Annotated in this window: 215 protein-coding genes and 1 tRNA gene (2 of these 216 cut by a window edge); 126 read left to right on the plus strand and 90 right to left on the minus strand. The window is 59.4% G+C overall.

Annotation, left to right across the window (positions count from 1 at the left end; translation table 11 throughout):
- The 4 genes in view from dnaQ to A8B82_RS21925 are tightly spaced (each overlapping or abutting the next) and all read right to left on the minus strand, a layout consistent with a single transcriptional unit that may run on beyond the window.
- Positions 1–470 carry the 5' portion of a DNA polymerase III subunit epsilon gene (gene dnaQ, locus A8B82_RS21910; protein WP_067297433.1) on the minus strand. Its footprint begins 217 nt before the window's first position, so the window shows 470 of its 687 coding nt (coding positions 1–470); the start codon lies at positions 468–470; its stop codon lies beyond the left edge, outside the window.
- On the minus strand, positions 463–1,056 hold the full coding sequence (coaE, locus tag A8B82_RS21915; RefSeq protein WP_067298130.1) for a dephospho-CoA kinase: 594 nt from the start codon (positions 1,054–1,056) through the stop codon (positions 463–465). The genes dnaQ and coaE overlap by 8 nt, the downstream gene beginning before the upstream one ends.
- On the minus strand, positions 1,053–1,886 hold the full coding sequence (locus A8B82_RS21920; protein ID WP_067297436.1) for a shikimate dehydrogenase: 834 nt from the start codon (positions 1,884–1,886) through the stop codon (positions 1,053–1,055). The genes coaE and A8B82_RS21920 overlap by 4 nt, the downstream gene beginning before the upstream one ends.
- Positions 1,883–2,482 carry a Maf family protein gene (locus A8B82_RS21925; protein WP_067297439.1) on the minus strand — a complete coding sequence of 200 codons (600 nt, stop codon included), beginning with the start codon at positions 2,480–2,482 and terminating at the stop codon, positions 1,883–1,885. Before A8B82_RS21925 ends, A8B82_RS21920 begins: the two co-directional genes overlap by 4 nt.
- 404 nt (positions 2,483–2,886) lie before the next feature.
- On the opposite strand from A8B82_RS21925, the gene A8B82_RS21930 reads away from it, so the two are divergent.
- From A8B82_RS21930 to A8B82_RS21960, 7 genes are all read left to right on the plus strand, one after another.
- Positions 2,887–3,336 (plus strand): CopD family protein, encoded by a 450-nt coding sequence (locus A8B82_RS21930; RefSeq protein WP_067297442.1) that lies wholly within the window; start codon positions 2,887–2,889, stop codon positions 3,334–3,336.
- Positions 3,337–3,465: 129 nt separating this feature from the next.
- On the plus strand, positions 3,466–4,737 hold the full coding sequence (gene rho, locus A8B82_RS21935; RefSeq protein WP_067297445.1) for a transcription termination factor Rho: 1,272 nt from the start codon (positions 3,466–3,468) through the stop codon (positions 4,735–4,737).
- A gap of 31 nt (positions 4,738–4,768) precedes the next feature.
- Positions 4,769–6,055 carry a tRNA uridine-5-carboxymethylaminomethyl(34) synthesis GTPase MnmE gene (gene mnmE / locus A8B82_RS21940; RefSeq protein WP_067297447.1) on the plus strand — a complete coding sequence of 429 codons (1,287 nt, stop codon included), beginning with the start codon at positions 4,769–4,771 and terminating at the stop codon, positions 6,053–6,055.
- Between the two features lie 13 nt (positions 6,056–6,068).
- Positions 6,069–7,931 (plus strand): tRNA uridine-5-carboxymethylaminomethyl(34) synthesis enzyme MnmG, encoded by a 1,863-nt coding sequence (mnmG, locus tag A8B82_RS21945; RefSeq protein ID WP_067297450.1) that lies wholly within the window; start codon positions 6,069–6,071, stop codon positions 7,929–7,931.
- Positions 7,928–8,536, plus strand: coding sequence for a 16S rRNA (guanine(527)-N(7))-methyltransferase RsmG (gene rsmG, locus A8B82_RS21950; RefSeq protein ID WP_067297453.1), 609 nt, complete (start codon positions 7,928–7,930; stop codon positions 8,534–8,536). The genes mnmG and rsmG overlap by 4 nt, the downstream gene beginning before the upstream one ends.
- Positions 8,529–9,329, plus strand: coding sequence for a ParA family protein (locus tag A8B82_RS21955; RefSeq protein ID WP_067297456.1), 801 nt, complete (start codon positions 8,529–8,531; stop codon positions 9,327–9,329). The genes rsmG and A8B82_RS21955 overlap by 8 nt, the downstream gene beginning before the upstream one ends.
- A 10-nt stretch (positions 9,330–9,339) precedes the next feature.
- Positions 9,340–10,239 carry a ParB/RepB/Spo0J family partition protein gene (locus A8B82_RS21960; RefSeq protein WP_067297459.1) on the plus strand — a complete coding sequence of 300 codons (900 nt, stop codon included), beginning with the start codon at positions 9,340–9,342 and terminating at the stop codon, positions 10,237–10,239.
- On the opposite strand, the gene hemW is transcribed toward A8B82_RS21960, so the two are convergent.
- The 3 genes from hemW to rph are packed head-to-tail and all read right to left on the minus strand — an operon-like array spanning position 10,236 to position 12,707.
- A complete protein-coding gene (hemW, locus tag A8B82_RS21965; protein WP_067297461.1) occupies positions 10,236–11,393 on the minus strand; it encodes a radical SAM family heme chaperone HemW in 1,158 nt (385 codons plus the stop codon). The two genes, A8B82_RS21960 and hemW, sit on opposite strands and share 4 nt — an antisense overlap.
- Positions 11,386–11,997, minus strand: a complete 612-nt coding sequence (gene rdgB, locus A8B82_RS21970; RefSeq protein ID WP_067297463.1) for an RdgB/HAM1 family non-canonical purine NTP pyrophosphatase — start codon at positions 11,995–11,997, stop codon at positions 11,386–11,388. The genes hemW and rdgB overlap by 8 nt, the downstream gene beginning before the upstream one ends.
- The gene (gene rph, locus A8B82_RS21975) at positions 11,994–12,707 is read right to left on the minus strand and encodes a ribonuclease PH (protein WP_067297466.1); all 714 of its coding nucleotides are present in this window, start codon (positions 12,705–12,707) and stop codon (positions 11,994–11,996) included. Before rph ends, rdgB begins: the two co-directional genes overlap by 4 nt.
- A 96-nt stretch (positions 12,708–12,803) precedes the next feature.
- On the opposite strand from rph, the gene hrcA reads away from it, so the two are divergent.
- Together hrcA and A8B82_RS21985 are read left to right on the plus strand one after the other, a co-directional pair.
- Complete coding sequence (gene hrcA, locus A8B82_RS21980; RefSeq protein WP_067297468.1) at positions 12,804–13,868, plus strand: heat-inducible transcriptional repressor HrcA; 1,065 nt, start codon at positions 12,804–12,806, stop codon at positions 13,866–13,868.
- A 9-nt stretch (positions 13,869–13,877) separates the two neighbouring features.
- Entirely contained in the window at positions 13,878–14,441 is a 564-nt protein-coding gene (locus A8B82_RS21985) for a nucleotide exchange factor GrpE (RefSeq protein ID WP_067297471.1), read from the plus strand.
- Positions 14,442–14,489: 48 nt separating this feature from the next.
- Here the strand turns inward: A8B82_RS21985 and mutS are convergent, their stop codons facing one another.
- Positions 14,490–17,111 carry a DNA mismatch repair protein MutS gene (mutS, locus tag A8B82_RS21990; protein WP_067297474.1) on the minus strand — a complete coding sequence of 874 codons (2,622 nt, stop codon included), beginning with the start codon at positions 17,109–17,111 and terminating at the stop codon, positions 14,490–14,492.
- Positions 17,112–17,276: 165 nt separating this feature from the next.
- Between mutS and A8B82_RS21995 the strand changes: the two genes are divergently transcribed.
- The 3 genes from A8B82_RS21995 (at position 17,277) to A8B82_RS22005 (ending at position 22,212) form a co-directional block, all read left to right on the plus strand.
- Positions 17,277–19,007 (plus strand): glycosyltransferase 61 family protein, encoded by a 1,731-nt coding sequence (locus tag A8B82_RS21995; protein ID WP_067297476.1) that lies wholly within the window; start codon positions 17,277–17,279, stop codon positions 19,005–19,007.
- Between the two features lie 74 nt (positions 19,008–19,081).
- Positions 19,082–21,340 carry an NADP-dependent malic enzyme gene (locus A8B82_RS22000; RefSeq protein WP_067297479.1) on the plus strand — a complete coding sequence of 753 codons (2,259 nt, stop codon included), beginning with the start codon at positions 19,082–19,084 and terminating at the stop codon, positions 21,338–21,340.
- Positions 21,337–22,212, plus strand: a complete 876-nt coding sequence (locus tag A8B82_RS22005) for a ribokinase (protein ID WP_067297482.1) — start codon at positions 21,337–21,339, stop codon at positions 22,210–22,212. The genes A8B82_RS22000 and A8B82_RS22005 overlap by 4 nt, the downstream gene beginning before the upstream one ends.
- 104 nt (positions 22,213–22,316) lie before the next feature.
- On the opposite strand, the gene msrA (A8B82_RS22010) is transcribed toward A8B82_RS22005, so the two are convergent.
- Both msrA (A8B82_RS22010) and pcaQ read right to left on the minus strand, forming a co-directional pair.
- The gene (msrA, locus tag A8B82_RS22010) at positions 22,317–22,982 is read right to left on the minus strand and encodes a peptide-methionine (S)-S-oxide reductase MsrA (RefSeq protein WP_067298132.1); all 666 of its coding nucleotides are present in this window, start codon (positions 22,980–22,982) and stop codon (positions 22,317–22,319) included.
- Between the two features lie 113 nt (positions 22,983–23,095).
- Positions 23,096–23,995, minus strand: a complete 900-nt coding sequence (gene pcaQ / locus A8B82_RS22015; RefSeq protein ID WP_235604776.1) for a pca operon transcription factor PcaQ — start codon at positions 23,993–23,995, stop codon at positions 23,096–23,098.
- A gap of 113 nt (positions 23,996–24,108) precedes the next feature.
- On the opposite strand from pcaQ, the gene pcaC reads away from it, so the two are divergent.
- The 5 genes from pcaC (at position 24,109) to A8B82_RS22040 (ending at position 27,557) form a co-directional block, all read left to right on the plus strand.
- Entirely contained in the window at positions 24,109–24,489 is a 381-nt protein-coding gene (gene pcaC, locus A8B82_RS22020; protein ID WP_067297487.1) for a 4-carboxymuconolactone decarboxylase, read from the plus strand.
- Complete coding sequence (pcaH, locus tag A8B82_RS22025; protein WP_067297490.1) at positions 24,486–25,223, plus strand: protocatechuate 3,4-dioxygenase subunit beta; 738 nt, start codon at positions 24,486–24,488, stop codon at positions 25,221–25,223. The genes pcaC and pcaH overlap by 4 nt, the downstream gene beginning before the upstream one ends.
- A 2-nt stretch (positions 25,224–25,225) precedes the next feature.
- A complete protein-coding gene (gene pcaG, locus A8B82_RS22030) occupies positions 25,226–25,840 on the plus strand; it encodes a protocatechuate 3,4-dioxygenase subunit alpha (protein WP_067297494.1) in 615 nt (204 codons plus the stop codon).
- A 9-nt stretch (positions 25,841–25,849) separates the two neighbouring features.
- Positions 25,850–26,686, plus strand: a complete 837-nt coding sequence (locus A8B82_RS22035) for a 3-keto-5-aminohexanoate cleavage protein (protein WP_067297497.1) — start codon at positions 25,850–25,852, stop codon at positions 26,684–26,686.
- A 148-nt stretch (positions 26,687–26,834) separates the two neighbouring features.
- Complete coding sequence (locus tag A8B82_RS22040; protein WP_067297500.1) at positions 26,835–27,557, plus strand: SDR family NAD(P)-dependent oxidoreductase; 723 nt, start codon at positions 26,835–26,837, stop codon at positions 27,555–27,557.
- Between the two features lie 3 nt (positions 27,558–27,560).
- On the opposite strand, the gene A8B82_RS22045 is transcribed toward A8B82_RS22040, so the two are convergent.
- Positions 27,561–28,319, minus strand: a complete 759-nt coding sequence (locus A8B82_RS22045) for an MBL fold metallo-hydrolase (RefSeq protein WP_067297503.1) — start codon at positions 28,317–28,319, stop codon at positions 27,561–27,563.
- Positions 28,320–28,344: 25 nt separating this feature from the next.
- Between A8B82_RS22045 and A8B82_RS22050 the strand changes: the two genes are divergently transcribed.
- The 3 genes from A8B82_RS22050 (at position 28,345) to A8B82_RS22060 (ending at position 36,181) form a co-directional block, all read left to right on the plus strand.
- The gene (locus A8B82_RS22050; protein WP_067297506.1) at positions 28,345–29,481 is read left to right on the plus strand and encodes an aminotransferase class I/II-fold pyridoxal phosphate-dependent enzyme; all 1,137 of its coding nucleotides are present in this window, start codon (positions 28,345–28,347) and stop codon (positions 29,479–29,481) included.
- Between the two features lie 254 nt (positions 29,482–29,735).
- Complete coding sequence (locus A8B82_RS22055) at positions 29,736–33,620, plus strand: glycosyltransferase (protein ID WP_067297508.1); 3,885 nt, start codon at positions 29,736–29,738, stop codon at positions 33,618–33,620.
- A 728-nt stretch (positions 33,621–34,348) separates the two neighbouring features.
- Entirely contained in the window at positions 34,349–36,181 is a 1,833-nt protein-coding gene (locus A8B82_RS22060; RefSeq protein ID WP_138069850.1) for a hypothetical protein, read from the plus strand.
- Between the two features lie 145 nt (positions 36,182–36,326).
- Here the strand turns inward: A8B82_RS22060 and A8B82_RS22065 are convergent, their stop codons facing one another.
- The 7 genes from A8B82_RS22065 to A8B82_RS22095 form a co-directional block, all read right to left on the minus strand.
- On the minus strand, positions 36,327–39,812 hold the full coding sequence (locus tag A8B82_RS22065; RefSeq protein WP_067297513.1) for a glycosyltransferase: 3,486 nt from the start codon (positions 39,810–39,812) through the stop codon (positions 36,327–36,329).
- Entirely contained in the window at positions 39,802–40,110 is a 309-nt protein-coding gene (locus tag A8B82_RS22070; RefSeq protein ID WP_067297516.1) for a hypothetical protein, read from the minus strand. The genes A8B82_RS22065 and A8B82_RS22070 overlap by 11 nt, the downstream gene beginning before the upstream one ends.
- A gap of 157 nt (positions 40,111–40,267) precedes the next feature.
- Positions 40,268–41,803 carry an indolepyruvate oxidoreductase subunit beta family protein gene (locus A8B82_RS22075; protein WP_067297519.1) on the minus strand — a complete coding sequence of 512 codons (1,536 nt, stop codon included), beginning with the start codon at positions 41,801–41,803 and terminating at the stop codon, positions 40,268–40,270.
- Positions 41,800–43,950, minus strand: coding sequence for a thiamine pyrophosphate-dependent enzyme (locus tag A8B82_RS22080; RefSeq protein ID WP_067297521.1), 2,151 nt, complete (start codon positions 43,948–43,950; stop codon positions 41,800–41,802). Before A8B82_RS22080 ends, A8B82_RS22075 begins: the two co-directional genes overlap by 4 nt.
- Before the next feature lie 12 nt (positions 43,951–43,962).
- Positions 43,963–44,439, minus strand: coding sequence for a MarR family winged helix-turn-helix transcriptional regulator (locus tag A8B82_RS22085; RefSeq protein ID WP_067297524.1), 477 nt, complete (start codon positions 44,437–44,439; stop codon positions 43,963–43,965).
- On the minus strand, positions 44,436–45,998 hold the full coding sequence (locus A8B82_RS22090) for a phytoene desaturase family protein (RefSeq protein WP_082899432.1): 1,563 nt from the start codon (positions 45,996–45,998) through the stop codon (positions 44,436–44,438). Before A8B82_RS22090 ends, A8B82_RS22085 begins: the two co-directional genes overlap by 4 nt.
- A gap of 3 nt (positions 45,999–46,001) precedes the next feature.
- Positions 46,002–46,793, minus strand: a complete 792-nt coding sequence (locus tag A8B82_RS22095; protein WP_067297526.1) for a cyclase family protein — start codon at positions 46,791–46,793, stop codon at positions 46,002–46,004.
- 110 nt (positions 46,794–46,903) lie between these two features.
- On the opposite strand from A8B82_RS22095, the gene A8B82_RS22100 reads away from it, so the two are divergent.
- The 10 genes from A8B82_RS22100 (at position 46,904) to A8B82_RS22145 (ending at position 56,978) form a co-directional block, all read left to right on the plus strand.
- A complete protein-coding gene (locus A8B82_RS22100; RefSeq protein ID WP_067297529.1) occupies positions 46,904–48,472 on the plus strand; it encodes a phytoene desaturase family protein in 1,569 nt (522 codons plus the stop codon).
- A 25-nt stretch (positions 48,473–48,497) separates the two neighbouring features.
- Positions 48,498–50,024: an ABC transporter substrate-binding protein gene (locus A8B82_RS22105; RefSeq protein ID WP_067297532.1), complete on the plus strand. Its 1,527-nt coding sequence runs from the start codon at positions 48,498–48,500 to the stop codon at positions 50,022–50,024.
- Positions 50,025–50,082: 58 nt separating this feature from the next.
- Positions 50,083–51,093: an ABC transporter permease gene (locus A8B82_RS22110; protein WP_067297534.1), complete on the plus strand. Its 1,011-nt coding sequence runs from the start codon at positions 50,083–50,085 to the stop codon at positions 51,091–51,093.
- Positions 51,086–51,937 carry an ABC transporter permease gene (locus tag A8B82_RS22115; protein ID WP_067297537.1) on the plus strand — a complete coding sequence of 284 codons (852 nt, stop codon included), beginning with the start codon at positions 51,086–51,088 and terminating at the stop codon, positions 51,935–51,937. The genes A8B82_RS22110 and A8B82_RS22115 overlap by 8 nt, the downstream gene beginning before the upstream one ends.
- Positions 51,934–52,803, plus strand: coding sequence for an ABC transporter ATP-binding protein (locus A8B82_RS22120; protein WP_067297540.1), 870 nt, complete (start codon positions 51,934–51,936; stop codon positions 52,801–52,803). The genes A8B82_RS22115 and A8B82_RS22120 overlap by 4 nt, the downstream gene beginning before the upstream one ends.
- Positions 52,800–53,594 (plus strand): ATP-binding cassette domain-containing protein, encoded by a 795-nt coding sequence (locus A8B82_RS22125; protein ID WP_235604778.1) that lies wholly within the window; start codon positions 52,800–52,802, stop codon positions 53,592–53,594. Before A8B82_RS22120 ends, A8B82_RS22125 begins: the two co-directional genes overlap by 4 nt.
- A 42-nt stretch (positions 53,595–53,636) precedes the next feature.
- Complete coding sequence (locus tag A8B82_RS22130) at positions 53,637–54,755, plus strand: aminotransferase class V-fold PLP-dependent enzyme (protein WP_067297545.1); 1,119 nt, start codon at positions 53,637–53,639, stop codon at positions 54,753–54,755.
- A gap of 15 nt (positions 54,756–54,770) precedes the next feature.
- Positions 54,771–55,466 carry a branched-chain amino acid aminotransferase gene (locus A8B82_RS22135; RefSeq protein WP_067297549.1) on the plus strand — a complete coding sequence of 232 codons (696 nt, stop codon included), beginning with the start codon at positions 54,771–54,773 and terminating at the stop codon, positions 55,464–55,466.
- 70 nt (positions 55,467–55,536) lie between these two features.
- Positions 55,537–55,950, plus strand: coding sequence for a DUF7282 domain-containing protein (locus A8B82_RS22140; protein ID WP_067297552.1), 414 nt, complete (start codon positions 55,537–55,539; stop codon positions 55,948–55,950).
- Positions 55,951–56,252: 302 nt separating this feature from the next.
- A complete protein-coding gene (locus tag A8B82_RS22145; protein WP_067297555.1) occupies positions 56,253–56,978 on the plus strand; it encodes a hypothetical protein in 726 nt (241 codons plus the stop codon).
- Here the strand turns inward: A8B82_RS22145 and A8B82_RS22150 are convergent.
- Complete coding sequence (locus tag A8B82_RS22150) at positions 56,975–57,181, minus strand: DUF6471 domain-containing protein (RefSeq protein WP_067297558.1); 207 nt, start codon at positions 57,179–57,181, stop codon at positions 56,975–56,977. The genes A8B82_RS22145 and A8B82_RS22150 overlap by 4 nt on opposite strands.
- Positions 57,182–57,286: 105 nt before the next feature.
- Between A8B82_RS22150 and A8B82_RS22155 the strand changes: the two genes are divergently transcribed.
- Both A8B82_RS22155 and A8B82_RS22160 read left to right on the plus strand, forming a co-directional pair.
- Complete coding sequence (locus tag A8B82_RS22155) at positions 57,287–58,249, plus strand: IS1595 family transposase (protein ID WP_067297561.1); 963 nt, start codon at positions 57,287–57,289, stop codon at positions 58,247–58,249.
- Positions 58,250–58,426: 177 nt separating this feature from the next.
- Positions 58,427–58,612, plus strand: a complete 186-nt coding sequence (locus tag A8B82_RS22160) for a hypothetical protein (RefSeq protein WP_138069851.1) — start codon at positions 58,427–58,429, stop codon at positions 58,610–58,612.
- 889 nt (positions 58,613–59,501) lie between these two features.
- Here A8B82_RS22160 and A8B82_RS22175 read toward each other — a convergent pair.
- Positions 59,502–60,722 (minus strand): argininosuccinate synthase, encoded by a 1,221-nt coding sequence (locus A8B82_RS22175; protein WP_067297572.1) that lies wholly within the window; start codon positions 60,720–60,722, stop codon positions 59,502–59,504.
- Positions 60,723–60,850: 128 nt separating this feature from the next.
- On the opposite strand from A8B82_RS22175, the gene ilvA reads away from it, so the two are divergent.
- Positions 60,851–62,083 (plus strand): threonine ammonia-lyase IlvA, encoded by a 1,233-nt coding sequence (gene ilvA / locus A8B82_RS22180; RefSeq protein WP_067298136.1) that lies wholly within the window; start codon positions 60,851–60,853, stop codon positions 62,081–62,083.
- Between the two features lie 11 nt (positions 62,084–62,094).
- Positions 62,095–62,907 carry an SDR family oxidoreductase gene (locus A8B82_RS22185; RefSeq protein ID WP_067297575.1) on the plus strand — a complete coding sequence of 271 codons (813 nt, stop codon included), beginning with the start codon at positions 62,095–62,097 and terminating at the stop codon, positions 62,905–62,907.
- Here the strand turns inward: A8B82_RS22185 and A8B82_RS22190 are convergent.
- The gene (locus tag A8B82_RS22190; protein WP_067297578.1) at positions 62,892–63,236 is read right to left on the minus strand and encodes an Hpt domain-containing protein; all 345 of its coding nucleotides are present in this window, start codon (positions 63,234–63,236) and stop codon (positions 62,892–62,894) included. The two genes, A8B82_RS22185 and A8B82_RS22190, sit on opposite strands and share 16 nt — an antisense overlap.
- A gap of 186 nt (positions 63,237–63,422) precedes the next feature.
- Between A8B82_RS22190 and A8B82_RS22195 the strand changes: the two genes are divergently transcribed.
- Entirely contained in the window at positions 63,423–64,703 is a 1,281-nt protein-coding gene (locus A8B82_RS22195) for a PP2C family protein-serine/threonine phosphatase (RefSeq protein WP_067297581.1), read from the plus strand.
- Here A8B82_RS22195 and A8B82_RS22200 read toward each other — a convergent pair.
- Positions 64,696–65,139, minus strand: coding sequence for an NUDIX domain-containing protein (locus tag A8B82_RS22200; RefSeq protein WP_067297584.1), 444 nt, complete (start codon positions 65,137–65,139; stop codon positions 64,696–64,698). The two genes, A8B82_RS22195 and A8B82_RS22200, sit on opposite strands and share 8 nt — an antisense overlap.
- A 77-nt stretch (positions 65,140–65,216) precedes the next feature.
- Between A8B82_RS22200 and hslO the strand changes: the two genes are divergently transcribed.
- From hslO to A8B82_RS22235, 7 genes are all read left to right on the plus strand, one after another.
- A complete protein-coding gene (gene hslO / locus A8B82_RS22205; protein ID WP_067297586.1) occupies positions 65,217–66,215 on the plus strand; it encodes an Hsp33 family molecular chaperone HslO in 999 nt (332 codons plus the stop codon).
- A complete protein-coding gene (locus A8B82_RS22210; RefSeq protein ID WP_067298138.1) occupies positions 66,205–66,804 on the plus strand; it encodes a CoA pyrophosphatase in 600 nt (199 codons plus the stop codon). The genes hslO and A8B82_RS22210 overlap by 11 nt, the downstream gene beginning before the upstream one ends.
- Entirely contained in the window at positions 66,780–67,958 is a 1,179-nt protein-coding gene (locus A8B82_RS22215; protein ID WP_067297589.1) for a CCA tRNA nucleotidyltransferase, read from the plus strand. Before A8B82_RS22210 ends, A8B82_RS22215 begins: the two co-directional genes overlap by 25 nt.
- A 165-nt stretch (positions 67,959–68,123) precedes the next feature.
- On the plus strand, positions 68,124–69,971 hold the full coding sequence (locus tag A8B82_RS22220) for an ABC transporter ATP-binding protein (protein WP_067297592.1): 1,848 nt from the start codon (positions 68,124–68,126) through the stop codon (positions 69,969–69,971).
- Complete coding sequence (locus tag A8B82_RS22225) at positions 69,968–71,797, plus strand: ABC transporter ATP-binding protein (RefSeq protein WP_067297596.1); 1,830 nt, start codon at positions 69,968–69,970, stop codon at positions 71,795–71,797. Before A8B82_RS22220 ends, A8B82_RS22225 begins: the two co-directional genes overlap by 4 nt.
- 39 nt (positions 71,798–71,836) lie before the next feature.
- Positions 71,837–73,051, plus strand: a complete 1,215-nt coding sequence (locus A8B82_RS22230) for a class I SAM-dependent RNA methyltransferase (RefSeq protein WP_067297599.1) — start codon at positions 71,837–71,839, stop codon at positions 73,049–73,051.
- Positions 73,052–73,182: 131 nt separating this feature from the next.
- Positions 73,183–73,680 carry a L,D-transpeptidase family protein gene (locus tag A8B82_RS22235; RefSeq protein WP_067297602.1) on the plus strand — a complete coding sequence of 166 codons (498 nt, stop codon included), beginning with the start codon at positions 73,183–73,185 and terminating at the stop codon, positions 73,678–73,680.
- A gap of 37 nt (positions 73,681–73,717) precedes the next feature.
- Here A8B82_RS22235 and A8B82_RS22240 read toward each other — a convergent pair whose 3' ends face one another.
- Positions 73,718–74,227 carry a CAP domain-containing protein gene (locus A8B82_RS22240; RefSeq protein ID WP_067297604.1) on the minus strand — a complete coding sequence of 170 codons (510 nt, stop codon included), beginning with the start codon at positions 74,225–74,227 and terminating at the stop codon, positions 73,718–73,720.
- Between the two features lie 167 nt (positions 74,228–74,394).
- Here A8B82_RS22240 and A8B82_RS22245 point away from each other — a divergent pair, with 167 nt between their 5' ends.
- Positions 74,395–75,006 carry a L,D-transpeptidase gene (locus A8B82_RS22245; protein ID WP_067297606.1) on the plus strand — a complete coding sequence of 204 codons (612 nt, stop codon included), beginning with the start codon at positions 74,395–74,397 and terminating at the stop codon, positions 75,004–75,006.
- Positions 75,007–75,147: 141 nt separating this feature from the next.
- Complete coding sequence (locus A8B82_RS22250) at positions 75,148–75,330, plus strand: hypothetical protein (protein ID WP_067297608.1); 183 nt, start codon at positions 75,148–75,150, stop codon at positions 75,328–75,330.
- 113 nt (positions 75,331–75,443) lie between these two features.
- Here the strand turns inward: A8B82_RS22250 and hemH are convergent, their stop codons facing one another.
- The gene (hemH, locus tag A8B82_RS22255; RefSeq protein ID WP_067297610.1) at positions 75,444–76,490 is read right to left on the minus strand and encodes a ferrochelatase; all 1,047 of its coding nucleotides are present in this window, start codon (positions 76,488–76,490) and stop codon (positions 75,444–75,446) included.
- A gap of 54 nt (positions 76,491–76,544) precedes the next feature.
- Positions 76,545–77,363 (minus strand): SAM-dependent methyltransferase, encoded by an 819-nt coding sequence (locus A8B82_RS22260; protein WP_067297611.1) that lies wholly within the window; start codon positions 77,361–77,363, stop codon positions 76,545–76,547.
- A gap of 11 nt (positions 77,364–77,374) precedes the next feature.
- On the opposite strand from A8B82_RS22260, the gene A8B82_RS22265 reads away from it, so the two are divergent.
- The 4 genes from A8B82_RS22265 to A8B82_RS22280 are packed head-to-tail and all read left to right on the plus strand — an operon-like array spanning position 77,375 to position 79,693.
- Positions 77,375–78,109 (plus strand): ComF family protein, encoded by a 735-nt coding sequence (locus tag A8B82_RS22265; RefSeq protein ID WP_067297613.1) that lies wholly within the window; start codon positions 77,375–77,377, stop codon positions 78,107–78,109.
- Between the two features lie 37 nt (positions 78,110–78,146).
- Positions 78,147–78,404, plus strand: a complete 258-nt coding sequence (gene grxC / locus A8B82_RS22270; RefSeq protein ID WP_067297615.1) for a glutaredoxin 3 — start codon at positions 78,147–78,149, stop codon at positions 78,402–78,404.
- Entirely contained in the window at positions 78,404–79,246 is an 843-nt protein-coding gene (locus tag A8B82_RS22275; protein WP_067297617.1) for a carbon-nitrogen hydrolase family protein, read from the plus strand. The genes grxC and A8B82_RS22275 overlap by 1 nt, the downstream gene beginning before the upstream one ends.
- A 12-nt stretch (positions 79,247–79,258) precedes the next feature.
- Positions 79,259–79,693, plus strand: coding sequence for a MarR family winged helix-turn-helix transcriptional regulator (locus tag A8B82_RS22280; RefSeq protein ID WP_067297619.1), 435 nt, complete (start codon positions 79,259–79,261; stop codon positions 79,691–79,693).
- Here the strand turns inward: A8B82_RS22280 and ubiG are convergent.
- Positions 79,680–80,426 (minus strand): bifunctional 2-polyprenyl-6-hydroxyphenol methylase/3-demethylubiquinol 3-O-methyltransferase UbiG, encoded by a 747-nt coding sequence (gene ubiG / locus A8B82_RS22285; protein WP_067297620.1) that lies wholly within the window; start codon positions 80,424–80,426, stop codon positions 79,680–79,682. The genes A8B82_RS22280 and ubiG overlap by 14 nt on opposite strands.
- A gap of 48 nt (positions 80,427–80,474) precedes the next feature.
- On the opposite strand from ubiG, the gene pip reads away from it, so the two are divergent.
- The 6 genes from pip to infB all read left to right on the plus strand — a co-directional run bounded on the left by pip (position 80,475) and on the right by infB (position 87,766).
- On the plus strand, positions 80,475–81,446 hold the full coding sequence (gene pip, locus A8B82_RS22290; RefSeq protein ID WP_067297623.1) for a prolyl aminopeptidase: 972 nt from the start codon (positions 80,475–80,477) through the stop codon (positions 81,444–81,446).
- Positions 81,443–82,303, plus strand: coding sequence for an ABC transporter substrate-binding protein (locus A8B82_RS22295; protein ID WP_067297625.1), 861 nt, complete (start codon positions 81,443–81,445; stop codon positions 82,301–82,303). The genes pip and A8B82_RS22295 overlap by 4 nt, the downstream gene beginning before the upstream one ends.
- A 138-nt stretch (positions 82,304–82,441) precedes the next feature.
- Positions 82,442–83,023 carry a ribosome maturation factor RimP gene (gene rimP / locus A8B82_RS22300; protein ID WP_067297626.1) on the plus strand — a complete coding sequence of 194 codons (582 nt, stop codon included), beginning with the start codon at positions 82,442–82,444 and terminating at the stop codon, positions 83,021–83,023.
- Positions 83,023–84,642, plus strand: coding sequence for a transcription termination factor NusA (gene nusA / locus A8B82_RS22305; protein WP_067297628.1), 1,620 nt, complete (start codon positions 83,023–83,025; stop codon positions 84,640–84,642). Before rimP ends, nusA begins: the two co-directional genes overlap by 1 nt.
- 22 nt (positions 84,643–84,664) lie before the next feature.
- Positions 84,665–85,285 (plus strand): RNA-binding protein, encoded by a 621-nt coding sequence (locus A8B82_RS22310; protein WP_067297630.1) that lies wholly within the window; start codon positions 84,665–84,667, stop codon positions 85,283–85,285.
- 9 nt (positions 85,286–85,294) lie between these two features.
- Positions 85,295–87,766, plus strand: coding sequence for a translation initiation factor IF-2 (gene infB, locus A8B82_RS22315; RefSeq protein ID WP_067297632.1), 2,472 nt, complete (start codon positions 85,295–85,297; stop codon positions 87,764–87,766).
- Between the two features lie 6 nt (positions 87,767–87,772).
- On the opposite strand, the gene A8B82_RS22320 is transcribed toward infB, so the two are convergent.
- The 5 genes from A8B82_RS22320 to A8B82_RS22340 form a co-directional block, all read right to left on the minus strand.
- Complete coding sequence (locus A8B82_RS22320; protein ID WP_067297633.1) at positions 87,773–88,579, minus strand: metallophosphoesterase family protein; 807 nt, start codon at positions 88,577–88,579, stop codon at positions 87,773–87,775.
- The gene (locus tag A8B82_RS22325; protein ID WP_067297636.1) at positions 88,576–89,493 is read right to left on the minus strand and encodes a diacylglycerol/lipid kinase family protein; all 918 of its coding nucleotides are present in this window, start codon (positions 89,491–89,493) and stop codon (positions 88,576–88,578) included. The genes A8B82_RS22320 and A8B82_RS22325 overlap by 4 nt, the downstream gene beginning before the upstream one ends.
- Before the next feature lie 339 nt (positions 89,494–89,832).
- Positions 89,833–90,231, minus strand: coding sequence for an 8-oxo-dGTP diphosphatase MutT (mutT, locus tag A8B82_RS22330; RefSeq protein WP_067297638.1), 399 nt, complete (start codon positions 90,229–90,231; stop codon positions 89,833–89,835).
- A 19-nt stretch (positions 90,232–90,250) separates the two neighbouring features.
- Complete coding sequence (argJ, locus tag A8B82_RS22335) at positions 90,251–91,477, minus strand: bifunctional glutamate N-acetyltransferase/amino-acid acetyltransferase ArgJ (RefSeq protein ID WP_067297639.1); 1,227 nt, start codon at positions 91,475–91,477, stop codon at positions 90,251–90,253.
- Positions 91,478–91,480: 3 nt separating this feature from the next.
- On the minus strand, positions 91,481–92,329 hold the full coding sequence (locus A8B82_RS22340) for a peptidylprolyl isomerase (protein ID WP_067297641.1): 849 nt from the start codon (positions 92,327–92,329) through the stop codon (positions 91,481–91,483).
- Between the two features lie 170 nt (positions 92,330–92,499).
- Here A8B82_RS22340 and secA point away from each other — a divergent pair, with 170 nt between their 5' ends.
- The 3 genes from secA to A8B82_RS22355 all read left to right on the plus strand — a co-directional run bounded on the left by secA (position 92,500) and on the right by A8B82_RS22355 (position 97,920).
- A complete protein-coding gene (gene secA / locus A8B82_RS22345) occupies positions 92,500–95,211 on the plus strand; it encodes a preprotein translocase subunit SecA (RefSeq protein WP_067298139.1) in 2,712 nt (903 codons plus the stop codon).
- Between the two features lie 116 nt (positions 95,212–95,327).
- Positions 95,328–96,338 carry a hypothetical protein gene (locus A8B82_RS22350; RefSeq protein ID WP_067297643.1) on the plus strand — a complete coding sequence of 337 codons (1,011 nt, stop codon included), beginning with the start codon at positions 95,328–95,330 and terminating at the stop codon, positions 96,336–96,338.
- A 19-nt stretch (positions 96,339–96,357) separates the two neighbouring features.
- Complete coding sequence (locus tag A8B82_RS22355; protein WP_067297644.1) at positions 96,358–97,920, plus strand: phosphate ABC transporter substrate-binding/OmpA family protein; 1,563 nt, start codon at positions 96,358–96,360, stop codon at positions 97,918–97,920.
- Positions 97,921–97,950: 30 nt separating this feature from the next.
- Here the strand turns inward: A8B82_RS22355 and radC are convergent, their stop codons facing one another.
- The 5 genes from radC to A8B82_RS22380 all read right to left on the minus strand — a co-directional run bounded on the left by radC (position 97,951) and on the right by A8B82_RS22380 (position 104,369).
- Complete coding sequence (radC, locus tag A8B82_RS22360) at positions 97,951–98,700, minus strand: RadC family protein (protein ID WP_067297646.1); 750 nt, start codon at positions 98,698–98,700, stop codon at positions 97,951–97,953.
- A gap of 173 nt (positions 98,701–98,873) precedes the next feature.
- The gene (dnaJ, locus tag A8B82_RS22365; protein ID WP_067297648.1) at positions 98,874–100,028 is read right to left on the minus strand and encodes a molecular chaperone DnaJ; all 1,155 of its coding nucleotides are present in this window, start codon (positions 100,026–100,028) and stop codon (positions 98,874–98,876) included.
- Between the two features lie 81 nt (positions 100,029–100,109).
- A complete protein-coding gene (gene dnaK / locus A8B82_RS22370; RefSeq protein WP_067297650.1) occupies positions 100,110–102,029 on the minus strand; it encodes a molecular chaperone DnaK in 1,920 nt (639 codons plus the stop codon).
- Positions 102,030–102,289: 260 nt separating this feature from the next.
- A complete protein-coding gene (locus tag A8B82_RS22375) occupies positions 102,290–103,402 on the minus strand; it encodes a polysaccharide pyruvyl transferase family protein (RefSeq protein ID WP_138069852.1) in 1,113 nt (370 codons plus the stop codon).
- Between the two features lie 142 nt (positions 103,403–103,544).
- The gene (locus A8B82_RS22380; protein WP_067297655.1) at positions 103,545–104,369 is read right to left on the minus strand and encodes an ABC transporter permease; all 825 of its coding nucleotides are present in this window, start codon (positions 104,367–104,369) and stop codon (positions 103,545–103,547) included.
- A gap of 115 nt (positions 104,370–104,484) precedes the next feature.
- On the opposite strand from A8B82_RS22380, the gene cysQ reads away from it, so the two are divergent.
- The 9 genes from cysQ to A8B82_RS22425 all read left to right on the plus strand — a co-directional run bounded on the left by cysQ (position 104,485) and on the right by A8B82_RS22425 (position 114,712).
- Complete coding sequence (cysQ, locus tag A8B82_RS22385) at positions 104,485–105,282, plus strand: 3'(2'),5'-bisphosphate nucleotidase CysQ (RefSeq protein ID WP_067297658.1); 798 nt, start codon at positions 104,485–104,487, stop codon at positions 105,280–105,282.
- Positions 105,282–106,082 carry a 3-deoxy-manno-octulosonate cytidylyltransferase family protein gene (locus A8B82_RS22390; RefSeq protein WP_067297660.1) on the plus strand — a complete coding sequence of 267 codons (801 nt, stop codon included), beginning with the start codon at positions 105,282–105,284 and terminating at the stop codon, positions 106,080–106,082. Before cysQ ends, A8B82_RS22390 begins: the two co-directional genes overlap by 1 nt.
- Positions 106,079–107,314 (plus strand): glycosyltransferase family 2 protein, encoded by a 1,236-nt coding sequence (locus A8B82_RS22395; RefSeq protein WP_067297662.1) that lies wholly within the window; start codon positions 106,079–106,081, stop codon positions 107,312–107,314. The genes A8B82_RS22390 and A8B82_RS22395 overlap by 4 nt, the downstream gene beginning before the upstream one ends.
- Before the next feature lie 122 nt (positions 107,315–107,436).
- Positions 107,437–108,330 (plus strand): UTP--glucose-1-phosphate uridylyltransferase GalU, encoded by an 894-nt coding sequence (galU, locus tag A8B82_RS22400; protein WP_067297665.1) that lies wholly within the window; start codon positions 107,437–107,439, stop codon positions 108,328–108,330.
- 20 nt (positions 108,331–108,350) lie between these two features.
- Positions 108,351–109,334, plus strand: coding sequence for a UDP-glucose 4-epimerase GalE (gene galE / locus A8B82_RS22405; protein WP_067297667.1), 984 nt, complete (start codon positions 108,351–108,353; stop codon positions 109,332–109,334).
- 67 nt (positions 109,335–109,401) lie between these two features.
- Positions 109,402–110,526, plus strand: a complete 1,125-nt coding sequence (locus A8B82_RS22410) for a glycosyltransferase family 4 protein (protein WP_161489499.1) — start codon at positions 109,402–109,404, stop codon at positions 110,524–110,526.
- 75 nt (positions 110,527–110,601) lie between these two features.
- The gene (locus A8B82_RS22415; protein ID WP_201120895.1) at positions 110,602–111,588 is read left to right on the plus strand and encodes a glycosyltransferase family 2 protein; all 987 of its coding nucleotides are present in this window, start codon (positions 110,602–110,604) and stop codon (positions 111,586–111,588) included.
- Positions 111,585–113,282 carry a DUF5927 domain-containing protein gene (locus A8B82_RS22420; protein WP_067297674.1) on the plus strand — a complete coding sequence of 566 codons (1,698 nt, stop codon included), beginning with the start codon at positions 111,585–111,587 and terminating at the stop codon, positions 113,280–113,282. The genes A8B82_RS22415 and A8B82_RS22420 overlap by 4 nt, the downstream gene beginning before the upstream one ends.
- A gap of 2 nt (positions 113,283–113,284) precedes the next feature.
- Positions 113,285–114,712: a nodulation protein NodH gene (locus A8B82_RS22425; protein ID WP_067297676.1), complete on the plus strand. Its 1,428-nt coding sequence runs from the start codon at positions 113,285–113,287 to the stop codon at positions 114,710–114,712.
- A 7-nt stretch (positions 114,713–114,719) separates the two neighbouring features.
- Here the strand turns inward: A8B82_RS22425 and A8B82_RS22430 are convergent, their stop codons facing one another.
- From A8B82_RS22430 to mutM, 25 genes are all read right to left on the minus strand, one after another.
- The gene (locus tag A8B82_RS22430; RefSeq protein ID WP_067297683.1) at positions 114,720–115,184 is read right to left on the minus strand and encodes a PTS sugar transporter subunit IIA; all 465 of its coding nucleotides are present in this window, start codon (positions 115,182–115,184) and stop codon (positions 114,720–114,722) included.
- Positions 115,185–115,229: 45 nt separating this feature from the next.
- Positions 115,230–115,793, minus strand: coding sequence for a ribosome hibernation-promoting factor, HPF/YfiA family (hpf, locus tag A8B82_RS22435; protein WP_067297691.1), 564 nt, complete (start codon positions 115,791–115,793; stop codon positions 115,230–115,232).
- Between the two features lie 250 nt (positions 115,794–116,043).
- On the minus strand, positions 116,044–116,802 hold the full coding sequence (gene lptB, locus A8B82_RS22440) for an LPS export ABC transporter ATP-binding protein (protein WP_067297697.1): 759 nt from the start codon (positions 116,800–116,802) through the stop codon (positions 116,044–116,046).
- Positions 116,802–117,296 carry a lipopolysaccharide transport periplasmic protein LptA gene (gene lptA, locus A8B82_RS22445; protein WP_067297699.1) on the minus strand — a complete coding sequence of 165 codons (495 nt, stop codon included), beginning with the start codon at positions 117,294–117,296 and terminating at the stop codon, positions 116,802–116,804. Before lptA ends, lptB begins: the two co-directional genes overlap by 1 nt.
- Positions 117,297–117,301: 5 nt before the next feature.
- Entirely contained in the window at positions 117,302–117,910 is a 609-nt protein-coding gene (gene lptC / locus A8B82_RS22450) for an LPS export ABC transporter periplasmic protein LptC (RefSeq protein ID WP_067297700.1), read from the minus strand.
- Between the two features lie 5 nt (positions 117,911–117,915).
- The gene (locus A8B82_RS22455) at positions 117,916–118,878 is read right to left on the minus strand and encodes a KpsF/GutQ family sugar-phosphate isomerase (RefSeq protein ID WP_067297701.1); all 963 of its coding nucleotides are present in this window, start codon (positions 118,876–118,878) and stop codon (positions 117,916–117,918) included.
- Positions 118,875–119,489 carry a ribonuclease D gene (locus tag A8B82_RS22460; RefSeq protein WP_067297704.1) on the minus strand — a complete coding sequence of 205 codons (615 nt, stop codon included), beginning with the start codon at positions 119,487–119,489 and terminating at the stop codon, positions 118,875–118,877. Before A8B82_RS22460 ends, A8B82_RS22455 begins: the two co-directional genes overlap by 4 nt.
- 69 nt (positions 119,490–119,558) lie before the next feature.
- A complete protein-coding gene (locus tag A8B82_RS22465) occupies positions 119,559–120,335 on the minus strand; it encodes a PaaX family transcriptional regulator C-terminal domain-containing protein (RefSeq protein ID WP_067297706.1) in 777 nt (258 codons plus the stop codon).
- Positions 120,325–122,349 (minus strand): phenylacetic acid degradation bifunctional protein PaaZ, encoded by a 2,025-nt coding sequence (gene paaZ / locus A8B82_RS22470; protein WP_067297708.1) that lies wholly within the window; start codon positions 122,347–122,349, stop codon positions 120,325–120,327. Before paaZ ends, A8B82_RS22465 begins: the two co-directional genes overlap by 11 nt.
- 9 nt (positions 122,350–122,358) lie before the next feature.
- Positions 122,359–123,423 carry a 2Fe-2S iron-sulfur cluster-binding protein gene (locus A8B82_RS22475; protein WP_067297710.1) on the minus strand — a complete coding sequence of 355 codons (1,065 nt, stop codon included), beginning with the start codon at positions 123,421–123,423 and terminating at the stop codon, positions 122,359–122,361.
- 9 nt (positions 123,424–123,432) lie between these two features.
- Entirely contained in the window at positions 123,433–123,900 is a 468-nt protein-coding gene (paaD, locus tag A8B82_RS22480) for a 1,2-phenylacetyl-CoA epoxidase subunit PaaD (RefSeq protein WP_067297711.1), read from the minus strand.
- The gene (gene paaC / locus A8B82_RS22485; RefSeq protein WP_067298142.1) at positions 123,894–124,616 is read right to left on the minus strand and encodes a 1,2-phenylacetyl-CoA epoxidase subunit PaaC; all 723 of its coding nucleotides are present in this window, start codon (positions 124,614–124,616) and stop codon (positions 123,894–123,896) included. The genes paaD and paaC overlap by 7 nt, the downstream gene beginning before the upstream one ends.
- Before the next feature lie 29 nt (positions 124,617–124,645).
- On the minus strand, positions 124,646–124,990 hold the full coding sequence (gene paaB, locus A8B82_RS22490) for a 1,2-phenylacetyl-CoA epoxidase subunit PaaB (protein ID WP_082899434.1): 345 nt from the start codon (positions 124,988–124,990) through the stop codon (positions 124,646–124,648).
- Between the two features lie 72 nt (positions 124,991–125,062).
- Positions 125,063–126,055 carry a 1,2-phenylacetyl-CoA epoxidase subunit PaaA gene (paaA, locus tag A8B82_RS22495; RefSeq protein ID WP_067297713.1) on the minus strand — a complete coding sequence of 331 codons (993 nt, stop codon included), beginning with the start codon at positions 126,053–126,055 and terminating at the stop codon, positions 125,063–125,065.
- 25 nt (positions 126,056–126,080) lie between these two features.
- Complete coding sequence (gene pcaF / locus A8B82_RS22500) at positions 126,081–127,286, minus strand: 3-oxoadipyl-CoA thiolase (RefSeq protein WP_067297719.1); 1,206 nt, start codon at positions 127,284–127,286, stop codon at positions 126,081–126,083.
- Positions 127,287–127,396: 110 nt separating this feature from the next.
- On the minus strand, positions 127,397–128,017 hold the full coding sequence (locus tag A8B82_RS22505; protein ID WP_067297721.1) for a glutathione S-transferase family protein: 621 nt from the start codon (positions 128,015–128,017) through the stop codon (positions 127,397–127,399).
- 26 nt (positions 128,018–128,043) lie between these two features.
- Positions 128,044–128,793, minus strand: coding sequence for a sulfite exporter TauE/SafE family protein (locus tag A8B82_RS22510; RefSeq protein ID WP_067297722.1), 750 nt, complete (start codon positions 128,791–128,793; stop codon positions 128,044–128,046).
- A 27-nt stretch (positions 128,794–128,820) separates the two neighbouring features.
- A complete protein-coding gene (gene gyrB / locus A8B82_RS22515) occupies positions 128,821–131,235 on the minus strand; it encodes a DNA topoisomerase (ATP-hydrolyzing) subunit B (protein ID WP_067297724.1) in 2,415 nt (804 codons plus the stop codon).
- A 78-nt stretch (positions 131,236–131,313) separates the two neighbouring features.
- Positions 131,314–131,934, minus strand: a complete 621-nt coding sequence (locus A8B82_RS22520) for a LysE family translocator (RefSeq protein WP_067297727.1) — start codon at positions 131,932–131,934, stop codon at positions 131,314–131,316.
- Positions 131,931–133,028: a DNA replication/repair protein RecF gene (gene recF / locus A8B82_RS22525; protein ID WP_067297729.1), complete on the minus strand. Its 1,098-nt coding sequence runs from the start codon at positions 133,026–133,028 to the stop codon at positions 131,931–131,933. Before recF ends, A8B82_RS22520 begins: the two co-directional genes overlap by 4 nt.
- 58 nt (positions 133,029–133,086) lie before the next feature.
- The gene (gene dnaN / locus A8B82_RS22530) at positions 133,087–134,205 is read right to left on the minus strand and encodes a DNA polymerase III subunit beta (RefSeq protein WP_067297732.1); all 1,119 of its coding nucleotides are present in this window, start codon (positions 134,203–134,205) and stop codon (positions 133,087–133,089) included.
- 146 nt (positions 134,206–134,351) lie between these two features.
- Positions 134,352–135,713 carry a chromosomal replication initiator protein DnaA gene (gene dnaA / locus A8B82_RS22535; protein ID WP_067297734.1) on the minus strand — a complete coding sequence of 454 codons (1,362 nt, stop codon included), beginning with the start codon at positions 135,711–135,713 and terminating at the stop codon, positions 134,352–134,354.
- Positions 135,714–136,228: 515 nt separating this feature from the next.
- Positions 136,229–136,492, minus strand: coding sequence for a 30S ribosomal protein S20 (rpsT, locus tag A8B82_RS22540; protein ID WP_067297736.1), 264 nt, complete (start codon positions 136,490–136,492; stop codon positions 136,229–136,231).
- A 240-nt stretch (positions 136,493–136,732) separates the two neighbouring features.
- Complete coding sequence (locus A8B82_RS22545; RefSeq protein WP_067297738.1) at positions 136,733–137,509, minus strand: enoyl-CoA hydratase; 777 nt, start codon at positions 137,507–137,509, stop codon at positions 136,733–136,735.
- A gap of 64 nt (positions 137,510–137,573) precedes the next feature.
- Positions 137,574–138,425, minus strand: a complete 852-nt coding sequence (gene mutM, locus A8B82_RS22550) for a bifunctional DNA-formamidopyrimidine glycosylase/DNA-(apurinic or apyrimidinic site) lyase (protein WP_067297743.1) — start codon at positions 138,423–138,425, stop codon at positions 137,574–137,576.
- 102 nt (positions 138,426–138,527) lie between these two features.
- Here mutM and ubiE point away from each other — a divergent pair, with 102 nt between their 5' ends.
- Genes ubiE through A8B82_RS22565 form a run of 3 tightly spaced genes read left to right on the plus strand, consistent with a single transcriptional unit; the run spans position 138,528 to position 141,736 of the window.
- A complete protein-coding gene (gene ubiE, locus A8B82_RS22555; RefSeq protein WP_067298147.1) occupies positions 138,528–139,271 on the plus strand; it encodes a bifunctional demethylmenaquinone methyltransferase/2-methoxy-6-polyprenyl-1,4-benzoquinol methylase UbiE in 744 nt (247 codons plus the stop codon).
- Positions 139,272–140,804, plus strand: a complete 1,533-nt coding sequence (gene ubiB / locus A8B82_RS22560; RefSeq protein ID WP_067297746.1) for a 2-polyprenylphenol 6-hydroxylase — start codon at positions 139,272–139,274, stop codon at positions 140,802–140,804.
- A 41-nt stretch (positions 140,805–140,845) separates the two neighbouring features.
- Positions 140,846–141,736: a cation diffusion facilitator family transporter gene (locus A8B82_RS22565; RefSeq protein WP_067297748.1), complete on the plus strand. Its 891-nt coding sequence runs from the start codon at positions 140,846–140,848 to the stop codon at positions 141,734–141,736.
- Positions 141,737–141,814: 78 nt separating this feature from the next.
- On the opposite strand, the gene A8B82_RS22570 is transcribed toward A8B82_RS22565, so the two are convergent.
- Complete coding sequence (locus A8B82_RS22570; RefSeq protein WP_067297751.1) at positions 141,815–143,293, minus strand: ABC transporter substrate-binding protein; 1,479 nt, start codon at positions 143,291–143,293, stop codon at positions 141,815–141,817.
- A 134-nt stretch (positions 143,294–143,427) separates the two neighbouring features.
- On the opposite strand from A8B82_RS22570, the gene A8B82_RS22575 reads away from it, so the two are divergent.
- Positions 143,428–144,684: an Hsp70 family protein gene (locus A8B82_RS22575; RefSeq protein ID WP_067297753.1), complete on the plus strand. Its 1,257-nt coding sequence runs from the start codon at positions 143,428–143,430 to the stop codon at positions 144,682–144,684.
- Here the strand turns inward: A8B82_RS22575 and A8B82_RS22580 are convergent.
- Complete coding sequence (locus tag A8B82_RS22580; RefSeq protein WP_067298149.1) at positions 144,681–145,958, minus strand: acetylornithine deacetylase/succinyl-diaminopimelate desuccinylase family protein; 1,278 nt, start codon at positions 145,956–145,958, stop codon at positions 144,681–144,683. The genes A8B82_RS22575 and A8B82_RS22580 overlap by 4 nt on opposite strands.
- Before the next feature lie 11 nt (positions 145,959–145,969).
- Positions 145,970–147,241, minus strand: a complete 1,272-nt coding sequence (locus tag A8B82_RS22585; protein WP_067297755.1) for an aminotransferase class V-fold PLP-dependent enzyme — start codon at positions 147,239–147,241, stop codon at positions 145,970–145,972.
- A gap of 134 nt (positions 147,242–147,375) precedes the next feature.
- On the opposite strand from A8B82_RS22585, the gene A8B82_RS22590 reads away from it, so the two are divergent.
- The gene (locus A8B82_RS22590) at positions 147,376–148,221 is read left to right on the plus strand and encodes a formate/nitrite transporter family protein (RefSeq protein WP_067297760.1); all 846 of its coding nucleotides are present in this window, start codon (positions 147,376–147,378) and stop codon (positions 148,219–148,221) included.
- A gap of 3 nt (positions 148,222–148,224) precedes the next feature.
- A complete protein-coding gene (locus tag A8B82_RS22595; protein WP_067297762.1) occupies positions 148,225–149,151 on the plus strand; it encodes a YihY/virulence factor BrkB family protein in 927 nt (308 codons plus the stop codon).
- Positions 149,152–149,173: 22 nt separating this feature from the next.
- Here the strand turns inward: A8B82_RS22595 and A8B82_RS22600 are convergent, their stop codons facing one another.
- Positions 149,174–149,902: a Crp/Fnr family transcriptional regulator gene (locus tag A8B82_RS22600; RefSeq protein ID WP_067297765.1), complete on the minus strand. Its 729-nt coding sequence runs from the start codon at positions 149,900–149,902 to the stop codon at positions 149,174–149,176.
- A gap of 87 nt (positions 149,903–149,989) precedes the next feature.
- Between A8B82_RS22600 and A8B82_RS22605 the strand changes: the two genes are divergently transcribed.
- Positions 149,990–150,364 (plus strand): hypothetical protein, encoded by a 375-nt coding sequence (locus A8B82_RS22605; RefSeq protein ID WP_067297768.1) that lies wholly within the window; start codon positions 149,990–149,992, stop codon positions 150,362–150,364.
- Here the strand turns inward: A8B82_RS22605 and A8B82_RS22610 are convergent.
- The 3 genes from A8B82_RS22610 to A8B82_RS22620 all read right to left on the minus strand — a co-directional run bounded on the left by A8B82_RS22610 (position 150,321) and on the right by A8B82_RS22620 (position 151,945).
- On the minus strand, positions 150,321–150,689 hold the full coding sequence (locus tag A8B82_RS22610) for a phage holin family protein (protein WP_067297770.1): 369 nt from the start codon (positions 150,687–150,689) through the stop codon (positions 150,321–150,323). The two genes, A8B82_RS22605 and A8B82_RS22610, sit on opposite strands and share 44 nt — an antisense overlap.
- The gene (locus tag A8B82_RS22615) at positions 150,690–151,004 is read right to left on the minus strand and encodes a DUF883 family protein (RefSeq protein WP_067297773.1); all 315 of its coding nucleotides are present in this window, start codon (positions 151,002–151,004) and stop codon (positions 150,690–150,692) included.
- Positions 151,005–151,135: 131 nt separating this feature from the next.
- Positions 151,136–151,945 (minus strand): response regulator, encoded by an 810-nt coding sequence (locus A8B82_RS22620; RefSeq protein WP_067297776.1) that lies wholly within the window; start codon positions 151,943–151,945, stop codon positions 151,136–151,138.
- 107 nt (positions 151,946–152,052) lie between these two features.
- Here A8B82_RS22620 and A8B82_RS22625 point away from each other — a divergent pair, with 107 nt between their 5' ends.
- The 4 genes from A8B82_RS22625 to A8B82_RS24290 all read left to right on the plus strand — a co-directional run bounded on the left by A8B82_RS22625 (position 152,053) and on the right by A8B82_RS24290 (position 154,734).
- Positions 152,053–152,217: a NepR family anti-sigma factor gene (locus A8B82_RS22625; protein ID WP_201120889.1), complete on the plus strand. Its 165-nt coding sequence runs from the start codon at positions 152,053–152,055 to the stop codon at positions 152,215–152,217.
- On the plus strand, positions 152,210–152,767 hold the full coding sequence (locus tag A8B82_RS22630; protein ID WP_067297778.1) for an RNA polymerase sigma factor: 558 nt from the start codon (positions 152,210–152,212) through the stop codon (positions 152,765–152,767). Before A8B82_RS22625 ends, A8B82_RS22630 begins: the two co-directional genes overlap by 8 nt.
- A 2-nt stretch (positions 152,768–152,769) precedes the next feature.
- Positions 152,770–154,488, plus strand: a complete 1,719-nt coding sequence (locus A8B82_RS22635) for a sensor histidine kinase (RefSeq protein WP_067297781.1) — start codon at positions 152,770–152,772, stop codon at positions 154,486–154,488.
- 108 nt (positions 154,489–154,596) lie between these two features.
- Positions 154,597–154,734 carry a hypothetical protein gene (locus tag A8B82_RS24290; protein ID WP_161489500.1) on the plus strand — a complete coding sequence of 46 codons (138 nt, stop codon included), beginning with the start codon at positions 154,597–154,599 and terminating at the stop codon, positions 154,732–154,734.
- A 75-nt stretch (positions 154,735–154,809) separates the two neighbouring features.
- On the opposite strand, the gene A8B82_RS22640 is transcribed toward A8B82_RS24290, so the two are convergent.
- A complete protein-coding gene (locus A8B82_RS22640) occupies positions 154,810–155,361 on the minus strand; it encodes a cupin domain-containing protein (protein WP_067297783.1) in 552 nt (183 codons plus the stop codon).
- A 193-nt stretch (positions 155,362–155,554) separates the two neighbouring features.
- Here A8B82_RS22640 and gabT point away from each other — a divergent pair, with 193 nt between their 5' ends.
- Positions 155,555–156,967 (plus strand): 4-aminobutyrate--2-oxoglutarate transaminase, encoded by a 1,413-nt coding sequence (gene gabT, locus A8B82_RS22645; RefSeq protein WP_082899435.1) that lies wholly within the window; start codon positions 155,555–155,557, stop codon positions 156,965–156,967.
- A 108-nt stretch (positions 156,968–157,075) separates the two neighbouring features.
- Here the strand turns inward: gabT and A8B82_RS22650 are convergent, their stop codons facing one another.
- A complete protein-coding gene (locus A8B82_RS22650; protein ID WP_067297785.1) occupies positions 157,076–158,692 on the minus strand; it encodes an FMN-binding glutamate synthase family protein in 1,617 nt (538 codons plus the stop codon).
- 408 nt (positions 158,693–159,100) lie between these two features.
- Between A8B82_RS22650 and A8B82_RS22655 the strand changes: the two genes are divergently transcribed.
- From A8B82_RS22655 to A8B82_RS22680, 6 genes are all read left to right on the plus strand, one after another.
- Positions 159,101–160,060, plus strand: a complete 960-nt coding sequence (locus A8B82_RS22655) for a TAXI family TRAP transporter solute-binding subunit (RefSeq protein WP_067297791.1) — start codon at positions 159,101–159,103, stop codon at positions 160,058–160,060.
- A gap of 113 nt (positions 160,061–160,173) precedes the next feature.
- Positions 160,174–162,924 carry a TRAP transporter permease gene (locus A8B82_RS22660; RefSeq protein WP_067297794.1) on the plus strand — a complete coding sequence of 917 codons (2,751 nt, stop codon included), beginning with the start codon at positions 160,174–160,176 and terminating at the stop codon, positions 162,922–162,924.
- 163 nt (positions 162,925–163,087) lie between these two features.
- The gene (locus A8B82_RS22665) at positions 163,088–164,200 is read left to right on the plus strand and encodes a carbon-nitrogen hydrolase family protein (RefSeq protein ID WP_067297798.1); all 1,113 of its coding nucleotides are present in this window, start codon (positions 163,088–163,090) and stop codon (positions 164,198–164,200) included.
- Positions 164,201–164,276: 76 nt separating this feature from the next.
- Entirely contained in the window at positions 164,277–167,015 is a 2,739-nt protein-coding gene (locus tag A8B82_RS22670; RefSeq protein ID WP_067297799.1) for an aminotransferase class I/II-fold pyridoxal phosphate-dependent enzyme, read from the plus strand.
- Positions 167,016–167,032: 17 nt separating this feature from the next.
- Positions 167,033–168,490 (plus strand): biotin carboxylase, encoded by a 1,458-nt coding sequence (locus A8B82_RS22675; RefSeq protein WP_067297801.1) that lies wholly within the window; start codon positions 167,033–167,035, stop codon positions 168,488–168,490.
- 27 nt (positions 168,491–168,517) lie between these two features.
- Positions 168,518–169,489, plus strand: coding sequence for a C45 family autoproteolytic acyltransferase/hydolase (locus A8B82_RS22680; RefSeq protein ID WP_067297807.1), 972 nt, complete (start codon positions 168,518–168,520; stop codon positions 169,487–169,489).
- Positions 169,490–169,616: 127 nt separating this feature from the next.
- Here A8B82_RS22680 and A8B82_RS22685 read toward each other — a convergent pair whose 3' ends face one another.
- The gene (locus A8B82_RS22685; protein ID WP_067297810.1) at positions 169,617–170,177 is read right to left on the minus strand and encodes a type 1 glutamine amidotransferase domain-containing protein; all 561 of its coding nucleotides are present in this window, start codon (positions 170,175–170,177) and stop codon (positions 169,617–169,619) included.
- A gap of 153 nt (positions 170,178–170,330) precedes the next feature.
- On the opposite strand from A8B82_RS22685, the gene A8B82_RS22690 reads away from it, so the two are divergent.
- From A8B82_RS22690 to A8B82_RS22705, 4 genes are read left to right on the plus strand one after another with little or no spacing between them, the layout of a single operon-like run.
- Complete coding sequence (locus A8B82_RS22690; protein ID WP_067297813.1) at positions 170,331–170,993, plus strand: paraquat-inducible protein A; 663 nt, start codon at positions 170,331–170,333, stop codon at positions 170,991–170,993.
- Complete coding sequence (locus A8B82_RS22695; RefSeq protein ID WP_201120891.1) at positions 170,936–171,595, plus strand: paraquat-inducible protein A; 660 nt, start codon at positions 170,936–170,938, stop codon at positions 171,593–171,595. Before A8B82_RS22690 ends, A8B82_RS22695 begins: the two co-directional genes overlap by 58 nt.
- The gene (locus A8B82_RS22700; protein WP_067297816.1) at positions 171,588–174,035 is read left to right on the plus strand and encodes an MlaD family protein; all 2,448 of its coding nucleotides are present in this window, start codon (positions 171,588–171,590) and stop codon (positions 174,033–174,035) included. The genes A8B82_RS22695 and A8B82_RS22700 overlap by 8 nt, the downstream gene beginning before the upstream one ends.
- Positions 174,036–174,038: 3 nt before the next feature.
- Positions 174,039–174,605 carry a PqiC family protein gene (locus tag A8B82_RS22705; RefSeq protein ID WP_067297819.1) on the plus strand — a complete coding sequence of 189 codons (567 nt, stop codon included), beginning with the start codon at positions 174,039–174,041 and terminating at the stop codon, positions 174,603–174,605.
- A 48-nt stretch (positions 174,606–174,653) separates the two neighbouring features.
- Here A8B82_RS22705 and A8B82_RS22710 read toward each other — a convergent pair whose 3' ends face one another.
- From A8B82_RS22710 to A8B82_RS22745, 8 genes are all read right to left on the minus strand, one after another.
- Positions 174,654–175,637 carry a type II secretion system F family protein gene (locus A8B82_RS22710; protein WP_067297821.1) on the minus strand — a complete coding sequence of 328 codons (984 nt, stop codon included), beginning with the start codon at positions 175,635–175,637 and terminating at the stop codon, positions 174,654–174,656.
- Positions 175,638–175,645: 8 nt separating this feature from the next.
- Positions 175,646–176,608 carry a type II secretion system F family protein gene (locus A8B82_RS22715; RefSeq protein WP_067297823.1) on the minus strand — a complete coding sequence of 321 codons (963 nt, stop codon included), beginning with the start codon at positions 176,606–176,608 and terminating at the stop codon, positions 175,646–175,648.
- Positions 176,608–178,008: a CpaF family protein gene (locus A8B82_RS22720; RefSeq protein WP_067297825.1), complete on the minus strand. Its 1,401-nt coding sequence runs from the start codon at positions 178,006–178,008 to the stop codon at positions 176,608–176,610. The genes A8B82_RS22715 and A8B82_RS22720 overlap by 1 nt, the downstream gene beginning before the upstream one ends.
- Positions 178,009–178,012: 4 nt before the next feature.
- The gene (locus A8B82_RS22725; RefSeq protein ID WP_067297826.1) at positions 178,013–179,293 is read right to left on the minus strand and encodes an AAA family ATPase; all 1,281 of its coding nucleotides are present in this window, start codon (positions 179,291–179,293) and stop codon (positions 178,013–178,015) included.
- 10 nt (positions 179,294–179,303) lie between these two features.
- Positions 179,304–179,930, minus strand: a complete 627-nt coding sequence (locus A8B82_RS22730; protein ID WP_067297828.1) for a TadE/TadG family type IV pilus assembly protein — start codon at positions 179,928–179,930, stop codon at positions 179,304–179,306.
- On the minus strand, positions 179,927–180,412 hold the full coding sequence (locus A8B82_RS22735) for a TadE/TadG family type IV pilus assembly protein (RefSeq protein WP_067297830.1): 486 nt from the start codon (positions 180,410–180,412) through the stop codon (positions 179,927–179,929). Before A8B82_RS22735 ends, A8B82_RS22730 begins: the two co-directional genes overlap by 4 nt.
- Positions 180,409–181,869, minus strand: coding sequence for a pilus assembly protein TadG-related protein (locus tag A8B82_RS22740; protein WP_067297832.1), 1,461 nt, complete (start codon positions 181,867–181,869; stop codon positions 180,409–180,411). Before A8B82_RS22740 ends, A8B82_RS22735 begins: the two co-directional genes overlap by 4 nt.
- Positions 181,870–181,988: 119 nt before the next feature.
- Complete coding sequence (locus tag A8B82_RS22745; protein WP_067297834.1) at positions 181,989–182,186, minus strand: Flp family type IVb pilin; 198 nt, start codon at positions 182,184–182,186, stop codon at positions 181,989–181,991.
- A 323-nt stretch (positions 182,187–182,509) separates the two neighbouring features.
- Here A8B82_RS22745 and A8B82_RS22750 point away from each other — a divergent pair, with 323 nt between their 5' ends.
- Positions 182,510–183,376, plus strand: coding sequence for a helix-turn-helix transcriptional regulator (locus tag A8B82_RS22750; protein ID WP_067297837.1), 867 nt, complete (start codon positions 182,510–182,512; stop codon positions 183,374–183,376).
- Positions 183,373–183,876, plus strand: a complete 504-nt coding sequence (locus A8B82_RS22755) for an A24 family peptidase (RefSeq protein WP_067297840.1) — start codon at positions 183,373–183,375, stop codon at positions 183,874–183,876. The genes A8B82_RS22750 and A8B82_RS22755 overlap by 4 nt, the downstream gene beginning before the upstream one ends.
- Before the next feature lie 147 nt (positions 183,877–184,023).
- Here A8B82_RS22755 and A8B82_RS22760 read toward each other — a convergent pair whose 3' ends face one another.
- On the minus strand, positions 184,024–184,506 hold the full coding sequence (locus A8B82_RS22760) for a MarR family winged helix-turn-helix transcriptional regulator (RefSeq protein WP_067297842.1): 483 nt from the start codon (positions 184,504–184,506) through the stop codon (positions 184,024–184,026).
- Positions 184,507–184,747: 241 nt separating this feature from the next.
- On the opposite strand from A8B82_RS22760, the gene ectA reads away from it, so the two are divergent.
- The 10 genes from ectA (at position 184,748) to A8B82_RS22805 (ending at position 192,754) form a co-directional block, all read left to right on the plus strand.
- A complete protein-coding gene (ectA, locus tag A8B82_RS22765; RefSeq protein ID WP_067297845.1) occupies positions 184,748–185,278 on the plus strand; it encodes a diaminobutyrate acetyltransferase in 531 nt (176 codons plus the stop codon).
- Between the two features lie 43 nt (positions 185,279–185,321).
- On the plus strand, positions 185,322–186,608 hold the full coding sequence (ectB, locus tag A8B82_RS22770; protein ID WP_067297848.1) for a diaminobutyrate--2-oxoglutarate transaminase: 1,287 nt from the start codon (positions 185,322–185,324) through the stop codon (positions 186,606–186,608).
- A gap of 4 nt (positions 186,609–186,612) precedes the next feature.
- Positions 186,613–187,014 (plus strand): ectoine synthase, encoded by a 402-nt coding sequence (locus A8B82_RS22775; RefSeq protein WP_067297851.1) that lies wholly within the window; start codon positions 186,613–186,615, stop codon positions 187,012–187,014.
- Position 187,015: 1 nt separating this feature from the next.
- Positions 187,016–188,437, plus strand: coding sequence for an aspartate kinase (locus tag A8B82_RS22780; RefSeq protein ID WP_067297854.1), 1,422 nt, complete (start codon positions 187,016–187,018; stop codon positions 188,435–188,437).
- Between the two features lie 62 nt (positions 188,438–188,499).
- Entirely contained in the window at positions 188,500–189,057 is a 558-nt protein-coding gene (locus A8B82_RS22785) for a hypothetical protein (RefSeq protein ID WP_067297856.1), read from the plus strand.
- Positions 189,058–189,578: 521 nt separating this feature from the next.
- Positions 189,579–190,766: a tyrosine-type recombinase/integrase gene (locus A8B82_RS22790; RefSeq protein WP_067297857.1), complete on the plus strand. Its 1,188-nt coding sequence runs from the start codon at positions 189,579–189,581 to the stop codon at positions 190,764–190,766.
- 61 nt (positions 190,767–190,827) lie between these two features.
- Positions 190,828–191,442, plus strand: coding sequence for a hypothetical protein (locus A8B82_RS22795; RefSeq protein ID WP_138069854.1), 615 nt, complete (start codon positions 190,828–190,830; stop codon positions 191,440–191,442).
- A gap of 79 nt (positions 191,443–191,521) precedes the next feature.
- Positions 191,522–191,713 (plus strand): helix-turn-helix transcriptional regulator, encoded by a 192-nt coding sequence (locus tag A8B82_RS22800; protein ID WP_067297862.1) that lies wholly within the window; start codon positions 191,522–191,524, stop codon positions 191,711–191,713.
- A 113-nt stretch (positions 191,714–191,826) separates the two neighbouring features.
- The gene (locus A8B82_RS24860; RefSeq protein WP_082899439.1) at positions 191,827–192,132 is read left to right on the plus strand and encodes a winged helix domain-containing protein; all 306 of its coding nucleotides are present in this window, start codon (positions 191,827–191,829) and stop codon (positions 192,130–192,132) included.
- 124 nt (positions 192,133–192,256) lie between these two features.
- Positions 192,257–192,754 carry a hypothetical protein gene (locus tag A8B82_RS22805; RefSeq protein WP_201120892.1) on the plus strand — a complete coding sequence of 166 codons (498 nt, stop codon included), beginning with the start codon at positions 192,257–192,259 and terminating at the stop codon, positions 192,752–192,754.
- 101 nt (positions 192,755–192,855) lie between these two features.
- On the opposite strand, the gene A8B82_RS23785 is transcribed toward A8B82_RS22805, so the two are convergent.
- Together A8B82_RS23785 and A8B82_RS22815 are read right to left on the minus strand one after the other, a co-directional pair.
- Positions 192,856–193,206 carry a hypothetical protein gene (locus tag A8B82_RS23785; RefSeq protein ID WP_235604779.1) on the minus strand — a complete coding sequence of 117 codons (351 nt, stop codon included), beginning with the start codon at positions 193,204–193,206 and terminating at the stop codon, positions 192,856–192,858.
- A gap of 875 nt (positions 193,207–194,081) precedes the next feature.
- A tRNA-Leu gene (locus A8B82_RS22815) sits at positions 194,082–194,167 on the minus strand.
- Positions 194,168–194,339: 172 nt separating this feature from the next.
- Here A8B82_RS22815 and A8B82_RS22820 point away from each other — a divergent pair.
- From A8B82_RS22820 to A8B82_RS22885, 14 genes are all read left to right on the plus strand, one after another.
- Positions 194,340–195,326, plus strand: coding sequence for a complex I NDUFA9 subunit family protein (locus A8B82_RS22820; RefSeq protein ID WP_067297868.1), 987 nt, complete (start codon positions 194,340–194,342; stop codon positions 195,324–195,326).
- Positions 195,326–196,126: an undecaprenyl-diphosphate phosphatase gene (locus A8B82_RS22825; protein WP_067297870.1), complete on the plus strand. Its 801-nt coding sequence runs from the start codon at positions 195,326–195,328 to the stop codon at positions 196,124–196,126. Before A8B82_RS22820 ends, A8B82_RS22825 begins: the two co-directional genes overlap by 1 nt.
- Positions 196,127–196,283: 157 nt before the next feature.
- Positions 196,284–197,720 (plus strand): NAD(P)-dependent oxidoreductase, encoded by a 1,437-nt coding sequence (locus tag A8B82_RS22830; RefSeq protein WP_067298428.1) that lies wholly within the window; start codon positions 196,284–196,286, stop codon positions 197,718–197,720.
- A gap of 116 nt (positions 197,721–197,836) precedes the next feature.
- Positions 197,837–198,283: a GFA family protein gene (locus A8B82_RS22835; protein ID WP_067297873.1), complete on the plus strand. Its 447-nt coding sequence runs from the start codon at positions 197,837–197,839 to the stop codon at positions 198,281–198,283.
- Positions 198,270–198,686, plus strand: a complete 417-nt coding sequence (locus A8B82_RS22840; protein WP_067297876.1) for a GFA family protein — start codon at positions 198,270–198,272, stop codon at positions 198,684–198,686. Before A8B82_RS22835 ends, A8B82_RS22840 begins: the two co-directional genes overlap by 14 nt.
- Entirely contained in the window at positions 198,686–199,354 is a 669-nt protein-coding gene (locus A8B82_RS22845) for a hypothetical protein (RefSeq protein ID WP_138069855.1), read from the plus strand. Before A8B82_RS22840 ends, A8B82_RS22845 begins: the two co-directional genes overlap by 1 nt.
- Positions 199,355–199,368: 14 nt before the next feature.
- Entirely contained in the window at positions 199,369–203,898 is a 4,530-nt protein-coding gene (gltB, locus tag A8B82_RS22850; RefSeq protein ID WP_067297881.1) for a glutamate synthase large subunit, read from the plus strand.
- Positions 203,899–204,036: 138 nt separating this feature from the next.
- Positions 204,037–204,951: a Hint domain-containing protein gene (locus tag A8B82_RS22855; protein WP_067297884.1), complete on the plus strand. Its 915-nt coding sequence runs from the start codon at positions 204,037–204,039 to the stop codon at positions 204,949–204,951.
- 520 nt (positions 204,952–205,471) lie between these two features.
- Complete coding sequence (locus A8B82_RS22860) at positions 205,472–206,173, plus strand: SGNH/GDSL hydrolase family protein (protein ID WP_235604780.1); 702 nt, start codon at positions 205,472–205,474, stop codon at positions 206,171–206,173.
- A gap of 19 nt (positions 206,174–206,192) precedes the next feature.
- Positions 206,193–206,924 (plus strand): monofunctional biosynthetic peptidoglycan transglycosylase, encoded by a 732-nt coding sequence (gene mtgA, locus A8B82_RS22865; protein ID WP_067297887.1) that lies wholly within the window; start codon positions 206,193–206,195, stop codon positions 206,922–206,924.
- A gap of 58 nt (positions 206,925–206,982) precedes the next feature.
- Positions 206,983–207,648, plus strand: a complete 666-nt coding sequence (fzlA, locus tag A8B82_RS22870; protein WP_067297890.1) for an FtsZ-binding protein FzlA — start codon at positions 206,983–206,985, stop codon at positions 207,646–207,648.
- Between the two features lie 63 nt (positions 207,649–207,711).
- Positions 207,712–208,740, plus strand: a complete 1,029-nt coding sequence (queG, locus tag A8B82_RS22875; protein WP_067297893.1) for a tRNA epoxyqueuosine(34) reductase QueG — start codon at positions 207,712–207,714, stop codon at positions 208,738–208,740.
- A gap of 63 nt (positions 208,741–208,803) precedes the next feature.
- Positions 208,804–210,810, plus strand: coding sequence for a hydantoinase/oxoprolinase family protein (locus tag A8B82_RS22880; RefSeq protein WP_067297896.1), 2,007 nt, complete (start codon positions 208,804–208,806; stop codon positions 210,808–210,810).
- Between the two features lie 133 nt (positions 210,811–210,943).
- The gene (locus A8B82_RS22885) at positions 210,944–212,182 is read left to right on the plus strand and encodes a SulP family inorganic anion transporter (protein ID WP_328586508.1); all 1,239 of its coding nucleotides are present in this window, start codon (positions 210,944–210,946) and stop codon (positions 212,180–212,182) included.
- Between the two features lie 57 nt (positions 212,183–212,239).
- Here A8B82_RS22885 and msrA (A8B82_RS22890) read toward each other — a convergent pair whose 3' ends face one another.
- Positions 212,240–212,749 carry a peptide-methionine (S)-S-oxide reductase MsrA gene (gene msrA / locus A8B82_RS22890; RefSeq protein WP_067297902.1) on the minus strand — a complete coding sequence of 170 codons (510 nt, stop codon included), beginning with the start codon at positions 212,747–212,749 and terminating at the stop codon, positions 212,240–212,242.
- Complete coding sequence (gene msrB / locus A8B82_RS22895) at positions 212,746–213,189, minus strand: peptide-methionine (R)-S-oxide reductase MsrB (RefSeq protein WP_067297905.1); 444 nt, start codon at positions 213,187–213,189, stop codon at positions 212,746–212,748. Before msrB ends, msrA (A8B82_RS22890) begins: the two co-directional genes overlap by 4 nt.
- Before the next feature lie 132 nt (positions 213,190–213,321).
- Here msrB and A8B82_RS22900 point away from each other — a divergent pair, with 132 nt between their 5' ends.
- Positions 213,322–213,840: a glutathione peroxidase gene (locus A8B82_RS22900; protein WP_082899451.1), complete on the plus strand. Its 519-nt coding sequence runs from the start codon at positions 213,322–213,324 to the stop codon at positions 213,838–213,840.
- Positions 213,841–213,863: 23 nt separating this feature from the next.
- On the plus strand, positions 213,864–214,511 hold the full coding sequence (locus A8B82_RS22905) for a class I SAM-dependent DNA methyltransferase (protein ID WP_067297910.1): 648 nt from the start codon (positions 213,864–213,866) through the stop codon (positions 214,509–214,511).
- Between the two features lie 83 nt (positions 214,512–214,594).
- Here A8B82_RS22905 and A8B82_RS22910 read toward each other — a convergent pair whose 3' ends face one another.
- The 4 genes from A8B82_RS22910 to arsC form a co-directional block, all read right to left on the minus strand.
- The gene (locus A8B82_RS22910) at positions 214,595–215,851 is read right to left on the minus strand and encodes a glycosyltransferase family 4 protein (protein ID WP_067297913.1); all 1,257 of its coding nucleotides are present in this window, start codon (positions 215,849–215,851) and stop codon (positions 214,595–214,597) included.
- 96 nt (positions 215,852–215,947) lie between these two features.
- On the minus strand, positions 215,948–216,703 hold the full coding sequence (locus A8B82_RS22915) for a class II aldolase and adducin N-terminal domain-containing protein (RefSeq protein ID WP_067297916.1): 756 nt from the start codon (positions 216,701–216,703) through the stop codon (positions 215,948–215,950).
- A gap of 445 nt (positions 216,704–217,148) precedes the next feature.
- Entirely contained in the window at positions 217,149–217,568 is a 420-nt protein-coding gene (locus tag A8B82_RS22920; RefSeq protein ID WP_067297919.1) for a VOC family protein, read from the minus strand.
- A 30-nt stretch (positions 217,569–217,598) separates the two neighbouring features.
- On the minus strand, positions 217,599–218,018 hold the full coding sequence (gene arsC / locus A8B82_RS22925) for an arsenate reductase (glutaredoxin) (RefSeq protein WP_067297923.1): 420 nt from the start codon (positions 218,016–218,018) through the stop codon (positions 217,599–217,601).
- Between the two features lie 87 nt (positions 218,019–218,105).
- Between arsC and ade the strand changes: the two genes are divergently transcribed.
- The 3 genes from ade (at position 218,106) to A8B82_RS22940 (ending at position 221,848) form a co-directional block, all read left to right on the plus strand.
- Positions 218,106–219,902 (plus strand): adenine deaminase, encoded by a 1,797-nt coding sequence (gene ade / locus A8B82_RS22930; RefSeq protein ID WP_067298430.1) that lies wholly within the window; start codon positions 218,106–218,108, stop codon positions 219,900–219,902.
- Between the two features lie 65 nt (positions 219,903–219,967).
- A complete protein-coding gene (locus tag A8B82_RS22935) occupies positions 219,968–221,428 on the plus strand; it encodes an AMP nucleosidase (RefSeq protein WP_067297926.1) in 1,461 nt (486 codons plus the stop codon).
- 129 nt (positions 221,429–221,557) lie between these two features.
- Complete coding sequence (locus A8B82_RS22940) at positions 221,558–221,848, plus strand: HU family DNA-binding protein (protein WP_067297928.1); 291 nt, start codon at positions 221,558–221,560, stop codon at positions 221,846–221,848.
- A 55-nt stretch (positions 221,849–221,903) separates the two neighbouring features.
- Here A8B82_RS22940 and A8B82_RS22945 read toward each other — a convergent pair whose 3' ends face one another.
- Positions 221,904–222,212 carry an antibiotic biosynthesis monooxygenase family protein gene (locus tag A8B82_RS22945; protein ID WP_067297931.1) on the minus strand — a complete coding sequence of 103 codons (309 nt, stop codon included), beginning with the start codon at positions 222,210–222,212 and terminating at the stop codon, positions 221,904–221,906.
- Between the two features lie 159 nt (positions 222,213–222,371).
- Here A8B82_RS22945 and A8B82_RS22950 point away from each other — a divergent pair, with 159 nt between their 5' ends.
- The 3 genes from A8B82_RS22950 (at position 222,372) to A8B82_RS22960 (ending at position 224,844) form a co-directional block, all read left to right on the plus strand.
- A complete protein-coding gene (locus A8B82_RS22950; protein WP_067297934.1) occupies positions 222,372–222,809 on the plus strand; it encodes a MarR family winged helix-turn-helix transcriptional regulator in 438 nt (145 codons plus the stop codon).
- A gap of 99 nt (positions 222,810–222,908) precedes the next feature.
- Positions 222,909–223,778 carry a DMT family transporter gene (locus A8B82_RS22955; protein WP_067297937.1) on the plus strand — a complete coding sequence of 290 codons (870 nt, stop codon included), beginning with the start codon at positions 222,909–222,911 and terminating at the stop codon, positions 223,776–223,778.
- Positions 223,779–223,848: 70 nt separating this feature from the next.
- Positions 223,849–224,844: a GlxA family transcriptional regulator gene (locus A8B82_RS22960; RefSeq protein ID WP_067298431.1), complete on the plus strand. Its 996-nt coding sequence runs from the start codon at positions 223,849–223,851 to the stop codon at positions 224,842–224,844.
- Positions 224,845–224,854: 10 nt separating this feature from the next.
- Here the strand turns inward: A8B82_RS22960 and A8B82_RS22965 are convergent, their stop codons facing one another.
- A complete protein-coding gene (locus tag A8B82_RS22965) occupies positions 224,855–225,967 on the minus strand; it encodes a polysaccharide biosynthesis/export family protein (RefSeq protein ID WP_067298432.1) in 1,113 nt (370 codons plus the stop codon).
- A 175-nt stretch (positions 225,968–226,142) separates the two neighbouring features.
- Here A8B82_RS22965 and A8B82_RS22970 point away from each other — a divergent pair, with 175 nt between their 5' ends.
- The 4 genes from A8B82_RS22970 to A8B82_RS22985 all read left to right on the plus strand — a co-directional run.
- Complete coding sequence (locus tag A8B82_RS22970; protein ID WP_082899441.1) at positions 226,143–226,997, plus strand: NAD-dependent epimerase/dehydratase family protein; 855 nt, start codon at positions 226,143–226,145, stop codon at positions 226,995–226,997.
- A gap of 10 nt (positions 226,998–227,007) precedes the next feature.
- Entirely contained in the window at positions 227,008–227,643 is a 636-nt protein-coding gene (locus A8B82_RS22975) for a sugar transferase (protein WP_067297944.1), read from the plus strand.
- 198 nt (positions 227,644–227,841) lie between these two features.
- Positions 227,842–229,728 carry a polysaccharide biosynthesis protein gene (locus A8B82_RS22980; RefSeq protein ID WP_067297946.1) on the plus strand — a complete coding sequence of 629 codons (1,887 nt, stop codon included), beginning with the start codon at positions 227,842–227,844 and terminating at the stop codon, positions 229,726–229,728.
- Positions 229,729–229,846: 118 nt separating this feature from the next.
- On the plus strand, positions 229,847–230,686 hold the 5' portion of the coding sequence (locus tag A8B82_RS22985; protein ID WP_067297948.1) for a YjbH domain-containing protein. It continues 1,359 nt past the right edge of the window; 840 of the gene's 2,199 nt are visible here — the first part of the coding sequence; its start codon is at positions 229,847–229,849; its stop codon lies beyond the right edge, outside the window.

A 230,686-nucleotide genomic window follows, 5' to 3' on the forward strand; every position in this document is an offset into this window, starting at 1 on the left:
TCACTGTCCAGCAGCGCCCCGTGAAGGGTCCGAGATGAATTGTCGATGTTAAATCGTCGGCACAGGGCATCAAGAGACGCGGGCGATCCGGGGAACCGTTTCCGGGCGATGGCCAGTGTGTCGATGGCCTGTTCCCACGGGATCTGGGGCAGATTCATCCATTTCAATTCAGCATTCAGGAACTTGATGTCAAAGGCGGCATTGTGGATCACCAGCTTTGCATCACCGATGAAATCCAGGAACGCCTGACCGACCTCTGCAAACTTGGGTTTGTCGCGCAGAAAATCATCGCCCAGCCCATGCACCTGAAAGGCATCGTCGGGCATGGCGCGTTCAGGATTGATATACTGGTGATAGGTCCGGCCCGTCGCCATATGGCCCATCAGCTCAACCGCGCCGATCTCGACGATCCTGTCGCCAGTCTCGGGGTCAAAACCCGTGGTTTCGGTATCAAGAACGACTTCACGCATCTTTTACTCTCTTCCGAATGTCCTTTACCACATCCCGCACCTGTTCCCTTGCGTGTTCGATCGTGTCTGTTTCGATAACATAATCCGCGAGGGCGCGTTTTTCTGCGGCGGGCATCTGTTTTGCCTTGATGGCCTCGAACTGGGCAGGGGTCATCGTGCCACGTTCCAGCACCCGCTGCCGCTGTGTCGCGTCATCGACATATACGCAAACAGTGGCATCGACCCGCGCCTGTCCTCCGGTTTCGAATAGCAGGGGAATGTCCAGAACAACAATATCCGCCGTTGCCTGTTCCAGAAACGCGGCGCGATCCTGCGCGACCAGCGGATGAACGATGCTTTCAATCTTTTTCAGGGCGTCCGGCGTCTGGCTGATGATCTGTTTCAGTATTGTCCGCGAAACAGCGCCATCCTGAACCGCATCTGGAAAGGCTTTGCGAAACGGGGCCACAGCCGCGCCATTCACATCATAAAGCCGGTGGACGGCTGCATCTGCATCCCAGAGGGCGCAGCCCTCATCAACGAACATGGCTGCCGTCGTGGATTTGCCCATGCCGATGGACCCGGTCAGACCCAGCACGAACATCAGCGCAGCGCTGCCGCACGGGTTGCGCGGTCGACCTCGGGACGTTTTCCGAACCAACGTTCAAACCCCGGCACGGCCTGATGCAGCAACATCCCCAACCCGTCGACAGTGACACATCCCATCTGCTCGGCTGTTTCAAGCAGCCGGGTCTTCAGCGGGGCATAGACAAGATCAGTCACCACGGCACCGGGTTGTAGCCCATCCAGCGGCACCCGCATCTCACTTTTGCCGATCATGCCCAGCGATGTCGTGTTCACCACGAGATGCGCATGATCCAGCATATTGCCTGCCTGAACCCAGTCATAGACACGAATTCTGCTGCCAAAGTCGGATTTCAGCTTGTCCGCCCTGACACGGGTACGGTTTGAAAGAAGGATCTCTGGCACGCCGGCATCCAGAAGCGATGCAATCACGGCCCGCGCCGCACCCCCGGCACCCAGGATCGCTGCCGGACCAGACCTGGGGTTCCAATTGGGTGCGCCCGCTTTCAGGTTCTCGATAAACCCGTAACCGTCTGTATTATCGGCATGAATCTTGCCATCCTTGCGAAATATCAGGGTATTGGCCGCACCGATCAGGATCGCGCGGTCCGTCACCAGATCGGCAATGGTCATTACCGCTTCCTTGTGGGGGATTGTGACGTTCACGCCAACAAATCCCATCTTTGGCAGTGACCGGACGACGGTCTCAAGGTCCTGAACAGAGACATCCATGGGGATGTAATAGCCTGAAATTCCATAGGTCTTGAGCCAATGCCCCTGCAACTGCGGCGATTTGGAATGGGCAATCGGCGATCCAATCACGCCTGCAAGCGGTATTTTCGGCAATGTCATGTCGCAAGGTCTCCGCGCAGGGCCAGATAGTTCAGGAGTTCCAAAAGTGGCATACCCAGAACGTGAAAGTAATCCCCTTCGATGGAGGTGAACAACCGCGATCCTTCCTCTTCCAGTTTATAGCATCCGACGGCATGCCGGATGCTGTCCCAGTTGCGGGTGACATAATCGTTCAGATAGCTGTCCGAGAGGTCACGCATCCGAAGCCTGACCTGCCCGACATGCCGCCATATCGGTTTTCCACCCTCGCAGATGACAGCGGCGGACAGCAGCATGTGCCGATCCCCGCGCAGCCCGGAAAGCTGGCGCATGGCATCCTCTGGACTGTCGGGTTTGGACAGCAGCTTTCCCCGGTGATCCAGAACCTGATCACATCCGATGACAAGCGCATCTGGATGTTTGTCGCTGATCTTGCGCGCTTTCATTTCGGCAAGGGCGTCAGCAATATCACGCGGAGACGCGTCTTCGGCTATGAGCGCGGTCCTGATCATCTCTTCGTCGATCCGGGCAACTTCAACAGAATGGTGAACGGCCGCCTGTTGCAGCAGTTTCGCGCGGATGGACGACCCGGAAGCCAGGATGATCGGCTGAGACATGGGGATAACCCTGTGTAAGACGTTAAGGAGTAATTAAGGACTTTTAACCGAGAGCAACAGCCCACCGTTGAAAAGCGGATTATCCGGCGATCTGGCGACGTTGTGCCAGAAAAATCCACGCGTGGAGAAGGACAAGTCCGGATCCGGGAGGAATCGATTTTCGCTCAAGTTGTCCTGATGTATATCCACAGGTTAAGATACGACGATACGCGTCACATGGCGGATTCAGGAGTGATTTTTGCCTCTTGACGCAATGTTATGCACATGATGCTCCAACCGTTATCAGACTGGGGACATCTGCAGGTAAAAGACCGTAATCCACAGTTTCCTGTCTCCCTACATACTACATCATCTTTCTTCTTATCTTTATTATTATTAGAAGGGCATGGAAACCGGAGTGGGATATGTCTGACCTTCTTGCCCTCGCTTACCCTTGGATCAAAGCGCTTCATATCATCTCCGTGATTTCATGGATGGCTGCGCTGTTCTATCTGCCACGACTGTTTGTCCATCATATTGAGAAAGCCGGGTTGAGCGGCAGCACCCACGATATTTTCACGCTGATGGAGTTCAAGCTGGCAACTGTCATCATGAGACCCGCGATGATCGCAACCTGGGTCTTTGGGCTTGCCCTTGTGTTTACGCCGGGGATCGTCGACTGGACGGCGGTCTGGCCCTATACGAAAGCGGCCTGCGTCATTGCGATGTCTGGTTTCAATGATTGGTTGATGGCGCGGATGAGGGAGTTTGGCGAGGGAAAGAACAAGCTGACCGGGCGACAATACCGGTTGTTGAACGAAGTTCCGACCGTCTTGATGATCTTGATTGTCGTTTCGGTGGTCGTGAAGTTCTGAGCTGATTGACTCGGCACGCGCCGCGACATATATCCCTTTGCAACGCCCCGTCCGGGGTGATTGCCTAGCTTCAACATTGCAATGATGACCAGCCGACGCCGCGCGCGTTGCCGCTGAACGGGATTTTCCATGACAACAGATACACTGAACCTTGCGGATCTGAAGGCGCAGACGCCCAAGAACCTTCTCGCCATGGCCGAAGAGCTTGAGATCGAAAACGCCTCCACCATGCGCAAGGGCGAAATGATGTTCCAGATCCTGCGCGAACGCGCGGACGAGGGCTGGGAAATTTCGGGCGATGGCGTGCTTGAGGTGCTTCAGGACGGTTTCGGTTTCCTGCGGTCGCCAGAGGCGAACTATCTGCCGGGCCCCGATGATATTTACGTTTCACCCGAGATGATCCGTCAATGGTCGCTGCGCACCGGTGACACGATTGAGGGGCTGATTAAGGCACCCGACGATAACGAGCGTTACTTTGCGCTGACCGAAGTGACCAAGATCAACTTTGAAGAGCCGGAAAAGGCGCGCCACAAGGTGGCTTTCGAGAACCTGACGCCGCTCTATCCGGATGAACGCCTGACCATGGAAGTGGACGACCCAACGGTCAAGGACCGGTCGGCCCGGATCATTGACCTGGTGTCGCCCATCGGCAAGGGCCAGCGTTCCCTGATCGTGGCGCCGCCGCGGACGGGTAAGACGGTTCTGCTGCAAAACATCGCGAACTCGATCGAGAAAAACCACCCCGAGTGCTATCTGATCGTGTTGCTGATCGACGAAAGGCCCGAGGAAGTCACCGACATGCAGCGGTCGGTCAAGGGCGAGGTTGTCTCCTCCACCTTCGACGAACCTGCGACCCGGCACGTGGCCGTGTCCGATATGGTGATCGAAAAGGCGAAACGCCTGGTGGAACACAAGCGCGATGTGGTGATCCTGCTCGATTCCATCACACGCCTTGGCCGTGCCTTCAACACCGTGGTCCCGTCGTCCGGCAAGGTTCTGACCGGTGGCGTGGACGCAAATGCGCTGCAACGCCCCAAGCGGTTCTTTGGTGCTGCCCGGAACATCGAAGAGGGCGGGTCGCTGACCATCATCGCGACTGCGTTGATCGATACGGGCAGCCGGATGGACGAGGTGATCTTTGAGGAATTCAAAGGCACAGGTAACTCTGAAATTGTTCTGGATCGCAAGATTGCGGACAAACGTGTGTTCCCGGCCATCGACATTCTCAAATCGGGCACACGTAAGGAGGACTTGTTGGTCGAGAAAATTGACCTGCAGAAAACCTTTGTCCTGCGTCGGATTCTGAACCCGATGGGCACCACCGATGCCATCGAGTTCCTGATCGGCAAGCTGAAACAGACCAAGACGAACTCGGACTTCTTCGATTCAATGAACACCTGAGTTATTTAATAATAACAATGGTTTAAGTCAAATGGATACGATATTTGCCCAGGCAACGGTCATGGGTCGGGCAGGGGTTGCTGTTGTCCGGATTTCTGGGCCGGACGCCTTTTCCATAGGTGAATCTCTGGCCGGTTCCCTGCCGGAGCCGCGACAGTCTGCCGTGCGAAACCTGCGTGACCCTGATGGCTCTCTTCTGGATCAGGCGCTTGTCTTGCGCTTTGCCGGGCCGCACAGTTTCACTGGCGAGGATGTTGTCGAATTTCACCTGCATGGGAGCATCGCGGTGATCCGCGCTGTGCTGCGTTGTTTGGGCGCATTCCCTGACACACGGCTTGCTGAACCCGGCGAATTCTCGCGCCGCGCGCTTGAGAACGGCCGCATGGATTTGGTCCAGATCGAGGGTCTGGGCGATTTGATCGACGCGGAGACAGAGGCGCAGCGCAAACAGGCGATGTTGGGCTTTTCGGGCAAGCTTGGTGACCGGGTAGAGCAATGGCGCGTTGATTTGATCAGGGCTGCGTCCCTTTTGACTGTCACCATTGATTTTGCCGATGAAGATGTGCCCGTTGATGTGACGCCGGAACTGACCGAATTGCTGCAAGGTGTCATGCAAGGCATTGATGCCGAAATGGCGGGGATCGGTGCAGCAGAACGTATCAGGATGGGTTTCGAAGTTGCAATCATCGGTCCTGCGAATGCCGGGAAGTCGACCTTGCTGAATGCGCTGGCGGGCCGGGATGCTGCGATCACGTCCGAGGTTGCGGGGACAACCCGAGATGTGATTGAAGTGCGGATGGATATTGGCGGTCTGCCGGTGACGTTCCTTGATACCGCCGGTTTGAGAGAGACGCAGGATAGCGTTGAAAAGATCGGTGTTCAAAGGGCGGTTGAGCGGAGCGAAGCTGCGGACCTGAGGGTATTTTTGTGCGAAGTGGTTGAAGATCTGATCGTTCAGCCTGAGCCTGATGACATTCATGTCCGTCCCAAGGCGGATACCCGGTCGGACAAGGTTGGCGCGGTTTCAGGTCGGACTGGGGAGGGCGTATCGGCGTTAATGCAGAGCATTCAATCCGTTCTGGAAGGCCGCGTTCAGAACGCCGGGCTTGCCACGCAGGAGCGGCACCGCGTTGCTCTGCTGCATGCGCGGGAATCCCTCCATTCCGCGATTGTGATGGCTTCCGGTGGAACGGACCAGTATGATTTCGCAGCAGAGGAATTGCGATTGGCGATTCAGGCGTTGGAAAGCTTGATTGGTCGGGTAGATGTTGAAAACTTCCTCGATGAGATTTTTGCGAACTTCTGCATTGGGAAATGATGGAGTGTTTCACGTGAAACATTTTGATGTGATTGTCATCGGCGGGGGCCACGCCGGCGCGGAAGCTGCGCATGCTGCGGCGCGTATGGGCGCGGAGACCGCTCTTGTTACCATGCGGCGTGAGGATATTGGTGTGATGTCCTGCAATCCAGCCATCGGCGGTCTGGGAAAAGGCCACCTTGTCCGAGAGATTGACGCGATGGATGGCGTGATGGGCCGTGTTGCGGATGAAGCCGGAATCCAGTTCCGGTTGCTGAATCGGCGGAAAGGCCCGGCGGTTCAAGGCCCCAGAACCCAGGCGGACCGCAAGCTATATCGGCAGGCCATGCTGCGGGAGACTGAAAATCAACTGAATTTGTCCATTGTTGAGGGCGAAGTTGTCGATCTGATAATTGATGGGCAGAAAGTTGCGGGTGTCGAGCTGGCAACGGGTGCCAAACTGCACTCGCGAGCCGTGATCCTCACTTCCGGAACCTTCCTGCGCGGCCTTATTCATATTGGTGACGTATCACATTCTGGCGGCAGAATGGGGGATCGTCCGTCGATCCGTTTGGCAAAGCGGCTTGACCAATTCGATCTGCGCATGGGGCGTCTGAAAACCGGGACCCCGCCAAGGCTGGATGGGCGAACAATCGATTGGACGGATTTGCAAATGCAACCGGGGGATGATGACCCGGTGCTTTTCTCTTTTTTGTCCAACCAGGTCTCAGCACAACAGATATCATGTGGGATTACCCATACGAACGAACGGACCCACGAAATTATCCAAAAGAACCTTGATCGCTCCGCGATGTACGGAGGGATGATCGAAGGAACAGGGCCACGATATTGCCCGTCCATCGAAGACAAGGTTGTCCGTTTCGCTGAAAAGACATCGCATCAGATATTTCTTGAGCCTGAAGGGGTGGATAATCATACGATTTATCCAAACGGAATTTCCACCTCATTGCCTGAGGACGTTCAGGAAGCCTATGTGCGCTCGATCAAGGGGTTGGAAAATGCTGTCCTCCTTCAACCCGGCTATGCGATTGAGTATGACTTCGTTGATCCACGATCGCTTAAATCAAACCTTGAGCTGAAAGATGTGCAGGGGCTGTTCCTTGCGGGTCAGATCAACGGAACAACCGGGTACGAAGAAGCGGCAGCGCAGGGATTGGTTGCGGGATTGAATGCGGTGCGTTCAGTGCGGGAGCAGCCGGAAATAGTGTTCAGCCGCGCAGAAAGTTATATCGGTGTGATGATTGACGATCTTACAACCCGTGGCGTGACGGAGCCTTACAGAATGTTCACGTCCAGGGCCGAGTTCCGGCTGTCACTGCGGGCCGACAACGCGGATCAACGGCTGACACCTCTGGCCATCGTGATCGGCTGCGTATCTGAGCGGAGAAAAGAGGTTTTTGAACAGAAACTCTCCAAATTGACCATGGCAAAAGCAACTCTTGAAGAACGGAGCTTCACGCCAAAAGAGCTTACCGACATTGATGTTGTGATCAGCCGCGATGGGGGCCGACGGACCGGCATGCAATTGCTGTCCTTTCCAAACGTCGGTTTCTCGGATCTTGAGCCGCTGTTTCCGGAGCTTGAAGCACTGGACGGGCCAATCAAGCAGCAGGTGGAATACGATGCGCTGTATGCCAATTACCTTGCCAGGCAGCAGAAAGACATTGATGTTCTTCGCAAAGATGAAGGGTTCAAGATTCCTGATGGCTTCGATTACAATGCCCTCGAAGGGCTGTCGAACGAGTTGAAGGGAAAGTTGATCCAGGCCAAACCTGCCAATCTGGCTCAGGCGGCGCGGATTGAGGGGATGACACCGGCGGCTTTGACCTTGCTGCTGTCGCGCCTGCGGCGTCTGGATAATCGGTTGCGGGCATGACATCTCTGGACGGCTTGAATGTTTCACGTGAAACATCTGATCTTCTTTTGCAGTTTTCCGCGTTGGTGGAAAGGTGGACGGTCAAGATCAATCTGATTTCAAAGGCGAGTGTCGGTGATATTTGGAAGCGGCATGTCGCTGACTCGGCTCAATTATTTGAACTGGCACCGGAATTTGATCATTGGGTGGATCTGGGCAGCGGTGGAGGGTTTCCCGGTATCGTCATCGCCATTATTGGAAAAGAGGCACAACCTGATGCCAAGATCACCTTGGTGGAAAGCGATCTGCGCAAGGCCACCTTTCTAAGAACGGCGATCCGGGAGCTTGGCTTGAACGCTACTGTCATTGCCGATCGGAACGAAGAAATGCCGTCCTTGTGCGCCGATGTGCTTTCGGCGCGGGCGTTGGCTGATCTGCCAACCCTTCTGGAATACGCAGATTTGCACTTGGTTCGGACCGGAACAGCCATCTTTCCCAAAGGCCAGAATTGGCGAAAAGAGGATGAAGCCGCACGAGAATTGTGGTCATATACCCTCGAGCCCGTTAAGAGTAAGACCAGCGCTGAAGCCGCCATTTTGCTGATCAAGGATGTATCGCGTGTCTGACCTGTCCCGTCCGCAAGGGCCGAAAATCATTGCGGTTGCAAACCAGAAAGGGGGAGTCGGCAAGACAACAACCTCCATCAATCTGGCGGCTGCATTGGTTGAGGCCGGCAAACGCGTTCTTGTGGTCGATCTTGATCCGCAAGGGAACGCTTCCACCGGTTTGGGTGTGGAAAGTGACGCGCGTGAGTTTACGACCTACGAATTGCTGCTTGAGGATATCTCCCTGGATGAAGTCATTCAGGAGACGGATTTCGACGGTTTGTACATTGTCCCGGCGACAATTGATCTGAGCTCTGCCGATATCGAGCTGATTTCAAATGAAAAGCGCAGCTTTCTCTTGCATGATGCGCTCAGGCAGACCGCCATGGACGCCTTTGCCCTGGATTATATTCTGATTGACTGTCCGCCGTCACTTAACCTGCTGACAGTCAACGCGATGATCGCGGCGCATTCCATCCTTGTTCCCTTGCAGAGCGAATTTTTCGCCTTGGAGGGGCTTTCGCAGTTGATGCTGACAATCCGCGAAGTCCGGCAAAGCGGTAACAAGGACTTGCGCATCGAAGGTGTGGTTCTGACAATGTATGACAGGCGGAATAACCTGTCCCAACAAGTGGAGAACGACGCCCGGAGCAATCTGGGGGATCTTGTTTTCAAGACCGTCATCCCCCGGAATGTCCGCGTCAGCGAGGCACCCAGTTTTGCCATGCCCGTCCTGACCTATGACACCTCGTCAAAAGGTGCATCGGCCTATCGCGCGCTCGCAAAAGAACTGATCAGTAACAACTCAATCTGAGGAAAACGACATGGCAGACAAACAGGAACGGAAACGCGGCTTGGGTCGAGGCCTGTCTGCCCTGATGTCGGATGTCACTGAATCGGAGCGGGTCGCGGCCCAGGGGGTTGCAGCAGCGGATCAGTTTGTCCCGATAGAGAGGATTTCACCGAACCCGGATCAGCCAAGAAAGCGGTTTGAGCAATCGGACCTGAACGATCTTGCATCCTCCATCCGCGAAAAGGGTGTGATCCAGCCCCTTATTGTTCGTGCGCGCTCAGATGGCAGTTTCGAAATTGTCGCTGGCGAACGCCGCTGGCGGGCTGCGCAGCTGGCACAACTGCATGAACTGCCTGTCATCGTCCGCGACTTTTCGGACGCCGAGGTGCTGGAAGTTGCGATCATCGAGAACATTCAGCGTGCCGACCTGAACGCGATCGAAGAGGCGGCGGGTTACCGGCAATTGATGGACAAGTTTGGCCATACGCAGGAAAAGATGGCAGAGGCGCTGGGAAAAAGCCGCAGCCATATCGCAAACCTCTTGAGGCTCTTGACGCTGCCCGACGCGGTGATCGACATGGTGCGTGGCGGTGACCTCAGTGCGGGGCACGCAAGGGCCCTTATTCCGGCATCTGACCCTCTGAAACTGGCGCAGGCGATTTTCAAAGGCGGCCTTTCAGTCCGCGCCGCCGAAGCTTTGGTCAAGAACGAGTTGAAGGGAGACTCAGGCCCTGCAAAATCACCATCGAATACGGCGTCAAAAGACGAAAAGGATGCCGATACCAGGGCGCTTGAGGGCGATCTGTCGGCCTCACTTGGCATGAAGGTGACGCTGAATCACAAGTCGGGGCATAAATCCGGCCAACTGGTGATCAAATATGACTCGCTTGAGCAACTGGATGAGCTTTGCCGGATTCTGGGCGGGTCTTAACCAGGGAGCAGGGCTTCGATCACCGAGTTCATAACCATAAACCCTTGATCTGTAACGGTTATTCGTCTCTTCTCTGGCTCAACCATGCCAATTTCAACCAAGTGCTCCAGGGCCGCCGGGTCCAGGGTCTCTCCGGCCAGGGCCGCATAGCGTGCGGGGTCGATCCCTTCCTTGAGCCTCAAGCCCATCAGCAGATATTCCGCCGCCTGATCCATTCCGGACAACAGGCTGCGGGGCTTTTCACTTGTGAGTTCAGTAACCCCAGTTAGCCAGCGGTCCGGCTGCCCGTAACATTCTGTCGCCCACTTTTGCCCGCCAATGGTCAGGCGGCCATGCGCGCCGGGGCCGATGCCGACATAATCCCCATAGCGCCAATAAATCAGGTTGTGCTGGGATTGCGCGCCGTCGCGGGCATGGTTCGATACTTCGTAAGCGGGCATGCCCATGGTGCCGCAGATGTCCTGCGTCAAGCTGTAAAGATCGGCGCCAAGGTCGTCGTCAGGCAGGCCGCGCAGTTTGCCTTTGGCGTATCTGTCGCCAAACGCCGTCCCGTTTTCGATTGTCAGCTGGTAGAGGGATAAATGATCTATCGCGAGGGATAGTGCCTGTTTCAGCTCGGCCTCCCATTCCGCGAGGGATTGATCCTGCCGGGCATAGATCAGGTCAAAACTGACGCGATCAAATTCGTTGCGGGCGATGTCAAAAGCGGCCAGCGCCTCCGCTGCATTGTGCAGCCGTCCCAGCCGGCGCAGGTCTGCGTCGTTCAGGGCCTGAATGCCCATGGACACGCGGGTGATGCCTGCTTGTTTGAAACCAGCGAACCTGCCTGCCTCAACCGAACTCGGGTTCGCCTCCAACGTGATTTCCAGATCGTTGGCGGTGGGCCAATGCGCCCGGATAGCGTTGATGATCTCTGCGACCGTTTCCGGCTCCATCAGGCTGGGCGTGCCACCTCCGAAGAATACCGCATTCAGCACGCGGCCTTTTGTTTCGACGGCTGCCCGTTTCAATTCCACCAGATAGGCGTCCCGCCATGCGGAGTGGTCGATCCGGCGGCTGACGTGGCTGTTGAAGTCACAATAGGGGCATTTCGCCTCGCAAAAGGGCCAATGGATATAAAGGCCAAAGCCCCCGTTTTGCCAATCTTCAGTCAAAGCAGCCGTTGATCAGCTTGGCGAAGACATCCGCGCGGTGGCTGATGGCGTTCTTCTGATCGGCGGTCATTTCCGCAAAGGTTTGTTTATGCCCGTCAGGTTGGAACATCGGGTCGTAGCCGTGCCCAAGCTCTCCCCGGATTGGCCAGACCAGAGTGCCGCTCACGGTTCCCTCGAACACCTCGTCATGGCCATCAGGCCAGGCCAGGACCATTGTCGCGCAAAACCTTGCCCGGCGGGGGTGGGGGGCGTTCGCCTTTTCCAGCAGGTCGTGGGTCTTGGTCATCGCCATCAGGAAATCCCGGCCGTTCGGCGTTTCGGCCCAGTCGGCGGTATAGACACCGGGTGCGTTATCCAGCGCCTCGACCTCGATCCCGGAATCATCGGACAGGGCGGGGATGCCCGTGGCCTTTGTGGCCGCATGCGCCTTGATCCGTGCGTTGCCGACAAAGGTGTTCTCCGTCTCTTCCGGCTCGGGCAGGTTCATCTCGGCGGCACCGACAACCGAGACGCCGTAAGGCGCGAACAATTGCTGCACCTCCTCCAGCTTGCCCGCGTTATGGGTGGCAAAGAGGATACGGGTCTCGGTGAATTTGCGGGTCATGCGGTAACGGATTTCTGGAGTTCGACCAGTTCGGAAACGCCTTTTTCGGCCAGATCCATCAACTGGTTCATCTGATCGCGGGAATAGGTCGATCCCTCTGCGCTCATCTGGATTTCGATCAACTTGCCGGTGCCGGTCATGATGAAATTGCCGTCGACGCCGGCATCGGAATCTTCCGGGTAATCCAGGTCAAGCACCGGCTGGCCCGCATAGATGCCGCAGCTGACGGCAGCAACGGGATCGACCAGCGGGTCGGAAATGACATCGCCTGCCTTCATCAGCTTGTTCACCGCAAGGCGCAGCGCGATCCAGCCGCCGGTGATGGAGGCGCAACGGGTGCCGCCATCGGCTTGCAGCACGTCACAGTCGATTGTGATCTGACGTTCACCCAGGGCGACGCGGTCGACCCCGGCGCGCAACGCCCGGCCGATCAGGCGCTGAATCTCGACGGTCCGGCCGCCTTGTTTGCCCATGGCGGATTCGCGGCGCATCCGCGTGTTGGTCGCGCGGGGCAACATGCCGTATTCCGCCGTCACCCAGCCCAGCCCGGAGCCCTTGATGAAAGGCGGCACCCGATCCTCGATTGTGGCGGTGCACAGAACATGAGTATCGCCCACCTTGATCAGGGCGGAGCCTTCCGCGTGTTTGGTAAAGCCGACCTCAACTGAGACAGCGCGCATTTCATCGAGTTTCCGGCCTGAAGGTCGCATGGATCATCCTTTTTGAACTGCCATCGGCATAGCGCCCAGCACCGCAACGATGCAACCCCGATTGACGTTTCCCCCAATGGCACCTTTATTGGTGGCATGAGTGAAACTTCGGATCTTTTGAATGAGATGAACGAAAGGTCCCGCGAGGTGTTTCGCCGGGTTGTCGAAGGCTATCTTGCCAGCGGTGATCCAGTCGGATCCCGCACATTGACCCGCGACTTCAGTGAAAAGGTCAGCGCGGCAACGATTCGCAATGTCATGCAGGACCTGGAATACATGGGCGTGTTGGGCTCGCCCCATGTCAGCGCGGGCCGTATTCCGACGCAACTGGGGCTGCGCATGTTCGTGGATGGCATGATCGAGCTTGGCGATCCTACCGAAACGGACCGTGAAAAGATCGACGCAACCCTGGGCGACAACGTGTCTGATGTCAGCGGCTTGCTGGACCGGGTCGGTTCGGCATTGTCCGGTGTCACGCAGGGCGCATCGCTGGTCCTGACGCCAAAGCACGAGGCGCCGATCAAACATATCGAGTTTGTTTCGCTTTCTCATGACCGCGCGCTGGTTGTTCTGGTGTTTTCGGACGGTCATGTGGAAAACCGCCTGTTCTCGCCACCACCGGGCCAGACACCCAGTTCGATGCGCGAAGCGGCAAATTTCCTGAACTCCCTTGTCGAAGGCAAGACGCTGAGCGAATTGCAGCGGAGCATCGCACAGACGATCACGGAACGTCGGCAGGAAATTGACCTTCTGGCGCAGCAACTGGTTGAAAGCGGTCTGGCGCTTTGGACCGGGGATGATGAAAATTCCGAACGGTTGATCGTGCGGGGACGGTCCCATCTGTTGGGAATCGACGCGGCAGAGGAGGACCTGGCCCGCATCAGATCCTTGTTCGACGACCTTGAGAGGAAGCGTGATATTGCCGAATTCCTCGAACTTGCCGAAGGTGGCGACGGTGTTCGCATTTTTATCGGCTCAGAGAACAAACTTTTCTCACTTTCGGGTTCCTCTCTGGTGGTTTCCCCTTATATGAACGCTGATCGAAAGGTGATCGGGGCCGTCGGTGTGATTGGCCCCACGCGGCTGAACTACGGTCGCATTGTGCCGATTGTAAATTATACTGCGCAACTGGTCGGAAAACTGGTTTCCGACCGGAGCTAGAGGGGAAAAATGGCTGAGCCGAAGAACGATGATTTTCTCGACGATATTGATGCGGCGGAAGACGAAGAATTTGCTGACAGCATGGCGGAAATCGACGATGAAGCGCTGGAACTGGACCAGCTGCGGGCAGAGCGCGATCAGCTGAAGGACCGTTTCATGCGGGCCCTGGCGGATGCCGAGAACGCGCGCAAGCGGTCGGACAAGGACCGGCGCGAGGCTGAGAACTATGGCGGGTCAAAGCTCGCCCGTGACATGTTGCCGGTCTATGACAACATGAAGCGTGCACTGGAAGCCGCCACCGAAGAACAGCGTGCCGTGTCGGGGCCGTTGCTGGAGGGTGTCGAGCTGACAATGCGCGAGCTTCTGAACGTGTTCAAGAAACATGGCATCGAAGTCATTGCGCCGGAAGTGGGTGATCGTTTCGATCCCAAGCATCATCAGGCGATGTTCGAGGCGCCGGTTCCCGATACCAAGGCGGGTGACATCATCCAGGTCGCCGCAGAGGGGTTCATGCTGCACGACCGTCTGCTCCGCCCGGCACAGGTTGGCGTGTCATCGACGCCCGCAGGTTAATGCGGCAACTGTCGATTTAGTGTATTTGGAAGAACAATGAAGAGGCGGTCAGGTTTTGGCCGCCTCTTTCAGTTTGTAGAGCAGATCAAGCGCTTCCCTTGGTGTCAGTTCGTCGGGAATGATCGCGGCAAGTTGTTCGTCAACTTCGGATTTCTGTCGTTTCACCGGTGCCGGGGCGGGATTGACCGAGAACAGCGGCAGATCGTCGATCAGGGTCTTTTGCGTGGCCCCGCCCTCGCGCTCGCCTTTTTCCAGCGCCTCCAGTACCACACGCGCGCGGGCGATCACGGTTTCCGGCAACCCGGCAAGCTGCGCCACCTGAACGCCATAAGACCGGTCTGCGGCGCCCTTGCGGACCTCGTGCAGGAACACGACCGACCCTTCCCATTCCTTGACCGCGACCGTGGCATTGTCGACGCCATCCAGCTTGTTCGAAAGGGCTGTCATCTCGTGATAATGGGTGGCGAAGAGGGCGCGGCATTTGTTTGCATCATGCAGGTATTCCAATGTGGCCCAGGCGATGGACAGCCCGTCATAGGTGGCGGTGCCGCGCCCGATCTCGTCAAGGATGACAAGGGCGCGATCGTCGGCCTGATTCAGGATCGCGGCGGTTTCGACCATTTCGACCATGAAGGTGGACCGCCCCCGTGCCAGATCGTCAGACGCGCCAACGCGGCTGAACAATTGGCTGATCAACCCGATATGCGCACTGACTGCGGGCACGAAGCTGCCCATTTGCGCCATCAGCGCGATCAGCGCGTTCTGCCGCAGGAAAGTGGACTTACCGGCCATGTTCGGCCCGGTCAGCAGCCAGATATGCGCGCCATCGCCATCAATACCAAGATCGCAGTCATTCGCGACAAAGGGATCGCCGGCCTGTTGCCGCAAGGCGCGTTCGACCACCGGGTGCCTGCCGCCTGAAATGTCAAAGGCGCGTGAATTGTCCACCGTGGGCCTGACCCAGTTTTCCGCTTGCGCCAGATCGGCCAGCCCGAAGGCCAGGTCAATTTCCGCCAGTCCGGATGCCGCATGACCGATTTCGGCGGCATGGTTCAGAACCGCCTGTTTCAACTCTTCGAACAGTTGCTTTTCGATCTCCAGCGCGTGGTTGCCGGCGTTGAGGATTTTGGTTTCCATCTCCGACAGTTCGACGGTTGTGAACCGCACCTGATTGGCCGTGGTCTGGCGATGGATGAACTTTTCAGACAATGGTGCGGACAACATCTTTTGCGCATGAGTTGCCGTGGTCTCGATAAAGTAGCCCAGGACGTTGTTATGTTTGATCTTGAGCGAGGAAATCCCCGTGTCAGAGATAAATTTCTGCTGCATGGACGCAATGACACCGCGGCCCTCGTCCCGCAGTTGCCGTGCCTCATCCAGTTCGGCGTGGTAACCCGGCGCGATGAATCCGCCATCCCTCGCCAGCAAGGGCGGTTCTGCGATCAGGGCCTGATCCATCAGGTCTGTCAGCGTGGCATGGCCATCGAGCCCACCAATGGCCTCTGCCAGCAGGGGCGGCAGATCCTGTTCCCGCAGCGTTTGGGCCAGCAGGGTGGCTTCGGCCAACCCGTTTCGGATCGTTGCAAGATCCCTTGGTCCGCCGCGGTCGAGCGACAGCCGCGACAGCGCCCTGTCCAGATCTGGCACCTTACGCAGGGTGTCCCTGATTTGCCGGGTAACGCGGGTGTTTTGATAACCGTATGCTACGGCCTCCAGCCGCTGCGAAATCGTCTCCAACACACGCGACGGGCTGGAAATGCGCCGTTCCAGAAGGCGCGCGCCACCGGCTGTGCATGTCCGGTCCATGATCGCCAGCAGCGACCCCGCGCGCCCACCATTCAGCCCATGGGTCAGTTCCAGGTTCCGCCGCGTGGCCGCGTCGATCTGGACATTGCGCGCTTCGTTTTCCTTTTGCGGAGGGCGCAGCAGCGGCAGCTTGCCCTTTTGCGTGATCTCCAGATAGTCGATCAGCGCGCCCATCGCTGAGACTTCAGCGCGGGTGAAGCTGCCAAAGGCGTCCAGCGTGCCAACCTCATAGAGCGCACAAATCCGTTTTTCGGCATTAGTGCTGTCAAAGGCGGATCGCGCAATGCCGGTCAGGGCGGTGCCGAACTCTGATTCCAGATGGCGATAGTCCGCTTCCCGTGTCTCGGAGACAATCAGCTCGGCGGGGGCAAGGCGGGCCAGTTCCGGGCCAAGCCGGACCGCGGGCAGGGCCATCACCTGAAAGAAACCGGTGGAGATATCGACCCAGGCCAGCGCCGCCTCGTCCCTGACCTCGGCAAAGGCAGCAAGATAGTTGTGCCGACGCGCCTCCAGCAGCGTTTCCTCGGTCAGCGTGCCGGGGGTGACCAGCCGCACAACATCACGTTTCACAACGGATTTGTGGCCGCGTTTCTTGGCCTCTGCCGGGCTTTCCATCTGTTCACAGACGGCAACGCGGAACCCCTTGCGGATCAGCGTCAGCAGGTATCCTTCGGCTGCATGGACCGGGACGCCGCACATCGGGATGTCATCGCCCGCGTGTTTGCCGCGTTTGGTCAGGGCAATATCCAGCGCCTCCGCCGCCGCGACGGCATCGTCAAAGAACATCTCGTAGAAATCGCCCATGCGATAGAACAGCAGCGCATCGGCATAGCCCGCCTTCAGCTCCAGGTACTGCGCCATCATCGGCGTTACTTTTTCGCTGCTCACCCGGTTTTCTCCCTTTATTGTGTGTCTGTACAAAAACAGGTCGCGCAGTGAAAGGGGCGGCGTGATTGTTCGCGGTGGACGGGTTGGACAGGCGTGCTAGAAACGTTGCCAACATCCAAGCCCCAGAAAGACGCCGATCCTTTGCGCAACAAGATCGAATTGAAATTCCCGCCCGAGACCCTGTTCCTGAATCCATGGGTGGACGAGGGGATCAGCCTGCTGCGCGCGCCGGATTTTATCTGGCGGCCGATGCCACGCACGGTGATCGAGGGTTTCGCAGCCAGCGCGCATGAAGAGATCAACAAAAAAATCAGTTCTTTTCTTGCCGTGACGAAAAAGCAGAAGGTGTTTCGCAAGGCGCTTGAATTCAACGCGGTTCCGGTGGTTCTGGAGCAGGCAAGTTTTCGCAAATCCTATATCATGGCGCATGATCGGCTGTTGCTGAGCGGTGCATCCGGGACGCGCCTGATCAACCGGTATCGTTGGGAAAACGAAGACGCGGATTTTGATGTGGACATGATGCTGGATGCCTATCTGGCCGGATGTCGCAGTACCAACACATCGCGGCAGTTACCGCTGTATTCTGCTGTGTTAGAGCCTGATACTCCCTTTGCGGTCGAGTGCCGGAACACGTTCAATTTTTATCACTTCCTGACCGAAGCGCTGCCCCAGCTGACCCTGTTGGATGATCTGGAGTTTCAGGGAAACATCTATTTCCATTTCCCCAACGCCGAGGAGAAACACCGCCCCTTTACCGAAGCCTTCGTCGAGGCGCTTTTCCCCGAGTATGCCGGGCGGGTCTTTTTCGAACGCGCGCCAAAGGAATACGACAAGGTGTTGACCGCCTATGATTTTATTGGCGGACATGCGCAGATGCCAGCGGAGATGCTGCAAGGGATTGCGGCCCTTGCCCCCGCTGCCGTTGATCAGGACGAAGATCTGCTGAACACCAAAAATAACGCCAACCTTGCGATGAATTCGGTCAGCAATATGTTGCTTGCCCTGCGCCAACGGGCGCTGGCTGCAATCGAGGGTGAGGAATTCCCGCATTTGCCGACCCGGTTCTTTGTCGGGCGTGACTCGCGGCAGAGCCGTGACAGACATATGGCAGGCGAGGACCTGCTGTTGGAGCATCTTGGCCTGTTCGACTTTGAATATGTCGTGTTCGAGAACCTGCACCCTCTTGAACAGGTTGCCCTGATGGCGCGGGCCGAGGTGATGATCTCATATCACGGGGCGGGCTTTGCGAATATGCTTTTTGCCAGTCCCGATGCCCATGTCATCGAGATCGGAACCTTGCAGACAGCGCAATTCAGGTGGGGTGATTTCTGGCCACTGGCCAATGCGTCGCAGTGCAAATACATCAGCTTTTTCGCGGATTTCAATGCCGATGATCCCTTGGTAGAGCCACATTTCGGCAAAGACAGCATTGTTCCAGTTGCGGTATCGGAGGCGGCTGTCGCGCAGATCATGGCGTTTGTTGTCAGCATCCTTGGCCATATCCCCGACCTGAAGTCTGTCGATGCCGTGGCGCGGCTGGCGCGGGAGCTTTTTCAGGCGGGGTCTGCGGCCCGCGCTGTTGCGGTGCTGGAGCAACACGCAAAAATGGTCACAGAGGATGTCGAGCTTTGCATCTTGAAGGCCGATTGCCACAAGGAGCTGGACGAGCCGAAGTCAGAGCTTGTCGCGCTGGACAAATCCTTCAAGGCGGACCCGACCCGCTGGCAAACCCTGATCCGGATCATTTGGTGCGCGAACCGCTGTGAACGCCCGCAGGTGATCCGCTGGGCGCTGTCCCGGCTTCAGTCCGATTTCCCCGAACGGCACAGCGCCTTTGTGAAAAACCATGAATGGGTGCGCTACATCACCTGAACCGGTTCCTGGGCCGAGATTGTGCATAGGCCGATTCACGGCTATTAGTCCCAAAAATTCAAAGGGTCCCGTCTGTGTCAAACAACCGTATCACCTCCGAAGAAGCACTTGCGTTCCACCTTGAGCCGAGTCCGGGCAAGTTCGAGATCACCGCAACTGTCCCGATGACGACACAGCGTGATCTGAGCCTTGCCTATTCGCCCGGCGTTGCGGTGCCTTGCGAGGCGATCGCGCAGAACCCGGAAACGGCCTATGATTACACCAACAAGGGCAACCTTGTGGCGGTGATTTCAAATGGCACCGCTGTGCTGGGGCTGGGCAATCTGGGTGCGCTGGCGTCCAAACCGGTGATGGAGGGCAAGTCAGTCCTGTTCAAAAGGTTCGCGGATGTGAACTCCATCGACATCGAGCTTGATACGGAAGACACCGAAGCGTTCATCAACGCGGTGCGTCTGATGGGTCCGACCTTCGGCGGGATCAACCTTGAGGATATCAAGGCACCCGAATGTTTCATCATCGAACAGCGTCTCAAGGAAGAGATGGATATTCCCGTCTTTCACGATGACCAGCATGGAACTGCGGTGATCTGCGCCGCAGGTCTGATCAACGCGCTGCATCTGTCGGGGAAGAAGATCGAGGATGTGCGCATCGTGCTGAATGGTGCCGGGGCCGCTGGCATCGCCTGTCTAGAGCTGCTCAAGTCGATGGGGGCCAAACATGACAACTGCATCATGTGCGACACCAAGGGCGTCATTTATCAAGGCCGCACCGAGGGCATGAACCAGTGGAAATCGGCCCATGCCGCGAACACCAAGCTGCGTACGCTTGACGAGGCGATGAAGGGGGCGGATGTGTTCCTGGGCGTCAGCGTCAAGGGTGCGGTGACGCCCGCGATGGTTGAAAGCATGGCGGACAATCCGGTGATTTTTGCCATGGCGAATCCCGACCCGGAAATTACGCCGGAAGAAGCCCATGCCGTGCGCATGGATGCCATCGTGGCCACGGGGCGCAGCGATTATCCGAACCAGGTGAACAACGTGCTTGGATTTCCCTATCTCTTTCGCGGGGCGCTCGACATTCACGCCCGCGCCATCAACGACGAGATGAAGATCGCCTGTGCCCATGCGCTGGCCAATCTCGCCCGCGAGGATGTGCCGGACGAGGTGGCGGTTGCCTATGGCAAGACGCTGACTTTTGGGCGCGATTATATCATCCCGACCCCGTTCGACCCCCGATTGATCCACCGCATTCCGCCTGCTGTTGCGCGGGCTGGCATGGACACCGGGGCGGCCCGCCGTCCGATCATCGACATGGACGCCTATGAGCTGAACCTGAAGTCCCGGATGGACCCGACGGCAAACATCCTGCGCGGCATCAACGCGCGGGCGCGCAACAACCAGGCCCGGATGATCTTTGCCGAAGGCGACGATCCGCGCGTGTTGCGGGCGGCGGTGATGTACCAGCGTGCCGGTCTGGGCAAAGCCCTGGTTGTGGGGCGCGAACCGGACGTAAAGGCGAAACTGGAAGCGGCCGGCATGGAAGATGCGGTGCGAGAGCTTGAGGTTGTCAATGCGGCGAACACCCATCATCTGGGCACCTACAAGGATTTTCTTTACCAGCGGCTCCAGCGCCGTGGCTTTGACAGCAAGGACATTCACCGTCTCGCGGCCCGCGACCGGCATGTGTTCGGCGCATTGATGCTGGCGCATGGTCATGGCGACGGTCTGGTCACCGGTGTCACCCGCAAGTCGGCGCATGTGCTGGAACGGCTGAACCACGTGTTTGAGGCAAATGCCGAACACGGTGCTGCCGGTTTTACCGCGCTGCTGCACAAGGGGCGGATCGTTTTCATCGCGGATACGCTTGTGCATGAATGGCCAAATGAGAACGACCTGGCCAACATCGCCGAAAGCGGCGCTGCCGTGGCGCGGCACATGGGGCTTGAGCCACGGGTGGCCTTCGTCAGCTTCTCCACCTTCGGTTATCCGGTGTCCGAGCGGGCGGAAAAGATGCATCTCGCGCCCGAGATCCTGGATACGCGCGGTGTCGATTTCGAGTATGAAGGCGAAATGACGGTGGACGTGGCGCTGAACACCAACGCGCAAAAGCAATATCCGTTCTCGCGTCTGACTGGCCCCGCGAACATCCTGATCGTGCCTGCGCGCCATTCCGCCAGCATTTCGGTCAAGCTGATGCAAGAGATGGCGGGTGCCACGGTGATCGGCCCCATCCTGACAGGTTTGGATAAGAGCATTCAGATCTGCTCCACCACCTCCACGGCCAATGACATCCTGAACATGGCTATTCTTGCGGCCTGCAAGGTCGGCGAATGATCTGGAATCTCGGCTCGATCAATGCGGACAATTTCTATGGCCTGCCGCATCTGCCCGGACCGGGAGAAACGATTGCCGCGACCAGCTTTCGGCAGGGGCTGGGGGGCAAGGGCGCAAACATGTCCGTTGCCGCCGCGCGGGCGGCGGCGCGGGTCATGCACATCGGTGCTGTGGGTCAGGACGGCACCTGGGCCTTGGCGAGGTTGCTGGAGTACGGGGTCGAGACGGCGCATATCACCGTGATCGACACCGCGACGGGCCATGCGAACATCAACATTGACGCGGCGGGTGAGAACAACATCGTGCTGTTCCCCGGTGCCAACCATATGATCACCGATCAGATGATCGGCGCGGCGCTGGCAGAGGCGTCGCCCGGTGATTTCCTGCTGATGCAGAACGAGACCCTGGGCCAGACCTTTGCCGCAGAGACGGCCAGACTGTTGGGGATGCGGGTTGCCTACGCCGCGGCACCCTTCAAGGCCGACAGCGTGACCCGGATCATCGAACATGTCGATCTGATGATCCTGAACGCGGTCGAGGCGGCGCAGCTGGAGAAGGCAACCGGCACGGCGCTGGGCGATCTGCCTGTCGCTGACATTGTCGTCACGCTGGGCGCAGATGGTTGCCGCTGGATTTCCGGCGCTGGCGGGACACATCGCGATTTTCCGGCTTTCAAGGCCGAGGTTGTGGATACGACCGGCGCGGGGGACACCTTTACCGGTTATCTGGTTGCCGCGTTGGACCGGGGCATGGAGATGCCCGAAGCGATCGAGCTTGCGCAGAAGGCGGGTGCGTTGATGGTGGCCCGGCAAGGCACCGCTGATGTGATCCCGGATCTCAAGGATATCCAGGACCACGATTTCGGGACCTGATTCTACAGCGTCCCGCCTTTAACCTGATACACTCCGTATCGCCGATGTCCCGAGAGCGCGAAGCGCGGCAGGGTATCGGCGATTCAAGTTTAAGGCGGGGCGCTTTAGCTGACGAAGGGTGCCGCGCTGCCCCAGAGCTGTTTCACACGCGCGTCCCGACCGCAGCCATTGCGATAGCGTTTGTAGGCCACGGATTTTTTGACCCCGATGCCGACGCTGCTGAATGTAAGCCTGTCACTGCTCTTGTAATAGTCCTGGTGGTAAGCGTCAGCAGGGTAGAACGGCACAGCCCCCAGAATTGGCGTGACCACTGTCTGGCCCAATTGCATCTGTGCATCCGCCTTGGCCTTTTCCGCCGCTGCCTTTTGCGCCGGTCCGGCCGCAAAGATCGCAGTGCGGTAGCTTTCGCCGCGGTCGCAGAACTGACCACCTGCATCAGTCGGGTCGACAGACCGAAAGAACATGGCCAGCAGGCTGTCGCGGCTGACAACATCCGGATCGAATGTGATCTGGACCGCCTCGTAATGGCCGGTGCCGCCCGCGGTGACCTGTTTGTAGGTCGGGTTCGGCGTGGTGCCGCCCGCAAAGCCGGAAACGGCTTCTTTCACGCCGCGCACGGATTCAAAATCGGCTTCTACACACCAGAAACAGCCGCCCGCGACTGTCAGCGTTTCGGTGCCGGCGGCCCGCGCGCTGCCCGATTGCACCACCAGCCCGACGGCAATCAACGCGCCCAGCACCAGTGCCTTGACCTGTGTCAGCTTCTTCATTTTCACCTCCATGCATCAGCCCTGTCTTTGCAAAGCTGAACCTGCATGAGATTTAGCGCAACCTGTGATCGGTCAATGTCACGCTGTGGTGAAAGCGCGTGATGGCTGTGTTGTCAAAAGCTGTCACGACGGTTCGATGTTTCCTGCAGGGCCTGGCGAAACAGCCGGATGGCCGGTGTGGGCTCTTCCTCCGCTGGGGCCATGATACCGACGGGCCCTGACATGCTGTTGGTGTCGATGGGCAGGGCCAGCATCCGGCCTGCCGCGATGTCACGCGCGACGACACCCTGGCTGATGATCCACACCGCCTGTGCCGCGCCAAGCGTCATGGCGCGCCCGAAAGCGCCCGAAACAGTCTCTATCTGCTGTGAATATCCTGCAATGCCCCGTTCGATCATGAACCGATCAACCAAGGGCCGGATCGCCGCACCGGGGGGCGGATAGAGGATGCGTTGGTCGGCCAGTGCGGCGGCGTCTGTGGTTTCCGACCTTGGGTGCCCCCTGGCCACGGCAAAGACCACCTTTTCTGAATAGAGCTGGGTAAAGGTCAGGCCGGTCATGCGGTCCGGTGGCCCCATGCGTCCGATCAGCAGATCAAAATCACCCGCGCGCAAACCGTTTATCAGATCCGTGATCGGCCCTTCGACAACGGTGACCGGCGTTGCGGGTGACAGGGCGGCGAACCGCAGGATCACGTCCGGCAGCAGGTCGGCGGAAACCGATGGCAGTGTCCCGATGCGCAGCGGCGCAGCACGGCCCGCGCTGAGCGCATCCAGGCCGGCCAGCCCGTGATTGACGGCGGCAAGCCCCTGTTCCGCGAATTGCCGAAACACCGCGCCCTCGCGCGTGAGGCTTACCCCGCCCCGCCCTCGGATCAGCAAGGTAACGCCAAGGATGGTTTCCAGATCGCTCAGGGTCTTGGATACCGTGGGCTGGGTCAGGAACATCTGCGCCGCCGCCGCCTTGAGGCTGCCGCCGCGCACCGTTTCGACAAAGGCCGAAAGGTGCCGCATTTTTATCTGTCTGGTCCGGTTGATTTCCATATTGGAATGTATAATGCATGTTTTGTCATTTTGAATGCAAGTATTGATAGGTTAAGGTCCGGTAACGGATCAGGGAGACCGCCATGTCAGAAAACTACGAAATCGGGATGCGGGTCCGCCGCGAGGTGCTGGGTGATGCCCATGTGGACCGGGCAGAGGCGGCCAAGGTCGATTTCGACGCGCCGTTCCAGACCCTGATCACCGAAGGGGCCTGGGGGACGCTCTGGGCTGATGATACGATCTCGCGACGGGAAAGGTCCATGTTGACCCTCGCCTTGCTGGCCGCGACCGGGAATTTCGAGGAAATCCCGATGCACATCCGCGCCAGTCGCAACACCGGGGCCGAGCCGCGCGATGTTTTACAGGCCTTTATGCATGTGGCTGTTTATGCGGGCGTGCCAAAGGCGAACCATGCGATTAAGCTGGCCAAACAGACCTACGCCGAACTGGGAGTTGAAATATGAGCACAGGACCCAAGACCGGAGGCTTTGTTCCGCGCGACCGCGGGTGGCAACCCGACGCGCTGACGCCGCCCTACAAAACCAGCGTCAAGCGCAGCCCGCAGGCGGCGTTGCTGTCTTTTCCCACCACGCTCAGCGAAGAGACGTCGCCGGTGTTCGGGCATGGTATGCTTGGGGAACTCGACAACGACCTGATCCTGAATTACGCCCAGCCGGGGCAAAGTGCGATTGGCCCCCGGATCATTGTCCATGGTCGGGTGCTGGATGAAATGGGCCGCCCCGTGCCGGGTGCTTTGCTGGAATTCTGGCAGGCCAACGCCGGGGGGCGTTATCGGCACAAAAAGGAAAAATACCTGGCACCGCTTGACCCGAATTTTGGCGGGTGCGGGCGCGCGATCACGGGCGAGGATGGGTCCTATGAATTCCGCACCGTGATGCCGGGGCCTTATCCCTGGCCTAACGGGATGAACGACTGGCGCCCGGCGCATATTCACTTTTCGGTCTTTGGCCACGGCTTTGCCCAGCGCCTGATCACCCAGATGTATTTCGAGGGCGATCCGTTGATCCCCCTGTGCCCGATTGTCGGCGTGTTGAAATCGCAGGAAGCGATTGACCAGCTGACCGCCCCGATGGACATGAACCGGACCGTCCCTATGGATGCGCGGGCCTACAAGTTCGACATCGTGCTGCGCGGTCGGCGGCAAACCTATTTCGAAAACCGGGTGGAGGGACTTTGACCATGGTACAGATACTCGACTACCTCAGGGAAAGCCCCAGTCAGACGGCAGGCCCCTATGTGCATATCGGCTGCACGCCGAATTTCACCGGGATCGAGGTTTACGGCGGCGATCTGGGGACAGCGATGAAGACCGGCCCGGTCCAGGGGCAGGAGATCGTGATCAAGGGAACGGTTTTCGACGGCACCGGCACGCCGCTGCGCGATGCGATGATCGAAATCTGGCAGCCCGATGCCGCGGGGCTGTTTGCCTCTGCCAATGAAACGCGCGGCACGCCTGATCCGAACTTTACCGGCTGGGGTCGGTCACCCGGCGATATGGAAACCGGAGAGTTCACCTTTGAAACGGTCAAACCGGGCGCGGTGCCGATGCCGGACGGGCGCATGCAGGCCCCGCATATCACGGCCTGGATTGTCGCACGGGGCATCAACATCGGCCTGCACACGCGGATCTACTTTGAGGATGAGGCAGAGGCGAACGCCAAGGACCCTCTGCTGAGCGGGATTGAGCACCAGAACCGCGTGCCGACACTGCTTGCCAGGAAAGAAGGTGAGGGTCAGTATCGTTTCGACATCCATCTGCAAGGGCCGAACGAGACCATATTTCTAGATATTTGAGGCAATGACATGACCAAACCCTGCATCATCTGCGTGGCGATCACCGGATCGGTCCCGACCAAGGCTGACAATCCGGCGGTGCCCGTGACCATCACCGAACAGGTGGAAAGCACCCAGGCGGCTTTTGAGGCGGGGGCCACCATCGCGCATTGCCATGTGCGCAATGACGATGAAACACCAACCAGTGACCCCGACAAATTTGCAGCATTGAAGGAAGGGCTGGAAAAGCATTGCCCCGGCATGATCGTGCAGCTTTCGACCGGAGGGCGCTCCGGTGCCGGGCAGGCGCGGGGCGGCATGCTGCCCCTGCGCCCGGACATGGCGTCGCTCTCGGTCGGATCGAACAACTTTCCCACCCGCGTTTACGAGAACCCGCCAGACCTGGTGGATTGGCTTGCAGCGGAAATGATCACCCATGACGTCAAGCCCGAGATCGAGGCATTTGACCTCAGCCACATCCTGAAGGCCGCCGAAATGCACAAGAAGGGCCAGATCAAGGATACGCCCTATGTTCAGTTCGTGATGGGGGTGAAGAACGCGATGCCCGCCGCCCGCGAGGTGTTCGATTTCTATCTCAAGACCGTCAAGCGGCTGTTTGGCGAAGATGCGGCGTGGTGCGCTGCCGGGATCGGTGCGAACCAGGTCATTCTGAACGACTGGGCCATCTCAAACGGGGGTCATGCGCGCACCGGACTGGAAGACAACGTGCGTTTTGATCGTGACACCCTCGCGCCATCGAATGCCGCATTGGTCAAACGCACTGTGGAAGTCTGCGACAAGTATGAACGCCCCGTCGCCACCTGGCAGGAAGCGCGAGAGTTGCTGGGGTTGCGCCCCGTCCTCTGACCGCAACAGGGTAGATGGTTCTTTCAAGTTCTGCCCAGGCCGCATTAACATCCAAGAGATACCTTGCGAACCTGAATCATGTGCGGCTAGATCAGAGTTCCAAAAACAGGGCTCGGGCTGAAACGCCGGTGCAAAACGGGGGGATGTGATGGACAAGGTTGCCGTGGTGACAGGTGCAGCAGGTGGCATGGGGCGGGCCATTGTCAGCCAATTGCTGACTGACGGTTATCATGTTGTCGGGTTGGATGTGGACGCGGCAAGCCTGAAGGGCATGGCAACCGATGGCTTTGATGGGATCGTGACGGACCTGATGGATGCGGCATCCATCAACGATGCCTTTTCAGAAATCCAAGCGCGGTATCAGGGTGTCGATGCCCTTGTTAATAATGCCGGGACTTGTTTCATGTCCGAATTCCCCGATATTCCCGCGGCCGAGTTCGAAAAGCAGATGGCGTTGAATTTTTCCGGTGCGTTCCACTGTTGTCAGGCTGCAATCAAGCTGATGAAGGGGCGCGATGGGGTGCGCAAGATCGTCAATATCTCGTCCAACGGCGCGTATAACTTCGATGCTTTTGACCCGCCTCACTATCGGGCGTCCAAGGCCGCACTGGATACTTTGACAAAAGATCTCGCCCGGCGTTACGCGACCGAAAAGATTGCGGTAAACTCCATTGCGCCAGCGATGACAGAAACGCCCTTGTTCGATGTGGTCAGCAAGGAAGTTCTGGCCAAAGCGATTTCGCAAATGCCTCATGGCCGCGCCATGCAGCCTGCCGAAATTGCGGCATGGGTAGGGTTCCTGATTTCACCTGCCGGGGATGTCTCCAGCGGCAATGTGATTATACTGAATCAGGGTCGAGACGTCCGATAGGGTCTACTCGAACCATTCAGGAGCCTTGCGCAGGTCCGGCCATTGTTCGGGGCTGTGGCCATAGATCACCAGCGCGTCCCGTTCATGCGCCAGTTGCATCAGCCGGTCGCCCTGCAAGATGGCCTGATCCACGTCCCATGATCCCGCAAACTTCTCGTCTATTTCCGACGCCCGGCTGATCGCGTCGGATGTCAGCAGGACCCAGCCGGTCTTGGGAAGGTCGACAAGAAAGGCCAGCTGCCCCGGCGCATGGCCCGGACAGTGCAGCACGTCGAATCCCGGCCCCAGAAGGAAGTCATTGCTCACCAGCCGGTAATCGCGATCCGGCCATTCCATCGCCTGTTTACCCGACCAATACAGCGGCCTTGGCAGGCTGCGTTCGGCGGCAGAAATCAGGATCGGCGCCTGCGGATATCCCGCCATGTCGCCGACATGGTCGATATGCGTGTGGCTCTGGATCATCAGGGTGACGTCCGACTTCTGAAGCCCCAGCAAGCCCAGTTGCGGGCCGGGCATGTTTTGCGGTGTCACGGACAGGACACGGCCGAAACTGCCCAGTTCATCCTCGCGCGTCGCCGCCTCGGCGTCCTGCGCGTATTTCTGTGGGAATCCGGTGTCGATCAAAACCACTTCATCGGCGTCGGTCTCAATGACATAGCCGCATATTCCGATGGTCCGGGGGCCTGCGTGTACTTCGAACAGGCCGTAATCCAATACGGCCAGACGTTTCGGTTTGCCCTTGAGCGTGATCTGGTTTTCCATGTCCCCGATTAACCGGGGGGATCGCATGAAAGTCAAGATTCACACTTTATTCCAATATCTTCTTGAAACGACCGATGCCGAGCCTGAAGCCATCGTCGGTTTTTCGCTGTCAGGTTCTCCGGTGTTGGGAGATTACCTTGACGCGATTGACCCAAGCCTATCGCTGGACTGGAACAATCGCGATTTCAAAGGTCTGCCCGAACTGCGGGCGCATGTGCTGCAACAGGCCGGTTTGAAGAACCAGTGCAAGATTGAGGACGTGCTGATCACCGGTGGCGCGGCAGAGGCGAATTTCCTCGCGATCATGCAGCTTTTGCAGCCCGGCGACGAGATCGTCATCGAAACACCGGGCTGGCCGCAGGCGGAAGTGTTGGCGAAGGCGATCGGCGCAAAGATCAAGAAGATCGAGCGGCTTGAAAGCGAAGGGTGGCATCTGCCCCTGGACCGGCTGCGCGATGCGGTGACGTCACAGACCCGCATGATCTTTGTCACCAATCCGAACAATCCGACGGGGGATTTGCTGTCTGCTGATGAGGTACAGGAACTGGTTTCCATGGCAAGCAGCGCCGGGGCATGGCTGCTGATCGACGAGGTTTATGCAGGTCTTGAATGGGACGGCCCGCGCGCGCCATCTGTCGCGGGCATCTATGATCGGGGCATTACCACCGGGTCGGTCAGCAAGGCGCTGGGCCTGCAGGGGTTGCGGACGGGCTGGATGATTTGCCAGGACCCTGACGCGATCATGAATGCGGTGATCCTGCGGGAAAACAGCTCGGAAATCATGAATGTCATGGGCGAGATCATCGCAGAAATCGCGCTGAGACCAGAGCGATACCTGCCTGCGATGGAAAAGGCCCGGTCCGAAGGCATGGCCAATCTGGCGGAAATGAACGCCTGGATCGATTCGCAGCCGGGACTTACCTGGGTCGCGCCGCGCGCAGGTCTTATTGGGCTGGCGCGCCTGCCCAATGGCATGGACAGCGATGTCTTTGCACGCAAGCTTCTGGCCGACCCATATCGTACGTTTCTGCTGCCTGGCAGTGCATATGACCAACCAAACCACATTCGGCTGGGTGTCGGTGGTGGTGCCGCCGTGAATTTGCGCAAAGGGCTCGACCGGGTCAGTGTAGCCTTGCGGGAATCGGTTTCCGAATCCGGATGAATTCTGTTTTCGGGTCCGGTCATTCCTGTGCATTGGTTCAAGTATTTTTCTAGCAAACCTGGGGATAAACGCTCATCTGATTGGACAATGAGCAATGAACTGCTAAAAACTTGGTCTTTACCCGGCGGCTGACGATTTTTTGACAGCACGCCATAGACCTCACTTTTCTAGTGAATTAAAGAGTGAGCGTAACCAGTCCCTTTTGTGAACATAACTTTTTATCTACGATATTAAATACTTGCGAGGAAACCGAAATGGCTTCTGCAGACACGGACAAGGCGATCCTTGAGAAATCCGGACTATTTGATCCGGACTGGTATCGTCGTCAGTACCCTGACGTAGAAATACTGGGCATGGACCCGCTTGAGCACTTTCTCTGGCTTGGGGGCCGACTGTTGCGGAACCCAGGGCCGAGGTTCAATTCTGAATATTATGTGAATACGCACAGCGATGTTGCGCGCAAGAACTACAATCCGGTGCTTCACTATATCCGGTACGGGCGCGCTGAAGGGCGCCGCACCGCCGAGGTTGCAGCGCCGCGCCTGAATCAGGCCGAAGAAATCGTGCGTGACGGCGTGAAACGCCTTGCCGGTGGGGTTGCCGCACGTCCCGGTCGGCCCACAGTGATGTTGTGCAGCCATGTTGCGGGAAAAAACCTTTTTGGTGGTGAACGCAGCTTTATCGACATGATAGATGGGCTGAATGCGCTGGACTACAATGTCATCGTGACCGTGCCGGGGCATGGCAACCCCGATTACTTCCGGACATTGCGCAAGAAGTCCTTTGCCACTTATGTTTTCCGATATGGCTGGTGGCGCAAGGGGCAGTCTGTCGGCGACCACGCAGTCACCGACTTTGCCTGTATCATTCAGGATGAAGGCGTGGATGTTGTCCACACCAACACCATCGTCCTGCGGGAACCGCTGCTGGCCGCGCGGCGCATGGGTGTGCGCAGCATGATCCACGTGCGGGAGTTGATTCATCACGACGAGGCATTGCTGAACATGATCGGCGAAAGCGCCGAACATATCGTTGATTGGATTTGGGATCACTGCGACCATGTGATCGCCAATTCCAAGGCGACTTTGAAAGGCTTTGCCAAGGATGGAAACACGCCGTCACTGGTTTACAATACCGCGGATTTTTCCGATCTGACCAAACTGGATCTGCCCAAGGCGGACGGGCCGATGCGTGTTGGGCTGATCAGTTCGAACCTGCCGAAGAAGGGCATCAGTGACTTTGCGGAAATCGCTCGAGTGCTTGCAAGAACCCACCCGGATGTGCAGTTCAAGCTGATCGGCCCGGAAACCGAACACACCAATACCCTGATGGAGCAAGTCGCAGCCGGAAAGCTGCCAAAGTCGCTGAGCGTGGCTGGTTACCGCGACACGCCAGCCAAGGCCGTGGCCGAGGCGGATGTGATCCTGAACCTGTCGAACTTTCAGGAGAGTTTTGGCCGGACCGTGCTGGAAGGCATGGCTGCCGGGCGACCGACAGTCGTGTATCGCTATGGTGCCCCGCCCGAATTCGTGGATGAGGGGAAGACAGGTTTCATTGTACCGCTGGGTGATACAAATGCGGTGGCCGAACACCTGCGCCGGTTTGCCGATGACCGCGCCCTGATGCGGCGCATCGGAGAACAGGCAAAGGCTGACGTAACACGCCGGTTTGCGCGCAAGGTTTACGCCGAACAGATGCACGATGCCTACAAGGCGCTGAATACCAAGGAAAACACACCGCCGAAGGTCACCTTGACGCCCCGTGCCGACATTGTTCCAACGCCGCGCGCAAAGCTCAAGGTCGCCTATTTCTGCTGGCACTTCCCGGTGCCGTCGGAAACCTTCGTTCTGAACGAACTGCGCATTCTGCGTGAACAGGGTGTCGATGTGCGCGTGTTCTGCAAGCAGTCACCCTATCCGGATTTCAAGCCGGACTTCGACATCGAATGGGAACGGGTGACCGACCATCATCATCTCGCAAAGCGCCTGAAGGAAACGGATCGCACGATTGTGCATGCGCATTTCGTCTTTCCCACTGTCACCAACATGGTCTGGCCTGCCTGCGAAGAGGCAAAAATCCCGTTCACCTGTATCGCCCATGCGCAGGATATTTTCAGATACGGCAATGCGGCCGTTAACCGGATCGACGAATTTTCCCGGTCCCCGATGTGCCGCAAGGTCATAACCCTGTCGCAATTTCACATGCGCTATCTCGTGGATCAGGGCGTGCCGGAAGACAAGATCCTGATCAACTCGAACTGCGTCGATCCCGATCTGTTTGCGGCAGGCAAAGTCGAGGACCGAGCCAAACGGACCAAACGCAGTATCTGCGCCGTCACCCGCTTTGCCGAAAAGAAGGGGCTGGAACATCTGATCCGGGCTGGCAAGCTGTTGGAAGATGAAGGCATCACCATCAACATCTACGGCTATGGCGAACTGGAAGACAGCTATCGCAAGCTGCTGGCTGAGCAGGAGATCGAGAACGTCCATTTGCACGGTCCCGTAAAGGGACGCGATGCGCTGATGCAGGTGTTCCGAGAGCATGATTTGTTTGCCTGTCCCAGTGTGCGTGCCGCCGATGGCGACATGGACGGTATCCCGACCACGCTGATGGAATCGATTGCTGCCGGATTGCCGGTCCTGACCACGGAAATTGCCGGGATTCCCGACCTTGTAACCGACAAGATCACCGGGTTGGTATGTGAGGCACGTCCCGCAGAAATCGCGGCGCGGATCAGGTCCTTTTACAAGTGGCCTGACGGCATGGTCCAAAGCATGATTGAAACCGCCGAGGAACGACTGCGCCGCAACCACAATGGACCGTCTTTGGTGGAAAACCTGGTGCGGCTCTGGGCGAACGAGCGCGTTGATCTGCTGATCGTGAGCTGGAACAACCTTGCCGAGATCACCGAAGTCACGCGTCGGCTGTTCAAGAACACCTCGATGCCGTTCCACCTGATCATCTGTGACAATGGCAGCAAGCCGGATGTGCTGACCTATCTGATGCGCCTGCATGCCGAGCATGACAATGTCACCTTGGTCCTGAATCGCGACAACGCGATGGTCGGACCCGGAACCAATATTTGCCTTGAAAACGGGCAATCCGACTATGCGATCTATGTCTGCGGCAAGGAGGGTATGACAACCCGGCATGGTTGGGAAAAACCGTTCATCACCTACATGAATGCAAACCCCGACGTCGGCCTGGCTGGAACCTTGTGCCATTCGCCCACCTATCTTTATGGTCGTGACTATCCTATTGCGCAGTCGCTGTTCGACAAATTCCGCAACAAGCAGTTTGCCCATGACAACCCGGACCGGATGTTCTTCCATGTTCAGGGCGGGTTCTTTGTGATGCGGCGGACGATGATCGACAAGATTGGCGGTTTTTCGGATGACGTGCCGCACAACTCCACCGATGTCGAGTTTTCCTATTATGTCGAAAGCTGTGGGTGGAAGCTGGGTGAGGTGCCGGGGTTGATGGCGCTTTACAACAAGACGCGTCCGGGGCTTTTCCACCGCATTGACGAAAGCATGGGCGCCCTGCACCCCCCGATGCTTGAAGATTTGCGTGCGTTGGATTCGATTGCCAGCGGCGATGTGCATCATTGCAACGCATGCGGCAAGCAGAGCACGAAATTCGATGACCTGGATGGCGCTGCCCGCTGCCCGCAATGTGGTGCATCACGGCGGGGCCGGAGCCTGCACAGGGTCTTGGCCGAATCCACCTTGCTGTATCAGCGCCTGCCCGCGCTTGGCGTGAATGTGCCACAGGCGATATCTGAGTTTTGGGGCCACCAGTTCCAGGGGCGACGGATCGAGGTGGATGCATTTCTGGAGTTGCTGAAGTCAAAGGGCCGCACGGATTCCCCGGATGGCAGGCTGAGCTTTGTCATGATGAATGACGCATTGGGCAGGGACCCGAAATCGGACGACCTGCTGCTAAAGGAAGCATCGCGCCTGCTGAAGACCGGCGGCTCATTCTTCCTTGCAGGCTGTTCTGAAAGTGACGCGCTGACGAAAAAATTCGCTGCGCAGAAACTTCAAAAGACCGGCGTGCGTAGGTATGCCAGCAAGGTCAGCCATCTGGACTGGCTGCCGATCCAGCTGTTCACCAAAATCGAAGGAACCCGAGCATAGCACCGCGCAGAGGATCAGGTGCAACGCGTCGGTCTTTTCATACAGAACATATAGGCCCTGCCGTTTGTCGGTGATAACAGGCCGATCATTGACATTGGAACTTAGGCACTGATCATCCGGCTTTAGGGCACTTCTTTGGTAATTCGGGAACTGGTAGACAGAACATGGCGGCAAGAGTAACGACCAAGAACAGCAAGACGACTGCGCGCAAGAAGACAGCGCGAAAGACGGCATCCCCTGCTGCCCCACGCAAGAAACCCGCAGCCAAACGCAATGCTGTTGTGGTTCTTGGCATGCACCGATCCGGCACATCTGCTTTGGCGGGCGTGTTGAACCTGCTGGGGTGCGATGCACCTGCCAACCAGATGAAGCCGACCGTTGACAATGAAAAGGGATATTTCGAGTCTACCAGTGTACATGGGCTGCATAACGATCTGCTGAAATCTGCCGGTTCAAGCTGGGATGACTGGCTGCCGATCAACACCGGATGGTTCAAGAGCAACCGGGTGGAAGAGTTTCACGACCGCGCGCTTGAGCTTGTGAAGAGCGAGTTCGGGGATTCCCGGCTTTTCGTTCTGAAGGATCCCCGTATCTGTCGGTTGGTCCCATTCTGGGAAGATGTGCTGAAGGAAAGCGACGCTGCACCACGATATGTCCTGACGCACCGTAACCCGCTGGAGGTTGCCGCCTCTCTCGCGCGGCGCGATGGGATGAACACCGGGACGGGCATGTTGATCTGGCTGCGCCACGTTCTGGACGCCGAAGCGGCAACACGGGGCAAGGCACGCTGTTTTCTCAACTACGCCAGCCTGCTTGGAAACTGGGCGGGTGCGATGACCAAAGTGCAGGACGCCCTTGATCTGGCCTTCCCGCGGTTTTCGGTCGGAGTTGCATCAGAGGTCGAGGCTTTCCTGGATAGCAACCTGCGCCACCACGACGAAGCGCCTGCGGCAGCTCTGGAAAATCCGATGTTGTCGGAATGGGTGCGCGATACCTACGCGATCCTCGAAAAATGGGCTGCATCGGGAGAGGTCAAGGCCGATTACAAGACGTTGGATGCCACCCGTGCTGCCCTGACTAGCGCGGGTACAACATTTGCGCCAGTAATCCAGGACAGCCGCAAGACCGCTGCTGCCTTGGTTGACCGCGAATCCAGGCTGATAAGCCTGCAGGAAGAGCGGGAACGTCTGGATCAGAGCCTGAACGATGCCGTGACAGCGCGCCAAAACCTTACCCAAAACCGCGATGCGATCAGGTTGGAACGCGATGCGCTGAGAACCAATTTGTCTGAGGTGCAGGAGGAACGCGACACCATCCGGCAGACCCTGACACAGACCATGTCGGAGAAGGCTAACCTGGATGGGTCACTGATTGTGGCGCAGGCGGAACGCGACGCGCTCAAGGACAACCTTTCGAAACAGGCGCAGTCGCTGGAGGAAGACCGCACCACATTCAAGAAAAAGCAGGCGGAACTCGCGGCGGAGCGCGATGCGCTGATCCTGAAACGCGACTCCCTGCTGTCCGAGAATGCATCTCTGCGGGAGTCCCGTAACGGTGTAGCCGAAGCCCGCGATGCCCTGGGGGCGCAGCTTGCTGACATCAAATCCAAATACCAAAATGCTGAAACAGCCAAAGGCCACCTGGAACGGGAAAAGAATAGTCTGGTCAACGAACGGCTTGCTCTTCAGGCCGAGCTCGACACTCTCCGCTCGGAACATGATCTGGTCCGGCAGGAAAAGGCGAACCTCCAGAAAAAGGTCGATGGATTGCAGTCCTCGTTTGACCTATCCGTGCAGGAACAGGACCGCCTGGCAACGCAACTGGCAACCCTTTCCGACACACATGAACAGATGACACAGAAGCGAGACGATCTTTCAGCGGAACGTGACGCATTGAAAAAGTCAGTTGCGAATCTGAAAGAAAAGCTGTCAGCACTTCAGTCCCTTCAGGAAAGAACCGAAAAAGGCCTGATTGCAAGGACGACTGAACGCGATTCGCTCAAAGGCCTCAGGAAACAGGCCGAAGTGGCACGCGAGGAGCTTGCTCAAACTCTTGTTGAAACGCGAACCCGGCTGGATACCCTTGCCTCTGAACGCGACGCCGATCAATCGGCATTGGACTCCCTTCGGGGCGAGCTTTCCCAGGCCCAAAGCGCTCTTGCCCAGCGCAGTCACGAAGCGGAGCAAACTCATCGCGAGTTGCAGGCGCTGAAGGCAGAGCAGTCTGACCGGGATCGGCGCTTTGTAGATATGAAGACCAGCCTTTCCCGCAAGGAAACTGCGTTGGACCAGGAAATCAACCGGATTGGTCAGTTGAAGCGCAGCATGAGCGAAAAGAGCAACCGGATTGCCATCCTGGAAACTTCTGTCGAAACGCAACAGCGCGAAATTACGGATCTGACCAGAATCCTGATTGATAGCGAAAAGGCGGCAAAATCTGAAATCAGCGAGCTGAAAAGCCGCGGCGCATATGCGGAAGCCGCTTTTGAGTCGATGAAGGCCAGCACGTCCTGGCGGGTTACAGCCCCGTTGCGGTGGATTGTGCGGAAAATTCGGAATTAGAGCGTCCGGCCTTGAACATGATCACTTGTTCGCTGCCTTCGCCTGCGGCGGGGCGCGAAAAGTGATCTGCGATGCCTCAGGTTAAAGGCCGGTCGCTTTTAGGCAAAGCGTTATGCCGACAGGTTCTAATGCGAAGCCCGATAAATCAGCTGCTCCTGGCGATCCAGAACAACCTTCTGCTGTCGCTGCGCAAAACCCTTGAGACCCGCTGCTCAATCCCTGCGCGGAGATTGGGCGCTGTGTTGACCAGCGCGGCAGGTTCGGCGCCTGATCCCTCGGGCCAGACCATCAGGCCGCCGGGTGCAAGGCGCGCTATCAATCGTTTTGCCATGTCGTGGTTGGGACCGCTGCCCAGACATATAAGCGTATAACTGTCCGATTGGGGCAGGTCCTGCCAACTGGTTGCAGTCACATCGAACATACCTGTGCCAAGCGCGGTGACCAGGGAGGCAACGCAATCGACAAGCAGCGCCTTATTGGCCCGATGCGCGCGCCAGTCATGCGCGAGGAATTGATAGAGTTTCCGATCCATGCCGGAGCTCTGACATTGGCTGCACCGTCCGCTGTCCTGGATGCAATCCCATCCTTGGCAAAGGTTGCACCTGGTTGTTGTCGGGACTTGCATCCGATCCAACTGAAATGTGTCACTCGGCAATACAGGATGGGCGATGGCGGTGGTTTCATCCAGAACGGCATTCAGTCTTGGCAGCGTCTTGACCGTCAGGGATGACACCTGCGGAATATTGCCAAGACTATAACCACGGCTTTCCAGAAAATAGCTGAACTCAACATCGGTGCTGGCCTGGGGCAGGCTGGTCGAAAAACCGGTTTCGCGATCAACAACATCCCGCCGCAGGATAAACGCGCCGCCCTGGACGTGCTGAAAGGGGCGGCGGGGATGATCTTTGGCGAATTCAGGGTTTCTGAAGCTTGGGAAAGCAGGATGTTTGGCCATCTCCTCGCCCAGCGTGTGCGACGGCAGATGGCACAGGTTGCCGCCCATGGCGACATCGTGATGCTGGCGCATATAGTCGATCAGCGGCCGTTCCCACCCGTGCCGGGCGACAAAGCCCTCTTTCGAGCAAAGGTAGATCGTGAAGACCGCATCGGACCCGGCAAGGGCGATATTTGTCGCAGGTCCGACAAACCGGTTCCGGTCCAGAAAATGCAACCGCATGTTGGGCATCTGCCGGGCCAGTTGGGTCAAAGCCTCGCGGAAGGGTTGGTCTGAGCCGTTGTCGATCACGACCAGCCGGTAGGGCGTGGTTGTATGGGACCGGATGCGCCGGATGATGTCGAAGGTCTGTTCAAAATCGTCGTGTTCGGGCGTGTTGTAGGTGACCAGAACGATATCGAGCATCCCGCGATACCAGGTATCGCAATAGGTCTGCATGGTCTTGTCCGTCCCGACATGGTCGCGCAGCAACTCAGTGCCATTCTGCAACATGGCGCGGCGGTTCACATCGGGCTGATGCAACATGCGTCGCACCGCGTCGGAAAGCGCCTGTGGATCGCGGGGCCTGGCAATATGGGCGTGAACCCCGTCGATCAGATAGTCTTGAATGGCAGAAACAGCCGTGGTGACGACCGGCCTGCGCGCGGCCATTGCCTCCATGACGACAGTGGGAAATCCTTCGGTATCGCCGGTGTCTGCCACGATGGAAGGAACGATACAGAAATCGCTATCCCGCAGGATGTCACGTACCGCATAGCGACCGTCCAATGGGCCGTGAAACGTGATGTTGTCGACACCCAGCGCTTTTGCCTGATCATGGATGATGCCCCAGAGCGGCCCATAGCCATAAACGTCGAAGGCCACGGGTTCATCGCGCAGCAGTGCCGCAGCCTCTATCAGGGTTTCGATGCCCTTCTTCTCGGTAAAGCGACCGATAAAGACGCCGCGCGCCACCGTACCCTTGGCCGGTGCCGGTTTGTCCGGAATGCCGCGGAACAGATCCAGATTGGCGCTTTGAAATGCATAGGCGAGCTTCTCGACCGGGATGCCCTGCGCCTCAAGGTGCTTGCGGTGATAATCGCCATGGACAAACAGCTTCAGGCACAGCGGATCGTTCATGATCTCTGCAATGCGGTTCACGGCGATGTTGTTGTGCAGAAAGATATCAACTGCATGACCGAAAAACGTGAAGGGCACAGCCGCCAACTGGCAGGCCGGCCAGGCCAGCAAGGTCATTGCAGGATAGGCGAAATGGCAATGCACCAGCGTCCGGTCGCGTTGGATCAACAGCTTGGCAAGCGCTTCGGGTGTTTCTACCTGGTGCTGCTGGATGTCAAAGGGGACCTCTGCCGCACGGTCCGGTGCGATCTTGAAGAACACCTCAACGTCAAAGCCGCGCGAGACAAGCCATTCCAGCTCTGCCATGACAAAGCTTTGGCTTAGGGCGGGCCAGTCCCACAGCACATAGGCAATTCGGGGCGCTTCCTGTCCGTAACGCCAGCGATCCTGCCGATGCCGCGCCTGCGTAGTGATCCGCGCATCCTCTGCACCGGTTTCGGCAAGGTCCCGGACCACATCAGCGCCGACAAAGCCAAGGTAGCCAGGGGCATAAACTGCAGTGTGCCGCAGGATCATATCCCAGGCGGAGCAGGTTCCCAGATCTTCGTCAAATCCGCCCAACTGGTCTGACACAGACCGGCGATGCATATAGGTGCTCAGGTCTATGGTCTGTTCCTGCAACAGGGCAGCCCTGTCATAGGATGTGCCCCAAACCTGTGCCTTGCCCGGAGGGATCATCCCCCTGCGCCACCCGGCATAGCCTGTCGACAGGTCGTCATTCTGGGCGAACCAGGCGGTCATCAGCTTGAGATAATCCTGCCGCCAATGGCAGTCACCGTCGAGATAGGCGACCAGATCACCGCGTGCAGCCTCAAGCCCCGTGTTACAGGCCTGTGCATAGCCTGACCCGGTGTTCGGCAGTATCCGCAGCACCCCTGAACTGATGGCCTCGGTGTAGGTGCGTCTGACCTGCGTCAGGGTTTCATCCTGTCCGGCGCTGTAGATCAGAATAATCTCCGAGGGTTCAACGCTTTGGCCCAGTGCAGAGTCGAGCGCGCGGAAAAACCCGCGTCCGTGGATTGGCAGAACCACGGACACCGTTGGGCTTTGGTCACTGCCAGACAGAATGGCATTGGCAAGGGCAAGCGCTTCGGGTGACGGGAACTCAGCCGGGTCAACTTCTTGCAACGCGGTCTGCAAGGGAGAATTGCGAAGCGCATCACCCCAGGGCGCGGGGCCCAGGACATCATGAGCAGGCCGGTTTTGCGGGGCAGGCGGTGCCACATCTTCGGGATGTGCGTGCCTGCCTTCCGCGTGACCATGGCGCAGAAAATGCACCAGCGGATTCATCCTTGCTGCGGCGACTTCGGGGTTCTGGTCAAGATAGAACTGGCCGCAGAAGTACGGCGACGGGTCCCGCCCCATGATGGCACCGACCCAAAGGTAATGTTCCGCAGGGGACAGGCCGCAATCGACGGCATCGGGAAACTGATCAAGATACCAGAGGACATCGAAATAGGGCGAGCTTTGCAGCAATGCCGCGTCGCCCATCAAGGGACGGGTTGCGGGCAGCCGGATCATGCCGCCCGACGTCGCCTGTGGCTGGTCATCTGCCAAACAACCGCCCCAGTTTCCGGATCGGCGCCATCAGCCGCCACGATGTACTGGACCGGATCGACTGCAATTCCGCGAGGTTGTAATCCACAATCCCCTGGGCCCGGCCCAACGCCTGCCGTGCCTCGGCAAGATCGACTTCAAGTGTCTGAATACGCGCCGTTTGCGCCTCCACTTCGGCTTCCTTGTCGATCAGGGCGGCAGTGATATGCGCCAGTTCCCGGTGCCGGGCCATCAGGGACGTTTCCGCATCGGCGAGGCGAACGGCATGCGCCTTGGTTCCGGGGCGGGGGGATGTCATGGCGTGGCGTCACTCGCTGGTCACATAATGTTACCGTACCGTTACCAATCCTTTTTCGGATGGTCCAGTGATCTGGCAGCGGTCCCGCAGTATTCCATTGTGATCCAATGATTACAGCCTGGCATCACCGGCATGAACCCACTGTTCCGGCAAAGTATCAGACAAAGCTGCGCACGGTCTGAATGGCCCCTTCAAGAACCTTTCCGTCCGGGTCCTGAAGTGCCGCTTCGCGGAGCCGGCCCATCCACTCAGCCGCGTCTTTTCGCCCGTGCAGCAGGTCTGCGGCGTTCATCACGGTGGCGAACTTCGTCAGACCGCGTGCATGGGTATCGGAATACCCCTTGATCAGGCGTCTGTTCCTGAGCAGTTCAACACTCAACGCATAGTCGTCATCAAGCGGCTTGAGACTGTCCTCTAGCCATTGCTGCAAATGCGCGTTTTCCACCTGGTGTCTGCGTGTCTTCAGGCGATACCCTTTCAGGCCGCCCAGGAAATGCAGCATCAGAAAGGACCGCAAGGAATGGGTGCGCAGGCGACGGCCCTTGTTGAACAGCCGGTCCATCAGGGCCATGCGTTTGGGATTGGCCTCCCAACGCGCGCCCATGCCTGCCGGTAGCAGGCTGACGATTTCCTCGGCGCGGGGATGGAAGAACTCCGTCAGCTCGACAAGCTGACCGTTTTTCGCGCCCATCTCAGCATGGATACGGGCCATGCGCGGCGCGCGGGTTTTCAGGTCAGCCACCCGGATGATGTCGTCATATGCCATTGCATTTGCGATGTATTTTGCCGCTGTCACGCTGAGCAGCCAATCGTGTTCAGCACTGTCCCTGGCGACAATGCGGTCAAGCTGATCCAGATAGGCCTCGCCATAGCCGCAGTCCTGGAAGTCAACGACTTTCATCAACCCGTTTCCTGCCAATTCCCGCACCGGTTCCGGCAGGGAGTCTGCGCGTCCCTGCAGGGTCTTCCAGCGGGCTAATTCTCTGTCTGGCCCGGTCAGTTCGGGCGCGGGGAGAGTTTCAGGCGCAACCGGTTCCTCGGCACTGCTCTGCGCGGCGTCATACCCGGCGGCAAAGGCCCTGAGCGATGCATCGACACCCTTGCCGCTGGCGCGAATGGCATCCTCAAAGGCGTCGCGCGGGAAAGGCAGCGCGCCGGACCCAGCAAGTGCGCCGAACAAGCTGGAGGAAATCACAGAGCCCTGGGCAACGGCCAGACCGTCCATATCGGCAAGGATCAGCTTTTGCGACGCCATTTCGGCCGCGGCGCGCACCTCATCCGCGTCAGCGATCCCGTCGCCGGGTGCCATCTTTTCCGACACGGCAAGGGCGCGGTGGGTGGAGCCGATCAGCGTCGTCCGGTCCGGAGTGACAAAGCCGCGCATCACCGCGCGACCGACCTCCATCATTTCGGCGGCGATCAGGACATCAACATCGCCACCCGCCGGGGCAAGCGCGAAAACAGGCTCTAACTCGCCCTTTTTTGCCATTTCAACGTAATAGATCGTGGCCCCGGTGCGCTGTGCAACCCCCGCGACAGAAGTGGCCTGACAGACGTATCCCTGGGACCTGGCCAGCGCCTCGATCCAGCCTGTCAGAACACCGCCACCCTGACCGCCCACCGCCATCACCGCAAGCTTGATGATCTCGCCCACGCGGGCATCTGGTGTTTTCTGCGGAAGCACCAGGTTCATGTGGGCGCTCCGGTCAGGCGCAGCCGCTTGGCATCGCGCCGGGTCTGAAGCCAGGAGATGACCCTGTTGCGCAGCCCGGCGCGCCAGGTTTCAAACCTGCCGGGGTTGTGTACAACATCAGCGCGATAGAAAGACGGGCAAAGCACGGCGGCATCCGCCACCTCCCCGCAATTGCCGCAGCCGACACAGGTCTGGTCGATATGGGCAATCGGATCGTCGCGCAGCGGATCGTCGAGCCGTTTCAGCGAGAGTGAAGGACACCCCGACAGGCGGATGCAGGCGTGGTCGCCGGTGCAGACATCGCTATCGACCCCAAAGCGGGGCACATCGACGCGCCGCCCATCCTTGATCGCCTTGTTTCGAATGGGCTTTTCCCGGCGCTGTTTGTTCAGCATGCATTCGGAAGAGGCGACGATCACCTTCGGACCCTTGAAGTCCGTTGTCAGCGCCTCGCGCAGGGTATCGCGCACCTTGCCCACATCATAGGTGTGATCAATCTGCCTGATCCATTCGACCCCGACACCCTTGAGCGCGGCGGAGATCGGGTTGTTGGTGGCTTTCGTGTCGTTGTGCGCGCGGGACGACAGCACATCCTGGCCGCCGGTTGCGGCGGAATAGTAGTTGTCCACAATCACGGCGACATTGTCGGATTTGTTGAACACCATGTTCCCGATCGAGGACGACAGCCCGTTGTGCCAGAACCCCCCGTCCCCCAGCATGGAGATCGCCCTGCGTTCCCCGCCGCCGTCAAATGCGGCGTTGGAGGCCGGGCCCAGACCATAGCCCATCGTCGCGCCGCCGATCTCGAACGGGGGCAGCGACCCGAAAAGGTGGCATCCGATGTCGCCGGTGATCTGGTGCTTGCCCAACTCCTGTTCGACCAGCTTCATCCCCGCAAAGATGGGTCGTTCGGGACAGCCGGTGCAGAATCCGGGGGGCCGGATCGGCACTGTCTTGCTCAGGTCAGGGATCTTGGGCTCTTCGGCATTCGGGGCGCGGACCTTGCCCGGCAACATGTCTGGTGCTGCGGCTTTCAGGAACCCGGTGACGCCGTCCAGCAGCACCTGCCCGGTGTATTCGCCCGCCATCGGCAGGACGTCCTTGCCATAAAGCTTAAGCCGCCGACCGGCCTTGTAAAGAAACGATCCAAGGTGTTGTTCGATGTGTTCGGGCTGCCCTTCCTCGACAACCAGAATATGATCCTTGCCTTCGCAAAAGGCGTCAAATTCGTCTCTGATAAGGGGATAAGTGACGTTCAGGCAATAGATCGGCACCTCTGTTCTGCCAAACAGATCAGCCAGCCCCAGACGTTGCAATGCACGGATCAACCCGTTGTACATCCCGCCCTGAACAACGATCCCGATCTTTGCATTCTTTGGGCCGAAGTGTTCGTTCAACTGGTTTTCAACGATGAACCTCTCAGCCGCCGGCCAGCGATTCTTGATCTTGTCCTGCTCGTGCATGTAGCTCATCGGCGGCAGGACCACGCGGTTGAAGTCCGATTGCGGGTTTGCGATGGCCTGCTTTACCGTCAGCGGGGGGGCAACATTGTCCTTTGTCGCGAAGCTGCCGGTCACATGGCAGGACCGGATCCGCACCATTAGCATCACGGGTGTGTTTGACGCCTCGCTCAGCTCGAAACTGTCTTTGACCGCCTTGGTGATGCTGGGAAGGTTGGGGCGCGGGTCCAGCATCCAGAACTGCGATTTCATGGCAAAGGCATGCGACCGTTCCTGCATGATCGACGATCCCTCGCCGTAATCCTCGCCGACGATCACCAGCGCGCCGCCATTCACGCCAGATGAGCTCAAATTGGCCAGTGCATCCGACGCAACGTTGACGCCGACCGGGCCCTTGAAGGTCACCGCACCGCGGATCGGATAATGAACGGAAGCTGCCAGCATCGCGGCGGCGGCCGCTTCGGAGGCATTCGCCTCGAACCGCACACCCAGTTCGGCCATCAGTTCCTCCGCGTCGGCCAGGACGTCCATCAGGTGAGAGATCGGCGCACCCTGATAGCCGCCGACGTATCCAACACCGTTTTCCAGAAGCGCCTTGGTGATCGCAAGAATGCCCTCGCCGGTGAACACATCACCGTCACCTTTGCGCAGGTGTTCTACTTCGGCCTTGAAGGATCGTTCAGCCATCGAAGTACCCTCTTAAAAGTCGTGTTTCCGTATGTTGCGCAGCATGGTCTGAAGTGTCGCGACAAAGTCACGCTGCTCTGTCAAGCTGACACCCTTGAACATCGCTTCGTATGAGGCGGACATATGGGGCCACAGCCTGTCATAGGCTTCGCGCCCCGCGTCCGTCAGGAACACCCGTGTTGCGCGGCTGTCTTTCTCGTCCGTCTCGCGGCGGACCAGACCGGACACTGTCAGCGCGTCCAGCGCGCGGCTGAGTGTCGATTGTTGGACCACGGCATAGACCGCAAGTTCGCGGATTAGAATTCCGTCAATGACGGACAGCACCGCCAGTGACCGCATCTGAGGCGTCGTCAGCCCCAGGTCTGCCATTTCAGACGACAGCGAGGCATTGTAGCGGCCCATAATGCGGTTCATCAGGTAGGGGGCGAAATTTTCCAGACCCATCTCACCCAATCGGAGAAATTCCTTTTCCGTGTCCTGTTGCTTCATGCACCCAGACCTTTCGCAATATTGAAGCCTGAACCGCCACCCAGGCCCGGCCCAGGATGGGTCGATGCACCGATGTGGTAAAGGCCCTTGATCGGCGTGGCGTTGTTAGACTGCATGGCGTAGGGGCGCCAGACAAAGAATTGGTCCATCGTGCAGGCCCCGCCATAGGGGTCGCCGCCGACAAGATTGATGTTCATGGATTCAAGGTCCGCCGGGGAATAGGCCCTGCGTTCGAGGCGGATGTCGTCCCAATTTCGGATGTGCCGTTTCAGGATACTCTCGATACGGTCTGCATAGGCTTCGCGCATCTGTTCGGTCCAATCCGGCGTGGTCTGGATCTGACCTGCTGCGTCGCCTTTGATCACGCGGGGCGCATCGGGAATCTGAAGCCAGAGGATCGCCTTGCCCTCGGGGCAACGGGTCGGGTCCAGCCGGTGAGGCTGGCCAACGCAGATCGTTGGTGTTTCGGGCAACATGCCCCGCTCCGCCTCGTTACTGGACTTGGATACGGAATCTATCCCGTCGGCGAGGTGGATCAGCGCCACATCGTCCAGCCCTTCGGCATCCCATTCTATGGGTCCGTCAAGCGCATAGTGGAGCTGGAAGTTGCCGCGCCCATGGCGGAATTTCCTTGTCGGTTCAGGCAGTGCCTCTGCCTTGAGCAGATCGTCATAAAGCTGACCAGGTGCGGTGCTGGCGATGACGTTGCGGGCCAGCAGTTTTTCGCCCTGGGCTGTGCGCAGGCCAATGGCTTTCCCGCCCTCTGTCAGGATGCTGGTGGCTTCCACCCCGGTGCGGATTTCCCCACCATTTGCCTGTATCAGAGACGCAAATGCCGCAGCAGCCTGTCCCGCGCCGCCCTTGACCACGGGCGCGCCCGCAGCCTCCAGCGCAAATGCGATCACGCGCGTCATCTGACCGCTGTAGCTGGCTTCGGGCGTCAGACCGACGTGCAGGACCCAAGGCGCCCAAAGCGCCTGGACATCGGCGCTTTGATAGCGTGTTTCAAGCCAGCCGCGTGTCGGTTCCAATGCTTCCCCGAACCAGGTCTTTAGCGGGCCAAGCCCGCGCTTCCATGCCTGTTTTGCCAGTAACAGAGCCGTTTTTCGGGACCAAAGCGGCTGACCCAAAAGGGCAAACAGGAACGCTGCGTCTTGTTCCACGCCCCCCACATCCGCGCCATGTTGATCCCCGTCACCGGGGCTGCTGCTGTTGAAGGTGCTGACGTTGCTGTCGCGGTCCATTGAAAGGGTCAATGCGGTGCCATTCGGCCTGAGCACGGCAGTGGGGTGCGGACTGTGGCAAAACTCAAGCCCGTGCTTTGCCAGGTCGCTCCCCAAGGCTTCATGGGCAGGGCCGGTCAGGAACAACACGAATGTCGCCGCCATCACATCATGATGAAACCCCGGTAGCGTGACCTGATCGGAGGTGTACATGCAGCCCCCGATCCTGTCTTCACGCTCGATCATCAAGACACTATCGCCCTTGCGCGACAGCATGGCCGCCGCGACCAGCGCATTGATGCCTGACCCGATGATCAGATGATCGACAGTCGCCACTTCTCAACCCTTGGGTACAAGCGCCAGCGCGCGAATGGGGCTGCCGGTGCCGTTCTCGATCTTCAAAGGGGCGGCGATCAGCACTGCACCCTTGGCCGGAAGTTTCGAAAGGTTCGCAAGAGACGCGAGGCCAAAGCAATTGTCACGGTGCAGCAGGTTGTGGGCAGGGAAAGGCGGTTCCATCCCGCCGGCCTGTCCGGCGTCGGTTCCGATGCATTGCGTGCCCCATCCAACGATCTTCTTGCCAAGCAGGTATTCGATGGCTTCGGGTGTCGGTCCGGGGCTGTGTGGCCCATTGTCGTCCGCGTTCAGGAACCGGGCCTCATCATCTGCACGTGCATCCCAATCGGTGCGCATCACCACCCATTCGCCTGCCTTGATCTCTCCGTGCTCTTTCTCCCAGGCCTTGATGTGGTCAACAGTCAGCAGGAAGTCCTCGTTTTCTGCCGATTCCGCTGAACAGTCGATGACATTGACCGGCGCGATCAGGCGCTGCACGTCCAGCTTGTCCGTATAGCCGTCCTTGTGATCCTTGCCGGTGATCCAGTGGTGCGGCGCGTCGAAATGGGTGCCTGTATGCTCGCCCAGAACCATCCAGTTCCAGGCAAAGAACGGGCCGTCGCTGTCGTATTCGGAAATCTTGTGAATTTCGACTTTGGGCGTGTTCTTGGCAAAATCCGGCGGCAATTGCAGGATCGGGGTATTCGGCCCCAGAACACCTGTGCAATCAACCACCTCAACACCGCCGGAGGCCAGCATCGCCCCCAGATTGCTTACAACATCCGTCGCATTCATTTGATCGTCTCCCTGGATCTGCGTGATTGGCTTCACGCTAAAGTAGATGAATCAATGCTAGACAAAATTACATGCGTTTGCAATTATCTTATGCAAGGAGCTTGAAGCGCATGACGCAGAATCCCGACGCTATTATCATCGGCGCAGGACACAACAGTCTTGCCTGTGCGTGCCATCTTGCGTCGCGTGGCTGGAAAGTCGCCGTCTACGAACAAAACGCCGAACCCGGTGGCGCGGTGAAGACCGGTGAATACACTTTGCCGGGCTTTCGTCACGATTGGGCGGCGATGAACCTGTCGCTTTTTGCCGGGTCTTCCTTTCACCGGCAGCACGGCACGGAACTGGCGAAACACGGGCTCGCCTTTGCGCCCACGGCCAACCCGTTTGCCAGCCTGTTCCCTGATGGCAGGTGGTTGGGCGTGTCCAATGACGCGGCACTGACGACCGCTCGGATACGCGGGTTTTCCGAAGCCGATGCCCGTGAATGGACCCGACTGACAGAGAGCTTTCCCGCCGACGCAGAAGCGATTTTCGCTGTGTTGGGCAGCCCGATGAACATGCGGGCGCTGGGCACCCTTGCAGGCAAGACATTGTGGCGGCGTGGCACGGCAGGGTCACTTGATCTGGCGCGGTTCCTGACGATGTCGCCGCGCGCCTGGCTGGATCAGACGTTTGAAAGCGATCACGTCAAGGCGACTTTGGCTGCCTGGGGCATGCATCTGGATTTTGCCCCCGATATCGCGGGCGGGGCTGTCTTTCCCTATCTGGAGGCGATGGCAGGTCAGGCCTTTGGCATGGTGCTGGGGCAGGGTGGTGCCAGTACGATCACCAGCGCCATGGTCGCCATGATCGAAGCGCGCGGCGGCTCGGTACATTGCGGCACGGCTGTCAGCAGCATTGAACACATTGCCGGGCGGGCGATCGGGATCACACTGTCGGATGGCAAAGTGGTTCGGGCGGAAAAGGCGGTGATTGCCAATGTGTCGCCGCGCGGTTTGATGAAATTGACCGGTGGAACAGGGGACCCGCGCCACGCGCGCGCGATGGAGAAATTCCAGCATGCGCCGGGGACCATGATGATCCATCTGGCCATGGACAGGTTGCCGAACTGGCCCGCCGCTGAATTGAAACGCTTTGCCTATGTTCATCTGGCACCCTCAATGGACCAGATGGCGCGAACCTATGCGCAGGCCCTGGCCGGATTGCTGCCGGACGAACCGGTGATCGTCTGTGGTCAGCCCACGGTAGTTGACCCGTCGCGTGCGCCGGACGGAAAGCATATCCTCTGGCTCCAGGTGCGTATGGCACCGGGCCAGATAAAAGGGGACGCGACGGGCACCATTGATGCCAGAAACTGGCAGGATGCCGCAGAACCCTTTGCGGAACGCGCATTGGATATTCTGGAGCGATACGCACCCGGCACCCGCAAGAACATCATCGGACAACATGTGGTAACCCCGCAGATGTTCGAGGCCGACAATCCCAACCTCGTGGGGGGCGATCAGGTCTGCGGCAGCCATCATCTTCACCAGCATTTCATGAACCGTCCCGCGCGTGGCTATGCCGACGGGACGACGCCGATCAGAAATCTTTATCACACCGGTGCTGCAGTCTGGCCCGGTGGCGGCACAGGGGCGGGGCCCGGCACCCTTCTGGCCAGAAAACTTGCCGGAAACTAAAAAATTGAAAAACAGGGGAATAACAATGGCACTTTCAAGAAGAAGCTTGCTCAAGACTTCGGCGGCAGCCGCCGCTTTTGCAACGGTCGGCCTGCCCAGCTTTGCGCAGGAAATCGACGAACTGGTGATCGCTTATAACGTAAACCTGCCCAGCTGGGACCCGACCGTCGGGCCATCTGCGGTCAACCCGACCATCCAGGGTTTCTATCAATCGGTTTTCGATCTTTTCATCCATCAGAACCCCGACCTGTCCTTCGGGTCCGGTCTGATCACCGACTGGGGCTGGAACGAGGACAATACAAAACTGTGGATGGATGTGCGCGAGGGCGTGACCTGGCACAATGGCGATCCTTTCACCGCCGAGGATGTGGCATGGTCGCTGCAACGGGCCGCAAATCCGGAAACCGGCAACCCGATCCAGTTCATCTGGGGCAAGGTTGAAAACATCACCGCCGAAGGCAATCGCGTGACGGCCGACGTCAAGGAATTTGAACCGACCTTCTTCAAGTGGATGAGCTTTCTCACGGGCTATGTCCTGCCCAAGAAATATTACGAGGAAGTGGGCGCAGAAGGGTTCGAGGCAGCGCCGATAGGCACCGGCCCCTACATAGTGGAAAAATTCGAACGCAACGCTTTTGTCCGTCTGAAAGCCAATGAAAACTATTGGGGTGGTGCGCCGGAGTTCAAGACGGTGACGATCAAGTTCGTGACCGATGCAGCCAGCCGCGTCGCCGAGATTGAATCCGGGAATTCCCATGTGACGCTCGAAGTGCCTTATGAAGAGTTTGACCGGCTGAAGGCCAAGGACGGCATCAATGGTGTGGCAGAGCCGATTTCGGACATCGGCATGATCTTCCTCAATGACATTGAAGTCATGACGGACCCGAACGTCCGCAAGGCCGCAGCGCATGCCATCGACAAAACCCTGATCATCGACCGGCTGCTGTCGGGCTACGGCATTCCGATCGACACGCTGCAGACGCCGGATTACACGGCCTATGATGAAACCATCAAGGTTCCTTATGATCCGGAACTGTCAAAGAAACTGTTGGCTGACAGCGGCTATGGCCCCGACAACCCGGTCAAGTTCAAAATCCAGACCACCAAGGGGTTCAAACCCAAGGATTACGAGATGATCCAGGCCATTGTCGGGCTGTGGCGTCGTGTCGGGATCGAGGCGGAGATTGAGGTCTACGAGATCGCCAAGCATTACGAGTTGCGAGCCGCTGACACGCTGGCGCCTGCGGCCTTTTACAACTGGGGCAACTCCATTGGTGATCCGGCGACATCGACAGGCCACGCCATGTTCGGCCCCTCACCGCACTCGGTCTGGGACGGGCAGGAAACTTTCGACGCGATCCTGCCGCTCTGGGGAGAGGCTGATGAAGCCAAGCGCATCGAAGGCTGGAAAGCAGTTGATCGCATGATCGCCGAAAACGCCGAGGTGATCCCCCTGCTGCAGTATCTACAGCCGATCCTCTCTGTGTCGGGAGTCAATGTAACCCCGCACCGGTCGGGCGCACTGTTGCCGCACCTGATGACCCGGGCCTGAAGTTTCTTCCTGACGGGCGGGACCACGTTGGTGGCCCCGCCCCTTTTTCCGGGGTCGTATGACACTCTTACGGACAATTGCCTTGCGGTTGCTTACCACGGTCATCACGCTGTTCGGCGTGGCCGTGATCGTTTTTGTCGTCATTCGGGTTGTGCCCGGAAACCCGATTGCGATGATGTTGCCGCCAGGGGCGACGGATGCCGACATCGCACGTTTGCAGGCGCAATACGGTTTCGACAAATCCATCTTTGACCAGTTTCTGATCTGGCTCAGCGGCGTCTTGCAGGGCGATTTCGGCACCTCCATTTCCTTGCGCCAGCCGGTTTCGCGCCTTGTGCTCAACCGTCTTCCGGCGACGCTCGAACTTTCCATCATGGCGCTGCTGATGGCAGTACTGATGGGCGGGGCGTTGGCCCTGTTCGGCACGCGGTTCCGCGACGGCAAGACCGAAGGTGTGGTCGATGTGACGGCGGGCATGGCGCTTTCGATTCCTGATTTCCTCTGGGGGCTGGTGCTGATCCTGCTTTTCGGGGTGCTTTGGCCGGTGTTTCACATATCGGGGCGCATTTCGCCCGCTCTCAATGTCGATTTCACCACCAACTTTTACCTGTTCGAGGCCATCGCGCGGCTGCGTTTCGATGTGATGGCCGACCTTGCCGCGCATATGTTCATGCCTGCGCTGGCTTTGGCGATCCCGCTGGCGGCGATCATTTCACAACTGCTCAAGCAATCGCTGAAGGAAACCATGCATCTGGATTACGTGACCCTGGCCAGAACCAAAGGGTATGGCGAAAACCACGTCATCACCCGCGAAGCCTTGCCAAATGCAATTCTGCCAACGCTGACACTGGTTGGCGTGCAGTTCACTTTTCTAATCGGCGGCACCGTGATCATCGAGCGCCTGTTCAGCTATGAGGGGTTGGGCAATATGGCGATTGATGCGGTGATCAACCGCGATCTGCCCTTGATACAGGGCATCGTGATCCTGTTCGCATTGCTGTTCACCATCGTGAACCTTGCGGTCGACATGTTGTATGTCGTGTTGAACCCAAGGTTGCGTCATGCGTGACGCGCGGGGAGATATGCGCCGCCCTGTGGGTTTGCGGCTGTGGCTGTCCGGGGGGTGGCTGACCCTGTTGGTCGCGGGTGCGATATTCGCGCCCTGGATCGCGCCCAAGGATCCGTTGATGCAGGATCTGTTCCTGGGGCGGTTGCCGCCATTTTGGGAAAGCGGGACGGAGCCGGGCTTCTGGCTTGGCACGGATTCCCTCGGCCGGGATGTGCTGTCACGGATGCTTTACGGTGCGCGGCTGGCGCTGGTGGTCGCGCTGGTTGCCGGCACGCTGACTTGCATCATCGGCGCGGCGCTGGGCCTGATTGCGGGATATTACCGGGGCTGGCCGGACCGGATCATCAGCCGGTTCGTGGACATCTGGATGGCCTTTCCACCGGTGCTTTTTGCCATTCTGCTGATTGCGGTGCTGGGACCGGGGCTGTGGTCGATCATCATCGCCATTGTCGTGATTGACTGGACCCGTTTTGCCCGCGTGATCCGGGCCGAAGCAATGACCCAGGGTGCGATGGATTACGTCGCCTCCGCCCAGGTGGCGGGGCGCAAGAGGTTTGGCACCATGCTGACGGAAATCCTGCCGAATGTCCTGCCGACCATCGTCGTGTTGCTGACCCTGGAAATGGGGATTGCCGTGATCGTCGAGGCGATCCTGTCTTTTGTGAACCTGTCGATCTCAACCGACAGTCCGACATGGGGCGGCATGATCGCAGAAGGGCGCACATCGGTACATCAGGCCTGGTGGGTTCTGGTGTTTCCCCTGATCGCCCTGTTCCTGACGGTGCTCAGTTTCTCGCAATTGGGCGAAGGGTTGAAAGACCGCTTTGATCCGGTGCTGCGATGAACGGTTTCCTGTCGATCCGCAACCTTACGGTCCGGCTGAAGAACGGCAGCCCGATCCTGCGGTCGGTGTCGCTGGATGTCGCCGCCGGACAGGTGCATGGGTTGGTCGGTGAATCAGGAGCGGGTAAATCCATGATTGGCAAGGCCGTGTTAGGGACGCTGCCGCGCGCGTTGAGCGTGACAGGCGGTGAAATCTGGCTGGACGGCACGAACCTGATGTCCTTGTCCCCGACGGAACGGCGCAGGCGCATCGGGGCCACGGCAGCGCTGATCCCGCAGGACCCGCTGACCGCGCTGAATCCGTCGAAACGGATCGGACCGCAGATTACACGCCGATTGGTCGATATCCTGGGCTGGTCGCGGCAGGACGCGCAGGACCGCGCGCTGGAATTGCTGGGAGAGGTCCATATCCCCGACCCCGCGCGCGTGATGCGGAATTACCCGCATGAACTGTCGGGGGGCATGCGGCAGCGCATCCTGATTGCGTCGGCCTTTGCCGCAGAGCCGCGCCTGATTATTGCCGACGAGCCGACAACCGCGCTTGATGTCACTGTACAGAAACAGATCTTGCGCCTGATCGCGGATATGCAGACCCGCCACGGAACCGCGCTGCTGTTTGTGACCCATGACCTCGGCGTGGTGTCGAAAGTCTGCGATACGCTGAGTGTTCTTTATGCCGGAAAAGTGGTGGAAGACGCCCGGATGCATCGTTTCTTCATGCGCCCGATCCATCCCTATTCGGCGGCCTTGCTGGCCGCGACGCCAACCTATACCGATCCGACAGGCAGCCTGACCCCCGTGTCACAGGCTGTCATCGACGGGGTGGAGGCCGAAGTGGCCCAGCATGACGCGAGGCGTGCGCAATGATGTACCAGATCAAGGATCTGCATCTGTCCCTGCCGGACATGACCCGAAAGCCCTTGTTAGGGCCTGCACCGCGTATCGAGATCCTGAAAGGGCTGACATTCGACGTGCCCGAGGGGGCCGTGGTGGGCATTGTCGGCGGGTCCGGTTCTGGCAAGTCGACCCTGGGCCGCGCCATGCTGCGGTTGTTGGAACCGACCGGCGGCGAAATCGTCTTTGACGGACAGACCATCACACATCTGAGCGAGAATGCCCTGCGGCCCCTGCGTCGCCGCTTCCAGATGATTTTCCAGGACCCGATGTCATCGCTGAACCCGCGCCGCCGGGTGGGCGGGATCATCGCGGGGCCCTTGCGCCTGCACGGGTTCGAAGGGGTTTCAGCCCGCGTGGATGAAGCATTGGATATGGTGGGCCTGCCGCGCCACTTTTCCCGCCGTTTTCCGCATGAATTGTCAGGTGGACAGCGCCAGCGCGTGGGGATCGCGCGGGCCATTGCGCTGCGGCCCGATTTCATCCTGGCCGATGAAATCGTCTCGGGCCTTGATGTGTCGTCGCAGGCGCAGGTTCTGAACCTGCTTGGGGAACTCGTGCGTGAGCTGGGCCTGACGCTGGCCTTCATCAGTCACGACCTGTCCGTCATCCGGCGCCTGTGCAGCCGGGTGGTCGTCCTGCACCAGGGTGTTATCGTCGAACAGGCAGATACAGCGACGTTGTTCGATGCACCCAAAGCGCGTTATACGCAGGAACTATTGCAGGCCATCCCCTTGCCAGACCCTTTCCAGAAATGGTTGTGATCATGCCAGCTTTCCCCCTTTTTCCCTTTATAGAGACTGAATATGACCACTGATCCCGCTTATTTCCTGTATCATTCGATCGGACAATATCCGGGCAAGGCAGAGGAGATGGCCGCTGCGCTGAAGGGCTTTGCCCAGGACTGGGGCCGTCATGACGATGCGCAATGGCCCAAGGTGCTGACCGCACGCGCCGAATTTCTGGACCTTTGGCGCAATCTGATAGCCGCGCCGGAGGATACGCTGACCTCGGCCGAGAATGTGACAACCGCGCTGTTTTCGGTTCTGGGTGGTTTGCCCGGTGAATGCCTGCGGGGCAGGCGGGTTCTGGTTGGGGCGGATTGCTTTCCATCGCTGCATTTCCTGCTGAACGGGATGGCGGAGCGTTTGGGATATACGCTTGAAACCGTGCCGATCCGGCAAGGCGAATTTTGGGTCAGGGACGAGGATATGATCGCATCCTGGGGGCCTGACGTTGGGCTGGCGCTGCTGACATTCGTCACCTCAACGGCGTCGCACCGCTGCGATCTTGCGGCGCTCAGCGCCCATGGCGCGCGCATGGGCACCGTCGTCGGGGTCGATCTGACGCAGGGCATTGGCATACTGCCCTTTTCGCTGGCTGAAACGCCGGTTGATTTTGTGGTTTCGACCTCTCTCAAATGGCTGTGTGGCACGCCGGGTGCCGGTATCATCCAGATGCACAAGGATCTGATCGCCCGGTGCCAACCGGAGTTGCGCGGCTGGTTTTCTCAGGACAATCCGTTTTCCTGGGATCTTGACGGGTTTGAATATGCGCCCGACGCGCGGCGGTTTGAACATGGGACACCTTCGGTGATGGCCTGCGTCGGGTCGGTGCCGGCGCTGAAATGGCACGCCGGTCAAGCCGGATTGCTGGATCACAACCGCATCTTGACGCGGCAGGTGATCGCATGCGCGAAAGAGGCGGGACTGCCCCTTGCCAGCCCGGAAAACGAGAACCGCAGGGGTGGCTCGGTGATGTTGCAATTGCCCGGTGAAAGTGATCCTGTTGGGATTGTAGACGGGCTGCGTGCCAAGTCTGTCCATGTTGACGCCAGAGGACGGATATTGCGCATTTCACCCGGAACAGTGACTGACGACACCCATGTCATGCGCCTGTTCGAAGGCTTGGCAGCGTTGATCTGAGACAGGGATGTGCCGATGCGTATCGCGATGTGGTCCGGGCCGCGCAATCTGAGCACGGCAATGATGTACAGCTTTGGCGCAAGGGCCGATTTCACCGTCATGGACGAGCCGTTTTATGCGGCTTACCTGATCCGGTCCGAATTGGACCACCCGATGCGGGACGAGATCATCGCCAACCACGAAAGAGATCCTGAAAAGGTATCGGTGGCCTGTTCCCAGGACGGATCGCCGCATCGTTACATGAAACACATGCCGCATCACATGTTGCCGGGGATGCCGATGGGTTGGGCCGAGGGATGCGTGCACGTCCACCTACTGCGCCATCCGGCGCGGGTGATCGCAAGCTATGCCGCCAAACGCGAGGCCCCGACGCTGGAAGACATCGGATTTGCCCAACAGGCGCGTCTTTACGACAGGATCGGCGGATTTGTGATCGACAGCACCGATATTCGTGCCAATCCGGAGAAGGCGCTGCGCGGTCTCTGTGCTGCCATTGATCTGCCGTTTGATCCTGCAATGTTGGAATGGCCAGCAGGACCACGGGCAGAGGACGGTGTTTGGGCCAGTCATTGGTACGGCGCAGTGCATCAGAGTACAGGATTTGCCGGGGCAGAGGGGCCGCTGCCGGATCTGGACCCGGCCAGTGCCGCATTGGCCGAACAAGCCATGCCGCATTATGAAAAATTGTGGGAGCAGAGGCTCGGAAGATAAAATCCAAATTCTTTGAAACTTAATTCTCTCCCCTTGCGTGAGTGCTGCATCACCAAAAAGGGAGATACCGATGAAGTACGTAACTAGTTCAATTATCGCGCTGACGTTGAGCGCCGGCGTTGCCTTCGCTGCGGCACATGCAACTCCAATGGTCGAAGCTGCTGACCAGGATGTGTCCAACGGCGTCGTCAGCGCCGAAAAGGTTGTCGCGGGTGAAAATGGCTGGCTGGTTGTGCACCGCACCGATGCCGACATGAAACCCGGCCCCGTCGTGGGCTATGCGCCGCTGCGCAGTGGCGAAAACATGGATGTTGCGGCAATCCTGCAGGAAGAAGTGAAATCCGGCGAGATGCTGATGCTCATGGTTCACGCCGAACAGGGCGGCATGAAAACCGGCGTATTCGAATATACGCTGGGTGCCACCGAAGACGGCCCGATCAAGCCGGATGGCAATCTGGTGATGAAGGTCGTGACGGCCAAGTAATACCGCTCACCTACAGCGTCCCGCCTTTAACCTGATACACTCCGTATCGCCGATGTCCCGAGAGCGCGAAGCGCGGCAGGGTATCGGCGATACAAGTTTAAGGCGGGACGTTTTAACGAATTTTTTTGACGAGTGACCGGCCCGGATCGCAAGATCCGGGCCTTTTTCGTTTCTGGCGATGGCGTTGGGGGCGCTGCCCCCAAACCCCCGGGAATATTTACGGCCTTATGTATCAAACGCACCATATCAGTGCGAAGTAATTGGAGTTGAGAAATGACTCCACAAAAACACAAGTGTCCTGCATGCTCATTCACATGTGGAAACCTAAACTTAAGACATGGGCTGACAAGTTCTTTTGGGCCGTTGTGGGCCTTGCTAGTATATCTTGTATATCCCTCATCGCTAGAATTGCATGGGTTATTACAGGGATCAACATCGAGCGTTGGGCAGAGTCCCAGGGCATTGATGATACTCTTGCAGAAGCGTGGCCACAGCTAATGGCTTGGTTTGTAGAAAACAGCGTCTGGCTGTCTGTTAGCACATCTTTCCTCATCGGTGCCGCGCTAGCGCTTTTTATATATCGACGGCTTGTACCAATGGACCGCCTTAATCTCCGACAGCCAGAAGAGATAAGGAAAATAGGAAGTGCTAGCGCGTTGCTGGCGCAAGACATGTTGCGTTTCCTTGAGAGGAGGGCGATTGAAAACACACATAGAAGGGAAGAAGAGAGAAAATCAGCCAAAAAATCAGGGATGAGAGATACGTGGGAAGCTGACAGAGATTTTGAATCTGTGACCAGCTCGCAATTCTTCTCACAATTCGGCCCCCAAACACTGCGTATCTTAGCGGTTTTGGATCAATCAGGCATTAAACTTCCGCATCACATTCTTTCGATGGGACGCTACGCACGCCCAGAAGGGATTGTTCAAGTTTTGGCAGTATTCGGCGAGTACTTGAAAAACGGTGAACTGGAGGAGGCCATAGCCCTGTCACATGACAGAAACTTTATGTGGCAAATACAGCATTAGATATGCAGCTGACTTACCCCTATTTTTGACAGGCAATGAAAAAGAAAAGCTGCGCTGAACTTTCCTCGTGACAGCTTGTTGCGCACATTTGGCTCTTTATCTCCAATCATTTCGGCAAGTTGGGCGTAAGTCACACCTTGCCGCTTTAGTTCAGCCTTCAAGATATTGGCCGCTTTGGCTTCCCAGTCGCTTTGGCTTGGCATGTCGTCACTCCATAGATGATAAAAGCATCATATATGTGATATTTGCCATTGTAAACGGGATCTATACGTACTATATTTGTGATATAGGTAATCACAGAGAGTACAATGGCCCAGCATTTCCTTCTTTCGGCAGGATCACGCACACTTAGCCTTCGCAGCATCTACAAAGCGGGCGAAGATGCGGCGTATCAGACGTTTTGCGAAATGCGCTGGCCTGAGACAGATGGCGAAGCGGTTTGCCCGTGCTGCGGCTTTGATGAGGCGTACAAGATCACCACGCGGCGCAAGTTCAAGTGCAAGGCCTGTCACCACCAGTTCAGCGTCACCAGCGGCACTATCTTCGCCAGCCGCAAGATGGACTTCGTGGACCTGCTGGCCGCGATCTGCATCATCGTGAACGCCTCCAAGGGTGTGAGCATGGTGCAGCTTTCCCGAGATCTGGACTGTCAGTACAAGACAGCCTTCGTGCTGGCTCACAAGCTGCGCGAAGCAATGGCGATGGAAGTCCACACTGGCGAAGTGCTGGAAGGACACGTTGAGATTGATGGCGCATACTTCGGCGGTCATATCCGCCCTGAGAACGCCAAGGCAGACCGCAAGGACCGCCGCTTGAAAGAACACCAGACAGGAAAGCGCCGCGTTGTTATCGTGATGCGTGAGCGCGCTGGCCGGACCCTGCCAACAGTTGCCATGAACGAAGGCGAAGGCGTTGCGCTGGCGCAAGAGAATGTCAGCCGCACGGCCACCATGTCAGCAGACGAGGCAAGCCATTGGGATATGCTCCACGCTGGCTGGAATGTTGACCGCGTAAACCACTCCGAGATTTACAGCGACCACGGCAAGCACACCAACATGGCGGAAAGCTTCTTTAGCCGCCTGCGCCGCATGGTCGAGGGCCAGCACCACCACGTTAGCCCCCAGTACCTGCATCAGTACGCAAACCACGCTGCATGGCTGGAAGACAACCGCCGCACCGACAACGGTACGTTGGCGCAGATCGTGGTCAGCAACGCGATGGGCGCACCCGTGAGTCGGAACTGGAAGGGCTACTGGCAGCGGGCGGCTTAAAAGCTGTTTGCACAAAATAGTGCGCATCTATAAGACGAGAATCGGAACACAAACGTAGTACGCGGCGTTAGTACAACATCAAGGGACTAATGCGACGTTGGGACACAAAATAGTCAGAATCATTGCTATTTTGTGCAACGTGCGCATATCCTGATTGAACCTAATGTGGAGAATATAATGGCATATAGAGCGAAACAGCCCGCGCCGAACGGTAGCAAAGTGCAGTTTCCGCCTGAAGCCTGCGGCGATTTTGACGTGGTTGCGGTCGAAAAGATCGAAGCATGGCGGAATAAGCTGAACGAGCGCTTTGGCATCGGCCAAGGCAAATTGAGAGTTGTGCAAGAGGTGGTATGTAACGATTGATCGTGTCTGCGAATTGGGAAAAGCACCCACCAGCAATCTACTCTTTAGTAACAGGATTTTTTCCGGAGACGTCGCCCAAAGACACTTGGGCAACAAACCCTAGGCCGTTGCTGGTATGCGGTACCGCATCAAACGACGAGGGTATGCACTTTTGTCGGATTGCGTACGGCACGACAAAGCATCTTGATAAAGCCCACGACGATGACTTTGTCGTGGGCAACTTATCTATGCTCAACCGCCTCGGCCTGAAGAATCCAACCCGGTTCGTTATCAATTCAGGCGCACAGATGGTCATTATGCCTTGGATATCGGAGTTTTTTCAGCCTTGGGAAGGTTACGATAGTCCTGTTCTGTGTGTGTTGCCTGACGACATACAGAGGTTTGCTGGCTTCGTCATGAGCAGACTAGATGATCTGCCTCAGTTCTAAGAAGAGCCCCCAATAATCCGCCAAAATTTTACTTCCCTAACTACCTGCCCGCGATGCTTCATATTCGCCAACGCCTGCCCTGTGCGCTTGTACGCCACGTCATAGGGCAACTCAGGACGCCTAGCCGCCACAACAGCCACAATATCCGGCAACGGCTTAGGGCCATCCCTGAGCGCGCCCATTATCATTAGCGACATGTGACCACGCTTTGCCACGTCACCACGTTTGGCGGGCAGCACAGCGGGCATGTGGACGCCACGCAGGGCCAGCAGGGCTTCAACCTGTGCTAAGCCCTCGCGCCGTTCTCGAATTGTCAGCTTACGTAGCGCTAGTAGCGCGTTATCTATGGATCGTTCCTGCATGGCCCTATTGTGATTCACATGGGCGCAGGATTCAGCTAGATTGTTGGTGCGTTTGATACATAAGGCCGAATATTTACGGCCAAAAAGAACGGGGGCCGCTCAGCCCTTCATGCGCTTGTCGCGGGCGGCCAGCAGCTTCAGGCGCAGCGCATTGAGCTGGATGAATCCTGCGGCATCTTTCTGGTCATAGGCGCCTGCGTCATCCTCGAAAGTCACATGTGCCTCTGAATAGAGCGAGTGATCGGACCAGCGGCCCACGGTGCGTGCGTGACCCTTGTAGAGTTTCAGGCGCACGGTGCCGGTGACATGGGTCTGGCTGGCGTCGATGGCGGCCTGCAACATGCTGCGTTCGGGGCTGAACCAGAAACCATTGTAGATCAGTTCGGCATAGCGGGGCATCAACTCGTCCTTGAGGTGCATGGCCCCCCGGTCGAGCGTGATGGATTCAATGCCGCGATGCGCCTCAAGCAGCAGGGTGCCACCGGGGGTTTCATAGATACCACGGGATTTCATGCCGACAAAACGGCCCTCAACCAGGTCAAGGCGACCGCAGCCGTGTTTCCCGCCCAACTCGTTGAGCTTGGTCAGGATCGTGGCGGGCGACATCGCCTCGCCGTTGATGCTGACTGCATCGCCGCGTTCAAAGCCGATTTCGACGTATTCCGGCGTATCGGGGGCCTTTTCAGGATCAACCGTGCGCTGGTAGACATACTCGGGCGCGTCGATGGCCGGGTCTTCCAGCACCTTGCCCTCGGAGGAGGTGTGCAGCAGGTTGGCATCCACGCTGAAGGGGGCCTCCCCGCGCTTGTCCTTGGCGACGGGGATCTGGTTCTTTTCGGCAAACTCCAGCAGCTTGGTGCGGCTCGACAGATCCCATTCGCGCCAGGGGGCGATGACCTTGATATCCGGGTTCAGGGCATAGGCTGCCAGTTCAAACCGTACCTGGTCGTTGCCCTTGCCGGTCGCACCGTGGGCCACGGCATCGGCCCCGGTTTCGGCGGCAATTTCCACCAGACGTTTGGAGATCAGCGGGCGGGCGATGGAGGTGCCCAGCAGGTACAGCCCTTCGTAGACCGCATTGGCGCGGAACATCGGAAAGACGAAGTCGCGCACGAATTCCTCGCGCACGTCCTCGACGTAAATCTCGGAAGCGCCCATCATCTCGGCCTTCTTGCGGGCGGGTTCCAGTTCTTCCCCCTGACCGAGGTCGGCGGTGAAGGTCACGACCTCGCAGCCGTATTCGGTTTGCAGCCACTTGAGGATGATCGAGGTATCAAGGCCGCCGGAGTAGGCGAGCACGACTTTCTTGGGCGCGGACATGGATGGTTCCTTTCTGACTTGGATCGCGGGGTATCCGGTTTTGCGATCACGGGCAAGATCAGCTTGCCGCGTTGACCTGTGCGGCCCGCGCGCCTATCGAGTTTGAACGCAAGCTGGGGACAGGTGGTATGACAGAGAATTTTCAGGCAATGGCCACACTGGCGACAGCCAAGATGCGGCAGGTGTTTCCTGCCACGCCGCTTTTGCGCAATGAACTGCTGTCGGAGCGGTTCGGGGCGGACATCTGGCTCAAACGCGAAGACCTGAGCCCGGTCCGGTCCTACAAGCTGCGTGGGGCTTTCAACGCGATGCGGAAGGTGATTCCCGACCAGCAGCTTTTTGTCTGCGCCTCTGCGGGCAATCATGCGCAGGGCGTCGCTTTCATGTGCCGTTATTTCAATGTGCGCGGCGTCATCTTCATGCCGGTGACGACACCTGAGCAAAAGATACTGAAGACGCGGATGTTTGGTGGTGATGCGGTCGAGGTGAAACTCGTTGGGGATTATTTCGACAAGACGCTGACCGCGGCACAGCAGTTCTGCGCGCAGGAGGGGGCGCATTTTCTGTCTCCCTTTGACGATGAGGACGTGATCGAGGGACAAGCCTCTGTCGCCGTCGAGATCGAACAGGAATTGGGTCGCGCGCCGGATCACATCATCCTGCCGGTCGGCGGGGGCGGTCTGTCTGCGGGAACGCGCAGCTATTTCGGCAATGATTGCACCTATACCTTCGTCGAACCATCTGGCGCGAAAAGCCTTGCCGCCGCCCTGGCCGAGGGCAAGCCGGTGGATGTGTCGCCGATCAATTCCTTTGTCGACGGCGCTGCGGTTGCCAAGATCGGCGCACGCACCTTTGCCCGTCTGGCAGGTGTGTCGCCGGATGACGTGATCGACCTGCCAGAGGACCGCATTTGTCAGACCATTGTTGAAATGCTGAACGTCGAGGGGATCGTGCTGGAACCCGCAGGTGCCATGGCGATCGAGGCGCTGGACGATGTGGCAGAACAGATCAGGGGAAAGACCGTCGTTTGTATCACATCCGGCGGCAATTTCGATTTCGAGCGGTTGCCGGAGGTCAAGGAACGCGCGCAGCGCTACGCGGGGCTGAAGAAGTATTTCATCCTGCGTCTGCCGCAGCGTCCCGGTGCCCTGCGGGATTTTCTGGACCGGCTTGGTCCGGCAGACAACATCACCCGGTTTGAGTACATGAAGAAATCGGCGCGCAACTTCGGCTCTGTTCTGATCGGGATAGAGACTGACGCGCCCCAGAATTTTCCCGCCATGTTTCGGCGGATCGAAGAGGCCGGGTTCACATATACCGACATCACCAATGACGATACACTGGCGCAATTCGTGATCTGAGGGGAGAGAAGATGAAGTTCGAGGGGAGTTCGGTTGTCATCACCGGTGCAGGCAGTGGCATTGGTGCTGCGATTGCGCGTGCGGCAGCGGCCAAGGGCGCGCGGGTCTGTGTTTCTGACATTGATGGCGACAAGGCCCGGCAGGTCGCAAAGGAGATCGGCGGCATTGCCGTTGCCTGCGATGTCACGGATGAGGCGGCGATACAAAACCTGATCGAAACAGCCAAGGCGGCGCATGGCGCGGTGGACATCTATGTCTCTAACGCGGGGCTTGGGCGGGGCGACCCTTTGCATGCGGCATCCCAGACGAATGCAGATTGGACGCTGAACTGGAACGTGCATGTGATGGCCCATGTCTATGCCGCCCGCGCGTTACTGCCCGAGATGATTGCGCGCGGCAGTGGTCATCTTGTCAACGTGGCCTCGGCGGCGGGGCTGTTGAACCAGATTGGCGATGCCGCCTATTCAGCGACAAAACACGCTGCTGTCAGCTTTGCGGAGTCGCTTGCGATCACCCATGGGGCCGATGGCATCGGGGCTTCCGTGGTCTGCCCGCAGTATGTCGCGACGCCCCTGTTGGGAATGAGCGATGCAGACGCGGATCAGGGTGCGTCGCTTTTGACCGCCGATGACGTTGCACAGGCCGTGATCACCGGGGTCGAGGAGGGCCGCTTTCTGATCCTGTCGCACCCTGCCGTTCAGGGATTTGCGGTGCATCGGGCAAAGGATCACGACCGCTGGATTGCCGGTATGCAGGCGCTGCGGGCAAAGGCGCTGGAAACATTTGGCGAAATCAGGGTTCAGGAGTTTTACAAGCTGGTCTGATCGTCGAAAGCAGTGGGCAAGGCGGCAAGGAAAGCCGCCTTGGACATCGCATAGGCTGACAGGATTGGCTGGAGGTCGACCTGGCTGGCCTCGCCCTGCGCGGCGCGGGTTTCACCACTTTGACAGAGATCGGAGAACCTGGTGAATCCCAGGTTCAGCGCGCTGCCCTTAAGCAGATGAAGGTCTTCTTCCACGGATACGGGCGACTGACCGCTGGCCAGCCGCGCTGTCACCTCTTCGACTTCCTCGATGAAAAGCGCGACGATGTCGTCAAAATCTTCTGCCCCGACTTCATCGCGCAGTCTTGTTACCTGATCCCAGTCAATCATTATCCCAGTCAATCATTCACCTGTTCCTCCGGCCCTGGCAGGATGAAGCTCAAAGATGAATAATTTCTTTGCAATCCTGGACCGTTTGACACGGTTTTTACCATTTAGAGCCTCTTAATCTGTCTGGTTCAATGGTGGTGCATTCCGAACCAGATAATGCAGCCGAACCAGAGATCGTAGCAGAAAATGAGGAAATTCACGGCGGCCAGGCCTCCCGAAACGCCGGCCGACAGCCCTGTTTCAAAGACCCGGATCCTGGTCGTCGATGACAGCCGGCTTCAGCGGCGTATTCTGGCGGGTTCATTGGTAAGATGGGGTTACGAGGTCGTCGAGGCGGCCTCGGGCGAGAAAGCGTTGCAGCTTTGCGTCGAAAATCTTCCCGACCTGATCCTGAGCGACTGGATGATGCCCGGCATGACCGGGCTGGAGTTCTGCCGCGCCCTGCGCGATCTACCTGGCGAACAATTCGCCTATTTCATCCTCCTGACCTCCAAGAAAGAAAAGGAAGAGGTGGCGGTGGGCCTGCATTCCGGTGCAGATGACTTCTTGTCGAAGCCCGTGGACAATGCCGAGTTGCGGGCCCGCATCACGGCGGGTGAACGCATTATCAACACGCAGCGGCAGTTGAGCCGCAGCAACCAGATGATCCGCGACACCCTTGCAGAGCTTCAGGGACTTTATGATTCGCTCGACAAGGATCTGCTGGAAGCCAAGAAGCTGCAGCAATCCCTTTTGCCCGAACGGCACAGGGTCTTTCGGGGCGGTACGTTGTCTTTGTTGCTGCGGTCCAGCGGGCATGTCGGTGGCGATCTGGTTGGCTTTTTCGAAGCCGGGCCGCGAAAGCTGGGACTGTTCGGGATAGACGTTTCCGGCCATGGCATCAGCTCTGCGTTAATGACCGCGCGCCTGGCGGGCTACCTTTCTGCGTCGTCTCCCGGTCAGAACGTGGCGCTGACCCCGGACGGTGAGGGCGGCTTTGTTGCCAGGCCCCCGGCACAGGCCATTCAGTCCATCAACGAGCTGGTGCTGAACGAGATGGAGACGGAGCATTACTTTACCCTGATGCTGGCCATAGTCGATCTGGACAGCGGTCTGGTTCAGATTGCGCAGGCGGGGCACCCGCACCCCGTGGTCCGCCGCAAGAACGGTGATATCGAACAGTTTGGCACGGGTGGTTTTCCGGTCGGGCTGATCAGCGGCGTGTCTTATCAGCAATTCGACATTCAGATGCGCGCGGGCGACAGGTTGTTGATCCTGTCGGATGGGTTCACCGAATGCCCCGACCAGACCGGCCAGATGCTGGGCGAAGACGGGCTGGAGGATATCATCGCCAGCCTAGGCGACATGCATGATGAGGCGTTTCTGTCGGGCCTAATGTGGAAATTGTCCGAATACGCAGGCGCGACCGATTTTTCCGACGACCTGTCTGGCATCATGTTCCAGTTGAATGATCCTGCGCTTAGCTGAGCCCAAGGTAACGCTGAAACATCATCCGGTCGCCGTCATTTCCCAGATTTTCGATACATTCGGAGGCAGAGAGCACCAGGGTGACGTGATCCGGCTCTGTCGGCGGGGCCAATTCGCGCACTGGATGGGCGATATAGACCGTACACAGCTTTTCGGCCCAGATGTCATATTCCGGCATGAAGACGAAGCGCCGGAACGCGCCCAGCCGACGGGGTGCCGCGATACGCCATCCGGTTTCCTCCATCACTTCGCGGTGCAGGGCGTGCAGTGGCGATTCGCCCGGATCAATCCCGCCGCCGGGCAGTTGCACGTCGATTTCCGGGGTCACCTGCGCGGTCATCAGGAAACGGGTCTTGAGTGGCAGAATCGCATAGGCCCCCGGCCGCAGACGGTAGAACCGGTTCTTTTGCGGTGGCATGCCCATACGCCTGATCATGACCGTCCCCTTTATCCTCGGGTTGTCGCTCCTATATAGACGCGGTATGCCAAGCGACCCGCGATAAGGAAACCCCCATGACCTCTCCCTCCCTGCCAGGAAACAAGATCGCCTGGGATGACAGCGTATTGCCGTTTCAACTGGACCATTCGAACATCCGTGGCCGCGTGGCCCGTCTGGATGGCGTGCTGGAAGGGGTGCTGCGCCAGCACAATTACCCGCCGCAGGTCGAGGCGCTGGTGGCAGAGATGGCATTGCTGACCGCCCTGATCGGCCAAACGATCAAGCTGCGCTGGAAACTGTCCCTGCAGGTGCAGTCGAAAGGTGCGGTGCGGATGATCGCCACCGATTATTACGCGCCAGAGGCTGACGGCAAATCGGCCCGTATCAGAGCCTATGCCAGTTATGATGCGGATCGGCTGACAGATGCTGCCCCCTTCGAACAGGTGGGTGAAGGGTACTTTGCGATCATGATCGACCAGGGCAAGGGGATGACCCCTTACCAGGGCATTACACCCTTGAGCGGGGGTTCCATTGCGGCCTGCGCCGAGGCATATTTTGCCCAGTCAGAGCAGTTGCCGACCCGGTTCTCGCTCAGCTTTGGCCGCTCTTCCGGCCCGGATGTGGCCGAACACTGGCGCGCGGGTGGTGTGATGCTGCAACATATGCCCAAGGCATCGCCATTTGCGGCCAAGGGCGAAGGCACCGGCGAGGTGTTGCAGGCCCACGACCTTGTCCACGGAGAGGATGAGGAAAACTGGAACCGGGTGAATGTCCTGCTCGATACGGTTGAGGACCTGGAACTGATCGGGCCAAGTGTCCCGCCCACGGATCTTTTGCTGCGGCTGTTTCACGAGGAACAGCCAAGGGTGTTTGATGCGCAGGCCGTTCGTTTTGGCTGTAGCTGTTCCGAGGACAAGGTGCGCCAAAGCCTTTCGATCTATTCGGCCAGGGACATCGAAAAAATGACCACGGATGAGGGGCGAGTCACGGCGGATTGTCAATTTTGCGGTGCCCATTACGATCTCGACCCGGCCACAGTCGGTTTCGAGGCGGAAGGGCAGAATGACAATTGATCAGATTGACCGCATCCGGGCGGCCTTGCTGCATCCGGGCGCGGCGACATCAGATTTCGACCTGAATCCCGATGTGGTCTTGCCCGAGGGGCGTGTGTCGCGCCCCGCCGGGGTTCTGGCACCGATCCAGGTGGTCGATGGTCGGCTGGAACTGTTGTTGACAAAGCGATCCTCGGCTTTGAAGCATCATCCGGGCCAAATATCCTTTCCAGGTGGCAAACAGGACCCAGGTGATGTCGACAGCATTGCGGCCGCACTGCGCGAGGCGCACGAGGAAATCGGCTTGCCACCCGAGAATGTCGAGGTGTTGGGCACGTTGCCGCTTCATGATACGGTCACCAGCTTTGCTGTAACGCCGGTGATCGGCCTGATCAGGGACAGATTTGATATCAGACCAGAGCCCGGCGAAGTGGCAGAGGTGTTTTCCGTTCCGCTGTCGCATGTGCTGGACCCGGCGAATTACCTGGTTCAGTCCCGGCGATGGCGCGGCAGCCTGCGCCATTATTTCACCGTGCCTTACGGGCCCTATTACATTTGGGGCGCAACCGCGCGTATGTTGCGGGAATGGACAGAGCGGATGAAAACCTGATTCCAGCCGATACCGAATGGCTGAAGGACCCCGCCGCGCAAGCGGTCTGCGCCGCTGTTACGGAAGTAGGCTTCAAAATCTATTTCGTGGGGGGGTGCGTGCGAAACGCCTTGCTGGGCGCAGCGGCAAGCGATGTGGATCTGGCGACAGATGCGCGACCCGAAGAAGTTATCGCATTGGTCGAAAAGGCCGGGATGCGGGCCGTTCCGACAGGGATCGACCACGGGACCGTGACTGTTGTGCGGGATGGCGCGGCATTCGAGGTTACGACCTTCCGGCGAGATGTGGAAACGGACGGGCGTCGCGCGGTTGTCGCCTTTTCGAAGGATATCGCAGACGACGCGCGGCGGCGTGATTTCACCATGAACGCGCTTTATGCCTCGCCGCGAGGGTTGGTGGTGGACCCGTTGGGCGGTCTGCCCGACCTTTGGGCGCGGCGTGTACGGTTCATCGAAGATGCCGCCGCCCGCATTCGCGAAGATTACCTTCGCATCCTGCGGTATTTTCGGTTTTCGGCCTATTTTGCGGACCTGTCCGGTGGTTTCGATCATGACACACTGGCGAGCATTTCAGAGAATTTGCCCGGTTTAGAGACACTTTCAGCCGAGAGGGTCGGGCAGGAGATCATCAAGCTGATGGCTGCCCCCGACCCGTCACAGGCTGTCGCCGTCATGAGGGCAATTGGCGTTTTGCACATCGTGCTGCCGGGCTGTGACGACAGGTTTCTGGGGCCTTATGTCCATCTGGAATCGACCTGCGAAATCAGCCCAGATTGGCGTGGCCGGTTTGCCGTTCTGGGTGGCGATGATATGGCGGACCGACTGCGCCTCAGCAAGTCGGATGCGCGACATCTCGCCTTGCTGCATCAGATCGGATGGATGGGTCCGCCCTTGGCCGAAGTCGCCTATCGCCAGGGTCAGGGCATTGCGGAACAGGTGATGTTGATGCGCTGTGCCATGATGGGCGAACCGCCGGAAAGCGGTTGGTTAGAGACGATTGAGATGGCTGCCCAGGCAGAATTTCCAGTCTCTGCCCGTGATCTTATGCCGACATATCAGGGGCCTGCGCTGGGCGCGCGTCTGGAAGAGTTGGAAAGCAAATGGATCGCCTCGGGATTTGCCCTGAGCCGAGAGGCATTGATTGGTACATTTTGAGGTCTCGACAGGCGAGAGATCATCCAATAGATGTAAATGCATAAACTTGGAGGGTTGCAAAATGTACCGCGGGATCTGGTTCAGATAAATCTGACATACCCCACGTCCTGACCGGTTCGCACGGCGCGCCGGTGCATTTTGCTGTTTCTACCTAAGGCCCCTGCCATGTTTCGTTTTTTCGAGAACCTCGTCGACCCTTATGTTTCCTATTCAGAGTCTGACACGCCGCCACGCAGGCTTTGGCCGTTTCTGCGTGAGTATTCCGTCCCTTTCAAAAAGGTTTTCCTGCTCACCGGGATAATGTCCATTATCGTTGCCGCGATCGAGATCGGGCTGATCTATTACATGGGCCGCCTTGTCGATCTGCTGGGCGGCGATCCCGCGCAGATGTGGGCCGATCATGGTGCCGAATTCATCGGCGTTGCGCTGTTCGTGCTGATCCTGCGGCCCCTTTTGCAGGGGTTCGACGTGGCGTTGCTGAACAATGCGATCCTGCCGAATTTTGGCACGCTGATCCGTTGGCGCGCACATCGGCATGTGCTGCGGCAATCCGTCGGCTGGTTTGAAAACGACTTTGCAGGCCGGATCGCCAATCGCATCATGCAGACCCCGCCCGCAGCGGGTGAAGTGGTGTTCCAGGTGTTCGACGCGATGTCCTATGCGCTGGCCTATATGATCGGCGCGGCAATTCTGCTGTCTGCCTCCGATTGGCGCTTGTTAGTGCCGCTTTTGATCTGGTTTGCCCTTTATGGGGCGCTTGTGAAATGGACTGTCACGCGCGTCGGCCCCGCGTCAAAGGCCGCGTCCGATGCGCGGTCCATGGTGACCGGGCGGGTGGTGGATGCCTATACCAACATCCATTCGGTCAAGATGTTCGCGCATCACGACATGGAAGTCAGTTTCGCCAAGGAAGCCATCGAAAAGTCCCGTGTTACTTTCCAGAAGGAGATGCGGATTTTCACGATCATGGATGTCGTTTTGGTGGCCCTGAATGGTGTGTTGATCGTGGGCGTTGTCGGTTGGGCACTCGCGCTCTGGATCGCGGGTGAGGCCAGTGTCGGCGTTGTTGCGGCGGCCTCTGCGCTGACGTTGCGGCTCAATTCCATGACCGGCTGGATCATGTGGGCGCTGTCGTCCTTCTTCCGCGAGCTTGGTGTGGTTGCAGAGGGGATGGAGACGATCGCGCAACCCGTCACCCTGACAGACCAGAAAGATGCCGCGCCCCTGACGCTTGAGCATGGTCGCATCGAAATCAAAGGGTTGTCGCACCATTATGGCCGCCTTTCGGGTGGGTTGAACGACATCTCGCTGACGATCAAACCGGGGGAGCGGATTGGCCTTGTCGGTCGGTCCGGTGCGGGAAAGTCGACATTGGTAAAGCTGTTGCTGCGGTTCTATGACCCGGAGTCGGGCCAGATCCTGATTGACGGGCAGGACATCACAACCGTCCGCCAGGACAGCCTGCGGCGGCAGATCGGGATGGTGCAGCAGGACAGTTCTCTGCTGCATCGGTCGGTGCGCGACAATATCGTCTACGGCAACCCCGACGCATCCGAAGCGCAGATGATTGCGGCGTCGCAACAGGCGCAGGCGCATGAGTTCATCCAGGATCTCAGCGACCCCGAAGGGCGGCGCGGTTATGATTCGCGTGTGGGAGAGCGTGGCGTGAAGCTGTCCGGCGGGCAGCGTCAGCGGATCACGCTGGCCCGCGTGATCCTGAAAGATGCGCCGATTCTGTTGCTGGACGAGGCGACAAGCGCGCTTGACAGCGAGGTGGAGGCGGCGATCCAGGAAACGCTCTATGGCATGATGGCGGGCAAGACGGTAATCGCGATTGCACACCGGCTGTCCACGATTGCGGAAATGGATCGGATTATCGTTCTGGACCAGGGGGTTATCGTCGAAGATGGAACTCATGACGCGCTTTTGGCGCAAGGAGGACTATATGCAGATTTCTGGAACCGCCAGTCCGGCGGCTTTCTGGCGATGGATATGGAAGAGACCCCCGCGTGAGACTTGCCAACTGGATCGACCCGTTTTCAAAAAGCGATAGCCCGCCGCCGCGGCACCTGATGGGATTCTTCCGCTGGACGCTCAAGGGGTCCGGCCCGGCGCTGACCACTGCCGGCATCCTGTCGATCCTCGCCGGGGTGGTCGAGGTGATGGCGGCGTTGATCCTTGGCATGGTGGTGGATGCGGCGTTGTCATCTGACGCGGGATCGGTGTTTCAGGATCAGTCGGGCATCCTGCTGATGTCGCTGGGGTTCTTCGTGGTCCTGCGCCCGGCGATCTTTGGCGTCAGTTCCTTCATGCAGTCCATCGTCATCGGGCCGAATGTGTTCAACCTCGTCCTGTCGCGGCTGCATCGCTACACGCTGGGGCAGGCCGTTACCTTCTTTGACAACGATTTTGCCGGGCGCATTTCGCAAAAGGAAATGCAGACCGGACGCGCCCTGACCGATGTGGTGATCGAGATGATCCATACAGTGCTCTTTGCGCTGGCGTCCTTTGTCGGGGCGGTGATGCTGCTGGGCACTGTGGATTGGCGCATCGCACTGGGGTTGGTGGCGTGGATGGGCGGTTATGTTCTGTTGATCCGCCGCTACATGCCGCTTGTCCGGACCCGGTCAAAGGCGCGCGCCGCTGCCCGTGCGATGGTGACAGGGCAGGTGGTCGACACGATCACCAATATCAAGACGGTCAAGCTGTTTGCCCATGCCGAGCATGAGGACCGCGCCGCGCTGGGCGCGATGAGCAGGTTTCGCGATACCTCGCTGGCCTTTGGCAAGGTCAGCGTGTCGTTCCGGTTCTGGCTGATGACGATTGCAGGCTTGCTGCCCGTGCTGCTGGTGGGTGGGGCGCTGTGGTACTGGTCGCTGGGGCTGGTCACCGCAGGCGATATCGCCGCCACCGGTGCCGTGTCGCTGCGGCTGGCGCAGATGACGGGCTGGGTCAGTTTCACACTGATGGCGCTTTACGCCAACCTGGGCGAGGTTGAGGACGGCATGCGCACCCTGACGCCGGCACAGACCCTTCTGGATGCCAGGGACGCGACCGAGCTTGAGGTGTCGCAGGGCGATATCGTCTTTGACGATGTGCGCTATACCTACGGGCGTGGTGGCGGTGGTGTCGAGCATATGTCACTGAGCCTTGCGCCGGGCGAAAAACTGGGCGTGGTTGGCGCATCGGGTGCGGGAAAATCCAGTTTGGTTTCGCTTCTTTTGCGGCTCTATCCCTTGGAAAAGGGCCGTATTCTGATCGACGGTCAGGACATTGCACATGTGACGCAGGAAAGCCTGCGGCGGCAGATCGGGATGGTTACGCAGGAAACCGCGATGTTCAACCGCTCTGCCTTTGACAACATCAGGTATGGCAAGCCTGACGCCACCCGCGAAGAGGTGATCGCCGCCGCGCGCAAGGCCGAGGCGCATGAGTTCATCGAGATCATGCAGGACCACAAGGGCCGCAAGGGATACGACGCGCATCTGGGCGAACGGGGTGTCAAGCTTTCGGGTGGTCAGCGCCAGCGGATCGCCCTGGCCCGTGCCATTCTCAAGGATGCACCGATCCTGGTGCTGGATGAAGCGACCAGCGCGCTCGACAGTGAGGTCGAAGCGTCGATCCAGTCTGCGCTGACCCGTGTGATGGAGGGCAAGACGGTATTGGCCGTGGCGCACCGCCTGTCCACGCTGACAGATATGGATCGCATCGTCGTGATGGACGCGGGCAGGATCGTCGAAGAGGGGACGCATGAGAGCCTTTTGGCCGAAGATGGGCTTTATGCCCGCTATTGGCATCGGCAGTCTGGCGGGTTCCTTGGTCTGAAGGCGGCGGAATAGGCCCTTTTTCTATGCCCGTGCACAGGATATGGCGCAGGTATGACAGAGCATCAGATCATTCGTTTGGGTCACCACGGTGACGGTATCGCCACCGGCCCGATTTATGCGCCCATGACCCTGCCGGGTGAGGTCGTATCCGGCGAGGTCGTGGGAGAGACGCTTGCCAATGTCAGGATCGTGACGCCGTCAGATCGGCGCGTGTCGCCGCCCTGCCGCCATTACAAGTCCTGTGGCGGGTGTCAGTTGCAGCATGCCTCGGATGATTTTGTCGCGGAGTGGAAGCAGGAGTTCGTCCGGATTTCATTGAATGCTCACGGGTTGGAGACTGAATTTCGCCCTATCGTGACCTCTCCGCCGCAGTCGCGCCGCAGGGCTGTATTTGCCGCGCGCCGCACCAAGAAGGGCGCCATGGCCGGTTTCCATGGCCGGGCGTCCGACGTGATCATCGAGATTCCCGACTGCAAGCTGCTACATCCCGATCTTATGGCCGGATTGGCCATCGCGGAACGGCTGGCCATGATCGGCACCAGCCGCAAGGCGGCCCTGGCCGTTACAGTCACCCAAAGCGATGTGGGGCTGGATGTTGCCGTGGCGCAGGGCAAACCGCTTGATGGGCCGTTGCGTCAGACGCTGGCGCAAGTGACCGAGGAGCTTGGGCTGGCGCGGTTGAGCTGGGAAAATGAGACGGTCGCGATGCGCGTGCCCCCGATCCAGCATTTCGGCAGGGCCGACGTGACGCCGCCGCCGGGCGCGTTCCTGCAGGCCACCAAAGAGGGTGAAGCGGCGCTTTGCGATGCGGTCAGGGACGCGGTTGGCCCGGCGGCCCGGATTGCCGACCTTTTCGCCGGATGCGGGACCTTTACACTTCCCCTGGCGGAAAAAGCCAGTGTCATGGCGGTGGAAAGCGAAGCAGAGATGCTGGAAGCGCTTGATCACGGCTGGCGCATGGCCGGGGGGCTGAAACCGGTCACAACGCAGGCGCGCGATCTTTACCGGCGTCCGATGCTGCCGGATGAACTGGCCAGGATGGATGCCATCGTGCTGGACCCACCGCGCGCGGGGGCGGAGCGGCAGGTGGCCGAAATCATCCTGACAAAAGTGCCTCGAATTGCTTATGTTTCGTGCAATCCGGTGACTTTTGCGCGCGATGCCGCAATGTTGGTGGGCGGTGGATATTCGCTGGACTGGGTACAGGTCGTGGACCAGTTTCGCTGGTCGTCGCATGTCGAACTTGCCGCGTGTTTTTCAAGATAGCGCCTGCCGCTGGCGCTGGTGCCGCAGTGCGAAATTTCTTGTGACTCACCACTTTTTGAACAAAGCATTTTTTGGTATGTGATAGCGGGGACCAAAGATACATTTGACCCGTCAGGCAGGATCGAAAACAGATGAAACGCAGAACACTTATTCTGGGCGGCACCGCGCTAGTGGCGCTGGGTGCCTGTAGCAACAGCAAGTTCAAACGGTATAATGGCCCCGAAGTCACCTACGTCGTGGTGAACAAGAGTGATCGCAAGATGTGGCTGCTGCATCATGACCGGGTGCTGGAAGAGTATCCGATTTTGCTCGGGTTTGCTCCGGTTGGCCACAAGACGGTCGAAGGCGACGGCAAGACACCTGAAGGCACCTACATCATCGACCGCCGCAATCCGAACAGCCGTTTCCACCTGTCGATTGGTATTTCCTATCCGAATGACGAGGACCGCAGGCGCGCGGCAGAGCTGGGTCAGAAGCCCGGCGGCGATATCTTTATCCATGGCCAGAAAGTGCCCACGCGCAAGGACAAAAGCGATTGGACATGGGGCTGCATCTCTGTGCGGAACAAGGAGATGGAAGATATCTATGCGATGGTTCGGGACGGCACGCCGATCCTTCTGAACCCGTGAGGCCGCGTGGGTGGTGGGGGATGAGTGACCAAAGGCCCTAGTTGCCCATCACCATCGTCCACCAAATCTTGCCACCCGGTTCCTGAAACCAGGAAAATCCCATGTTGCGCGCGTCCGGCGACATGATGACGCGGCGGGTGTCCGGTTGCTCCATCCAGGCTGCAAGAGTCTCCAGTTCCGATTCGTAAGTCTCTGAAATTGTTTCGCCAATCAGGTGCCCGGTATAGCCGACGCGGGCGATCCGGTCGATTGGGGAGGAGCCGTCAGAACCGAAATGCCAGGGACGGTTTTGCACCGACATGTCACGGGAATGCGTAGCGGCAGCGGCGTTCAGTTGCGGGTTCAGTTCTACGGGCGCTTGCCCGGCAGCGCTGCGCAGGGCATTGACGGAATCAAGCATTCTGAACTGGATCTTGCCAGTTTCGCCAGCGCGAATACGATAGGCCTTGGGCAGCGGTTTGCCGTCGGTGCCAATTTGGGGGGCGACAGGCGCACAGGCAGACAGGGCGAGGCAGAACGCCATCAGAATGGACAGAATACGGATCACGGCATAGCTCCACGTGTTTGTTTCGCCCCTCCTACAGCGGACAGCGTTGCAGTTCAAACGCACATCGGCGTTACCTTGCCTGATGACGGGTCTTTGATTTGATACTGAGGCTTTAGGGTCATATATCGGGAAGAATCTCAAAATACCTTTTTGATGGAGACATGATAATGTCCGACAAGCACCATAAGTTCAGCAGCCGTCGGGCTTTCCTTGCAGGATCCGCCGCTCTGATCGCATCGCCCGCTTTGGCACAGACTTCGTCAAGCGTGAATTCCGAGGCGACGACCCAGACCGAACGTGACCTTACAGAGACAGTCCGCCGCAACATCTCCAGCTTCCGCACGCTGGATTGGCGCCCCTATTTCGACAACACCCGCAATGGTGCGGTCCTGGTCGATATCGACAGTCGTGCGGTGCACTACTGGTCAGAAGACCAGAGCATCTACAAGCTTTACCCCTCGTCCGTTCCCCTGACGGAGGACCTGACGCGCCGTGGCCGGACAAGTGTTGTGCAAAAGGTCGAAGGGCCAAGCTGGCGGCCAACGCCCTCCATGCTTCAGCGTAATCCGGAGTGGCCTGAATACATCGGACCGGGCCCGGATAACCCCCTTGGTACGCACGCGCTGTACCTGAGCTGGACCTACTACCGGATCCACGGCACCCACGACACGCGCAAGATCGGGCGCCGTTCGTCGAATGGCTGTATTGGTCTTTATAATGAACATATTGCGGAATTGTTCGGCATGACCAAGGTCGGCACGCAGGTGTTGCTTATTTGACGACATTTCAGGACTTGTAAGACGCAAAAACGGAATCCGGGTTTGCAATCCCCCGGTTATGCTGTTTAGAAAGTTTTACGAGGTAAGTCTTGGGTGCGTGCGTGCACAATTGTGCAACACGCCTTTTCTGGAGGTTATACTATGAAAAAACTCGTTCTCGCCGCTGCTCTGACAGCCGCTGCATCGACTGCTTATGCTGGTTCGCTGGCTGAGCCGATCGTGGAAGCACCCGTCATCGTTGAAGAAGCATCTTCTTCTTCTTCCGGTGTTCTGGTTCCTCTGCTGCTGCTGGCTGTTGTTGCCGCTGCTGTTGCTGCTGACTAATCCAGCGCGACGTCTAAATCGAAAAAGGCGGTGTTCTGCACCGCCTTTTTTGCGTTTTGAGGGATGTTTGTGACAAGGGCAATTCGCCCCGCCTGCGACGCCACTTCAGGCGTTTAGTCCAGCCAGCCCTGGAGATTTTCCTGAACCGCGTTTGACAGCGCCGCGATATGCGCCTCGTCATCGTTCAGGCATGGGATATAGGTAAAGCCTTCACCCCCCGCCTCTACAAAGCTTTCCTTGATCTCTTCGTTGATCTCTTCCAGCGTTTCGATGCAATCCGCTGAAAAGGCGGGTGCGCAGACGGCAATGTTCATGTTGCCTGCCTTGGCCTGCCGGGCGACCTCTTCCACTGTGTAGGGTTGCAACCATTCCTCGGGGCCGAATTTTGACTGGAATGTCGTCATGATCCGGGTGTCACCCCAACCCAGCCGCTCTTTCAACAGACGTGTCGTTTTCTGGCATTGGCAATGGTAGGGGTCGCCTTCCATCAGATAGCGGATGGGGACACCGTGGTAGGAGCAGATCAGAATATCGGGGCGTTTTTCCGCGGCGGCATAGGCCCGTTCAATGGACTGCGCGAGCGCCTCAATATAGTCCGGGCGGTCGAAGTAGGGTTCGACGACCCGCGCGACCGGCTGCCATTTTTCCTTGCCCAACGCGGCAAAGAACGCATCGCAGGCCGTGGCCGAAGTTGCACCCGCGTATTGCGGATATAGCGGGAAGAACAGGATCTTGGTACACCCTGCCGCAGTCATTGCCGCAACCTTCGATTGCGTTGACGGGTTTCCGTAACGCATGCAGAAATCCACCATCACATCGTCGCCGTAGCGTTCTTTCAGGGCCGTCGCCAACTTTGCGGTCTGCGCCTTGGTGATGGTCATCAACGGGCTTTCACCGGCCTCCTCGTTCCAGATGCTTTTGTAGGCGGCACCGCTGGTGAAGGGGCGTTTGCTGAGGATGATGAGTTGCAGCAGCGGCTGCCAGAGCCATGGGGAATAGTCGATGACCCGGCGATCGGACAGGAATTCGCCCAGGTAGCGGCGCATCGACCAGTAGTCATAATTGTCAGGCGTGCCTAGGTTCGCCAACAGGATTCCGACACGTTCCTTGCGGACAGCGGGATGGTCATCGTTGGCATGTTGCGGGCGCGCGGCTTGCATAGATCTGTCCTTGGTCAACCGTATCGTGCTGAAATAACCGGTTTCACCACAGGGTCAATTGCGCAACTTTGTCTCAGCCGTGTTCAGGGCATCCGCCAGACGCTGTTGCGCGGAACCGGGCCGCAGTGGTTTCTGCTGGCTTTCGTCGGGTGCCCATCCGGTCAGGAATATCAATTCAAAGGTGGCAGTCACGCGGCCCTCGCCATCGTTGAAATGGTTTTGATAGAGGTCTGCGGCGGTCTCGAACACGGCACGGGCGGTCGGCTGTCGCAGGCGCGCAAACAGGGCGTTGGTCTCTCCCATGGCGCGCAGGTCGCGCATCAGCGCCCAGGCGTCCCGGTAGGACACCGTCAGCGGCAGTGCATCTGCCACCGGCAGAGCAAATCCGGCCCGTTGCAGCAGCCCGCCCATGTCACGCAGTTCGGCCATGGGTGCCACGCGCGGCGACATCCCACCTGTAACCGAGGCTTCGGCCTGGCCCAGACAGGCGCGCAATTCCTGCAAGGTCTGCCCACCAAACGCGGCAGAGACAAACAGACCGTCCGCGCTCAGCGCCCGGCGGCACTGGATCAGCTGTCCGACGGGGTCGTTGGACCAATGCAGTGACATCCCGTGGATCACGAGGTCATGCGCGCCAACCTCCAGCGACAGGACCTCCGAGGCGGGAACAACTGTCGCTTCCGGCAGCAGGTCACCCCAGATGGCGGGGAAATCCGTGACCACGGCCGGTGCGGTAAAGGACTTGTTAACCATCCCGAGCCGATCCTGAATCTCGTCGATCGCCTGTTGATGCAGGAACAGCGCCTCGGGCGTTGCGCGCGCGCGGCGAAAAGCCAGTGCAGTCAGATCAGTCAGGGGCGTTGGCGTGGTCATGGGAGGTCAATATGCCGTTGTTGGAAAGACTGCAAACCGGGTTGAACGCCATCTATCCGGCGCGCTGTCTGGCTTGCGGTGGCATCGTGGACAGTGATTTTGGTCTTTGTGGCCCATGTTGGCGGGACACGTCGTTCATAGGCGGCACGATTTGCGACCAATGTGGCGTGCCATTGCCCGGTGTGTCAGGGGGCGACGTCTTGTCCTGCGATTCCTGCCTGCAAAGCCCGCGCCCCTGGGTCCAGGGGCGCGCGGCGCTGTTGTACGTCAACACGGGGCGCAAACTGGTCCTGGCGCTGAAACACGGGGACCGCCAGGAAATCGCGCGGCCCGCCGGGCGTTGGATGACCACGGCGGCAAAACCTGTGCTGCATCCCGATACGCTGTTTGCCCCGATCCCGCTGCACTGGCAACGCAGGCTCAGGCGCAGGTACAATCAGTCGGCTTTGCTGGCCCGCGCGATGGCACGGGAATCGGGGCATTCCTGCTGCGTCGATCTGCTTTTACGGTATCGCGCGACACCTTCGCTGGACGGTCTGGGAAGGGAGGAAAGGCGCAGAGCCCTGGAAAACGCCATCCGCCTCAATCCGGCGCATCTGGACATGGTCCGCGACCGACCGGTGCTGCTGGTGGACGATGTGATGACCTCTGGCGCGACATTGGCCGCCGCAACGGAGGCCTGTCTTTCAGCAGGATCGGGACCTGTTTGTGTGGTAACACTGGCGCGCGTGGCCAAAGACACCTAAATCCCTTTCAAGCAATACTTGTTGAAAGGGATACGATATGAAACCCGTCGAAATCTACACATCGCCGCTCTGCGGTTTCTGTCATGCCGCCAAACGGTTGCTGAACCAGAAAGGTATCAGCTTTTCCGAGGTGGATGTTTTGGCCAACCCCGACCGCAAACCCGAAATGATCCAGCGGGCAAACGGAGGGCGCACCGTTCCGCAGATATTCATCGGGGAAACCCATGTGGGCGGATGTGACGACCTTTTTGCGCTGGAGCGTGAGGGCAAGCTGGATGGCTTGCTGGCCGCGTGATGCAAGGCGCGATCCTGCAATTAAACGTGTCCGACGACCCAAAGGACAACCTTGGCAAGACGCTTGCGCTGCTTGATGACGCGGTGAGTGCCGGGGCGGAGTTTGTCCTGACACCAGAAGTGACCAATTGCGTGTCGACCAGCCGCAGCCACCAGCAAGACGTACTGATGCACGAGGATGAGGACATCACATTGGCCGCTTTGCGCAAGGCGGCGGCGGATGCGGGCATCTGGTTGCTGATCGGCTCGCTTGGGCTCAAGACCGGGGATCCGGACGGGCGTTTTGCCAATCGGTCCTTTCTGATCGACCCGCAGGGTGGGATCGCGGCGCGATACGACAAGATCCACATGTTCGACGTGCAGATCAACGAGGCTGAGACCTATCGCGAATCGGCGGGCTACCGTCCGGGCACACAGGCGGTGGTGGCCGACACAGCCTTTGGAAAGATCGGGATGAGCGTCTGTTACGATGTCCGGTTTCCGCTGCTCTACAATGAGCTGGCCAGCGCCGGGGCGCAGATCATCACCGTGCCAGCGGCGTTTTCACCGGTGACCGGTGCGGCCCATTGGCACGCGCTGCTCAGGGCGCGGGCGATTGAAACGGGCTGTTTCGTGATTGCCCCAGCGCAGACCGGCAGCCACGCCAGCGCTGCACACAAGACGCGCGATTGCTATGGCCATTCGCTGGTGGTGTCGCCCTGGGGCGAGGTGCTGCTGGATGCAGGCGACACACCCGGCGTTTACACCTTTGCCCTGGATATGGATGATGTTGCAAAGGCGCGGGGCAAGGTCCCCAGCCTGGCAAACGCGCGCATCTTTGATGCGCCAAAGGTGGGTTCTTGACCGGGGCAGTGGATGAGTGATGACAGTCAGACAGTTGCGATCATGCTGTTCAGCGAGTTGCTGGCGGCCGATCATGCCGTGCGCAGCCGTCTGACAAGGGTGTTGCCGAAAGGGATGGAGATTTCGCATTTTTCGGTGCTCAATCACCTGTCCTGGCAGGGCGATGAAAGCAGCCCGGCGCGCTTGGCCGAACGGTTCGGCGTCACACGCGGCGCAATGACCAACACCCTGACCAAGCTGGAATGGTCGGGTTATGTTCATATCCGCCCGGACTGGGACGATGCGCGGCGCAAGATGGTCGCGATCAGCCCGGCAGGGCGGCAGGCACGCGACGATGCGGTTGCCGCCATCGCGCCGATGATCAACGAGGTGGTGGAAAGCCTGGGCGAAGAACAGACCCGCGCCGCGCTGCCGATCCTGCGCGAAATCCGGATCAAGCTTTCCTGAGGCTTGCCGTCACGTAGTTCACGCTCAAATCCTTGTCCGACAGCCGCCAGCTCCAGGCGATGGGGTTGAACACGAATCCCTTGCGGTCTACCGGCTCCAGCCCCGCCTGCCGCAGCAGATCGAACAATTCGTCGGGGGTGATGAACTTGGACCATTCATGCGTGCCTTTCGGCAGCCATCGCATGATGTGCTCCGCGCCGACAATCGCCACCGCAAAGGATTTCGGATTGCGGTTGATCGTCGAACAGATATGCAGCCCGCCCGGTTTAAGCAGGTCATGGCAGGCAGTCAGATAATCGATGGGGGAAGCGACATGTTCGACCACCTCCATGTTCAGGACCACGTCGAATTTCTCGCCCGCTTCTGCCATCGCCTCGGCGGTGGTGTGGCGATAGTCGATGGTCAGGCCGGATTGTTCCGCGTGGACCTGTGCCACGGGAATATTCCCTTCCGCCGCATCGGCACCGACCACATCCGCCCCCAAGCGCGCCATCGGTTCGGCCAGCAGACCGCCGCCACAGCCGATGTCGAGCATGCGCAGGCGCTTGAAAGGGTCGGGCGCTTTCAGGTCGCGGTCGAATTCCCCGGCAATCTGGCTTGTGATGTAATCCAACCGACAGGGATTGAGCATGTGCAGCGGCTTGAACTTGCCGTTCAGATCCCACCATTCCGCCGCCATGGCTTCGAATTTGGAAATTTCTGACGGATCAACCGTTGTTCGAGACGTTTGCATTTTCCGCTTCCTATGTTCTTGTACGCTTGGCCACTATATAGGTCCCACATGGACAAGTATCCCGACCAAATGCGCGCGGCGCAGTATCTTTATCCCCCGATAGACCCCTTCGATCAGGGGATGATGTCGGTTGGGCAGGGGCATAGGGTCTATTATGAGCAATGCGGAAACCCCGATGGCATACCGGTTGTGGTCTTGCATGGTGGCCCCGGCGGGGGGTGCAGCCCGTCGATGCGCCGATATTTCGATCCAGCCGCCTATCGGGTGATTCTGTTCGATCAGCGCGGCTGTGGCCGGTCGCGGCCCCACGCAAGTGTGACCGACAACACCACCTGGCACCTGGTCGCGGACATCGAGATGATTCGCAAAGAGCTGAAAATCGACCGCTGGATCGTCTTTGGCGGGTCCTGGGGGGCGACGCTGGCGCTGGTCTATGCCCAGACGCATCCGGACGCCGTGCGCCACATGGTGTTGCGCGGCGTTTTCCTGATGACGCAGTCGGAACTGGACTGGTTCTATGGCGGTGGTGCCGGGAAATTCTGGCCCGAGGTCTGGGACCGCTTCGTGTCGCTGATCCCCAAGGAAGAACAGGATGACCTGATCAAGGCCTACCACAGGCGCCTGTTCTCGGGCGATCTGCCGATCGAGCAACAATTCGGCAGGGCATGGGCCGCATGGGAAAACGCGCTGGCGTCGATCCATTCATCCGGAGCATCGCATGAGGGGCCATCAGATTATGCCCGTGCCTTTTCCCGGTTGGAGAACCACTATTTCACCAACGCTGGCTTTCTGGAGTTTGATGGCCAGATCGTCGAGCACATGCCACGTATTGCGCATATCCCCGGCACTATCGTGCAGGGGCGGTATGATATGATCTGCCCGCCGGTCAGCGCCCACAGGATCGCCGAACGCTGGCCCGGTGTTGAACTGCTGATGGTGCGGAACGCGGGCCATGCCCTGTCGGAACCGGGAATCAGCGCAGAACTGGTGCGCACCATGGACAGGATCGCAAAGTCATGAGTCGTGGGTCTGCCTTCCTTGACCGCCGCGCGGTGTTTTCCAGCGCAGCGGCTGCGGCCTTGCTGGCAGCCACGGGCGTTGGCGCGGCGGGTGTGCCGACGCGGGGCGGGCGCTTGCGGATGGCGCTGTCGGGCGGGTCCCGCAGCGATTCGTGGTCGCAGGGTGATGGGTTGTTCATGCAGGTGGCGCGGCAGGGGCTGATCTATGACACCCTGACCGAAGTTGCCGCCGATGGCACCCTGCGCGCCGAGCTGGCACTTGGCTGGCAAGCCTCTGCCGATGCGCGGATCTGGGATTTCGACCTGCGCCGCGGTGTGCATTTCCATGACAATGCCGCCTTTACTGCCATGGATGCGGTGGCCAGCCTGCGCGATCTGGTTGCAGGTGAGGTGAGCGCCCCGCGCCCGGACAAGCTGAGAATCACCCTGGAGATGCCGAACGTCGGCCTGCCGTTAATGCTGTCGGGGCCTGAATATGTGATCCGGCCCGCCCATGCGCCCGGTGCGGGCATCGGGACCGGGCTTTATCAGTTGCGCCGGTTCCGGCCGGGCCAGCAGCTTTTGGCGACACGCGCTGCCTGCCACTACCGCGACGGCACGGCAGGCTGGTTTGACGAGGTCGAGCTGACCTCGATCCCTTCCGAACCCGTGCGCGGTCAGGCGCTGGGCGAATACCTGGTGGACGCGGTGGACATCCGTGATGCGGGGGCGCTGGCCGGTCTGCCGGATATTGACCTGATGCCCGACGCGCGCCAGCCGGTTCAGGCGGTCAGCAATGCGGTGGCGCAACCTGCACAGGTCAGCCCCCTGCGCCCGCTGGACAACCTGCGGGCGGCGGAACGTTGGTGGTTTGCCTGAGCCTTGCGCGGGGGGCCTTGCGATTGGCGGCAACCCGGCGTATATGGTCCTCAACAGCGGCGCGTTCGGGTCCACACCAAACGCTCCACCGATCTTGAACACGGGCCGCGCGCCCGTTTTTTTGTGCCTGAAAGAACCATGTCCAACGACCTGATAGCAAAAGCCGCCATTGACCGCCGCCTGGCCGAGATCATCACCCCGGTGATCGAGGACATGGGGTTTGAACTCGTGCGTGTGCGCCTGATGTCGGGCAAGAACACGACCCTGCAGATCATGGCCGACAGGCCCGAGGGCGGGATCGAGGTTGATGACCTCGCGCTGATCAATCAGGCCATCGGCACCGTGCTGGATGTCGAGGACCCGATCCTTGACGAATATACGCTGGAGGTTTCAAGCCCCGGCATCGACCGTCCGCTGACCCGGCTCAAGGATTTCGACATGTTCGAAGGCTATGAGGCGAAAATCGAGACGGACGAACTGATTGACGGCCGCCGCCGCTTCAAGGGAGAGCTGGCCGGGATCGACGGGAATGAAGTGCTGATCAACGTCGAAGAGGGGACCATCGGGCTCAACTTTGACTGGCTGTCGGACGCCAAGCTGGTGCTGACGGACGAGCTGATCAAGGAAATGCTGCGCCAACGCAAGGCGGCTGGCGCGCTGAACGAAGAAGATTTCGATGAAGTTCAGACCGATGATGAGTCTGCTGAGGGAGAAGACTAATGGCCATTACATCTGCCAACCAGCTTGAGCTGCTGCAAACCGCCGAAGCGGTGGCACGAGAAAAGATGATCGACCCCGGTCTGGTTGTCGAAGCGATGGAAGAATCGCTCGCCCGTGCGGCCAAGTCCCGCTACGGGGCCGAAATGGATATCCGTGTCAGCATTGACCGCAAGACGGGTCGCGCGACATTCACCCGCGTGCGCACCGTGGTCGAAGAGGAAGAGCTGGAGAATTACCAGTCCGAATTTACCGTGGCGCAGGCCAGGGAATACATGGACGATCCCAAGGTTGGTGACACCTTTGTCGAGGAAGTGCCGCCGGTCGAAATGGGCCGTATCGCCGCGCAATCGGCCAAGCAGGTGATCCTGCAAAAGGTCCGCGAAGCCGAGCGGGATCGCCAGTACGAAGAATTCAAGGACCGCGCAGGCACCATCATCAACGGTCTGGTCAAGCGCGAGGAATATGGCAACGTCATCGTCGATGTGGGCGCTGGCGAGGCGATCCTGCGCCGGAATGAGAAGATCGGCCGCGAAAGCTATCGCCCGAATGACCGTATCCGCGTCTATATCAAGGACGTGCGCCGCGAACAGCGCGGACCGCAGATTTTCCTCAGCCGTACCGCGCCCGAATTCATGGCCGAACTGTTCAAGATGGAAGTGCCCGAAATCTATGACGGCATCATCGAGATCAAGGCGGTGGCCCGTGACCCCGGTTCGCGTGCCAAGATTGCCGTGATCAGCTATGACAACTCGATCGACCCGGTCGGTGCCTGCGTCGGTATGCGCGGCAGCCGGGTTCAGGCCGTGGTGAACGAGCTTCAGGGCGAGAAGATCGACATCATTCCCTGGAACGAAGATCAGCCGACGTTCCTGGTGAACGCGCTGCAACCTGCGGAAGTATCCAAGGTTGTTCTGGATGAAGAAGCCGGCAAGATCGAAGTCGTCGTCCCCGAAGAGCAGCTGTCGCTTGCCATTGGCCGTCGCGGTCAGAACGTGCGTCTGGCCAGCCAGCTGACCGGTCTCGATATCGACATCATGACCGAAGAGCAGGAAAGCCAGCGCCGCCAGGCCGAATTCGAACTGCGCACCAAGCTGTTCATGGACAATTTGGACCTGGACGAGTTCTTTGCCCAGCTTCTGGTCTCCGAAGGGTTCACCAACCTTGAAGAAGTCGCCTATGTCGAAGTTGACGAGCTTCTTGTGATCGACGGGGTGGACGAAGATACCGCCGCCGAGCTTCAGGCCCGCGCCCGTGACGTGCTGGAAGCGCAGAACAAGGCGGCCCTGGAAGCGGCCCGCGCATTGGGTGTCGAAGACAGCCTGGTTGAATTCGAGGGTCTGACACCCCAGATGATTGAAGCGCTGGCAAAGGATGACGTGAAGACACTGGAAGACTTTGCAACCTGCGCCGACTGGGAACTGGCTGGCGGCTGGACAACGGTGAATGGCGAGCGTGTTAAGGACGATGGCACGCTGGAACCTTTCGACATCTCGCTTGAGGAAGCGCAGGACATGATCATGACCGCCCGCGTCATGCTGGGCTGGGTCGATCCTGCGGACCTTGAAGCGGCTGAAGAAACCGACGAAGACGGCGAAGCAGCCGAGGAGGCCGGGGCCTGATCTCAGGCCTCGGAAGCACCTGATGGGTCGCGGTGGCGCAACCAAGGATCGGTCTGACGGTCCCGAACGTAAATGTATCTCGACGGGCGAGGTGCAACCCAAGTTCGGGCTTGTGCGTTTTGTTGTTGGTCCCGACCAGCAGGTTGTGCCCGATATTCTGGGCAAACTGCCGGGGCGCGGCATTTATGTCTCGGCGGATCGTGATGCGATTGATCTGGCCGTGAAGAAAAAGCTGTTTACCCGTGCGGCCAAGCAGCAGGTGAACGTGCCCGATGGGCTGGCCGACGAAGTGGAAAAGCAGCTTGCCCGGCGTGTGGTCGATCTTATTTCGTTGCAGCGCAAGGGCGGGCGTGCCGTTGCGGGCTATGAAAAGGTAAAGAGTTGGCTGCAGTCCGAGGAAGCAGAAGTGCTGATCCAGGCATCAGACGGATCGGGTCGCGGTAAAAGCAAATTAAGCACGCCGCACTACGGCCATTACATTGGATGGCTGACGGCAGATGAATTGGGTTTGGCATTCGGTCGTCAAACTGTGATACATGGGGCGCTCGCCTCTGGTGGACTCACGCTACGTGTTGTAGAGGAAGCCCAACGACTTAAAGGCGTGCGCAAAAACGAGACTGGCAAGGGCCAGTCGAAAGGATAGACGAGCTAGATGAGCGATAGTGACGGCAAGAAAACATTGGGTCTGCGCGGCGGCGCGCGTCCGGGGAATGTAAAGCAAAGCTTTAGCCACGGGCGGACCAAGAACGTTGTAGTCGAAACCAAGCGCAAGCGCGTTGTGGTGCCCAAGCCGGGTGCCGGTAAAGCAGGTGCTGGCGGATCACCGGTTGGGGATCCTTCGAAGCGTCCTGCCGGGATCACCGATGCGGAAATGGACCGCCGCCTGAAGGCTGTTCAGGCCGCCAAGGCCCGCGAGTCCGAAGAGGCCGCAGCCCGCGAAGCCGAAGAAAAGGCCCGCGCAGAAGACCGCGAACGCCGCAGGGCTGAGCAGGAAGAGAAAGAGCGCGAGGAAAAAGAGCGCGAAGAAGCGCTCAAGGCGAAGGCCGAGGAAGAAGCGGCAAAGGTCCGCGAGGCCGCTGCGGCTGCCGAAGCTGCGGCAGCAGCGCCCGCCGAGCCAGCAGTTGCCCGCACGCCGAACAACAAGGCGGCACCGGCGCAGGCCCCCCGCAAGACCGAGCGTGACCGCGAGGAAACCAACAAGAAGAACCGTGGCAATGACAACCGCCGTTCCGGCAAGCTGACCGTCAACCAGGCGTTGACCGGCGGCGAGGGTGGACGGCAGCGGTCGATGGCTGCGATGAAGCGCAAGCAGGAACGCGCGCGGCAGAAGGCCATGGGTGGCCAGGTCGAGCGTGAAAAGGTCGTGCGCGACGTGCAGTTGCCCGAGGCGATCGTCGTCTCCGAACTGGCAAACCGTATGGCTGAACGTGTTGGTGAAGTCGTCAAGGCGCTGATGAACAACGGCATGATGGTGACACAAAACGAAACCATTGATGCCGATACCGCCGAACTGATCATCGAGGAATTCGGCCACAAGGTTGTCCGCGTTTCCGATTCCGATGTTGAGGATGTCATCAAGGAAGTCGTTGACGACGCCAAGGATCTGGTTGGCCGTCCGCCGGTCATCACGATCATGGGTCACGTTGACCACGGCAAGACATCGCTGCTGGATGCGATCCGCAACGCCAAGGTCGTCGCGGGCGAGGCCGGCGGGATCACGCAGCACATCGGCGCTTATCAGGTCACCACAGAAAACGGTGCCGTGCTGTCGTTCCTCGATACACCGGGCCACGCGGCCTTTACGTCGATGCGGTCGCGCGGTGCTCAGGTGACGGACATTGTTGTGCTGGTTGTGGCGGCTGATGATGCGGTGATGCCGCAGACCATCGAAGCGATCAATCACGCCAAGGCCGCGAAAGTTCCGATGATCGTGGCGATCAACAAAGTCGACAAACCCGCCGCGAACCCGGACAAGGTCCGCACCGATCTGCTGCAACACGAGGTCATCGTGGAGAAGCTGTCGGGCGACGTGCAGGATGTGGAGGTTTCCGCGACCACTGGTCAGGGCCTGGATCAACTGCTGGAAGCGATTGCGCTTCAGGCTGAAATCCTTGAGCTCAAGGCGAACCCGAACCGTGCCGCCATCGGTGCCGTGATCGAAGCGCAGCTTGACGTGGGCCGTGGTCCCGTGGCGACGGTTCTGATCCAGAACGGGACGCTGCGCCAGGGCGACATCTTTGTTGTGGGCGAACAATACGGCAAGGTGCGCGCGCTGATCAACGATCAGGGCGAGCGTGTGAAAGAAGCCGGGCCATCTGTCCCTGTCGAGGTTCTGGGCCTGAACGGCACACCCGAAGCAGGCGACGTGCTGAACGTGACCAGCACCGAAGCACAGGCGCGCGAAATCGCCAACTACCGCGAGAAAGCGGCGAAGGACAAGCGCGCGGCGGCCGGTGCGGCAACCACTCTCGAACAGCTGATGGCCAACGCCAAGGCGGACGAGGATGTTTCCGAACTGCCGATCCTGGTCAAGGCCGACGTGCAGGGTTCTGCCGAAGCCATCGTTCAGGCGATGGAAAAGATCGGCAACGACGAGGTGCGTGTGCGGGTTCTGCACTCCGGTGTCGGTGCGATCACCGAAACGGACGTGGGCCTTGCCGAAGCATCCGGTGCGCCGATCATGGGCTTCAACGTCCGTGCCAACGCATCCGCGCGCAACACAGCCAACCAGAAGGGCGTGGAGATCCGGTATTATTCCGTCATCTATGACCTTGTGGATGATGTGAAAGCCGCAGCCTCCGGCCTGCTCAGCAATGAGATCAAGGAAAACTTCATTGGTTATGCGACTATCAAGGAAGTCTTCAAGGTTACGGGCGTGGGCAAGGTTGCCGGTTGTCTGGTCACGGAAGGTGTCGCACGGCGCTCTGCCGGTGTGCGCCTGCTGCGCGACAACGTGGTGATCCATGAAGGCACCCTGAAAACGCTCAAGCGGTTCAAGGATGAAGTGCCCGAAGTGCAGTCCGGTCAGGAATGCGGCATGGCGTTCGAGAATTACGATGACATCCGTCCCGATGATGTGATCGAAATCTTCGAGCGTGAAGAGGTCACACGGACGCTGAGCTGATCAAAGTCAGTTTTGAGATTTGTCAGGGACCCGGTTGAATTGCCGGGTCTCTTTCGTTTGGAAGCTGCCCGTTCCTTCGTCAAAGCTTTGTCGCGCGAGGTGGATCGCATCCGGCGAAATGTCGATTACATTGAAATCGTTGGGCTCGCCACGCAGGCGTGACGACAGGCTCGTGCCTGCGTGCAGTTGGATCGCGTTGCGGCGGGGCCTTTCCCCGGCCCGGTGGGCGAATTCTTCGGCGTGCCACAGGTGCAGGTGCCCAGACAGGATCAGGTCGGCACCGCAACCGATCAGCCGTTCCAGCGCAGCGGCCGCACCAGGGATCGGTTTCTTGCTGACGCCATTTGGGTGCTCCAACGGGTGATGCGCCACCAGCACCCGCAGCTTGTGGGCAGGTGCATCCCGCATCGCATTGCAGGCCCTGCGCAATCGAGACGCGGACAGTCGGCCCGCCTGCCATTGAAAACGATCAACCGTGTTCAGGCCGACCATCACCATCTGCGCGGTTTCGACACACGGGGTCAGATCGCCGGAGATATAGGCGCGGTAATGCCCGAAAGGTCGGAAGAAGCGGGTCAGGGGCCGATGAATGGGGATGTCATGATTGCCGGGGATACACAGCACGGGCGCGTCGATCCGGTCGATAAACGCGCGGGCGCTGACATATTCGCGCCGCCGCGCGCGCTGGGTCAAATCCCCCGAGATCGCAACCTGATCCGGCCCGAGTTCCGCCAGGGCCTTCAGCAGTGGCTCGATCAGATCGGCGCGGTCCTTGCCGAAATGCAGATCGGACAGGTGAATCAACCGGGTCATCGCACCGAGACGGGTGCGTCTCGTGGCACCATGACCCGCAAGGGATTTGCCGCGTGGCGCAGGGTAAAGGGGCCGCCCATGCGGGTGATCTCGCCGTCGCGCGCGACGGGGCGGCGCTTGCGCTTCATTACGATTTCGATGTTTTTGCCGCTGATCATCTCATAGTCAGTCTCGGGTTTTGCAACGCCAAGGGCAAGGGCCGCAGCATGGCGCAGCAGACCGATCCGCCCGGTATTGGGCGCAATCAGCACCACAAGTTTGCCAGCCGCCACGGCCTCCGCGCCGTCCAGCCCCATCTGCTCCAGTTGGTAGGCGTTGTTGATGACAAAGATGATCGGGGTGCGGCGGGTCAGGTCTTGACCATCGACAGTGACGTTCAGACGCAGCGGCGCACGGAAGGTCGCAAGTGTTTTCACCACGGACCAATAGGCCGCCAGCCTGCTGCGGCCCCAGCGGCGATATGTGCCCTCGCGGGTCTGGAGGATTGCCGCATAAGCCCCGATGCTGGCGTTGTTGAGGAACATCCGGTCATTGACGGTCGCGACATTGACCTCGCGGGGGTGCCCCGTGATCAGGGCTTCTACCGCCGCGTCCATTTCCTGTGGCAAGCCCAGAGAACGGGCGAAGTAGTTGAATGTTCCAGAAGGAATAATCCCGATGTCACGGCCACTGCCCGCAAGAACGGAAGCCGCCCCGCAGATCGTGCCATCACCGCCTGCAATCGCCAGTGCAGCGTCTCGATCCGCCAGTGCCGCATTGGCTGCGGCTTCCACACTGTCATGATCCTGAACATTAATGAAATCGACGTCGCGTCCACGCTTGGTGAACGCGGCGCGAATTGCCGATCTCTTGTCATCGCCATCACGGCTGCCGGAGGCAGCATTAAGGATCACGATTGTTCGTTGGTCTGACATCTTTTGCCCCTATCAAGAAAGGGCGGACGCCCCAGAGGCAAACGCCCAAGGTCGGGCGAAGTTCGTCAGACGCTTAAATATTCTGTCAGTTGTTCCGATTCACCGGCTTTCCGCAATAAATCTTGTCGTCCACCTGCACTGTCATCTGCCCGTTTGGCGTGTTACCCACAAAAATGCCCTGCACAGAGATACAGGAACCGATTGTTATCGTACGCAACATACTGCTTCCTCCCCAGAAAGTTGAAATCAGTTTACCAAACGATATGAGCATTACCACACAATTGTTTCACAAAAGCTTAATATTCGTGCGCAAATTTAGGGCACTAGTGCAATTTTGTTTCACAACCAGTCTCGGAGCACCGGGATAAGCGGGATATCTGCCGCTGGCATCGGATAGTTCCGCAACTCGTTCGGGCGCACCCATTTCAGCGCCTGACCTTCGTTCGACATGGGGGTGCCTTCCCATTTGCGGCAGGCAAACAGCGGCATCAGCAGGTGAAACGTATCATAGCTGTGACTGGCAAATGTCAGTGGCGCCAGGCAGGATGACCAGGTGTTGATCCCCAATTCCTCCTGCAATTCCCGGATCAGCGCCTTTTCGGGTGTCTCGCCCGGTTCGACCTTGCCGCCGGGAAATTCCCACAGGCCGGCCATTGCCTTGCCCTCGGGCCGTTGCGCCAACAGGACGCGCCCGTCAACGTCGATCAGCGCAACGGCAGAGACAAGGACAACCTTCACTTCAGGTCCCTCGGATACATCATGACCGGTAGTCGGCGTTGATGGCGATATATCCGTGGGTCAGATCACAGGTCCAGACCGTGGCGGTGCCGGTCCCCAGGCCCAGATCCACGGCGATCAGGATGTTCTGGCCCTTCATATGCGCGGCGGCTGCCTCTTCTGAATAATCGGGGCTGCGCCAACCGTCTCTGGCAACTTCCACGTCCCCAAAACGGATCGACAGGCGGTCGCGATCTGCATCGGCACCGGATTTGCCGATGGCCATGACAACCCGGCCCCAGTTCGGGTCCTCGCCCGCAATGGCGGTCTTGATCAAAGGCGAATTGGCGATCGCCATGGCATGTGTCTTGGCGTCTGCATCCGATGCGGCACCGGTTACCGCAACCTCGACGAACTTTGTCGCCCCCTCGCCATCGCGCACAACCTGATGCGCGAGGTCCAGCATCACACCATGCATGGCTGTGGCGAATGCCGTAATCCCCGTGACGTCCTGGCCCGATGTGCCGGTGGCGGCCACAATCAGGCTGTCCGATGTCGATGTATCGCTGTCCACGGTGATGCAGTTGAACGTCTTGTCCGCGCTGGTGCTGATCATCGCCTGCAGGGCGGCCTGATCAATCGCGGCATCGGTAAAGATATAGACCAGCATCGTGGCCATATCTGGGGCGATCATGCCGGACCCCTTGGCGATCCCGGCAATCTTTACCGTTGCGCCGCCAACCTCGATCTCCGCAAACGCGCCCTTGGGAAAGGTGTCGGTTGTCATGATCGCCTTGGCCGCTGCGGCAATGCCCCCTGCATCCAGCCCGGCCTTCAGACCGGCAAGGCTGGCGGTGACCCGGCCATGCGGCAATGGTTCGCCGATGACTCCGGTGGAGGACGTGAAAACGCGCGATTGAGGTACATCGCAGGCAGCCGCCACAGCCGATGTGATGGCCTGCACCGAGGCGACACCGTTCCTGCCTGTAAAGGCATTGGCGTTGCCCGAGTTCACCAGTATGGCGGCCCCCGCATCGGAGGCTCCGCCGATCTTGTCCTGGCAATCCAGCACCGGCGCGGCGCGGGTCCTGGACCGGGTAAAGACCCCGGCCACCGCCGTACCCGGTGCCAGTTCGGCCAGCATCACATCGGTGCGGTCCTGATACTTGACCCCGGCAGAGGCGGTGGCGAAACGCACACCGCCAATGACCGGCAATTCAGGGAAGGCCGCAGGGGCCAGCGGTGAGACTTGTGTGATCTTGCCCAATTCTTATTCCAGCCACTCGACGTTCTTGAGAACCGCGGGATCAATCTCTTCGGCGGCGGACTGGTCCACATCGGCCTTTGCGGTGATGTCCTCGATGGCGGTCTGAACGCGGGTCTGACGCAATTGCAACTCGATCTCTTCGCGTACTGCATCCAGCGCCGGTGCCTCAGTATCGCGCACTTCATTCAGCTTGATCACATGCCAGCCGAACTGTGTCTCCACCGGCTCGGACACCGCGCCCGGCTCCATCTCCATCACGGTGTTCTCAAAGGCGGGGACCATCATGCCCTTGCCAAACCAACCCAGCGCCCCGCCGCCCGGACCGGAGGGGCCGGTCGATTTCTCGCGCGCGAGTTCGGCAAAATCGGCACCTTCATCCAGCTGTGCCTTGATCGCCTTTGCCTCTTCCTCAGTCTCGACCAGGATATGGGCGGCGTCGAATTCCTTTTCCGGTTCGGCGCTGGCGTATTGTTCGTCATAGGCGGCCTGAACCTCCGCTTCTTCCAACGGTGCAGCCATGATCTTTTCGATCACTTCACCGGCCTTGAGCGAGCGGCTCTCGTTTTCAAGCGAAAGTTCGACGCGCGCGGGCAGGTCGCCCTCAAAGCTGTCGCTGAGGGCGGTCTGCTGAACAAGTTGTTCGAGGATGCCCTTGAACAGCACGTCGTCGGGAAGTTGCTGATATTGTTCGGGCAGGCGTGCGCGGGCGATGATCATGTGGCCCAGGGTGATGTCGGTGCCGTTGACGGTCGCCACCACGGTATCAAGCTGCGGTGTGTCCTGCGCGGTCGCAGGCAGGCCGAGGCAGGCGGAAACGGCCAGAGCGGCCACAAAAGTGAGTCGTTTATGCATGGATTGTCCTATCGTTACGCCCCGCGAGGGGCTGCTACATTGACAGTGTTATGTGCGGCCCTTACATCGCCTATCAGGCGCGGCTCAGGCGTTTCCCCATACATCTATGGTCTGACTGGGCGCTGGGCAAGCAGATCGCTGCCACACATAAAAAATCGGCTGGAGAGCACATGCTGGGTATCGGAACTATCGCCAAAAAGGTCTTTGGCACGCCAAACGATCGCAAAATCAAGGCGACCCGCCCGCTGGTGGATGAGATCAATGCGCTGGAGCCTGATTTTGAAAAGCTGACCGATGCCGGCATCAAGGACAAGACAGAGGAACTGGCCAAACGCGCCCTGTCAGGTGAAAACCTTGATGTCCTTTTGCCGGAAGCCTTTGCCAATTGCCGCGAGGCCGCACGGCGGACTCTGGGCCTGCGCGCCTTTGACACGCAGTTGATGGCGGCGATTTTCCTGCACCAGGGCAATATCTCCGAGCAGAAGACGGGCGAGGGCAAGACACTGACCGCAGCCCTTGCCGCCTATCTGAACGCCTTATCCGGCAAAGGTGTTCATGTGGTTACCGTCAACGAATATCTGGTGAAGCGTGATGCCGACTGGATGGGCAAGGTGTTCAATGCGCTGGGCCTGACCTGTGGTGCTGCCGTGTCGCAGATGCCCGAAGACGCCAAGCGCGCGGCATATGAATGCGACATCACCTATGCCACCAACAACGAGCTTGGATTCGACTATCTGCGCGACAACATGAAGTCGAACCTGAGCGAAATTCTGCAAAAGAAACACAATTACGCCATCGTGGACGAAGTCGACAGCATCCTGATCGACGAGGCGCGGACGCCGCTGATCATCTCCGGCCCTGCGCAGGACCGTTCAGAGATGTATGTCACCATCGACAAGGTGATCCCGTTGCTGCAACCGGACCACTACGAGCTGGACGAAAAAAGCCGCAACGTCACCTTTACCGATGAGGGCAACGAGTTTCTCGAAGAACAGTTGCGGGCCCGGTCGCTGCTTGAGGAAGGTCAGACCCTCTATGACCCCGAAAGCACCACCATTGTGCACCACGTCAACCAGGGCCTGCGCGCGCACAAGCTGTTCCTGAAGGACAAGGACTATATCGTGCGCGACGGCGAGGTCATGCTGATCGACGAATTCACCGGCCGCATGATGCATGGCCGCCGCCTGTCCGACGGGCTGCACCAGGCAATCGAGGCCAAGGAAGGCACCTCCATCCAGCCCGAAAACGTGACGCTCGCCTCCGTCACCTTCCAGAACTATTTCCGCCTCTATGACAAGCTGGCCGGGATGACCGGCACCGCGCTGACAGAGGCCGAAGAATTTCAGGAAATCTATGGTCTGGGCGTGGTCGAAGTTCCGACCAACCTGCCCATCGCCCGTGTTGACGAGGATGATGCGGTCTATCGCAGCGTTCAGGAAAAATACGAGGCGATGATCGAAAAGGTGAAAGAGGCAAACGCCAAGGGGCAGCCTTGCCTTGTCGGCACCACCTCCATCGAAAAATCCGAACAGTTGAGCCAGTTGTTGACGGCTGCGGGCATTGAACACAACGTCCTGAACGCGCGCCAGCACGAACAGGAAGCGCAGATCATTGCCGATGCGGGCAAATTCGGTGCCGTGACCATCGCCACCAACATGGCGGGGCGCGGGACAGACATTCAGCTTGGCGGCAACGTCGAACTGAAGGTGCTCGAAGCACTGGACGCGGACCCCGAGGCGGACCCGGAAAAGATACGGGCGGATATCGAAGCCCAGCACGCCGACGAAAAGCAAAAGGTGCTTGAGGCGGGGGGCCTTTATGTTCTGGCCTCGGAACGGCACGAAAGCCGTCGGATCGACAACCAGTTGCGCGGTCGCTCGGGCCGTCAGGGGGATCCGGGGCGCACCTCGTTCTTCCTGTCACTGGAAGACGATCTGATGCGCATCTTTGGCTCTGAACGGCTCGAAAAGGTTCTGACCACACTTGGCCTGAAAGAGGGCGAAGCGATCATTCACCCCTGGGTCAACAAGTCGCTGGAACGTGCGCAGGCCAAGGTCGAGGGCCGCAATTTTGACATCCGCAAGCAGTTGCTCAAATTCGATGATGTGATGAACGAACAGCGCAAGGTCATCTTTGGACAGCGCCGCGACATCATGGAGGCGGACGACCTGAACGAGATCGTCACCGACATGCGCCATCAGGTGATCGACGACCTGATCGACACCTATATGCCGCCCCGCACCTATGCGGATCAATGGGACACCCAGGGGTTCTATGCGGCAGTGATCGAACACCTGAACATGGATCTGCCGATCATCGCTTGGTGCGAGGAAGACGGCGCAGACGACGAGGTGATCCGCGAACGCCTGATCGAGGCAACCGACAAGATGATGGCGCAAAAGACCGAAGCCTTTGGCCCGGAAAACATGCGCACCATCGAAAAACAGCTTTTGTTGCAATCCATTGACGGCAAGTGGCGTGACCACCTGATGACCCTTGAACACCTGCGGTCCGTTGTCGGGTTCCGGGGCTATGCCCAGCGTGATCCGTTGAACGAATACAAGAACGAAAGCTTCCAGCTGTTCGAAAGCATGCTCGACAGCCTGCGTCAGGACGTGACCCAGAAGCTGGGCCAGGCGCAACCAATGTCCCAGGAAGAGCGTAACGCTTTCATGCAGGAGATCGCCCAGCGACAAGCCGCGATGGAAAAGGCCGCCGATGCGGGCGCGCAGGAACCGAATGTGCCAGCGCCCTCTCCGGTTGCCACCGCAGAAGGCTTTGTCGAGGATGACCCGACCACTTGGGGCAACCCGTCCCGCAACGATGCCTGCCCTTGTGGATCAGGCAAGAAGTTCAAGCATTGCCACGGGCGCCTTTCCTGAGGTGACACCGGGCCACGCCCCGGTTTCGCCCAATTCCCAGCACTTCACCGTCATACCCTAGCCCTGATTTCAAGGCACTCATTCCCTGAACGATTCCTTTTCTGGAGGACAGGGTAATGGCGCGTATGAAGGAAATTCTGACGGTTGCAGGGACGCTTGCCTGCGCCATCGGCATCGGCTTTGTCATGCAGAACTCCGATGCGGCCAAGGCAAGATACGGCAAGCACGAAACACCCGCGCCCAAAGAGCTGGAAGAGACCGCAACCAGTGCCCTGCTCGATGTCCAGCAGATCAAGCTGACCTCGGGCGAGTTCAAGGTTGCCGATGACCTGCCTGCAACACCAGCCATTTCGGCGTCGGAACCCGATGCGACTGTCATCAAGGTACGCGCCCCGCAAAGCGTTCTTGAAGGTCCGCCGGCACCAGGGTCCGCGGCCCCTGCTTCCGCCTGTGCCATCACCGCCGAAGCCCGCGCCATGGCTGCGGCCATGGTCGATTTGCGGCTGGACGCGGTCTGCTTGCCAAATGAACGCGTCACCGTGCATCACAACGGCATGATCTTTACCGAAACCACGGATGCAAACGGTAAACTGAACACCACCGTTCCCGCCCTGGCGCGCGACGCCATGTTCATTCTGGCTTTCGGTAACGGGGATGGTGCGGTGGCGCAGACCCAGGTTGATGAACTGGTCGACTATGACCGTGCCCTGGTGCAGTGGAAAGGCAATGCCGGTTTCGAAATCCATGCCCGTGAATTCGGGGCAAACTACGGCGATGCCGGTCACCACTGGAAAGATGCACCCGGCGCAGTGGCCGATGCCGTGATTGGGCGCAGCGGCGTTCTGACCCGGCATGGGGATGCCGCAGCGGCAGATCCGTTGCTGGCCGAGGTCTATACCTTTCCCAGGGCCGAGTCTGAGCAGGTCGGCACTATTGCGCTCAGTGTTGAAGCAGAGGTCACCAAAGCCAATTGCGGCGTCGAGGCAGAGGCGCAATCGCTTCAACTGATGAACGACGGGCAGATCAAATCACAGGACCTGATACTGTCTGTTCCGGAATGCGATGCGGTTGGCAGCTTTCTGGTGTTGAATAATCTGCTTCAAGACCTGAAAGTCGCGGGAAAGTAAAACCGCACTCAGAGGTCCCATGATCTTGCTTAGATGTGCGGCGTTTATCGCCGCACTTTTTCTTTTCTGGCACCATCCGGCCGCCGCGCAGGATGTGGCCCTGACCTCGCGCGATGGCAAGGTTGAACTGAGCGGCACGCTGCTGGGGTTCGACGGGGAATTTTACCGCGTCCAGACTGAATACGGCGAGTTGACGATAGACGGCTCGGGCGTGCTCTGCGCCGGGCCCGGCTGCCCCAACCTGGAAGACTTCGTGGCCGAGGTACAATTGTCAGGCTCCGCCACGATGGGCGCGGTTCTGATGCCGGCGCTGATTGACGCCTATGGCCAGCGAGCGGACTACCTCGTTACCCGCGAAGATGGCGAGGACCCGACCCGGTTCACCTACCTGTTGTCGCGCCGGGATACGGGCAAGCTTGCCGCTCAGTTCCATTTCCGCGCAACCAACACCGACGAGGGGTTTGCCGATCTTTTGGCGGATGAGGCCGATATCGTCATGGCCCTGCGCGAGATCGGGCGCGAGGAACGCATCAATGCGCGCGAGGCCGGGATGGGCGATCTGACCGGCGCGAACCGCAGCCGGGTTCTGGCCCTGGACGCGGTGGTGCCGGTTGTAGCTCCGACCAATCCCTTGCGGGCGATTTCCCCGCTGATGCTTGCCCGCGCCTTCTCGGGGGAAGTGACCAATTGGCAAGAGCTTGGCGGGCCCGATGCGCCAATCGAATTGCATCTGCCCAGCCCCTCCAGCGGGTTGAGTCAGGCGATTGTCGATCAGGTCATGAAACCGGCAGGTATGACCCTGACCGATACGATTGTGTGGCATGCCCTGCCTGAAAACCTGGCAAAGGCTGTGGCCGACGACAGCCTGTCGCTGGGCATCACCAGCTATGCCGAACAGCGCGACACGATGGTGCTGACCCTGGGCGGCACCTGCGGCTTTGCGCTGAACGCGGCACGGCGGACGATCAAGACGGAGGATTATCCGCTGACGGCCCCCATGTTCCTGTATTTTCCGGCGCGTCGCCTGCCCCTGATCGCGCGAGAGTTTCTGGCCTTTACGCGGGGCCCGGCGGCGCAGAACGTGATCCGGCGCGCGGGGTTCGTGGACCAGGCACCGGAGGAAATCCCGGTCGAACAGCAGGGTAACCGGTTCACCAATGCCATCTCCGTGGCGGGCGAGGAAATTTCGCTTCAGGAATTGCAGCGGATGACTGCGACACTGCAACCGATGGCCCGGTTGACCACCTCTTTCCGGTTCGAGGCAGGGTCGATCCGTCTGGATGCGCAAAGCCGGTCAAACGTGCAGCAATTGGCGCGGGCGCTGGAGCAGGGGCAATACGACGCGCGGCGGATGCTGTTTGTCGGCTTTAGCGACGGGCAGGGGGCCGCAACGCCGAACCGCGATATTGCGCTGCGTCGGGCAGAGGCGGTGCTGCGCGCAGTGTCTGCCGCCGCTGTCACGGCCAACCTGGAACGTGTTGACCTGGGGGTGGATGCCTTTGGCGAGGCGATGCCGATGGCCTGTGACGATACCGCATGGGGTCGGCAGGCAAACCGGCGGGTAGAGGTCTGGGTGCGGTGATGTTCCCGGCATCCAAGATGCTGTTTTTCTTTATATATACCCTTCCGCGCGAAAACTGAGTTCGCTGGATTTTCCGATGATCAGGTGATCGTGCAGGGTGAGCCCAAGCGCATCGCACGCTGTCGAGATCTGGTTGGTCATGTCGATGTCCGAGCGCGACGGCGTCGGGTCGCCCGATGGATGGTTGTGCACGAGGATCAAGGCGGAAGCATTGAGTTCCAGCGCCCGCTTGGCAACCTCGCGGGGATAGACGGGCACGTGATCCACGGTCCCTTTCGCCTGTTCCTCATCCGCGATCAGAACATTCTTGCGATCCATATAGAGCACGCGAAACTGCTCGGTCTCGCGGTGGGCCATGGTGGTGTGGCAATAGTCCAGCAGCGCATCCCAACTGGAAACAACCTGTTGTTTCAAAACCTTGGCGCGGGCAAGGCGCTGGGCTGCCGCCTCGACGATCTTCAGTTCGGTGATCACGGCGTCACCAATACCCGACAGGTCGCGCAGCCGCGCCTCAGAGGCGGAGACAACGCGGTTGAAGTCGCCGAAACGGTCCATCAGGGCATGTGCCAGCGGTTTGACATCGCGGCGCGGGATGGCGCGGAACAGGACCAGTTCCAGAAGCTCATAGTCCGGCATGGCAGCGGGGCCACCGGCCATGAACCGCGCGCGCAGGCGCTGGCGGTGATCCTTGATATAAGAAGGCTGCCTGCCCGTCACCGGGGCGGTTTCTGGTGCCTCGTCCAGCAAGTAGGGCAGGGGCTGTTCGTTGAATTGGTCCATGCCCGAGGGTCACCTGAGTCTGGTTACCAAGGGGTTAATCAGCCCGGAAATGCCCGGCACACAACCTGTGCACAACCTGTACACAGGCCGTGCACCGATTGGCATACGATGCAGGCCTCTGCCGTGGATCAGCCCCACTCAGCGCGCGCGCCGGACCAGGCCCGGCGTGCAAGTCACCCCTTCATCGAATCCCAGAAGCTTTTCACGCTGGAAAAGAAGCTGCTGCTTTCAGGGTTGTTCTCTGACGACAGGTCTTCGAATTCCCGCAGCAATTCCTTTTGCCGCGATGTCAGGTTCACCGGCGTCTCGACCGCCAGTTCGATGATCATGTCGCCGGTGCCACCACCGCGCAGGGGGGGCATGCCCTTGCCGCGCAGGCGCATCTGGCGGCCAGACTGGCTGCCGCCGGGGATCTGCACCCGGCCACGGCCGCCGTCGATGGTGGGCACCTCGATATTGCCGCCCAGGGCAGCGGTGCTCATCGAGACCGGCACACGGCAGAACAGGTTGGGGCCATCGCGGTCAAACAGCTCGTGTTCCTTCACCTCGATGAAGATATAGAGGTCACCGGACGGGCCGCCGCGCATGCCTGCCTCGCCCTCGCCTGCCAGACGGATGCGGGTGCCGGTTTCGACACCTGCGGGGATGTTGACGCTGAGCGACCGGTCTTTTTCCACGCGCCCCGCGCCGCGGCAGGTCTTGCAGGGATTCTTGATGATCTGGCCCATGCCGGAACAGGTGGGGCAGGTGCGTTCGACGGTAAAGAAACCCTGTTGCGCGCGGACCTTGCCCATGCCCGAACAGGTCGGACAGGTTGTCGGTTCACCGCCGCCTTCCGCGCCGGATCCATCGCAGGATCCGCATTGCACGGAGGTTGGCACATTGATGGACTTTTGCAGGCCTGAATAGGCGTCCTCCAGCGAGATGCCGAGGTTGTAGCGCAGGTCGGCCCCGCGCGCGGCGCGGCGGCCACCGCCACCCGCGCCACCGCGACCCCCCATGAAGTCGCCAAAGAGGTCGTCGAACACATCCGAGAATGCGGAGGAGAAATCACCCTGACCGCCGCCGGGGCGTCTGCCGCCACCGCCGCCGCCCATGCCACCTTCGAATGCGGCATGACCGAAACGGTCATAGGCTGCTTTCTTGTCGGCATCCTTCAGCACTTCGTAGGCTTCGTTGGCTTCCTTGAACTTCGCTTCGGAATCGGCGCTGTCCTTGTTCCGGTCCGGGTGAAACTCCTTGGCCTTCTGGCGGTAGCCCTTCTTGATCTCGTCGGCGGATGCGCCTTTGGCGACACCAAGCACATCGTAGTAATCACGTTTTGCCATGGATCATGTCCTTTTGCTGGAACGTGAAGGGCCGGCCCGTCTGGATCGGACCGGCCCTGTCAGTGGTTCCCCTGAGCGGGATTACGCGCGCTTGTCGTCGTCGAGGTCTTCGAACTCGGCATCGACGATGTCATCGTCACCGCCGCTGCGGGACGCTTGTTCATCTGCGGCTTCCGCCATGTCGTCGCCATCATCCTGCGCGGCTTTGTAGATCGCCTCGCCCAGTTTCATGGCGGCCTCGGTCACGTTCTGGATGCCGGACTTGATCTTGTCGGCGCTGTCTGTTTCCAGATCGTCCTTGAGCGCGGCAATGGCCAGTTCGATCGCTTCCACGGTGGTCGGGTCGACCTTGTCGGAGTGCTCTTCCACGGACTTTTCGGTCGAGTGGATGAGGCTTTCCGCCTGGTTTCTCGCCTCGATCAATGCGCGGCGTTCCTTGTCGGATTCCGCGTTCTCCTCGGCGTCCTTGACCATCTTTTCGATGTCCGCATCGGACAGACCGCCGGAGGCCTGGATCGTGATCTTCTGCTCCTTACCGGTGCCCTTGTCGAGCGCGCCAACCGAAACGATACCGTTGGCGTCGATGTCGAAGGTCACTTCGATCTGGGGCATGCCGCGCGGGGCGGGCGGGATGTTTTCCAGATTGAAGGCACCGAGGATCTTGTTGTCGGAGGCCATCTCACGTTCACCCTGGAAGACCCGGATGGTGACCGCGTTCTGATTGTCCTCGGCGGTCGAGAAGACCTGAGACTTTTTCGTCGGGATCGTGGTGTTGCGGTCGATCAGACGGGTGAACACGCCACCCAGCGTTTCAATGCCCAGCGACAGCGGGGTCACGTCCAGCAGAACGACGTCTTTTACGTCACCTTGCAGAACACCGGCCTGAATGGCGGCACCCAGGGCGACGACCTCATCGGGGTTCACACCCTTGTGCGGCTCTTTGCCGAAGAATTTCGTCACTTCCTCGACGACTTTCGGCATACGGGTCATACCACCCACAAGCACGACTTCGTCGATGTCGGAGGCCGACAGACCCGCGTCCTTGAGCGCGTCCTTGCAAGGCTTCAGCGACGCCTTGATCAGGTCGCCCACCAGGCTTTCCAGCTTGGCACGGGTCAGCTTCATGACCATGTGCAGCGGCTGTCCGTTGGCACCCATGGAGATGAACGGCTGGTTGATCTCTGTCTGGCTGGAGCTGGACAGCTCGATCTTGGCCTTCTCGGCTGCTTCTTTCAGACGTTGCAGCGCCATCTTGTCCTGGGTCAGGTCGACGTTGTGCTCTTTCTTGAACTCACCGGCGAGGTAGTTGACGATCCGCATGTCAAAGTCTTCACCACCCAGGAACGTGTCGCCGTTGGTGGATTTGACTTCGAACAACCCGTCGTCGATTTCCAGGATGGTCACGTCGAATGTACCGCCGCCAAGGTCATAGACCGCGATGGTTTGGGTGTTTTCCTTGTCCAGACCATAGGCCAGCGCGGCGGCTGTCGGTTCGTTGATGATCCGCAGCACTTCCAGACCGGCAATCTTGCCCGCGTCCTTGGTGGCTTGACGCTGGGCGTCGTTGAAATAGGCAGGAACGGTGATGACCGCCTGGGTCACTTCTTCGCCAAGGTAGGACTCGGCGGTTTCTTTCATCTTGCCCAGGATGAAAGCGGAAATCTGGGAGGGGGAGTATTTCTCGCCCTTGGCCTGAACCCATGCGTCGCCATTGCCACCGTCGATGACGGTAAAGGGCAGGTTCTTTTTGTCCTTGGCGAGATCCGTGTCGTCGTTGCGACGGCCGATCAGGCGCTTGACGCCAAAAATGGTGTTGTCGGGGTTGGTGACAGCCTGGCGTTTTGCAGGCTGACCGACGAGACGTTCGTCGTCGGTGAAGGCCACGATGGAAGGTGTTGTGCGCGCGCCTTCCGCGTTTTCGATCACGCGGGGCTGGCTGCCGTCCATGATGGCGATACAGGAGTTGGTAGTTCCAAGGTCAATGCCGATTACTTTGGCCATGTTTTTCGATCCCTCATGCTATTCAAGGCGATGACACGAGGCGCAGGCCCGTTACGGCACCCTTGCCCCGATCTGGTAACACTGAATGCGGCTGCATCCAGCGGTTCGGTGGGTATATAGGGGCTGGAAATGCCGCTCGCAACCGTCAGAGAATGGGTCAATCGCGGATTCTTGGGTGAATTTTCCCGAAAGCGTCGTCAAGCGATGGCGCGACCTGAACGGCGGGCTGCAGATGCCGCATATCATGTCCGGCAATCCTGTCAGATATCCGCCAGACGATTTGGCACATCGTTGTTCTTCAGGAAATCCTTGAACTCTTTAAAATAGGTGCGCTGGCGGCTATTGAAGGCCGTGAAATCGCTCTGTTTCACGATTTGATCCGGATCAATTTTTTCACCTCTGATGATTTCTTCGGCGGGTATCGTGGGAATGCCAGCTTGGCGGCCCATTTCCACGGTTCGAGTGTCATGAGTGACCAAAACCGATGGCGTGCCTGACAGCAGCCCAGCAACAACGCCGTGCAGACGGGTGCCGAGCACGAGATCGTGGTTGGCGGAAAAGGTCATCCACTCCGGTACGTTCGCAAACAGATGAAAATTCTTGCGCAGGTATTTTGCGGCTTCATCGGCAGGGCGTTCGAATAGGAATTCGAGAATAGCAGCGATTTCGGGGTTATCCGCTCCGACTTCGGAACGGGCCACCTGCATCAAGGGCAGTTCAGTTTGCCCTATCGAAGATGCGCCGTGGTCAAAAGCGAACTGCAGCAACTTCCGGGTCAGGTGAGTGCGCAGATTCGGTTGTTTCTGGATGTAATCGCCTGCCGGGGTAATCAGTACAGCGACTCGTAGCGGCGCACGGCGTGAGATAATGCGCGCCACCTCGGCTGGGCGATCAACATGCCAAAGAAAAGATGGGCAGCCCGTTACTGTAACGTTTTTGACCCCGTGTGATGCCACGACCTCTGCAGTGAAGTCACCCCGGACCGATAGCGATGAACAACGTTCCGATATGACTTTGAGGAAGCGTTGTGAGCCTTCTGGCAGTTTAATTTTACGCTCTTCGATCGCCTGTGCGCCAAGCCCCATGATGCAGATCGGCAAATCTATCTTTTCCAACCGTTTGGCCAAGCCGCCTAGATCGCGGCTATCCTGAAGCCAGTTGGCGGCGGGAATTACAATGCCATCTGCCCCTTCAAGCGCTTCGTCGGATAATTTGCCGCCCAGCTTTGCCTGATCATGTTTCACAAGGCGCCGGACAGACGAAAGGAACAGCATATTTCCGGTGTTCCCGGCTGCGTCGAATATCTCTTGACTGGTCATGTATTGACCATCGAGCGTGCCGAAAGAACGAGAATAGATAAAGGGGTTGCGCAAATCAGTATCTCCAAAAATCGAGTCAGAATTTTGCTAACATACTGATGGCTGGCGCACCATATGATGCACGGATTTAATGCGTTACCAAACCATCTCAGCGATGCTTGGTTCTAAAACTTGTGTTTAGCGTCGCGCACGTGCCTTACCGCCGCGCGTTCCAGCTGAGGGATGCGTGTCTGCGGGTGTAGAATTCGCCCATCAGCCCGATCACCAGAAAGGCCAGGCCGACCCACATGGCGTATTCCCAGTTGGTATAGCGCGGGTTGTAGTTGATGAAGGCAAAGCCGCGCGCCTGGTCGATGACGTGGAACAGCGGGTTCCAGTCGAACATCGCCAGCATGAAGCTGGGCAGCGTGTTGGCCACGAACATCTTGCCCGACGCGATCATGTTGGCGCGCTGATAGACCATGCTGAACATGCTGACGACCGTGGGGAACCATGGCTTCATCGCCAACAGGACCAGGCCCAGCGCGCAGCCGGTGAACCAGGCGACCAGCAGCATGCCAAAAGCCGCAATCGGCTGGTCGATTTCCAGAGGGGTCCAGGCCACATGATAGGCAAACAGGATCACAAAAAGTGACAGAACCTGGATGTACAATGCACCCACAGCGGCGGAGGCGATCGCGATGATGGTGTTCATCGGCGCGTGCTGCATCATCGGGCTGGCAGGCCCTTCGGAACCTGCGACGGCACCCAGCGCCTTGGTATGGGTCAGGTAAAGAAAGATGCCGGACATGATGTAGACCAGGAAATCGCCCCGCAGCGCGGCGCTGCGCATCCCGAGGATGGAAAACATCACATAAAAGGCGGCAACGAACATGATCGCCTGAAGCATGTTGGTAAAGATGGCGACAAAGGCGTTGTTGTGCTGCTTGCGCACGGACCGGACAACAGAGTGGTAGACCAGTTCGGCCATCGCCAAGGCGGAACTGAAGCCGCCCTTCGGTTTGCGTGTGGACTGGAACATCTAGTCTGCCTTCTGATCTGCGCGATGCTGACACGGAATTCTTGCCGTTCCGTTAGTGCCGCAGCATAAGGGGGCCCAACCGACTAATCAACGAAAGCGATAGAGGCAGCCTATTATGGACTACAATAAATTGGTGACTGTGATGCGGAAACTCTCCCTGGAGGCGGGCGACAAGATCATGGAAATTTACGGCCAGGACGATTTCGACGTGAAGGCCAAATCCGATGACAGCCCGGTCACAGCCGCAGATGAGGCCGCTGATGCGATTATCTCGGACGGGTTGCGCGCGGCATTTCCGGATGTTGCGCTGGTCACCGAGGAGCAGGCGGCAACCCATGCCGCGCAGGGCGATACCTTTCTGATTGTCGATCCGCTGGACGGGACCAAGGAATTCATCCACCGGCGGGGCGATTTCACTGTGAACATCGCGTTGGTCGAGGGCGGCGTGCCGACGCGCGGCGTGGTTTATGCCCCGGCAAAATCGCGCATGTTCTTTACCCAGGCAGATGGGCAATCGGTCGAGGAGACAGGTGATTTCAGCAAGGACACGGTGGGTCAGGTTACGCCCATATCCGTCTCTAACTCGGACAATTCGGCCCTGATGGTGGTGGCGTCCAAGTCGCACCGAGATCAGGCGACCGATGACTATATCGCGAAATATGCGGTCAAGGACATGAAGAGCGCGGGGTCGTCGCTGAAGTTCTGTCTGGTGGCAACCGGCGAGGCGGACCTGTACCCCCGTGTCGGGCGCACGATGGAATGGGACACGGCGGCGGGTCACGCAGTATTGCTGGGCGCGGGCGGTGCGGTGGTGCGTTTCGATGATCTGACGCCTTTGACCTATGGCAAGGACGGTTTTGCCAATCCGTTTTTCATCGCCCATGCGCCGGGCGTCGATCTGAAGTCGGCCTGATGTCTGTTCTGGTTGTCATTCCGGCGCGCTATGCCTCGACGCGCTATCCGGGCAAGCCGCTTGCGGCGCTCAGGGGCGCAAGTGGCGTGTCGCGAAGCCTGATCGAGCGGTCGTGGCATGCTGCCAGCGCGGTTCAGGGAGTGGACCGCGTGGTGGTGGCCACGGATGACGACCGGATCAGGCAAGCCGCCGAAGGATTCGGGGCGGAGGTTGTCATGACCTCGACCAATTGCGCCAATGGCACAGAGCGTTGTGCCGAGGCACATCAGGCGCTGGGCGGCGGTTTTGATATTGTCGTGAACCTTCAGGGCGATGCGCCGTTGACACCGCATTGGTTTGTCGAGGGTCTGGTTGCGGGTCTGCGCAACGCGCCAGAGGCAGGCATCGCCACGCCGGTGCTGCGCTGTGACGGGGCCGCGCTGAACAGTCTGCTGGCCGACCGCAAAGCGGGCCGTGTCGGCGGTACAACAGCAGTTTTTGCCGTGGATCACCGGGCGCTCTACTTTTCCAAGGAAGTCGTGCCCTTCACGTCAAAGCCCTATGCAGAGACTGATCAGACCCCGGTTTTCCACCATGTCGGTGTCTATGCCTACCGGCCCGACGCGCTGGCGGCCTATCCGACCTGGCCTGCGGGACCGTTGGAGCAGTTGGAAGGGCTGGAGCAATTGCGATTCATGGAGCACGGCGAATCCGTGCTATGTGTAGAAGTGGAGGCGCGGGGGCGCGCGTTCTGGGAGTTGAACAACCCCGAGGACGTGCCGAAGATCGAGGGTATGATGGCGCAGATGGGCCTTGAATGAACGATCTGACGGTCAGCGTGGTGATCGTCAGCCGGGGCCGTCCCGATGCCCTGCGGCGCTGCCTGACCGGCGTTTCGCAGCTTCAGTATCCCGCGTTTGAGGTCGTGGTTGTCGCCGACCCCGCCGGGGTCGATGCGGTGCAGGCCGCCGGATTTGCCGATGATTTGAAGGTCGTGCCGTTTGATCAGCCGAATATTTCGGCCGCGCGCAACCTTGGGATCGGCCAAGCGGCAGGCGAGATCATCGCGTTCATTGATGACGATGCCGTGCCGGAGCCGCAATGGCTGCGCCATCTGGTCCAACCCGCCAGCAGATCCGAGGTTGCCGCCATGGGCGGCTATGTAAGGGGGCGCAACGGCATATCCTTTCAATGGCGCGCCCGCAGCCTTGATCCGCTGGGCGAGGCGCAGGAGCTGGACCTGCATCCGCACCAACCAACCGTGCTGCACCCGCCCAAGGGCCTTGCGATCAAGACCGAAGGCACCAACATGGCGTTCCGGCGCGATGTGCTGGTGGCCTTGGGCGGTTTCGACCCTGCATTTCACTATTTTCTGGATGAGACCGACCTGAACATGCGTCTGGCTCGGGCCGGTCATGCCACGGCCATTGTACCGCTGGCCGAGGTGCATCATGGGTTCGCGGCCAATGCGCTGCGCGGACCGGACCGGGTGCCAAGGGACCTTTTCGATATCGGGGCAAGCTGGGCGGTGTTCCAGCGCAAGCATATCGACCCGTCCAGACATGCCGAACAATGGGCGCGGCTGCGCCGGTCAGAGCGGCATCGCCTGTTGCGCTATCTGGTGTCCGGCCCGCTGGAACCGGCGCAACTGCGGCGGCTGATGAAGCGGCTTGATCAGGGATATGCCGAAGGGAAGGTGCGTGATTTGACAGCCGCCCGGATCGCCATGCATCCGCAGGTGCCCTTTGCCCGCTTTCCCGCCGTGCCCCGCCGGTCCGCGGTTATCGCGACTCGCCCCTACCGGCTGCGCCGGGACCGGCAGATCGCCGCAGATCGGGTGCGCAACGGCGAGATCATTTCCCTGATTTGCCTGTCCCTGACAGCGCGTTTTCACTGGGTCAGTTTCGAGCCGGAAGGATTATGGCTGCAAAGAGGCGGGATTTTTGGTAAATCCGACCGTGATATGCTGGTTTTCAGCGCTTTTTCGCGCATGTCCAGGTTGAAAAGGGAACAAAACCGCGTTGCCAGTCAGCGCGGATTGCGCGAAGAGTAACACGGGATCCGGAATGTAAGGTTTGAAAAATTTTTGCTCAGGCTGATCTGGATCAGATATTAATGAGACGAAGAATGTAAACGAGAATGGCGAGAGCCGTTTCGAAGGGACTTAGGATCAAAATGCGTAAAAAGGTCACAAAAGCAATTTTCCCCGTCGCGGGCCTCGGAACCCGATTTTTGCCGGCAACCAAATCGGTACCAAAGGAAATCATGACTCTCGTGGACAGGCCGTTGGTGCAATACGCCATCGACGAGGCACGGGCCGCCGGGATCAAGGAATTCATCTTTGTCACATCTCGCGGCAAGGGCGCGCTGGAGGATTATTTCGACCACGCGCCGCAGCTGGAACAAGAGCTGCGCAAGAAGGGCAAGGACGACCTGTTGCAGGCTCTTCAGGACACCAACATGGAAAGCGGCGCGATTGCATACATCCGTCAGCACAAGGCGCTGGGCCTGGGTCATGCGGTGTGGTGCGCGCGGCGGTTGATCGGGAACGAACCCTTTGCGGTGATGCTGCCCGACGATGTGATCGCGGCGGAAAAGCCCTGCCTGCAGCAGATGGTCGAAGCCTATGCAGAGACCGGCGGCAACATGGTCGCCGCTATGGAAGTGGAGCCGGAGCGCGCGTCGTCATACGGGATGCTCGATATATCCGAGGACATGGGCCACATGGTCAAGGCAAAGGGCATGGTGGAAAAACCCAAGGCGGAGGATTCGCCCTCCAACCTGGCGGTGATCGGGCGCTATATCCTTGAGCCATCGGTGTTGCGCCATCTGAACCAGTTGAAATCCGGGTCCGGTGGTGAAATTCAACTGACAGACGCCATCGCCCGCGACATCGAACAGGGCAACCCGGTTTACGGCTATCGGTTCCGTGGCCAGCGGTTCGATTGCGGCTCTAAATCAGGGTTTTTGCAGGCGACCGTCGCCTTTGGCCTTGCCCGTGAAGAGCTGCGCGACGATCTGTATTCCTATCTCAGCAGCATCATGCAGATGGACAAGGCCGCGCAGTAGCTGCACCGGAAAGGAAAGACATGAGCAATGTTCTGGTGACAGGCGGTGCGGGCTATATCGGGTCGCATGCCTGCAAGGCGTTGAGGGATGCGGGATACACGCCCGTCACCTATGACAACCTCGAAACCGGCTGGCAGGATGCGGTCAAGTTCGGCCCGTTCGAGCGGGGCGATCTGTTGGACCGGGCGCGTCTGGACGAGGTGTTTGCGGCTTATGCGCCGGTTGCGGTCATGCATTTTGCCGCGCTGAGCCAGGTGGGCGAGGCAATGGCCCAGCCCGGCAAATACTGGCGCAACAACGTCGCGGGGTCCCTGACGCTGATCGAGGCGGCCGTGGCTGCGGGCTGCAAGGATTTTGTTTTCTCCTCGACCTGCGCCACCTACGGCGATCAGGACAACGTGGTGCTGGACGAGAATTCAGCCCAGTATCCGCTGAATGCCTATGGCGCGTCGAAACGCGCGATCGAGGACATTCTGCGCGATTTTGAAGCCTCCGATGGGTTGCGCCATGTGATCTTTCGCTATTTCAACGTGGCCGGGGCAGACCCGGAGGGTGAAGTGGGCGAATTCCACCAGCCGGAAACACATCTGGTGCCGCTGATGCTGGATGCGATAGCGGGAAAGCGTGATGCCTTGACGATTTACGGCACCGATTACGATACGCCCGATGGCACCTGCATCCGCGATTACGTCCATGTCTGCGATCTGGTCGATGCGCATGTTCTGGGTCTGAAATGGCTGGAAGACGGCAAAGGCAGCCGGGTGTTCAACCTTGGCACCGGGTCGGGCTTTTCCGTGCGCGAGGTGCTGACCCACAGCCGAGAGGTGACCAATCGCGAGGTGCCCCATGTCGAAGGATCGCGCCGTGCGGGAGATTGTACCAAGCTGGTGTCAGGTTCCCAGCGGGCGGAAACGGAACTGGGCTGGAAACCGCATCGGTCCACGCTCAGACAAATGATCACCGACGCGTGGAGATGGCACCAAACTGGACATTACGACACATAAGGCACCGCCCGCGCGGCTGCTGGACCTGACCCGCTCCTTGCGGCGGGCGGGTCGGGTGGCGACGGGTGTGGACCGTGTCGAACTGGCGTATCTGCGCCGGTTCCTGCAGGACGACGTCCCGTGTTTTGGTCTGTTGCGTACCGCGCTGGGCTATGTGCTGCTGGAACGGCAAGGGCTGGAGGGTTTCCTTGCCCGGCTCGAAGGGCGCACGCCCTGGGGTCGCGTTAATGTCTTATCCCGGTTGGCGCGGTCGCGGCCGGATGCGGTGCAGCGGGCGGAAAGCGATGTGCGACGTCTTGCCTTGACGCGGTCCTGGCGGTCGGCCTTGCCGGGAATGCTGCGGCGGGAATTTCCAAACGGTTTTGACTATTTCAACGTCGGGCACAGCAATCTGACCGACCGCGTGCTGGGCGCCATCAAATCCGCGGGCGGCAATATCCACGTGCTGATCCATGACGTGATTCCGCTGGAATATCCGGAGTTCCAGCGCGCGGGCAGTGTAAAGACCTTTGAGGCCAAGCTGCGCCGGGTCAGCGCGCGTGCAGACAGGATCATCTATAACTCAAAAGACACGCGGGACCGGACGGAACGGTATCTGGACGCGATGGGGCGGGTGCCGCCCGGGGTCGTGGCCTACCTCGGGACGGAGCTGCCGCGCCCGGACATTTCGGCGCTGCCGCAGGGGCTGCCGCCCAAGGGCCCCTATTTTGTCACTGTCGGCACATTGGAGCCGCGCAAGAACCACGCTTTCCTGTTGGACCTGTGGGAGGAGATCGGGCCCGCCGCGCCGCCGCTGTTCCTGTGTGGCAGCAGAGGCTGGAACAATGACGCGCTGTTTGCACGCCTTGACGCACTGGATGTGGGCCACCCGGTTCAGGAGCTGTCCGGGTTGGACGACAAGGCGCTTGCGGCCCTTGTTCAGGGGTCAGCGGGTACGCTGTTTCCGAGCCTTGCGGAGGGTTTTGGGCTGCCACCACTGGAGGCGATACAGCTTGGATCGCGGGTTTTATGCAACGATCTGGAGGTATTACGCGAATTTTTGGGAGAGAATGCCGTTTACGCATCAGTTTCAGATCGGTATTTGTGGATAGATATGCTTAACCAGTGGACAGAGAAGCCGGTGGGCGCGGGAACGAAGACCTTGTTTGTTGGACCTGATTGGGACGAACACTTCAAGACCGTGTTAAGGTAGAGATGGTAGCGCCTGGATGCGCAGCCGTATCGGCAAGGTAGAGGGCGGTTTTTGGGTGTTTTACAGTCATATTGGCTGAGGGTGCAGCGGAAGCGATGGCGAGTCCGCGCCCTGCGCAAGCGTCGCGAACTGAAGCGGGTCGCGAACCGGACCGGACAAATCCGGCCCGACGATCTGCTGTTGTTCTGCACCCAGCGCAATGAAGGTATCCGGCTGCCGTATTTCCTGGATTATTACCGGGACATGGGCATCGGTCATTTCTTCTTTGTCGACAATGACAGCACCGATGGATCGCTGGATTATCTTGCGGATCAGCCGGATGTGTCGGTGTGGAGCACGACGGCAAGCTACAAGCGCGCCCGTTTCGGGGTGGACTGGCTGAACTGGCTGGCACGCAAATACGCCCATGGGCATTGGGCGCTGACCGTCGATCCCGATGAATTTCTGGTCTATCCGTTCTGCGATACGCGCCCGCTGCGGGCCCTGACGGACTGGCTGGATGCCTCTTCGATCAAGTCGTTCTCTGCGATGTTGCTGGACATGTATCCCAAGGGGCGGCTGGATGAGCAGCCCTATCAGCCCGGTCAAAACCCGATCGAGATTGCCACATGGTTCGACAGCGGAAATTACACCATTTCGCGCAACCACCTGTTCACCAACCTGTGGATTCAGGGCGGGCCACGGGCGCGCGTTTTCTTCCCCGACCTCCCGGAAAAGGCACCGGCCCTGAACAAGGTGCCGCTGGTGAAATGGGACAAGCGCTATACCTACGTCAGCTCCACCCATATGCTGCTGCCGCGCGGCCTGAATCAGGTCTATGATGAATGGGGTGGTGAAAAGGCATCGGGCGTGTTGCTGCATGCCAAGTTCATCGACACTTTCGGGACCAAGGCCGCCGAGGAACTGGAACGGTCGCAGCATTATGCCGGGTCCGTCGAATACAAGGCCTATGCTGATCGGCTGAAGGACGACCCGCAACTTTGGTGCAAATGGTCAGAGCGGTATATCAACTGGCGGCAGCTTGAGATTCTGGGTCTGATGTCGAAAGGAAACTGGGCATGACGGTCGGGATCGTCATGTTGGTGCATACCGCGCTGGGCCGGGCCGAACAGGTGGCGCGCCACTGGTCGGCGGCGGGGTGTCCCGTGGTGATCCATGTCGACAAGGGGGTCCCGCGCCGGACCTATGACGCTTTTGTCAATGCGATGGCGGATCGGAAGGATGTCTCGTTCTGCGCCCGCTACCGGTGCGAATGGGGCACCTGGGGCATCGTCGCCGCATCGCAAAGCGCGTCGGAACTGCTGCTGGCCAGCTATCCGGAGATCAAACATGTCTATCTGGCATCAGGGTCCTGTCTGCCGCTGCGTCCGGTGCAGGAGCTGATTGATTACCTCGACGAACGCCCCAACACCGATTTCATCGAAAGCGCGACAACCGCCGATGTGCCCTGGACCGTGGGCGGGCTGGACGAAGAGCGGTTTACAATGCACTTCCCGTTCTCCTGGAAAAAACGGCGCTACTTCTTTGACAAGGCGGTGGCGGTGCAGCGCTCTCTCGGACTCAAGCGGAAGATGCCGCACGGGATCGTGCCGCATATGGGGTCGCAATGGTGGTGCCTGTCGCGACGCACTTTGTCGGCGATCCTGCAAGACCCGGAAAGACCCACATATGACCGGTTCTTCAGGCATGTCTGGATACCGGATGAATCCTATTTCCAGACTCTTTCGCGGCTGTATTCCGAAAAGATCGAAAGCCGCTCACTGACGCTGTCCAAGTTCGACTTTCAGGGTAAGCCGCATATTTTCTATGACGACCACCTGCAATTGCTGCGGCGGTCGGACTGCTTTGTCGCACGCAAGATCTGGCCCTATGCTGACCGCCTGTACGAGGCGTTTCTGACCGATGTTGCCGGCGCCATGAAAAAGACGGAGCCGAACCCCGGCAAGATCGACCGCATCTTCTCAAAGGCGGTGGAGCGGCGGACGCGCGGGCGGTCGGGCCTTTATATGCAAAGCCGTTTTCCAAACGAGGATTGGGAGAACGGAGTCACGGCGGCTCCCTATTCGATGTTCCAGGGATTTACCGAATTGTTCGAGAACTTCGAACCCTGGTTGGCCAAGGCAACTGGCGCGCGGGTGCATGGGCATCTGTTTGCAACGGATGGCGTGCATTACGCTGACGGTCAGACCGCCATCAACGGCGCGCTGTCGCAGTCTGCGAAGCTGCGTGACTATAACGGCAAGGCGTTCCTGACCAATCTGATCTGGAACACCCGTGGCGAGCGGCAGTGTTTCCAGTTCGGCCCGGCAGACAACCAGACTATCAACTGGCGCGTGGCAAAAGACCCCAACGCGCAGGTTTCCGTCATCACCGGGGCCTGGGCGGTGCCGCTGTTCCGCTCAAACCTCGATTTCGCCAAGATCCGCACAATTGCCGCGCAGCTGCAAAAGGTCGAAAGCGAACACATGGATATCCTGCGGTCGCCCTTTTCCAAGGCGCGCGTGCGCATCTGGACCATGGCCGAATTCATCGAGGCACCGATGGAACCCCTTCAGGGAATACTGGACGAAATCGGGCGCACCAAGCTGCGCCGCCTGTCGGAAGCCCCCAAGATGGTTGATCTGAGTGGTTTTGGCCAATTCCTGCAAAACCTCAAAAACCAGGGGATGCACCCCTATCTGATGGGCGATTTCCCGGCGGAACGTGGTGTTGCGTCAAATCAGAAAACCCAGCGCAAACCCTATCTGGTACAGTAATCATGGCCGACAAATTCCACAGCTTTGTCGTGTTTGCAGAGATGCGCACGGGGTCGAACTTTCTGGAAACGAACCTGAATGCCTTTGGCGGTATCAAGTGTCATGGAGAGGCGTTCAACCCGCATTTTCTGGGCTATCCGCATAATGAGCCGATCCTTGGGATTGATCAGAAAACCCGCGACCGGGACCCGCATATTTTGTTGAAAGCCATTCGCGGGAACACCGCGCGGCTTAGTGGTTTCCGGTATTTTCATGACCATGATCCACGCATTTTCGATGCGGTCATGGAGGATGCGAAATGCGCCAAGATCATCCTGACCCGGAACCCGGTGGACAGCTACGTAAGCTGGAAGATCGCGCAGGAGACGGGGCAGTGGAAGCTGACGGACGTGAAGGCGCAGAAGACGGCGCAAGCGGTATTTGATGCGCGCGAATTCGAGGCGCATCTTGAGGCATTGCAGGCGTTTCAGGTGACCTTGCTGAACCGGTTGCAGGTCAGCGGGCAGACGGCGTTTTATGTGGCCTACGACGATCTGCAAAGCGTCGAGGTGATGAACGGGCTGGCGCGCTATCTGGGCGTGGACGAGACGCTGGATGCGCTGGACAGCAATCTGAAAAAGCAGAACCCAAGCCCGATATCGGCAAAAGTCAGCAACTACGACGAGATGACGGCGGCGCTGTCCCGGCTGGACCGTTTCGATCTGACCCGGACCCCGAATTTTGAACCGCGCCGGGGGCCCAATGTGCCGTCTTATGTTGCAGCGGCACAAGCTCCCTTGCTGTATCTGCCGCTGCGGTCTGCCCCGCGCGTCGAGATCATGCAATGGCTGGCGGCGCTGGATGGAGCCGGGCGTGGCGCGCTGTCTTCGAAGATGACGCAGAAGGACCTGCGCCTGTGGAAGCGCGACCATCCCGGTCACCGCAGCTTTACCGTGATACGGCACCCGCTGGCACGGGCGCATGATGCCTTTTGTCGTCATATTCTGACGACGGGCAAGGGCAGTTTCGTGCAACTGCGCAAGACCATGATGCGCCGCTATAACATGCCGCTGCCTGCCGACGGACCGGATGCGGGTTATGGGCTTGCGGAACACCGCGCAGCCTTTGCCGCCTTTCTGGTCTGGCTCAAGGGGAACCTCGCGGGTCAGACGGCTATTCGGGTGGATGCGGCATGGTGTTCGCAGGCACAGGCAATTCAGGGTTTTGGGGAGCTATGCCTGCCTGACCGGATCATCCGCGAGGACGACATGGCAGAAGAACTGGCTGCGCTGGCGGCTTCGGTCGGTATTGCGGATGCACCGCCGCCCCCGTTGCCGGAGGCCGATCAGCCATTCACGCTGAATGCGATCTATGATGATGAAATTGAAAAGCTGGCAACGCAGGCCTATCAGCGCGACTATGTGACCTTCGGCTTTTCCAGCTGGAAATAGCGCGCGGTCAGGCGGCCTGAACCGACTGCTCTTCGATCAGAATGGTGTAAAGCGTTGCGGGATCCGGGTTCGCGCGCAGTTTGCTGCAAATCGCTGTGTTGCGAAGGGTGCGCGACACCAGTGCAAGCGCCTTGAGGTGCTCGACGCCAGCCTCTTCGGGGGCAAAGAGCGCAAAGGCGATGTCCACCGGCTGCCGGTCCACCGATGAGAAATCGACAGGCCGATCCAGAAGGATGAATGCGCCGACCACCGATTCCAACCCGTCAAGCCGCGCATGGGGCAGGGCCACACCGTGGCCCACACCCGTTGGTCCCAGGGCTTCTCTTGCCATCAGGGCGTCGACGACAACGCCTGATTTGAAGCCATAGACAGATTCGACCAGGTCGCCGAGGTCCTGCATCAGCCGCTTCTTGCTGGAGGCCGCGTTAACGACCTTGACCGCTTCCGGCTTGAGTAGTTTTGCAAGTTCCATTCGGTTAGTCCTGCTCTTTTGAACGGGTTTCCCCGAGCACTTTTCTCAGGGGTCGATCCAGCCGATGTTGCCATCTTCGCGGCGATACACGACATTCAGCCCCTCTTTGCCCTCCTTGCGAAACACCAACACTGGCGCCCCTGCGAGTTCCATCTGCATGACAGCTTCGCCGACAGACAAGGTTGCGATCCTGGTCTGCATTTCCGCGATGATCATGGGTTGGAGGGTTTCGGGTTCCTGCGCGTCAGAATCGCTTGTAGAGGCAAGGATATACGAGGAGGCACCGAAGAGTTCAACCGGTACGGCGCGGACTTGATGGTGATCTTTCAGGCGACGCTTGTAGCGGCGCAGCTGCTTTTCCATCTTTTCGCTGCAGGCATCGAAGGCGCCATAGATTTCGGTGCTGTGCGCCTTGGCCGATGCGGTGAGACCGGTGGAAAGATGGACGGTCGCCTCACAGACAAACTCGTGACCCGACTTGGAAAAGATGACCTGTGCGTCCGTCGGACGTTCTGCATATTTCCCGACGGCCGCGCCCAATTCGTCCTTGACGTGGGTTTGCAGTGCTTCGCCGATGTCGATCTGTTTGCCGCTGATCTGGTACCGCATAGGTTCTCCTTGTTATCTCTTGTTCGAACATCGCTTAGCTGACCACCAGAGTGGGGCATGATGATGTTCAAATGCGGAAAAATGGCCGTGCGTCCGGGTTGTTCTTGACCGTGCCTTGGCGTGAAGGCCGGTGCAGTTTCAAACAGGAACGCAGTGTTGCCATGTCTTCATGAGGCCAAGAATGCGTTGCAAAGTCAATGGTGATCCCATGCGCCCCAGCCAAATTTTGCTGCAAGAAGTTTACGAAATTTTAGGAAATCCGAAAGTTTTCACCAAGATAAACCCGGCGCACGTTTTCGTTCTGCACCACTTCTTCGGGGCTCCCGGACATCAGCACCTTGCCCTCGTGCAGGATATAGGCGCGGTCGACGATTTCGAGCGTTTCCCGGACGTTGTGGTCGGTGATCAGAACACCGATTCCCCGTGTTTTCAGATCCGCGACCAACATCCGGATGTCGCCGACCGAAATCGGATCAACCCCGGCAAAGGGTTCATCAAGCAGGAGGTACTTGGGATTCGCGGCAAGGCAGCGGGCGATCTCGACCCGGCGGCGTTCCCCGCCTGACAGGGCAAGGGCCGGCGCGCGGCGCAGGTGCTCGATAGAGAACTCCGACAGCAGTTCCTCAAGCCGTTCGCGCCGCTTGTGACGATGTGGCACCGCAATATCGAGGATCGCAGCGATGTTGTCCTGCACGCTGAGACCGCGAAAGATGCTCATCTCCTGCGGTAGATAGCCAATGCCAAGCTGCGCGCGACGGTACATGGGCAGCAGGGTCACATCCTTGCCATCAACGGTCACAGTGCCGCCTTCGGGCGTGACCAGACCGGCAACGGCGTAAAATGTCGTGGTTTTGCCCGACCCGTTTGGCCCCAGCAGGGCGACAACTTCACCCCGGTTCAGCTGCATCGAGAAATCCCGGATCACCGTCTTTTTCCGGTAGGATTTGCGCAGGTGATCTATCTTCAGGCCTGGACTGCCCTCTGCGACCTTCAAGTCAGGGGATGCCATCAGTTGTCGCCACCTGTCTGCAAGATGGTGCGCACGCGGCCAGACATCTGCGCGGTCCCGTCCGAAAGACGGACGCTCATCTTGTCGGCGGATAGGGCGCTGGGCCCCTGTGCCAGCAGGACGTTCCCGGTCATCACGATGGTGCCGGTGTCGATGTTGTAATCCGCCCGCTCCGATTCAGCCGCATCCGGACCAGAGACCAGCGTGACCCCGCCTGTTGCTTCCAGCCGCGCAATGCCCTTGTTCTGATCTCGGTAAACCACCAGGACGCGGGCCGCAGACAGGCGCAGATCGCCCTGGCCGATCATGACGTTTCCGGCAAAGATTGCGGTTCCGGTCTCCTGATCCACCGAAAGATTGTCGGCGGTCACTTCCACGGGTTGATTGGTGTCCTGTCGGATCGTGCCAAAGGCGACACTGGCACCCTGTGCCAAAAGCGGCCCGGCAAACACGATCAGAAAGACAGGCAGCAACAGGGATCTTAGATGGTTCACTTGGGTCACTCTTCTACCAGTTTGGGATCGTATATCAGTTTCACACCGTTTTTGAAAATCAATTGGGTGCCTTCTCCCTCTTTCGGGGTACTGATGATCATGCTTCCCGCATTGAGGGTGCCCATCGGGCTTTGGGCCTGGACCGGGCCGGGAGACCTGACATCCAGACTTGTCATTTGGGTGGTCAGCCGGTCACTTTCAATCATGTAGTTGCTGGACGTCTCAATCAACACATTGCCTTCAAGGTCGGCACGGTCTTTCGGCATTTCGAAATGGGCGACATTGGCGTGAAGGGTCAGGGTTGTGCCGCCGACAAGGTCAATGACCACCCGCACAACCTCGGCTCGGTTCGCGCCGACCTCGTTCTGCGGGGTGGTCAGCTTTTCTGCGGAAAAGGAAATAAGGTCGCCGTTGGCGGTGGCACCGGAAAAGAACGGGCCGGTCACCTGCTGGTCGCGCAGGCGGTCCTGTATTTCCTTGTCCGCAAACGGGATCGCATTCTCAGGGTCGATGACGCGGGACAACAGGAAGAGGGTCGACAAGAGCGCCAGCGCCAGAAGCGGAAACAGGACCTTGAGCAAGGACACCATGCGCGAATGGCGATCGGCCTGCATGGAGTTCAACCCAGCCCGACGCGCAGGCAGTCGTGGATGTGCAGCAGGCCGGCGGGCACGTCCGGTGCGGCCGGGTCTACCACCAGCAAGCAGGTGATCTTGCGCGCGTTCATGATGCCGACGGCGCGTTCGGCCAGGTCATCCGGTCCGATGGTGACAGGGGCACGGGTCATGACATCGCGCGCCTTGAGCGCCATCAGCCCCTCCATATGGCGGCCCAGATCCCCCAGGGTGATGATGCCTGTGAGCACCCCCTTGTCGTTGATGACGCCGGTCACGCCAAAGGCCTTGCTGCTGATTTCTGCCAGGGCGCGGGGCATATCCGCATCCTCGGTGACCAGCGGCAGGGCGTCACCGCTGTGCATGAGGTCCCGCACCCGGCTGAACTGTGCGCCCAGCTTTCCGCCGGGATGAAAATTTCGGAAGTGTTCGGCGGTAAAGGCACGGTTCTCCATCAGGGCGACCGCCAGCGCATCGCCCATGGCAAGCGTCATGGTTGTGGAAATTGTCGGCACCGCCCCGGTGCCGCAGGCTTCGCCCAGTTGCGGCAGTGCCAGTATGACGTCCGACTGGCTGCCCAATGCGCTCTCGGGACGGCTGGTCATGCCGATCAGCGGAATATCGAAGCGTCGCGAATAGGCGATAAGGTTGCCCAGTTCCGGCGCTTCGCCCGAGTTCGAGATGGCAAGCACGACGTCAGCCGCAGTGATCATGCCCAGGTCGCCATGGCTGGCCTCTGCCGGGTGGACAAATTGCGCAGGTGTGCCGGTGCTGGCCAGGGTGGCCGCGATCTTTTTGGCGATATGGCCGGATTTGCCGATGCCGGTGACAATGACGCGGCCTTTGCAGCCGCGCATCATGTCGATGGCGATGCGAAAGCGGTCATCGAGGCTGTCGGCGAGGGTTTCAAGCGCGGCGGATTCGGCGCGGATCACCCGACGTGCGGTATCCAGAAAGGGTGTATTCATATGTGTGCAAAGATATCCGTGTCTGGCCAGCCCAGAAGATCGAGACGTGCGCGCGAGGGCAGGAAATCAAAACAGGCCTGTGCAATCTCCATCCGGCCTTCACGCTCCAGCATCGCATTCAGCTTGTCGCGCAGTTGATGCAGGTACAGAACGTCAGAGGCAGCATAGTCAAGCTGGGCGTTGGTCAGCTTGGCGGCACCCCAGTCGCTGGATTGCTGCTGCTTTGAAATGTCGATTGCCAGCAGTTCCTGAAGCAATTTTGCCAGCCCATGCCGGTCGGTATAGGTGCGCACAAGGCGGCTGGCGATCTTGGTGCAATAGACCGGCGCGGTCAGGGCACCAAAGGCATTCATCATCGCGGCAATGTCGAAACGGCCAAAATGAAAAAGTTTCAGCACCTCCGGGTCTTGCAGGAGCCTGCACAGGTTCGGTGCCTTGGTCTGGCCTTTGGCGACCTGGATCAGATGCGCGTTGCCGTCCCCTGCCGAAAGCTGCACCACGCAAAGCCTGTCGCGGTGCGGGTTCAGGCCCATTGTCTCGCAGTCGATGGCGACAACCGGTCCAAGGTCCAGGTCATCTGGCAGATCGTTCTGATGGAGTGTGTTTGTCATGCAAGATGCTATATCCTGCCTGCGCTTCTGGGGAAAGCGCGTTGCGCTCCGGCCTGCACAGGCGGCGGATCAGGTGATCAGATCGCGCAGGGCCGGGCGGGGGAAGCGGGCCAGCAAATCAGCGACCATCAGGTGAGACTGCCGTGCCGGTCCGGCAGGGTCTGTCAGAACCAGGGGCAGTGGCGGGTTTTTCAGCACCAGCCGCCGCCAGTTATGCACAATCAACCCCCTGAGCACTGCAACTTGCAGTGGGGTCATCGTGTCACTGCCGGGTAGGGCAGCGGCAAGCCTTTTCAGGGTTTGGGCCAGATCGGTATAGGCGATGGCCAGCGATTCAGTGTGAAGCTGCGCCCGCAGCCAGTCTGGCACCGTGGTGCCCGGAAGGCTCAGCGTATCGGGTGGCGGCGCGGCATCGGCAGGCCCCACGAAAAGGCGCGGCGCAAGCGGGGCAAAGCCCAGGCTGCCCATCCGGGCAAGGCTCTGATCCTCGACCGTCTCCAGCAGGACCAATTGCCAGCCGCCAGATCCGTCGTCGGGCGTGGCATAGATGCGCGGGGTGGCCGCCGCGCTTTCGGCACGACCTTTTTCGGTCAGGCTGTGACGGCTGATGCGCCCGACCTTGTCGGACTTTATCCAACCATCATTGCGCAAGCGGTGCAGGGCCACGCGGGTGGCTTCGGGCTTGATCTCAAGCAGGGTCATCATTGCCGAAAGGACCGGACCGTCGATGGCGGTGCCTTCCGCCTGCGCCAGATCACCGAAGAGACTGATCATCAGGGACCACACCCGCCCGCCACCAACCGCACGCAGGGGGGCGGTCAGTGTGATGAAACTCTCAGTACGCATTCATGGTCAACAGTTCGTATGCCGCGACGGGTTTGTCGTCTTGATTGGTCAGGGTCACATGCCAGCGTACCTCGCCATATTCTTCGTTGCGCGGTGTCTTGTGCTTGACGCTCAGCCGGACCTTGATGCTGTCACCCGCCGCGACCGGTTCCATGAAGCGCAGGTTGTCCAGGCCGGTGTTGGCCAGAACCGGCCCCGGATCAGGCTGCACGAACAACCCTGCGGCAAAGCTGAGCAGAAGATATCCATGCGCGACGCGGCCCGGAAAGAACGGGTTCGCCCTGGCGGCTTCGTCGTCCATATGGGCATAGAAGGTATCGCCGGTGAAATGGGCGAAGGTTTCAATGTCGTCCAGTGTCACGGTGCGGGAGGGCGAGTTGAACGTCTCTCCCAGATCAAGCTGATCGAAAGTCCGGGTGAACGGATGCGCCCTGTCCGAAATCTCTGTGGCACCTGGCACCCATTGCTGACCGATGGCGGTCAGGATGTCGGGGCTGCCCTGCACCGCGGTGCGCTGCATGTAATGCATGACGCCGCGGATGCCGCCAAGCTCTTCGCCGCCGCCTGCGCGGCCGGGACCACCGTGAACCATGTGCGGCAGGGGCGCGCCGTGACCGGTCGCCTCCTTCATTGAGATACGGTTGTTGAAATAGAGACGCCCGTGAAAGGCAGCGGCCCCCAGCGTGATTTCGCGCGCCACATCGCCGTCATTGGTGATGACGGATGCAACCAGCGAGCCCTTGCCCTTGTTCAGCAGTTGGATCGCATGGGGCAGATCACGATAGGGCATGATTGTCGAAACCGGGCCGAAGGCTTCGGTATCATGTACCCTTTCGGCACTGTCGGGGTCGGCACAATGAAACAACATGGGCGGCACAAATGCACCCTTGTCCCGATCCGCACCCGCGACGGTAAAGTCGTCGGGGTCGCCAAACACGCGCTCGGCCTCTGCGCCGATGGCGGCGGCTTTTTCCAGCACATCGCGTTTCTGGCCGGCAGAGACCAGCGCGCCCATGCGGGTGGTTTCAAGGCGGGGATCACCGATGCTGATCTTGCCCAGTCGTTCGCTGATGGATTCGATAACAGGCTCTATCAAGGCATCTGGAACCATGATGCGCCGGATTGCCGTGCATTTCTGGCCCGCCTTCGCGGTCATCTCGCGTTGGACTTCCTTGACGAACAGGTCGAATTCCGGCGTGCCAGGGGTGGCATCGGGACCCAGAACGCTGGCGTTCAGGCTGTCCTGCTCCGACGCGAAGCGCACGGAATTCTGCATCAGCCGGCGATTGCCGCGCAGTTTCAGCGCCGTGTCGGCAGAACCGGTAAAGGCTATCGCATCCTGACAATCCAGATGGTCCAGCATGTCGCCCAGGCCGCCACTGACCAGTTGCAGGGCCCCTTCTGGCAGCAGGCCACTGTCCAGCATCATGCGCAGGCAGGCTTCGGTCACATAGCAGGTGGCGGTTGCGGGTTTGACGATGGCGGGCACCCCGGCCAGCAGGGTTGGTGCCAGCTTTTCCAGCATCCCCCAGACCGGGAAGTTGAAGGCGTTGATATGGACCGCGACGCCCTGCAACGGCGTGCAGATGTGGCGGCCAAGGAACTGCCCGTCGCGCCCCAGTTGTTCGGGGGGACCGTCCAGGTAGACATGCGCATCGGGCATCTCTCGCCGCCCCTTGGCGGCAAAGACCATCATCGTGCCAATCCCGCCGTCCACGTCGATTTTGTGATCCGACAGGGTGGCACCGGTGTCATAGCTGAGATCGTAGAGCGCCTGTTTGCGGTCGTTCAGATAGCCCGCCAGCGCCTTGAGCATCCGGGCGCGGTCATGGAACGTCAACTTGCGCAGGGCAGGTCCGCCGGTATCGCGGGCGTAGGCCAGCATCGCCTGCACATCAAGCGCGTCGTTGCCGGCCTGCGCGATTACATCGCCGGTGATGGCGCTGGCAATGTTGCGGGCACCGGCCCCCGGTGCGATCCATTGTCCGGCGGCGTAACTGGAAACGTCGAGCATGTCGGCTCCTTAATGTGTGTCGTAGTCTATGACGAGCTTGTCGCTCAGCGGATAGGACTGGCAGGTCAGCACATAGCCGCGTTCAACCTCGTAATCCTCAAGCGCGTGGTTCGAGATCATTTCGACCTCGCCCTCCAGCACCTTGCCCATGCAAGTGGAACAGACACCGGCCTTGCAGGAAAACGGTGCGTCCTGCCCGTTTTCAAGGGCGGCTTCCAACACGGACTGACCCTTTTTCATGGTAAAGCTGCGTTCGGCCCCTTCGATGATCACGGTGATCTCAGTGCCCTTCTGACCCTCACTGCGCTTGGCCATTTCCTTTTTGGCAAGCTGGCCCTGCTGGCTTTCGCTGAACAGTTCGAACTTGATCTGATCATGCTCTAACCCGTGGCCTTTCAGGCTGTCGGCAATGGCTAGCATCATTGGCTCGGGGCCACAGATGAAGGCGGTGTCGATGCTGTCAACGTCGATCCACTGCCTGAAAAGACGTGTGCATTTGTCCTGATCCACGCGGCCGGTGAAAAGGTCGATGTCCTGCCCGGATTCCAGCATGTGGATGATGGTCAGCCGCCCCATGTAGCGGTTCTTGAGATCCTCCAGCTCCTCGCGGAACATGATCGTGTTCACCGCGCGGTTGGCATAGACCAGCGTGAAGGTCGATTTAGGCTCGCGCTTCAGCACCGTCTTGAGGATCGACAGGACCGGCGTGATGCCTGACCCGCCCGCAAAGCCGAGGTAGTTTCGGGCGCGATCAGGCTCTAACGCAGTGAAAAACTTGCCCTGAGGCGGCATGACGTGCAGCGTATCGCCGACCTTGAGGGCCTCGTTGGCGAAGGTGGAAAAGGCGCCGCCATCCACCTTCTTGATCCCGACCTGAAGTTTCCCATCGTCGAGACCCGTGCAGATCGAATAGTTCCGGCGCAATTCGGTGCCGTCGAAATCCTGCTTGAAAGTCAGGTACTGGCCTTGGGTGAAGACAAAAGCATCGGGGTTTTCCGGCTCAAGCGTCAGCACCACGGCATCGCGGATGGTGTGATGAATATCAGTCACTGTTACGGGGTGAAACTGGCTCATTTCAGTGCCTCAGATACATTTGAAATAGTCGAAGGGTTCAAGGCAGGACTGGCAACGCCATTGTGCCTTGCAGGGGGTCGAACCGAACTGGCTGATCTTTTCCACCTGCGTTGATTTGCAGCGTGGGCAGTGTTGCGGTCCCCCTGCGGGTTGGGGCGGGGCGATGCCGTATTCCTCCAGCCTGGCCTTGCCGGTGTCGGTCAGCCAGTCGGTGGTCCAGGCGGGGGACAATTGCCTTTTTAGAGACAGTTTTTCGATCCCCTTGGCGCGCAGCGCGGTCTCGATATCGAGGTTGATGATGCGCGTGGCGGGGCACCCCGAATAGGTCGGTGTAACCGTCACCTCAAGCGTGTCGCCGCGCCATTGCACATCCCGGATGATCCCCAGATCGGTCAGGGAAATTACCGGGATTTCCGGGTCAGGCACGGCGGAAAGCCAGGACCAAACAGTCTCTAACGAGGGTTTTTCGGTTACCATGTGGCATCCGGGTAGGCGCGTTGCAGCCATTGCATCTGGGTCAGCATATGGCCCAGATGCTCTGTGTGCCGCGCGCCCGATTTCCCGCCCTTATGGGCAAAGTCGTCTGTCGGTTTCTGCAACGTCGCCTCGGCGAGGACGGCATCAAGCATCGCGTCGTAGTCCGGGCGGAGGGTTGACGGGTCGGGCGCAATACCGTCACTGACCATGGCCTGATCGACCGCGTCCGCAATGAACATTTCACCAACGAAAGGATAGAGACGATCCAGCGCGTCCTGCATCCGTTTGTGGCTTTCCTCTGTCCCGTCGCCAAGGCCGATCACCGTGTCGGTGGCCCGCTCAAGGTGATAGGTGACCTCCTTGACCGACTTTTCCGCGATCGCGGCAATCTGGTCGTTGCTGGATGTCATCAGCCCCTTGAGTTGCGCCAGATGCCAGCCGTCAAACAGGAACTGGCGCATCATGGTGCGCCCGAAGTCGCCGTTGGGCTGTTCGACCAGCAGCAGATTGCGGAAATCCCAGACGTCGCGGTGAAAAGCGAGCTGGTCTGCATCGCGGCCCTTGCCCTCGACCTCTCCGGCGAGGCCAAGCCAAAGCTGCGTTTGCCCGATCAGGTCGAGCGCGGTATTGGCCAATGCGATGTCTTCTTCCAGCACAGGTGCAACGCCGCACCATTCAGAGATGCGATGCCCCAGGACCAGCGTGTTGTCGCCCATCCGGCAGAGATATTCAAAGAGCGCGTCGCTCACATCGCCCCCACTTCGTCTGGAATGTCAAAGAATGTCGGGTGGCGATAGACCTTGTCATTCGCCGGTTCATAAAGCGCGCCTTTCTCTTCCGGGGAAGAGGCGGCAATGGCGCTGGCCGGGACTGCCCAGATGCTGACGCCCTCGTTGCGGCGCGTGTAGACGTCGCGCGCATTCTTGATCGCGCCCTCGGCATCGGCGGCATGCAGGCTGCCCACATGGCGATGGCTTAACCCGTGCTGGCCGCGGATGAAGATCTCCCAAAGCGGCCATTCGGTCGCCCGCGCCTTGCCGTGCGGCGCAGCGTCTGTGTCGGAATAGGGACTGGATTCAGGGCTGCTCATCTGGGCATCCTCCTGTCAGGGGCGGGGGCAAAAGTTTTGAAAACTTTTGGTCAATTCCTTTGAAGGAATTGATCACTCCGCCGCGATTGCGGTTTTGCGTTTCTTTTCGGCATGGGCCAGCAGTCCTTCGCGGACCCAGCGGCCTTCGTCCCAGGCGCGGTTGCGGGCTTCCAGCCGTTCGGTGTTGCAGGGGCCATTGCCCTTGAGCACGTCAAAGAATTCGTCCCAGTCGGGTTCGGAGAATTCGTAATGCCCGGTTTCTTCGTTGAACTTCAGGTTCTCATCGGGAACCGTAAGGCCAAGGTATTCGGCCTGCGGTGCAGTCTGATCGACGAATTTCTGGCGCAGTTCGTCGTTGGAGTTCATCTTGATCTTCCAGGCCATGGATTGCGCGGAATGCACCGATTCCGCATCCGAGGGGCCGAACATCATCAGCGACGGATACCAGAACCGGTTCAGCGCATCCTGTGCCATCTTGCGCTGCGCTTCGGTGCCCTTGGCCATCTTCATCATGATGTCGAAACCCTGGCGCTGGTGAAAGGATTCCTCCTTGCAGATCCGCACCATCGCGCGGGCGTAAGGCCCGTAGGACGTGCGCTGCAGCGGCACCTGGTTCATAATCGCGGCACCGTCAACCAGCCAGCCGACAGCCCCCATGTCGGCCCATGTCAGCGTTGGATAGTTGAAGATGGAAGAGTATTTCATCTTTCCCGACAACAGGTCACGGGTCATCTGGTCACGGGTCACGCCCAGCGTTTCCGCCGCGCAATAGAGGTACAGACCATGGCCTGCCTCGTCCTGCACCTTGGCCAGCAGGATCGCCTTGCGCTCTAGCGTCGGCGCACGGGTGATCCAGTTGCCCTCGGGCAACTGGCCAACGATTTCGGAATGGGCGTGCTGACCGATTTGGCGGATCAGGTTCTTGCGGTAGCCTTCCGGCATCCAATCCTTCGGCTCGATCTTGCCGCCCGCGTTGATGCGTTCCTGAAAGGCGCGTTCTTCCGGTTCCATATCGTCAAGTGATTTGACGCCTTCACCGGTAGACTTGATCATCTGTGCATACATTGAATCCGTCCTTTCAGGTTAACATTCAGCTTGTGCGTTCAAGGATAAGGGCGACGCCCTGTCCAACGCCCACACACATGGTACACAAGGCATAACGTCCGCCTGTGCGTTTCAGTTGCAAGGCAGCAGTCATCACAAGGCGTGCACCGGACATACCCAGGGGGTGCCCGATGGCAATGGCCCCTCCATTGGCGTTCACATGAGGTGCGTCATCCGCCACGCCAAGGGCGCGCAGGGTGGCGAGCCCCTGGGAGGCAAATGCCTCGTTCAACTCGATCACATCCATCTGGTCAATGGTCAGACCAGCGCGGGCCAGCACCTTGTTACAGGCGGGGATCGGGCCGATGCCCATGACGCGCGGTTCCACACCGGCGGCTGACATGGCGACCACGCGGGCGATGGGCGTCAGGTTATGATCGCGGGCGGCCTGTTCGGAAGCGATCAGCAGCGCCGCCGCACCGTCATTCACGCCAGAGGCGTTCCCGGCGGTCACGGTCAGGTCCGGCCCGTTGATGGCGCGCAGTTTGCCCAGCGCTTCAGCAGTGGTCTGGGGGCGCGGATGTTCGTCGCGGTCCACGATGATCGGGTCACCCTTGCGCCGGGGGATCGTGACCGGCGTGATTTCATCGGCAAAGACGCCCGCGGCATCCGCAGCAGCCCAGCGTTCCTGGCTGCGCAGGGCAAAGGCATCCTGGTCGGCGCGGCTGACATCGTGGTCAGTGGCGACATTGTCGCCGGTTTCGGGCATCGAATCGACGCCGTACTGCGACTTCATCTTCGGGTTTATGAAGCGCCAGCCGATGGTCGTGTCATAGACAGCGTTGCTGCGCGAAAAGGCGGTTTCGGCCTTGGGCATCACGAAGGGTGCGCGCGTCATGCTTTCGACGCCACCGGCGATGGCAAGGTCGATGTCGCCTGCGCGGATTGCACGTGCGGCAGAACCCACTGCATCCATGCCAGAGGCGCAGAGCCGGTTGATGGTTGCGCCCGGCACGTCAACGGGCAGGCCTGCCAGCAGCGCGGCCATCCGCGCGACATTTCGGTTGTCTTCGCCGGCCTGGTTGGCGCAGCCCATGATCACGTCATCGACACGCGACCAATCCACATCCGGATTGCGCGCCATAAGTGCCGCGATGGGGGCCGCTGCCAGATCGTCAGCGCGGACGGATGCCAGCGCACCACCGAAGCGGCCAATTGCCGTGCGTTGCGCGTCGCAGATGAAAGCCTGCATGTAGTTCTCCTCTTTGGTTGATTTTAACTCTGGTTGCGATTCGGGACAAGGTAAATGTTACTTGATGATCTTGATGTGCAAAATTCAGTAACATATTTGGTTTCGACTCGTTAACTCAGGCCATGCGCTTCCAGCGCAATTTGAGTGGCGGGACGTCGCAACATGGCTTGGGCGTGGGTTTCCAGCGCCGGGAAGGGATCGAGGCTCAGGTCATGTGCCGCCATCCAGCGGCCCACCAGAAACAGGTAGGGGTCGCAATAGCTGTAGTGGTCGCCCAGCGCCCATTCCCCTTGCATCAGATTCTGTTCCAGCATTTCCGCGCAATCAAGAAGGTTCGGGCGCACCCTGGCCTGCATGGCCTTTTGTGCGGCGGGGTCGTCAGCCCAGCGGGCCGCGCGTTTACCATGGGCAAAGGCCACATGAACGGTGGAGCACAGATAGGCGCAGAGCGATCGGGCCTGCGCCTGTTGGAATGTCGTTTCAGGCAGTAGCCCGGCCTTTGGGTGTTGTGCGGCAATGAATTCGAGGATCGCGGGGTTTTCAGTGATGATGCCCGCGCCAGTCCGCAGGGCGGGCAGGCGGCCCTTGGGGTTGATCGCAATGTATTCCGGGGCTTTCTGCGCACCCGAGGCGATGGGCACTTCGCATGATTCAAAAGACGCGCCGACCTCGTGCAGCAGGATATGCGCGGCAAGCGCCGAAGAGCCTTTCGAGAAGTAAAGTGTCAGCATGTCTGCCCCCTGCACCGGCAACCGGTCTATTGTTTTGCCAATTCCTGTATCAGGATGCCGATGCCGACAAGCAAGGTAAGACCGATCAGCAGGCGGCGGAACATGTTGTCGCTGATACGCCGGAAAACAAAGATACCGATCTGCGCACCGATCAGGCCGACAGGGACAATGACCGCAAGTGCGCGCAAGGCGTCGGTGTCATAGGTGCCGCGCAGGGCCAACAGAGTGACGGTCGTGCCCAGCACCGCGACGTTGAAGGGTTGCAATACGGCACGGGTCTCTGCCCTCGGCCAGGGTCTGAGCGACAACCACATGACCGGGATTGCCCCGGAGACGGAGGCCGCACCACCCATGACGCCGCCGATCAACCCGACGAGGCTGTCCAGAATCGGAGTGCGCCGTTCCAAGCGGGGCAGGGCGCGACGAAAGCTGAAGTAGCTGCCATAAAGGACAAGGAAGAAGCCGATGCCGATCCGCAGGGTGCGCGCGTCGATCGCATGCAGGGTCAGCAGGCCGACCGGGACGCCGATCAGGCCCGGAACAAGGAAGCGGAGCAGGCGGGCCGGATTGGCCAGAATTTCGCGACGGACGATCCACAGGCCTTGAAGGCCTGCGAGGATCGACATCAGCGCGACGATGGCCACCGCTGTCACCGGGTCCAGAACGATCAGGAAAAAGCCAAGCGCAAAGAGCGCGGTTCCGGTGCCGGACAGGCCATTGATGAAGCCGCCGCAAGCGGCCCCGGCCACAAGGTAAAGAACGGTTGTCAGGGTCACGGCAGGTGTCGTTCCCCTGACATCGCCTCAGAAGTCGAGGTTTTCGACGCTCAGCGCGTTTTGCTGGATGAACTCCCGGCGGGGTTCGACAACGTCGCCCATCAGCTTGGTAAAGAGATCGTCGGCCTCTGCCATATCCTGGACCTTGACGCGCAGAAGGGTGCGGGCTTCCGGGTCCAGCGTGGTTTCCCAAAGCTGATCGGGGTTCATTTCGCCCAGACCCTTGTAGCGTTGCAGGGACAGGCCCTTTTCCCCCTCGGCCAGAATGGCTTCCAGCAGGTCCATGGGGCCATGGATCAGTTGCGAGCGGTCCTTGCGCACCAGTGTCGCGGGCAGGTCATAGACATCTTGCAGGTGTTCGGTGAAGGTCCCGGACTTCCTGGCCTCGCCGGAGCGGAGCATCTTGCCGTCCAGGGTACGCACCTCTTCGACGCCACGCAGGATACGGGCCAGTTTGATGCCGTGATCCTGCGTGATGCGGCCTTGCCAGCCACGCTCGTATTCCAGCGCGATCAGGTCGAGGCGTTTGGCAACCTTGTCCGCCACCCCTTGCAGGTCGCGGTCCACCGCGCCGGGGACAAAGGCACCGGCGATGGCGGCCTGTTCCACGATGTGGCGGGGATAGTGGGTTGGAAATGCTTCGAGCACGCGGCGCATCTGGCGCGCGAGATCGACAACCCGCGCAAGGTCCTGGCCGGTGATTTCCTCGCCGTTGCCCTGGCGCAGCATGGCCCCGTCGATACCCTGTTCAATCAGATATTCTTCCATTGCGGCCTGATCCTTGAGGTAAACCTCGGACTTGCCGCGCGACACTTTGTAAAGCGGCGGCTGCGCGATGTAGAGATGGCCATGCTCGATCAATTCGGGCATTTGCCGGTAGAAGAACGTCAGCAGCAGGGTGCGGATGTGCGCGCCGTCCACGTCGGCGTCGGTCATGATGACGATCTTGTGGTAGCGCAGCTTGCTGAGGTTGAATTCATCCCGTCCGATCCCGGTGCCCAGCGCCATGACCAGGTTGCCGATCTCCTGACTGCCCAGCATCCGGTCGAAACGCGCACGCTCCACGTTGAGGATCTTGCCCTTGAGCGGCAGAATCGCCTGTGTCTGGCGGTCGCGGCCGGTCTGGGCCGATCCGCCAGCGCTGTCACCTTCCACCAGGAAGACTTCGGTTTTTGACGGATCTTTTTCAGAGCAGTCCTTGAGCTTTCCGGCAAGAAAGTTCACGTCCATCGCGGTCTTGCGACGGGTGAGGTCACGGGCCTTGCGCGCTGCCTCGCGGGCATGGGCAGCCTCGATGATCTTGCCCACGACGATCTTGGCCTCATTCGGGTTCTCTTCGAACCACTCAGCCAGCTTTTCGTTCACCAGCCCTTCGACGGCGGGGCGCACTTCGGAAGAGACCAGCTTGTCCTTGGTCTGGCTGCTGAACTTGGGGTCCGGCACCTTGACGGACAGCACGCAGGTCAGCCCCTCGCGGGCGTCGTCACCCGTGAAGTTGATCTTCTCCTTTTTCGCGATGCCACTGGACTGGGCATAGTTGTTGATGGTCCGGGTCAGCGCGCCGCGAAAGCCGGCCATATGGGTGCCCCCATCGCGCTGCGGAATATTGTTGGTAAAGGGCAGGACGTTCTCGTGATAGCTGTCGTTCCACCACATCGCGACTTCGACGCCGATGTCGTCCTTTTCGCCGGTGATGAAGATCGGTTCGGGCATGACAGACGACTTGTGCCGGTCAAGATATTTCACGAACTCCTTCACGCCGCCTTCGTAGAACAATTCCGTTTGCAGGGTTTCCACAGGCCGTTCATCACGCAGGATGATCCGCACGCCGGAGTTCAGAAACGCCAGTTCGCGCAGGCGTTTTTCCAGCGTTTCAAAACTGTATTCGAGGTTCGAGAACGTGTTGGTAGAAGCCATGAACCGGACTTCGGTGCCGGTGCGGTCGGTCGGGCCGACCACGCTGAGATGTTCGGTGGTAAAGCCGCCCTCGAACCGGGCGACGTGTTCCTTGCCTTCGCGCCAGATACGCAGTTCCAGCCAGTCGGAAAGCGCGTTGACCACCGACACACCCACGCCGTGCAGGCCGCCAGAAACCTTGTAGCTGTTGCTGTCGAACTTCCCGCCTGCGTGCAGCTGGGTCATGATGACCTCGGCGGCGGAAACGCCTTCTTCCTCGTGGATGCCGACGGGAATGCCACGGCCATTGTCGCTGACGGAAACCGAGGAATCGTCGTGGATCGTGACGGTCACGGCGTCCGCGTGACCGGCCAGCGCCTCGTCAATGCCGTTGTCCACGACCTCATAGACCATATGGTGCAGGCCAGAGCCGTCATCGGTGTCACCGATGTACATGCCGGGACGCTTTCGAACCGCCTCCAAGCCTTTGAGAACCTTGATGGAATTCGCGCCGTATTCTTCCGGCATCTGCTCAGTCTCGGACATTCAGGAAAACCTTTTTCTTTTGCCCGATTTATAGTGTTTTCAAGGAAGAATGTCACGCGCCTGACACAAGATTTTGTGTCAGATCAACGGGATCAAAAGCCCTACGCAGATCAGCAGCGCACCGGATACCATGTTGATCCGGCGCAGGATGCGGGGATTGGTCAGAAGGCTTCGGATATGACTGACGAAAGCGGCCAGGATCAGGTTGCCGACCAGGGGCACGACGACCGAAATCGCGACGATTGCGGTCAGGTCCTGCCAGGTGACATTGCGCAGGTCGAAGAAGCCGGGCAGGACACCGACGTAGAAGAGCACCGCCTTCGGATTGCCCAGGATCGCGATGACCCCGGCGATGAATCCGGCCCACATGCCGGGTCGGGTCAGGCGGTTGTCGCGGTCCGGTGCCGCATCCCGATGGCGGATCAGCAGGACGCCCATCGCCAGAAAGACAAGACACGCCACAGCGCGCAGGACAACCATGAAGACATCGAACACCGACAGAAACCAGGTGATCCCCAGTGCAGCCACCAGCGGCCAAAGCAGATCGCCGATCGACACACCCAGGGCCAGCGGCCAGGCCGCGCGAAAGCCACCAGACATCGCCCGTGCCATCATTGCCACCATGACCGGGCCGGGCGTGACAAACAGCGCCACCATCGCACCGGCATAAAGCAGAAGATCGTAATAAGGGATGGTCATCCCGGCCTCCTGACCGCCGACACACCGTCGTTCTCTGTCACCTCCAGGATCTGTGCGCGGTCGCCAAGCTCCGTGAATAACTCCACACCGGTTCCGGTCATCCAGGCCTGCGCCCCCAGCGCGGTGATCTCGTCGTAAAGGGCCGCTTGGCGAGATGTATCCAGGTGGGCTGCGACCTCGTCCAGCAGAAGCAGGGGCGGCGCGCCGAAGTCGGCGGTGAGGGCGCGGGCATTGGCGAGTATGAGTGAGACAAGCAGTGCTTTCTGTTCCCCGGTGGAGCAATCCCTGGCCGGGACATCCTTGGCTGCATAGACGCCGTGCAGATCGGCGCGGTGGGGACCGATCAGGGTGCGCCCAGCGGTAAGATCGCGCATCCGGTTCTCAGCCAATGCCTCGCGCAGGCCCTCTGCGGTGTCGGGCATGTCGCATTGTAATTCCAGCGTGGCGGTGGGAAATGCGGTTTCGGCCTGTTCCTGCGCCTGCGCGATGGCCTGCAGCGCATTCAGCCTGTTGGCGTGGATCGCGGCACCGGCTTCGGCCATGGCGTTTTCCAGGGCGAGATACCACGAAGGTTCCCGCACCATGTCCTTGAGCAGCCGGTTGCGTTCGCGCATTGCCTTTTCATAGCGCAGAGTCTGGTCTGCGTGGTCCGGCAGGAAGCTGAGCGTCATACGATCCAGGAACCGCCTGCGGCCGTCGGCACCTTCGATCCAGAGCCTGTCCATCGCCGGGACCAGCCAAAGCACCCGCGCGATCCGGCCCAGCGTGTTCTGGGCGGTGGCCTTGGCATCTATCCGGGTCTGGCGCGCGGCACCGTCTTCGGACCAGATTTCGACCTCATGCGCCTGCTGCCCAGCGTGCAGGATGCCGGTGACCTTCCAACCCAGCGCCTCGGGTCGGCGGGTCATGTCCTGCGCGCTGGAGCGGCGCAACCCGCGCCCCGGTGAGAACAGCGACACCGCTTCGAGGATGTTCGTCTTGCCCGCGCCATTCGGGCCATGCAGGGCGACGGGGCGCGCATCGCAGTCGATGACGGTACGCCTGTGCGACCTGAAATGGGACAGGGTGAGCCTGGAAAGGGACAGTCCGGTCATGGCTCAGCGCCGATTTTTTCGAAAAAATCGGTCCGGAGTTTTCGAAAACTCCGCCGCGTCACACACGCATCGGCATGACGACATAAACGGCAGACATATCATTGCCTTCACGCATCAGGGTCGGATCGCCGGAAGAGTTGAACAGGAACACGGCATTCTCGCGGTCCACCTGACTTGCGATTTCCAGCAGGTATTTCGCGTTGAACCCGATTTCCAGCCGCTCATCGCCGTAAGCCACGGCAAGCTCCTCTTCAGCGGCCCCGCTGTCGGGTGCATTCACCGAAAGGATCAGCCGATCCTCGTCCAGTTGCAATTTGACCGCGCGGGAACGTTCCGAGCTGACAGTGGCGACACGGTCCACGGCCTGGGCGAATTCGGCGGCGTCCACTTCCATCTTGCGGGTGTTCCCCTGCGGGATCACACGGGTATAGTCGGGGAAAGTGCCGTCGATGACCTTGGACGTCAGGGTAATCTCCGGCGTGGCAAAGCGGATCTTGGTCTCGGAGACGGAGACGGCGATTTTCATGTCGTCGTCTTCCAGCAGCTTGCGCAACTCGCCCACTGTCTTGCGCGGCACGATGACGCCTGGCATTTCCGCTGCGCCATCGGGCAGATCGGCGTCGATGCGGGCCAGCCGGTGACCATCAGTCGCCACGCAGCGCAGCATCTTGCCGCCATCGCCCTCGGCGATATGCATGTAGACGCCGTTCAGATAGTACCGGGTTTCTTCGGTGGAGATGGCGAATTTCGACTTGTCGAAAAGGCGGCGCAGCACGGGGGCGGGCGCGCTGAAGTTTGAAGCGTACTCAGATGACGCCATCACCGGAAAATCCTCGCGGGGCAGGGTTGCGAGGCTGAAGTTCGAGCGGCCCGCCTCGACCGTCAGACGCCCGGCTGCGGTGTCTGCGGTCAGGTTGATCAGGGCACCATCGGGCAGTTTGCGGACGATTTCATGCAGCAGGGTTGCCGAAACCGTTGTGGCTCCGGCGCGTTCCACCTGTGCGCCCACCTTGTCCACGACTTCGATGTCCAGATCAGTGGCGCGAAAGGATACATCGCTGCCTTCGGCCTCGATCAACACGTTGGCGAGGATCGGAATGGTGTTGCGCCGTTCGACGACAGACTGGGCCTGGCTGACCGCCTTGAGCAATGCGGCACGTTCGATGCTGAATTTCATGATGGCTTCTCCGTCAGACCCGTCGGGAGGGGCAAACTACCCGGTTCCCTCGTTTTAACAAGACTTTTCATGCTTTGGCGGACCAAATGCAAGAGGGGCCGCAAGGGCCCCTCAATCACCTGACAGCCGTGACATTGATACCGCGATCAGGACTCCAGCGCGCGGCGCAGCAATTGCAGATCTTCGGCGATCTGGTCATCCGTCGTTTTCAGTTCTTCGATCCTGCGGACACCGTGCATGACGGTGGTATGGTCGCGCCCGCCAAACCGACGCCCGATCTCTGGCAAGGAGCGGCTGGTCATCAGTTTGCACAGGTACATCGCCACCTGGCGTGGGCGGGCATAGCTGCGCAGCCGCTTCGGGCCGATCATGTCGCTCAGCCGGATGTTGTAGTGCTCCGACACCTTGCGCTGAATCTCCTCGACCGAAATCTTGCGTTCGGAATCGCGCAGCACATCGACCAGACAATCCTGGGTCAGTTCCATGTTGATCTCGCGGCCCACAAGGGAGCCGAAGGCGAACAGACGTGTCAGGGCACCCTCAAGGACCCGCACGTTGGAGGTGATCCGGTGCGCGAGGAATTCAAGCACGCCATCCTCGACCTCAAGGTCGGGATAGTTCTCGCGCTGCCCTTCGACCTTGCTTTGCAGGATGCCCAGCCGCAGTTCGTAGTCTGTGGGATGCAGGTCGACCACCAGACCGCATTGCAGCCGGGATTTCACGCGGTCTTCCAGGTCCTTGATCTCTCCAGGCGCACGGTCGGCGGAGATGATGATCTGTTTGCGCTGATCCACAAGCGCATTGAAGGTGTGAAAGAACTCTTCCTGGGTGCTGTCCTTGCCCGCGATGAACTGGACGTCATCAACCATCAGCACATCGACGGAGCGAAAGATTTCCTTGAAATCCATCATCTTGCGGTCGCGCAGCGCCTGCACAAAGCGATACATGAACTGTTCGGCAGACAGATAAAGGACATTCATCTGCGGCTTCCGCTCGGCCAGTTCACGGGCGATGGCATGCATCAGGTGGGTCTTGCCCAGGCCGACGCCACCATAGAGGAACAGAGGGTTGAAAGTGACGGGGCCGCCTTCGGCCACCCGCTTGGCTGCCGCATGGGCCAGTTCGTTGGGTTTGCCGACGACAAAATTGTCAAAGCTGAACCGAGGGTCGAGCGGGGCGGTGGCCATGACGCTGGTCGCGCCGTTCGTGGGGGCAACAACGGGCTTGCGGGGCGTGTCGGACGGTTTGGCGGTTTCATTGGCAACGCGGGGCTGCAACGCGAAATTCAGGCGGGAAACCTCGATGCCCTCTGCGTTGATCTCATGCAGGATCAGGTCCGAGAAGTTCTGACTGACGTAGTTGCCGAAGAAGTTTGTCGGGACATGTAATGTCGCGATTCCGCTGGCCACCTTGCCCGCAACCATTGGTTCAATCCATGTCGTGAAGTTGTTCTGTCCAACTGTTTTCAGCAGCCGTTGTCTGATCTCGCCCCATTGATCCTGCGTCATTTTATCTAACTCGTCCCCAGTCAGGTTTCTAACAAGCGCCAGAGCAGTCCGGCACCACACAATCCAGAACACAGATCGACTGTCCGGTCCCAAGCGGAAACCGACCCAAGCCTCTGGACCTTTCAAACAAGGATTTTGCCAATCGATGCACCCAGGTGCATCGGTCTTGGCAAAAGCCGTCCGTATCAAAACGGACAGGGTAAACGCGCTAGCAGCAGCATTCACAATACGGGTGTGACGTGACCAAACCACATCCACCCGCGTCCCAAAATAGATACTATCCGAAACCGAAAGTGCCTATTTACAGGGCCTGTCCCCCCACGCGAAATGAATCGCTCTATGTAGGTAGCAAGGACAGAGGCCGCGCTTCAACATATCTTCCGACTTGACTCACTTTTTTGTCAGGAAAGAATCTATGTCGGTTTTTTGAGACCTCAAATGCGAAAAAAGGCGCCGCTAAGCGACGCCTTTTGATTCAAGCAGATAGTCGATTCGGGTTGCGTGAACCCTGAAAATCAAGCCAGCGATTTGACCCGTGCTGCCAGGCGCGACATTTTTCGCGATGCGGTGTTTTTATGAAACACACCCTTTGTCACACCGCGCATCAGCTCGGGCTGCGCTGTTTTCAGGGCTTCGGCTGCTGCGGTCTTGTCGCCGGAAGCGATCGCTTCTTCGACCTTGCGCAGGTAGGTGCGGATGCGCGAACGACGCGCCTTGTTGATCTGGAAACGCTTTTCGTTCTGACGTGCGCGCTTTTTGGATTGTTCTGTGTTTGCCATGAGGATCAGCCTTCGGGTTTTTCAATTTCGGTTCAAGGCGCGTGACGCCAAACCCGTGCCGGATGTACCGGGAAGGTGATTCTAGCCAGAGCGGGCTGCACGCGCATGTATGGAGCGGCCTATAGCGGGAAATGCAGCAGGTTGTAAAGCCGCGTGGATCGTCAGGCCGCAATGGCGGCGCGGCGTTTCATCGACGGCAGTGGCGTGCACCGGTTGGTGCGCCTCCGGTGCACAACGGCCTTACTTGTCCCGGAACTGTGCTTCGCGCTTTTCAAGGAAGGCGGACATGCCCTCTTTCTGGTCCTCGGTCGCAAACAGCGAATGGAACACCCGGCGTTCAAACAACAGACCTTCTCGCAGTGGTACTTCATAGGCGCGGTTGACCGCCTCCTTGACCACCATGACGGAGACCATGGATTTCTCGGCGATCTTTGCCGCGGCGCCCATGGCTTCTTCCATCAGCTTCTTTACGGGGACGACCCGCGAGACGAGGCCCGACCGCTCCGCCTCTTCGGCATCCATGAAGCGGCCGGTCAGGTTCATGTCCATCGCCTTGGATTTGCCGACAAGGCGGGTCAGCCGCTGAGTGCCGCCAATACCCGCAACGACGCCAAGGTTGATCTCGGGCTGGCCGAATTTCGCGGTCTCGGAGCAGATGATGAAATCGCACATCATCGCCAGTTCGCAGCCGCCACCCAGCGCATAGCCGGAGACGGCAGCGATGATGGGCTTGCGCACGCGCATGATCTGGTCGGTTTCGGGGGTGAAAAGATCGCCGGTAAAGGCCTCCACGAAAGTCTTGTCGCGCATCATCGCGATATCGGCACCGGCGGCGAATGCCTTTTCCGAGCCGGTGATGATGATGCAGCGGACCTTTTCATTTTCTTGCGCACCCTTCAGCGCGCTGGCAAGCTCGGACATCAGGACATCGTTCAACGCGTTCAGGGCATCAGGCCTGTTCAGCGTGACAAGCGCCACATGGTTTTCCACATCCACGATGATCGTTTCGTATGCCATCAGAGAGTCTCTCTATCGTTGCGCTCAGATCGCCACGCATAACACGGGCAAAATACGTTTCAAGCTATCTTTGACATTCACCGCAATAGAACGAAGAGCGTCCTGACTGCACGATGCGTCTTATGACATGGCCGCACCCTGCGGTGCGACAGGGGGCGTTTTCGCGACCGTAAACATCGAAATTATGTTGGAAGTACCCCAGTTCGCCATCTGCCTGTCGGAAGTCACGCAGGGACGATCCGCCGGCCTCTATCGCCTCTGACAGCACGTTGCGGATGATCGGCACAAGGGTGGCAACCCGTGCGGCAGAGATGCGGCCAGCCTTGCGCGCGGGATGGATGCGGGCGCGGTAAAGCGCTTCGCAGACATAGATATTTCCCAGCCCCGCAACAATGCGTTGATCCAGCAGCGCCGATTTGATTGGCGTGTTGCGCCCCTTGAGCGCGGCAATCAGATGCGCCTCGTTGAAGGCATTGCCCAGAGGCTCCGGCCCCAGCTGGGCCAGCAACTTGTGCTGATCGGCATGGGCGGTCTGCATCAGGTCCATCGCGCCAAATCGGCGCGGGTCGTTGAAGGTGATCCGCGCACCATTGGCCATGTGCAGCACCACATGGTCATGTTTTTCGGGCGCGGGATGATTGTGGACGAATTGGCCCAAAGGGTCACCGGAAACCAGCATGCGGCCCGACATCCCGAGGTGAATCAGCAGCGATTCCCCTGATTCAAGATCGGCAAGGATGTATTTAGACCGGCGGCGCAGGCGTTCGACCTTTTGCCCTGTCAGTCTTTCGGCCATTCCGGCGGGGAACGGCCAGCGCAGATCGGGGCGGTTGACCTCGGCCCGCTCGATCACTGCGCCTTCCATCGCCGGGGTCAGGCCACGGCGGACGGTTTCGACTTCGGGCAGTTCTGGCATCTGGCCTCCTTTTCGCGGGCTGTCGGGGCCTGCGGCAATTGGCGGTTTGTATCCGGCGTGTCTAGGCTATATCTCCGCCTAGACAATATCGGGACGTTGATGATGACAGACAAGACCACGCATTTCGGCGCACAGACAGTGCGCGAAGATGATAAGGCCGGTATGGTCCGCAGCCTGTTTTCCGATGTGGCGAACAAATATGACATCATGAACGATGTGATGAGCATGGGCATCCACCGCGTCTGGAAAGAGGCGATGATGGATTGGCTTGCCCCGCGTGCGGGCCAGCGGCTGCTGGACGTGGCAGGTGGCACGGGCGATGTGTCGTTCAAATTCCTCAAGCGCGCAGGGCAGGGACATGCCACCGTCTGCGACCTGACCGAAGGGATGCTGGTCGAGGGTCGCAAGCGCGCCGAGGCGGAGCAGATGGCCGATAGTCTGGACTGGGTTGTCGGCGATGCGATGAACCTGCCGTTCGATGACAACAGCTTTGACGTCTATACCATCAGCTTTGGCATTCGGAACGTGACGCGCCCGCAAGAGGCGCTGAACGAGGCGTACCGCGTGCTGCGCCCCGGCGGGCGGTTGATGGTGCTGGAATTCAGCCAACTGCCCAACCCGATGATGCAAAAGGCCTATGACCTTTACAGTTTCAACGTGATTCCGCGCATGGGGCAGGTGATCGCCAATGATCGCGACAGCTATCAGTACCTGGTGGAATCGATCCGCAATTTCCCGGACCAGGAGACGTTTCTGGACATGCTCCGCGCGGCGGGATTCGAGCAGGCCAAGTATCGGAACCTGACCATGGGCATTGCTGCCCTACATTCCGGCTGGAAGCTGTAGGTGCGGGGACCCCATAACATATGGCGGTTGATCCGGACCGGTGCCACGCTTGAGCGGACAGGTGCGATGAACCTTGTGCTGGATGCCTTCGAGGCGACCCCGACCCTGCGGTTTGTGGCCCGTGCGCTGGGCCTGCCGTTCAAATGGCTGGGCTACAAGGGCGATCCGTCGATGCCGCCCGCGACCCGCGCACTGACGGCACTGGGACCAGCCTACATCAAGTTCGGGCAGGTCCTGTCCACCCGTCCCGATGTGGTGGGCGATGAACTGGCGGTGCAGTTGCGCGTGTTGCAAGACAAGCTGCCGCCCTTTTCCATCGAAGAGGCCAAGGCCGAAGTAGAGCGTGAACTGGGCGAGCCGGTGACCGATCTGTTTTCAGAGTTCAGCGAGCCGGTGGCCGCGGCCTCCATTGCGCAGGTGCACAAGGCGACATTGGCGGGCACCGGCGAGCAGGTTGCGGTGAAGGTGCTGCGCCCGAATATCGAACGCGCTTTCCGCAAGGATGTGGATGCCTTCTATCTGGCGGCCCGCATGGTTGAAATGTTCTCTCCCGGTTCGCGGCGTCTGCGTCCGATGGATGTGATCGAACATTTCGATGGCGTGGTGCGGGGTGAGCTGGACCTGAGGCTGGAAAGCGCCGCCGCGTCGGAGTTCGCCGCCAACACCAAGAATGATGAAGGTTTCCAGCTGCCCGCAATCAAGTGGAACCTTTCAGCGCGCCGGGTCATGACCCTGGGATGGGCCGATGGTGTGTCGATGGGCGACAATGATGCCATTGATGCCGCTGGCCATGACAGGGTGGCGCTGAGCAACCGGGTACTGCAATTGTTCCTGAACCATGCGCTGCGCGACGGCTTTTTCCACGCCGATATGCATCAGGGAAACCTCAAGGTGGCCCCGAACGGTGACATCATTGCCTATGATTTCGGGATCATGGGGCATATCGACGCCTATACCCGCCGCGTCTATGCCGAGATCCTTTATGGGTTCATCCGGCGCGATTACTTACGGGTGGCCAAGGTCCATTTCGAAGCGGGATATGTGCCTGCCGACAAGGATGTTGACGAATTCGCCCGCGCCCTGCGCGCAGTGGGCGAGCCGATCTTTGGCATGGACGCCACGCGGATTTCCATGGCGCGTTTGCTGACCTATCTTTTCGAAGTGACGGAGCGGTTCGGAATGGAAACACGGACCGAACTGATCCTGCTGCAACGGACAATGGTGGTGGTCGAAGGCGTTGCGCGGTCGTTGAACCCGCATATCAACATCTGGGAAGTGGCAAGCCCGATTGTGACCAATTACATTTCCAAATCCATCGGCCCGAGGGCGCTGCTCAGCGATCTTGCCAGCACGGCGCAGGTGCTGGCGCGGTTCGGGCCACGGTTGCCGGGGCTGGTGGAAGCGGCGCTCTTGCGGCAGAGCAACGAGACGACGATTGTGCGCCCGCCGCGCAAACGCTGGATGGTCCTGTCCGCGCTGGGCGGGGCGGCCGCAATGGCGGGCCTGTTCGTTATGGTTGAAGCCCTGACCTGATCCGTCGCACCCTGCGACATGTAGACACAAGAGACCGCGCGATGAGCCCTACGATGAAACTGGCCACAGGCAGTATTGCAATCGGCATTGTCGTCTTGCTGCTCAAGGTGGTTGCCTATTGGGTCACCGGGTCTGTCGCGCTGTTTTCCGATGCTCTGGAAAGCACCGTGAACGTGGCCACGGCCATTGCGGCATTGATCGCGATACGGATCGCAGCGCGGCCTCCGGATTCGAACCACCCCTTTGGCCATCACAAGGCCGAATTCTTCAGCGCGGTGCTGGAGGGGGTGATGATTATTGTCGCCGCCCTGATCATCCTGAACCAGGCCGTTGGTGCCTTTGCATCCCCCCGCGCGCTGAATGCGCCGATTGAAGGGCTGGTGATCAATCTTGCCGCCACCGCGCTTAACGGTGTCTGGGCATGGCTGCTGGTGACGCGGGGGCGTCGGTACAAATCGCCGGCGCTGGTCGCGGATGGCAGACATCTGTTCACCGATGTCTTTACCTCATTCGGCGTCGCATTCGGAATACTGCTGGCCTTTGCCACCGGCCTTTGGGTGCTTGACCCTTTGATGGCCGTGGTCGTGGCGCTGAACATCCTCTGGTCCGGCTCGAAGGTGGTCAAGGAATCGCTAAGCGGTCTGATGGACGAGGCGGTGCCGGAGACGGAGCTGGACCAGATCAGGGAAATCATCGCCACCGAAGCGGGCGGTGCGACCCAGGCGCACGACTTGCGCACAAGGCACGCAGGCGCGATCACCTTTATTGATTTTCATCTCGTGGTGCCGGGAGAGACCTCTGTTTTTGAGGCGCATGAGATTTGCGACCGGGTGGAGAACAGGCTGCGGGCCGAACTGGGCGAAGCGCAGATCACCATTCACGTCGAACCCGAGCACAAGTCGAAGAGCACGGGCATTTTCATCGTCGATTGAGGATGATTTGTGCGCATCATGGTGCGGGGTACGAAAAAGGCCCCCGCAGATGCAGGGGCCTTCAGCTTTACCGTCAGATCATTCGGTCCAGTGAACAGCCGTCAGATCGGTCGCTTGTGTGGGCGCATTTTCCCACAGGCCTTCGATGCCGGCCTTGGCCACTGTCGGCAGGGCAAGCTGGAACAGGTAGCCATTGACGTAATCCTCCGAGATCATGCGCTGTGCATCACCCAGCATCTGCGCCCGTTTGTCGGGGTCCGTGGTACGGTTCAGCTCTGTCATCAGCGCTTGCAGATCGGCGTTGTCGTACTGGAAATAGTAGTCCGGGTTGGCATAGATCCCGATGTCCATCGGCTCAGTATGGCTGACGATGGTCAGGCCAAAGTCCTTGCCCTTGAAGACTGTTTCAAGCCACTGCGCCCATTCAACATTGGTGATCTCGGCCTTGATGCCCACTTCGGCCAGCTGCGCCGCGATGATCTCTCCTCCGCGCCGGGCATAGGACGGGGGCGGCAGATGCAGCGTGGTTTCGAACCCGTCGGGAAAGCCCGCCTCTGCCAGAAGCGCCTTGGCTTTCTCCGGGTCATAATCGCTCATTGAGGTCAGATCGACATAGGCCGGGTTATGCGGGGCGAAATGGGTGCCGATGGGCGTGCCGAGGCCGAACATCGCGCCGTCGATGATCGCTTGCCGGTCAATCGCATGGGCCATCGCCTCGCGCACCTTCACGTTGTCGAAGGGCGCGCGGGTGTTGTTGGTGGAGAGAATAGTCTCACCCTCGGTGGAGCCGACGATCACCTGGAAACGCGGATCGGCCTCGAACTGCGGCAGGTTCTCCGGTGCCGGGAAGCCAGCAAAGACATCCGCATCCTCGGCCATCATCGCGGCAAAGGCGGCGGTGGGGTCCGAGATGAACTTGAACGTCGCGGATTCAAGTAGCGCGGGCGTGCCCCAGTAATCGGGGCTCTTCGACAGCTCGATCTTGTCACCCTGCGTCCAGCTGTCGAACTTGAAGGCACCGGTCCCGATCGGCTGCTGTTTGATGTTGTCGATGCTTTCTGGTGCCACGATCACCGCATCACCCCAGGCAAGGTTGAACAACATGCTGCCGTTCTGCTCGCTCAGCTTGACCTCGACGGTCATGGGGTCAATCACATTGACCTCTGAAATGGCTGAATAAAGCGCCTTTTGCGCATTGGCACTGTCTTCGGCATTGATGCGGTCGAGGCTGAATTTCACATCCTCCGCGTCCATCGTGGTGCCATCGTGAAAGGTGACGCCCTGGCGCAGCGTGAAGGTATAGGTCAGCCCGTCGTCAGAAATTTCCCAGCTTTCCGCCAGTCCCGGCACGACGGAGCCGTCGGACATGAAGCGTGTCAGCCCCTCGAACACGTTGGAATAAAGCACGGAATCGATTGCCCCGGCAGCGGCCGATGTGGGGTCAAGGTGAGGCGGCTCAAGTTGCAGCGCGACGGTGATGTCGTCCTTGGCAACAGCCGCGCCTGCCATCAGGGCGGCGGTGCTGACGCCCAGCAGCAAGTGGCGAAGGTGGAACATGGGTGGTCTCCCTATTGGTTATGACGAAAGGTAGCCAAATCGCGGACTTCTTGCCAGCGTTCTTATATCGGTCAATTGCCATTCATGCACGAAACGCCTAGTCAGCGACCTTTGATTCAGGGGCGGGCGACGGCATGTCAGCGACATTGGGTATAGATTTCGGCACATCGAATTCTGCCGCCGGGATTCTTGTAGACGGCAGACCGCATTTGATTCCACTTGAGGCCGATGCGCAGACCTTGCCGACGGCGGTGTTTTTCGATTTCGAAGCGGGCCGGATGGTGGTTGGCGAACAGGCGAGCGCGGCCCTGCTTGCGGGGGATGAAGGGCGCTATATGCGCGGGCTGAAAAGCCTGCTGGGCACAAGGCTGATGCGCGAAAGCAGGATGCTGTTGGGAGAGAGGCTGGATTTCGTCGACATCGTCGCGCGGTTTCTGGCGGAGGTGAAATCAAGGGCCGAAGTGGCAACCGGCACCATGTTTGACCGCGCGCTTTCCGGGCGGCCGGTCCGGTTTCATTCGGCTGATGCCAGACGCGATGCGCGGGCGCTGGTGGACCTGACAGAAGCCTACCGCCGCGCGGGCTTTGCTGACGTGAAATTCATGAACGAGCCGGAGGCGGCGGCACTGGCAAACCGCGACGTTCTGGCCCCCGGCGACCTGGCGTTGATCGTGGACATCGGCGGCGGCACGTCGGATTTCACGCTGTTCCGGCAGGAAGGCACGGCAGAGATCGACATTCTTGCCAGCCACGGCGTGCGCGTCGGCGGCACCGATTTCGACCGCACGCTCAGCATCGGGCGCGTCATGCCGCAACTGGGCATGGGCAGTCCGATCCGCCATGCTTTTGGCGATGACACGCATATTGCGCCGAACGCCATCTTCAATGACCTGGCCACCTGGGCCAAGATCCCGTTTCTTTATGGCCCCGATACCCGCAAGGCGGCGGCGGAGCTGGAGAGGTTCGCGGTACATCCCAAGCGGCTGGGCCGTCTGGTCAAGGTGCTGGAGGATGAACTGGGCCATGATCTTGCCTTTGCCGTAGAGGCGGGAAAGATCATGGCGAACACACCGGGGGTCACCGACCCTGTGGTCAAGGTCGGGATGCTGAAGCCCGGTGCCACATTGCCCCTGCCTGCGGACTGGATGACAACGCGGCTGTTCCCGCTTGCGGATGAAATCGGCGCGGCGGCGTCGGAGGTGCTGGTCACGGCAGGGGTTACGCCGGACCAGGTCGACAAGGTGATCTTTGTCGGCGGGTCCAGCCTGATGCAGGTGGTCGAAGACGCCCTGCGCGCGCGCCTGCCGAATGCCGACATCCATCGGGGTGCGGCGCTGACCGCGATTGTCGATGGGCTGGCCATCGGTGCCGCGACCGCCTTTTACGGCTAGCCCTTCAGCAGCAGGCTTTCCATCGCGGCGCCCATGACCATCGCGCTGTCGATCATGTCGTCGATGCCGATCCATTCGTCCGGTTTGTGGGCCAGTTCCAGCACCCCCGGCCCGTAGGCGATGCAGTTCTTCAGGGTGCCGATCCGGTCGATGTGCTTCTGGTCATAGCTGCCGGGCGATGCGACATATTCGGGTGGTTTGCCCATAACCTGTTCGATGGCCTCTGCCACGGTGCGGACCACCGGCGCATCACGGTCCGTCATGGAGGGCAGGACCGAGTTTCGTTCGGTGAGTTCAAACTCGAAATTGGCGCGTGTGGCGCGCAGGCCTTCCAGCAGGCCCATGACCTCACCCCGGACCTGGTCAAGCGGCTCTTCGATCAGGAATCGCCTGTCGATCACGATGCGGCAGCTGTCAGGGACGCAATGGGCCTGCAGGCCGGTGAAGCCTTCTTCCGGCTCGGCCTCTCCGCCGTGGATGGAGTTGATGTTCATCGTCGATTGCCGCGCACCTTCGGGCACGACCGGCATGTCGGTGTATCGGGCAGCCATGGCCGGGAACAGCTTGTCCTCGAACTCTTGCAGGACAGCGCCCATGTGCCGCACGGCGCAGTCGCCCAGAAACGGCATCGCGCCATGGGCGATCTCGCCCTTTGTTTCGATCTCGGCCCACCAGCCACCGCGATGGCCCAGGCAGATGCGGTCCTTGTTCAGCGGTTCGGGGATGATGACGTGCTGAACGCGCGATGGATTGAAATAGCCCTGCTCTGCCAGGTAGGCGACACCGCCATAGCCGCCGGTCTCTTCGTCTGCGGTGCCCGAAATCTCAATCGCACCGGCAAAGTCCAGGTGCGTTTCGATAAACGCCTCAGCCGCGATGATGGAGGCGGCCAGCCCGCCCTTCATGTCACATGCACCGCGCCCGTAGATCTTGCCATCGGCGATCTCCCCGCCAAAGGGATCGAACGTCCAACCGGCACCGACCTCCACCACGTCCGTGTGGCTGTTGAAGTGGATGCAGTCGCCGGGGCGCTTGCCCTCGCGCCGGGCGACGATGTTCCAGCGCGGATATTTGTCGCTGTCGCCGGGGGTGCCGGTGGCGCGGATCAGCTCGGTCTCGAAACCATGTTTGCGCAGACGTTTGTCCATGTATTCGCAGATCAGACGATAGTCCCGCCCCGGCGGGTTCAGGGTGGGGATGCGGATCAGGTCCTGGGTCAGCGCGATGAGGTCATCACGCTTGGCAGAGATGGCAGTGCGGAGCGTTGTGTTCATGCCTGCATCGTTCACTGGTCAGAGACGATTGGCAAGGTCATCTCTTGCATGGCCAACAGCAGCGCGCGGACTTCTGCGAGGGTATTATAGTGGCAAAGCGAGACACGCACCGCAGCGTCGAGGCCAAGCGGGGTCAGGACATTCCCCGAATAGTGATCTGCGCGGCGAATGTGAGTGCGGATTCCGTCGTCGTTAAGGTTTGCCACGATCTGACCCGCGGGAAGCCGATCAAGCGCAAAACAGACAAGTCCCTCGCGATCCCCATTGTCGGACCCGCCCAGGATCGTGACTCCCGGCAGCGAGGTAAGGCCGGGCAGGTTGCCCAGCCCATACAGCAGGGCATCGGTCAGCGCCTTTTCATGGGCATGGATGCTGGCACCGGCAGCGACGATCCGGCTGCGGGTATCAGTCTTGTCCGACACCTCGCCGCCCAGCCAGTCCAGATAGCGCACAACATCTGAAAACGTGGCATATGCCCCGGTGTCGCGGGTGCCCATTTCCCAATTTCCCTCAGGTCCGCCCGCAAGTGTTTCGATGTCGAGCGCGGTCAGCTTGTCAGAGGCCCAGGCCACGCCGTAACCGTGCCGGGAGAACATCTTGTAGGGAGAGACGACATAGCCGTCGATGTCATAGGCGGCGATGTCGATCTGTCCGTGGCTGGCGTGCTGGATGCCGTCCACGATGATGAAAGCATCCGGTGCCCTGGCGCGGATCGCCTTGGCAATCGCGACCACATCGTTGGCAATGCCGGTCACGGGCGAGGTATGCAGGATCGTCGCGACGCTGACATCATCCCGTAGGATATCGGCATAGGCGGATGCCGTGACCTGGCCGGTTGCGTCGTCATGCGGCACGCTGAGGTATTCAACCCCGGCCTGCTGCGCCCAATGTTGTGCCGCGCTACGCGACGCTGGATGCTCAACCGTTGATCCGATCACCGCGCCGCGGGTCGGGTGACCCATGATCGCGGTCCGTATCAGCCTGAACAGCAGTTCGGTCCCTGATTCCCCGACAAAAAAGCGGCCCGACGTCGCGTTGAAGAAGACGGCCATGTCGGTTCTGGCGTCGGCAATAACCTTGACCAGTGCGGCAGAGGCCGGGTTGTCCCGGCCCTGATTGTCCGGGATCGCGGCGTACTTCGCGGAAGTCTCCACCACGGATTTCAGGGTCAGCGCGCCGCCCGCATTCTCGAAGAAGATGCGCGGCCCCGAGAAGGGGCATGTGTCAACATGTGCAAATCTTTCACGGATTTCATCGCTAAGACGGTCTGAGTGAGGTTTCATGGATTCTTCCTTTGCTGAGCATTGTTTTGAAAGCTCCGCACGGAGGGTGCAAGCGCGCTATTTGCACGAAAGCGCTGTCAGCCCCGAAGAACCGCACTATTTCCCATTGAAATCGGTTTTAAAGGATAATCGCGATGGCGCCACTGATCCGGCATCACCCCAGTGAGAAAGAGTTTGAAGACGCGGCGGAAGAGAAATCGGTCCATGAGGCGGCGGCCTTGTCGCCCCGGATGATCTATGAGGTCATCCGGCGGGATGGTGAAGAGGAGCTGGCCCGCACCAAGAGATCTCTGATCTGGTCGGGCATCGCTGCGGGCATGCTCATCAGCCTGTCGGTACTGGGCGAGGCGATATTCAGGGCGCATCTGCCTGATGTGTCATGGCGGCCACTGCTGGAGAATCTGGGCTATTCGCTTGGCTTTCTGGCCGTGATCATGGGCCGGATGCAATTGTTCACCGAAAATACCATCACGACCGTTCTGCCGATCATGCAGCAAAGGACCGCGCATTCGCTGTTCTGCATGACGCGGCTTTGGACGATTGTGCTGACAGCGAACGTCATCGGGGCCTTTGCGGCGGCGTCTCTGTTCGTCTTTACCTCGGCCATTCCGGACGAGACGATGGCGGCCATCGTGGTTCTTTCGGAACATGCCACGGGGATGGCCGCTTCTGAAAGTTTCTGGCGCGCCATTCCGGCAGGGGTGATTGTTGCACTCATCGTCTGGATGCTGCCGCAGGCGGATGAGGCCGCTTTTTTCCTGATCCTTACGTTCACATGGCTGATTGCTGCGGGTGATTTCACGCATATCGTCGCCGGGTCCGTCGAAATGGCCGTTCTGCTGTTGCGTGGTGAATTGGCTGGCATGCAGGCAATCTTCGGGTTTTTCCTGCCGGTTCTTGCTGGTAACATCATCGGCGGAACGATCATCTTCACCCTTGTCGCATGGGGGCAGGTTCGCGACGATGTTGAGGAAGGATAGATTATGGCAACGCTCAAACTGCCGAGAAGCCCCCGGTTGTATTGGGAGGCATTCAAGGCGAGCCTGAGCCATGTCGCCGAGAACGACCTGTCCCTTGTCTCTGCCGGTGTCGCCTTCTTTGCGATGCTGTCGTTGTTCCCCGCCCTTGCCGCTGTCATCGCCATTCTCGGGCTCATCTCTGACCCGGCGGTTGTCCTGCCGCAGCTTGAGGATATGCGTGGTTTTCTACCCAATGATGTCTATGAAATCATAAATGTTCAGGTCACGTCACTGATCACTGCCAGCAGCGAAACGCTGGGTTGGGCGGGTCTTTTGTCATTGTTCTTTGCCCTCTGGTCAGCGCGGGCGGGCGTCGGCGCAATGATGGTCGGGCTGAACAACGTCTATAAACAACGGAACCGGAACACGGCGTGGCATTATTTGCGGGCGCTTATGCTCACGGTCATGCTGGTTCTGGTCGGGATCGTGGCGTTGCTCGCCCTTGTTGTGACTCCGGTTGTGCTGGCGTTCTTTCCTTTGGGTCCATTCGGGACATGGGTGGTCGAGCTGATCCGGTGGGTCATCGCAATCGCCGTTCTTTTCGCGGGGGTCGGTGTTCTTTATCGGTTCGGTCCAAACCGGAAAGCGGCGCGGTTGCCGTGGCTGTCTGCGGGTGCTGTTCTTGCAGTTGTCGCCTGGGCAATACTGTCTTTTGGCTTTTCCTACTACGTGGCAAATTTCGGCAATTACAATCAGGTATACGGGTCCATCGGTGCGGTCATCGCAATGCTGATCTGGCTGTGGATCTCAAGCTTCCTGGTGTTGTTCGGCGCGTCGCTTAATGCCCAGATCGAGCTGAGGACCAGAGTGGATTCAACCGTCGGTCCATCCCGGCCCAGGGGGCAGCGCGGCGCGGTTGTGGCTGATGAAATCGTGGAAGTTCCCGAATAGATTTAACCTTTGGGATGTCAGATCACATGAGCGGTCTGGGTCGGAGGTTGTTATAGGATGTCATTCCAATTTCAGCCAGTTCATCAGGTTGCATGATGTGCAATGTCCCGTTGCCCCAAGAGACCAGCTGCGCCTCTCGCAGCTTGGCGAGCGTCTTGTTGGTGTGAACAAGCGATAGACCCAAAGCATCGGCAAGATCGCGTTGGGTATAGGGCAAATCCATCTGATTGTTTTCGACCATGCCCAAGGCCAGACCGCGCTGGTACACCTTGATCAGCGCCCAGGCCAGAGATTGCGTGGCGGTGCGCTGGCCCAGGGTCGCGACGGTTTCACCCAGAAAATGCTCCTCGATTGCGGCAAGCCAGGTGATGTCGAAGGCGCGACTCGGATGGGAACGGAAGAAATTCCAGAATTCAGAGCGGTCGAAGACGCACAGCCGCATGCGCGTGCGGGCTTCCACCGAATGTCCCATCTTTCCTAACAGACCCGCCTGAAGACCAATGAATTCTCCGGGGAAAACGAAACTAATCACCTGACGTTCGCCGTTTTCCAGCGTTTTGTCGCGGATGCCCAGGCCCGACAATACCGTGAACAGTTGGGGCGCATTCGACCCTTCCATCAGGATCGGGGTGCCGGGGTCGATGGTCAGTTCTCCGGCTTTGAATTTCTGCATGAAATCAACTTCGTCCGAGGAAAGAGCGATAAAAAGGTCTTTTTGTCTGAGTGGACAATTTTTGCACTTGGTTACCATTTATCACTACCTCTATATGTCATAGCTTAATGCAGCCGTGGTCACTCTGCTGTATGTCGTGGCTTTTAGACCGGAAGTAAGACTGCCATGTATTACCTTGTTTACGAGCGAGACCCCTTTGTTCGCGCGGACATCTGCGAGGCTCTTGCCGCTGAATTTCCAGGCAAGCCAGTTGTGGAATGCGATACCCTCGAAAGCCTGGAACAGGGGTTTGCGGCCTATTCAGATCGGTTGCAGCAGGTCTGCGTCGCCTTTGCGATTTCGGCCGAGGATTCCGAACAGGAACTGGACTGGCTTTCCAGGATGGCACCAACCGGTCGTCTTGTGATCCTCGCGGATGAAAAACCCGCGGATTTTCCGGGAAGTTGCGATACCGTGTACTTGTTCAAACCTTTCAGTACGCATGGACTGATCGCAGCTATCCGCGACGGCCTTTCTGACCAGCCTGCATCCCCGACATGAATGCCAGAATGATCTGATGCAGAGTGCCCTGCAAATCACCGTTCTTGTGTTGCCTTGCCAGTTCCAACCTTTCCAGCTCTCGCCTGGCGGACCGGTTCCTGGCTGAAATCATGCTGATCGTGATCAGACCCGCTCCGAAATAGATCCCGCCGATCACCGTCGCAGCGGTCAGGGCTGTCGATACGGTTGCCAGATAAATCCAGAATGCGGCTGTCAGAAAGCCAAGGCCAACGATAAGCAGCAATGAAGCGCCCAGACCGAGCACGGCAGTTTGCGCGGCCTGGGTAGCTTTCACCTGTGCTTTTTGCGCGAGGTGATCAAACATTCAGCGGCGCGCCGTCAGCAGGCCGATCAGAAACCCGGCACCGGCGGCGATACCTATTGCAGTCGCAGGCTGCGTGCGAATGAAATCCTCTGCCTGCTTTTGCGTTTCCTTGGCCCTTGCCTGCGCTGCGCCGCTCAATTCCGATGCTTTCAACTGTGCGGTGTCACGGACTTCGGTCGCCTTGTTCTGACCGTATGTTCCGATTGTGGAGGTCAGTGATGCGATGTCGTCTTTCAACACCTGCAACTGTTTGGAAAGGTCCTCGACCGTCACATCGCCAGTCTTGTTGTGGATCGCTTTGGTAACGTTCGACATGTCATTACTCCTGTTTGATTTCTTGATCATCTGTCGGGGGATCAACGTCGCGCGCGGCCAATTGTTCCGTGCATATGAGAAAGCCCCGCAATGCTCTGCGGGGCCCTTCAAATTCTCGGCTGTCGAGACGGTCAGGCGTTAAGTGTCTCTGTCGAGGAAAAGAACATGGCCTGCGAAACAGAGGAAACAACCTGCTCTACCGTGTAGGGTTTGGAAATCAGGAAAGCCGGTTCAGGCTTGTCACCGGTTAGCAACCGTTCAGGGAAGGCGGTGATAAAGATCACCGGGCGGGTGCCCATTTCAGTCAGGATGTCATTCACCGCGTCGATGCCCGATGAATTGTCGGCCAGCTGGATGTCCGCCAGAATCAGGTCAGGAGGATCTTTGCGGCCCAATGCAACGGCCTCATTCCGGGTGCGGGCAACGCCGGTGATCCGGTGGCCCATCTCGGCCACGATGCTTTCGATGTCCATTGCGATGATCGCCTCGTCCTCGATGATCATCACCGATCCTGTCGCACTGTCCGCCATTTCACGGCGCGCAATCTCGACAAGTTCTTCCGCTTCTGTCTGCTCAACGCCGATGATCTGCGCGATAGCGGAGAACGAGAAACCCTCGATGGTGTGAAGCAACAGTGCCTCGCGTGAATTATTGGTCAGCGTAGCAAGCCGGACCTGCGCCTTGGCCCGTGCGCCGCTTTCACCTTCTTCGATCGGCGCGCCTGCGCTGGCCCATATGCCGTACAATACCTTGAACAGACCCGTTCTCACATCGGTGCCGTCAAGAACGGACCGGTCTGCCAGAATCGCTTCCAGGGCTGCGGCGGCGAACATATCACCGCTTTGCTGGCTGCCGGTCATCGCGCGGGAAAATCTGCGCAGGTACGGAATGTTTTCTCCCAATTCATCACTGATGTTGCGTGGCTCATTGGCATCACTCATTTCGGCAGTCCTTTATTTAATAATTCTTGGAACCAAACGCGGCGTGCGCTGGTTAAGTTCCAGTGTGGGTATAAAATATCTAAGATGAAGGTTGAAGAACCAGAGGTATGTTTGTGAAAGCTGCGAAAAATGAGGATCGCGAAAGCGTTATCGACGAAAATTTGAAAAAGGTTTTCAACGAGACGCTGGAAGAAGGAATCCCGGATCGATTCAAGGACTTGCTGAGTAAACTGAAGCAGCAAGAGTCCGAGCGCGGTTCCGAAAATGACTGACATGAGCCCTCGCGATGAGTTGGTGGAGCATCTGCCGGCAATGCGTGCTTTTGCAATCAGCCTGACGCGGAACGGGTCGCTGGCTGACGATATGGTGCAGGACACCCTTGTGAAAGCCTGGACAAATATCGAGAAGTTCGAACCGGGAACGAACATGCGTGCGTGGCTCTTTACCATCCTCAGAAACACCTATTATTCTTCTCGCAGAAAATCCAAACGCGAAGTCGCAGATGTCGACGGTGTGTTCACCGAAAGCCTTGCAGAGAAGCCCGCACACGATGGTCACATGCAGATGAATGACTTTCGTAAGGCGCTGGGCAAGCTGAAAGTCGAACAGCGCGAGGCCTTGTTGTTGATCGGTGCGTCCGGTTTCTCTTATGAGGAAGCAGCCCAGATGTGCGGTGTTGCTGTCGGGACAATCAAGAGCCGGGTGAACCGCGCGAGGGCGCAGCTGGCCGAGCTGATGGAACATGGCGAAAACGAGTCGCTTGAAATGACGGACGATGCCACGATGTCCGTTATCTCTGCCTCCAAGGTCGCCAGTTTCTAGCTATGACTTCCGGGTTCTTTTCCGGAAGCCTCCTGAAAGGGCTGGCGGTCAGGGTCCTTTTCTTCCTGTCGCTCGCCCTGATGCCCATCGGACTGATCGCAATTGTCCAGACCTGGGAAATTTCCAAACAAAACCAGACAAGCGCGGAACTGTCCCTGCTGGCGGTGACGGAACAGGCTTCATCGGCCGAGCGGCGCATCCTTCAGGAAGCGTTTGGCGCTGTGGATGCCCTGAGCGCCCTGGTCAGACTGTACCGCGATAATCCTTTGGAATGCAGCGAGTTGTTCCGTGAGTACCGGAACGCCACCCGCAATTACGAAGTTATCGGTTTTGTTCGGGTGGATGGAATGATGGAGTGTTCGTCATCCGGTGGCGTCTATGATCTTTCGGAACGGTCCTGGTTCAAATCTGCCATCGCAAACCCAATCAGGGCCGCAACAACCGTGCGATTCGGTGCGGTGTCACGCAAACCGATCACAGTGGTTCAAGTGCCAGTGTTCGAAAATGACGAACTGATCGGCTTCATGGCAATTTCGATCCCTGCAGATGTCATCGCGTCTGAAGAGGAACCGGAACTGTCCCTCACGCCGCTTGCGATGGTGACCTTCAACGCGAAAGGCGACATTCTGACTTCGGAACGGGGCATGGATGTTTCCGGCGTTGAAATGCCGGAAAATATTTCGTTGTCGGTATTTGCCGGGGCCGACACCAAGGTGTTCTTTGCCGAAAACGCCAAGGCCGTTAACCGCGCCTATGCTGTGCTGCCGATTGTGCCGGATGCCGTCTACGCGATGAGTGTCTGGCCCGAAGACACGCCGTTTCTGCAAATGGACCTGTCAACGCGGCTAAGTACCCTGCTGCCCGTCGCGATGTGGGCCGCGAGCCTGATCGTCGCATTCTGGGCGCTGAACCGGCTGGCGATCCGGCACATCCGCAAACTTGGTCGTCAAATGCGACGTTTCGCGTTAAGCAGGACGTTGCCGCGTGACACGCTTGCCCCTTCCATTCCCACGGAACTGGCAGAGATGGAAACGGCGTTTGTGACGATGGCGGAATCCATCCTGCGCGACGAAGCGACGCTGGAAGACAGCCTGCGGGAAAAGAACATTCTCCTGAAAGAAGTCCACCATAGGGTCAAGAACAACCTTCAGCTTATCTCTTCGATCATGAACATGCAGATCCGGCAGGCCAAGAGCGAGGATGCGCGTTTCGTGTTGAGGCGGCTTCAGGAACGTATCCTGAGTCTCGCGACGGTACACAAGAACCTGTACCAGGATGACAACCTGGTGCGGGTCGATGCCAAGGTGTTGCTGGACGAGGTGATGGGGCAATTGCTGAAAGTCGGTCTGGGGCCGGGCGGGCATGTTAAGGTCACCCAGGATTTCGAGCGGATCAGCATTGATGCCGATGATGCCGCACCGCTGACACTGCTCACGTCAGAGGCCATTACAAATGCATTGAAATACCTTCCGCAGTCTTCGCTCGACGCCCGCCTTGACGCTTCATTGCGGCTGGTCAGCCCCGAAGAGGCAAAGCTGACAGTCACAAATTCGTTGGGTAAGGCACCAATAGCAACAGGCACCGGGCTGGGGTCACGATTGATCGACGCCTTTGCCCGCCAGTTGAATGGTCAGGTAGAGGTTGAACAAACCGAGAGCACATACACGTTGAATGTCACCTTTCACGTCCCGAAAACCGCCAAGCAGGTTTATGATTATTGAATGCGTACGCCGGGCCGGGGTTTTGCGGCAGCCGTGTCCGAGAGGCGTGGAACCAAATGTGCCGTTGTTCAGTTGATCTGGTGACAGAAGCTACTGAAAGGACACAGGATGAATGCTGATCTGTTCCTTGGTGGCTTGGCCGTACTAACCCTGGCGGCGATCGTTATCGTTGCAATGACCTCGGGTGGCTCCACCATCCGCTCTTTCGGGTCAAAGCAGGATCCCGACAACAATTCGCAAAGATAGGGCCGGTCGAGAGACCACCAATCAAAGGAAGAAGGGCGGCGCAGCAAGACGCTGTGTCGCCCTTCCCGAGGTTTCTCAGAAGCTGGGAGGGGTGCAGGCGCTGACCACTTCGCACACCACTGTGCCAATATTCCGGAACCTGTGAGGCAGATGGCTTTCGAAAAGATAGCCATCGCCGACGTTCAAGACTGAGACGTTTCCATCCACCGTCACCTCGATAGATCCCCGGATCACAATTCCTGCTTCTTCACCTTGATGAGAAAGCGATTCCGGTCCGGTGTCCGCGCCGGGTGGATAGGTTTCATGCAGCACTTGCAAGCTGTGGTTCTCGATGTTCCCCAACTGGCGCAGTGAGACCTGGCCAGGCGATGCCGGAGAGACTTCGGTGAACTCTTCGGCTGCGTAGAAGAACTTGGGCTGATTGCTGTTCTCCAGGGTCGAGAAGAATTCGGCCATGCTGATCGGGATGGCGTCCAGCAGGCTTTTCAACGAGGCCACTGACGGGCTGGTTCTGTTCATTTCGATCAGGGAGATCGTACCGTTGGTCAGCCCGGCCCGCGCGGCCAGTTCACGTTGTGACAAGCCGCGCTGTTTGCGGATGGTTTTCAGTTTATGCCCGATGTCCAAGGCAGCACCCCTTAGGCTGTTCAATGCGTTCTGCAAGCACCGGAAATCGGTGTCTGCGACAAGCAAAATCCGGCTCAGATGCCGTTGGCAATCCCTTAATCCGCAAATCTGTGATTGACAATTATATTAAACGGAAGGATAGCAATTTTTAAACGCGGCTGTGCGCGTTTTCAATCGAAAGGATGCTTTTTCAATGTCCGATACCGCTAAGAAACCGCGCCGCAAGGCTGCCCAGAAAAAAACCACGAAGTCCGCTGCATCCGCGCAGGCTGTCGTGAAGAATATCGTTTCCGCCGCTGTTGCGGGCGCGGATGTCACCAACGCCCAGTTGATCGAACGGCGCAATGCTGCCGTGGCACGGGGCGTCGCCTCTGCCGCACCGATCTATGCGCAATACGCCGAAAATGCCGAACTCTGGGATGTGGAGGGCAACCGCTACATTGATTTTGTAGGCGGCATTGGCGTGTTGAACACCGGCCACCGTCACCCCAAGGTGGTTGCGGCTGCCAAGGCCCAGGAAGACCATTATACCCACACGTCCTTTCAGGTCGTGCCCTATGGTCCCTACATCGAACTGGCGGAGAAGCTGAACGCACTTGCCCCCGGCGATGCGCCCAAGAAGACCCTGCTGGTCACCACAGGTGCGGAAGCCGTGGAAAACGCGGTCAAGATCGCGCGCGCGGCCACCGGGCGTCCGGGTGTGATCGCCTTTACCGGTGGTTACCATGGCCGCACGCTGCTGACGCTGGGCATGACCGGCAAGGTCAGCCCCTACAAGAAGGGCGTCGGCCCCTTCCCGGCGGATGTCTTCCGTGCGCCTTTCCCCTCTCTCCGTGACGGGATCACCGTCGAGGATGCGATCACCGGCCTGAAGAACCTGTTCCTGACCGATGCGGAGCCGTCCCGCGTGGCGGCGATCATCATCGAGCCTGTCTTGGGCGAGGGTGGCTATACGCCTGTACCTTTCGAGATGATGCAGCAATTGCGCGATATCTGTGACGAGCATGGTATTCTGCTGATCGCGGACGAGGTGCAGTCGGGCTTTGGCCGGACCGGGACATGGTTTGCAATCGAGCATTCCGGCGTCGTACCGGACCTGATCACTGTGGCGAAGTCCATGGCAGGCGGCTATCCGCTGGCGGGTGTGATCGGCCGTGCCGATGTGATGGACGCCATGGAACCCGGCGGCCTGGGTGGCACCTATGGCGGCAACCCCGTTGCCTGTGCCGCCGCGCTGGCTGCAATCGAAGCGATCGAGGAAGAGGGCTTGCTGGCACGTTCCACGGCGATGGGTGAAACCCTGAAGGCGCGGTTCTCCGAAATCGGTGCGCGCTCTGCACCCTATCGTTTCTGGGACATCCGTGGCCTGGGCGCGATGGTTGCCGTCGAGTTCGTTACAGATTTCGACAGCGCCAAGCCGGATGCGGACTTTACCAAGCGGGTCATCGCACATGCGCTCAAGCGCGGTCTGCTGCTGCTGGGCTGTGGCATGCATGGCAACGCGGTGCGTGTGATGGTGCCTTTGACGGCTTCCGATGCGATTGTCGAGGAAGGTCTGTCGATCTTTGAAGCGGCTGTTCAGGCGGCGGTTTCCGAAGAAGCCTGACCTAAACAGTCTTAGACAGAAACGCGCGCGGATTACCGCGCGCGTTTTGCGTTTGGTGTCGATTTTTTCGAAAAAATCGGTCCGGAATTTTCAAAAATTCCGACCCTTCTAATCAAATGGCGCGAAACTGTCGGCCCGTGCACGGGCCCAGCGCGTCTTGTCCCCGTGATAATCCATCGCGTCGTCATCCAGCAGATAGCCTTCGGGCAGGTAGGCATAGACCTGGCTGCCTTCGACCATGCTTTTGTCGCCCTGCCGCAACATCAAGTGACGGGGCAGGAACGCGCTGGGATGGTTCAGGCCAGCGGCACCGGTCATTTCCGCCAGCGCCTCCATGGTGTTGCGGTGAAACCGGGCAACGCGTTCGCTCTTGTGACCCACGTTAAGCGCGCGCATCCGAGTCTTGTCCTGTGTCGCGACACCGACGGGGCAGTGATTGGTGTGGCAGGCCTGCGCCTGGATGCAGCCGATTGCGAACATGAAACCGCGCCCGGCATTGCACCAGTCCGCCCCCAGGGCCAGTGCGCGCGCGATGTCAAAGGCTGATACGACCTTGCCCGCCGCGCCGACCCTGACCTGATCACGCAAGCCTGCCCCGCGCAGGGTGTTATGGACGAATGTCAGCCCTTCGATCATCGGCATGCCGACGTGGTTGGAAAATTCGACGGGCGCGGCACCGGTGCCACCTTCGGCCCCGTCGACAACGATGAAATCAGGTACGATCCCGGTTTCCAGCATCGCCTTGACCATGCACATGAATTCCCGGCGATGCCCGATGCACAGCTTGAAGCCCACCGGTTTGCCGCCAGACAGGTCCCGCAGCTGTTGCAGGAACTGCATCATCTCGATCGGGGTGTGAAACGCGGAATGGGCGGCGGGAGAGACACAGTCCTTGCCCATCGGCACGCCCCGCGCCTCGGCTATCTCTGGCGTGATCTTGGTGGCAGGCAACATGCCGCCATGACCCGGTTTGGCCCCTTGGCTGAGCTTGAGTTCGATCATCTTGACCTGGTCGAGCGATGCGGTGTCCCGGAACTTTTCCGGGTCAAATGACCCATCCGGGGCGCGGCTGCCGAAATAGCCCGACGCAAGCTGATAGATGAGATCACCGCCGCCTGCCTTGTGGTATTGGCTGACAGAGCCTTCGCCCGTGTCATGAGCGAAATTCCCCAGTTTCGCGCCTGTGTTGAGGGCCTGGATTGCGTTGGCAGAGAGCGATCCGAAGCTCATGGCGGAAATGTTGTAGATCGACGCGGAGTAGTGCTGTTTGCAGGCGCTTCCACCGATGGTGATCCGGAAATCAAAATCCTCTATGTGAACCGGCTGGATGGAGTGGGTGACCCAGGAATAGCCAGCATCGTAAACCCGCTGGCGTGTGCCGAACGGCCGGGCATCTTCCTGCCCTTTGGCGCGCTGATAGACCAGTGATCTGTCATCCCGGCTGAACGGCTCTTCATCCTGATCGGATTCGATCAGGTATTGGCGAATTTCGGGCCGAATCCCTTCGAAGATAAAACGCATGTGTCCCAGGACCGGGTAATTGCGCAAGATCGAATGTCTGGTCTGAATGACATCGTATACGCCCAGGAGGCTCAGCCCGGTGAAAACAAGAAATGGCAAGAGGAACCAACCCGACCAGATCGCGCTCAATACAAGGCTGATGATGGAAAGGATTGCGACCGAGGCCAAAGTGGCAAAGCGGGTGTAGTCCGAAAAATCTGGCATAAATGGGCGCGTCCTGCATGTGCTGATCCGGGGTGACGTCAGTTTCACCGGATTGGAGTTTGGTGCAAGGTCTAGTCTGTGGAAGCATAGGCGTGTGTTTAATATACTAGACAAACCGGCCATTTTTTGACCTTCACTTTAGGCAAGTCACTGGAAATTAGTGAACCTAATCAAGTGGTTTGATAGAATAAGTGCGACTGCGTAATGCCTGCTTGAACCTAATTTCAAACGTGCCTAACGTGGAATGAGATTCCGCTAATCCGTGCTTTCGTCTTTCCTGGGCGCGGATCGGAGCATGGCAATACGCACGCGCCCGGCAATTGCTCAGGGCCGCAACAGATTGCCGAAACGGTACGGTGTCCGCCGAAAACAGGCGGGCGTCGAAACAATAATTAGGGAGTTACTTACATGAATATGTTCAAGATGCTTGCACTTGCCGGGGCCATGGCAGCCGGTACTGCGGCCACAGCACAAGAGAAGTTCATTACCATCGGTACAGGCGGTCAGACCGGTGTTTATTTTGTCGTCGGTCAGTCGATCTGTCGCCTGGTAAACCGCGGCACTGCCGATCACAACCTGAAATGCACCGCGCCTTCCACCGGCGGTTCCATCGCCAACATCAATGCCATCAAGGCGGGTGACATGGACATGGGTGTGGCCCAGTCTGACTGGCAGTTCCACGCCTACAACGGTTCTTCGCAGTTCGAAGGGGACAAGTTCGACAAACTGCGCGCGGTGTTCTCCGTGCATGGTGAGCCGTTCAACGTGATCGCCCGCAACGACAGCGGTATCGCATCCTTTGACGATCTCAAGGGCAAGCGGGTCAACATCGGCAACCCCGGCTCTGGCCAGCGCGCCACGATGGAAGTCGTGATGGATGCGAAAGGCTGGACGCTGGATGACTTTGCACTGGCCTCCGAACTGAAACCGGCAGAACAGGCTGCTGCGCTGGGCGACAACAAGGTCGATGCGATCATCTATACCGTCGGCCATCCCAACGGTTCCATCCAGGAAGCGGTTTCAACCATTGATGCCAGCCTTGTGCCCGTCGAAGGCCCCGAGATCGACAAACTGATCGCGGACAATCCTTACTATGCGGCCGCGACCGTACCGGGTGGCATGTACAAGGGCACCGACAGTGACGTGAGCACCTTTGGTGTGAAGGCGACATTCGTGACTTCCGCCGATGTGGACGACGATGTGGTCTACCAGGTGGTCAAGGCGGTCTTTGACAACTTTGACCGGTTCAAGCGTCTACACCCCGCGTTCGAAAACCTGACCGAAGAAGAGATGATCTCGGGCGGTCTCTCCGCGCCGCTGCATGACGGCGCCGCGAAATACTACAAAGAGCGTGGCTGGATCGAATAAGCCAACCTGTTCCATGCTTTGTCCGGTGGCGGTCCTGATCGCCGCCGGATCGCCCGAAGGGGCATATAACAAGCACCTGCGCAAATGCGGGGCTCAGACAGGGACGATCTAAAATGACCAATAGTGATCAGCAGCAGGCCGCAGCGGTAGAAGCCGCCGCCGATGGCCGTGGTGGATTGAGCCAATCCGAACTGGACGAACTTGTCGCATCCTCTGACACCGGTGGCAGGTCCGTTCGCGGACCGATTGGCACCTTGCTGATGCTGGTCGCTCTGGCATGGTCATTGTTCCAACTCTACATCGCATCGCCATTCGGCCTGTTCAACGACACGCTTGCCCGATCCATCCACCTCGGCTTTGCCGTTTTCCTGGGGATCATGGCGTTTCCGGCAGCGCGGACCAAGTTCCAGATGGCGCTGGGCATCGTCGTGCCGCTGGCACTGGCGGCGCTGTTCATGGTTGCCGCCAAAGATGGTATCGCGACTTGGTGGATTCCGCTTCCGGCGATTGCGGTCGCGGCAACGGTCATTCTTGGCTCTCCCAAGGACCGGGTTCCGATCTGGGAATGGGCGCTTGCGATCATCGGCGCGCTGGCTGCATTGTATCTGTTCCTGTTCTACCGTGACATCGCCAACCGCGTCGGCGCACCGATCATGCAGGACTATGTGGTGGCTGTCATTGGCATCCTGATCCTGCTGGAGGCGACCCGTCGCGCATTGGGCCCGGCCCTGATGATCGTTGCTTCGGTCTTCCTGCTTTATACGGTTCTGGGGCCAAACATGCCCTCGATCATCGCGCACAAGGGCAACAGCCTGTCCGAGATCGTGAACCACCAATGGATCACCACCGAAGGTGTGTTTGGCATCGCGCTGGGTGTTTCGACATCATTCGTGTTCCTGTTCGTGCTGTTCGGCTCCTTGCTGGACCGTGCCGGGGCGGGCAACTACTTTATCCAGGTGGCGTTCAGCCTGATGGGCCATATGAAGGGCGGACCGGCCAAGGCCGCTGTTGTTGCCTCTGCCATGACGGGTCTGATCTCTGGTTCGTCCATCGCCAATGTGGTGACGACCGGCACATTCACCATCCCCCTGATGAAGAAGGTCGGGTTCAGTTCTGAAAAGGCGGGCGCGGTCGAAGTTGCCTCCTCGGTCAATGGTCAGATCATGCCGCCGGTCATGGGGGCTGCGGCCTTCCTAATGGTCGAATATGTCGGCATCCCCTATTTCGATGTGGTCAAACATGCCTTTCTGCCGGCGGTGATTTCCTACATCGCGCTGGTCTATATCGTGCATCTTGAGGCGCTCAAGGCCGGCATGCAGGGCCTGCCGCGTGCCTATACGCCCAAGCCCATCGTGCAGCGCCTGATCGGCATGGCCTTTGCCATCGCAGCGATCTGTGTTCTGTCTTTTGTGGTTTACTACGGCATGGGCTGGATCCGCCCCGCCTTCCCGGAAACGGCTTCCTACATCATCTTTGCCTTCCTCACGATTGTCTATGTCGCGCTGCTGTATGTGGCGAGCAAGGAAGAACCGCTGAAACTGGACGACCCGAACGACGAGGTTACGTCACTGCCCTTGCCGGGCCCGACCGCGCGGTCCGGCCTGCATTTCATCCTGCCGGTTGTCGTGCTGGTCTGGGCGCTGATGGTGGACCGTCTGTCGCCGGGCCTGTCGGCCTTCTGGGCTTCGGCCTACATGATCTTCATCCTGCTGACCCAGCGTCCGCTGATGGCGATTTTCCGCGGCGAGAGCAAACTGGCAACCGACATCAAGGATGGCTTCCTGGACCTGATCGACGGTCTGGTCACAGGCGCGCGCAACATGATCGGGATCGGCATCGCCACGGCGACGGCAGGTATCATCGTGGGCGCGGTCAGCCAGACCGGCGTGGGGTCCGCCCTTGCCGATGTGGTCGAAGTGCTGTCGGGCGGTAACATCCTCGCCATTCTGGCGCTGACGGCTGTGCTGTCGCTGATCCTGGGGATGGGCCTGCCGACCACGGCGAACTATATCGTGGTGTCGGCACTGCTGGCGCCGGTGATCGTGACGCTGGGCCAGCAGAACGGGCTGATCGTGCCGCTGATCGCCGTGCACCTGTTCGTCTTCTACTTCGGGATCATGGCGGATGTGACGCCGCCTGTCGGCCTTGCGTCCTTTGCCGCTGCGGCGGTGTCGGGCGGAGATCCGATCAAGACCGGCGTGGTGGCGTTCTTCTATTCGCTGCGCACGGCGGCGCTGCCCTTCCTGTTTATTTTCAACACCGAACTGCTGTTGATCAATGTCGGTTGGGGGCAGGGTATATTCGTCTTTGTTGTGGCCACTGTCGCGATGCTGCTGTTCGCGGCGGCGACGCAGGGCTGGTTCCTGGCGAAGAACCGCTTTTACGAGACCATCGCGCTGCTGCTGGTCGCCTTTACGCTGTTCCGTCCGGGTTTCTGGATGGACATGGTATCGCCGCCCTATGATGAGGTCGCGCCGTCCGAGATCACGCAGGCTGCCGCCGACACGATGCCGGGGAACGATCTGCGCCTGCGGGTTGCGGGGGTCAACGACCTGGGCGATCCCATCGAATTCGTGGCAATCCTGCCAATTGGGGAAGGCGCGACAGGTGAGGAAAAGCTGGAAACCTCGGGTCTGGTGTTCCGCGAGGACGGCGACAAGATGATCATTGACGACGTAGCTTTCGACAGCCCTGCACAAAATGCCGGTCTGGATTGGGACCAGGAGGTGCTGCGCGTGCTCAAGCCGGTTTCGCAACCAACGAAGTACCTGATGTTCATCCCCGCCCTGTTGCTGCTGGCGCTGGTGGTCTTTCTGCAGCGGGGCCGCAACGGTCGCCCCGCGCGCGAGCCTCAGGCGGCCTGACCGTCATTCCGGCACAGCGGTCATATCGGCCTGATCAGGGCGAATCAAGCAGGCGCAACTTCGCCTGTTTCCCTTCCCCTTTTATGGGCGTAAGGGACGTGCAATCCGGTGTTATCAAGGGCGCCTCCAAGCCCTCGCACCGCCTTTCACGGAGTGACAAGTTATGACCCCATTCGCAATTGCCGGCGTACAAATGTACGTCAATGCGCTGCAATCGAACGTCGATGGCATGATCCAGCGGCTCGACATCCTGATGGCGCGGTTCCCTTGGACCCAGATGGTGCTGTTTTCTGAACTTGCCCCCTTTGGTCCGCTGGACCGCTTTGCACTGCCGCCTGAAAACGAGACCATCGGCAAGTTCCAGGAAGCCGCGAAAAAGCACCGGGTCTGGCTGATACCGGGTTCCATGTTCCTCAAGAATCCGGAAGACGGTCGCGTCTACAATACATCTGTGGTCATCAACCCTGAAGGCGAGGTGATCCGCCGCTATGCCAAGATGTTCCCGTTCAGGCCCTATGAGACAGGTATCGCCGCTGGCACTGAGTTCTGTGTGTTCGATGTGCCGGACGTGGGCCGTTTCGGCCTGTCGATCTGCTATGACATGTGGTTCCCGGAAACCACGCGCCAGCTGACCAGCCAGGGCGTCGAGGTGCTGTTGCACCCGGTACTTACCGGCACGACCGACCGCGATGCTGAACTGGCGATCGCGCGGGCGACGGCGGCGCAGTTTCAATGCTATATCTTTGACGTGAACGGTCTGGGCGCGGGCGGTGTGGGCAAATCCTGCGTGGTCGATCCGACCTCCATGGTGCTGCACCAGTCGGCGGGGCAAGAAGACATGTTCCCGATCGAAGTGGACCTGTCCATGGTACGTCGTCAACGCGAGACGGGCATGAAAGGGCTGGGCCAGGTGTTGAAGTCCTTCCGCGACCGGTCCACCGATTTCTCTGTCTATGACCGCACCAGTGGCACGGATGCTTATCTGCAAACGCTCGGCCCGCTTGAAATCCCGCATCAGGGCACAAGGGCGGGGTTGCATGTCGATGTACCGGCCCAGCGTGTGCCAGAGGCTCCGACCTTCAAGGGGCAGGATTCAATGTCTGCCTTTTCTCACACACCGGGCGGTTTCGCACCCGAGCCGATGCCGAACCCAACTGCCGGAACCGCTATTCCTGCCACTGAATCACAAATCCCCGCGGCAACTGCCGGGGGGGTGCCGAACCCGCCTGTCAAACCTGGCATTCTGACCGGGACTGAAGAAACATCCAGCGGGTAAACCGCCACACGTTTGCCCTGGCGCTTCGGTGCCGGGGCGGAATGTCGTTGGTGACCCCGCTACAACGGAGAACACAATGCATTCCTTGAACGATTATTCCTCGGCGATCCAAATGCGCTCTGATCGGTGGAGCGCATTGAGAGAGGCGACATCCGCCCTCACGCGCGACCCCAAGCCCGCCGAAAAGAACAAGCTGACCAAGACCGCCAAAGAACTGTTTGAGTCATTGGCGATGATCGAAGCCTACTGGGCCTTTCCGGGCATGGCGGCATTCGAGCACATGCGCAGGCAGTTCGAGCATGAAAAATTCGAAGATGTCGCATTTGCGATCAATCGGGTGACCCGCGCGCTGACCACCGGGGCCTACAGGCGGCGGCACATCCCGTTGGAACGTGACAGCATCGACCAGGATGAACATGATGACGAGGCCATGTTGCCGCCAGAAGCGCGTGCGATGGCCAAGCCATATTTCGAGGTCCTGATCGTCGACAACGTGAACGAGCATCAGGAACGCTGGCTCAAGGCGAACATGACCCGCATGCGGCGCAGCGAAGACCCGTTTATCTATGAGGCGGTTGTCGTGCCAAGCATCGAGGATGCGCTGATTGCGGTGATGTTCAACCACAACATTCAAGCCATCGTCGTGCGTCCCGGTCTGACCCTGAAATCGTCGATGGACCTGCAAATCCTGACGCGCTACCTGGCCCGCGCGGGCGGACGCAAGGAAATCAGCGCGCTGTCACCCGAGGTCTATGGCCCCGAGTTGTGCCGGATGATTGCCAAGGTGCGCCCGGAGCTGGATGCCTATCTGGTCACCGAGCGTTCGGTCGAGGACATCGCCGGACTGGATCTGGGGATTTGTCGCCGGGTCTTCTACAACCAGGAAGACTTCATGGAGTTGCACCTGAACATCCTGCGGGGTGTTCAGTCGCGTAACAAATCGCCATTCTTCACAGCCCTTGTCGAATACTCCAAGCAACCCACCGGCGTGTTCCACGCCATGCCGATCAGCCGGGGTAAATCCATTTCCCGGTCGCACTGGATTCAGGACATGGGGGCCTTTTACGGGCCGAACATTTTCCTGGCGGAAACCTCTGCCACGTCGGGCGGGCTGGACAGCCTGCTGGAACCCCACGGCCCGATCAAGGAAGCGCAAGAGCTTGCCGCGCGGGCATTCGGGTCGAAACAGACCTTTTTTGCCACCAACGGCACATCGACCTGTAACAAGATCGTGGTGCAGGCGCTGATCAAGCCGGGTGACATCGTTCTGGTCGACCGCGACTGCCACAAGTCGCACCATTACGGCATGGTGCTTGCGGGCGCGCAGGTCTGCTATCTGGACAGCTATCCGCTGAACCAATATTCGATGTACGGTGCTGTGCCGCTGCATGACATCAAGAAACAACTGCTTGACCTGAAGGCAGCGGGCAAGCTGGACAAGGTGCGGATGCTGCTGTTGACCAACTGCACCTTCGACGGGCTGGTCTATAATGTCGAACGGGTGATGGAGGAATGTCTGGCAATCAAGCCCGACCTGATCTTCCTCTGGGACGAGGCATGGTTCGCCTTTGCCCGCTTCAGCCCGACCTACCGGCAGCGGACCGCCATGAATGCGGCGAACTCCCTGCGTGAAAAGCTGCGTTCGGACGAGCACGCGCAATTGTACGAAGCCCAGCAGGCAAAGCTGGAAAAAGCCGATGCCGAGAAACTGCTGAACACCCGCCTGCTCCCGCCACCCAATGCGCGGGTAAGGGCCTATGCCACGCAGTCAACGCACAAGACGCTGACCTCTCTGCGGCAAGGGTCGATGATTCACGTCAACGATCAGGACTTCAAGGGTGAGGTGGAGCAGTCATTCCACGAGGCCTATATGACCCATACGTCGACCTCGCCCAACTACCAGATCATCGCCTCACTGGACGTAGGCAGGCGACAGGTGGAACTGGAAGGCTTCGAATTCGTGCAGCGACAGGTTGAAGCGGCAATGTCGATGCGCCGGGCGATTTCTGAACATCCCCTATTGTCGAAATATTTCAAGATTCTGACGGCCGGTGACATGATCCCGGAAGCGCATCGCGAAAGTGGCGTGACCAGCTATTTCGACACCCAGCAAGGCTGGACCGATATGTGGGATTGCTGGGAGAACGACGAGTTCGCCCTCGACCCAACGCGCGTGACCCTGGCCGTTGGCGGCACGGGCTGGGACGGTGACACGTTCAAGACCGAGATCCTGATGGATAAATACGGCATCCAGATCAACAAGACCTCGCGCAATACCGTGTTGTTCATGACCAACATCGGCACCACACGGTCTTCTGTCGCCTATCTGATCGAGGTTCTGGTCGAGATCGCCAAAAGCCTGGATGAGCGTCTGGATGATGCCAGCCGGATGGAGCGCCTGTCCTTTGACAAGCGGGTCACCAACCTGATGGAGCATTACCCGCCGCTGCCGGATTTCAGCCGTTTCCACGACGCTTTCCGCGCCGCTCAGGACACGCCGGAAGGGGATATCCGCACGGCGTACTATCTTAGCTACGACGATGAGAACTGCGACTACCTTGAGCTTGACGGCTCTCTCAAGGACGCGATGAAAGAGGGCAAGACGCTGGTCTCTGCCAGCTTTATCATCCCCTATCCACCGGGTTTCCCGATCCTTGTCCCCGGACAGGTGATCTCGGAGGAAATCCTTGATTTCATGCGCGCTTTGGATGTCAGCGAAATCCATGGCTACCGGCCCGATCTGGGCCTGCGCGTGTTTACCCAAAAGGCATTGGATGGCGTCAGCGCCAACCGGCTTGCTGCAACTTCGGACTAAGGAAAAGGACCAATACCATGGCTACTATTCTCAAGAATATCTCAGAAATCCGCCGGTTCTTTCACCGGAACGAAGACCCCATCTATTTCATCTCGGCGACGAATTTCAACCTTCTGGGGCTGGATGAATGGGTGAAGAATTTCAAATATATCTGCTACATCGACTGCTACGGCGGCAAGCACCCCAACGTGTTCTGCCCGTCAGAGCAGCCGCATGCGGAATTCCAGTCCATCGAGGATATCAACAACTACCTGTTGCAGCACAAGGAAGTCATCGACTTCATCAAGCGGCGCGGCGGCAAGCCCAAGTTCGTGTTTCTGATGTTCGATGAAGAGACAGAGCGCCTTTCAAAGGAGTTGGGCGCAACCGTGTGGTTCCCCAAAGCCAAACTGCGCCAGAGCATGGACAACAAGATCGAAACCGTCCGCATCGGCAACAAGGCGGGTGTGCCGTCGGTGCCCAATGCCCTGTCGGAGGTCAAGGATTACGACCATCTCAAGAAGATCTGCGAGAAGGAAAACCTCGGCCACGACCTTGTCTTGCAATCGGCCTTTGGCGACAGCGGGCATACGACGTTCTTCATCAAGTCCGAAGCCGATTTCCGCCGCCACGAATCCGAGATCGTGGGCGAGGGCGAGATCAAGATCATGAAGCGGATCGACTGCCGGGGGGCGGCGATCGAGGCTTGCGCGACAAAGGAAGGCACAATTGTCGGGCCGCTGATGACCGAACTGGTGGGGTTCAAGGAACTGACGCCCTATCGCGGTGGCTGGTGCGGCAACGAGATTTTGGCAACGGCGTTCCCGCCGAAAGTGCGCGAAAAGGCGCGTGAGCTAACCTTCAAGTTCGGTGAACAGCTGCGCAAGGAAGGCTATCGCGGATATTTCGAGCTTGATTTTCTAATCGACAAAAAGACCGGCGACCTTTGGTTGGGCGAGTTGAACCCGCGCATCACCGGCGCGTCCTCCATGACCAACCACGCGGCGTTTGCCCATGCGGATGCGCCTTTGTTCCTGTTCCACCTGCTTGAGTTCTCCAAGAAGAAATTCGACCTCGATGTGGACGAGTTGAACAGCCGCTGGGCCGACCCGGAGATGATCGACGGCTGGTCCCAGATGGTGATCAAGCACACCGACGACAGTGTGGACATCTGCACTACGTCCCCGGAAACCGGCATCTACAAGATGCTGGAAGACGGGCGCGTGGTCTTTGACCGCTTCGACTATCACCGGCGCGCCGTTGAATCGGAGAACGAAGCCTTCTTCCTACGCATCCTGCAACCCGGCGATTATCGCTATGAAGGGGCCGACATCGGCATCCTGGTGACACGTGGCCGGTCGATGACCAAAAGTTTCCAGTTGAACGAGCGTGCGAAAAAGTGGATTCACGGGATCAAGAGCGGCGTGGACGGCAAACCCCTGCCAACCGCCCAGGCCGGTCCGGAACTGTCGGACCCGGCGTTCAAGATCCTCTGATGTAACTTTCACCGCCGAAAGGTTGCGATGTACTGGCGTGCACTTGATATTGAAACGCCCGGATCGAAGTGGTCCGGGCTTTTCGCCGAATATTGGCCCGACTATCGCAAGTGGTGGCTCAAGGAAGGTGCGTCCGCCCGGCCGACCTATTCGGAGTGTCGGCGTGCCCTGGGCGAGCATATGCCCGAGATGCTGCCGCTTTACGACGATCTTTGCGCGCTTGCGGGCGGCGGCGACAATGCCGCGCGGTTCTTGAGCTTCTACAACCCGCCACCCTACCTTTCGGGCTGTTCGCAGGCGATCTGGGCGGGCAGGGAACCGGTCATGGTGCGCAACTATGACTACAACCCAAATGCCTTTGACCAATTGGTGCTGCGGACCAACTGGCAGGGGCGCAGGGTCATGGGCACCTCGGACGGGCTTTGGGGGCTGGTGGATGGTGTGAACGATGCCGGGCTGGCAATTTCGCTTACCTTCGGTGGGCGGCGGATTGTTGGGAAGGGGTTCGGCGTGCCGCTGATCCTGCGCTATGTGCTGCAGACCTGTTCAACCACCGAAGAGGCGACGGCGGTTCTGGCGCGGGTGCCCACGCACATGAGCTATAATGTGACGGTGCTGGACAAGAAGCGGAAGTATGCGACCGCGATGATGGGCCCGGACCGTGAGGCGCTGATCACCCACGCAGCTGTGGCAACGAACCATCAGGAGAACGTGGAGTGGGTCAGCCATGCCAGGTTCACCGCAACGGTCGAACGCGAGCGGTTCCTGCTGCAAAGGCTCCGGCTGCACAAGGACCCGGAAGAAAAATTCATCAATGCCTTCCTGAAACCGCCGCTTTACTCGACGGCATTCAATGCCGGGTTTGGCACGCTTTACACGGCGGTCTACCGCCCCCGAAAGCGCGAAATGGAACTGCGCTGGCCCGGCACGACCTGGGCGTTGTCGCTGAGTGACTTCACCGAAGGCGCGCGCGAGGTGCTGGTGCCGGGTGCCGCGTGAAGCGCCGAACAGAGCGCGGTTCATCCCTGTGACATAAGGCGCAGATCGCGCGTCCAGGCCAAAAATGGCCCCGCTCAGCGTTGAGCGGGGCCATCTTCTTTGGGGCCATACTGGGCGATCCGATGGGCTACGCAGCTTTGCGCTCGTGTTTGCCTTCCTCGATCTCTTCGACGATTTTGGCGACGAAGGCGTCCAGATCACCGGGCTGACGGCTGGTCACGATACCTTGGTCGGCAACAACCTCGCTGTCTTCCCAAAGCGCACCCGCGTTCTTCATATCGGTGGAGATCGACGCATAGGATGTTGCCTTGCGGCCTTCGATGATACCGGCCTCGATCAGCAGCCAGGGCGCGTGGCAGACGGCGGCAACAACCTTGCCGGCGTCGGCGAAGTCACGGATCATTTTCACGGCGTCCTTATTAACGCGCAGCAGATCGGGGTTGATCTGACCGCCGGGCAGGACAATCGCATCGTAGGTGTGGATGTCCACGTCCGCCAGGGCAAGATCGGCGGGGACGGTATTACCCCAATCATCGGTGTCCCAACCTTTGATGTCATTGCCGTCCGGTGTCGATACATGGACCGTGGCACCCTTGGCCCGCAGGTCAGTCAGCGGTTTCTCCAGTTCGGATTGCTCAAAGCCGTTGGTGGCGAGGATCAGGATGGTTGCGTTATTTATCTGTGTCATCTGGTGTCTCCTTGGTTGCATGGAGTTTCACCGTGAAAACGCCTGCGACTGCCGGTTGTTCCACCATGCCGCAGGGTCAGCAGGAAACCGCGGTACGCATGTGATCCGAAAATAGGCGTGTAATGCAGCCAAACCTTCCTATATCAATCGCTTATGAAGGACACAGTTGAACCCATGACAAGCACGCCGCTGGATGAACTGATTGTTTGTCCGCAATGCGACGCTGTTTATCATCTGAAACGGCCCCGCGTGGGGGAGCGTGCGCAATGCCAGCGATGCCATAAGGTGCTGATCGCGCCACGGCAGAACGCCGGGCTGCGCATCATTGCCGTCGCGCTCGCGGTGATGATCCTGGTCATCGGGGCCGCTGTCTTTCCCTTTTTGTCGATTGATGCGGCGGGCACGGAAAATGCCGTTTCGGTGCTGGATGCGGCGCTCGCCTTTTCAGGGGGGCCGATGATTTTCCTGTCGCTGGCCACGGCGGGGCTGATCATCATCATCCCGCTGGTTCGCGCATTCCTCACCCTTTATGTGCTTGTGCCCGTGGTGCTGGACCGTGACCCGGCCCCGCATGCCATGCAGGCTTTCCGCCTGTCAGAGGCGCTGCGGCCCTGGTCCATGGCAGAGATCTTCGCGATCGGCTGTGCAGTTGCGCTGGTCAAGGTGTCGGATCTTGCCCAGGTCGGATTTGGCCCCGCTTTCTGGATGTTCGGTATTCTCGTTGTCCTTGTCATCGCGCAAGACAGCTTTATGTGTAAATGGTCTGTATGGAACTCACTGGAAAACCCCAGAACACCGTCAGCGCCAAGGACCTGAACCTTGTTGCCTGCACGCGTTGCGCAAAGGTCTGGCCGGTTTCGGCCAGCATATGCGGGCGTTGTGGTCACAAACTGGTGTCACGTGATACCCACAGCCTGAGCCGTGTCTGGGCGCTTTGGGTGATCGGGTTCATGTGCTATATCCCCGCGAACATCTTTCCGATGCTGAAGACCCGCACCCTGTTTCAGGAGGATGACAGCACCATCATCGGCGGTGCGGTCGAACTGGCGCATTACGGCAACTTTGGAATCGCGGCGATCATCATCTTTGCTTCCGTCTTTATCCCGTTGGGAAAATTCTGGGCTGTGGCCTATCTTGCGATTAGCATCAACGCCGGTTCCCGGATCAGCATGCGCCGTCGACAGATGATGTATGAGGTGGTCGAATACATCGGCCGCTGGTCGATGATCGACATATTTGTCGTTGCGATTATGTCCGCATTGGTGCAACTCAAGGCACTGGCGTCCATAAATCCCGGCCCGGCGAGCATATTTTTTGCGTTGTCGGTGATTTTCACGATGCTGTCGGCGCAAGCTTTTGATTCCCGTTTGATCTGGGATGCGCAAGTCAAGGATGGGGGTCCAGGACGCGATGAATGATGAGTTGCCGGATGTATCGGTATCACCTGTGCGCAAGGTCTTTTTCAGTGGCGCATCCTTTATCTGGATCCTGCCGATCCTGGCATTGGTGGTTGCGCTGGGTGTTGCCTGGCAGTCCTACAATGCCCGTGGTCCGCTGGTCATCGTCGAGTTCGAGAACGGCGCGGGTATCAAGGCCGGCGAAACCGAGCTGAGGTATCGCGACATCACGGTGGGTAAAGTCGAAAGCGTCGGTTTTACCGAAGGCTTGGGCAAAGTGGTTGCTTCCATCCGGGTGGACAAGGACGTGGCACCCTATATCGACAGTTCCTCGGTGTTCTGGATCGTGCAGCCGGAGGTAACGGCCCAGGGCATCACCGGGCTGTCCACGGTGCTGAGCGGCGTGCATATCGAAGGATCATGGGACGACCAGATTGGCACGCCGACGGAACGGTTTGTCGGCGCGGCAGAGCCGCCGCTGATCCGGTCGGGCCAGGCAGGGCTGGAAATTGCGTTTCGTACCGTGGCAAATGGCCAGCTGACCGATAACGCGCCGATCCTGTTCAAGGGCATCGAAGTTGGTCGCGTTGGACGTGCCAAGATCGCGCCGCGCGGCAATTACGCCATCGTGGAGGCGTTGATATTCGAAGAACACCGGTCACTGGTGAATGAAAATACGCGGTTCTGGGATGCCTCGGGGTTCAGTGTGAACATCGGACCGTCCGGCGCCGAGATCGACTTTTCCTCCCTGGCTACCCTGGTTGGTGGCGGGGTCACTTTCGACACTTTCGTCTCTGGCGGAGGCCGGGTGCAGGATGGGTCCGTGTTCGAGATCTACCCAGACAAGGAATCCGCGCGCAATTCGCTTTTCAATGCCTCCGAAGTTGATCCGCTGAAACTGAGCGTGGTGTTCGAGGACAATATATCCGGTCTTGCCGTTGGGGCGCCCGTCGAAATGGCGGGCCTGAAAATCGGCGAGGTGGAGGCCCTGTCAGGTGTCGTCGATTATGATGTCTATGGCGACAGCCGGGTTCGCTTGCACGTGAATATCTCGGTGCAGCCCGCGCGGCTGGGCCTGCCCGGTGAGGTGACTGCGCAAAGCGCGCTGGCTTTCCTCAAGGAACGTGTGGCCACCGGCCTGCGCGCACGGCTTGCATCGGCAAGCCTGCTGACCGGCGGCCTCAAGATCGAATTCGTAGATGTGGCAGACGCAATGGAGGCGCAGCTTGTCAGCAAAGACGGGCTATCGCCGCAGATGCCGACCACGGAAAGTGAAGTGTCGGACGCTGCAGCGACGGTCGAAGGGGTGTTCAACCGCATCAACAGCCTGCCAATTGAAGAGTTGCTGAATTCCGCCATTACCTTCCTCGACTCCGCCGAGGCGTTGGTTTCCGATCAGGCGCTGCGTGAAACACCGCAGGATCTGCGCAACCTGCTGGCCGAAATACAGGGGCTGGTCGCCTCGGAAGACGTGCGCAATATCCCGGTTGCCTTGAATGCGACTCTCAAGCGGGTCGAAGGGCTGGTTGCCGATCTGGAGGAGCAGCAGCTTTCGGCCAAGCTGGTCGCTGCCATCGACACGGTTGCCGATACGGCGGATTCGGTCTCCACGTCGATTGAAGGGGTTCCCGATCTGATCGAGGACATTCGTGCCGTGGCTCAGAAAGCCGAAGCGCTGAAAGTCGAGGAACTGGTGGCCGAGGTGACCGCCCTGGTCGATACTGCAGAGGCCGTTATCGGGTCGGAAGAGGCCGCAGCACTGCCTGCCGCCCTGAAGGACGCGGTCGATCAGGTAAACGCGACGCTGAAAGAACTGCGTGACGGCGGTGCGGTTCGTGATCTGAACCAGACGCTTGCCTCTGCCCGCCAGGCAGCCGCCAATGTCGCGACGGCAACGGACAACTTGCCGGAGCTTTCTGCCAAGATCAGCCAGGTTCTGGATGACGCGGCCAAGGCAACTGACGCGGTCAATTCTTCCGTCGCCGGGGTGCCGCAGTTGATTGCCCGGTTCGAAGCCGTTGCGAACAAGGCCGAGTCGCTGGAAGTCGAAGAACTTCTGTCCGAACTCACGGCCCTGACACAGACGGCGGATGATCTGATCGGCACCGAAGACGCCAAGGCGCTGCCGGGATCGTTGAAACGGGCGCTGGACGAAGTGAACTATACCTTGCAGGAATTGCGCGAGGGCGGGGCGATCAACAATGTGAACCAGACCTTGGCCTCTGCACGGGCTGCCGCGGACAATATCGCAGTAACTGCACAGGACTTGCCGCAGATCCTGGAACGGCTGACAGGATTGTTTGCCCAGGCCAGCCGGACGATCCAGGGGTATGACAAGGGCGATCAGCTGAGCCGTACCGCACAGGACACGCTGCGCGATATTCAAAAGGCCGCCGACGCGCTGACTTCGCTCGCGCGGACGATTGAACGTAACCCCAATTCTCTTTTGCTGGGAAGATAACAGATGGTTTTTGTAAAACGCGCACTGGGCTTCGGCCTGATCCTGATGCTGGCAGCCTGTGGTGGCAATGCGACCCGCTTCGCAGTCAACACCCCGGCCGTGACCCAGAGCGAGCGCATCGCCTTTGCCGCTGTCGAAGTGCGGGATGTTTCATTGCCCAGCTACGCCGCATCTGATGAAATCGCTGTTCAGGCCGAAGACGGGACGCTCACCAGCTCATCCGATGTGCTTTGGGCCGATGCGCCGGAACGCGCCATCGCGCTGGAGCTGAGCCAGAACCTTGCCCGGATGACGGGGCGCCGCGTCGCGTCGGAACCCTGGCCCTTCCAGGCCTTTCCCGATGCACGGCTTGAGGTGCGTTTTGCCGATCTGGTTGCGATGTCGACCGGGTCATTTCGTGCGTCCGGGCAGTATTTCGTTGCTGTGACGGATGGCCGACGGGAACGGTCGGGCCTGTTTGACCTGAGCGTGGCTTTTGATCCAGCGGGCGGGCCGGGGGCCATCGCTGCCGCGCGGGGGCAGTTGATCCTGGATCTTGCCCGTTTCATCGCGCGAGACGGGATGAAATAGGGTTCTGGCCCAAAGGCGACGCGGCCATCGCAGGTCTTTGCTGAGCGATCAGTAAATTGCCATGTAGCGGATGATGATCGGCGTCAGGGTGATCAGGAACAGCGCTGGCAGCATCAGCACCGACATCACGCCGGACATCTGGACAGGGAGTTTGTTGGCCTTCTCCTGTGCCGCCAGTTCGCGCATCTGGCGCATCTCAAGGGCATAAGTCTTGAGTGCGACAGTCAGGCTGGTGCCGAATTGCAGGGATTGCGCAATTACCAGGGCAAAGGAGCGCGCCTCGTCTATGCCCATCCGCTCGGCCATGTCGAACAGGGCACTTTCCCGGTCTCGACCGGCCTGAATCTCAAGTTGCAGCAGCAGGAATTCATAGGCGATTTCCGGGGCTACGCCGCCCAGTTCGTTGCCCACACGGTTGATCGCAGCGTCAAAGCCCAGCCCCGCCTCGACCGAGATCTGGACCAGGTCCAGAGCGTTTGGGAAAGCCTTGGAAATCTTGTCCTTGCGGGCCTTGATCCGGGAATAGAGCCACATGCCCGGCCCGTAAAATCCGACACCCGCCCCGATGGCCGCAATCTGCAAAAGGCGAAGCTTCGAGGTCGCTTCGATCTTGTCGGCGATGAACGGGGGCAACAGGCCGGCCTGCGCCAGAAAAATCGCGGTAAAGACGGCAATTGGCGCGGCCAGCGCAAGGCACAATCGGACCAGGAAGAAGACCTCGACTGAATCCGCGCGCTCGAACCCGACCTTGGCAAGCTGAAACCGGATCTGCGCCCGCTCGGATGGATCTTCGGGGATCAACGCTTTTTTCAGGCCACGCGGAGCAGATTCCTTGCCTTTGCTCAGAGTTGATTTCCCATCGTTCATTGCTGCCGACATAGACCGCATGCGAGCTGCGGAGTGATCGCGGGTCTGGAAGAAGCCATAAGCTGCAAACAACAGCATCGCAAACGCCCCAAGAGCGGCGAACAGGATCAACGTCTGCGGTGACGCAAATTGCGTGGCGTCGGTGAGGGTGGATGCGGCCAGCATGGAATGCCTTAAATCTTGAAGGTTACGAGTTTGCGCAGCGCCAGGAAGTTGGCCACCACAAGGGCGACGATGGTTATCGCGATGGGTTGGTACATCGGGTCGTCACTGATTGCGCCGTAGTAATCCGGTGCCGTGTAGGAGGTGATGCAATAGATCAGCACTGGCAGCGCCGAGAGCACATAGGCTGACATGCGCCCCTCGGAGGAAATCGCCTTGACCCGCCGTCGCATCACGATGCGGTCGCGGACAACCTTGGCGAGCGTGCCCAGCATATCAGCCAGATTGCCACCCGTGCCGTGCTGGATACGGATCGAAACGGCCAGATATTCGACATCCTCCTGGCCCACGCGATCTGCGAGATCGGTGAAAGCATCGGTCAGGTAGTCGCCGTGGCTGACCTGCTCGGCCAACTGGCGGAACTCGGCACCGATCGGGTCGGGCATGGTCCGACCGACGTTTGCGATGGTGGCACTGACCGGATGGCCAATCCGCAACCCACGCATCATCAGGTCAAGCGCATCGGGCAATTGGTGGGTCAGGGCGTCGACCCGTTTCGCATGGCGCTTTTGCAGAAAGGACCGCACCATGAATACGGATGCGATGACCCCTGCGGGGTATGCCACAACTGCGCTCAACCGTAATGACAGCGCAATGCCAAAGCCCAGGGCCAGCACCGCGATTGCGACCAGGATAAGGGGTTCCTTGCCTTCGAGCCCCGCGCGGCGCACCAGAAGGGCCGGATCACCGATCAGCGGAATGGACCGGCCGGTGGGCCGCTGGTTCTGTTTGCGAACCATCGCTTCGGCGATGCCATGGCCCGTTTTGGGGCGCATTTTCTTCAGCCGCTTTGCCGCTGTCCGCTCCTGTGCGTTTTCCGGGGCAAAGATCATCCGGAACGCAAGGATCGCGAGCAGCAGAATGCCTGCAGCCGCCAGATACCAGATCAGCGTCAGTGAGCTTTCAATTGGCATCACGCCACCTCGTCCATCATCGAAAAGGCATCTGTCGCCAGTTTGACACCGGAAGACATCAACGCCTCAAAGCAACGGGGCCGCACACCGGTCGCCATCATCCGTCCTTTCACGTTGCCGTCGTCACCGACACCCATCTTCTTGAAAACGAAGATGTCCTGCATCATCACGGTGTCCCCTTCGAGGCCCACAATCTCGGAGATGCTGGTAACCTTGCGGCGCCCGTCCGACAGTCGATTGAGTTGCAGGACCAGTTGCAGGCCGGCTGCGACCTGCGAGCGGACCGCCTGCATCGGAAAGTCGCCGCCGACCATGGTGACCATCTGTTCCAACCGGCTGATCGCGTCGCGGGCCGTGTTGGCGTGGATCGTGGTCATCGACCCGTCGTGGCCGGTGTTCATCGCCTGCAACATGTCAAAGGCTTCGTTGCCGCGCACTTCGCCCACCATGATCCGGTCCGGGCGCATCCGCAGCGCGTTGATCAGCAGATCGCGCTGGGTGATGCGGCCCGTGCCTTCGGCGTTTGCGGGGCGGGTTTCAAGGCGGACGACATGTTCTTGTTGCAACTGCAGTTCGGCGGCGTCTTCGATGGTGACCATCCGGTGGCGCGGGTCGATGAACGCGGACAATGCGTTCAGCATTGTCGTCTTGCCCGATCCGGTGCCGCCCGAGATCAGGATGTTCATGCGGCCCTTCACGGCGGCCTCAAGAAAAAGGGCAGCGGGTTTGGACAGCGCGCCATGTTCCAGCAGCTTTTCCATGTGCAGCGGCGTGCGGGAGAACTTGCGGATCGACAGGCTCGGCCCGTCAATGGCGCAGGGTCGGATGATCGCGTTCACGCGGCTGCCGTCCTCAAGCCGGGCATCGACCCAGGGTTGGCTTTCGTCGATGCGGCGGCCCACGCTTGATACGATCTTGTCGATGATCCGCAGCAGATGGCGCTCGTCACGGAAATGCACATCCGTCCGTTCCAGCAGGCCGCGCCGTTCGACAAAAACCTTGTCGGTGCCGTTGACCAGAATATCGCTGATCGTGGGGTCCGCCAGCAGCGGCTCCAGGGGGCCAAGGCCCAGCACTTCGTCCAGCAGCTCATCCATCAGTGCCTGGAAGGCGGCGGATGGCATCTGATGGCCTCTGTCCTGCAGGTACTGCGCGGAAAGCCCGGCGATTTCGTGGCGCAGATCGGTCTTGCTGACCTTGTCCAGCACGGTCAGGTTCAATTGTTCGAGCAAAAGCGTGTGAAGCTCAGTTTTCAAACCATTGTTCGGACCTGCATTTGGTCTTGCGGTGGGTCGTTTCTCTGGCTCGGGACGCGGCTGGGCCGGTGCAGAGGCCGCTGGTGCGACGGAGGATGGTGTTGCCTTGGCGGGCCTGGATGTGGCGTTGAAAGATTTGAACATCTGCTTATCCTTTCCGTGTGGCCGCAAAGAGCGTTTTGTGCAGGCTTGCCATCGCTTTGGCCGGTGCGGAACGTTTGGCGCTGGTGATCAGGGGCGTGCCCAGATCAATGGCGCGCTTCGCCGCGCGGGCATCGGTGGGTATCCAATGAAGCAGGGGGCGACCGATCAACTGCGCCGCTTCCTTGTGAGCTTCGGAGGCGACCAGCGGTTTCTTTTCGAGGTTCATGATAACCTTGATTGGCAGGGTCATGTGTTCTTCCGCGATCAGGTTGATCAGCCGACGGGTCCGCTTGACCGAGGGCAGAGACATGTCCCCCACCACCAGGATGCGGGAGGCGTTGGCCAGAACCGGGTCCATCCAGTCGACAATGGTTTGCGGCATGTCGATGATAACGTGATCGTAACGGGTCTTGAGCGCGCTCATCAGGGTGATCATGTCTTCAGGCGAAATTGCCGAAAGCGGGGCAAAGACATCGGGCGCGGTCAGTACATCCATCCCGCTTGCGTGTCGCACCATCGCCTTGTCCAGAAACGCGGTGTCGGGCGCGGTATTGCCCCTGATAAATCGGGTCGCTTCTTCGGAATCGGGCAGGTCCAGCATCAGGGCAATGGCACCATTTTGAATGTCCAGATCAACCAGTGCGGTCTTGCCCGCTTCGCTGCCCCTGGCGAGGGCAGCGGCGAGGTTGACCGCGATGGTCGATGCACCCGCACCCCCGCGCGCCCGCAACATGACGGTCACGTCACCGTGACCCTTCGCGATCATCTGGGGGGCTGCTTCGGGTGCATCCGGGGCGGCAACATCCGGCGCGATCGCCGGCGTCTCGGGCGCGGGGGCCGCAACTTGTGGCTCTGGGTCGGCTGATTGTTCGGGCTGCTTCAGTTTCATGACCAGCAGATCCTGCACACCGCTGTTTTTCAGCGCCCGCCGGGTATCCTCAGCCAATGTGCGGGTGGACACGGCGATGAACTGCGGAACCGTCAGGATGTCCTCTATTTCTGTCAGCGCGGCAATATCGGCCTCTGGGTCGTCGCTGACCTCAAATGCGATGATGTCGATCTTGCCCAGATCCATTTCACCAGACGAAAGCACGGCAGCCAGCGCGCCATGCACAATTGTTCCGTCCACGCTTGGGTCCTGTCCCATTTCATCGCTCAGGTTCTGGCCCAGCTCAGGTGTCTGAACCGCGATGATGACCTTCGTACGATGCGCACGTCCCAGTTCGTTCTGGTCCGCGACGGCGGCAGCAACCTGTCGTTCGATGTCATGATGGGCGATTGTCATGGGTGACTTCCTAGTTGATGGATTCTGCGGGCAGCGATGCGCTCATAGCGGGAAAGGTGAACCCTTCGCCCAGCGTGCTGCCGCTTGAATTGCTGGCGAAATCCGCCAGCGCACCGAGGGGTGAAATGAAATCGAACCGAAGCGAGGCGAGTTCGACGGTGACGACCGGCATATAGGCGGCTGCGACGCGGTTCAGGCTGCGATCAAAGGTATAGCTGAAGCGCAGGTTCTCGGGCCTGGCGGTATTGGGCAGCAGCGGTCTGACCCGGTTCCAGATCAGCGAGGCGGTCGGATTGTCCAGCGAGCCATTGCAGGAAATGGTGCTGACGTTCCGGCACAGTCCGGCGCGGGCGTTGCAGGACGTCCCGTTGGGCAGGTCCAGCGATACGACGCCGATCAGCCCGCGCTGATTGACCCGTGGCACATTCGGGCAGGCTGGCGCGTGCACAACGGCCATTCGCACCGCTTTCTCTGTCGCCTTTTCCGCCATCACATTGGAAAACCCCAGACGGGCAAAGTCGATCAATGCAAAAATCATGAAGAGGAAGATGCTCAGCACCACGGCGAATTCGACCAGTGTCGCGCCGTCCTCTTCGCGGGCGAACCGGGGCAGGCATATCTGGGGGAATAGTCTCACAGGCCCAGAATCCTTGTGCTGTCGGTGACCTGTGCATCGACGGATTTCGCGGTGATACCTGCCAGTTTGAACAGCGACGCGAAGGGCACGCCGATCTGCAGGCTGGCGCTGACTGTGGCCACGCCGGTGACCCCGCCGCGAAAGCCGGAATCCTGACAGTCCAGCGTGGCGGTGACGCCGCTGATCGAAACAGCGCGTGGAAACATGCCTTCGCCCGATTGGCTGGTGCGCACGATTTCTGTCAGCTTGTCGTCCCAGACGCTGATCGAGCCGCCATTCAGGCACACGTCATGGTCCACAACCCTGCTGAGGTAGCGGGTTGCGTCGCGCACGCCGGTGATCGTGGTCTGATAGGACCAGTAAGTGCGCGTGCCCTCGACACAGAGGCCGACGAACAGGAACAAAGTGGGCAGGAGCATTGCAAATTCGACCAGCGCGGCCCCGTTTTCATCACGCAAGAAGTTGAGGGGCATGCGGATCATTCCACCAACCTCACCACGTCAACCACTTCGGTATCCAGGTTTCCGCCGCCGCAATTCCCGCCAAGGCAGGCGGTAATCTCGACGTTGAGCAATCCGTTCTCGGCAGGACCGAGGGTGAAGACCTCAAAGAATTGCTGCACCGGCGGCACGGTGACGGCGGCGTCCAGTTCCGCCGACAGGCAGTCAATGCCTGCCACAACCATCAAGCGGCGCTTTACGTCTTTGTTTGCCTGCGGGGCGCACATGCCGGGTTCGGACACCACGCCGCCCAACAGGCCACCAACGGCACCAAGCAGGGGCGTGCCTTCCAGTTCGATGGCGGCTTCGATTTCGGCCTGATAGAATTCAAAGCGCGTTTGCGCCTCCGGATGGGGATCTTCGCCGTCGTAATGCGCTTCGATATAGGCGGAGCGCCCGGCATCCCACACGCCATTTCCCTGGATTGAACACCCGCCTGTGGCAAGGCAATCGTCGGTTGGCAGGCCAATGTCCGCATTGCCAAGACCAAGCAGGTTGCCCACCGGCAGGCAGAGCCCGGTTGCGTTCAGCAGGCCGGTCAGCACATTGGGCGCGGCGCTGAAGTCGGGGTTGTTCTGGAAACCCGAAGCGATCCCGCTGAACTTGTCGAACCTTGTGTTGATTGCGTTGGCCAGGTCGTTGGCAGACACATCTGCGGTGATATGCAGCCCGCCGCCACCGGCACAGGCGGTTTCAGGCTGGCGTGAAGCCAGTAGGCAAGCGGCAAGGGACCTACCCAGCAGACCGGCGCAGATCTCCAACCCGTCGAGGGAGTCGGTCAATGTATGCACCGCTCTGAGTTGGCCAGGGATCAGTCGACTGACGTTTACGTCCAGTTTGACCTCCAGTGTCTTGCCAATGTTGGAGGCTGCGTCGAAGTCGACGGCGGGCAGGCACATGGCGACAGGGGCCACGTTGCAGGCCTCAAGCGAAAATCCCGCGACGCTGCTGGCGTTCACGTTGCTGTCGGGCGTGGTCTCTCCGGTGAGGGAACTGAAGGCGGCTGCGACAGCGGCCCTGACATCTCGGTCGCGGATGCGGGCCTCGACAAAGCGGGCGGCATAGCTGTTGGTTGTTTCAAGCGCGGCAGAGCGCTGGAATTTGCCGTCTGTGCCGGGCTTGTAGAACACAAGTGTCACATCATTTGCGAAATCCAGTGTGCGCGCGCCGTCGCCAAAGGTCTGCGAATCCGTGATCAGGCCGGAAGCGGCTGAAGTGGCGCGGGCTATCGAATCCGATTTTCCATCAAGTTCGGCGGCCGCGGCAAGGCTAACGCTGTCTGCATAAGACTGCAGTTCAGACTGGGTGGCCGCCATGCGGCCCGTGTCAAAGATCAGGCCAAAGAAGCCGAGAATCATGACGACGCAAACGGCCCAAAGCAAAAGGACGCCCCCGTGCTCGTTCTTGCGAAAGCGTTCGAGTGTCGCAGCCAGAGTCATTGGGAGGCACCTTCGTTAAATCGTTAAACATTCCTTGCGGAAGGGGGAGTCGCGCCAATCCTGGGCCGAAACCGGCAGTGATTGGCGCGCCTCAACAGTGAGGTCAGATGGGAAACGTATTATGGGGATTCAGGCGCCGTCTGGTTCACGGCATCCTTGGCGTCGCTGAACTTGGTGTTCACGTCGCCACCCAGGGTCAGCAGGGCACCAGCACCGACGCTGACGGCAATGCCCAGTGCGATACCGTACTCAACAAGGGTCGCACCCTCGTCACAGCTTTGTAGCCGGGCGATCAGTTTCTTCAGGGTATTCGTCATCTACTTGGTTCCTTTAAAAGTGGCCGAAAGTGGCCGAAATCATTATGGCCCGCGGTCCGGTTGGGCCGTCGATGAAAGGAAATTTACCCAAGCTTATTGGTTAACACATCGTTCAGGGCGATGAGTGTTCAAGGCCATTTCGGGGCTGTTCGGCCCAGAATGCGGTGATTTCGCGTTCCAATAGGGGCCTGCGATGCAAGGAAGTCACGATACTATATAGGCAGCAGAATTGTCGGCTTTTACGGGGTTGTGTTCCCAATTTTCGCCACATTTGGATGGTCGGTGGGGCCAACACCCCGACAACCGTCAGGACGGGGGTACACATGCCGGAGACCGCAATGCACAGGTACAACGTCAAAGACCGAACCGATCTCGTTCCCTTTCACGGTGCGACGGATACGCAAATTCGGATTGCCTGCAGTTTCGGACTGCTCAACGATTGGCACGCAGCGATTTCAGGGAACGCGCCACTTGGGGATGTGATCGACGTTCTCACGCGCCTGCTTTCGGCCCGCAACATTTCTTTTTATCGTTTCAAGGACGACCGCGCCGTGCACATCGCGGCATCCGCGCGGCAGGGCGAGAGCTTTGGCCCGGAAAAGAGCGTGGGGACCCTGGCAAAATACCTGCGCGCCACCCGGAACGAAGCAATCGTGCCAGGTACGATCATGAAACTGAGCGAGCTCAGACAGGAGGCAAGCTTTGCCCAAAGCGATGCCGCCGACGAGTGGGATGCGTGCACGAAAATCATTGATGTTGCTCTTGTGGTTCTCGCAGACCGACCCGATCAACTCGACGTTTTCGAAATCATGTACGACAGGGCACCTGTCACCAGCCCCGAAGTACCGTCAACGCTTGTTATGATGGCACTGGCCGAAGCATGGTCCCTGCGGGCCCCTGGGCTGATTACCAGAATTATTCTGTCAAACCTCAGGAGCCGCGCACCGGCGGTACAGGCCGCGGCATCCAGTATCTTGAGCAGCAACAACCCTTGTGGTTTGAGCCGGGCGGAGCAGCGGGTCTGCCAGTTGCTGGTGACCGGACAAAAGGCAAAGGACATTGGTGAAACACTGCGCCTGTCGGTGCCCACGGTGCGGACACATCTGCGCAACATATACTCCAAAACCCAGACCGGCGGTCAGGTGGAACTGATCGCGCTGGTGAACGATCCGCAGGGTCTGCTTGAATGACGGCGCTGGGGAATATGGACGTGCCCGTTGCCTGGCTGGTGGCCCCGTTGCTGATTGCGGTGATCCTCTATGATCTGCGACTGATGCGGATTCCCAACGTTCTGGTAGGATTGTTCCTGATTGTTGCGGTCGTCAGCCTGCCGTTGACTGAACCCCTGTCTGAAATCCTGTGGCGCTTGCTGGCGGCGCTGGCTGTCTTCGGGGCGGGGTTGGCGCTGTTTGCCGCGCGGCTGATGGGCGGCGGCGACGTGAAACTGATGGCAGCTCTGACACTGCTGATCCCGACCGCGGCGCTGCCGGTCTTTGGACTGCTGTTTTCGGTTGGGATTGTACTGGGCGTGCTGGGGCTGATGGTCATGCGGCGGTTGGCGGACCCGAAGCGAACCCGCTGGCACAGCCTGCGTGACCACGGACGGTTCCCCCTGGGGCTGAGCATCGGCATGGCCGGTCTGGCTTTTGCAACCTTCGGGGAAAAACTGACGCTGGCCTTCGGCGCCTGAACGCCCCCAGAACCCCGGACGCTGATGTAAGCTGCGATCGCTGATCTCCATCGCGAGGAGAATCAAAGAGAATGAAAGCGGCATCACGCGGAATTTTCGGCAAGTGTCGCCCTGGAAACGGGAATCATTGAGGTGTCCGTCGTCGCCTCAGTTTCCCTCAAAGTGCTTGATATCGCCCCCATCAAGGACCGGAGAGGCATCAAGGTCTTTGGCGTCCAGCATGGTCGCAACCCTCTCGAGGCTTGCCACAATCATGGCTTGCTCCCAATCTTCGAGTGCGGAAAACTTGCGCACGAAACGTTGTTGCAGGGGGTCGGGAGCGTCAATCAAGGTCTGCTTCCCCTTTGGTGTTAGGTGGATATTGGTCTGTCGACGGTCGTAGGTCGATTTCTCACGAAGCACCATGCCATCGCGCACCAACTTGTCCACGAGAGAAGTCACCGTTGCCTGACTAACCCGCGTGCGCTCCGAGATCGCCTTGGCGGTCGCCTGTCCTGTTTCTCCAATGATCTGCAGTACACGAAATTGGACGGGTGTGACCCCAGCGGATTGTTTGATTTCGCGACCGAAGATCTCTGTTGCGCGCAGAATGCGGCGCAGCGCAATAAGGCTCGTGTCGATACGGTCCATCAAACCTCCAATACTTCAGTCAGCTAAGAATAGATGAAATTGCGCTTTTTGTGAAGCGCCACATGATGAGGTTATCAAAGAATATCTGATAAGAAATAGTTAGTTATACAAATGGTTAGGTCGTGCCATGTCCCTTTAAAAGTAGCCATTATAGCCTTATATTTGAGGTTATATTTAGCTTGTTGAACTATTTTCTGCAGGGTGTTATTTAGCTTAGCTAAGCATCATAGGAGCAGAAAAAATGCAGCATCCCCGAGACCTTGCCAGAGCCAGTATTCCCAACCTGCGGATGCCGCAGGCCAAAGACGGCGCTGCGATCTGGGAATTGGTGCAGAGCTGCCAGCCGCTGGACGAAAACTCGATGTATTGCAACATGATACAATGTGATCATTTTGCAGAAACCTGTGTCCTGGCAGAGCTCAAGGGCGAAGTGGTTGGTTGGGTTTCGGCCTATGTGATGCCAAACGACCCAGAGACGCTTTTTGTCTGGCAGGTTGCTGTATCCGAAAAGGCGCGCGGTACCGGGCTTGGGACGCTAATGCTGCAAGCCATTGCGAACCGCGACGCCTGTGACGAGGTCACTCGGCTCCAAACCACCATTACAGCCGATAATGAGGCGTCGTGGGCGCTGTTCCGAAAGTTCGGCAAGATCCAAGGCAGCAAGCTGGACGCGCAGGCGTACTACACCCAAGCGCTGCATTTCCAGAACCAGCACAAGACAGAGCACCTTGTGACAATTCCTTTGACCAAAGCGATGGCCCAGGCGGCCTGACGCAAGCTCAACCCCTTTCCGCTAACAAACTGAAGGAGGTCGTATGTCTACGAAAACCTCAACAATGCCTATTTTCAAACGTCGCGAATCCGAAGCTCGAAGCTACTGCCGCAGCTTTGACACCGTCTTTTCCACCGCGCAGGGCGCAGAGATGACCGATACATCCGGTCGCACGTATATCGATTTTCTGGCGGGCTGTTCATCGCTCAACTACGGGCACAACGACCCGGACATGAAAGCCGCGCTGATTGAACATATCTCGTCCGATGGAATCGCCCACGGGCTCGATATGTACACCGACACCAAGCGTGCATTTATCGAAGCCTTCGAGACGCATATCCTCGCGCCGCGCCAGATGGACCATAAGCTGATGTTTGTCGGCCCGACTGGTGCTAATGCGGTCGAGGCGGCGATGAAGCTGGCACGCAAAGCGACAGGCCGCACTAATGTCATCGCCTTCACCAACGGCTTTCATGGCGTGACACAGGGCGCATTGGCCGCGACAGGAAACGGCTACCACAGAGGCGGTGCAGGCACCTCGCTGAACAATGTCACGCGCATGCCCTACGACGGTTATATTGGCAAAGGGTTTGACACGGCTGACTTGCTCGAAGCCATGCTGAACGATGCGTCTTCTGGTATGGATGCACCCGCCGCAATCCTGCTGGAGACCGTGCAGGGCGAAGGCGGGCTGAATGCCGCCAGCCCCGAGTGGATTGCCCGCGTGGCATCGCTTGCAGCGGAGCACGGTGCACTCTTGATCGTCGATGATATTCAAGCGGGCTGTGGTCGGACAGGCACCTTCTTCTCCTTTGATGACATGGGCATCAGCCCGGACATTGTCACCCTGGCGAAATCCGTTTCCGGTTTCGGCCTGCCCATGGGGCTGGTGCTGGTCAAACCCGAACATGACGTGATGGGCCCCGCAGAGCACAACGGTACATTCCGTGGCAACACCCATGCTTTCGTCACAGCCCGCGTGGCGATTGAGAAGTTCTGGTCTGATGATGCGTTGCAAGGCGAGATCAAAAACCGGGCAGCTCTGATCGAAGAGGGGCTCGAAACCATCGCTGCTATGGTGCCCGGCGCTTACTTGAAGGGGCGCGGGATGATGCGCGGTGTCGATGTGGGCTCTGGTGAATTGGCCGGTGAGATATGCGCGCGCGCCTTTCAGAACGGCCTGATCGTTGAAACCTCTGGTCCGAACGACGAGGTGGTCAAGATCCTCGCCGCCCTGACCATCCCCGAGCAGACACTGAAAAAGGGTCTGAACATCCTCATCGATGCTGCGCAAAGCGTCGATGTCAACACAAAGATCGCCGCGGAGTAACATCATGATTGTCAGGGATTTCAACGAGATAATAAAATCCGAACGCGAGCGCGTGGTGTCCGATGCGCAGTGGTCGAGTGTCCGTATGCTGTTGGCCAGCGATGGGATGGGTTTCTCCTTTCACATCACTTTTCTGGAACCAGGGTCAGAGCACACTTTCGAATACAAGAACCACTTTGAAAGCGTCTACTGCATGCAGGGCACCGGCTCGATCACCGATCTAGCAACGGGCGAAACACATCACATCAAGCCGGGTGTGATGTATGCGCTCGACAAGCATGACCGCCACAGGCTGCGCGCCGATGAAGAGCTGGTCATGGCATGCTGTTTCAACCCGCCTGTGACGGGCACTGAAGTGCATCGCGAGGATGGATCTTATGCCGCACCAGAGACTGCTGAGGCCTGATATGACCCACACTGTGGAGAAGATCGGCGGGACTTCCATGTCCCGTCTCGATGAATTGTGTGATACACTTTTTCTAGAAGCGGGCAGTCCTCGTTATGGGCGCATGTTTGTGGTCTCTGCCTTTGGCGGCATCACCAACCTGCTTCTGGAACACAAGAAAACAGGTGACGCCGGCGTCTATTCAGCCTTTTCCAACGCAGATGATGGCCACGGTTGGCATGATGCACTGAGCCGTGCACTTGATGCGATGATCGCTGTTCATGAGAAGGTGCTGGATCATCCCGGTGATATCGCACAGGCCACAGCGTTTGTTCAGGACCGCATTGAGGGCGCGCGCAGCTGCTTGATCGACTTGCAGCGGCTGTGTTCCTACGGACATTTCCGCCTTGATACCCATCTGATGCAGATCCGTGAACTGTTGTCCGGCTTGGGTGAGGCGCATTCCGCCTTTGTCGCAACGCTGATACTACGCCGTATCGGAATCAATGCCCGGTTTGTCGATTTGTCCGGGTGGCGTGACGAAGGCGAGGTGAATTTGGACACCCGTATCCTGGGGGCCATGGCGAATGTTGATCCAAGCACCGAACTGCCGATCATTACGGGCTATGCGCAATGCGCCGAAGGCCTGATGCGCGAATTCGACCGAGGCTATTCCGAGGTTACCTTTTCGCGTCTGGCGGCTTTGACCGGCGCGCGAGAAGCCATCATCCACAAGGAATTTCATCTGTCCTCAGCAGACCCGCGGCTCGTCGGGGCGGACGAGGCGAAAAAGATCGGCCACACCAACTATGACGTGGCTGACCAGCTCTCGAATATGGGGATGGAGGCGATCCACCCCAAAGCCGCCAAGACGCTGCGACAAGCCGATGTGCCCCTGCGCGTCGTCAATGCCTTTGACCCCGGTGATCCGGGCACTTTGATTGACGACCAGCCGGCCAAAACGTCGGCGGCCGAAATCGTGACGGGGCTCGATGTCATTGCGCTGGAACTGTTCGAACAGGACATGGTCGGCGTGAAGGGATATGACGCCGCGATCCTCGAGTCATTGACACGCCACGACGTGCGGATCGTGTCGAAGACATCCAATGCCAACACGATCACACATTATGTCGATTCCTCACTCAAGGTCTTGCGCCGCGTGGAAAAGGAGCTTGAGCGGCTTTATCCGGCGGCGAGCATCACATCGCGAAAGTTGGCGATCGCATCGGTGATTGGCCGTGATTTGAGCGGGCTGTCGATCCTCAGCCGTGGACTGCTGGCCATCGCTGAAGCGGGATTCGAAGCAGTCGGCGCATCGCAGGGGCCAAGGAGTGTCGATGTGCAGTTTGTCGTGGAAAACGGCGCTTTGGATAAGACAATCGCCGTCCTGCACAACGCTCTGATCCCGCCTGCTCAGAACAGGACTTTATCAGCGGCCGCCTAGAGGGTGAACATCCTCGCGGGCCCGGATATCGACCCCAGCCATATAGAAAACAGGAGAATAAGATGCACACTTCGACACAGCCATCAAACAAGGTTGACCAGTCTGCCAAAACTGGCGCTTCATTCGCGCTAGGAAACATCGACAGCGCAGACTCGGGGTCCCTCCACACGCCGGATGGCGATCTCAAACTCCAAGACATAGATTTTGTCGAAAAAGTGGGCGAGCCGCGCACATTCGATCCTGAACATCGGCATCAAATGATTCAGGAAAAAATGGCGACCTGGCGTCAGATCTTTCTGGGCGGCCTGACACACCAAATCGCATTGGCGCACGACCCTGACTATCGCTATCCAAGCCAGAAATTCGTCAAATGCGATGACGTCATGGGACGAGAGCTTGACTACGTCGCCCCCGAAGCTTGGTGGTACGAACAGGATGGTGAGCTGCGCTTGAGGTTGAATTTCGGTGAGCGCACTTGGTGTGTGAAGGGCAAGAACCCTGTAATTCGTATCGGTGCCGAGGTAAACTTGCTGCCGACACTCGAAAAACTGTATCTCTTGACTGAGGCCGGGGAATTCGACGAGATCATCGAGAAAATGGTGATCGTTTCCCAAAGATGACGCTGTTTTCTTGGTCGCCTTGGCAGGAGAATCTCATTAAAGCGCTTCGCGTTTACCTTGAATCACCACCTGCCGCCTAACGCGTCTGACGAAATACATAAGACACCAAGTATCACGTAATGCGTTGGAATCTATGATTTCAGGCAGCGTTGGGTGATTCTGGTTCGACGCGAAGCGCTATGGGTCCGTTGGTGGCGTCGGGGGTATCAACCTCGCGCTTGGGGCGGAGCACACCCAACGATACCTCCATTCGATGGTTTTCTGGGGGTATCGGGTGATTCACGATGTTCAGATTGCTGCTGCAAAGAGCTGAAAATCATCAACGATTTTGAGCTCTTATGGTCATCTATGTTCCGGAAAAGTGGTGCCCAGGAGAGGCATCCAAACCCTATATCTTGGGGTGTCATGGCATACCGCAGTTTGGCATAAATCCATAATAATAAGGTTATTCCTGTCCCACCCTGTTCCATCCTGCACCACCATACCCTATATATTGGGGGTGGTTGAAAAGGTGGATAGAAATGGCGCGCCCTCATAACAAGCTGACCAATGCCGAACTCAGGGCCAAGCCGCCGGGCAAGTATGCCGATGGCGCTGGGCTTTGGTTTCACAAGCGGCAGGACGGCGGTGCGCAATGGTTCTATCGCTACACCCTCTTTTCCAGACGGCATGAAATGGGCCTTGGGGCGTATCCCGCCGTATCGCTCAAGACCGCGAGGCTGGAGGCAGACAAATGGCGGGCGGTGGTTCGGAGCGGTAAGGATGCCATCAAGGAACGGGAACGGCTGGAGCGGGCAGCGGAGCGCAACATGCACATTCTTCGCGATGTGGCTTTGGATGCCTTCGAAAGCCGCAAGGCGGAGTTGAAAGGCGATGGCAAGGCGGGGCGGTGGTTCAGCCCTCTTGAAATTCACGTTCTGCCCAAGCTGGGCAAGATGCCTGTTTCGCAGATCGACCAGCGGGACATTCGCGACACGCTGGCCCCCATCTGGCACTCAAAAGCCGATACCGCGCGCAAGGCCATGAACCGGCTTTCCATCTGCATGCGTCACGCGGCGGCGCTGGGTCTAGACGTGGATCTGCAAGCAACCGAAAAGGCCAAGGCACTCTTGGGAAAGCAGCGGCACAAGGCGCAGAATATCCCCGCGATGCCATGGCAAGACGTGCCCGCTTTCTATCAATCGCTAGACGGCGGCAGCATCACCGAACTGGCGTTGCGCCTGCTTATCCTGACTGCCGTTCGTAGCGCGCCTTTGCGGCACCTGCACCTTGACCAGATTGACGGGGATATCTGGACAATCCCGGCAGAGGCCATGAAAGGCCGCAAGGACGCCACCAGCAACTATCGGGTGCCCTTGTCCAGTGAGGCGCAGGAAGTCATTGCACAGGCCAAGCCTTTCGCCCGCGATGGCTTTCTTTTTCCGGGGGTGCGGAAAGGTGTTATTAGCGACATGACCATGGCGAAGCTTATGGAACGCCGGGGGCTTGTTGAGCGCCCGCATGGTTTCCGCTCCAGTTTCCGCGATTGGGTGGCAGAAACCACCAACACGCCGCATGACGTGGCCGAAACGGCGCTGGGCCATGTGACGGGCGGATCGGTTGAGCGCAGCTATCGCCGCACGGATTTTCTGGAACGGCGGAGGGCACTGATGGAGCATTGGGGTCAAGCTTTGACACGGACTGATACGGGGGTTTTCAAGTTTGGATGACAACGCGCCCCTATTCGATCCGCATTCTGGTGAGACCGCCTATCAGCAAGCGTGGACCTATATGACCGAGCTCGCCTTGGAGCTCGAAAAGCGCGCTGGCATACCCTTGGAGGAATGGAGCAAGCTATCCATGGTTGATGTGGGCCTTAGGCTCACAAGCGGCATCGAAATCGTCAATCCGAATCCACAGCAGATATACTATCGTGTAACTGATCGGGCCGCGCTCCTACTAGTCCAGCAAGCAACATACAGTGTTGATGCGTTTGAAGCTGCTCGAAAGGTGGTTGCAGCAAACGTTTGGAACTCCGCGCCTCTACCAATAAAGCTTCGGGCGTTTGCGGTCGGCATGCTGAATGGAACGGTCCCCAGACCAAAACAGCAAGGTGGCGGAAACACGAACCTCTTTGTTCGCTGGCAAATATACTCCGGTTGCAAAACGGCTCATGAGATGTTCGGGCTACCTCTTGTCAGAAAGGACCATGAGCCAGAAGAAAGCGCTGCCGACTTGATGGCAAACCTTGCCAGTGAGTTTGATCACCCATTCAAATTCAACACCGTGCGAGATTGGCTAAAGCACAAGAATTATACGGTGTTCCGAAAGCGGTGTGATGCTGCAACCGACTACATGCGGGACAAGTACTTGTTTGACCTCGGCGTAAAGAGGCAGCGTCCCTAGAGGGCTTTTATCGAACCCCTCTTTCGTTGCCGATGGTACTTATCGGTTATGTCTGGTGCACCGAAAAAGGAGCACCACGATGCCTGAGAAAAGTGAAGCGCTTGTTTATCTTTCGTCTGGCCAACTGCAGGCCAAGCTCGGCGGCAGAGGAAGGACCAGTCTCTACAGGGATATTGAACAGGGCCGATTGCCCAAACCCATCAAATTCGGGGGACGCCTGTATTGGGTGGAAGCCGATATCGACGCCGCAATCGCGGCAAATGCGGAGTAAGACCCGCTCAACCCTTCTGCAAAGGTGCAGGCGGATCGAGCGAGAATATATCTTCCACGATACTCCCCCGACATACGCCCAGCGCCTTTGTGGATCAAGCCATGGAGAACTGTATGGCTGACTGCAAACAATGGGGCCGTGCCCTGTTTACTGTTAAAAGCGAAGGCTCCCCGCCGTCTAGTGTCGCCGTTTCAGGCCGCGACCGTTGGGCGCTTGAGTGCCTGATTGCTGCCGGTGAGAGAGGTTGCACACCTATCGACACGCCCGGACCTCGCTGGAGCGGCTATGTTCATAACCTGCGCAATCTGGGAGTGCCCATCAGAACGGTCACAGAGGCGCACGAGGGGCCGTTTGCAGGTACGCATGCCCGCTACGTCCTGTGCGCGCCTGTTGAGCGCGTAGAGGGGGCAACGGCATGATGGATCGCCTCAGAAACCCGCCACGCCCCAACGCAATGTTGGAGCGGCGTATACGCCACCAATTCGGAGTGCCCGACAGCCTTGCGCGCTTCATTGCGGAACAGTTGGTCGCGAGGGGGCGCGAATGAGCAGCAAACCCTACAGGAAGGGTAAAAGGGGCGCTGGGCGGCATGTCCAGCTCCCCGAGTACCTTCAAGCATCGGAAGCCTGGGCCACCCTCAAACCGGGGCCGCGCGCGCTCTACATCGAGTTGAAACGGCGCTACATGGGAAGCAACAACGGGCGGATCATTCTCAGCCATCGGCAGGCCGCAGAGGCGCTGAACGTCCATCGCAACACGGTTGGCGCATGGTTTGCCGAGCTGGAGGAGCGCGGTTTCATCTTTGCGACCCAACGGGCTTACCTCGGACCATCCGGAATAGGGCAGGCGGCGCTTTGGGCCTTGCAGGAAATGCCTGCCATCGGAGAGGCATCGCCGCGCATGGGTTTCAGAACGTGGCGACCGAAAATGCAGAAGCCCCGCACAAAAAGCCTGCATCGGCGTCACAGTGAGTGTGACACCCCCGGCGAAACGACAGAAAGCGCCGCAGGGAACGTCACAAAACTTGTGCCGCGCGGCTGATTTTCCCTTTGTTTCCGATGCACAGAAAGCAGGACACATATATATCTAGCCATGCGGTAACGCCTAGGCGGTCACGTTTAGATGCTCCGCCCAAACGCAGGCTATTCACACATCAGCGTGGGCTGTCTGAAGCCAGTAATCGTGTAGCTTCCTTGCGGATTGGGTTTGCCAAATAACGTGTAAAGGCATTCCGAGTATGATGTTCCACCGCCGTAGGTCGTCGCGGTTACGTAGTTTCCAAAGCCGGTAAAATTCGTGGTGGTCGGAGCCGTGTAAGAACTCGTGCGGCTCCATTGGAAAGCCGTCCGTCCGTCGGGTAACTTTACCACGTTAGCCGGTGGGCCATAGTCCAAAACTGCGTCGGTAACATCCTTTCCGACATACCCACTCATGATTTCAGAAGCGCAACCTGACAGCATCAAAGCTGCGGTAAGATAAAGAGCATGCTTCATCGATTTCCTTTCTTGGCGCAAATTACGTCGCCGCTCGTTCCATCCGGCACCACCAGAAACCACCTGCACTTTTGTTTCAAGGCAATTTGGGCAAGTTGACGCTGTTTGTGGCCCATTTTGTCCGTTAAACTACCAATTAATTTCGATAAAATCCGGAGGCTGAAATGGGTGGATCAGGTAGCGGGCGGCGCTGGCATTGGGACGCGGTGGCCACGACAGACAGCATGTACTCACTCGACGTTCGGCGGTTGTCACGGAAGGGCTTGCTAGCTCCGGGCAATCGTTTTGGCTGGCATTGGTCGCGGGGCGGTGAGCGTATCGGAGAAATTCAGATCGAGGCGCAGGCCGGTTCAATCATCCTTAAGTATCGGTCGCGCAGTGGGGGCGGAGATTGGGAAAGCATGAACTACCCTGTTCGCCTTATTTCTCAGCCCTGCAACCTTGGAGGGGAGCGCCAATGGTTCGCCTGCCCAGCGCGCGGGTGCGGTAGGCGGGTGGCGCTACTCTACGGCGGGCGCATCTTTGCATGCAGGCATTGCTACAGGCTGGCCTACCCTTCTCAGCGAGAACAGAGTTTTCAGAGGTATCAGCGTCGGGCAAATGCCATCAAGACCCGGTTAGGCTGGGATTCTCTGCCGTGGGGGGATTGGGGGCCAAAGCCGAAGGGGATGCACCAAAGCACCTTTGACCGCCTAACAGCCGAGATTGAGCATTTTGAAGCTGCATCCGATGTGGCGTTCGTCGGATATTTCCAGACTCGCTTTGACTTACTAGGTGACTAGCGCCATCGAAGCCACAAAGGTGGTTGTCGGGGTGGATTGGGAAGGGGGTAAATTGGAAAACCCCTTTAAGATTAGTATCTTACTTGGGGTAAATGGTGCCCAGGAGAGGACTCGAACCTCCACACCGTTGCCAGTACTAGCACCTGAAGCTAGCGCGTCTACCATTCCGCCACCTGGGCAGGTCACGTGAGCGCTGCATCTAAGGGGGCATCGGGCGGGTGTCAATTGCAATCTGGCGTGAAATTGAACTTTGCAAGTTTCCGCCGTGGGTCGCTGGCGATTGCGCCTTGTCCGGGGATGGGGGTATCGTTAAACCGGCTACGTGAATTTGATCGCGCGAGGTGCTTTATCATGTCCAAGCTGGTTACGATCTACGGCGGTTCCGGTTTTGTCGGCCGATATATCGCGCGCCGCATGGCAAAGGCAGGCTGGCGGGTCCGGGTTGCCGTGCGCAATCCCAACGAGGCGATTTTCGTGCGTCCCTACGGTGTCGTCGGACAGGTGGAGCCGATCCTGTGCAACATTCGTGATGACGCATCCGTGCGTGCAGCCATGCAGGGTGCCGAGGCAGTTGTGAACTGCGTCGGGATCCTTGTCGAAACCGGCCGCAACAGGTTCGATCCGGTGCAGGCGGAAGGTGCCGCGCGGGTGGCCCGGCTGGCCGCCGAGGAAGGCGTGGCGCGGATGGTGCAGATTTCCGCCATTGGGGCGGATGCCGATGCGCTCAGCGATTATGCCGCCAGCAAGGGCGAGGGTGAAATGGCTGTGCAAAAGTACATGCCTGACGCGGTTATCCTGCGACCTTCGATTGTCTTCGGGCCTGAGGACGATTTCTTTAACCGTTTTGCCGGCATGGCCCGGAACAGCCCCGTATTGCCCGTGGTCGGACAGGGGACGCTGTTTCAGCCGGTCTATGTCGACGACGTCGCTCAGGCCGCCGTTCTGGGCGTGATTGGCAAGGCTGAGGGTGGTATCTATGAACTGGGCGGACCCGAGGTCGATACCTTCAGGGGGTTGATGGTGCGAATGCTGGACGTGATCCACCGCCGTCGGCTGATCCTGAACATGCCGAACTGGATTGCGCGGATCATGGCCTGGGGTTTCGATCTGCTGCAATCCATCACGCTGGGATTGTTCACCAACCGGATGATCACCCGCGATCAGGTCAAGAACCTTGCCAATGACAATGTCGTATCAGAGGGTGCAAAAACCTTTGCCGATCTGGGGATCAAGCCGGTCTCCATGGCGTCTGTCTTGCCTGACTACTTGTGGCGCTTCCGGCCCTCGGGCCAGTATGATGCGATCAAGGATTCCGCCCGCAATCTGCGCAACAGCTGATGGATACCACAATCGTCGCGGCCTTTCTGGGTCTGCTGGAAGGGCTGACGGAGTTCATTCCCGTTTCTTCCACAGGCCACCTGTTGCTAGCAGGGCATTTTCTGGGGTTTGAAAGCGCCGGCAAGACCTTTGAGGTGGTGATACAGCTTGGGGCGGTTCTGGCGATTCTGACGCTTTATGCGGGGCGGCTGTGGGCGGTGTTTTCTGCCGCACCCAATGATCCGGCGGCCCGGCGCTTCATCCTGTCGGTGCTGGTGGCCTTCCTGCCTGCGGTCGTGATTGGTGTGATTGCCCATGATTTCATCAAGACGGTGCTTTTCGAGACACCTATGCTGATCGCGGTCATGCTGGTTCTGGGGGGCATCGTCTTGCTGTTTGTGGACCGGATTGCGCCAGCGCCCCGGCACGAGGATGCCATGTCATTTCCCCTGCCGATGGCGTTGAAAATCGGATTTATTCAGTGTCTTGCCATGATCCCCGGCACATCGCGGTCAGGTGCCACGATCGTGGGCGCGCTGATGTTGGGGGCCAGCAAGCGGGCAGCGGCGGAATTTTCGTTCTTCTTGTCGATGCCGACAATGGCGGGGGCCTTTGCCTATGACCTTTACAAGAACCGGGACGTGTTGGATGCTTCGGTCGTGGGCGAGATCGCTGTTGGTTTTGTGATGGCCTTTATCGCGGCTGTGCTCGTGGTGCGGTGGCTGTTGGATTACGTCAGCAAGCATGGCTATGCGCTGTTCGGCTGGTGGCGAATCGTTGTCGGGCTGGCTGCGATTGCTGCATTATCGGCGGGTTATTGACGGTTAGGGCCGGATCGGATCTATTTTGCGGAAATATCTGCCGAAAAATGGCGTACAGAGCTCATAAACTGATATATAGGTCAGCATATCTGACTTTATTTCCAATTTGTGCTAGGATAGAGGGAAGGTCTCGCAGTAATTCTGAAAGGGCATGATCATGGCTGAGCAGCCGATGCTGAAATTCGTGAATATCGAACGGGACATGCCCGAGAAACGTCCGCCCAATCTGCGCCGGACGGATTTCAACGAGATTTACGCAGAGTACGCAGATGCCAAGGCCAAGGAGCAATCAAGCCGCTGCAGCCAATGCGGTGTGCCCTACTGCCAGTCCCATTGTCCGCTGTACAACAATATTCCGGACTGGTTGCGCCTGACCGCCGAGGGGCGTTTGCAGGAGGCCTATGAGGTCAGCCAGGCGACCAACACCTTTCCCGAGATTTGCGGCCGCATCTGCCCGCAGGATCGCCTGTGCGAGGGGAATTGCGTGATCGAACAATCCGGCCACGGCACCGTTACCATCGGGTCGGTCGAGAAATACATCACTGACACCGCCTGGGAAAAAGGCTGGGTTCAGCCCATCAAACCGGGCAGCGAGCGCCCCGAGAGCGTTGGCATCATCGGGGCTGGCCCCGGCGGGCTGGCGGCGGCGGATGTGCTGCGCCGGGCCGGTGTGCAGGTGACGATCTATGACCGCTATGACCGCGCGGGCGGGCTGCTGACCTATGGCATCCCCGGCTTCAAGCTGGAGAAGGACGTGGTGATGCGCCGCAACGATCAACTTGCGCAGGGCGGCGTGACCTTTGAACTGAATTGCGATGTCGGCGTGGACATTTCCTTTGCCGATATCCGGGCCAGGCATGATGCTGTCATCATCGCCACCGGTGTCTACAAGACACGGGAGATTCAGGCACCCGGCGTCGGCGTGCCGGGGCTGGAGAGGGCGATTGATTTCCTGACCGCCAGCAACCGCAAGAGCTTTGGCGACGCGGTCGAGGAATTCGACAGCGGGCGGCTGAATGCCTCAGGCAAGAAGGTCGTCGTGATCGGCGGCGGCGACACCGCGATGGATTGCGTGCGCACCTCGATCCGGCAGGGGGCGACTTCGGTCAAATGTCTGTATCGCCGGGACCGGGCCAACATGCCGGGCAGTCAACGCGAAGTGGCCAATGCCGAGGAGGAGGGGGTCGTGTTTGAATGGCTCTCGGCACCCAAGGGGTTTGTGGGCGATCCGGTGACCGGCGTGATGGTGCAAAAGATGCGCCTGGGCCAGCCTGATGCAACGGGCCGCCAGGCCCCCGAACTGATCGAGGGTTCCGACTACGTCGAAGAGGCCGATCTGGTGATCATGGCGCTGGGGTTCGAGCCCGAAGACCTGCCGACCCTTTGGGGCGAGGCCGATCTGCCGGTGAACCGCTGGGGTACGATCAAAGCCGATTATGTGTCCGGGCAAACCGCGCTCGACGGGGTCTATGCGGTGGGTGACATCGTGCGGGGCGCGAGCCTTGTTGTCTGGGCGATCAAGGACGGGCGCGACTGTGCCGAGGCGATCCTGAAACGGCTGGGTCAGGGCGCGGCTGCCGTCGCTGCGGAGTAGGAAAGCGGCAGGCACAACCTGTGCACAGAGTGTGCACAGGCGGTACACCGCTACGGTGACATCGGAAAAACGACAGGTCAATAAATCTGACCTGAAAGGGATCAGGGAGAAGGACAATGCCAAGCGACATGGTCAGCGGTCAGTGCTTGTGTGGTGCGGTTCGCATCACCGTGGCCGATCCTGTCGGTTGGGTCGGTGTGTGCCATTGTACGATGTGCCAGCGCTGGAGCGGCGCGATGTTCGCCTGTTTCCCGGCCTCGGCCGAGACGGTCACGGTCAGCGGTCCGGTCAAGCTGCACGAATCGTCGGCGCTGGCGGACCGGGCGTTCTGTGCGACTTGCGGGTCGCATCTGTGGATGCGCGACCGGGTCGAAGGATCAGACTATGACCTGATGCCGGGGCTGTTCGAGGCCGCAGCGGACTGGCCGTTGAAAAGCGAAATCTATTGCGATCAGGCACCGGCAGCATTTGCATTGAGCGGCGACCACAAGAAAGCCACGGCAGCGCAATACCGTGAAGAATACCCTCAAGCTCAGGAGGTATCTGACTATGCCCAGGATTGAAGGCCAATGTCTTTGCGGTGCAATCTCGGTGACGGCAGAGACAGACAACGCGATTCTGCGGGCCTGTCATTGCGACATGTGCCGAAGGCATACATCCGGCGCGTTCTTTTCCATCGAAACGGTTCCCGGCAGCATTGAGGTGTCGGGCGATGCGACGATCTATCGGTCGTCGGAATGGGCGCAGCGCGGGTTCTGCGGCACCTGCGGTTCGACCCTGTGGTACGAGACCCTCCAAGACGGGCGTCGCAATCTGGCGGCGGGTCTGTTTGCCGATGGCGGCAACGCGCCGCTGAAGATGGAGTTCTTTGCCGATATGTGTCCGCAGGGCTACCGGCTGGAGGGCGATCACAAGCGTCTGAGCACCAAGGAAACCATCGCGATGTTTGGCGGAGGAGATACATGATGCGTGCCCTTGCCCTGATCCTGCTGGCTGGCCCGGCTGCTGCGGGTACATTCACCCCGCCGCAGGGGTGCAGCGCGCATCTGACTGTGCAGACCCGCAGTTGCGTGGTGGAGCATCTGTGGACCTGTACCGCCGACGCGCCCGGTTTGCAGTGGCGTGGCGAGATCGACCAGCGCGGTCTGGTTTATGTCGGCCAGATCGACGCAGAGGCACAGTGGGTGCAGTCGTTCTTTCTTACCAGCGGAGAGCGCGAAAGCCTGATCACCCCGGCGGCGGACCCGGCCAGCCTCAGCGCCCTGTTGGGAAATGGTCTGGATACCTATGACTTCAGCCTCGACACGGCGGAGGGCACGCACCGTGTGGTCGGGTTCGACCGCATTGCGGAGCGCGACGTCGTGATTGACGGCGAGCGGCTGCACCGCACGGAATATTCCATCCGCAAGACAGACGCGGATGGCGCGATGATCTACGAGGCGGAAGGGTCCGAATTTGTGTCGGAAACACATGGCCGGTTCTTCTCCGGGACCGGTGACGTGACCCGCCCTGATACGACGTTTTCCTATGACAGCCGGCCTGTCGATTTTATCTATCCCGGTCAGAGCGGTTTTCTGTCCGATACCCCCCTATATGGCTGTGACGCGCTGGCGGCCGGCTTTGTGAGCGAATGAAAGGATCCGATACCATGATCTATGATGAAAAATGGGCCGAGGACATGGCCGCCAAGCGGGCGTATCTGGCCGAGAACGGTCTTTACAGTGAATCCGAGGAACATTCGTCCTGTGGTGTGGGTCTGGTTGTCAACATCGACGGGTCCAAGTCGCGTGCGGTGGTGGAAAACGGGATCAAGGCGCTCAAGGCGATCTGGCACCGGGGTGCTGTGGATGCGGATGGGATGACGGGCGATGGCGCGGGCATTCATGTGCAGATCCCGGTGCCGTTCTTTTATGATCAGGTGCAACGCACCGGCCATACTCCGCGCGAGAACGAGTTGATCGCGGTGGGGCAGGTGTTCCTGCCGCGCACGAATTTTGGCGCGCAAGAAACCTGCCGGACCATCGTAGAGGCCGAAGTGCTGCGGATGGGCCACTATATCTATGGCTGGCGGCATGTGCCGGTGGATATTTCCGTTCTGGGTGAAAAAGCCAATGCAACCCGCCCGGAGATCGAACAGATCCTGATTTCCAACGCCAAGGGCGTGGACGAGGAAACCTTTGAACGGGAGCTTTATGTGATCCGCCGCCGGGTGGAGAAGGCCGTGATTGCGGCGCAGGTGCCGAACTTCTACATCGCGTCCATGTCCTGCCGCAGCATCATCTACAAGGGGATGATGCTGGCCGAGCAGGTGGCGGAATTCTATCCCGACCTGAAGGACGAAAGGTTCATTTCCGCCTTTGCGATCTATCATCAGCGCTATTCGACCAACACTTTCCCGCAGTGGTGGCTGGCTCAGCCCTTCCGCATGCTGGCCCATAACGGCGAGATCAACACGCTGAAGGGCAACATGAACTGGATGAAGAGCCACGAGATCAGGATGGCCTCTGCCGCCTTTGGCGAAATGGCGGATGAGATCAAGCCGATCGTTGCGGCAGGGTCCAGTGACAGTGCGGCGCTGGACTCGGTGTTCGAGGTGCTGGTGCGGGCCGGGCGCTCTGCGCCGATGGCCAAGACCATGCTGGTGCCGGAAAGCTGGTCGAAACAGGCGGTGGAACTGCCACAGGCCTGGCGCGACATGTATTCCTATTGCAACTCGGTGATGGAGCCCTGGGATGGCCCCGCGGCGCTGGCGATGACCGATGGCCGCTGGGTCTGTGCGGGGCTGGACCGGAACGGTCTGCGCCCGATGCGATATGTGGTGACAGGCGACGGCATGCTGATTGCGGGGTCCGAGGCCGGGATGATCCCGCTGGACGAGGCCAATGTGGTGCGCAAGGGCGCGCTGGGGCCGGGGCAGCTGATTTCCGTCGATATGAAAAAGGGCAAGCTTTATGGCGATGCCCAGATCAAGAACAAGCTGGCGGCGGCACTGCCCTTTGGCGATTGGGTCGGCAAGATCGTGGAACTGGACGAGCCGCTTGCGCAGGTGACAGAGCAGCCGGTGTTTTCGGGGAATGAACTGCGCCGTCGGCAGGTCGCTGCGGGCTATTCCATCGAGGATCTTGAGCAAATCCTGGCACCCATGGCCGAAGACGGCAAAGAGGCCCTGGCCTCGATGGGCGACGACACGCCTGCTGCCGTGCTGTCGAACCAGTACCGGCCCCTGAGCCATTTCTTCCGTCAGAACTTCAGTCAGGTAACCAACCCGCCGATTGACAGCTTGCGCGAATACCGGGTGATGAGCCTGAAAACGCGGTTCGGGAACCTCAAGAACGTGCTGGACGAGGACAGCAGCCAGACAGAGATTCTAGTGCTGGACAGCCCCTTTGTGGGCAACGCGCAGTTCGATGAACTGTTCAGCCATTTCAATGCCGATGTGGTGAGCATCGACTGTTCGTTCGCACCGGGCGAGGGCAACCTGAGTGCCGGGTTGAAACGTATCCGGGCAGAGGCGGAAGACGCGGTGCGTTCCGGCGCGGGGCATCTGGTCTTGACCGATCACCTGAGCGGCAAGGACAGGGTTGCGATGCCCATGATCCTGGCCACCTCGGCGGTACACAGCCATCTGACCCGGCAAGGGTTGCGGACCTTTACATCGCTGAACGTGCGGTCGGCGGAATGTGTTGACCCGCATTACTTTGCCGTTCTGATCGGTTGCGGCGCAACAGTCGTCAACGCCTATCTGGCTGAGGATTCACTGGCCGACCGGATCGAGCGCGGCTTGCTGGACATCTCGCTGACCACCGCAATCGCGCGCTATCGCAATGCGATTGATCAGGGGCTGCTCAAGATCATGGCGAAGATGGGGATCAGCGTGGTGTCGTCCTATCGCGGCGGTCTGAACTTTGAGGCGGTGGGGCTGTCCCGCGCCATGTGTGCGGAATATTTCCCCGGCATGACCAGCCGGATCAGCGGGATCGGGGTGACCGGTATCCAGCGCAAGTCCGAAGAGGTCCACGCGCGGGGCTGGCAGGGCGATGGCAGCGTGTTGCCGATTGGCGGCTTTTACAAGGCGCGCAAGTCTGGCGAGACTCACGCGTGGGAAGCCTCCTCCATGCATATGCTGCAAATGGCCTGCAACAAGGCATCCTATCAGATGTGGCAGCAGTATTCGGCCAAGATGAAGTCGAACCCGCCGATCCATTTGCGCGATCTGCTCGACATCAAGCCTCTGGGTGCGCCGATTGGGCTGGAAGAGGTGGAAAGCATCACTTCGATTCGCAAGCGGTTCGTGACGCCGGGCATGTCGCTGGGCGCGCTCAGCCCGGAGGCGCACAAGACGCTGAACGTGGCGATGAACCGGATCGGGGCGAAGTCGGATTCGGGCGAGGGTGGCGAAGACCCGGCGCATTTTGTGCCGGAAGCCAATGGCGACAACCCCAGTGCCAAGATCAAACAGGTGGCGTCTGGGCGTTTTGGGGTCACGGCGGAATACCTGAACCAGTGCGAAGAACTTGAGATCAAAGTGGCACAGGGCGCCAAGCCCGGCGAGGGCGGCCAGCTTCCGGGTATGAAGGTCACCGACCTGATCGCGCGGCTGCGGCATTCAACCAAGGGGGTGACGCTGATTTCGCCACCGCCGCACCACGACATCTATTCGATCGAGGATCTGGCGCAGCTGATCTACGACCTCAAGCAGATCAACCCGCGCTGCAAGGTGACGGTGAAACTGGTTGCGTCTTCGGGCGTGGGCACGATTGCCGCAGGGGTGGCCAAGGCCAAGGCCGACATCATCCTGATCTCGGGCCACAATGGCGGCACCGGGGCATCGCCCGCGACCAGTATCAAATATGCGGGCCTGCCATGGGAAATGGGCCTGACCGAGGCGCATCAGGTGCTGTCGATGAACAACCTGCGCGACCGCGTGACCTTGCGGACCGATGGCGGGCTGCGCACCGGGCGTGATATCGTCATGGCGGCGATGATGGGGGCCGAGGAATATGGCATCGGCACCGCCGCGCTGATTGCGATGGGATGCATCATGGTCCGCCAGTGCCAGTCCAACACTTGCCCCGTGGGCGTGTGTACGCAGGACGAGGCGTTGCGCGGCAGGTTCACCGGAAACGCGGACAAGGTCGTAAACCTGATCACCTTCTACGCGCAGGAAGTGCGCGAGATCCTCGCGGGTCTCGGGGCGCGCAGCCTGGACGAGGTGATCGGGCGTGCCGATCTGCTGGCGCAGGTCAGCCGTGGCTCTGCGCATCTGGACGATCTGGACCTTAACCCGCTGCTGATCGCGGTCGATGGTGCACAACACAATGTCTATGACCGGGACAAGCCCCGGCAGACGGTGCTGGATACATTGGACGCCCAGATCGTGCGCGATGCGGCGCGGTTCCTTGAGGATGGCGAGAAGATGCAATTGTCCTACGCGGTGCAGAACACGCACAGGACCGTCGGCACCCGCGTTTCCAGCCACATCATCAAGAAGTTCGGCATGCGCAACAAGCTGCAGGCCGATCACCTGACGGTGAAACTGACCGGATCGGCGGGGCAGTCGCTGGGCGCGTTCGCGGCAAAGGGTCTGAAGCTGGAAGTATCGGGCGATGCCAACGATTATGTCGGCAAGGGCCTGTCGGGCGGCACGATTGTGGTCCGGCCCAATATGGCCAGCCCGATCGTGGCCGCCGAGAATACGATCATCGGCAATACCGTGCTTTACGGGGCCACGTCGGGCTACCTGTTCGCAGCGGGTCGCGCCGGTGAACGCTTTGCCGTGCGTAACTCTGGCGCGAAAGTGGTGATCGAGGGCTGCGGCAGCAACGGTTGCGAGTACATGACCGGCGGTGTCGCCGTGATCCTGGGTGAGATCGGCGCGAATTTCGGGGCCGGGATGACCGGGGGCATGGCCTATCTTTATGACCCTGAAAATACCGCCAAGGCGCTGATGAACAATGAGACAATTGTGACCTGCCCGGTCACGGTGGACCACTGGCTGGGCGAGCTGGAAGAGATGCTGGAGCGTCACCTGGAGGAAACCCAAAGCCGCAAGGCAGAGGACATCCTGCAGCATTGGGACACGGAAAAGCACAACTTTGTCCAGGTCTGCCCCAAAGAGATGCTGGCGCATCTGCCCGCGCCGCTGAACCTGGACAAGGCGGCAGTTCCCGCCGAATGAGTCTGTGAAATGTCGCGCGCCCCGCTTTGAATTGGGGCGCGCGGCCCCTTGATTAGGTCATAATTGACTAAAATCCGGTCATAATGAGACCTGATTTTCCGGCGATACACAAAGCCCGCAAGAGCCGAAGGTGTATCCATGCCCGTTTCCTACCAGGACCAGTTCTTTACCGTCGATCCCGGTGGTGCCCCACCCTTCGGGACGCCGCTGACGTTTCAGCTCGTGACGTTTACCGACCAGGATGATGATGGTCTGATCGGAACCAACACGGGCGACACCTTCAACGGTACGGCAATCACGAATGTCTGGGTCGGCGACACGTTGACCATCCGTTTGCCCGACAACTCCGTCGTGACCTATACCGGGGTGACCTTCTACCTTGCGTCCGGCAACCCGGTCTTTACGCCGACTGACGGTCAGGTCTTGCAGAACGGGACGTTCGTTTCCTCCACCTTTGTCAACACCAGCACGCAGACGCCGGTCGGCAACTTTGGCCCCACCTGCTTCACGCCCGGCACGATGATCCGGGCGCCAGGCGGATTGCGGGCCATCGAGACGCTGGAGATCGGAGAGATGGTCGAGACGCTGGATCACGGGGCGCAACCGATCCGGCAAATTCTGGCGGACAGGTTTCGGGCTTCGGGCGATGTCGCGCCGATCCGCTTTGCCACCGGGGCCATCGGAAACACGGCACCGCTGCTGGTGTCGCCACAGCACCGGATACTTGTGTCCGGGTGGCGGGCGGAATTGTACTTTGGCCAGGATGAGGTGCTGGTTGCGGCCAAACATCTGGTCAACGGTGATACCGTGCGTCAGGTGCAGGGCGGCATGGTGACCTATGTCCATCTTGTCTTTGACCGCCATGAGATCATTTTCGGCCAGGGCATCCCATCGGAAAGCTGTCTGCCCGCCCATGCGCTGGACGCGGCGGGCACGGCGGCACAGGCGGAACTGCTGGCGCTTTTCCCTGACCCGCATGCCGGTTCGGCAGATGGGGGGCGTGCCGTGCGCAGGGTCTTGCGGCGGGCAGAGGCGCAGATGCTGGCAGCTTGAGCGCCGGTCCCGGCCCTTTACCTTCGGCGGCGACGGGCCAGGGCCTGCGGACATTCATCTTCCGCCACCCGCGCGAGTCGGATTTTGCCGCTGGCGCTCTGATTTGAGTGCAGCAATGTGATCATTGGAAGCGAAAATCCGAGATGGCGGAGGCGAAATCCGCCGCGCCCTGAAAGGGTTTCGCCAAAATTGCCCATTTCTGCGTTACAGCGTCCCGCCTTAAATTAAAAGCAAATCACTTCGCCAATGCCCCGAGAGCGCGCAGCGCGGCAGGGTATTGGCGAAGTGATTTCAAGGCGGGGCGCGCAAGCGTTTCTGGATATACTTGGATCACTTGTTCGCTGCCTCTCCCTTCGGTCGAACGCGAAAAGTGATGCGCGATGTTTCAAGTTTATCCCGTAACGCTGTAAGAGAGCTTGAAATATCTGGCTATTCCTGCGCTCTCTTGCCTGGAACTGAGAAATTTTGGACTGAAACGGGCGGTGGATGATGAATGTCCACAGGACCTAGGCTCCGCAGCATGATGTTAAGACTGCTTTCCCTTTTTCTGCTGATCGGCACTTTGCTGACGGCCTGCACCGACACCGCGCCGCGCGGCGGTGGGGACATTCTGGTTCTGGGCGATTCCGTCATGGCGTGGAACGGCGGCGGCGATGCCGCGATTCCCGATGCAATGCAGGCGGCTTTGGACCGCACGGTGGTCAGCAAGGCGGTGCCGGGGGCCCAGTTCGACAATGACTCGGGTCTTGCCGGATCGGTGGGCTTTGACATCAGGCGGCAGTTTCCCGGCGGGCGGTGGAACTGGATCGTGATGAACGGCGGCGCGAATGATCTGGGGTCAGACTGCGGTTGCGGGGCCTGTTCTGCGGTGGTCGATGCCCTGATCGGGGCGGATGGGATGTCCGGTGCGATCCCGGCATTTGTCAGCAGACTTCAGGCAGAAAGCGGCGCGCGGATCATGTGGATGGGGTATTACGCAGGCAACGGCAAAGGGTCATTCATCGGGTGTCGCGACGATCTGGTGCGGATGGAGACGCGCCTTGCGCGGTTCGCCAAAGCCAGCCCCGGTGTCCTGTTTGTGGATTCAGAGGATGTGATCGACCCGACCGAACCGGGGAACTATGCCGCCGACAACACCCATCCGTCGGTCCGGGCATCAGCGCTGATCGGGGCCTACCTGGCGCAGCAGATTGCACAAGCGGGGCGTTCACAAAACCGCTGAGCCACCCTATAGCTGGAGGATGGCCCGCGCATCGAAAACCACACTGAAAAAGACCACGTCGAAGCCGCCTGCACGGCGCTCGTTCAAAAGGCTGGTGACGCGGCTGGTGCTGCGCGCGGTATCGGCAGCGTTCCTGCTGGTGGTGTTTCTGGTGGTATTGGGCGCGTTGATCAATCCGCCGACGACAGCCTATATGTTTTCTGAAAGCCGTCGCTTGGGCGGGGTCAAGCAGACCTGGGTTTCTCTTGACCGCATGGCACCCGTGATGGCGCGGTCTGCGGTGGCGGCGGAGGATGCGAATTTCTGTCAGCATTGGGGGTTCGACATGATCGCGATCCGCAAGGCAATTGCGGCAGGATCGAACCGGGGCGCATCGACGATCAGCCAGCAGACGGTCAAGAATGTGTACCTGTGGCATGGCCGGACCTGGGTGCGCAAAGCCATGGAGGCGCTGATCACCCCGGTGATGGAGGCGATCTGGTCCAAGCGGCGGATTGTGGAAGTCTATCTGAACATTGCCGAATTCGACGAGGGTGTGTTCGGGGTGGAGGCCGCGGCGCAGCATTATTTCGGCGTCGCCGCCGCCGATCTGTCTGCGACACAGGCCGCACGGCTGGCAGCGATCCTGCCCTCGCCCAAGAAGCGGTCGGCGTCACGGCCCAGTGATTATGTTCTCAAACGCGCCCGACAGGTGCGCGACGGGGCGGCAACGATCCGCAATGACGGGCGTGCGGCCTGTTTCGAGAGTTGAAAACCACCGGGAATAGGGGCATGGATGGCCCCACTCCTTTATTTTCCGAAAGCTGAGTATGGCCCGTCTGTTTCACGTCCCGCTATCGCCTTTTTGCCGCAAGGTCCGCCTGAGCCTCGCCGAAAAGAAGATCGAGGTGGAACTGGTCGAGGAACGCTATTGGGAGCAGGACCCCGATTTCATGCGGCGCAATCCGGCGGGCAAGGTGCCTGTGCTGCGGCTCGACGGGATCATGATGGCCGAGAGCGCCGCGATCTGCGAATATATCGAGGAAACCCGCCCCGAGCCGCCACTGATGCCCAACGACCCGGTGCAGCGGCTGGAGGTGCGGCGGCTGGTGAGCTGGTTCGATGATAAATTCCACCGCGATGTGACCTCCAAACTGCTTTATGAACGGGTCAACAAGAAGGTAATGAAACAGGGCTACCCGGACAGCACCAACGTCAAGGCGGGCGCCAAGGCGATCAAGTATCACCTGGACTACATGGCCTGGCTGCTGGACCATCGCCGCTGGCTGGCGGGCGACGTGATGACGCTGGCCGATTTCGCCGCTGCGGCGCATCTGTCGTCTTTGGATTATATCTCTGATGTGGACTGGAACCGCAGCGACGTGGTCAAGGACTGGTATGCCAAGATCAAGTCGCGGCCTGCGTTCCGTGCCTTGCTGGCTGATCAGGTGCCCGGCTTCCCGCCCCCGAAACATTACAACGACCTGGATTTTTGAACCGTGCGCCGGGGGGCTTTTTGCCCCCCGGACCCCCCGCGGATATTTGAGGCCAAAAAGAAAATGGACCTGAAGGCGAAGCTGGTGGCAGAGGCGCTGCGCGAGGGGTTCGTGTCCGCGCGCATCTGCAGGCCCGATGCCGTGCCCGAGGTGCCGGGGCGGTTGCAGGCCTTTGTCGAGGCGGGGTATCACGGGCAGATGGGCTGGATGGCTGAGCGGATGCACTGGCGCGGCAACCCGTCAGCGCTTTGGCCCGAGGCGCGGTCGGTGATCATGCTGGCGGAAAGCTATAGTCCCGAACAGGACCCGCTGGCGGAGCTGGCGCACCCCGAGAAGGGGGCGGTTTCAGTTTATGCACAGGGGCGCGATTATCATGATATCGTCAAGAAACGGCTGAAGCGGCTGGCGCGCTGGCTGATCGTGCAGGAACCCTGCGAGGTGAAGGTTTTTGTCGATACGGCCCCGGTCCCGGAAAAGGCGCTGGCGCAGGCGGCCGGGTTGGGATGGCAGGGCAAGCATACCAACCTGCTGAGCCGCGACTGGGGCAACTGGGCGTTTCTGGGGGCGGTGTTCACCACGCTGGACCTGCCGGTCGATGCGCCGGAGGCAGACCATTGCGGGTCTTGCCGGGCCTGTCTGGATATCTGCCCGACAGATGCCTTTCCCGCGCCTTACCGATTGGATGCGCGGCGCTGCATTTCCTATCTGACGATCGAGCACAAGGGGCCGGTGGACGAGGAATTGCGCCATCTGATGGGCAACCGGATCTATGGCTGTGACGATTGCCTTGCGATCTGCCCGTGGAACAAGTTCGCCGTTGCCGCCAGCGATCTGCGCTATCACGTGCCAGAGGTGCGCGCGGCGGACCTTGCAGAGCTGGCGGCGCTTGACGACGCGGGTTTTCGTGCGCGGTTCTCAGGCTCGGCGATCAAGCGGATCGGGCGGGACCGCTTCGTGCGCAACGTGCTTTATGCCATCGGAAACTCTGGCCTGCCCGAATTGCGGCAGGCCGCGCAGGCATTGTGCGAGGACGCGGACGCCACGGTGGCCGATGCTGCGCGCTGGGCAGTGATCCGCCTGGATTCCGCGTAGCTTAGGGGATGGACCACGGCGCGGGGTCAGGTACACCGATAGCGGAACAGAGTGGAGACTGGCATGGCGTTACTCTTGGGTGTGGATACGGGCGGAACCTACACGGATGCTGTGCTGATCCGTGACGATGAGGTGGTGGTCGCCTCGGCCAAGTCACTGACCACCCGGCATGACCTGGCGGAAGGGATCGGCGGCGCGGTCCGTGCGGTGCTTGCCTCTGCCGGAGTTGCGCCATCGGATATTTCGCTGGCCTCGCTGTCGACCACGCTTGCCACCAATGCGCTGGTGGAGGGGCAGGGCGGGCGCGTTGCGCTGATCTATATCGGGTTTCGGGAAAGGGATCTTGAGGCACATGGGTTGTCCGACGCTTTGAAGGGTGATCCGGCGATTGTGCTAGCAGGCGGCCATGATCACGCGGGCGCGGAAGTACAGGCGCTGGACGAGGCCGGATTGATCGCCTTTCTGGAGCGGCATCGAAGCGATGTCAGCGGGTTTGCCGTGGCCGGTCAGTTTGCCACCCGGAACCCGGCGCATGAACTGCGGGCGGCGGAACTGGTGGGGCAGGTGACGGGGCGGCCGGTGTCGGCCTCGCATCAGTTGTCCGCCAAGCTGAACGGGCCCAAGCGCGCCATGACGGCGGTGTTGAACGCAAGGTTGATCGGCATGATCGACCGGCTGATCGGACGCGCCGAGGATGAGCTGACGTCGCTGGGGATCACGGCACCCATGATGGTCGTGCGGGGCGATGGGGCGCTGATTTCCAGCGCGCAGGCCCGCGAGCGCCCGATCGAGACTATCTTGAGCGGGCCCGCCGCCTCCATCGTGGGGGCGCGCTGGTTGACCGGGGCGGACCTGGCGCTGGTGAGCGATATCGGGGGCACAACGACGGATGTGGCGCTGCTGCGCGGTGGCAAGCCGGCAATTGACCCGGCAGGGGCGCGGGTCGGCCCTTATCGCACGATGGTAGAGGCGGTGGCGATGCGCACCACCGGTCTGGGTGGCGACAGCGAGGTGCATTTCATCAGCGAAGGGTTGCGCGGTGGCGTCACGTTGGGGCCGCGCCGGTTACTGCCGGTTTCGCTGGTGGCGGTCGATGCGCCAGAGGTGGTTCATGATGCGCTGGACGCACAGTTGCGTGCGGTGACGCCGGGCGAACATGACGCGCGGTTTGTCCGGGCTGTGCCGGGGCAGACGGTTGAGGGGCTGGGCTCGCGCGAGGCGGCCCTGCTGGAGCGGATCGGGAAAGCTGTGCACCCTCTGGGCGATGTGCTGCGCGCGCGGATCGAACAGGGCGCGCTGAAGCGGCTGGTGGAGCGGGGGCTGGTGCAGATTGCGGGGGTCACGCCCTCTGATGCCAGCCACGTGCTGGGCCGGGTGCTGGAGTGGGACACCACTGCCGCGCGCAAGGCGTTGCAGTTGTTCGGGCGCAGGCGGACCGGCGCGGGCGATGTGCTGTCGAACAGCGCCGAGGACGTGGCGCAGATGATCGTGGATCAGTTGACCCACCAGACCTGTCTGGCGCTACTCGAAACGGCATTTGCCGAGGAAGAGGCGGTCTTCGGGGTCGCGCCGGACGTGCTGGCCCAACATGTGCTGATGCAACGGGGTATGGCGGGGCATCGCGGGCTGGTGCGCTTGCAGACCGGGCTGGACGTGCCGGTGATTGGGTTGGGGGCCTCTGCCGCCAGCTATTATCCCGCCGTGGGTGCGCGGCTGGGCTGCGAGATGATCCTGCCGGAACATGCCGGTGTCGCCAATGCCATCGGGGCGGTGGTGGGGCGCGTGACGATGCGCCAGAGCGGCACCGTGACGGCACCCAGCGAGGGGAGATTCCGGGTGCATCTGGTAGAGGGGCCGCAGGACTTTGCCAATCAGCATGCGGCATTGGATCGGTTGGAAGAGGTCCTGCGCGGCCATGCGATGGCGGATGCCCAGGCGGCGGGTGCCGCCGACATTCTGATCACGGTGAACCGCGACATTCGGACGGCAGGTGTCGAGGCGCGCGAGGTTTTCATCGAAGCGGTGGTGACGGTGGAGGCGTCGGGACGGCCAAGGGTGGCCGAGGGCTAAGAAGGGTTTTGCAGGCACCTGCCAAAGGGGTGTTGCATGCCGGACGGTGCGGCAATCCGGCGCTCTGCTTTCAAATGACAATGGATCGTAAGCGCCCTAACGTCTGCCCATGAAGCCCAAGATTCTCACAACCATGCAAAGCTACACAGGGTCGCTTCTGATTCAGGACGCGATTGCGGGTGTGACCGTTGCCATGGTGGCCCTGCCGCTGAGCCTTGCGATTGCGATTGCCTCCGGGGCTGATCCGTCAAAGGGTCTTGTGACCGCCATTGTGGCGGGTTTCCTGATCTCGTTGCTTGGCGGGAGCCGGGTTCAGATCGGCGGCCCGACCGGCGCTTTCATCGTTGTGGTTTTCGGTGTGATTGCGGAACATGGCTATGACGGGTTGGTCATGGCCACTTTCATGGCTGGTTTGATCTTGTTGATCGCCGGATATTTCCGGGCCGGGGTCCTGATCCGACATATTCCGGAGCCGGTGATCAATGGGTTTACCATCGGTATCGCGATCATCATTGCCACAAGCCAGCTCAAGGATCTTTTCGGGCTGAGTGTTGCCGGGGTTCCGGCGGAGTTTCTGGCAAAGGTGGAGGTGCTCTGGGGGGCTCGGCAAGGTTTTTCTGCCGCCTCGGCGCTGATCGGTTTCGGCACAATGGTGCTGATTGTGCTTTTTCGCCGCGCGGCACCAAAATTGCCGGGTTTGATCGTCGCAGTGGCCTGCACATCCGCAATTGTTGCGTATTGGGATCTTCCGGTCGAAACCATTCGGTCACAGTTCGGGGATCTTCCGAATTCCCCGGCATGGCCGACAATGCCTGTCGTGAGTTTCGACCGGATTATCGAGCTGCTCCCTTCGGCGGTCATCATTGCGTTTCTGGCTGGCGTGGAGTCTCTGCTGTCCGCCATGGTCGCTGACAGGATGATTTCCGGTCATCACCGGCCCAATGCAGAACTATTGGCGCAGGGGGCCGCAAATATCGGATCGTCGCTTTTTGGTGGCATGCCTGCGACTGGCGCTATTGCCCGGACGGCCACAAACATAAGGGCCGGTGGCAAGACACCGGTGGCGGGTCTTATCCATGCGGTCACGATTCTGATCGTGATGCTGGTGGCATCCCAGCTTGTCGGGTACATGGCGATGCCCGCCCTGGCCGGTCTGTTGATCCTGACCGCCTGGAACATGAGCGAGCCCCAGAAGTGGCGGGTCTACCTGTCGACGCGGAAATCCGATGTTTTCCTGCTGGGCCTGACGCTGGTGCTGACGGTTCTCGCTGACCTGACGGTTGCCATCGGGGTTGGCGTTGCGATGGGATTGGCATTCAGATTGCAACGCAGCAACACTGCCGCGTCAGACTGGTCTGAGCCGGATCGCTAGGGCGATTTCGCGGGCCGCTTCGGCCCAAGCCTGCTGGACCTGAACTGTGGTCGCGGATTATTCCGCCGCTGCACGCCTGGGCAAGACCCAGTCGGCGCGGGGGAAGTGGCAGGTGTAGCCGTTCGGGATGCGTTCCAGATAATCCTGATGCTCCGGCTCGGCCTCCCAGAAATCGCTGACCGGTTCGACTTCGGTCACGACCTTGCCGGGCCAGATGCCCGACGCTTCGACATCGGCAATGGTGTCCAGCGCGGTTTGTTTCTGCGCCTCATCAACGAAGTAGATCGCAGAGCGATAGCTCATCCCGCGGTCGTTGCCCTGCCGGTTCAACGTTGTGGGGTCATGAATCTGGAAGAAGAATTCCAGCAGGTCGCGATAGGACGTCTTTTCAGGGTCGAAGATGATCTCGATCGCTTCGGCATGCGTGCCGTGATTGCGGTAGGTTGCATTCGGCACGTCGCCGCCGGTGTATCCCACGCGGGTCGAGACAACGCCGGGGCGCTTGCGGATCAGATCCTGCATGCCCCAGAAACATCCACCTGCCAGTACTGCCCGTGCCGTGCTCATGACAGTTCCTCCACCTGGTCAAGGTAATCGCCGTATCCTTCCGCCTCCATGTTGTCACGATGGACAAAGCGCAGAGAGGCGGAATTGATGCAATAGCGCAGACCGCCACGGTCGCGGGGGCCGTCGGGGAACACATGGCCCAGGTGGCTGTCGCCGTGTCTGGAGCGGACTTCGGTACGGACCATGCCTAGCGTGGCGTCGCGGTGTTCGGTCACATTGTCGATGGGTTTGGTAAAGCTGGGCCAGCCGCAGCCGCTTTCGTATTTGTCGGCGCTGGCGAACAGGGGTTCGCCCGACACGATGTCAACGTAGATGCCCGGCTCCTTGTTGCCCAGCAGCTTGCCCGTGCCGGGGCGTTCCGTGCCGCTTTCCTGCGTGACATAGAATTCTTCCGCACTAAGTGCTGCGATGGCGTCGGGGTCTTTGGTATAGGTTGGCATGCAATCCCTCCGTGAAACTCTCAGACCATAGATGGTGTTTTCGGATCAGAATGAAAGGGTTTCCATTGTCGTGCAACTCAATGTGATGCCGCGCCGTGTCTGGCAGTGTAGATAGGTAAACGGAGGATGATCATGCGTTGGTTTCTGGCTTTGATCCTGAGCGTGACAATGGCGCAGGCCGCGCCGCGCGATCTGGTGTTCTCGAATATCGACGGGGGTGAACACCGGTTCAGCCAATGGGCGGGGCAGCCGGTTCTGGTGGTGAACACGGCGTCGCAATGCGGCTACACCGGGCAATATGCCGGTTTGCAGGCGCTTTACGACCGCTACAGGGCGCGCGGGCTGGTTGTGCTGGCGGTGCCCTCTGATGATTTTAATCAGGAGTTGGCGAGCGCGGCGGAGGTGAAGGAATTCTGCGAGGTTTCCTTTGGCCTTGACCTGCCGATGACCGACATCACCCCGGTACGGGGTGGCAAGGCGCATCCGTTCTACCGCGCGGTGAAGGAAGAGACGGGGTTTGAGCCGCGCTGGAATTTCAACAAGGTTCTGATCGCGCCGGATGGCCGGGTAGTTGGCACATGGGGTGCGCCGATAAAACCGGAATCCTCGGCGATTGTCGGTGCGATTGAGGCTGTGCTGAAGTCGCGGTAGGGTTGTCGGAAAGAGGAGCCTTCATGACCGATCCAGACCTTGATAAGGCCTATGCGCTGCAAACGCCTGACGACAATCGCAAGCTCTATGCCGACTGGGCCGACAGCTATGACACCGGTTTTGCCAAGGATATGGATTACCAGTTGCCGCGTCTGGTGGCGCTGGTGCTGGCCGAAGTTTATCAGGGGCCGGGCCCGGTGCTGGACCTTGGCGCAGGCACCGGGCTGATCGCGGATCACATGCTGATGCGCGGAACAATGGCGATTGATGCGCTCGATATCTCGCCGCAGATGCTGGCCACGGCGGCGTCCAAGGGGCATTACCGCCAGATGATTGAAGCAGACCTGACCAAACGGCTGGACATTTCTGACGCGACCTATGACGCGGTGGTCAGTTCAGGGACCTTTACCCATGGGCATGTGGGGCCGGATGCGCTGGACGAGGTGATCAGGATCGCCCGGCCCGGTGCGACTTTCGTGCTGACCATCAATGCCGAACATTTCGAAGCACGCGGTTTTGCCGCGAAATTCGAGCAATTGGCGCCGCGCATCGCTGATGTGGAGCATCGGCAGGTCAATATCTATGGCGGCAAGGCGTCGGACGAGCATCGGGACGACAAGGCGCATATCGCGATTTTCCGCAAACGCTACAGTGTCCCGCCTTTAACCTGAAGCATATCACATCGCCAATGTCCCGAGAGCGCGCAGCTCGGCAGGGTATTGGCGATTCAAGCTCAAGGCGGGGCGCGTTAAGCTCAGGACTCCGGCATCTTGATCTGTCTGTCCGAAGGCACCAGCGCGTTTATCTGTTCGATATGTTCCGGTAGGCATTTTGTCAGGAAATCATATTCCTTCACCACGTGGTCCCGCGCTGCCTTGCCGATATGGGCATAATCCTGCGGGTTCGCCAGCACCTTGACCACCTGTGCCGCCACTGCGTCGGGATCGAAGAAATCGACCAGCAGGCCGGTCTCGTTGTGGGTAATTGCCTCGCGGACCGGGGCCACATCCGAGGCCACGATGGTCGCCCCCATCGACATGGATTCCAGCAACGACCATGACAGGACAAAAGGCATCGTCAGGTAAATGTGGCACCGGCTGAGCTGGATCATCTTCTGGTATAGCGGGTAAGGGATATTGCCTAGGAAATGCACGCGATCCCAATCGACGTTCTTGCCCACCTCTGCCTCCATCTCGGCGCGCAGCCCGCCGGGGTGCTGGCTTTTGCCGCCGTAGGATACGTCATTGCCACCGACGATCAGGATGCGGGCGTTGGGCCGTTCGCGCAGGATACGCGGCAGGGACCGCATGAAGATGTGAAAGCCCCTCGTGCGTTCAAGGTTGCGGGACACATAGGTCACAACCTCGTCCTCGCGGGTGAGTTCGCGGTTCAGCCGTCCCAGGCCGAGGCTGACATCGGGGTCGGGCAACAGCTTGTCAGTACGGATGCCGTCGTGGCAGACATACATCCGGTCATGAAAGCTGCGCGGGAAGCGGTCGCGCTGCCAGTAGGTGGGGCAATGGCCCAGGTCCACGGTTTCGATATTGGCCAATGGCACCGCATTGCGCGCCTGCATCATGAAGGGGGCGTGATCGGATATGGGTTCTTCGGGGTCAAAGCCCACGGAACCGCCGGTAATGTTATAGTAATATTCGAAGAAGCCGATGATCGGCACATCCGCCCAGATCTGTTTGAAGAAGGTCAGTTCTCCCCAGCCGACGTGACCGACCACGATGTCGGGCCTGAAGCCTTCCTGCAACTCGATCCGGCGGGCGGCAACTGCCGCGCCAAAGCCCGCGCCAGTGGCTTCTTCCCAGACGCGGGACAGGCCATAGGCGTCTTTTGCGGGGGTGCGGTGGGTCTGATACTTGCGGGTCTCGACACCCGGCAGGTCAGGTGCATTCTTGCGCTGCGTCAGAAAATAGATGCGGTGCTGACCAGTCGCCGCCAGCCATTGCACAAGTTCGCGGTACTGGCCGGGCATGTTCTGGTGGACAAAGAGAATATTCATGTGCAGGCCCTGTCAGCGCGTGATTTCCGGCAGATAACCAAAGCCGGGGGGCAATGGCAACGCGCGTGGCATCCATGCGGTTGGCAGGGGCAGGCGTTACCGCGCGTATTCGGAGCCTTCCGAGTCAAGGATCGCCTTGAGTTCGGCCAGGTGCCGCGCGTCCTGTTCAGGGTAGTTTTCAAGCTCCTGCGCGGTCTTTTCCGCGATGTCGTCCGGGATGCGGCGCAGGGGCAGGCCGGTTTGCAGGGCCTTGATATAGGTCTCTGCTGCCCGTTCGAAGTAATAGAGTCTGTTGAACGTCTCCGCCACGGTGTCGCCGATCACCATGACCCCATGCGATCCCATGACCATGACCTTGTGTTTCGGGTCCGACAGAAGGGCCGCGCAACGGTCGCCTTCGTCCTCGAACGCAAGGCCGCCGTAATCTTCGTCAATCACGATGCGGTTGTAGAAGGTGCAACAGTTCTGGTCGATGGGGGGCAGGCGGCTGTCTTGCAGGCAGGCCAGAACCGTGGCGTGGATGGAATGGACATGCATCACGCAACGCGCGTGGGCGCAGGCGCGATGAACGCCGCCGTGCAGACCCCAGGCGGTGGGGTCGGGCGCATTCGGCCCTGACAGGGTTTCAGGATCATTGGCGTCAATCAGCAGGAGGTCGCTGGCCTTGATCCGCGAAAAATGCACCTGATTGGGGTTCATCAGGAACTGAGTGCCCGCATCATCCACGGCGAGTGAGAAATGGTTCGCAACCCCTTCGTGCATGTTCAGCCTGGCGGTCCAGCGAAAAGCGGCGGCGAGGTCAACGCGTTCGGGCCAGTGGTCCATGTTGGGTTTCATTTGAGTGATGGTCATGGCTTAACTCCCTAGACTATCTCTAAGTTTCTGATCTTCACGCAATCAAAAAGGAACAACATCTTTAGGCTATTAGCAATAGTTTGGCCGACGGAACAAAAGATAAACGAATCCTTTCCAAAGCGAACTAAGAGATTCAACTCTCTTGATTTTTCTATGAAAGGGAGTCAGCATATCTAGAGAGGCCCATTGGCTCACTTACTACATGTACGCATCAGCGTCTGAAAGGAGGTGATTTCTATGGCAAAAGCATGCAAGACGGTCACTCGAACCGTTCGAACAGGCAAGAAGCCGGGGCCTAAGACGGTCGCGGTAAAGCCGCATCAACGTTCCAAGCCCAAAAAGGGCTGCTGATCTTTCAAAAAAGCAAATGAAACGCTGATGGGCCTCTCCATCAAAGCAGATGTCGTCTCTACTCGCAAATTATTTGTTTTCTGGCAGTAAACTATTTGACCCGGCTTGGCACCCATGCATAGCCGTTTTCGCACAGAATATAGGCTTCGCGCAGGCCATGGGGTTTGTCGGTGGGGGGCTGCAAGACGCTGCCGCCCGCAGCCTCTGCCCGGTTGCAGGCGGCGTCTGGGTCAGTGTCATAGAGCCTGATCTCGATGCCGCCGCCGCGTGGGGGGCTTTCCGGCAACAGGCCCAGCAGTGGGTTGCTGTGATAGGTGCCGTCACTGTGCACCTGGAACACCTGAGTGCCGTAGGTCATGATGGCAAAGTCGGCTGTGGGCTGAAAGGCCTTCATGCCGAACACCTCCTCCAGAAAGGTGACCTGCCGCGCCACGTCGCGCACCAGAAGGTTCAGCCCGAGCCCGCGCAGGGATGCGCCAAAATCCTCTGGGGTGATGTCATCGTAGTTCATGGTGCCCCGCCGGTCATTCCCCGGAACAGCCTAGGCCCGGTTACCTTGCGCGTCTATCAGCAAACTCCCGTCTTCCTTGTGGTAGGGCCCTTTGGGCCAGTTCGGCAGCAGGTCGAGGACGGCTTCGGACGGGCGGCACAGCCGGACGCCCTGCGGACAGGCAACGATGGGGCGGTTGACCAGCACAGGATGGGTCAACATCGCGTCCAGCAGCGCGGCGTCGCTGACTTCGGGATCAAGCAGCCCAAGCTCCGCCGCCGGGCTTTTGTTGGTGCGCAGTGCTGTGCGCGGTGTCAGCCCCGCCGCGGCAAAGAGCGCCAGCAGCTGGCCGCGGGTCCAGCCGGTGTCGAGGTAGGGGATGACGTCGGGCTGATAGCCCGCGTCGCGAATGATCTGCAACACATTGCGTGATGTGCCGCAGTCGGGGTTATGAAAGATAACGATGTCCATTCGCGCTGAATAAGCGGGTAATATGACAGTTTCAAGAAACCCGGCGTCGCCCCTTGCACGTTGTCGCGATTCTTGATCCATTACGCCATGACGCAAGACATTTTTCCGACATGGCCCGATAGCGCCGCGCAACTGGTCGATGTAGCCGCCGGTCGCGCCCCCGCCGATACGATCATCCGGGGGGGCATCTGGGTTAACGTCCATACCCGCGAAACACTGACCGATCATGATATCGCCATCGTGGCGGGGCGCATCGCCTTTGTCGGGCCGGATGCCGGGCATTGCCGGGGCGCGCACACGAAGATCATCGAGGCGCATGGCCGCTACATGATCCCCGGCCTTTGCGACGGGCATATGCATATCGAATCCGGGATGCTGACCCCGGCGGAGTTTGCCCGTGCCGTGATCCCCCATGGCACCACCTCCATGTTCACCGACCCGCATGAGATCGCCAATGTGCTGGGACTGGCAGGTGTGCGCATGATGCACGACGAGGCGTTGATGCAGCCGGTGAACATCTTTACCCAGATGCCTTCCTGCGCGCCCTCGGCGCCGGGGATGGAGACCACGGGTTTCGAGATCAGCGCCGAGGATGTGGCCGAAGCGATGGCCTGGCCCGGCATCGTCGGGCTGGGCGAGATGATGAACTTTCCCGGCGTGTCCAATGCCGACCCCCAGATGCTGGCCGAGATCGCCGCAACCCAGCGCGCGGGCAAGACGGTGGGCGGGCATTATGCCTCGCCTGATCTTGGCCCGGCCTTTGCAGCCTATGTGGCGGGCGGGCCTGCGGATGATCACGAAGGCACCTGCGAGGCGGACGCGGTGGCGCGGATGCGGCAGGGCATGCGGTCGATGATCCGGCTGGGCAGTGCGTGGTATGATGTGGAAAGCCAGATCACCGCGATCACTGAAAAGGGACTGGATTCGCGTAATATGATCCTGTGCACGGACGATTGCCACTCTGGCACGCTGGTCAACGATGGACACATGAACCGCGTGGTGCGCCACGCCATTGACTGCGGTTGTGATCCGCTGGTTGCGCTGCAGATGGCAACGATCAACACGGCGACGCATTTCGGGCTGGAGCGTGAGATCGGGTCGATCACGCCGGGGCGGCGGGCCGATGTGATCCTGACCTCTGATCTGACGTCACTGCCCATCGAACTGGTGATCGCGCGCGGGCAGATCGTGGCGCAGGATGGCGTCTGTCTGACGGAATGTCCGCATTACGACTGGCCGCAAGAGGCCCGGCAGACGGTGAAAATGGCGCGCGACCTGACGGGCGATGATTTTGCCGTTCCCGCGCCCGAGGGGGCCAATGGCGTGACCGCAAATGTGATCGGCGTGGTCGAAAACCAGGCCCCCACCAAGGCGCTACAATTCGAGCTGCCGGTGACGGAGGGCCGCGTTCAGGCCACCGGCGAAGTCTGCCAGATCGCGCTCGTCGAAAGGCACCGGGCAACGGGCGGCGTGGTCAATGCCTTTGTCTCGGGCTTTGGTTATGAGGGGCAGATGGCGATGGCATCGACTGTGGCCCACGACAGCCATCACATGATCGTGGTGGGCACCGATGCCGACCAGATGGCGCTGGCGGCAAACCGGCTGCGCAGCGTCGGCGGCGGCATCGTGATCTTTCGCGACGGGCAAGAGTTGGCATTGGTGGAACTGCCCATCGCGGGCCTGATGTCGGACAGCCCGGCGGCAGAGGTCGCGGCAAAGACGCAGATGATGATGCAGGCCATGCGTGACTGCGGCTGCAAGCTGAACAATGCCTATATGCAGCATTCCCTGCTGGCGCTGGTGGTGATCCCCGAGTTGAGGATTTCTGATCTGGGGCTGGTGGATGTGCGCACATTTGAATTTACCGATGTGATCGTGTCGTAACATCGCGCGCGTATCACGCCAAAAACGAGGGCAGGACCGCCCCAAAAACAAAAGAAGGAACCGATATGAAACTGAAAACACCAGATGCCCCGAAGGCCGAATCTTTTACCGATGCCACCGCAGCGGTGGACAGGCTGACGGGGCTTTACAACCAGGCCACGACCTTTCTGTGCGACAGCTTTGAAACCGTGACACGCGCGGCGGAGGACGGGACCCGCATTCGCGCCTATTACCCCGAGGTGCGTTTCACCACCTCAAGCTATGCCCATGTGGACAGCCGGTTGTCTTTTGGCCATGTATCCTCGCCCGGAACATTTTCGGCGACGATCACGCGGCCGGACCTGTTCCGGCACTACCTGATCCAGCAGATTGGCCTGCTGATCGAGAACCATGGCCAGCCGGTTGTCATTGGCACATCGGACACGCCGATCCCGATCCATTTCGCCGTCAACTCGGAAACCGCCATCAACTTGCCGCAGGAAGGTGCGGGCAGTTTCATTCTGCGCGATGTCTTTGACGTGCCGGACCTGAGCACGACAAACGATGATATCGTGAACGGCACCTTCGTCGAAACCGACGGGGTGCGGCCGTTGGCACCTTTTACCGCGCAGCGCGTGGATTATTCGCTGGCACGGCTGGCACATTACACGGCGACGGACCCCGAGCATTTCCAGTGCCATGTCATGTTCACCAACTACCAGTTCTACGTGACGGAATTCGAGGCATTCGCCCGCGCACAGCTGAATGACCCCGACAGTGGCTATACGTCCTTTGTCAGTACCGGGAATGTCGAGATCACGGAGGGCGACACGCCCATCCCGGACACGATCAAGACGCCGCAGATGCCCACCTATCACCTCAAGCGGGCCAACGGGTCGGGCATCACGCTGGTGAACATTGGCATTGGTCCGTCCAATGCAAAGACGGCAACCGATCACATCGCGGTGCTGCGTCCTCATGCCTGGCTGATGGTCGGTCACTGCGCGGGGCTGCGAAACACGCAGGCGCTGGGCGATTTCGTGCTGGCGCATGCCTATCTGCGGGAAGATCACGTGCTGGATGATGACCTGCCGATCTGGGTGCCGATCCCGGCGCTGGCGGAAATCCAGATTGCGCTGGAAAAGGCCGTGGCCGAGGTGACCCAGCTTGAGGGCTATGAACTGAAGCGGATCATGCGGACCGGGACGGTTGCCACCATCGACAATCGCAACTGGGAGTTGCGCGACCAGTCCGGTCCGGTGCAGCGGCTCAGCCAGTCGCGATCCATCGCGCTGGACATGGAAAGTGCAACAATTGCCGCCAACGGTTATCGGTTCAGGGTGCCTTACGGCACACTTTTGTGCGTTTCCGACAAGCCGCTGCATGGCGAGCTGAAGCTGCCTGGCATGGCTTCTGACTTCTATAAGACACAGGTTTCGCGCCATTTGATGATCGGAATCCGGGCAATGGAAACTCTGCGAAGCACCCCCCTGGAGCGGATTCACAGCCGGAAATTGCGGTCATTTGACGAAACGGCCTTCCTTTGACGGCGAAAAACCGCAAAAAAGCGAAGAAAATAAGGATTTTTCATCTACAACGCGTTGTGTTGCCCCACAACATAACGCTACATTCTGCACACGAGGCCCCAAATTCGGGCAGTCTAAGGAGATAAGAACATGGCAACCAAACCAATGACAAAGACTCAGCTCGTCGCCGCGCTGGCGGAACAGATGGGTTCTGACAAGAAATCGGCAGGCGCCGCACTGGAAGCAGTCTGCGACCTGATCACCAAAGAAGTGTCCGCTGGCGGCGCAGTGACCCTGCCCGGCGTCGGCAAGATCTATTGCCGCGAACGCCCCGAGCGTATGGTGCGCAACCCCGCCACCGGCGAACAGTTCAAGAAAGACGCCGACAAGGTGGTCAAGATGACCATCGCGAAAGCGCTCAAGGACAGCGTGAACGGCTAAGCCGTCACCTTACGCTGACCGATACCATTGACTGGGCCGCCTTCGGGCGGCTCTTTCAGTTTTCGGGGTCTTGCCGGAGCGTGCGGTAGAGCATCGGGTGAAACTTCAGCCCCTGGATTTCGGGCATCTTCGCTTCTTCCAGCGCTTGGAGTGCTGCCTGGAAATGCGCGGGGCTTTCCCATTCCGCGATGTTGACCAGTCGGAATGTCGCGCCTTCATCAAGGGCGGTATGCAGACTGGTGGCAACATAGCCCGGCTGCGCCTGCATCACGTCGCGGGCAACTTCCCACATGGCGACGGTTTCGTCATATCGCCCCTCGGGGACTTCAAAGACATTGATGAGTGTGACTGTCTGTTGCGCCATGGCGGCACCTCCTGCTGTCAGAATTGCTGTGGTGAGGGCGGGTTTGATAAAGTTAAGCATGCGTTTCCTCCAATACATAGTAAGCTATGTAAATAGATCCGACGGCTGAATCAAGCATTTTGTATAGCATGCTGTTCAAGCTGCGGTTAAGTTGCGGCCATGGTGCATTTCAAAGACAAATCGGCCGGGTATCTGGTCAACCACCTTGCCCGCCTTCTGGAGCAGGCGCTGGCCGTGGCGATCCGCCCTCTGGGCTTGACGCCGGGCCAGTTTCCCACCCTGCTCGCCCTTTGGGCGCGGGACGGGCAGACACAGGCCGAGCTGGTCCGGGAGGTGGACGTGGAACAGGCGACGATGGCGCTGACACTCAAGCGGATGGAGCGGGACGGGTTGATCCGGCGAGAGCGGAACCCTGAAGACTCCCGCTCGCGACTGATTTATCTGACACCTCATGCCAAGGCGTTGGAAGACCGCGCACTCGCCCAAGCTGCCGAGGTAAACGCGCGCGCGCTGGCAGACCTGGATGAACACGAGGCGCAGCAATTTCTTTCCCTCGCCATCCGCCTGGTCGAGACTCTGCGCAAAGCGCCCGATTGACTTCTGGAGATTGCCTTGCGCGATTGCTACAGGGTGGGGGCATACAAGCGGGGTCGGCGTTCCCTGACACGACCCAAAGCAATTACACAGAGGCAGAACATGGATATTCGGGCAATCCTGGCGGGGCTGATCTTTGTCCTGATGTGGTCATCGGCCTTCACCTCGGCACGGATCATCGTGGTGGACGCGTCGCCGCTGTGGGCCCTGTCGGTGCGTTATCTGATCTCGGGACTGCTTGGTGTCGCGATCGCGTTGGCGCTGGGGCAAAGCTGGCGGCTGACTCCGGCGCAATGGCGCGCGACGATCATCTTTGGCGTCCTGCAGAACGCGGTCTACCTTGGGCTTAACTTCGTCGCCATGCAGACCGTCGAAGCGTCACTGGCCGCGATCATCGCCTCGACCATGCCCCTGCTGGTCGGCTTTGCAGCCTGGGCCTTTCTGGGCGAACGGCTGCGGCCGCTGGGGGTGGCGGGGCTGTTGGCCGGGGTGGTCGGCGTGTTCATCATCATGAGCGCCCGGCTGAGCGGCGGTGTGGACTTGACCGGCGTCCTGCTATGCGGCCTGGGCGTGATGGCTCTGACGGCCGCGACATTGCTGGTGCGCGGCGCGACCTCGGGCGGGAACTTCTTGATGATCGTAGGCCTGCAGATGCTGGCGGGCTGTGTTGCGCTGGCGCTGGCAGCCCTGCTGTTCGAGACGCCCCGCCTGAACCCGACCTGGCCGCTGTTCTTTGCCTTTACCTATACCTGCCTTGTGCCCGGCTTGGCCGCGACGATGATCTGGTTCTGGCTGGTCAATCGTCTGGGGGCGACGCGGGCGGCGACGTTTCATTTTCTCAACCCGTTCTTTGGGGTCGCCATTGCGGCGCTGCTGCTGTCCGAGCCGCTGGGCGCCAGTGACATTCTTGGCGTGGTGATCGTGGCGTTGGGCATTCTGGCGGTCCAGATTTCACGCCAAAAGAAAGAATAAGTGTCGTAAGCGGCATTTGCTGTCGCGGATTTTGTCGCGCGCGCGTCTGGTCCCGGCCCAAGATGCGCCTATGTCGGTCGCGCCTGATCTATCCCCGCGTTCTTATGCGTTTCTGCTGATACCCGGCTTTTCGACGCTTGGCTTTGCCTGTGCGCTGGATTGCCTGTCACTGGCCAACCATCACCCCTCCGGCAGGCAGTTCTACGCATGGCGTCTGCTGTCCGAAAAGGGTCATCCCGTCGCAGCCTACAACGGAGTGTCGGTGAATGTGGATGCTGGGCTGGTCGATCTGGACCGGCGTGAAACGCTGATCGTCTGCGCGGGCGAAAATGCAGGCGCGGGCAGTTCGCGGGCGGTGCTGGACTGGCTGCGGCGTCAGACCCGCAAAGGCATGGATTTCGGGGCTCTGTCCTCCGGCACCTATACCCTGGCATTGGCGGGGCTGATCGGCGGCAAGCGAGTGACGACCCATTGGGAGTACAAGACCGCCCTGACGGAAATGCTGCCCGATGTCATCATGCAGGACACGCTGTATTCAGTGGATGGTCGGATCTTTACCTCGGCAGGAGGGGCGGCTTCGATGGACATGATGCTGCATCGGGTGCAGGCGGATTACGGGGAGGACCTGGCCACATGGGTGGCGGACCAGATGGTGTATTCCCTGCCGCGCCCGGAAAACCATGCGCAGCGCAGGTCATTGCAACCCCGTGCCGATGTGCGGAACCCAAAGTTGCAGTTGGCAATGCAGTTGATGCAGGCAAACCTTGAAGAACCATTGCGCCCGGATGAAATCGCCGATCTGGTCAAGCTGTCGAGCCGCCAGCTGGAGCGGCTGTTTGCGCGGTATCTGAACACTTCGCCCAAACGCTATTACATGCAGTTGCGGCTGGAGAAGGCGCGCAATCTCTTGCGGCAAACGGGGCTGAGCGTGACGGAAGTCTGCGTTGCCTGTGGTTTCCGGTCGCTGTCACATTTCTCGAAAAGCTACCGGGCCACCTTCGGCATCCCGCCCGGCGCGCAATCGGTGGATGGCAAGGCGTTCTGGTTGCCGCCTGGTCAGACCTGAGCGGGCTCGATCAGTTAGAAACGTTGCTGGCCGCGTTCACCACACCAAAGACAGATCCGACCAGCCCCAGTATGGTGCGTGTATCGGTCAGGTTGGATTCGGTCGCGAGGACCAGATCGCCGGACTGGATCATGAAATTCCGAGCCGAGAAAAGACCGTCAGAAGTGGTCAGGTCGATGCTGAACACCACCCGCTGCTTGCGGGGCCCCCGCACGCCCGCACTGACCGCCGACGCGGGATATTCGCGCAGGACAAGAATGCCTTGCGGGTCGGCGCGCGCGTCATTGACACCGCCAATGATGGCCAGAGCATCCAGCGCCGACACCTGGTCGCGGTTGAAGTCATGCTGTGCCTCGCGTCCTGCGGCACCCAGCGACAGGAAGTAGCGCCTGTCGGCCTCGACAATCACCTTGTCTCCGCCTTGCAGGCGGGTGTCGAGCCGGGGGTTTTCATAAAGCGTGCTGACAGACGTCGCATAGATATTGCTGCCACGTACCAGTTTTACCTGAGGGTTATCCAGCGCCGCACTCACACCGCCCCCGGCGGAGATTGCCGCAAGAACGGTGAAATTCTGGTCCGGCATCAGGATGTTGCCCGGCTTGTTCACGCCGCCGACAAGGTCGATGGAGTTGCTGCGCCCTTCGGCCATGGAAAGCTGCACCTGCGCCGAAGGCACAATCGCCTCAAGCTGTCGCTGGATCAATTGCCGTGCACTGTCAGGGGTCCGTCCCGACACCTGCACCTTTCCCACATAGGGCACAAAGATGGAGCCGCTTTCCGACACGCGGATGTTCGGCAGGGTTGCAACCCGCTGTTCGTTCGAAGTCAGCAGGGAATTGTCGCCGCTGTCCCAGACCAGGATGGCAAGTTCATCGCCGGGGCGGATGATCTGTGCGTTCGAGCCGCGGCTGTTTCCGATCCAGGCATGTCTTTTTTCGCCGACGCTGGGCCAGTGTTGCACGCTGGGCAGAAAGGCGCGGGTCACAGGATAGACCGCGATGTCAGAAGTTGGCGCATCTGCGTTGCGGGTGATTTCGTTTTGCACGGCAGCGCCGCGCGGAAGTTGGGAACAGGCCGAAAGTGCCACTGCGAGGAAGATGCCTAAACACCGTTTTACAGTCATGCGCATTATTCTACTCTGCTCACTTGTTGTGATCCCGCAGACCGGGGCTCATTGTTCCCATACGCAATGCTGCGGGTGTTGAAAAGCACGGCGGCAAAAAAAGGGTCGCGATTGGATACCTGTTTCGGGCAAGATACTGCCTGTAAGGTACAGGTCAACGATTTCGGGCGGGGCGATGCGAAATAGCGGGGTATTGCTGCTTGGGGCATCCGGGCGTCTTGGCAGAATGGTGCAGGCCTTCTGGCCGTCAGAGACCGAATTGATCTGTCACGGCAGGTCTGCGCGACCGGGATACATCAGTTTCGACCCGCTTTCGGATGCCGAGGCGCTCTGCGCGGCCATGGCAGGGCGGCGTGCGGTTCTGTGCCTTTCCGGGGTTACGCCGGCGCATGCGGCTGCCAGCGGTGATCCGCTGTCGCTCAATGTGGCGCTGGCGCTTGCAGCTGTCCGCGCGGCGGGCCGGGCAGGGGTGCCTCGGCTGCTGCTTGCCTCTTCCGCTGCGGTTTACGGTGCCGCCGAGGGGCCGCTGAACGAAGACATGAACTGTGATCCGGTTTCAGAATACGGACATGCAAAGCTGCAGATGGAAAAGCAGGCCCTGGCCGCTGCCGAGGTCTGCGACCAGGCAGTGACCATGCTGCGTATCGGCAATGTCGCCGGGGCCGATGCGATCCTTGGCGGCTGGAAAGAGGGCATGCAACTGGATGTATTGCCTGATGGAACGACGCCCGCGCGCAGCTATATCGGGCCACGCAGCTTTTCCCATGCGATACATCGCCTTTGCACTGCCGAAGACCTGCCCGGAGTTCTGAACCTCGCAGCACCCGGTGTGGTCCATATGGGCGCGTTGCTGGATGCAGCCGATCGGCCATGGATGACCCGCGATGCCGGGCCTGCGGCAATCGCGCGGGTCGAACTGGAATCGAAGCGACTTGAAAAGCTTGTCGAATTCGCGCCTAACGCGGGAACAGCGCAGGGCCTCGTCGCGGAATGGCGGGCCTATCTGGCGCAACCCGAAAGTGATCAGTGAAGGCCTTTGAATGACCTGGCGCAAACGTATCTTCGATCTGTTCTTTGCCTCTTTGCTGGTGGTGATCCTTGCGCCGATCCTGATCTGGCTCCTGATCTATCTGCTGATCAAGGAAGGCCGCCCGCTTTTCTTTGTGGCAGAGCGGATGAAGGGGCTGGATCAACCCTTCAATCTTTGGAAGCTGAGGACGATGACGGTGGTCGACAGCGACCAAGGTGTGTCCGGCGGCAATAAATCATCCCGTATCACGGCAACCGGGGCCTGGCTGCGGGCAAAAAGGCTGGATGAGTTTCCGCAGCTTTGGAACATCCTCAGGGGTGACCTGAGCTTTGTCGGGCCGCGCCCGCCCTTGCGGGAGTATGTCGAGCGCTTTCCCGAGATTTACAGCGACGTGCTGAAGTCGCGGCCCGGTGTGACGGGCCTGGCAACGATACGGTTTCACAAGCACGAGGAGCGCCTGCTTGCCCGCTGTGAGACCGCTGCGGAAACCGATGATGTCTACTGCCGAATCTGTGTGCCGAGAAAGGCGCGACTCGACCTCATTTACCGGGAGAATCAGTCGACATGTTATGACTTCGACCTGGTGTTCCAGACCATCGGTAACCTTTTCAGGCGCAAACGTAGGCCAAAAACCGCCAAAAAATAGGGCACTTCGCCTTTCTGGATGCATTTCGCTGCAACCTGTCGGAAACCGGACTGTGATTCTGGACGGAGATCGTGTAATAAAGTTCCTGTTTTAGAAAGAAAAATTTGTCGGGGGATAGCGAAGCTGCCATTGACGGTAGTGCGCCGTAACCCATGTGAACCTGAAATTATTCCACCTGGGTGAGGGCGACTTTATTCCATGCTGAACCTGATTAAATCGTTCTCCAAGCGCCAGAAACGCGGCATTTTGCTGACCCTTGATTCGCTGCTGGTGGTCTTTTCCATCATGTTTGCCATTGTGGCCCAGGCGTTGCCCGGCGGGCTTGTCACGAACATGATCGCCTATGTTCCGGTCCTGCCATATGTGCTGCTGGTCGGCATCGGCGTTTCCATGTGGCTGGGTGTCTGTGCGATCCAGTTGAATTCCTATGAAACCGCCGCCATCGGCATGACCGGTGTATTCGCGATGTTCCTCACCATCACGTCGATTGTCGTGTCCAATATTCTGGGCCTTGGCATGCCGCTGGGTGTCCATCTGGTGTTCGGGGCGGCCTTCTTTTCTTCGGTGGTGATCAGCCGCGCGGTGCTGCTGCAACTGGTTCTGGCGATCTATCGTCGCTCTACCTCGCGGTGCCGGGTCCTGATCTATGGCGCGGGCACGACCGGTACGCAGCTGGTGTCGGCCCTGCGCGGGCATGAGAACATCGAACCGGTTGCATTTGTCGATGACAACGCGGCCATTCAGGGCCTCAGCGTGGCGCAACTGCCGGTATACAACCCGCTGCGGATTGCCGAGGTCGCGCGGGAAAAGAAAATTGACCGTGTGCTTCTGGCGGTTCCATCGCTGAGCCTGCCAAAGCAGGCCCAGATTGCCCGCAGGCTGGAAAAGATGGGGCTGGAGGTGCAGACCCTGCCATCCTTTGCCCAGCTTATCGGAGAAGAGGCGCTGGTGGACAAGCTGACCCCGCTGTCGGCGCACCGCTTCCTGAACCGCGTTGAGGTGGATGACACGATCCGCGAAACCACCGCATGTTATACGCAGAAGGTGATTCTCGTGTCGGGGGCAGGCGGGTCCATCGGCGCTGAACTGTGCCGTCAGGCTCTGGACCGTCGCCCGACAAAGCTGGTTCTGTTCGAGTTGAGCGAATTCGCGCTTTACAATGCGGACATGGAACTGCGCCAATTGTCAGAAGGCCGCGCCATCGAGATTGTGCCGGTTCTTGGGTCCATCACGGATGCGCGGCAGGTCCGCAAGGTCATGACCGAACACAATGTTCAGGTGGTCCTTCATGCGGCAGCCTACAAACATGTTCCGCTGGTCGAGGCCAATCCGCTATCCGGTCTGGTCAACAATGTCTTCGGGACCCAGACGCTGGCCGAACAGGCCGCGAAGGCCGGGGTGGAACGGTTCATCCTGATTTCCAGTGACAAGGCGGTGCGGCCCACCAACATCATGGGCGCGTCCAAGCGGTTGGCGGAACTGGTGATACAGGATATGGCACGCCGGTCTGCGGCGAAGACAGGCGGAACGATCTTTTCGATGGTCCGCTTTGGCAATGTGCTTGGTTCTTCCGGGTCAGTTGTGCCGTTGTTTCAGGACCAGTTGAGCCGGGGCGGTCCGCTGACCGTGACCGACAAGCTGGTCGAGCGGTATTTCATGACCGTTCAGGAGGCGGTGAAGCTGGTTCTGCAGGCAGGTGCCATGGCTCAGGGCGGTGAGGTATTTGTGCTGGACATGGGCAAGCCCGTTTCCATCTTCCAGCTTGCTCGCCAGGTCATCGAAAGCGCGGGTTACACCCTGCGTGACGAAGAGAACCCCGATGGTGACATCGAGATCGAGTTCACGGGCCTGCGTGCCGGTGAGAAGATGGTCGAGGAATTGACCCTGTCGGGAGAGCGGTTCCCGACCCAGCACCCCAAGATTTTCGCGACGCGCGAAGAGGGGCTTTCGGAGATCGAGATCGCATCGGCAACCCGGCGTCTGCGCGAAGCGTTTGTCGCGTCGAACGAGGACATGGCCCGAGGTGTCGTGATGCGGTGGGTCGAAGGCTACGCCAAACATGCGCGCGAGCGGAAAACCTCCTGAATATGTCGCAGTAATGTCTCTATCTGTCCGGGGCTGTCTCAGCCTGCGGGCGAATGGTTGATTTCCGCGAGGCCGGTTGGCAGAACCTACTAAGGTGTCTCAGAAAGAGGACAACAGCGTGTCGCAGGTAAACGGGAAAGCCACTACAAGGGCCTGGCGGTCAGCGCGGGTCAGGGAAACCTGTCTTGCGGTCTCCGTGTCAGCCGGGTTGTTGGCACAGCCTGCCCTTGCAGATGATACCTATGATATCTTCGCTGTCCCGGATCGACCGACGCTGAACTTTTACGGCTCTCCCGGCCTGATCGACATGCCAAGCGGTCAGGTCCTGCCTGACGGTCAAATGGCGGTTGGCGTTTCCAGCTTTGGCGGGATCACCCGTACCACGCTGACCTTTCAGGCCACACCACGCCTGTCGGCCAGTTTCCGGTATGTCGGCATCCAGGACTGGAACACAGACGGGTTTGGCACCTATCGCGACCGCAGTTTCGACGTCCGTTACCAATTGAAGAAAGAAGGCCGGATCTGGCCATCCATCACGGTCGGCCTTCAGGATTTCGCGGGCACCGGTATCTATGCCGGTGAATATATCGTGGCGACCAAGACGTTTGACAAGATCGGCAGCATTCCGGGTGTTTTCACGGTGACGGCGGGTCTGGGCTGGGGCCGCTTGGGCAGCTCTGGCTCCATCGGCGCACCCTTTGGGGGGCCGCGCCCCCCCTTTGACGCCCAAAGCCGCGGCGGCAGCCCGTCTTTCGACCAATGGTTCCGTGGCCAGGCCGCCCCCTTTGCCGGGGTCGAGTGGCAGGTCAATGACCGCTGGGGGCTGAAGGCGGAATACAGTTCCGATGCCTATGAGGCCGAAACGATCACCCGTAGTGTCTTTACCCGCAAATCCCGTTTCAACTTTGGGGCGGAGTACCAGTATTCGGACCGGATGCGATTCGGGGCTTATTATCTG

This window comes from Sulfitobacter sp. EhC04 (assembly GCF_001650875.1).
Taxonomy (GTDB): Bacteria; Pseudomonadota; Alphaproteobacteria; order Rhodobacterales; family Rhodobacteraceae; genus Sulfitobacter.

Coding starts and splice junctions, on each gene's coding strand:
- A8B82_RS22570 (WP_067297751.1), bottom strand. CDS start 143,293: ATGTTCCACCTTCGCCACTTGCTGCTGGGCGTCAGCACCGCCGCCCTG.
- A8B82_RS22750 (WP_067297837.1), top strand. CDS start 182,510: ATGCCGGAGACCGCAATGCACAGGTACAACGTCAAAGACCGAACCGAT.
- A8B82_RS22055 (WP_067297508.1), top strand. CDS start 29,736: ATGGCTTCTGCAGACACGGACAAGGCGATCCTTGAGAAATCCGGACTA.
- hrcA (WP_067297468.1), top strand. CDS start 12,804: ATGAGTGAAACTTCGGATCTTTTGAATGAGATGAACGAAAGGTCCCGC.
- A8B82_RS22465 (WP_067297706.1), bottom strand. CDS start 120,335: ATGCGTACTGAGAGTTTCATCACACTGACCGCCCCCCTGCGTGCGGTT.
- A8B82_RS22120 (WP_067297540.1), top strand. CDS start 51,934: ATGAACGGTTTCCTGTCGATCCGCAACCTTACGGTCCGGCTGAAGAAC.
- A8B82_RS22155 (WP_067297561.1), top strand. CDS start 57,287: ATGGCCCAGCATTTCCTTCTTTCGGCAGGATCACGCACACTTAGCCTT.
- A8B82_RS22230 (WP_067297599.1), top strand. CDS start 71,837: ATGACAGAGCATCAGATCATTCGTTTGGGTCACCACGGTGACGGTATC.
- A8B82_RS22760 (WP_067297842.1), bottom strand. CDS start 184,506: ATGGACCGTATCGACACGAGCCTTATTGCGCTGCGCCGCATTCTGCGC.
- A8B82_RS22125 (WP_235604778.1), top strand. CDS start 52,800: ATGATGTACCAGATCAAGGATCTGCATCTGTCCCTGCCGGACATGACC.
- A8B82_RS22575 (WP_067297753.1), top strand. CDS start 143,428: ATGTCAGCGACATTGGGTATAGATTTCGGCACATCGAATTCTGCCGCC.
- mtgA (WP_067297887.1), top strand. CDS start 206,193: ATGGCCCGCGCATCGAAAACCACACTGAAAAAGACCACGTCGAAGCCG.
- A8B82_RS22430 (WP_067297683.1), bottom strand. CDS start 115,184: ATGGAACTTGCAAAACTACTCAAGCCGGAAGCGGTCAAGGTCGTTAAC.
- A8B82_RS22795 (WP_138069854.1), top strand. CDS start 190,828: ATGACCGAGCTCGCCTTGGAGCTCGAAAAGCGCGCTGGCATACCCTTG.
- A8B82_RS22980 (WP_067297946.1), top strand. CDS start 227,842: ATGCTGAACCTGATTAAATCGTTCTCCAAGCGCCAGAAACGCGGCATT.
- A8B82_RS22855 (WP_067297884.1), top strand. CDS start 204,037: ATGCCCGTTTCCTACCAGGACCAGTTCTTTACCGTCGATCCCGGTGGT.
- A8B82_RS22835 (WP_067297873.1), top strand. CDS start 197,837: ATGCCAAGCGACATGGTCAGCGGTCAGTGCTTGTGTGGTGCGGTTCGC.
- A8B82_RS22235 (WP_067297602.1), top strand. CDS start 73,183: ATGAAACGCAGAACACTTATTCTGGGCGGCACCGCGCTAGTGGCGCTG.
- dnaK (WP_067297650.1), bottom strand. CDS start 102,029: ATGGCCAAAGTAATCGGCATTGACCTTGGAACTACCAACTCCTGTATC.
- A8B82_RS22455 (WP_067297701.1), bottom strand. CDS start 118,878: ATGAATACACCCTTTCTGGATACCGCACGTCGGGTGATCCGCGCCGAA.
- nusA (WP_067297628.1), top strand. CDS start 83,023: ATGGCCATTACATCTGCCAACCAGCTTGAGCTGCTGCAAACCGCCGAA.
- mnmE (WP_067297447.1), top strand. CDS start 4,769: ATGGATACGATATTTGCCCAGGCAACGGTCATGGGTCGGGCAGGGGTT.
- dnaA (WP_067297734.1), bottom strand. CDS start 135,713: ATGACGCAGGATCAATGGGGCGAGATCAGACAACGGCTGCTGAAAACA.
- A8B82_RS22940 (WP_067297928.1), top strand. CDS start 221,558: ATGGCAACCAAACCAATGACAAAGACTCAGCTCGTCGCCGCGCTGGCG.
- A8B82_RS22800 (WP_067297862.1), top strand. CDS start 191,522: ATGCCTGAGAAAAGTGAAGCGCTTGTTTATCTTTCGTCTGGCCAACTG.
- A8B82_RS22195 (WP_067297581.1), top strand. CDS start 63,423: ATGAGGAAATTCACGGCGGCCAGGCCTCCCGAAACGCCGGCCGACAGC.
- A8B82_RS22220 (WP_067297592.1), top strand. CDS start 68,124: ATGTTTCGTTTTTTCGAGAACCTCGTCGACCCTTATGTTTCCTATTCA.
- A8B82_RS22070 (WP_067297516.1), bottom strand. CDS start 40,110: ATGACATCCCCCCGCCCCGGAACCAAGGCGCATGCCGTTCGCCTCGCC.
- A8B82_RS22250 (WP_067297608.1), top strand. CDS start 75,148: ATGAAAAAACTCGTTCTCGCCGCTGCTCTGACAGCCGCTGCATCGACT.
- A8B82_RS22790 (WP_067297857.1), top strand. CDS start 189,579: ATGGCGCGCCCTCATAACAAGCTGACCAATGCCGAACTCAGGGCCAAG.
- A8B82_RS22830 (WP_067298428.1), top strand. CDS start 196,284: ATGGCTGAGCAGCCGATGCTGAAATTCGTGAATATCGAACGGGACATG.
- A8B82_RS22845 (WP_138069855.1), top strand. CDS start 198,686: ATGCGTGCCCTTGCCCTGATCCTGCTGGCTGGCCCGGCTGCTGCGGGT.
- rho (WP_067297445.1), top strand. CDS start 3,466: ATGACAACAGATACACTGAACCTTGCGGATCTGAAGGCGCAGACGCCC.
- A8B82_RS22620 (WP_067297776.1), bottom strand. CDS start 151,945: ATGAGTGATGCCAATGAGCCACGCAACATCAGTGATGAATTGGGAGAA.
- rph (WP_067297466.1), bottom strand. CDS start 12,707: ATGCGACCTTCAGGCCGGAAACTCGATGAAATGCGCGCTGTCTCAGTT.
- A8B82_RS22420 (WP_067297674.1), top strand. CDS start 111,585: ATGACGGTCGGGATCGTCATGTTGGTGCATACCGCGCTGGGCCGGGCC.
- msrB (WP_067297905.1), bottom strand. CDS start 213,189: ATGCCAACCTATACCAAAGACCCCGACGCCATCGCAGCACTTAGTGCG.
- A8B82_RS22265 (WP_067297613.1), top strand. CDS start 77,375: ATGCCGTTGTTGGAAAGACTGCAAACCGGGTTGAACGCCATCTATCCG.
- msrA (WP_067298132.1), bottom strand. CDS start 22,982: ATGAAGAAGCTGACACAGGTCAAGGCACTGGTGCTGGGCGCGTTGATT.
- A8B82_RS22355 (WP_067297644.1), top strand. CDS start 96,358: ATGATCTTGCTTAGATGTGCGGCGTTTATCGCCGCACTTTTTCTTTTC.
- secA (WP_067298139.1), top strand. CDS start 92,500: ATGCTGGGTATCGGAACTATCGCCAAAAAGGTCTTTGGCACGCCAAAC.
- A8B82_RS22635 (WP_067297781.1), top strand. CDS start 152,770: ATGACTTCCGGGTTCTTTTCCGGAAGCCTCCTGAAAGGGCTGGCGGTC.
- A8B82_RS22390 (WP_067297660.1), top strand. CDS start 105,282: ATGTCTGTTCTGGTTGTCATTCCGGCGCGCTATGCCTCGACGCGCTAT.
- ilvA (WP_067298136.1), top strand. CDS start 60,851: ATGACAGAGAATTTTCAGGCAATGGCCACACTGGCGACAGCCAAGATG.
- A8B82_RS22260 (WP_067297611.1), bottom strand. CDS start 77,363: ATGACCACGCCAACGCCCCTGACTGATCTGACTGCACTGGCTTTTCGC.
- hemH (WP_067297610.1), bottom strand. CDS start 76,490: ATGCAAGCCGCGCGCCCGCAACATGCCAACGATGACCATCCCGCTGTC.
- A8B82_RS22105 (WP_067297532.1), top strand. CDS start 48,498: ATGGCACTTTCAAGAAGAAGCTTGCTCAAGACTTCGGCGGCAGCCGCC.
- A8B82_RS22585 (WP_067297755.1), bottom strand. CDS start 147,241: ATGAAACCTCACTCAGACCGTCTTAGCGATGAAATCCGTGAAAGATTT.
- paaD (WP_067297711.1), bottom strand. CDS start 123,900: ATGGTAACCGAAAAACCCTCGTTAGAGACTGTTTGGTCCTGGCTTTCC.
- A8B82_RS22905 (WP_067297910.1), top strand. CDS start 213,864: ATGACCGATCCAGACCTTGATAAGGCCTATGCGCTGCAAACGCCTGAC.
- ectA (WP_067297845.1), top strand. CDS start 184,748: ATGCAGCATCCCCGAGACCTTGCCAGAGCCAGTATTCCCAACCTGCGG.
- A8B82_RS22050 (WP_067297506.1), top strand. CDS start 28,345: ATGAAAGTCAAGATTCACACTTTATTCCAATATCTTCTTGAAACGACC.
- A8B82_RS22520 (WP_067297727.1), bottom strand. CDS start 131,934: ATGACCATCCCTTATTACGATCTTCTGCTTTATGCCGGTGCGATGGTG.
- A8B82_RS22185 (WP_067297575.1), top strand. CDS start 62,095: ATGAAGTTCGAGGGGAGTTCGGTTGTCATCACCGGTGCAGGCAGTGGC.
- galE (WP_067297667.1), top strand. CDS start 108,351: ATGAGCAATGTTCTGGTGACAGGCGGTGCGGGCTATATCGGGTCGCAT.
- A8B82_RS22245 (WP_067297606.1), top strand. CDS start 74,395: ATGTCCGACAAGCACCATAAGTTCAGCAGCCGTCGGGCTTTCCTTGCA.
- A8B82_RS22945 (WP_067297931.1), bottom strand. CDS start 222,212: ATGGCGCAACAGACAGTCACACTCATCAATGTCTTTGAAGTCCCCGAG.
- paaA (WP_067297713.1), bottom strand. CDS start 126,055: ATGTATGCACAGATGATCAAGTCTACCGGTGAAGGCGTCAAATCACTT.
- A8B82_RS22655 (WP_067297791.1), top strand. CDS start 159,101: ATGAATATGTTCAAGATGCTTGCACTTGCCGGGGCCATGGCAGCCGGT.
- A8B82_RS22295 (WP_067297625.1), top strand. CDS start 81,443: ATGAGTCGTGGGTCTGCCTTCCTTGACCGCCGCGCGGTGTTTTCCAGC.
- A8B82_RS24290 (WP_161489500.1), top strand. CDS start 154,597: ATGAATGCTGATCTGTTCCTTGGTGGCTTGGCCGTACTAACCCTGGCG.
- radC (WP_067297646.1), bottom strand. CDS start 98,700: ATGGACCAATTCAACGAACAGCCCCTGCCCTACTTGCTGGACGAGGCA.
- A8B82_RS22580 (WP_067298149.1), bottom strand. CDS start 145,958: ATGAACACAACGCTCCGCACTGCCATCTCTGCCAAGCGTGATGACCTC.
- A8B82_RS22060 (WP_138069850.1), top strand. CDS start 34,349: ATGTTGATCTGGCTGCGCCACGTTCTGGACGCCGAAGCGGCAACACGG.
- A8B82_RS22615 (WP_067297773.1), bottom strand. CDS start 151,004: ATGTCGAACGTTACCAAAGCGATCCACAACAAGACTGGCGATGTGACG.
- A8B82_RS22685 (WP_067297810.1), bottom strand. CDS start 170,177: ATGACACAGATAAATAACGCAACCATCCTGATCCTCGCCACCAACGGC.
- A8B82_RS22075 (WP_067297519.1), bottom strand. CDS start 41,803: ATGAACCTGGTGCTTCCGCAGAAAACACCAGATGCCCGCGTGGGCGAG.
- A8B82_RS22955 (WP_067297937.1), top strand. CDS start 222,909: ATGGATATTCGGGCAATCCTGGCGGGGCTGATCTTTGTCCTGATGTGG.
- mutM (WP_067297743.1), bottom strand. CDS start 138,425: ATGCCAGAACTGCCCGAAGTCGAAACCGTCCGCCGTGGCCTGACCCCG.
- rdgB (WP_067297463.1), bottom strand. CDS start 11,997: ATGACCCGCAAATTCACCGAGACCCGTATCCTCTTTGCCACCCATAAC.
- ubiE (WP_067298147.1), top strand. CDS start 138,528: ATGACAGACAAGACCACGCATTTCGGCGCACAGACAGTGCGCGAAGAT.
- A8B82_RS22340 (WP_067297641.1), bottom strand. CDS start 92,329: ATGCATAAACGACTCACTTTTGTGGCCGCTCTGGCCGTTTCCGCCTGC.
- A8B82_RS22690 (WP_067297813.1), top strand. CDS start 170,331: ATGAAGGACACAGTTGAACCCATGACAAGCACGCCGCTGGATGAACTG.
- A8B82_RS22935 (WP_067297926.1), top strand. CDS start 219,968: ATGAAACTGAAAACACCAGATGCCCCGAAGGCCGAATCTTTTACCGAT.
- A8B82_RS22975 (WP_067297944.1), top strand. CDS start 227,008: ATGACCTGGCGCAAACGTATCTTCGATCTGTTCTTTGCCTCTTTGCTG.
- rpsT (WP_067297736.1), bottom strand. CDS start 136,492: ATGGCAAACACAGAACAATCCAAAAAGCGCGCACGTCAGAACGAAAAG.
- A8B82_RS22135 (WP_067297549.1), top strand. CDS start 54,771: ATGCGTATCGCGATGTGGTCCGGGCCGCGCAATCTGAGCACGGCAATG.
- A8B82_RS22210 (WP_067298138.1), top strand. CDS start 66,205: ATGACAATTGATCAGATTGACCGCATCCGGGCGGCCTTGCTGCATCCG.
- queG (WP_067297893.1), top strand. CDS start 207,712: ATGGACCTGAAGGCGAAGCTGGTGGCAGAGGCGCTGCGCGAGGGGTTC.
- A8B82_RS22670 (WP_067297799.1), top strand. CDS start 164,277: ATGCATTCCTTGAACGATTATTCCTCGGCGATCCAAATGCGCTCTGAT.
- A8B82_RS22100 (WP_067297529.1), top strand. CDS start 46,904: ATGACGCAGAATCCCGACGCTATTATCATCGGCGCAGGACACAACAGT.
- A8B82_RS22650 (WP_067297785.1), bottom strand. CDS start 158,692: ATGCCAGATTTTTCGGACTACACCCGCTTTGCCACTTTGGCCTCGGTC.
- ade (WP_067298430.1), top strand. CDS start 218,106: ATGACGCAAGACATTTTTCCGACATGGCCCGATAGCGCCGCGCAACTG.
- pcaC (WP_067297487.1), top strand. CDS start 24,109: ATGTCAGAAAACTACGAAATCGGGATGCGGGTCCGCCGCGAGGTGCTG.
- A8B82_RS22745 (WP_067297834.1), bottom strand. CDS start 182,186: ATGACGAATACCCTGAAGAAACTGATCGCCCGGCTACAAAGCTGTGAC.
- gabT (WP_082899435.1), top strand. CDS start 155,555: ATGTCCGATACCGCTAAGAAACCGCGCCGCAAGGCTGCCCAGAAAAAA.
- A8B82_RS22460 (WP_067297704.1), bottom strand. CDS start 119,489: ATGACAAACACACTCCATCAGAACGATCTGCCAGATGACCTGGACCTT.
- A8B82_RS22325 (WP_067297636.1), bottom strand. CDS start 89,493: ATGTCAGACCAACGAACAATCGTGATCCTTAATGCTGCCTCCGGCAGC.
- A8B82_RS22920 (WP_067297919.1), bottom strand. CDS start 217,568: ATGAACTACGATGACATCACCCCAGAGGATTTTGGCGCATCCCTGCGC.
- rsmG (WP_067297453.1), top strand. CDS start 7,928: ATGACATCTCTGGACGGCTTGAATGTTTCACGTGAAACATCTGATCTT.
- A8B82_RS22080 (WP_067297521.1), bottom strand. CDS start 43,950: ATGGCTGAACGATCCTTCAAGGCCGAAGTAGAACACCTGCGCAAAGGT.
- A8B82_RS22425 (WP_067297676.1), top strand. CDS start 113,285: ATGGCCGACAAATTCCACAGCTTTGTCGTGTTTGCAGAGATGCGCACG.
- A8B82_RS22805 (WP_201120892.1), top strand. CDS start 192,257: ATGAGCAGCAAACCCTACAGGAAGGGTAAAAGGGGCGCTGGGCGGCAT.
- paaZ (WP_067297708.1), bottom strand. CDS start 122,349: ATGCTCGACGTTTCCAGTTACGCCGCCGGACAATGGATCGCACCGGGG.
- A8B82_RS22275 (WP_067297617.1), top strand. CDS start 78,404: ATGCAAGGCGCGATCCTGCAATTAAACGTGTCCGACGACCCAAAGGAC.
- A8B82_RS22475 (WP_067297710.1), bottom strand. CDS start 123,423: ATGAGCCAGTTTCACCCCGTAACAGTGACTGATATTCATCACACCATC.
- hslO (WP_067297586.1), top strand. CDS start 65,217: ATGACCTCTCCCTCCCTGCCAGGAAACAAGATCGCCTGGGATGACAGC.
- A8B82_RS22900 (WP_082899451.1), top strand. CDS start 213,322: ATGCGTTGGTTTCTGGCTTTGATCCTGAGCGTGACAATGGCGCAGGCC.
- A8B82_RS21985 (WP_067297471.1), top strand. CDS start 13,878: ATGGCTGAGCCGAAGAACGATGATTTTCTCGACGATATTGATGCGGCG.
- A8B82_RS22110 (WP_067297534.1), top strand. CDS start 50,083: ATGACACTCTTACGGACAATTGCCTTGCGGTTGCTTACCACGGTCATC.
- A8B82_RS22775 (WP_067297851.1), top strand. CDS start 186,613: ATGATTGTCAGGGATTTCAACGAGATAATAAAATCCGAACGCGAGCGC.
- A8B82_RS22880 (WP_067297896.1), top strand. CDS start 208,804: ATGGCGTTACTCTTGGGTGTGGATACGGGCGGAACCTACACGGATGCT.
- A8B82_RS22565 (WP_067297748.1), top strand. CDS start 140,846: ATGAGCCCTACGATGAAACTGGCCACAGGCAGTATTGCAATCGGCATT.
- arsC (WP_067297923.1), bottom strand. CDS start 218,018: ATGGACATCGTTATCTTTCATAACCCCGACTGCGGCACATCACGCAAT.
- A8B82_RS22350 (WP_067297643.1), top strand. CDS start 95,328: ATGGCGCGTATGAAGGAAATTCTGACGGTTGCAGGGACGCTTGCCTGC.
- A8B82_RS21960 (WP_067297459.1), top strand. CDS start 9,340: ATGGCAGACAAACAGGAACGGAAACGCGGCTTGGGTCGAGGCCTGTCT.
- A8B82_RS22130 (WP_067297545.1), top strand. CDS start 53,637: ATGACCACTGATCCCGCTTATTTCCTGTATCATTCGATCGGACAATAT.
- gyrB (WP_067297724.1), bottom strand. CDS start 131,235: ATGTCCGAGACTGAGCAGATGCCGGAAGAATACGGCGCGAATTCCATC.
- A8B82_RS22035 (WP_067297497.1), top strand. CDS start 25,850: ATGACCAAACCCTGCATCATCTGCGTGGCGATCACCGGATCGGTCCCG.
- A8B82_RS22190 (WP_067297578.1), bottom strand. CDS start 63,236: ATGATTGACTGGGATCAGGTAACAAGACTGCGCGATGAAGTCGGGGCA.
- A8B82_RS21930 (WP_067297442.1), top strand. CDS start 2,887: ATGTCTGACCTTCTTGCCCTCGCTTACCCTTGGATCAAAGCGCTTCAT.
- A8B82_RS22085 (WP_067297524.1), bottom strand. CDS start 44,439: ATGAAGCAACAGGACACGGAAAAGGAATTTCTCCGATTGGGTGAGATG.
- A8B82_RS22705 (WP_067297819.1), top strand. CDS start 174,039: ATGGTTTTTGTAAAACGCGCACTGGGCTTCGGCCTGATCCTGATGCTG.
- dnaJ (WP_067297648.1), bottom strand. CDS start 100,028: ATGGCAAAACGTGATTACTACGATGTGCTTGGTGTCGCCAAAGGCGCA.
- lptB (WP_067297697.1), bottom strand. CDS start 116,802: ATGGCATCCCCTGACTTGAAGGTCGCAGAGGGCAGTCCAGGCCTGAAG.
- fzlA (WP_067297890.1), top strand. CDS start 206,983: ATGGCCCGTCTGTTTCACGTCCCGCTATCGCCTTTTTGCCGCAAGGTC.
- A8B82_RS22695 (WP_201120891.1), top strand. CDS start 170,936: ATGGTCTGTATGGAACTCACTGGAAAACCCCAGAACACCGTCAGCGCC.
- A8B82_RS22005 (WP_067297482.1), top strand. CDS start 21,337: ATGATCTGGAATCTCGGCTCGATCAATGCGGACAATTTCTATGGCCTG.
- A8B82_RS22395 (WP_067297662.1), top strand. CDS start 106,079: ATGAACGATCTGACGGTCAGCGTGGTGATCGTCAGCCGGGGCCGTCCC.
- paaB (WP_082899434.1), bottom strand. CDS start 124,990: ATGAGCAGCCCTGAATCCAGTCCCTATTCCGACACAGACGCTGCGCCG.
- pcaG (WP_067297494.1), top strand. CDS start 25,226: ATGGTACAGATACTCGACTACCTCAGGGAAAGCCCCAGTCAGACGGCA.
- A8B82_RS22380 (WP_067297655.1), bottom strand. CDS start 104,369: ATGTTCCAGTCCACACGCAAACCGAAGGGCGGCTTCAGTTCCGCCTTG.
- galU (WP_067297665.1), top strand. CDS start 107,437: ATGCGTAAAAAGGTCACAAAAGCAATTTTCCCCGTCGCGGGCCTCGGA.
- cysQ (WP_067297658.1), top strand. CDS start 104,485: ATGGACTACAATAAATTGGTGACTGTGATGCGGAAACTCTCCCTGGAG.
- A8B82_RS22320 (WP_067297633.1), bottom strand. CDS start 88,579: ATGACCCGGTTGATTCACCTGTCCGATCTGCATTTCGGCAAGGACCGC.
- A8B82_RS24860 (WP_082899439.1), top strand. CDS start 191,827: ATGGCTGACTGCAAACAATGGGGCCGTGCCCTGTTTACTGTTAAAAGC.
- A8B82_RS22215 (WP_067297589.1), top strand. CDS start 66,780: ATGGACAGAGCGGATGAAAACCTGATTCCAGCCGATACCGAATGGCTG.
- A8B82_RS22885 (WP_328586508.1), top strand. CDS start 210,944: ATGCAAAGCTACACAGGGTCGCTTCTGATTCAGGACGCGATTGCGGGT.
- A8B82_RS22200 (WP_067297584.1), bottom strand. CDS start 65,139: ATGATCAGGCGTATGGGCATGCCACCGCAAAAGAACCGGTTCTACCGT.
- msrA (WP_067297902.1), bottom strand. CDS start 212,749: ATGAGCACGGCACGGGCAGTACTGGCAGGTGGATGTTTCTGGGGCATG.
- A8B82_RS22860 (WP_235604780.1), top strand. CDS start 205,472: ATGATGTTAAGACTGCTTTCCCTTTTTCTGCTGATCGGCACTTTGCTG.
- A8B82_RS22740 (WP_067297832.1), bottom strand. CDS start 181,869: ATGACTCTGGCTGCGACACTCGAACGCTTTCGCAAGAACGAGCACGGG.
- A8B82_RS22040 (WP_067297500.1), top strand. CDS start 26,835: ATGGACAAGGTTGCCGTGGTGACAGGTGCAGCAGGTGGCATGGGGCGG.
- pcaH (WP_067297490.1), top strand. CDS start 24,486: ATGAGCACAGGACCCAAGACCGGAGGCTTTGTTCCGCGCGACCGCGGG.
- A8B82_RS22735 (WP_067297830.1), bottom strand. CDS start 180,412: ATGATCCGCATGCCCCTCAACTTCTTGCGTGATGAAAACGGGGCCGCG.
- A8B82_RS22150 (WP_067297558.1), bottom strand. CDS start 57,181: ATGCCAAGCCAAAGCGACTGGGAAGCCAAAGCGGCCAATATCTTGAAG.
- A8B82_RS22625 (WP_201120889.1), top strand. CDS start 152,053: ATGTTTGTGAAAGCTGCGAAAAATGAGGATCGCGAAAGCGTTATCGAC.
- A8B82_RS22725 (WP_067297826.1), bottom strand. CDS start 179,293: ATGACAATCGCCCATCATGACATCGAACGACAGGTTGCTGCCGCCGTC.
- A8B82_RS22660 (WP_067297794.1), top strand. CDS start 160,174: ATGACCAATAGTGATCAGCAGCAGGCCGCAGCGGTAGAAGCCGCCGCC.
- ectB (WP_067297848.1), top strand. CDS start 185,322: ATGTCTACGAAAACCTCAACAATGCCTATTTTCAAACGTCGCGAATCC.
- A8B82_RS22280 (WP_067297619.1), top strand. CDS start 79,259: ATGAGTGATGACAGTCAGACAGTTGCGATCATGCTGTTCAGCGAGTTG.
- A8B82_RS22970 (WP_082899441.1), top strand. CDS start 226,143: ATGCGAAATAGCGGGGTATTGCTGCTTGGGGCATCCGGGCGTCTTGGC.
- A8B82_RS22700 (WP_067297816.1), top strand. CDS start 171,588: ATGAATGATGAGTTGCCGGATGTATCGGTATCACCTGTGCGCAAGGTC.
- A8B82_RS22965 (WP_067298432.1), bottom strand. CDS start 225,967: ATGACTGTAAAACGGTGTTTAGGCATCTTCCTCGCAGTGGCACTTTCG.
- pcaQ (WP_235604776.1), bottom strand. CDS start 23,995: ATGCGGCACCTTTCGGCCTTTGTCGAAACGGTGCGCGGCGGCAGCCTC.
- A8B82_RS22095 (WP_067297526.1), bottom strand. CDS start 46,793: ATGAATGCGACGGATGTTGTAAGCAATCTGGGGGCGATGCTGGCCTCC.
- dnaN (WP_067297732.1), bottom strand. CDS start 134,205: ATGAAATTCAGCATCGAACGTGCCGCATTGCTCAAGGCGGTCAGCCAG.
- A8B82_RS22950 (WP_067297934.1), top strand. CDS start 222,372: ATGGTGCATTTCAAAGACAAATCGGCCGGGTATCTGGTCAACCACCTT.
- mutS (WP_067297474.1), bottom strand. CDS start 17,111: ATGATGGCGCAGTACCTGGAGCTGAAGGCGGGCTATGCCGATGCGCTG.
- A8B82_RS22140 (WP_067297552.1), top strand. CDS start 55,537: ATGAAGTACGTAACTAGTTCAATTATCGCGCTGACGTTGAGCGCCGGC.
- A8B82_RS22605 (WP_067297768.1), top strand. CDS start 149,990: ATGTATTACCTTGTTTACGAGCGAGACCCCTTTGTTCGCGCGGACATC.
- A8B82_RS22785 (WP_067297856.1), top strand. CDS start 188,500: ATGCACACTTCGACACAGCCATCAAACAAGGTTGACCAGTCTGCCAAA.
- A8B82_RS22505 (WP_067297721.1), bottom strand. CDS start 128,017: ATGCTGACACTTTACTTCTCGAAAGGCTCTTCGGCGCTTGCCGCGCAT.
- paaC (WP_067298142.1), bottom strand. CDS start 124,616: ATGGGCGACAACACGCTGGTCCTGGGGCATCGCATCTCTGAATGGTGC.
- A8B82_RS22175 (WP_067297572.1), bottom strand. CDS start 60,722: ATGTCCGCGCCCAAGAAAGTCGTGCTCGCCTACTCCGGCGGCCTTGAT.
- A8B82_RS22610 (WP_067297770.1), bottom strand. CDS start 150,689: ATGTTTGATCACCTCGCGCAAAAAGCACAGGTGAAAGCTACCCAGGCC.
- A8B82_RS23785 (WP_235604779.1), bottom strand. CDS start 193,206: ATGAAGCATGCTCTTTATCTTACCGCAGCTTTGATGCTGTCAGGTTGC.
- A8B82_RS22915 (WP_067297916.1), bottom strand. CDS start 216,703: ATGACCATCACTCAAATGAAACCCAACATGGACCACTGGCCCGAACGC.
- gltB (WP_067297881.1), top strand. CDS start 199,369: ATGATCTATGATGAAAAATGGGCCGAGGACATGGCCGCCAAGCGGGCG.
- ubiG (WP_067297620.1), bottom strand. CDS start 80,426: ATGCAAACGTCTCGAACAACGGTTGATCCGTCAGAAATTTCCAAATTC.
- A8B82_RS22720 (WP_067297825.1), bottom strand. CDS start 178,008: ATGTTCAAATCTTTCAACGCCACATCCAGGCCCGCCAAGGCAACACCA.
- A8B82_RS22665 (WP_067297798.1), top strand. CDS start 163,088: ATGACCCCATTCGCAATTGCCGGCGTACAAATGTACGTCAATGCGCTG.
- A8B82_RS22145 (WP_067297555.1), top strand. CDS start 56,253: ATGCTCATTCACATGTGGAAACCTAAACTTAAGACATGGGCTGACAAG.
- A8B82_RS22675 (WP_067297801.1), top strand. CDS start 167,033: ATGGCTACTATTCTCAAGAATATCTCAGAAATCCGCCGGTTCTTTCAC.
- A8B82_RS22680 (WP_067297807.1), top strand. CDS start 168,518: ATGTACTGGCGTGCACTTGATATTGAAACGCCCGGATCGAAGTGGTCC.
- A8B82_RS22825 (WP_067297870.1), top strand. CDS start 195,326: ATGGATACCACAATCGTCGCGGCCTTTCTGGGTCTGCTGGAAGGGCTG.
- pcaF (WP_067297719.1), bottom strand. CDS start 127,286: ATGCAGGCTTTCATCTGCGACGCGCAACGCACGGCAATTGGCCGCTTC.
- A8B82_RS22710 (WP_067297821.1), bottom strand. CDS start 175,637: ATGCTGGCCGCATCCACCCTCACCGACGCCACGCAATTTGCGTCACCG.
- rimP (WP_067297626.1), top strand. CDS start 82,442: ATGTCCAACGACCTGATAGCAAAAGCCGCCATTGACCGCCGCCTGGCC.
- A8B82_RS22115 (WP_067297537.1), top strand. CDS start 51,086: ATGCGTGACGCGCGGGGAGATATGCGCCGCCCTGTGGGTTTGCGGCTG.
- A8B82_RS22715 (WP_067297823.1), bottom strand. CDS start 176,608: ATGCCAATTGAAAGCTCACTGACGCTGATCTGGTATCTGGCGGCTGCA.
- A8B82_RS22045 (WP_067297503.1), bottom strand. CDS start 28,319: ATGGAAAACCAGATCACGCTCAAGGGCAAACCGAAACGTCTGGCCGTA.
- infB (WP_067297632.1), top strand. CDS start 85,295: ATGAGCGATAGTGACGGCAAGAAAACATTGGGTCTGCGCGGCGGCGCG.
- recF (WP_067297729.1), bottom strand. CDS start 133,028: ATGACCGGACTGTCCCTTTCCAGGCTCACCCTGTCCCATTTCAGGTCG.
- A8B82_RS22820 (WP_067297868.1), top strand. CDS start 194,340: ATGTCCAAGCTGGTTACGATCTACGGCGGTTCCGGTTTTGTCGGCCGA.
- grxC (WP_067297615.1), top strand. CDS start 78,147: ATGAAACCCGTCGAAATCTACACATCGCCGCTCTGCGGTTTCTGTCAT.
- A8B82_RS21920 (WP_067297436.1), bottom strand. CDS start 1,886: ATGACATTGCCGAAAATACCGCTTGCAGGCGTGATTGGATCGCCGATT.
- pip (WP_067297623.1), top strand. CDS start 80,475: ATGGACAAGTATCCCGACCAAATGCGCGCGGCGCAGTATCTTTATCCC.
- A8B82_RS22780 (WP_067297854.1), top strand. CDS start 187,016: ATGACCCACACTGTGGAGAAGATCGGCGGGACTTCCATGTCCCGTCTC.
- A8B82_RS22545 (WP_067297738.1), bottom strand. CDS start 137,509: ATGGCATACGAAACGATCATCGTGGATGTGGAAAACCATGTGGCGCTT.
- A8B82_RS22910 (WP_067297913.1), bottom strand. CDS start 215,851: ATGAATATTCTCTTTGTCCACCAGAACATGCCCGGCCAGTACCGCGAA.
- A8B82_RS22160 (WP_138069851.1), top strand. CDS start 58,427: ATGGCATATAGAGCGAAACAGCCCGCGCCGAACGGTAGCAAAGTGCAG.
- A8B82_RS22960 (WP_067298431.1), top strand. CDS start 223,849: ATGTCGGTCGCGCCTGATCTATCCCCGCGTTCTTATGCGTTTCTGCTG.
- A8B82_RS22840 (WP_067297876.1), top strand. CDS start 198,270: ATGCCCAGGATTGAAGGCCAATGTCTTTGCGGTGCAATCTCGGTGACG.
- lptC (WP_067297700.1), bottom strand. CDS start 117,910: ATGCAGGCCGATCGCCATTCGCGCATGGTGTCCTTGCTCAAGGTCCTG.
- A8B82_RS22590 (WP_067297760.1), top strand. CDS start 147,376: ATGGCGCCACTGATCCGGCATCACCCCAGTGAGAAAGAGTTTGAAGAC.
- A8B82_RS22310 (WP_067297630.1), top strand. CDS start 84,665: ATGGGTCGCGGTGGCGCAACCAAGGATCGGTCTGACGGTCCCGAACGT.
- A8B82_RS22600 (WP_067297765.1), bottom strand. CDS start 149,902: ATGGTAACCAAGTGCAAAAATTGTCCACTCAGACAAAAAGACCTTTTT.
- A8B82_RS22755 (WP_067297840.1), top strand. CDS start 183,373: ATGACGGCGCTGGGGAATATGGACGTGCCCGTTGCCTGGCTGGTGGCC.
- A8B82_RS22595 (WP_067297762.1), top strand. CDS start 148,225: ATGGCAACGCTCAAACTGCCGAGAAGCCCCCGGTTGTATTGGGAGGCA.
- hpf (WP_067297691.1), bottom strand. CDS start 115,793: ATGCGGTACCAGATCAGCGGCAAACAGATCGACATCGGCGAAGCACTG.
- A8B82_RS21925 (WP_067297439.1), bottom strand. CDS start 2,482: ATGTCTCAGCCGATCATCCTGGCTTCCGGGTCGTCCATCCGCGCGAAA.
- A8B82_RS22630 (WP_067297778.1), top strand. CDS start 152,210: ATGACTGACATGAGCCCTCGCGATGAGTTGGTGGAGCATCTGCCGGCA.